Raw genomic sequence first — 195,689 nt, 5'->3', positions numbered from 1 at the left:
GGTTACATTCCGAACCCGGAAGCTAAGCCTTACAGCGCCGATGGTACTGCAGGGGGGACCCTGTGGGAGAGTAGGACGCCGCCGAACAAATTTTGAGAAAACCCCCGCATCGAAAGATGCGGGGGTTTTCTGCATTCAGGGTCGATCAGTGCCTTTAGAACGTCACTTCCGTGGTGTCGACCGTTCCGCCGCGGCGGCCGGGGGCCTTCTGCCACTTCCAGTAGAGGTTGGTGTGGGCGATCACCTGCTCCGGGGCCGGCGCGCCGTACTGCGTGAGGTTCTCCGTGGTGTGGGCGTCGGCGACCAGGGTCGCGTCGTAGCCGCGGACCACCGCGCCGTGCAAGGTGGAGCGGATGCATTCGTCGGTCTGGGCGCCCGTGACCACGAGGCGGCCCACGCCGCGCTCGGCCAGGACGGTCTCCAGGTCGGTGGCCTCGAAAGAGTCGCCGTAGTTCTTGTGGATGAGGGGCTCGGTGGCTTCGCGGGTCAGCTCCGGTACGTACTGCCAAGGTTCGGTGTCGGGCTTCAGATGGTCGTCGGAGTGCTGGACCCAGATCACCGGGACGGCCTCGGCGCGGGCCTTGGTGAGCAGGGTGTTGATGTTGGCGATGACCTCGTCGCGGTTGTGGGAGCCGGCCACCACCCCGTTCTGTACATCCACGATCAGCAGGGCAGCGTTCGGGCGGTTCGGCAGAGTCGTCATGGCTTTCACGGTAGGGGGCGGCACTGACAACGGGCCGGGAGTAATCGAGTGAAGGGTCGGTTCGGGGGACTACCGTGTCCGCATGGGTGCCATGACCAGCGGTGATTACGTTATTCGTGCGATACGGGCCGACGAGTGGGAGGCCGTCAAGCAGTTGCGGCTCGATGCATTGCGGGACCCGGTGGCGCACCTCGCGTTCCTGGAGACGTACGAGAAGGCCGTGGCCGAACCGGACTCCTTCTGGCAGGGGAGGGCCGAACGGTCCGGTGAGGGGGCCACCGGGGTGCGTCAGTTCATCGCCGAAGGGGCGGACGGGGCGTGGGTCGGGAGCGTGACCGTTCTCGTCGAGGAGGCCGGGACGACGGACTGGGCCGGGTTCCCGGTCGAGCGGATGCAGGGGCACGTGGTCGGCGTGTTCGTACGACCTGAAGGGCGCGGGACCGGGTTGGTCAAGGCGCTGTTCGACGCGGGTGTGGAATGGGCCTGGGAACGCGGCGTCGAGCGGGTTCGGCTGCTCGTACACGAGGACAACGCTCGGGCGCAGGCCGCCTATCGCAAGCTGGGGTTCGCGCCCAGCGGGGTGACCGTGCCGTACGTGCACGGTGAGGAGCAGCGGGAGTTGGAGTTCGTGCTCGAACGAGCGTAACGGGAGTAACGGCGGCCGTCAGACCGGTAGTTCGTGGTGCGGCCAGCGGGCTCGGGCCTGTTCCCGGGAGCGGAGGAGGGCCAAGGTGGGGAGGCCGCGGTTCGCTCCTGTGGACAGGAGGTCCGGGAGCTGGGGGAGGGGAGCCACGGCCGCGATGTCGTCGAGGACCAGGGTCAGTGGTGGGTCGAGGCGACCGGAGGATGACCGTTCGGCCATGCGCCGGCCGCGCTCGACCACGCTGGAGACGAGGGCCGTCAGGAGGGGCATCGCGCCGGGGTTGGTCCTGGGGTCCTCGATGGATTCACCGACCACATAAAGCGTTCCCCCTTCGGCCACGAAGGAATCCAAGGCGAGGGCATCAGTTCGGTTGGGAGTGCATGCCTCGCGGATGTTGATGGTGGAGAGGGCGGACAGGGCTCGGGAGGCCAGTTCCTGGGCGATGTCACGGCGTTCGGGGTGCGCGGTGAGGGCGGCTTCGAGTTCGCCGGCCGAGCCTGGGGCTGCCTTGGGGTTCGTGCGGAGGGTGCGGACCGCTTCCTGGATTCCTGTGCCCTGGGACCAGCGGTGGACGTGGCGGATGGTGCGGCCGTCGATGGCTGCGGCGTGCAGGTAGCTGCGGAGGAGGGTTTCCGCGGTGTCGCTCACCGCCTGGTCCAGGCGGGCGGCGGGGCGTACGGGGGCGAGGAGCGCTGCCGCGCGGGAGGCCGCGGTTTCCTTGGTCTCGCAGGCTGTTGTGGGGGACCAGTGGAGACGGGCCGGGGTGTCGCAGAGGTGGGTGGGGTCGTAGAGGTGGACCGGGCCCAGTTTGGCTCTGGCGTCCTTGGTGTCCTGCCAGAGGGCGGGGTTGGAGGTGACGATGAGGATGGGGCCCTCTGCGTCGCGTACGGCTTGGGTGGCGGTGGCTTGGCGGGTTGCTGCGGGGGCGTAGTGCACCGCGCCTTCGTAGTGGGTGGTCGCCCACCCACCCACCTGTTCACCCTTGGACAGTGACGTGAGCGTCGAGGAGGTCGGCGCGGCCGGTGTCGAGTGGAGAGTCTCCGTCGGTGTCTGCGGCTCCCCGTCCGTGTTCGGCTTCGCCTCCGCTCCCGGCTCCGACTCCGCCCTCGGCGTCACCTCCGCCCTAGGCGTCGGGACCTCATAGTGGGCCGGTGTCGTCGGCGCCTCGTGGGGGGCGGCCGTGTCCGAGGTCCGAGCTTCATGGCGGCCCCGTTCCGCCGCGCGCGTCTCCGCCCCTCTCCTGGCCCGCACCACCCTCCACCTCGCCAGTGTTCCCATCACGAACACCGTCAGGACGAAGAGGACCATCAGCTGGCCGATGAGCAGGCCCCAGAAGAGGCCGTAGCCGGAGAGGGCCGTCTCCTCTGCCTCCGGCCAGGCGCCGGGGATGTCGTGGGGTTGGGCGATGAGGTGGCGCATGGCCAGGGGGGTGCGGGTGAAGGTGACGCCGGCCGGCCAGGAGCCGTTGGCGAACAGGCCCGCGAGGCCCGTGGCCGACCACACCAGCAGGGTCATGCCGAGGAGGAACGCGAGTATGCCGACCAGCAGGCCGTCAGGGATGCCTCCCTGGCCTTGCCGGCTGGTGCGCTCGCGGTCGTCCGGTCTCATGCCAGGGACACCCCTTCTACGCCACCGTCGACTCGGACGAGCCGTCCAGGTCGCCCAGGTGCTGCTCCATGAAGGCCGCCGCCCGTTCCTCCGCCTCCAGCTCGGCGGCGCGCAGCACGTCGTCGTCGGAGACCAGGTCGCTGGACGACTCCGTCATCGCGCGGTCCGTGAAGACCAGCGGGCGTTCCGTCTCGGTGACCAGGTGTTTGACCACCTGGACGTTGCCGTTGACGTCCCAGACCGCGATGCCGGGGGTGAGGGTCGGGATGATCTCGACCGCCCAGCGCGGCAGGCCCAGGACGCGGCCCGTCGCCCTCGCCTCGTCCGCTTTCTGGGCGTAGATCGTCCTCGTCGACGCCATCTTCAGGATGGCCGCAGCCTCCTTCGCCGCCGCTCCGTCCACCACGTCGGACAGGTGGTGGACGACGGCCACGAAGGACAGGCCCAGCCGGCGTCCGAACTTCAGCAGCCGCTGGAACAGCTGCGCCACGAACGGACTGTTGATGATGTGCCAGGCCTCCTCGACCAGGAAGATGCGCTTCTTCCGGTCGGGGCGGATCCAGGTGTGCTCCAGCCACACGCCGACGATCGCCATCAGGATCGGCATGGCGATGGAGTTGCGGTCGATGTGGGAGAGGTCGAAGACGATCAGCGGGGCGTCCAGGTCGATGCCCACCGTCGTCGGCCCGTCGAACATGCCGCGCAGGTCACCGTCGACCAGGCGGTCCAGCACCAGGGCGACGTCCAGGCCCCAGGCCCGTACGTCGTCTATGGCGACGTTCATCGCCTCGGCCGACTCCGGCTCGGGGTGGCGTAGCTGCTCGACGATGTCGGACAGGACCGGCTGGCGTTCGACGATCGTCTCGTTGACGTAGGCGTGGGCGACCTTGAGGGCGAAGCCGGAACGCTCGTCCAGGCCGTGGCCCATCGCGACCTCGATGATCGTGCGGAGCAGGGCCAGCTGGCCCGTGGTCGTGATCGAGGGGTCGAGCGGGTTGAGGCGGATTCCGTGGTCCAGGGCTGCCATCGGGTCCAGGCGGATGGGAGTTATTCCCAGCTCCTGCGCGACGAGGTTCCATTCGCCGACCCCGTCCTCGCCCTGCGCGTCCAGGACGACGACCTGGCGGTCGCGGAAGCGCAGTTGCCGTAGGACGTACGTCTTCTCCAGGGCCGACTTGCCGTTGCCGGACTCGCCGAGGACCAGCCAGTGCGGGGCCGGGAGTTGCTGGCCGTACAGCTGGAAGGGGTCGTAGATGTAGCCCTTGCCGGAGTAGACCTCGCGGCCGATGATGACGCCGGAGTCGCCGAGGCCGGGGGCGGCGGTGGGGAGGTAGACCGCCTGGGCCTGGCCCGTGGAGGTGCGCACCGGGAGCCGGGTCGTCTCGACCTTCCCGAAGAGGAAGGACGTGAAGGCGTCGGTGAGGACGGACAGCGGATCCCGCATCAGGTCCTACCTCCGAATGCCGGTGGCGAAGGGAAGTGTGTTCACGAAGGCGCGATGGTGCTCGCGGTCGCACCACTCCAGCTTGAGGTACGACTTGCCGGCCGAGGCCCTTATCGTCCGCTTGTCGCGGGCGAGCGCCTCGGGATTGCGGGAGGAGACGGTGATGTAGCCGACCAGGTTGACACCCGCGGCGCCGCTGGCGAGGTCCTCGCCGCGCTGGTCGAGGCGGCCGTGGGCGGCCACGTCACGCGGGTCGACGGTGCGGTTCATCTTGGCGGCGCGGGACGCCTCCGCCTCGTCGTTCGTCTTCTCCGTCAGCATGCGCTCGATGGCGACCTCGGTGGGTTCGAGGTCCATCGTGACGGCGACCGTGCGGATGACGTCCGGGGTGTGGACCAGCAGGGGCGCCAGGAAGTTGACGCCGACGGGGGTCATCGGCCACTCCTTCACCCAGGCGGTCGCGTGGCACCAGGGGGCGCGGGTGGAGGACTCGCGGGTCTTCGCCTGGAGGTAGGTGGGTTCCATGGCGTCCAGCTCGGCCGGCCAGGCGTTGCGCTTCGTCATCGCCTGGATGTGGTCGATCGGGTGGTCCGGGTCGTACATGGAGTGGATCAGGGACGAGAGGCGGCCCTGGCCCAGCGGCTGGCGGACCCGGATGTCCGCCTCCTGGAGGCGGGAGCAGATGTCGGTCAGCTCGCGGGCCATGACGACGGCGAGACCGGCGTCCCGGTCCAGCTTGCGGCCGGACTGCGGGCGGGCCGCCCGGGCCATGGCCTGTGCCTCGGCGGCCAGCTCACGGTTGAAGTGCATGCAGGCGACGAGGTAGGCGCGGTGCTGCTCGCTGCTGGTGGACACCATGGACTGGAGCTGCTCGTACGACTGCGCCAGCCACCCCGGTGCCTTCTCGTCGCCGCGTACGGCCACGTCCTTGGCGTGGGCGTCCGGGTCGGCCGGGAGGGTGCGGGCGAGCATCTGGAGGCGGGTGACGAAGCCGTCGCCGTTCGCCACGTGCTTGAGGAGCGTGCCGAAGCGGTCGACGAGGGCCTCCTGGTCCTCGCTGTCGCGCAGGCCGACGCCCGGCCCCTCGATCTCGATCGCCGCGGTGACCGTACGGCGGTCGGCGTGCAGGAGTACGGCGATCTCGTCGGGGCCGAAGGGCGCGGCCAGCCAGTTGATGCGGCCGATGCCGGGCGGCGGCCCGACCTCGATCTCCCGCCCGTCGATCCGCGTGCCGGCCTCCATGGCGGAGGAGCGGTAGGCGGTGCCCCGGCGGAGGGTCCGCTTGTAGCTGCGGTTGACCTCGAACCACTTGTAGAACGTGCGCTGCTTGTACGGCAGGTAGACCGCGGCCAGCGCGATCAACGGGAAGCCCGTCAGCAGCACGATGCGCAGGGAGAGGACGGGGACCAGAAGTCCGCACATCATGCCGAGGAACGCGCCCGTGATGATGAGCGCGATCTCGCCGGACTCGCGGTTCCGGCCGACGATCGCGTTCGGCCGGGCGCGGCCGATCAGATATGTACGGCGGGGCGTGACCGGATGGGACACGTGGGACTGGGTCGTCAACGCCCTTCACCTCCCGTGCGGTTGGTACTGCTGTTGCGGGTGTTGCTGGCGTGCGGGGTGTTCACCGGGCTGGGTGCGCGCGGCGCGGGCGTGGCGGAGGGGACGGATCCGCCGCCTCTGTTCGAGGTGCGCGTGCTGTGCGCGGCGACGCCACCGGAGGCGGGGTTGGCGGGGCGGGGGCCGTTGGAGCCGGACTGGCCTCCGCCGTTGTTGTCGGCGCGGGTGCTGTGCGTCTTGATGCCCTGTGCGACGAGGGTCGCCGGGGAGCTGATGACGGCCGCGGCCTTGCCTTCGGCGCCCTGCATGATGCGGTTGTTGCGGGAGTTCGCGATCTCGTCGCCGAAGCCGGGGACGAAGCGGTAGATCATCGCGCTGGCGAAGATGGCGAGCAGGATGATCGCGAGGCCGGAGACGACGGCGGAGAAGGCGTCGGGGCCGTCATCGGTGGACAGGGCTCCGGCCAGGCCGAGCACTATGACGATGACCGGCTTGACCAGGATCACGGCGATCATGATTCCGGCCCAGCGGCGCACGTGGCCCCACAGGTTCTTGTCGACCATGCCGGCGTAGACGACGGTGCCGAGGAGGGCGCCGACGTAGAGGAGCGCGGCGCGGATGACGAGCTCCAGCCACAGAACGCCGGCGGCGAGGATGGACACCAGGGAGACGACGATCAGCATGATCGGGCCGCCGCCGATGTTCTCGCCCTTGGCGAGGGCGCCGGAGAAGTTGCCGAAGAAGGTGTCGGTCTGGTTCCCGGTGGTCTTCGCCAGGACCTCGGAGATGCCGTCGGTCGCCGAGACGACCGTGTACAGGATCAGCGGGGTGAAGGCGGAGGCCAGCACGGTGAGCCACAGGAAGCCGACCGCCTCCGAGATGGCGGTGGTCAGTGAAACCCCGCGCACGGCCCGCTTGGCGACGGCCAGCAGCCACAGCAGCAGCGTCAGGACGGTCGACGCGGCGAAGACGACCGCGTACTGCTGGAGGAACTTGGGGTTCGTGAAGTCGACGTTCGCGGTGTCCTTCACGGCCTCGCTGAGCTTGTCGACGGTCCAGGAGGCGGCGTCGGCACAGCCCTTGGCGAGGGAGGAGAGGGGGTCGAGGGTGTCGGTGGTGCTGGGGGTGGTGGTGCCGGAGGGGGTGTTGCCGCGTTCGCAGTAATCCTTCGCGGGGCCTCGAATGAGATCGCACTCGCCGCTCGCGGAGGGCGACGGCGACGGACTGGGAGTCGGCGCGGCGAAGGCGCGTGTGGCCAGCAGCACCGCGGTCGCCTGCACGGCGGCGACAGCGGTGGTGACCTTGAGGAAGCGGTGGTTAGCGCGCATAGGTGAACCCTCCGTACTCCTCGACGGCCTTCGTCATGTCGTCAGCGGTGGAGGCCTTCTGGTCGCGCCCGACCGGGACGGGGCCGTCCGTCTGCTGGAAGTCCGTGATCTTCCAGTCGTTGTCGATCCACTTCAGCTCGTACGCGGTGGTGTACCAGCTCTCGGAAACGGGGTTGGTCGAGCTGTCACCGGACAGGCCGAAGAGCGACGTGTACCAGACCTCGACGGTGGCGCTGTCCGTGCCGGACGCCGTCACCTTGGTACCCACCGGGATGATCCGGGAGACGAAGGTCTGGCCGCTCGGCGCGGTGCCGTTCTTGGTGAGCCCGATGTTCGTCAGGAACTTCTCGCTCGAGTACGCGCTGTCCAGGTCCGTCTGGCGCGCGGCGGCGACATCGGGGGCGTAGACGGTGTTGACGATGTCGTGCCGTCTGGCCTTGGTGAACATGTCGGTCGAGCCCAGCGCGACGGAGTAGTTCGCCGCTGCGCTCTGTGCTCCCTGTTCATCGTGCGCGTACCCGGTCGGAATCCCACCCGCCTTCGACTCCACCGGCTTCGTCCCGCTCGCCGCAGTCGTCGACGTCTGTGGCTTGTCGGCGCTCGTGCTGCCGCTTTCGTTGCCGGCCGTGGACGCGGAACCGTCTCCTCCACGGTTCGCGAAGGCGATCGCCGCGATGAGCAGGACCACCACGCCGACCACCGTGATCAGGCTCCGTGACGGCGAGCGGCCGCTGCGTCGGGCGCCGCCGTAGGGGTCGCCGTCGGGCAGGCGGGTGCGGGTCTGGCCGGAGCCGCCGTATCCGTCGTCGTCACCGGTGCGTGCGGTGTCGCCGTAACCGTGCTCGTCCCCGAGGCTCATGCCGCGTACGCCCTCTCGACCTCGTACCGAAAAGCGTAGAAGTACGACGGTAGCCGTGCTGGTTCCCGCGCGGGCGCGGTGTGGTGACTCGACATCAGGGAAACGCAACCTCAGCCGGTGGGCACGACGGGCGGGTGGGGATGGAGGTGGGACCGGGCGTGCCCGGGCGGGGCGGGGTTATACGGCCATGCCGTACACGATGGTGAACAGCGTGCCGAGCGAGCCGATGATGAAGACGCCCGTGAGGCCGGCGATGATGAGCCCCTTGCCCTGTTCCGCGCTGAACGTGTCGCGCAGGGCGGTCGCGCCGATACGCTGCTTGGCGGCGCCCCACACGGCGATGCCGAGGCAGAGCAGGATGGCGACCGCCATCACGACCTCGATCATCACCTTGGCCTCGTTGCCCAGGCTGCCGAAGGGGCCCCAGTCCGGAGCGATCCCGCCGATGATGGTGTTGATGTCTCCCTTGTCGGCCGCAAAGAGCATGTAAGTCACCGCCCCTGGTGGGTAGTTCCGAGCGACCCCTGCGGTGTGCAGAGGTCAGGCCCCATTGTCGCCGACAATGCCGCTGTCGCATGTCGACTTGGCGTCATTGATTGGCGGGTTTCGTACGAGCACCTGGCGAAGCACCGTATGGTCACTCTGTGTATCACGGCAGGTCACGCCGGGCAACGAAGTCAGAGCGGAACCTGTGGTGTGGTTCCGTCGTTGACCCTTTTTCGTGTCGATGTTCTCGGGGTGAAGGTTATCGGGTACGACGAACGGGCCGCGGCTGGGTGCCGCGGCCCGTTCTCCCCTTGCCACGTGGCCCCCACGGTCCACGGTGGCGTGCTGTGGTGACTGATCGTCAGCCGGTGAAGGCGGCGACTCCCTCCGGGGTGCCCCATCCGGTCGGGCCGTCATAGCCCGTCGTGGCGGTGCAGAAGTAGCTGGTGGTGCAGGTGCCGTTGTTGCCGGAGGTCACGTCGTTGAGGGCCGAGGTGCCGGCCGCCGTGTAGGGGAACTTCGCCGGGTAGGAACCGGAGGACGGCGTGCCCGCGAGGGCGTACACGCCCGCGATGATGGGCGAGGAGACGCTGGTGCCGCCGAAGGTGTACCAGCCCGCCGTGATGCCGTACGAGTCGTAGACCGCGACGCCGGTGGCCGGGTCCGCGACCGCCGAGACGTCGGAGATCATGCGCTTGGTGCAGCCCGTGTCGGTCTGCCAGGTCGGCTTGGCGTCGTAGGCGGAGCAGCCGGAGCCGGTGCCCTCGGTGCTGCTGGTCTTCCAGACCGTTTCGGTCCAGCCGCGGGTGGTGGAGGTGGCCTTGGTCAGCGCGGTGCCGCCGACGGAGGTGACGTACTGCGAGGCCGCCGGGTACTCGGCGCCGTAGCCCGAGTCACCCGCGCTGACGGTGATGGCGACACCGGTGTGCTTGAAGTACGAGGTGTCGTAGGTGGAGTCGGAGGACGACTCGGAGCCGCCGTAGCTGTTGGAGACGTACTTCGCGCCGAGGGTGACCGCCTCGTTCACCGCGGTGCCGAGGTTGGCCATGGTGGCGGACTTGGCCTCGACGAGCAGGATGTTGCAGTTCGGGCAGATGGCGCTGGCCATGTCGAGGTCGAGGGAGATCTCCTCGGCCCAGCCGGTGTTGCTCGTCGGCAGTGAGGTCGTGGAGCCGGTCTGACTGACCTTCTTGAAGCAGCCGTTGGCGGTGGTGCACGCCGACAGGCCGTAGTACGAGCGGTAGGTGGCGAGGTCCGCCTCGGCGTTGGGGTCGTTGTACGCGTCGACGATGGCGATGGTCTCGCCCGCGCCGTTGGACGCGGCGGCCGAGGTCAGGCCGTACGCGGCCCGCAGATCGGTCGGCCCGAAGCCGGACGGGGTGGTGGCGTCGGCGGCCTTGGGCGTGACGCCCTTGGCGTAGGCCTTCTCCGCCATGTACTCGGTGACGCCGCTGGTGACTCGCTTGGCGTTACAGGCCGCGACGTCCGCCTTGGTGGGTGTCGCGCACGCTCTGGTCCAGCTGACGTGAGGGGCGACCTTCGCGACGCCGCTCTGCGCGTCCGCCGCTCCGGCGCTGCCGAAGCCGGCGAGGACGAGGGCCGCGGTGCCGAGGGCAGCTGCGCCCATGCGGCGCAGGCTGCGGCGTATGACGGGTCTGTCGGGGTGTGTGGTGCGCAACGTACAGCCTCCTGAGAACGGTTGACAGGGGCGGTGCGGGTGCGCCGCCGGTACGGTGTCCCCGGCGGGGGGCCTGGCGGCCCGCAGATGACCATCGCTTGTTGAGTACGCGACAACAAGACGAGTTGTCGATTCCTGACCTCCGCCTTACTGAAGGCGGTTCGGGCTTACCAGTCAGTGGCGGGGGGATGGACGGGCGATGGCTGGCTCTTGACCTTGGGCACAGGGGGCACACAGGGTGGGGCGGGGTGGAGTAGGAGGCGCCTGTTGGGGGCACGCAGGGGCGAGTTGGGTGTGCGTGCCTTGGTGGCGTGGCCGTGGGGGCCGCCCGCTTCTTTGCGGTGTCGTGCTTCGAGCGGGGTTCGCGTCTTATAGCCGGGTCATACCGCGCCGTCTACGAAATGGTCGAACTCCCCCGCCTGCACGCCCAGTACGAAGGCATCCCACTTCCGACGGTTCGTCGTGACCACGTTGTCCGGGTCGCTCGTCTCGCGGATGTAGACGGGCGCGTCCCCGTCGTCCCCCTCGCCGAAGGCGATCTCGATCCAGGGGCCCGGGCCGGTTGCCTCCGGCGGGGCGGCGCGTTCCCAGGTGAGGTTCGGGGGGATGGGGTCAGGCATGGTGGGGGTCCTTCTTGAGTACGTGGAGGAGGGCGCCGAAGGCGGCGGGGGTGGAGGTGAGTATCGCGGCGGTGGGGTCGCTGGTTTCGGTTATGTGGATTGCTTCAGGGGTGGGGGCGGCGGCGGCGACGTGGAGGCAGGAGTTGCCCTCGGAGCAATAGGACGATTTCTGCCAGTTCATGAAGTTTCCTTAAAGGTCTCGCATCACGGCGTGAATCAGGACTCGGGTCTTCTCCGGGCTCAGGGCTACAGCTGCTACCCGTTCGAAGAGCGCGCGGTATTTGTGCAGTTGGGCCTCGGCGTCGAGGAAGGCGGCGCCATGGGACTGGTCGAGTTGGACGGTGTCCAGTTGGGGTACCGCCCCGTGCGCGTAGGCGATCGACTGCCCGGATCCTGGGTAGGCCCCGACGTCGAAGGTGATGGCGTGCAGGGTGATGTGGTCTTGGTCGCTCATGTCGAGCAGGTGTTGCAGCTGTTGCCGGGCGATCGTGGGACCGCCGACCTTCATACGAAGAGCGGCTTCGTGGACGACCGCTTTGTACGGGGTGGGCTCCGCGCGGTAGAGGACCGCTTGGCGCTTGATGCGGAATGAAAGGCGGTGCTCGATGTCGGGAGGTGAGAGCTCGGTGACCGCCTGACGGAAGATCTCGAGCGCGTACTCGCGCGTCTGAAGCAGGCCGGGGATGCGGGCCGTGGTGGAGTCGCGCAAAGCCTGGGCGTGGTGTTCCAGCTCGGCCAGGTCGAGGAGGGGGGCGGGCAGGATCTCGCGGTATTCCTCCCACCAGCCACGTCTGCGGTCGCCGGTCATCCCGACCAGCGCCTTGATCAAGGCCGTGTCCGAGCAGTCGTAAGTGCTGGCCATGGTGCGCACCCGCTCGGCGCTTACGCCCGCTCGGCCGGCCTCCATGTTGCTGATCTGGTTCGGCTTCACGCCCAGCAGTTGACCGGCCTCCGCTGCCGTCAGGCCTGCGTGCTCCCGAAGTTTGCGCAGTTCAAGACCCAAGCGGAGTTGACGACCCGTCGGACTGCTTCTCACGGGCTTGCCCGCCTCCTTGCTCTGGCGTGTCACTCACAGGAGTGGTGTGTCAGTGATTTATCGGGAATCGGTTAAAGGGTTACACGCGTATCGCTAGCTTAGAACCCAGGCGCCCTCACTCCCGGAAGCGCACCGCCCGACGGGGTGGCATGCCACTGGGCATCCGACCAACTCCCCTCAGTGACCGGAGACTTCCATGCCCACCGTATCCCCGCCCTGGACCTACACCCTCCAACTCCCGCACGACCCACGCGCCCCCGGCGTCGCCCGCGCCACCCTTCGTACCGTCCTCTCCGCCCACGGCCTCGCCGAACTCACCCCCACCGCCGAACTCCTGGCCGCCGAGCTGCTCGGCAACGCCCACCTCCATACCGCCGGCCCCTACGCCCTCCGTCTCCTCTCGGCGGAACCCGGGAGACTCCGCATCGCCGTCTGGGACACCGACCCCCGCGTCCCGCCCGGCTTTGCCTCCGACGGCGCCCCCGTCGCCCTACCCCCGTCCGACGCCGAACACGGACGTGGGCTGCACCTCGTACAGGCGTGTGCGGACACGTGGGGTGTCTCCGTGCTGCGGGAGCTGGGCGCGTCGAAGGGCGGGAAGCTGCTGTGGGCCGAGTGTCAGACGGTTGGCCTAACGTAGTCATGTGGCGACGGAACGTAAGGGAGGCGTGGTGTGGCGAAGGTTGAGCAGCGACACAGGAGCGCGGCCGCGTGCGCGGAGCCTGACGCGGAGGCGGGGGAGGGACTCGCACAGTACGGTGGATTCGACGCCGAGCCGGAGCCGGAAGGATGGAGGTCGGACACCATGTCGATGCCGTCCGTGCCTCGGATCCATCCCAAGCCCCGCCCCGGGAATCTGCGCGAAGTCGCCGAGAAGGTCGAGGAAGCGACAGGTCTGCGGGTTCAGGTTCTGGGAGGGAAGCTCGTGATGTCACCGACGCCGCGAGGCAAGCACGCGGGTGTGCTGAGGCGGCTGCGTCGGCAGCTCGACGCGGCGATGCCCGAAGGGCTGGACATGTATGAGATGTCCTCGATCGCATCGCCGGAAGACCCCGATGACTATGCGACGCCGGACCTGATCGTCCTGCCCACCGAATGGGACGAGGACGACGGTTGGCTGGCCGACTCGGAAGATGCAGCGCTCGCCGTGGAAGTCATCTCGCAGTCCGAGAAGTCCAGGGAGATCAGGGACAAAGCCGACTGGTACGCGGTTGCCCGCGTCCCCCTCCTTCTCGTCATCGACCCGCGCAAGGGCACCTGGTCCCTGCACACCAACCCCGACAACGGCGCCTACCAGGACGTCATGCCCGGCAAGTTCGGCGAATCCGTGCGGCTGCCCGAGCCGCTGGGCGTCGAGGTCGCCACCGACGGCTTCCCGGTGTACGGCACTCCGCCGCCCCGCGTCTGACGTTCCCCTCACCTTCACGCGACAAGGTGGGCCCGATGAAGCGCACCCTCCGCACCCTCCGCCCCGTGGGCACCCGCAGGCGCACGCTGCTCGGCGCGCTCGCGCTGCTGGTCGTCGCGTCGGCCTCGGAGGCGGCCGCGGACGACGGGACCGGTCCCCTGGGTGTAACCACGACCACGGGCCGGTCGGCGCAAGCCGCGCGGGTAGGTGCGCTGTTCCCGGCCGACCGCGGCTCCGGTCTCGCCGGCGAGCACTTCTGTACCGCCTCCGTGGTGCACAGCCCGCACCGGAACCTCATCGTCACCGCGGCGCACTGCCTTGACGGGAAGGGGAGCCACGACCTCGTCTTCGCGCCCGGGTACCGGGACGGCAAGGCTTCCCACGGCTTGTGGAAGGTCGGGCGGCTGTTTCTGCCCGACGGGTGGGCCGACGGGCAGGACGAGGACAGCGACGTCGCCTTCGCCGTCGTCGAGCCGCAGGGCGAGAAGGGGATCGAGGACGTCGTCGGCGCGAACCGGTTCGCCGCCGGGGTGGCCACCGGGGCGACCGCGCTGACCGTCACCGGGTATCCCGACTCCCGCGACGTGCCCATCAGCTGCACCAACAAGCCCACCGCGCACAGCTCCACGCAACAGCGCATCGACTGCCCCGACTTCAGCGGCGGCACCAGCGGCAGCCCCTGGGTGAACGGCAACGGACAGGTCGTCGGCGTGCTCGGCGGGCACGAGCAGGGTGGGGCCACCGACGACATCTCGTACAGCGTGGTGTTCGGGGAAGAAGCAGCGGAGTTGTATCAGGACGCCGCGAGCGCTCCCTGAACCCCCACACCCATCGGCAGCCGTTGACCGCCACCGACGCGCGCATACGCGTCGACCTTTCCCATGATCACCCCTTACCGCAGGGGTCGCCTCTACACTGACGTGGGCGTACTCCCGGGCGGTGAGGGGCGGTTGACGGTGCGTAAGACGTGGGTCGTGGTGACCGCTGTCGCCGGTGCCGGTCTCGCCTTCATGATGCTGCTCGTCGTCGGGGTCTACGTCGTCGCCGGGAACCTCGCGGGCGGGGTGAGCGGTGGGACCAAGGCGTTGGCCAAGGGGGCCGTGCCCGCGGCGTATCAGACGCTTGTGCAGAAGTGGGGCAATCTGTGTTCCGCCCTCAACCCGGCCCTGCTCGCCGCCCAGCTGTACCAGGAGAGCGGGTTCAACCCGAGCGCCAAGAGTCCGGCGGCCGCGCAGGGGATAGCGCAGTTCATCCCGGGGACATGGGCCACGCACGGCATCGACGGTGACGGGGACGGCGACCGCGACGTATGGGATCCGAATGACGCGATTCCATCGGCCGCTTCGTACGACTGTCAGCTCGCGTCGTACGTGAAGGACGTGCCGGGCGATGCCACCCACAACATGCTCGCCGCCTACAACGCGGGGGCGTACGCGGTCATCAAGTACGGGGGCGTTCCGCCGTACAAGGAGACCCAGAACTACGTGAAGACGATCACGACTCTGGAGGACTCCTTCGCCGCGCCGGTCACTCGGGTCGATCCGTCCAAGCAGGCCGCGGGGGCCATCTACTACGCGCAGAAGAAGCTGGGCACTCCCTATCTGTGGGGTGGCAACGGTACGGCCGACCAGGGCGGACGGTTCGACTGCTCGGGGCTGACCAAGGCCTCGTACGAGAGTGTGGGGATCACGCTCCCGCGCGTCGCCAACGACCAGTACAACGCCGGGCCGCATCCGAAGAGGGACGAGCTGTTGCCCGGGGATCTGGTGTTCTTCTCGGACGACCTCACCAACTCGCGGGCCATCCGGCATGTGGGTATTTATGTGGGCGGCGGGTACATGATCGACGCGCCGAGAACAGGTGCTGTGATCCGGTTCGACCCGATCGACACCCCCGACTACTTCGGGGCCACGAGGGTCACCGAAGATGGCGCGAAAGCGCTCCCCACCACGGTGTGAACCGAGCGTGAACCCACCCCCTGAGCTGCGATGATGTATCTCTCTTCGATAACGTCTGCGTGATCATTCGGTGGAGTGTGGAACGTAGTAACAGGGGCTGTGCGTTCCTGTTCACGTAGCCCGGCGGACGTCAGTCGGCACGTGTCACGTGCGCGTGTGTGTGCAGCGGAGCGGAAGCGGATCTACAGACCACGGGGGTGGTGGGCAGGAGCGGCGCACGTGAGGTGCGTCCGGAAGAACGACGAAGGGGCCGCAGCGCCATGGCTGGACTCGCCGAATCCGGGTCGAACCCCGACGTCGACCTGCTCTACGACATCAACGGTCTGGCCAAGGACGCGCCGCACTGGTTCGACCGCATGGTCGAGTTCGTGGGCGAGTACGGGCTGTTGCTCGCCATGGTGCTCCTGGTGCTCTGGTGCTGGTGGACCGTGCGGCGGCGGGGCGGGGACGAAGCCGCCACGTCCGTGGCCGCGCTGGTGTGGGCGCCGTTGGCGGCGGGCATCGCGGTGCTGGTGAACGTGCCGATACGGGGGTTCGTGGAGCGGCCCCGGCCCTTCCGTGACCACCAGGGACTCGATGTGCTCGTCCCGGGCAAGACCGACTACTCCTTCGTGAGCGATCACGCCACCCTCACCATGGCGATGGGCGTCGCGCTGTTCGTCGCGAACCGGAGGTTCGGACTCGTCGGGATCGGACTGGCGCTGCTCGAAGGGTTCTGCCGGGTCTACATGGGTGTGCACTACCCGACGGACGTCATCGGCGGGTTCGCGCTCGGTACGGCCGTGGCGCTGCTGCTGTCGCCGCTGGCCATGCTGATGCTCACCCCGGTGATGAAGGCGGTGGAGCGCTCGCCCCGCGCCGGGCGGCTGATCCGGCGCCGGTCGGCCGGGGACCCTCGGGACGCGGTGGTTCCGGGTGCGCGGAGTGCGTCCTCGGCAGGGGCCGAGGAACGGGATCTCGCGGCCTGAGGCCTTTCAGAGAGCCTGCGGGTAGGTGAAGAACCGGTTCGGGTCGTACTGCTTCTTCAACTGGGCCAGGCGCGTTGCCGCGTCGCCGTAGTACGCCTTCCGCCAGTCCGTCAGAGTCGGGTCGGTGTAGTTCTGGTAGGCCGCGCCCGAGGCGTACGGCTTCATCGCGTTGTGGGCCGCGGTCAGCCAGGACTGGGCCGTGGAGCCCGACGCCCCCGCCCCCCAGGACACGATGTACTGCGCCAGCATGCGCGAGCGGCGGTGCACGAAGGCCGTCGCCGTGGGGGAGACGCGGTTGACCGCGCCGCCGAGGGCCGTGAAGGCAATGCTGCCGGAGCCGCCGCGGGCCGACTTGATCTGGGCGAGCAGCGTCTGGATGCCGGCCGTGGACAGGGAGCGGTCGAAGAAGTCCGACTTCGCCGCGTACGTCTCCCGGCCCAGCGCGCCCTGCGGGGAGCGGCCCGGGGTCGCGCCCGGCAGGTGACACTGGGCGTCGGAGGAGAAGGAGGAGCAGCCGGCGTAGATCTCCATCGCCTCCTCGTAGCCGCGGCGGCGGAGCGAGACGCTGCTCGCCGGGGCGCCGATGCGGTCGGCGAGGCGGTCGACGGCGTTCTGCAGTTCGCCGTACGTGCCGAGGGAGAAGGCCGCGACGGAGACCTTGGGCGTGCTGCCGGAGCTCTCCAGGTGCAGCGAGGACCAGATCTCGTCCGGCTGGGACGGGCCCCACTCCTGCCAGGCCTTCACCACCGCGGCCGCCTTCGCCCACGGCCAGGTCATGTACGCGGTGACGGCCTGGGGAGCGGTGTGGGTGCGGAACCGCAGCTCGGTGACGACGCCGAAGTTGCCGTTGCCCGCGCCACGCAGGGCCCAGAACAGATCCTTGTTCTCGGTGGCGTTGGCGGTCAGCTGCTTGCCGTCCGCCGTGATCAGGGTCGCCTGGGTGAGGCTGTCGCAGGTCAGGCCGTACGCGCGGGAGGCCACGCCGTGACCGCCGCCCAGCACCAGGCCGGAGACGCCCACGGTCGGGCACGAGCCCGCCGGGATCGTCACGCCCCTCGCGGCGAGCGCGCGGTAGACGTCGATCAGCTTGGCGCCGGCGCCGACGACCGCCGTGCCGCCGCTGCTGCGGACCGCGTTGAGCTTGGAGACGTCGACGACCAGACGGCCGTTGCCCGAGGACCAGCCCGCGTAGGAGTGGCCGCCGTTGCGGATCGACACCTGGATGTGGTGGGCGCGGGCGTACGCCAGGGTCGTACGGATGTCGTCGGCGTGGGAGACGTAGGCGACGGCCGCCGGCTTCAGATCGTCGAAGCGGGTGTTGTAGAGCCGGTGGGCCGCCTGCCACTTGGCGTCGCCGGGGCGTACGAGGACGCCGTCCAGGTCACGGGCGAGCGCGGTCCAGTTCGCGGGGGCCGTGGCGGCGGTGGTGCGCAGGGAGGCGGAGGAGGTGGCGGACGCGTCCGCGGTCGTCGAGGGCGGAGTGCGCTGCGACGGCACGGCCGACCCGGTGCCCCCGCCCTTGCACCCGGCCACCGCTACCGCCGCTGTCGCGGCCGCGCCGCCTACGATGAACGTACGCCGTTCCATGTGGCCTCCTGCTGGCTCTCGTCGAACGAGACGGATCCCCGGGCTGAGGGGTTCCAGGGAAGGGGCGGCGGATCTGCATAGCGCGCCCTGTGGCAGGGGTGGTCGTGGGCCGGCATCGCGTCGGAACCTCCACGTGTTCTCCCTGTGAGCAATCCGTGACCTAACCGCACCGTCCTCAGGGGTTCACCCGCCGTTCACTTCCGTCCGTAGGTCGCTTCACCTGATCTGCCTAATTTCGGCCTTACCGATGACGGACGCACTGCGCAGACGCGTTCGCATCACCCGCAGCACTCCGTCTTCGCACGCCGCCGATCAGGCCGGCGGCTCCTGGAAGGAATTCCCTCAGTGAAGCTTCAGCGCAAGAACCGGCGAGTTCTCGCTCTCGGCGCTCTCGCCGTCTCCGGCGCCCTGGCCCTCACGGCGTGCGGCTCGGACGACACCGGCAGCAGCAGCGGTGGCAGCAGCGCCTCCGCGAGCACCGGTGGCAGCAACATCAAGTGTGACGACGCCAAGGGGCAGCTGCTCGCCGACGGCTCCTCCGCGCAGAAGAACGCGATCGACGCCTGGGTCAAGGCCTTCACTGCCGCCTGCTCGGGCGTGCAGATCAACTACAAGGGTGGCGGCTCCGGCGCCGGCGTCACCGCGTTCACCCAGGGCACGGTCGCCTTCGCCGGTTCGGACTCCGCGCTGAAGCCCGAAGAGGTCACCGCGTCGAAGTCGGTCTGCTCCAGCGGCCAGGGCATCGACCTCCCGATGGTCGGCGGCCCGATCGCCCTCGCCTACAAGCTCGACGGCGTGGACAACCTCGTCCTGGACGCCCCGACCATCGCCAAGATCTTCGACGGCAAGATCACCAAGTGGAACGACGCCGCGATCAAGGCGCTGAACCCGAGCGCCACGCTGCCCGACCTGAAGATCCAGGCGTTCCACCGCTCGGACGAGTCCGGCACCACGGACAACTTCACCAAGTACCTGATCGCCACCACCCCGGACAACTGGAAGTACTCCGGCGGCAAGGCCTGGCAGGCCAAGGGCGGTCAGGCCGCGTCCGGCTCCAGCGGTGTCGCCGCGGGCGTCAAGGCGACCAACGGCGCCATCGGCTACATGGAGCTGTCGTACGCCAAGGACGGTCTGTCGACCGTCTCCATCGACACGGGTGCCTCCGCCCCGGTGGCGGCCTCCTCCGACGGTGCCACCAAGGCCATCGCGGACGCCAAGGTCGTCGGCACCGGCAGCGACCTGGCGCTCAAGATGAACTACACGACCAAGGCCGACGGCGCCTACCCGATCACCCTGGTCACGTACGAGATCATCTGCGACAAGGGCAACAAGTCCGACACCCTGCCGGCCACCAAGGCGTTCCTGCGCTACATCGCCAGCGAGGACGGCCAGAACATCCTCTCCGGCATCGACTACGCCCCCGTCCCCGCCGACATCATCGCCAAGGTCCGCACCACCATCGAGGGCCTGAGCTGATCTGAAGGTGCGGTCCAGTACCGGGAACCCGGGACTGGACCGCACCGTCCGGTGCACCGCCGCCATGAGCCGTCCACTGCGTACGGCTCCGCCGAGCCGCTCCGACCGAGCGGCTCCGCAGACCGGAGAAACCGATGGAAATATCGACACAGAACACACAGGCTCCACCTCCAACGCCCCAGCCCTCCGTGGGCGAGCAGAAGCGTGCCGCCCGCGGCGCCACCCGGCCCGGTGACCGCATCTTCCTCGGTCTCTCCCGCGGGTCGGGCATCCTGCTGCTGGTGATCATGGCCGCGATCGCGGTCTTCCTCACCTACCGTGCCTCGCTCGCCATCAGCAAGGACCACGGAAACTTCCTCACCGCCTTCGAGTGGAACACCGGCCTCCAGCCGCCGGTCTTCGGCATCGCCGTCCTGGCCTTCGGCACGATCGTCTCCTCGATCGTCGCCATGCTCCTCGCGGTCCCGATCGCCGTCGCCATCGCGCTCTTCCTCACGCACTACGCCCCGCGCAAGCTGAGCGGCCCCATCGCGTACGTGATCGACCTGCTCGCCGCCGTACCGTCCATCGTGTACGGCCTGTGGGGCGCCCTGATCCTCGTACCGCACATGAACGGCCTGTTCAGCTGGCTCAACGACTACTTCGGCTGGACCGGCATCTTCTCCTGGGAGGAAGGCGCCCCGCGCTCGATGCTCACCGTCGGCATCCTGCTCGCGATCATGATCCTGCCGATCATCACCAACGTGAGCCGCGAGGTCTTCCGCCAGGTCCCGCAGATGCACGAGGAGGCGGCCCTGGCCCTCGGCGCCACGCGCTGGGAGGTCATCCGCATGGCGGTGATCCCCTTCGGCCGCTCCGGCGTCATCTCCGCCTCGATGCTCGGCCTCGGCCGCGCGCTCGGCGAGACGATGGCCGTCGCCACCGTGCTCTCCCCGGACTTCGACATCCACGCCAGCCTGCTCAACCCGGGCGGCGGTACCTTCGCCCAGAACATCGCCAGCAAGTTCAGCGAGGCGTCGGAGTTCGGCCGTGACGCGCTCATCGCCTCCGGTCTGGTCCTGTTCGTCATCACCCTGCTGGTCAACGGCGCGGCCCGCATGATCATCGCCCGCCGCAAGGAGTACTCGGGGGCCAACGCATGAGCCACGCAGCCGTCGTCACCGACAAGCAGCCCAGCACGCTTCGTGGCGCCAGCCTCCCCAGATGGTCGCCGTGGGCCATCGCCGCGGGCTCCCTCGCCCTCGCGGTCGTCATCGGCCTCGCCGCCGACCTGCACAGTCGCATCCAGTGGGGCCTGATCGCCGCGCTCCTGTTCGTCTTCGGCACATACGGCATCGCCGCCCGCGTCGAGGGCCGCCGCCAGGCCAAGGACCGCATCGCGACCTCGCTCATCTGGGTCTCCTTCCTGATCGCGCTGATCCCGCTGGTCTCCCTGGTCTGGGTGACCGTGCAGCGCGGTGTGAAGGTCCTCGACGTCTACTTCCTGACCCACTCCATGGGTGTGGTCGCCGACTCCGAGCCGGGCGGCGGTATCTACCACGCCATTCTCGGCAGCCTCGAGCAGGTCGGACTCGCCACCGCGATCGGTGCGCCGATCGGTGTGCTCACCGCGATCTACCTCGTCGAGTACGGGCGCGGCAGCCTCGCCAAGTCCGTCACCTTCTTCGTCGACGTCATGACGGGCATCCCGTCGATCGTCGCGGGTCTGTTCATCCTCAGCCTCATGCTGAACTTCGACATGCAGCCCTTCGGCTTCGCCGGCTCGCTCGCCCTGGCGATCCTGATGATGCCGGTCGTCGTCCGCTCCACGGAGGAGATGCTCAAGCTCGTCCCGAACGAGCTGCGCGAAGCCTCCCTGGCGCTCGGCATCCCGAAGTGGCGCACGATCCTGAAGGTGGTCCTGCCGACCTCCATCGGCGGCATCACCACCGGCATCATGCTGTCGATCGCCCGTATCGCGGGCGAGACCGCGCCGGTGCTGCTGCTGGTGTTCGGCAACCCGTTCATCAACGCCAACCCCTTCGAGGGTGCGCAGGCCTCGCTGCCGCTGTACATCTACCAGCAGTACTCGCAGAGCGGTGGATCGACGGCGGCCTACGACCGTGCCTGGGCGGCGTCGCTGACGCTGATCGCCTTCGTGATGATCCTGAACCTGGTGGCCCGCGGCATCGCCCGCTGGAAGGCCCCGAAGACCGGTCGCTGACGCGGCCACCGGCGACTGAAGACTCTGGAAGTGAAGCAGTAATGGCCAAGCGAATCGACGTAAGCGGACTCACCGCTTTCTACGGCTCCCACAAGGCGATCGAAGACATCTCGATGACGGTCGAGCCCCGCTCGGTGACGGCCTTCATCGGCCCCTCGGGCTGCGGCAAGTCGACGTTCCTGCGCACGCTGAACCGTATGCACGAGGTCACCTCCGGTGGCCGCGTCGAGGGCAAGGTGCTACTGGACGACGAGGACCTCTACGGCGCCGGCATCGACCCGGTGTCCGTGCGGCGCGAGGTCGGCATGGTCTTCCAGCGCCCGAACCCCTTCCCCACGATGTCGATCTTCGACAATGTGGCGGCGGGGCTGCGCCTGAACGGCAAGTACAAGAAGAGCGAGCTGAACGACGTCGTCGAGAAGTCGCTCAAGGGCGCGAACCTGTGGAACGAGGTCAAGGACCGCCTGAACAAGCCCGGCTCGGGTCTCTCCGGCGGTCAGCAGCAGCGGCTGTGCATCGCCCGCGCGATCGCTGTCGAGCCGAACGTCCTGCTCATGGACGAGCCCTGCTCCGCCCTCGACCCGATCTCCACCCTCGCCATCGAGGACCTGATCGGTGAGCTGAAGGAGCGCTTCACGATCGTCATCGTGACGCACAACATGCAGCAGGCGGCGCGCGTCTCGGACCGTACGGCGTTCTTCAACCTCGCGGCGGTCGGACAGCCCGGCAGGCTCATCGAGATCGACGACACGGAGCGGATCTTCTCCAACCCGTCGGTCCAGGCGACCGAGGACTACATCTCGGGCCGCTTCGGCTAGGCCGACGCTCCGAATAGACCCCTCGCGGTGCTGCATGGCGGTGCCACCGCGAGGCCAAGAAGGGCCCGCCCCCTGGCTCCCGGGGGGCGGGCCCATCGTCGTCCACCGGCACGTGAGGGCTCCGCCCCCTGACGACCGTTCGGCCTTGACGGCCTCGTCCTCAAACGCCGGACGGGCTGGGATAGCACCGACCGGCGTTTCCAAGCCACCGTTGCGTGTGGTCCGCGGGCATGGGTCCCCGGCCGCTACAGGAACGCCAGCTTCACGATCCCGTACGACGCCGCAGCCACCAGCGCGGCCGCCGGCATCGTGATGAACCAGCCCAGGACGATGTTCTTGGCGACGCCCCACCGCACCGCGTTCACGCGCTTCGTCGCGCCGACGCCCATGATCGCCGAGGTGATGACGTGGGTCGTGGAGATGGGCGCCTTGAAGAGGTACGCCGTGGTGAACATGATCGACGCACCGGTCGTCTCCGCGGCGAAGCCCTGCGGCGGGTCCAGTTCGATGATCTTGCGGCCGAGGGTGCGCATGATGCGCCAGCCGCCGGCGTACGTGCCCAGGGACAACATCATCGCGCAGACGAGCTTGACCCAGACCGGGATCGGGTCGCTGTAGTCCTCGACGTCGGCGATGACCAGCGCCATCACCACGATGCCCATCGTCTTCTGGGCGTCCTGGAGACCGTGGCCGAGCGCCATGCCCGCCGCCGAGACGGTCTGGGCGATGCGGAAACCGCGCTTGGCCTTGTGCGGGTTGGCCTTGCGGAAGATCCACATGATCGCGGTCATGACCAGGTAGCCGACGATCAGGCCGACGACCGGCGACAGGAACATGGGGATGACGATCTTGTCCAGTACCCCGTTCCAGTAGACCGTCGTACCGCCCGCGAGCGCGGCGCCGACCATGCCGCCGAACAGCGCGTGGGAGGAGGAAGAGGGCAGGCCGAAGTACCAGGTGATCAGGTTCCAGGTGATCGCGCCGACCAGTGCCGCGAAGAGGATGCCCATCCCCTTCGAGCCCTCGGGCGTCTGAATGATGCCCTCACTGACGGTCTTGGCGACCCCGCTGCCCAGGAAGGCACCGGCGAGGTTCATGACCGCGGCCATGGCGAGGGCCGCGCGCGGCGTCAGCGCCCGGGTCGAGACGGACGTCGCGATCGCGTTGGCCGAGTCGTGGAAGCCGTTGGTGTAGGTGAAGAAGAGCGCGACCGCGATGGTCACGACCAGAGCGAGGGTGTCCATGGACTGGCTCAGGACTCCTTGACCGCGATGGTCTCCACCGTGTTGGCGACGTGCTCGAAGGCGTCCGCCGCCTCCTCCAGCACGTCCACGATCTGCTTCAGCTTCAGCACCTCGATCGCGTCGTACTTGCCGTTGAAGAGCGTGGCGAGCAGCTTGCGGTGGATCTGGTCCGCCTGGTTCTCGAGGCGGTTGACCTCGATCCAGTACTCGGTCAGGTTCCGCATGGTCCGGAGGTTCGGCATGGCCTCGGCGGTCAGCTCCGCCGCCCGCGCCAGCACCTCGATCTGCTGCTCGACGCCCTTCGGCAGCTCCTCCACGTTGTAGAGGACGACCAGGTCGACGGCCTCCTCCATGAAGTCCATGATGTCGTCGAGGGAGGACGCGAGGTTGTAGATGTCCTCGCGGTCGAAGGGCGTGATGAAGGAGGAGTTCAGCTGGTGGAAGATCGCATGCGTGGCGTCGTCACCGGCGTGTTCCGCGGCCCGCATACGCTCTGCGATCTCGGCCCGGGCGGAAGCGTCCGCCCCGAGCAGTTCCATCAGGAGTTTCGAGCCCGTGACGATGTTGTCCGCGGATGCGGCAAACATGTCGTAGAAGCTCGTCTCCCTGGGGGTCAGACGAAAGCGCACGTGGGGTCCTCGGGATGCATTGGTTTCGGTCAGGCTGATGCTAGGCGCATCATCCGGCCACGGCTAATGGGCCGTCCCCCAGTGTCGCCCATCGGGCAGAGTGATCAGCACAGGGTCCGGTACCGGCCATGGGCAAGGGCCCTGTACCCAGCAAAGTTCGTTACCATATACCCACCAGGGGTATCAGTTAGCAGGAGGACGCGATGACGACCACCGAGGCCGGAGCGACGGCGCCCTCCGAAGCAGCCGTACCCGAAACAGCCGTATCCGAAGCGGCCGTATCCGAAGCGGCCGCATCCGAAGCGACCGTGCACGGATACCACAAGCAGAAGGACGAGCACCTCAAGCGCCTGCGCCGGATCGAGGGCCAGATCCGCGGATTGCAGCGCATGGTCGACGAGGACGTCTACTGCATCGACATACTCACCCAGGTGTCCGCCTCCACCAAGGCCCTGCAGTCCTTCGCCCTGCAGCTCCTGGAGGAACACCTGCGCCACTGCGTCGCCGACGCTGCCGTCAAGGGCGGTGCCGAGATCGACGCCAAGGTGGAAGAGGCGACGAAGGCGATCGGCCGGCTGCTGCGCACCTGACATCCGCCGGGCGGGGCCGGTGCTCAGTCGCCGCAGGCGTTCCGTTCCTCGGCCACCCGCAGCACCTCGTCGATGCTCTCCAGGCTGAGCCGGTCCTCGTCGGCGGCCGACGCCGCGATGATCAGCTCTCCGCACAGTTCGATCTCGGCGAGGGCCACGTGGTCCTGAACTGCCGTACCGCCGACCGGAGCCACGCGCATCACCTCGTCTCTGCCGTCACCGACTTCCTAGAGTAGGGAGCGGCCTACGCACCGCGCATGGCACGGACGGGCTAGTTCTCACGCCTCACTGTTCGCGTCTCACTGTTCGGCGATCGTTCCCGCGTAGATGTCCCCGGCCGCCGGCAGCCGTACGTCCACGGGCGTCCCGAAGTCGTAGAGCAGCGTCGTCGACGCGACCGCCACGGCCTCCTTCTGCCGGCCGTTGACGAAGCTGAACCGCTGCCGGACCTTGCGGATGCGTCCCTGGTCGTCGAGGTAGACGTCGAACGGGACCTCGGCCGTGGCGAACCCTTTCGCCGCCGCCCGCAGCGAGTCCCGGCCGCCGGCCGAGGCGCGTTTCGCCGCCTGGTTGAGGTCGGCGGTGCCGCGGTAGTGCCGCACCTTGGTCCCCGCGACCTCGGTCCGGCCCACGTACGTCGCCGCCAGCGTCCCGCGCAGCACCTCGGCGGCGGCGTACGGATCGGTGGCCCCGCCCGTCACCAGGTTCCCGTCGGACAGGCCCGCCGTCTCCACCCGGACCCACTTGTCGTCCGGCACTCCCGCGCCCCTGTTCTTCATGAACAGGGCACCCGGTGCGAGGAGCTCCGTGATGGGCCGGTGCTCGCTCTGCCCGGCCGGGTCCTGCGGCAGCAGCACCTTCAGCCGGCCGAGCTGTCTGCGGTAGTCGTAGCCGCCCTCGCCCCGGACGGTGACGCGGGTGCCGCCGGTGGCCATCTCCATCGACGTACGCGCCTTGGAACTGCCCGCGTCCACCAGCCGGTCGGCGGCGTGCCGCAGCGTCTCGACGGGATCGCCGGCGCCCCGCGCGTCCTCGGCGGCGGCACCGCTCCAGGAACACCCGGTGGTCCCGACACAGATCCAGGCCACGAGCCCCGCCACCGCGGTCCCGCCCGCCGTCCGGCTGTGCCGCCGCTGCCTTGCCGCCATCGCCTGTCTACCCCCAGCCGGTACGTCCGTCACGGGCCCCCTGTCGTTCTGGTTAACGACGGGTAGGTGACGCCGGTCACGCGCGCCGTGGGCGTACCGGGGCCGGTACCAAGCCCTCACGAGCGGCGTACGAGCTCTTTACCGAGCTTGGGTAACGTTGTCTGCGTGGCGCAGCATGAGGTGCCGGACTCCGTCCGGGAATTGCCGGGACACCGGACGACGACGGCTGAACAGGGGCGTTTCTGCGTGGCCCGCTGCACCTGCGGCTGGCGCGGTCCGGCCCGCCGGGCGCGGAGCCTGGCCCGGGCGGACGCGGAGGGGCATGTGGCGGGCGGCTGAGCCCGTTCGTTTTCCGGCGGCGCCGGTCAGGCGTGTCGTACGGTCGCCAGCAGGTTGTCGACCAGGGTTCGGTCGCGGGGCTGGGTGAGGCGGTTGCGGGCCGCGGTGGGGGAGAGCCACAGGATGCGGTCCACCTCGTCGGTCGGGGCGAACGCGCCGGAGAGGGCCTCGGCCGCCCAGTAACGGACCTGCTTCGGGCGGCCGTTGGCGAGGTAGTACAGGGTCGGCAGGCGGGCGCCGGGCTCGGCGGTGTAGCCCGTCTCCTCCTCGACCTCGCGCAGGGCGGCGGCGAGGTGTTCCTCGCCGCGCTTGAGCTTGCCCTTGGGGTGCGACCAATCGTCGTACTTCGGCCGGTGCACCAGGCAGAGCTCCAGCTGCCCGTCGATCGGGGAGCGGCGCCACAGGACGCAGCCGGCCGCCTGGACGGTGGTGTCGTCGTTGATGTCGGTCACCGGGTGCTCGGCCTCCCTGTGCGTCAGGACGTTTTGACGGTCTGCTTCTGCCACGCCTGCTGGAAGGCGAACCTGGACGCCTCGACCTCGTGCCGCTGGTCGGCGTGGAGCACGCCGAGCGCGTACGCCGTCGCCGGGGCGATGCGTGGCGTACGGGCCGCCTGGGCCGCGGCCGCGGCGGCCTCCGAGGCGTCGCGGTGCCGGTTGAGGGCCTGGCCGGCCGACTGCGCGCGTACCTGGAGGGGAGTGTCGTCGCCGTGCAGGGACAGGACCTCTCGGGCGTAGCGGTGCAGGCGCAGCAGCAGGCGGACCTGGTGCCAGGGGGCGTCCTGGGGGTGGGGGGCCGGGTCGGGGGAGAGGCCGTGGATCAGGGCCTCCGCGTTGTAGGGGTGGCCCGCGGTGACGAGGGGGAGAGCGGTGACGGCGTCCGTGAGGCGCTCTTCGGCTGCGGCGGCGAGGGGACGTAGGTCGGTGGCGGGGGCGGTGGGGTTGAGGGGGACGTCGCTGGCGAGTACGGCGAGTTTGTCCGCGACGGCGTGGAAGCGGGACGAGCCGAGAGCTTGCAGGGCCGTGGAGTGGGCTCGGGTCCGCGCGAGTGTGAGCTGGCGCTCGAGCAGGGCGCCCGCTTTTGCCGCGCCTACGGTGAGGTTGCCGCGTTCTGTTGTCGCGGGTGGGACACCTGGGCCGGCGGTGCCGACTGCCGCCGCGGTGGCTGCCGTTGTGCCGACTGCCTGGGCCGGGAACACCGACGCCCCCGACAACCGGTGCAGTGCCAGCAACAGCCGTTGCAGACGGGCCTCGTACGCGTGTTCCAGTGCCAACGTGCCGGACAGCCACGCCAGTTCCGGGCGGATGTCCTCCGACCAGCCGGGGTCCAGGAGGGGGCGATACGTGTGCAGGCTGCCGCTGATGCGGCGGGCCGACTGGCGCAGGGCCAGGGCAGCGCCGGTGGACCCCTCCGCGCCGTTGTCCCCCGGTCTCGGCTGCGCTCGACCGGGGGCGCCCCCACCGCCGCCGCTCTCCCGGTGCAGACGCAGGGCGCGGAGGAACTCCGTGGCCTGGGAGCGGAGGTAGCGCGCGAGGGCGTCTCCGGTCACGGGCCCGGCGGCCGTGGGGTCCGTCGGGTCAAGGTGTTGCTGTGCCACGCCGGCGCCTCCGGGCGTCTATGAGCATCTCCTGGACGTTGCGCAGGGGCTGTCCGTCCGCGTCGGTCGCGTGCCGGGTCCACTCACCGTCCGGGCCCAGGTGCCACGACGCCGTGGAGTCGGACATGCCGGTCTCCAGCAACCGGTTGAGGGTCGCCCGGTGGGCCGAGTCGGTGACCCGGACCAGGGCCTCTATACGGCGGTCGAGGTTGCGGTGCATCATGTCGGCGCTGCCGATCCAGACCTCGGGCTCGCCGCCGTTGCCGAAGCCGAACACGCGGGAGTGTTCGAGGAAGCGGCCGAGGACGGAACGGACCCGGATGTTCTCCGACAGGCCCGCGACGCCCGGGCGCACCGCGCAGATGCCGCGCACCCAGATGTCGACCGGCACGCCCGCCTGGGACGCGCGGTAGCACGCGTCGATGATCGCCTCGTCCACCATCGAGTTGACCTTGATGCGGACGTGGGCCGGCCGTCCGGCGCGGTGGTGCTGGACTTCCTTGTTGATGCGCGCGATCAGCCCGTCCCGCAGGGACTTGGGGGCGACCAGGAGGCGGCGGTAGGTCTCGCGGCGGGAGTAGCCGGAGAGGCGGTTGAACAGGTCGGAGAGGTCCGCGCCGACCTGCGGGTCCGCCGTGAGCAGGCCCAGGTCCTCGTAGAGGCGGGCCGTCTTCGGGTGGTAGTTGCCGGTGCCGACGTGGCTGTACCGCCGGAGCGTCTCGCCCTCCTGGCGGACCACCAGGGACAGCTTGCAGTGGGTCTTCAGGCCGACGAGGCCGTATACGACGTGGCAGCCGGCCTCCTCCAGCTTCTTCGCCCACTTGATGTTGGCGTGCTCGTCGAAGCGGGCCTTGATCTCGACCAGGACGAGGACCTGCTTGCCCGCCTCGGCGGCGTCGATGAGTGCGTTGACTATCGGGGAGTCGCCGGAGGTCCGGTACAGGGTCTGCTTGATCGCGAGGACGTCCGGGTCTTCGGCCGCCTGCTCGATGAAGGCCTGCACGGACGTCGAGAAGGAGTCGTACGGGTGGTGCAGGAGCACGTCCCGCTGCCGCAGGGCGGCGAAGATGTCCGGCGCCGACGCGGACTCGACCTCCGCCAGGTCGCGGTGGGTGCCCGCGACGAACTTCGGGTACTTCAGCTCGGGCCGGTCCAGGCCGGCGACACGGAAGAGGCCCGTGAGGTCCAGGGGACCCGGCAGCGGGTACACCTCCGCCTCGCTGATCTTCAGCTCCCGTACGAGGAGATCGAGCACATCGCGGTCGATGGACTCCTCGACCTCCAGGCGCACCGGCGGCCCGAAGCGGCGCCGCATGAGCTCCTTCTCCAGGGCCTGCAGGAGGTTCTCGGCGTCGTCCTCCTCGACCTCCAGGTCCTCGTTGCGGGTGAGCCGGAAGGCGTGGCTCTCCAGCACCTCCATGCCCGGGAACAGCTCCTCCAGGTGGGCGGCGATGACGTCCTCGATGGGGACGTAGCGGCCGGGGGAGCTCTCCAGGAAGCGGGACAGCAGCGGCGGCACCTTCACGCGGGCGAAGTGCTTGTGGCCGCTGACCGGGTTGCGTACGACGACGGCCAGGTTCAGGGACAGGCCGGAGATGTACGGGAAGGGGTGCGCCGGGTCGACCGCGAGGGGGGTCAGCACCGGGAAGATCTGGTGGCGGAAGAGCGTGAAGAGGCGCGCCTGCTCCTTCTCCGTCAGCTCGCTCCAGCGGACCAGGTGGATGCCCTCCTCCGCGAGGGCGGGGGCGACGTCCTCGTGGTAGCAGGCGGCGTGCCGGGCCATGAGCTCGCGGGAGCGGGCCCAGATCATCTCCAGGACTTCGCGGGGCTGGAGTCCGGAGGCGGAGCGGGTGGCGACGCCGGTGGCGATACGGCGTTTCAGACCGGCCACCCGGACCATGAAGAACTCGTCCAGGTTGCTGGCGAAGATCGCCAGGAAGTTCGCCCGTTCGAGGAGGGGCGTGTTCGGGTCCTCGGCGAGTTCGAGGACGCGCTCGTTGAACGCGAGCCAGCTGCGCTCCCGGTCGAGGAAACGACCCTGCGGCAGCTGCGGCCCCTCGTACGGCGCCTCCTCGTACGCATCGAGGTCGGCATCGATGTCGGGTTCCAGGTCGGAGACCGCGGCCGCCACGGTGTGCGGGCGGTGCGCGGCTATGGAGCCCACGGAGGGCTGCGCGTGCTGGACCTGCTCCTGGGCGTTTGTCTGGCTCATAAACCCATTCTTCCGCGCCAACAGCGATACGGGCGCGTCGGAACGTGCGGGCGGGAGCTCGGCGGCATTGCCCTCGGGCGGCGGCGAAGGCTCGGGCACGGCGGGGTTCATTGGCTGAGCGTCGCAAGCTCGTCTGAACCGATGGTTACGGAGACATGGCGTGCGGGATATCGGGACGCGGCTCCCGGGCGTCTACGGCGCCGGGAGCCGCGTAAGAGTATGAAGGCACACCCCGTCCTCTGTACGGGATGTGCCGAAGGAAGCTCGTTTCAGGCGGTACGGCGGCGCAACAGCCAGAAGGCGACGAACGCCGTCACTGCGGCGAGGGCGAGCACGACCCCGGATTCCATGAGCTGGAGAGGCCAGAAGTGGGAGTAGGGGTGGACGTCGGCGTAGTAGCCGGTGGCGTGGAGCTGTTCGAGCTTCGTGGCGCAGCCGGGGGCGTCCTTGTAGCCGGGGAGGTAGCAGGTGGAGTCGCCGGCGACGTGCGTGCCGCCTGAGGTGACGATGCCCCGCTCGACGGTCTCGGCCCGGTTGGTGCCGGGGATCGAGTCGCTGTCGAGGCCGGCGACGCGCGTCACGGTCGGCCACAGGCGGATACGCAGGGCCTCGGCGATGCTCCAGACACCGAAGGAGGCCGCGCCGGTCAGGCCCAGCGCGGGCAGTGCGCGGCCCAGCCGCAGGGCCGCGACGGCACCGAAGGCGAGGGCGAACAGGGCGACGGCGACCGGGACGGGACCGCTCGCGGTGTAGGTGAGGACGTCGGTCCACGGCTTGATGGTGTCGATCCGGCCCTGCCCCGCGGACCACGCCCGGTGGTACAGCAGCGCGAGCGGCGTCAGGCCCACGACGATCAGCGCGGCCGGCCAGGCCAGCTTCACGGCCAGCCAGCGGGCCGGGGAGACGGACTGGGTCCAGGCGAGCTGCGCCGTGCCGTCCTCCACCTCCCGGCCGAACAGGGCGCCGCCCGCCCAGGCGGCGACGGCGAGCGGCGCGAGGGCCACGATGAACGCGGCGTACAGGGCGACCGACTTGTAGGTGGTGATGGCGTCCTGGTCGTAGGGGCAGGTCGGCTGCGTGCAGGCGTTGTACTGGCGCCAGGCGTCGGCCGAGGCGTCGGTGAGCGGGCCGCCCAGCCACAGCGTCAGGGCGACGCCGACGACGACCACGACCGCCCAGACGAGCAGCGCGGGCCGGTGCAGGCGCAGGACCAGCCAGGACGGTCCGGACGGGCGGGACGAGCGGGCCGGGGCGGGAGCGGTGAGGGTGCTCATGCGGCGGACACTTTCTTGTGCAGGACGTGGAAGGACACGGCGACGACGAGCGCGGTGACGGCCAGGACGACGCCGGTCTCCAGGAGCTGGCGGGGCCAGTAGTCGGGGGACGGCAGGTAGGTGCGGTGCGCGCCGCCGCGTACGGCGAGGTCCGGGAAGGAGCTGAAGAGCGCGAGGTGCTGGAAGGGCCACAGGTGATCGTGCAGCGACGTGATCACGTACTGGACGGCGACGGCGACCGCCAGTGCGGGCAGCGCCCGCCCGACGAGCAGCCCGGCGAGTGCGCCGACGGCCAGACCGAGCAGCGGGTACGCGACGGTGGCCGGGCCGACCTGGAAGTAGAGCTCCTGCGGGGCGTGACCGGCGTACAGGAGCCCGTTGCGGGCGGTCCACAGCAGCCGGTAGAGCACCACGAGCAGCCCCGTGCCGGCGGCGATCGCGACGGCGGGCACGGCCAGCTTCACGGCCAGCCAGCGGGCCGGGGAGACGGACTGGGTCCAGGCGAGCCGGGCGGTCCCGGACTCCAGCTCGCGGCCGACCAGCGCACTCGCCGCGAACAGCGGGACGACGAAGGTCGCCACGTGGATGAAGCCGGCCGGGCGGTAGAAGAGGAGGTCGTAGGCGTTCTTCGCCGAACTCCAGCCGTTCGGCACGTAGTACCCGTACCGGTCGAACTCCTGCTGGGCGGCCGTCGCGCCCGGCCCGTACAGCCACAGCAGCAGGCCCGCCGTGACCACGACGAAAGCGAGCCATGTCCACAGCGCCGCGCGGTGCAGGCGGAGCACGGTCCAGATGAGGCCGCGGGGTCGTCGCACGAGGGTGCGGCGCGGGGAGCGCGAGGACGTCGGGGACACGGAGAGAGCCGTCGCGCTCATGCCTCGACCGTCGATATGGGCGAGGTCGTGCCCGGGGTGAGCAGGGCCGGGGCGCCGGGAGAGCGGAGGTGGGCGAGGAGCAGTTCCTCCAGGGACGGCTCCGCGGTCGCCCAGGTGTCGCCGACCGGGCCTTCGCGGCGGATCAGGGCGGTGAGGCCGCGGCCGGTGGGGCGGGACTCGACCACCGTGTGGGGAGCGAGGTCGGCGGGGGTGCCGCGCCCGGTCACCAGGGTGTGGGCGGTGAGCAGGTCGTCGATGCCGCCGCCGAGCCGGATGTGGCCGTTGCCCAGGAGCAGCAGGTGATCGCAGGCATCGGCGAGTTCGGCGACGATGTGCGACGAGACGAGGACGGTGGTGCCGCGCTCGGCGGCGTCCGCCATCAGCGTGCCCATCAGCTCGTGGCGGGCCAGCGGGTCGAGGTCGGCCATCGGCTCGTCGAGCAGCAGCAGCTCGGGCCGCTTGCCGAGCGCGAGGGCGAGCGCGACCCGGGTGCGCTGGCCGCCGGAGAGCCGGCGGATCCGCTTGCCGGGATCGAGGGAGCCCTGCTCGACGACCGCGGCGGCGTGGGCGCCGTCCCAGCGGCCCGGGTTGAGCTCGGCGCCCATGCGCAGGGTCTCGGCGATGGTGAGCTGGGGGTGCAGGGGCTTGTCCTGGGCGAGGTAGGCGACCCGGTCGCGGTGCTCGCCCGGGGTCCCGCCGAGGACGGTGAGTGTGCCGGAGGTGGGGCGCAGCAGGCCGGCCGCCATCGCCAGCAGAGTCGATTTTCCGGACCCGTTGGGGCCGACCAGGGCGCTGATCCGGCCGGCCGGGAGCCGGAAGGAGCAGTCGTCGAGGGCGGCGGCGCCCCGCCTGCCGTAGCGCTTGCCGAGCCCGGACGCCTCCAGAGCGACGGCCGGGGTGGTGCGGGTGGAACTCACTGGTCCCCCTTCGGGAAATGTGCGTCCAGTACGGAGCCGAAGAGCGCGTCCACGTCCTCGCGGTCGAGGCCCGCCTCCCTGGCCCGCTGCGCCCATGCGTCGAGTTCGCTGCGCAGGGGCGTGTCGGCCGGGTGGGCGCCGAGGGTGCGGCGGACGAAGGTGCCGAGGCCGCGGCGGGCCTCGACCAGGCCCTCGCGCTCCAGCTCGCGGTAGGCCTTCAGGACGGTGTTCGGGTTGATGGCGGTGGCCTCCACGACCTCGCGGGCCGTGGGGAGCTTGTCGCCGGGTTCGATGAGGCCCAGCCGGAGGGCCTGTTTCGTCTGCTGGACGATCTGCAGATAGGTGGCGACGCCGGAGCGCCGGTCGATGCGGTACTCGACCACCCGTACAACCACCCTTTCACTAATTGAGTAGTGAAAGGGTGGTGGAAGGTGATCCGGAAAGTCAAGCCGGAAAGACAAGCCGGAAAGTCAGGGGCGATCGTGTGAACCGATCGGCAGGGCTCGTCCGATGAGGAGACGTGAGCGAAACGAGAAGCGACGGGGAGCTGCTGCGGGCCATCGCGGCGGACGGGGACCGGCGCGCCTTCGAAGAGCTGTACCGGCGGTTCGCGCCGTGGCTGAGCGCGCGGCTGCGCGGCCGGTGCTCCGACGCCGGGATCGTCGACGACGTCGTACAGGAGACGTTTCTGGCGGTGTGGCGGGGGACCGCCCGTTACCGAGAGGAGGGGGACGTGGCGGGGTGGCTGTGGCGAATCGGGTCACGGCGGTTGGTCGACGCGCTGCGCGGCGACGGGGCCCGGGGCCGGCTGCGGCAGACACTGGCGCGGCTGCGGCACCGGGACGAGGCCTCGGCGGAGGAACGCGTGCTCGCGGGGGTGGAGCACGGGGACCTCGCCGGGGCCCTCACCCGGCTCTCGCCCGAACTGCGGGCCGTCCTCCAGGCGACGGTCATCGACGGGCTCACCACCCGGGAGGCGGCCGTGCTGCTCGGCATCCCGCCCGGCACGGTCAAGACGCGGGCACTGCGCGCCCGCAAGCAACTGCGGGAGGCGCTGGCATGAGTACGACCTGGCATGTGCCGGAGGACGACCTCCGGGCTTACGTACAGGGCGAGTTGGACACGCCCCGGCTGTGGTCCGCCGACACGCACCTGGCGGCCTGTGCCGACTGCCGCGCCCTGCTGGCGCAGGTCGGTGATCCCGTCGCACTGGACGCCGGCTGGGAGCGGCTCGACGCCGAACTCGACGCGCCCAGGCGCGGGTTCGTCGAGTCCCTGCTCGTGCGGATCGGCGTCGCCGACCACACGGCCCGGCTGCTCGCCGCCACGCCCGTGCTGCGCCGCTCCTGGCTGGCGTCGGTCGTGCTCCTGCTGGTCATGACGGTGGGGGCCGTGTACACGGCCGACTCGCCCACGATGTTCCTCGCCCTCGCGCCGCTGCTGCCGCTCGCCGGGGTCGCGCTGTCGTTCGGGCCCGTGCTGGACCCGACGTACGAGATGGCCGTCGTCGCACCGCTGCACGGGTTCCGGCTGCTGCTGACGCGCACGGTCGCCGTGCTGGCCGTCGGCCTCGCGCTCAACGGCCTGGCGACGCTCGCCCTGCCGTCGTACGGGCTGGCGGCGCTGGCCTGGCTGCTGCCCGCACTCGCGCTGACCGCGACCGGACTCGCGCTGACGGCTCGGCTGGGCCCGGTCCTCGCGCCCGTCCTGGTCGGCGGGGCGTGGACCGCGCTGCTCCTGGCGGCGGAGGCATCCCGGCACGGCAGCGGGACGCTCGCGCCCTTCACCGCGGCCGGGCAGGGCATCGCGGCCGGGGTCGCCGCGCTGGCCGCCGGGCTGTTGTACGCGGCCCGCGACCGGTTCGACTCGTCGTCGGCGCGGGTGCTGTTCGGGGGCTCCTCGGACGGGGGTGCGCTGTGACGGACTTCGTTCCGGCGATGACGCCCGGCGCGCGGCGCCGTAAGCGGTTCGTACTGCTGCTCAAGGCGGCTGCCCTGGCGGCCGCGGCGGGCGCCGTGTGGGCCGCCGAACTCCTCCGCCTGCTCCTCGCCGGTTCGGCGTCCCGCAGGCGCGGTGGGACGTCCGACGGCTTCGACTCCGACAACGGGAGCGACGGGTGAGACCCGCGGCCGCCCCTTTCCCCCACCACTCCGACTTCTTCCGCCTCTTCCACAGGAGCGCCCTATGACTCCCACCGTCTCCGCCTCGGGGCTGACCCTCCGCTACGGCGGTACCGTGGCCCTCGACGACGTCTCGCTGCGGCTGACCACAGGGGTGACCGGCCTCCTCGGGCCCAACGGGGCCGGGAAGACCACCCTGTTGCGGGTGCTCGCCACCGCCGTCCCCGCCGACCGGGGCGCCTTCACCGTCCTCGGGCACGACCCGGGCACCGCGGCCGGGCGGCAGAACGTCCGCCGCGCCCTGGGATACCTGCCGCAGACCCCCGGGTTCCACCCGGACTTCACCGCCTTCGAGTTCGTCGACTACGTGGCGATCCTCAAGGAACTGACCGACCGCGGCGCCCGGCACCGCGAGGTGCGGCGGGTGCTCGACGCCGTCGACCTGTCGGACGTACGCGGCAAGCGCATCAAGCGGCTGTCCGGCGGGATGCGGCAGCGCGTCGCGCTCGCCGCCGCCCTCGTCGGCGACCCCGGTTTCCTCGTCCTCGACGAGCCGACCGTCGGCCTGGACCCCGAACAGCGCATGAGGTTCCGGGAGCTGATCGCCCAGGCGGGCGAGGGCCGCACCGTCCTGCTGTCCACCCACCAGACCGAGGACGTGGCGATGCTCTGCCACCGCGTGATCGTCATGGCCCGCGGCCGCGTCCGCTTCGAGGGCACCCCCGCCGAGCTCACCGCACAGGCGGCGGGCCGGGTGTGGAGCAGCGCCGAGCGGGACCCGGGGGCTCGGGCGGGATGGCGTACGGGCCTGGGCACCTTCCGCAACGTCGGCGACCCGCCCGAAGGCGCCGACCTCCTCGAACCGACCCTGGAGGACGGCTACCTGCTCACCCTCGACGGCGAGCCGGCGGAGGTGGCCGCATGAGCGCCGCCGCGGTCATGGAAACGGCCCCCACGGCCGTCGAGCCCGCCCCCGCCCCGAGACGCGCGGCGGCCGTCCTCACCCTCGCCCGCTTCGAGGCCCGCGAACTCTTCCAATACGTACCGGTGTTCGCTTTCCTCCTCCTGTACGTCGGATACACCGGCTGGCAGCTGTTCTCGGGCCGCGAGGGCATGGACGCCTATCCGGCTCTCCAGGACGTCGACCGCGGTACGCAGACCATGCCGCCGCTCCTCGGCATCGCGCTGCTCGTCTGCGTCAACCGGGCCGCGCTGCGCTCCCGCCGCAACGGCACCGACCGGCACGACGGCGTCCTGCCCATGGAGCCCTGGCGGCGCACGGTCGCGCACGCACTGTCCGTCGTGCCGTACGCCGTGGTCACCGCGCTCGTCGTCGCTGTCGAGTTCACCGGGGCGGCGCTGGAGCCGGGCGCGGCCGGCCACGGCTCGTTCTTCGAACTGGCCGTGGGCCCGCTCATCGTGCTCCTGTTCGGCGTCGTCGGCGTCCTGCTCGCCCGTCTGATCCCGTCCTCCTTCGCCGCCTCCCTCTTCGTCGTCGGCGCCTACGTCCTGTTCACCCTCGTGTCGGAAAGCACCGGCAGCCCACACTGGCTGCGCTGGCTGTGGCCGACCGTCACCGAGACCGGTGCCGACCCCGTCCCGTCCGACCTGATCGGCCGCCCGGCCGCCTGGCACGCGCTGTACCTGGCGGGGCTGATCGCGTTCCTGCTCTGCGGCGCGGTGCTGCTGAGCGGCGGACGTACGCGGACGGTCAAGGCGGCGGCCGCCGTCGCCCTCGCCGTCACGGCCGCGGGGGCCGTCGGTCAGGCCCCGGGCGACTCGGCCGCCCTGACGGCCGCCCGCGCCGAGGCGTCCACCCACCCGGAGCGGGTCCAGTCGTGCGCCACGCGCGGCACCTCGACGTACTGCGCCTTCCCCGAGTGGACCGGCCGCACCACCGACTGGGCCGCCGCGGTCGACCGGGTGCAGAACCTCGCGGGCGGCGCCGCCGGAAGCGCGCGGCTGACCGTACGGCAGCGCGTCGAGACCCGCTACGGCCTGGAGGACGACGCCTCGATCGACCCGCTCACCGAGCCCGGCCAGGTCACCGTCGGCACCGCCTGGGGCGGCAACCGGATCCCCCAGTTCGAGGTCGGCGTCGCCGCCGTGCTGGTGGCGGGCGACGAGAAGTCCGGCGGTGAGGTGTGCGACGCCCGCATCGTGACGATCATGTGGCTGGCGCTGGGCGCGGAGTCCGACCCGATGACCGCGTTCCGCAACGTCCGCCTCGACGACAGCGTCACGGGCTCCGCGCTCGCGCTGGCACCCACGAACGGCGTCTTCATGAGCGCCGGACAGACCGACGTCGTACGGCAGTTGCTCCAGCAGCCCCGCTACGGCGTCACCGCCAAGGTGAAGGCCCACTGGACGGAGCTGACCTCACCGAAGACGTCGCTCACACGGGTGGCGGAACTGCTGGACGTGAAGGCGCCGGCGAAGGGGGCGGAGAGCGGTGACTCGTGCGGGGGGTAGGTATGAACTGAAGGAGTACGCCGTGATCCGCGCCCTGCTCCGCCCCGTCTGGCGCACCCTGCCCTGGACGGCCCTCGCCGCGGCCGGCGGTCTCGGGCTGCTGCTCGTCGGCCTCCCGCGTCTGCTGTCCGACGCGCCCGACCCGTGGCTGTGCCTCAGCCTGCTGCGGGCCGCCGCGCTCTGCCTCGGCCTGGGCCTGGCGTTCCTGCTGGACGACCCGGCCCGGCACACCACCGCACCGGTGCCGGTACGCCGGCCCGTGCGCAGCGGACTGCGGCTGGCCCTGGCCGCCCCGGTCACCGCGCTGTGGTGGACGGCCGTGCTGCTGCTGATACCGGGGGAGGCGCGGCCCCCGGTGGGCGCCGTCACCCTGGAGGCGGCCGCCTGCGCCGCGCTCGCCCTGGCCGCCGCCGCGGCCGCCGTCCGCTTCACGGACGAGGCCCGGCCGGGCACCGCCGTCGCGGCCGGTCTGCTGGCCGGCGCGCTGACCGTGCCGACACTGCTGCTCCCCGAGCGATGGACGCTCCTGGCGGCGGTGGGCGACCAGCGGTGGGAGGACGCGCACGAGCGGTGGGCGGGGCTGTTGGTGGTCGCGGGGGTGGTGGTGATGGCGTGCATGCCGGAGCCGCTGCGGCGGGGGCACGGCTTTCGCCGAGGCGGGCGCCTGCTTTTCGGCGCGGGTCGGTAGAACTCGGCCCGTCCGGCGACTGAGGACGAGGCCGTTCAGGCCGACAGCGGGGGCCTGGGGGGCAGCCCCCAGCGAGGCCCGCACCGGTGCCGGGTGCCTGAGTCGGGGGAACAACCTCAGGTTTCCGTCCGGTACATCAGATCCGTCTCGTGCGTGAGGAACCCCAGGCGCTCGTAGACGGACACCGCCGACTTGTTGTCGGCGTCGACGTACAGCATGGCCGTCGGCAACGCCTGCGCCGCGAGATGCCGCAGGCCGATCGTCGTGAGGGCCTTGCCGAGGCCGCCGCCCTGCGCACCGGGGGCGACGCCGAGGACGTAGACCTCGCCGAGCCGCTCCTCGGCGTGGACCTTGGTCCAGTGGAAGCCGACGAGCCGGTCCCCGCGGAAGGCGAGGAAGAAGCCGGCGGGGTCGAACCACGGCTCGGACTTGCGGTCGTCGAGGTCGCGCTGGGTGAGGGAGCCCTGCTCGGGGTGGTGGGCGAAGGCGGCGGAGTTCACGGCGAGCCAGGCCGCGTCGTCGGTGCCGGGCTCGAAGGTGCGGACGGTCACGCCCTCGGGAAGGACCGGGTCGGGCAGGTCGAGGTCGGTCAACGACCGCCGCATCTGGCGCAGTTCGCGGAAGAGGGCGAGCCCGAGGACCTGGGCCAGATGCCGTGCGGCGGCGTGGCCGCCGTGCGCCCACACCCGCAGCCGCTTCCCCGAAGCGGCGAGCAGCGCCGAGCCCAGCGCCCGCCCGTGCCCGTGCCCGCGGTGCGCGGGGTGTACGACCATCTCGGCGGCCGGCGCCTCCACCGGGTCGGTGTCCTCCAGCTGCGCGTAGCCGACCAGTTCGTCGCCCACGGACAGCAGCAGATGGGACACGCCCTCGCGGGCGCCGCCACGCAGTTGCAGCCGTCCCTGCTCGGACACCGCCTGCTGGCCGTCGTTCCGGGCGGCCTCCGCGAGCAGTGCGAGCACGGCGTCGGTCTGCTCCGGGGAGAGCGAGGAGAGGGTCTCGATGGATCGGGAGCCGGGGAACCGCTCGGTGTCGTCGCTGGTCATGCGTACGAGGGTAAGGGGAGTGCGTAGCAAAGTGGCGGCAAGGGGAGAGGCCAAAGGCGAAGGCAAAGGAGACGGCAAAGGGAAACCAGGATGTAACCATGAACCCCCTGTCGTGCTACGCGCGTTGACCTTAGGCTGCGCCGGACGGGGCCACATCCTCAGCAGACCCACAGGGCCATGACAGCCCGGTGGATGTCATGAGCCACAGGGGGGCGTATGCCAGCCACACCTCAGCCGTATCCGAGCCGCAGACGTCGTACGTACCGGCTTCTCGCGGCCGCCGCCGGTCTCGCCACCGCCGGAGCGCTGGCCGCCGCGCTCCCGGCGGACGCGCACGAGTCGGGCAAGCCCGGCGACGCGAAGCCGAGCCGCTACCAGGACGTCCAGCTGCTGTCCTTCAACGACCTGCACGGCAACCTCGAACCGCCGTCGGGTTCCTCCGGCCGCGTCACCGAGGCGCAGGCCGACGGCACGACGAAGACGATCGACGCGGGTGGTGTGGAGTACCTCGCGACGCATCTGCGCGAGGCCCGCAAGGGCAACGCCTACTCGATCACCGCGGCCGGCGGCGACATGGTCGGCGCCTCCCCGCTGATCTCGGGCCTCTTCCACGACGAGCCCACCATCGAGGCGCTGAACAAGCTCGACCTGGACGTCACGTCCGTCGGCAACCACGAGTTCGACGAGGGCCCCGAGGAACTGGCCCGCCTCCAGAACGGCGGCTGCCACCCGACGGCCGGCTGCTACACGGACAAGAAGTTCCAGGGCGCCGACTTCCCCTACCTCGCGGCGAACGTCCTCGACGAGAAGACCGGCAAGCCGATCCTCAAGCCGTACACGGTGTGGCAGAAGAACGGCGTCAAGATCGGCTTCATCGGCGTGACCCTCGAGGGCACGCCGGGCATCGTCTCGGCGGACGGCGTCAAGGGCCTCGTCTTCAAGGACGAGGTCGAGACGATCAACAAGTACGCCAAGGTGCTGGAGAAGCAGGGTGTGAAGTCGATCGTCGCGCTGATCCACGAGGGCGGACTGCCGGCCTCGGGCTCGTACAACTACAACTGTGACTCGCCGGGCGCGGGTGACGGTATCTCCGGCCCGATCGTCGACATCGCCAAGAACATCACGCCGACGGTGGACGCGCTGGTCACCGGCCACACCCACACGGCGTACGTGTGCACGATCCCCGACCCGGCGGGCCAGCCGCGCATGGTCACCTCGGCCGCGTCCTTCGGCCGCCTCTACACGGACACCACGCTGACGTACGACCGCTTCACCGGCGACATCGCCCGTACGTCCGTCAAGTCCGCGAACCACGTGGTCACCCGGGACGTCGCCAAGGCGCCCGACATGACCGAGCTGATCAGCAAGTGGAACACCCTGGCCGCCCCCGTCGGCAACCGCGCGATCGGCTACATCTCCGCCGACGTGCCCAGCACCGGCACCGAGTCCCCGATGGGCGACCTGATCGCGGACGCGCAGCTGGCGTACGGCAAGGAGCTGGACCCGGAGACCGACCTGGCGCTGATGAACCCGGGTGGTGTGCGTGCCGGTCTGACGTACGCGGCCAAGGCCGCCGAGGGTGACGGCGTGGTGACGTACGCCGAGGGCTTCACGGTGCAGCCGTTCGCCAACACCGTGAACCTCCAGGACTTCACGGGCGCCCAGCTGATCCAGGTGCTCAAGGAGCAGGTGAGCGGCACGAACGCCGCCGCGCCGAAGATCCTGCAGCCGTCGTCGGGCCTGACGTACACGCTGGACCTGACGAAGACGGGCGCCGACCGTGTCGTCACCGACTCCATCAAGCTGAACGGTGCCGCCATCGACCCGGCGGCCACCTACCGCGTCGCGACGAACAGCTTCCTCGCGGGCGGCGGCGACGGCTTCACCACGCTGGGCCAGGGCACGGGCGACCTCGTCGGCACCGATGACCTGACGGCGCTGGCGCAGTACCTGACGGCCAACTCTTCGGCCACCAGCCCGATCGCGCCGCCGGTGACGAACCGGATCGCGATCGTGCAGTAAGCACCGGCCTTCGGCTGAGTGAGAGGCCCGGGACGTACGCGCGGCGTACGTCCCGGGCCCTTTTGTTGCCGTAATAAATTCTGTGTGAATACGGATTCGGTTCCGGGCGTCGCCTGAAAATGACTTCAGATGCATTTCATCGAGGTCTAAGCAGAATTGGCGATTTGCGGCTTCCCGGTGTCGTAGTGTTTTCCATGTCGAGAGCGAACGACGCGAAAGCGAAGAACGCGAACGACGGACAGAGGGAAACGACGACACCAGGAGACAGCCATGAGCTTCCACAAGATCGCCCCGGTCAAGAAGTCCCGCAAGCACGCCGCCCCGGCCCCGAAGCCCGCACCGAAGAAGGCCGTCGCGAAGAAGCCGGCGCCGAAGCGTCCGGTCGGCGGCGACAAGTAGGCGCTTCCAGCCGCCTGTACTCGCCTGTACTCGCCTTTAGGCGCCTGGTGGGCGCCTATAAGCACCGCTTAAACGCTGACTGAGCCGACCCTGAGAATCTGAGAGGGAATTGCCATGAGCTTCCACAAGATCGTCCCCGTCAAGAAGGCCCACAAGCCCGCCGCCCCGGCCCCGGCGCCCAAGAAGAAGGCCGCCCCGAAGCCCGCCCCCAAGCGCCGACCCGTAGCCCACAAGGGCTGAGTGAGGACTGCGCCAGGGACTGCGCGAGTTTTAACTCAAGCAAATCAAAGACAATTGCAGCAGCTCGGTAGAGGAACTGTTGCAGAACCGCAGCAGAGAGGAACACTCCCATGAGCTTCCACAAGATCGCCCCGGTGAAGAAGACCCGCAAGCCCGCCGCCCCGGCCCCGAAGCCCGCGGCCAAGAAGCCGGCCCCGAAGAAGGCCGCCCCGAAGCGCCGCCCGGTCGCGAACAAGGGCTGAGGCAGGCCACGAGGCGGGGTCACCGGTTAAGCGAGCGCGCTCGGGTTAAGGGAGTGCGCTCGCACCGGTGACCCCGCCTCGGTCATGCCCACACCACGGAGAGGGAGTCGTCGACATGAGGGAAGCCCGCGAGGCCTTCCGCCGCTTCTGGCCGCTGACCCGCGGTGACCGCGGGTGGATGCTGGTGATCGTGGGGTGCGTGGTGGTGTCCGCGCTCGCCGAGACCGCCTCCATCCTGCTGTTCGCCCAGCTCACCGACAACGCCCTGAAGGCCGGCTCGCTCTCCGCCTTCTGGGGCCCGGCCGGAGCCTGGCTGGGTGTGGCCGCGCTCGGCGCGCTGGTCGGCTACCTCGGCAACTCGCTCGCCACCTGGACGGCGGAGAGATTCGTCCTGCGCCTACGCGCGAACGTCTTCCGCCACGTCCAGGACCTGCCGCCCCACTTCTTCCAGAAGCACCGCCAGGGCGACCTGGTGGAACGCCTGACCGGAGACGTGGAGGCCATCGAACAACTGGTCGTCTCCGGTGTGGTCGGCACGATCTCGGCCGCCTTCTCGGCGGTCTTCTACGCGGTGGCCGCGCTGTGGCTCCGCTGGGACCTGGCCCTGGCCACCTTCGTCCTGGCCCCCCTCTTCCTTCTCGCCGCCCGCCGCTTCTCCGGCCACATCAAGCAGGCGTCCCAGGACGAACGGGTCGCCGACGGCGCGATCACCTCGGTCGTCGAGGAGTCGCTCGGCAACATCGTCCTGACCCAGGCCTACAACCGCCGCCGTGACGAGGAACGGCGCCTCGACAAGGAGGCCCGCGCCTGGATGCGGGCCAGCGTGCGCGGGGCACGGCTGAGCGAGATGTACGAACAGTTCGTGGAGGTCGTCGAGACCCTCTGCGTCCTCGCGGTGATCGGCCTGGGCGTCTGGGAGATCTCCGCGGACCGTATGACCCTGGGCGCGCTGCTCGCCTTCGCGGCCTTCGTCGGCTACCTCTACCCGCCGATCCGCAACCTCGGCCAGCTCGGCCTCACCGTCACCGCGGCCACCGCGGGCGCCGACCGCATCGGCGAGATCCTCGACGCCGAACCCGCGGTCACCGACCCCACCGACCCGCTGCCCGCCTGGCCCGTCCGAGGCTGGGTCAGCTTCCACGACGTCTCCTTCACCTACCCGGGCGCACCCCGCCCCTCCCTCCGCGACATGACGTTCACGGCGGGCCCGGGCGAGTTGATCCTGGTCACCGGCGCGAGCGGGGCGGGCAAGTCAACCCTGTCCAAGCTCCTCACCCGCTTCTACGACCCCTCCTCGGGCGTGATCTGCCTGGACGGCGCCCCGCTGACGGACGTACCCCTGGAGTTCCTGCGCGACAACGTGGCGCTGCTCCCCCAGGAGACCCTCATCCTCAACGGCACGATCCGCGAGAACATCGAGTGCGGGCGCCCGGGCGCGACGGACACGGAGATCGAACAGGCGGCCCGCTCCGCCGCCGCCCACGACTTCATCGCCACCCTCCCCGACGGCTACGACACCCACATCGCCCCCGGCACGGCGGCCCTCTCCGGCGGCCAGCTCCAGCGCATCGCCATCGCCCGCGCAATGCTCCGCGCCGCCCCGGTCCTCGTCCTGGACGAGCCGACCACCGGCCTCGACTCGGTCGCCGCCCGCCAGGTGATCCAGCCCCTGCGCCGCCTGATGTCCGGCCGCACCACCATCATGATCACCCACGACCTGAGCCTGGCCCCGGACGCCGACCGGATTCTCGTCGTCGACGAGGGGCGGCTGGTGGAGGTGGGGACGCACGCCGAACTGGTCGCGCACGGCGGGACGTACGCCCGCCTCGCCGGACCCCTGCCGTCGGCGCTGGCGGAGGACACGCTGATGCCCAGGCCGGCGCCGCCTTCGGACGACACGATGATCCTGCGGCGGTGAGGGGGCGGCCGGTCAGACGGCGACCAGATCGATGACGTTGATGACGACGTGGCGGTTGGACACCACGTAAGTGAGGAAGCCGCCCTGGAAGGCAGCGGACCAGCTGTTGTCCCGATTGCTGATCGCGGGCGGGCCGAACGGGTTGAGGCTGAGCCGCTTTTCGAGCTCTTCCAGGGAAGCGCGTTGGGACGCGCCCAGTGCGGCCTTTCGCCGGGCCGCGCGGTCAACGTACCTGATCGTGTACGCACTCACCCGGACCTGCCCGCGTCGATACGGCGGTTCTCGGCGTCGTAGGCGTTGCCGTCCGCGTCCCGGAAGACCATGCCCTCGGTGTCGTCCTCGGTCATCCGCTTGACCGTGTGCTCGACCTCGTCCAGGTAGCCGGGTGTCGCGCAGGCGCAGGCGAAGGGGAACCACTTGTCGGTCACGGCGTCGAGCGCGGACTGGTCGAAGTCGGCTGCCGCGCTGAGCCAGTCCTGCTCGAAGCCCTGCAGCCAGTCCGGTCGCCGCTGCAGAGCGGCCCGGATCGCCTCGGGAGTTCTCTCGCAGGAGTGGGGATCCACCTCATGAGCCATGATCGGTTTCTCTCCTCCGGCAGGGACGGCGTGTGGTGACCGGACGTCCACCGTAGAGCCTGCCAGGTGCCGAGTGCTGGAGGAGGGTGATGACGCGGTGAGGCCGATGTTCACGGTTCGCTCCGGGGGATGCGTGCACCGCGGCTGACCGCGATACGGAGGATCTCCGCCAGGCATTCAGCCGACCTGGTGAGCGCGAAGCGCACGGCTCCCTCGCCCGCCTTTGGGTCGGCCAGCACGGCCCTGGCTCCCGCGAGTACCTGCTCGCCCGAGTCCAGTTGGGCCGTCTCCACATCGTCGGCGAGCAGGGAGAGCTTGCTGTGGTCGCTGTCGGTGCTGAGGTAGCAGGGCCTGCCGTCGGGGGTGGTCCACGGCAGGAGGCGGAGGTCGCCGACCGGCGATGCTTGCTCGGAGGTGCTCATGCGGAGACCTCCGCGGCGATACGTTGCCTCATGTCGGCGCTCCTTCGAAGCGTCGGCCACGCCCCCGGGCCGAGCTGCATCGGTCGCGGGGGTTTGTCGTGGCGTGGTTCTGACGAGCGGTGGTTACCGTTCGTGCCTCGATCGTCACTGTTTGTGCGTACGCTGCGAAAGGGGGTCGGAGTTGTCCGCGGCCCCAGGCAACAGGGAGGGGCGACGTGGGCGAAGTAGTTGATGGGGCAGCGGAGTCGGGGCGTGCCGTACTGGGGCGGGCGCTTGGGTTCCTGCGGGAGAAGGCGGGTAAGTCCCTGGGCCAGCTGGCCGACGAGACCGGCTACGACAAGAGCTATCTGAGCCGTCTGGAGTCGGGTGAGCGGCTGTCCAAGGTGACGGTCATGGAGGACCTGGACGGCTACTACGGGTGCGGTGATCTGCTGGTCAGCCTCTGGAAGATGGCGCGGATCGACGCCTTCAAGGACAAGTACAAGGAGTACATGCGGCTGGAGGCGACAGCTCGGGTCATGCGCGTCTACACACCGGATGTGCCCGGGCTGTCGCAGACCGAGGACTTCGCCCGAGCAGTGTTGTCTGGACCCCAGACAACGGACAAGCATCCTGAGGCAGTTGATGAACAGGTGGCCGCGCGCCTGGGACGGCAGCTACTGCTGAGCAAGAAGCCGGCGCCCAACGTCCGCTTCGTCATCGACGAACTCGCGTTCCGCCGCCCCTCGGCCAGTGCGGAGACCTGGGAAGGGCAGCTCAAGCACATTGAGGCCATCGCGCAGTGGCCCAACATCGTTGTCCAGGTGCTGCCCTTCTCCGCTGGGATCCATGACCTCATGGGGAAGGGATCGCTGACCCTGCTGTGGCAGAAGGACGGAAGTGCTGTTGCCTACACGGAAGGCAACAGCAGTGGTTTGCTGATGGACGATCCGGAGGACGTCCTGCGCCACCGTTTGTCCTACGATCGGCTGCGGGATCTGGCGCTGTCCCCGTCGGACTCGCTGACGTTCATCAGGGATGTACTGGAGGAGCACAGGTCATGAAGCACACCCCCGATCTCAGCACCGCCACCTGGCGCAAGTCGAGTTACAGCGACGGGGGAGCCAACAACTGCGTCGAGGTCGCGGACGGATACGTCGGCCTCGTCCCCGTCCGTGACAGCAAGATGCCCGACGGCCAGGTGCTGGTCTTCGGTACGGCCTCGTGGACGTCCTTCCTCGCCCTTACACAGCGCGCAGCGCCGTCTGAATAACCCGCGGCCGCCCCGGCTCTCCAGCTTGCGTCGTCCTGGCGGGGCTGCGATGCAGCAGTGCCCGTACCCGGGCGAGGTCGCAGGTGTGCGTGGGCCAGGACTGGCCCTAGGACTGCCCGGCGAGGGAGCGTGGCAGGCGGGCGGTCCAGTACCACTGGAGTACGGCGGCCAGTACCACGCCCGAGGCCACCGGCACGCATCCGAACAGCAGGAACGGGTGCGTCGGACGCCCCACGGCGACCTGCCAGAGGTCGACCCCGGTCATGATGAGCAGGACCACGATCGCCCCGTACGCCCCCGACGTCCACGCCCTGCGCTGCGCGGCCCGCCGCAGGATCCGTTCCTCGACGTCCGGGCGCCGCTCCCAGGCGAGGCTGCGGTACGGGGCGGCGGCCAGGCAGAGATCCGAGACCTCGGCGTACGGGTCGTCCAGCTGCCAGTCGTTGAGGTGCGGGAGCTGGAAGCGGTGGCCCTCGAAGTCGTACAGATAGGTGAGCCACCGGGGAGCCATTCGCCCGGAACCGCGCGGGGCGCGTTCGACCCGGATGTCGTACACCTCGGGCCAGGCCCAGCTGCGCGAGCGCACGGGCCCCTGCGTGGTGAGGCCGGCGGCCGTGACGCGGGTGTACGCCCGGAACTGCTCCAGCACCACCCGGACCAGGGTCACCACGATGAGCCCTCCCACCAGCGACGGCCACCAGGGGCGCGTGTCACCGGAGACGCGGGTGGTCTGCACGAGCGCGTTCAGCAGGACCACGCCCAGCAGGGCGAGATACGCCCCAGGCAGCTTGCGCCGCTTCCGGTACTCGCGCTCCACGGCACCTTCGCCCATCGCCGGACCCCTCCCCAGGCGCACCGAACGGGTGCGCGGCTGGGGAGAGAGTAAGACCAGTTGCTGTGGGCCCTGACACCAGGTCAAGCACCAGGTCAGGAAGCGGTCGGCGGCCAGTCGCCGAGCCAGTCCGCAATCTCCTGGTCGGTCGCCTGTGCGTCGGTCAGCTGCGGACGCTCGCTGCTTGCGCTTCCCGCGCCCGCGCCGGTGTTCTGGTACTCCGCGAAGCGGTCGTACTTCCAGGAGAAGCCGCCCATGTCCGACCAGGGGGTGGATTTGATGGCGGCGAGGCTCAGCAGCTCACCGCCGATCAGCTCGCCGAGCGTGTCGCCGCCACGCGCGGGGCACTGCGCAAACGGATGGGTTGCGCGCTGACCGACGAGGAGTTGGACCAGGGGCCGGACGTCCTGGCCAACCTCTACGCGCTCGCCGTCGAGAAGGCACAAGCCCAGGGATTGCTGTCCCGGCCGGAGCCGGTGCGCGGACAATCCGCGCGGGGACGGTGAGCGCGGCTATGGTCGTAGACACGGCGCGTCGAAGGAGGACATCGATCATGGCTGCCCACGCTGCGGAACCCGATGCGGTCGTCCCTCCCATGCCCGAGCGGACGCCGAAGGCGCTGCGTCAGGCCATCGCCGCGGACGCCCCCCACCTCCTCCCCGACTTCGACGCGCACTGGCAGCGGGCGATCGGCGACACGTACGACCTTGGCCCCGTGCCCGCGTTCATGGCCCGCTGGTGGTGTGAGTACGCGATGGCCCGTGATCCGAAGCTCGACGCTCACGTGACCGAGCTCCAGCACCGCGCTGCAGAGGCAACCGACCTTGCTGAGGCCAAGGCTCTGCTCGACGAGGTGGCGAAGATTCGCTACAGCATGCGGAAGCTGGAGCCCGGCGAGTGACCGACGAGTTCATGGGGCCGCCTTGGCAGTTGGACTGGCGGCTCGATGCCCTCGCCAGCCGTGATGCGCTGCCCGAGCATGTGCGGAAGACGGTTGACGAGGCTCGCGCCGAATTGGTCACTGCGAAGGACCCGTATTTCCGGGGGATCGACGCCGATGGCGCTCTCCCAGAGACCATGTGGGTCGAGCCGGTGCGATCCAGCGATCCGAAGGGGCCGCGCATCCTGTACTTCGACAACCACAATGGCTGGCTGGTCTATACCTTCGTTCGGCGCTCCGAGGATCCGCAGATCCTGGTGTACGAGGTCTTCTGGCAGGGAGCCGCCCCCGCTACGGCGTCTCCGGCGGAGCCGTAGGCGCTCCCGGCAACCGCACCGTCGCCACCGTGCCGCCGCCCTCCGCGCGGGCGAGGGTGACCTCGCCGCCCGCCTGCTGCACCGTGCGGGCCACGATGGACAGGCCCAGGCCCGAACCGGGCAGGGCCCGGGCGCTCGGGGAGCGCCAGAAGCGGTCGAAGACGTGGGGGAGTTCGTCGACGGGGATGCCGGGGCCGTGGTCGCGGACGGTCAGGACGCCGCCGCTGAGCTGGACCTCGATCGTGCCGCCGTCGGGGCTGAACTTCACCGCGTTGTCGAGGATGTTGACCACCGCGCGCTCCAGCGCCGCCGGTTCCGCCCGTACGAACCAGGGGTCGATGACCGACTTGATCGTCAGCTCCGGGCCGCGCAGGCGGGCGCGGTGCAGGGCCGCCTCGACGGTTTCCTCCAGCGCGACCACCTGGACGCGCTCACCCTGCTGGCCCTCCGAGCGCGACAGCTCCTGAAGGTCGCCGATCAGCGACGCCAGTTCCGTCATCTGCGCCTTCACCGAGGCGAGCAGTGCCTTGCGGTCCGCCTCCGGGATGGGGCGGCCCGTCTCCTCGCTGCGGGTGAGGAGTTCGATGTTCGTACGGAGGGACGTGAGGGGGGTGCGCAGCTCGTGGCCGGCGTCCGCGATGAGCTGTTGCTGGAGTTCGCGGGAGTTGGCGAGGGAGGCGGTCATGGAGTTGAAGGAGCGGGAGAGGCGGGCGATCTCGTCGTCGCTGTCCTCTTCCACCGGGATGCGGATGCCCAGGTCCTCGGTGCGGGCCACGTGTTCGACGGCTTCGGTGAGCTTGTCGACCGGGCGCAGTCCCGTGCGGGCGACCGCGAGACCGGCGGCGCCTGCGCCGATGACTCCGATGCCGGAGACGAGGAGCAGGATGAGGGCGAGGTCGTTGAGGGTGGACTCGGTGCCCTTCAGGGAGACGGCGACCATGACGGCCCCGTAGGAGTGTGCTCCTGTGGCCCTGTTCTCGAGGGGCAGAGGCGTGGTCATCACACGTACTGAGGCGCCGTCCGCGTCGGTGCCGTTGCGGATGATGCCTTTGCCGCTGTCCCCGTTCTTGATCACGTCCTTGTCCGCCTGGGTGACCTTGATCATGCCCAGGGAGTCTTCAAGGACGCAGGGGGTCCCGTTCGCTTGGACAACCTGGGTGTAGAGGTTGGGCCGGAACGGGATGTCGCTCGTCTGCGGAGTCTGGGTGCAGTTGGTGAGCGCGTCCTGCATCTGGACGATCTGCCCGCCACCCTTCATCCTCGACGACTTCTGCAAGTCGTCGTTGACCTGCTCGTACAGCTTCCCCTGCACGATGAACCAGCACGTGACCGAAACCGCGGCCACCGCGAAAGCCACAGCGGCAGCCACCAGCATCGACAACCGTGCCCGGATCGGCAGCGTCCGGAACCGGCGTCCGACCTTGCTCACTCCGCGCCGCCCTGCCGGAGCACGTACCCCACACCACGCACCGTGTGCACCAGGCGCGGCTCGCCGCCCGCCTCGGTCTTGCGGCGGAGGTACATGACGTAGACGTCGAGAGAGTTGGAGGAGGGCTCGAAGTCGAAGCCCCACACCGCCTTCAGGATCTGCTCACGCGTGAGGACCTGGCGCGGGTGCGCCATGAACATCTCCAGCAGCGTGAACTCCGTGCGGGTCAGTTCCACGGCGCGTCCGCTCCGCGTCACTTCCCGCGTCGCGAGATCCATGCGCAGGTCGGCGAAGGTGAGGGCCTCGTCCTCCTGGTCCGGTCCCGCCCCCGCCGCCGCGTACGAGCTGCGTCGCAGCAGCGCGCGGACCCGGGCGAACAGCTCGTCCAGTTCGAACGGCTTGACCAGGTAGTCGTCGGCGCCCGCGTCGAGCCCGGTGACCCGGTCGCCGACCGTGTCGCGGGCCGTCAGCATCAGGATGGGCGTGGTGTCGCCGGCGCCGCGGATGCGGCGAGCGGCGGTCAGGCCGTCCATGCGTGGCATCTGGATGTCGAGGACGACCAGGTCCGGCCGGTACGCGGTCGCCTTCTCCAGTGCATCTGCACCGTCCACGGCGACCTCCGTGTCGTACCCCTCGAAGGCGAGGCTGCGCTGGAGTGCTTCGCGCACCGCCGGCTCGTCGTCGACGATCAGGATGCGCTGGGTGTCACGGTCGCCTTCGGCGGGGCTCATGGGCGGAGTTCCTCGGATGCGGGGGGACGACTACGGGGCTGAACGAGCTGAACGCATTCAGCCTCGCATGTTTCCCGGCTGGGGCGTTAAGGAAGCGGGCGGTCGGATCAGCCGACTACCGCGCTCAGCCGCCTCAGCGGCACCTTGCGACGGTGCGGGCGGGCCGTGTTGGTGCGCAGGCCCATCAGCTCGGGGGGCACCACCTCCGGCGCCCGCGGCGCCGGCGCGTGCAGTTCGTACGCCACTTCGAGGGCCAGGGCGAAGCCGGCCGGGTGGATGGCGGACACCGGGTGGGAAACCTGCTTGATCATGACGTACTCCTCTGCGTGTCAGGGAGGCTGGATCAGCTGTCGGAACCGCCCGCCCGCAGGCTGGCCAGGTCCGACTTGACGGTGTTGATCGGGATGGCGAAGCCGAGGCCGACGCTGCCGGCGCTGGACGAGGACGTGGAGTCCGCGGCCGAGTACATCGCGGAGTTGATGCCGATGATGTTGCCGTTCATGTCGATCAGCGCGCCGCCGGAGTTGCCCGGGTTGAGGGAGGCGTCCGTCTGGAGTGCCTTGTACGTCGTCGTCGACGTACCGGTGTCGCCGTTGAACTGCTGGCCGCCGAACTCGAACGGCCACTGGTCGTTGCCGCCGCTCTGACCCTGGCTCTGGCTCTGGCTCTCGCTCTCGTCGGTCGAGACGGTCACGTCACGGTCCAGAGCGGAGACGATGCCGCTGGTGACGGTGCCGGTCAGGCCCTCGGGGGAGCCGATCGCCACGACGTCGTCGCCGACCTGGACCCCGTCGGAGTTGCCGAAGGTCGCCACCGTCAGGCCGGAGGCGTTCTCCAGCTTGATCAGGGCGAGGTCCTTCTTGCTGTCGGTGCCGACGACCTTGGCCGTGTACTCCTTGCCGTCGCTCGTCGACACCTTGATCGACGAGGCGCCGGAGATCACGTGGTTGTTGGTGATGATCTCGCCGTCGCTGGTGATGATCACACCGGAGCCGGTCGAGGAGCCGTTGCTGAGCGTGGCGTTGATCTCGACGATGCTCGGGCTGACCGCCGCGGCGACCCCGGCGACGGTGCCCTTCTTGGCGGAGGGAACCACGCTGGTGCTGGTGGAGCTGGAGGTGACCGAGTCCTTGCCCGTGAGCTCCTGGATGCCGTACGCCGTGCCGCCGCCCACGGCCGCGGCGATGATCGCCACGGCGGCGAGCAGGGCGACCGTCCCGCGGGTGCGCTTCTTCTTCGGCGCGGGCTCGGCGGGTACGGCGGTGAGGAGAGCGGTGTTGCCGCCGCCGTAGCCGTCACCGGCACCTTCCGCCGTGAAGCCCGCGGGGGCGGCGGAGGCCGAGGAGGCCTGGGCCGGCCAGACCGTGGTGCCGGGCTCGACGGTCACCGGCTCCGCCGGCGGCTGCGCGGGCTGGTACGCCGGCGGGGGCGGCCACTCGGGGTTGACGGGGGAGGAGGCGTGCTGCTGCTGGGGGTACGTCGGCTGCAAGGGGGTGGAGGCCTGCTGCTGGTCGCCCTGGTAGGGGGTCTCGTACTCGCCGCTGCGGCGGAAGCTCTCGGTCATGGAAAGAGCTTCCCGCCCCACGATGAGAGCTTCCTGAGCGCTCCCTGAGAAGGCAGGTAGAAGCTCGTATGCCCGATATAAAGCGGGTTCTCGCAGCTGGGCGAGGCCTCTCAGAAAGCCCTCAGGAAGGCTCGGAAAAGCTCAGGGAAGCCGCGGAGAAGGGCACCCGTAGCCTCACTCACACCCGCACGACGTCCGCACCACCAACCGCGACGGAAACACCTTCAGCCGCTCCTGCCGCGACCCCGCGACCCGCAGCCCGTCGTCCAGCACCAGGTCCACCGCCGCCCGCGCCATCGCCGAACGGTCCGACGCGATCGTCGTCAGCGGCGGATCCGCCAGCGCCGCCTCCTTGATGTCGTCGAAGCCGGCCACGGCCAGCTCCCCCGGAACATCCAGGCGTAGCTCCCGCGCCGCCCGCAGCAGGCCGATCGCCTGGTCGTCGGTGGAGCAGAACACCGCGGGCGGCCGCCGCGGCCCGGAGAGGATCTCCAGGGCGACGCGGTAGGCGTCGTAGCGGTTGTACGGCGCCTCGAAGAGGCGCCCCTCCGTCGATATCCCGGCCTCGTCCATCGCGCGCCGCCAGCCCTCGACGTGGTCGGAGACCGGGTCGCCGACCGCGGGGGTCTGGGCGGTGCCGCCCATACAGGCGACGTACTCGTAGCCGTGCTCCAGGAGATGCCGTACGGCGAGCTGGGCGCCGCCCAGGTCGTCCATGACGACGGCGACGTCGTCGATGGCCTCGGGCCGCTCGTGCAGCAGGACCACGCGGGCGTCCCACGCCTCGATCTCGGCGGCGGCGAGGTCGTTGAGCGCGTGGCTGACCAGGATCAGACCGCTGACGCGCATACCGAGGAAGGCCCGCAGATAGTGGACCTCGCGCTCGCCGATGTAGTCGGAGTTGCCGACGAGCACCATTTTTCCGCGATCGGAAGCGGCCTGTTCGACCGCGTGCGCCATCTCCGCGAAGAACGGCTGGCGTGCGTCCGGCACGATCAGGCCTATGAGGTCGGTACGCCGGGACGCCATCGCCTGGGCCACCCGGTCGGGCCGGTAGCCCAGTTCCTTGATGGCGGCGAGGACACGCTCGCGCGTGGCCGGGGCGACCGGCCGGGGTCCATTGTTGATGACATAACTGACCACGGCGGTGGAAGTCCCCGCCAGTCGCGCCACATCATCCCGAGTCACCTTGGCCACGCGCGGAGTCTACGCGGATGGACCCGCTCTGGGCAGGGCGTATCAGAGCTTGCCTGTGCGCAAGCAACGCCCTGGGTGCCCTGCCCGAGCGCCCACTACGCCTCTGCGCCGACCTCGGTGCTGTCCAGGGCGGCCGTCTCGTCCGCATCCTCCGGCTTTGGCGGGGCCGCCTTGGCCTTCGCCTCGTCCGTGGCGCGGTCCGCCTTCTCGGGAGTAACGAATCGATAACCGACGTTCCGGACGGTTCCGATCAGCGACTCGTGCTCGGGGCCGAGCTTGGCGCGCAGTCGCCGTACGTGGACGTCGACCGTGCGGGTGCCACCGAAGTAGTCGTAGCCCCAGACCTCCTGGAGCAGCTGTGCACGCGTGAACACTCGGCCCGGGTGCTGCGCCAGGTACTTCAGGAGCTCGAACTCCTTGAAGGTGAGGTCGAGGACGCGCCCCTTGAGCTTGGCGGAGTACGTCGCCTCGTCGACCGACAGGTCGCCGTTGCGGATCTCCATCGGGGAGTCGTCGTTGACGATCTGCTGCCGGCCCATGGCCAGCCGCAGCCGCGCCTCGACCTCCGCCGGTCCCGCGGTGTCGAGGAGCACGTCGTCGATGCCCCAGTCGGCGGTGACGGCCGCGAGGCCGCCCTCGGTGACCACGAGAATGAGGGGGCAGCCGGGGCCCGTGGACCGCAGCAGCTGGCACAGGCTGCGGACCTGCGGGAGGTCGCGTCGCCCGTCGATCAGGATGACGTCGGCACCGGGGGTGTCGACGAGAGCGGGGCCTTCCGCCGGAGCCACTCGCACGTTGTGCAGGAGCAGGCCGAGAGCGGGAAGCACCTCCGTCGACGGCTGAAGGGCATTGGTCAGGAGCAGCAGAGAACTCATCGCACCCCACCTGCCTGGGTCGTCGTCATACGTTCGTGCACGGTTCGCTCGCCCATAACGTCTGGTTCCTCCTCGGTCCCTGCGAGGACGTTTGCGGCACTGCTTCCTACTGTGCGGCTCCCGCGCCCCTGGGACCCGCCGCGCCACCGGCCACGTCGTATACAACGCTCCCGAAAGCACAAAAGGACCCGGGGGCTACGTTGCCCGAGTCCTCTGCCAAGCAGAATAGCCCACATGAGTACGGGTCAGGCAGGTCATGCGGCACGTTCCACCGTTCGTCCGAACTCTGAGATGGACAGACGGGTGCCTTTGCGCACGTTTCTGCACACCACCGACGGAGTGACGATCGATTCCGTATACGACCCGGGTGCGGTCGTATACGACGGCTCCCCGCCATCCTCCGTCGACCCGGTGTTCGTGATCGCGCACGGTTTCACCGGCGGCGTGGACCGGCCGCATGTTCGGCGGGTGGCGGAGGCGTTCGCGCGTTACGGGGCCGTCGTCACGTTCTCCTTCCGCGGGCACGGCGCGTCGGGCGGGCGCTCCACGGTGGGCGACCGGGAGGTGCTCGATCTGGCGGCCGCGGTGGAGTGGGCCCGCGGGCTCGGGCACGCGCGCGTGGTCACCGTCGGCTTCTCCATGGGCGGCTCGGTGGTGCTGCGGCACGCGGCGCTGTACGGCCCGCGGCACGAGGCGCGCACGGACGCGGTCGTCTCCGTCAGCTCGCCGGCCCGCTGGTACTACCGGGGTACGGCCCCCATGCGGCGGGTGCACTGGCTGGTGACCCGGCCCGAGGGCCGTCTGGTGAGCCGCTACGGATTCCGTACCCGGATCCACCACCGGGACTGGGACCCGGTGCCGCTGTCCCCGGTGGAGGCGGTCCCGCGCATCGCGCCCAGGCCCCTGCTCGTCGTGCACGGCGACCAGGACGGCTACTTCCCCGTCGACCACCCCCGGATGCTGGCCGAGGCCGCCGGCGACCACGGCGAACTCTGGCTGGAGCCCGGCATGGGCCACGCCGAGCACGCGGCGGACGACGAGCTGCTGCGCCGGATCGGTCGCTGGGCCGCCGCACAGGCGGGCTAGCCTGGCGGTGTTCACTGCCGAACCGACTTGAGGGACGAGATGGCAAAGGTCACGGTGCGCTACTGGGCCGCCGCCAAGGCCGCGGCCGGGGTCGCCGAGGAGCCGTACGACGCGGCCACGCTCGCCGAAGCGCTCGACGCGGTCCGGGAGCGACACCCCGGCGAACTGGCGCGCGTACTGCGGCGATGCTCGTTCCTCATCGACGGTGACCCCGTCGGGACCCGCGGGCATGAGACGGTACGGCTGGCCGAGGGCGGCACGGTCGAGGTGCTCCCGCCGTTCGCAGGAGGGTGACCCCACCGATGACCAACCAGCCGTACGAGCCTTACGGAGGGTCCCCGTCCCCGTACGAGGGCTACGACCCGTACGCACAGCAGCAGCAGCAGCAGCAGCAGCAACAACAGCAACAGCAACAGCAACAACAGCAGCAGCAGGCCTGGCCGGGGCAGCAGCACCAGCCCTACCCCTACGAGGACCCGCAGCACACCCAGCAGTGGCAGGGGCAGACCTGGGAGACGCAGGCGCAGCCTCCGGTCGCCGCGCCGAGCGCGCCGGAGACGGCGTATTTGCCGCCCCAGGGGTATCAGGCGCAGGCACAGGAGCAGGCGCCGCAGGCGTACGGCTATCCGCAGCCGTCGGCAGGAGGGTGGTCCGGAGCCGCCGCTGCCGAGCAGCCCCCCGTCGCCCCCGCCTACACCGCACCCGGCGCCGTCCAGGGCGGTGGCAGCACCGAAGAAGCCCCCTCCTACGGCCCCGCCACCCTCGCCGGCAACGCCCGCATCACCGATGCCCAGCGAGCCCGCCTCGAAGGCCGCTCCCCGGTCATCGAGCCCGGAATGCAGCCCGCCGCGCTCACCGCGCTGCTCGGGCTGCTGCTCTCGGGCACGGCGGCCATCGGCTCGTACGCCCTCCTCGTCCCGCTCGTCGTCCTCCAGGCCGTCACCGCCGCGGGCTGGTTCCGGCTGAACGGGATGTGGCCGGCCCGGCAGGGCATCGCGCTGGCCTTCCTGGGCGCGCTGGTCTCGGACGTCGCGGTGCTGGCGGCCGGACGTGAGCACGCGCCCGCCGCGATCCTCGGCACCCTCGGCGTATGGGTGCTGCTCTGCCTCGTTCTGCAACTGCGCTCGCACGCCGACCCGGACGAGCGGATGTACGGCCTGATGGCGGGCGTCGCCTCGGCCGCGCTGTCGATCGTCGCGACCGGGTACCTCGCCGCCGACGCGGACGCGGTGTCGGTCGGCGCGGCCGCGGTGGCGGTGGCCGTCCTGGCCCGTGCGCTGCCGCTGCCGACCCCGGCCTCCGTGGTCGTGGCGCTGCTGGCCGCGGCGGGCGCCGGCATCGCGGTCGGCGGGATGACGGGCCTCGGCTCGAAGGGGGCGCTGCTCGGCGCCGGCGCCGCGGTCTGCGCGCTCATCGGCCACCGGGTCGCCAGTTACGACTACCCGTCCCGGTTCGTCCACTTCACGGCGGGCGTGGCCCTGCCGCTGTCGGCCGCGGCGCCGGCGATCTACGTACTGGGGCGTGCGCTCGGCTGAACGCTCCGCTGGAAGTGGGGGCTGGTCGCGCATTCCACGCGCCCCTTGCGGGGCGCGTAGTGGCCGTGACATGTCACAGGTGATCGACAATTCCACGGTGGTCCCGCGCGGCGGGGCTACCGTGGCTGTCGTCCTTGATGGCTGTCCGGGTGGGGGAACATCGAATGCGCGCGCTGCGAGTACTTCTGATCGTCGTGGTGATCCTGGGCGTGCTCTTCGTGGTCGTGGACCGGGTCGCCGTGCACTTCGCCGAGGGTGAGGCGGCGGACAAGCTGAAGACCACCGAGGGCCTGGCCAACACCCCGGACGTGTCCATCAACGGCTTCCCCTTCCTCACCCAGGTGGCGGGCGGCGAGCTGGACGACGTCGAGGTCGGCATCAAGGACTACGACGCGGCCACCGGCAACGGCACCGGGACGATCCGTATCGACGACCTCGAGGCGCACATGAAGAGCGTCGACTTCTCCGGCGACTACAGCTCCGCCACCGCGGCCACCGCCACCGGCACCGCGACCATCGCCTACGACGAGCTGCTCAAGGCCGCCAAGTCCGAGCCCACCCAAGTCGGGCCCGGCGTCACCGCCCAGGTCGTGGGCCTGTCCGACGGCGGCAACGGCAAGATCAAGGTGCAGATCGACGCGACCGTCCTCGGCGTCAAGCCGGCCCGCCCGGTCTCCGTGCTCAGCTCGGTCACGGTCAAGGGCGACACCGTGCAGGTGCGCGCCGACTCGCTGCCCGACCTCGGCGTCGACCTCGCCGAGAACGCGGTCCGCTCGATCACCGACTTCCAGCAGGTCATCGAGGAGCTGCCCGGCGGCGTCCAGCTGGACAAGGTGCAGGCGGCGAGCGACGGTGTGAAGATCTCGGTGCGGGGTTCGAACGTGAGGCTGGCCGGGTAGGACGGCGTTCGGCGGACGAAAGCTGTCCGAAAAGCGAGACGCCCCTTTCCGTACGGCGGCTGTGGCGACGGACGCAGGCGCCCGGGAACCCTGCGGTGACGGCCGGGACGATGACTCCATCTCGCATCCCGGACGATCGCGTCTCAAAATACGACACACCGGTGACATGCCAGGCTGTCCGTCCCTACGATCGAGCCCATGAAGCGTCAGGCGGACCTCACGAAGCGGCGGGCAGTAGACCTGTGCCGCGTCGCCGCCATGCTCTGTCGCCCCTTCTGAGCGGAAGCGCCGACTTCCGCATCCCCCCACCCTGCCCTGGGTATCCGTGCGCCCTCTCTCTGTGAGCGCACCCCTCTCACTCGCACGCACCGCCGCAATTGCCCCGGAGGAGAAAGAGCATGAGCCGCAGCGACGTCCTGGTCGACGCCGACTGGGTCCAGGACCACCTGGACGACCCGAGCGTGGCCATCGTCGAGGTCGACGAGGACACGTCCGCGTACGAGAAGAACCACATCAAGAACGCGATCCGGATCGACTGGACCAAGGACCTCCAGGACCCGGTCCGCCGTGACTTCATCGACCAGGAGGGTTTCGAGAAGCTCCTGTCGTCGAAGGGCATCGCCAACGACACGCTGGTGATCCTCTACGGCGGCAACAACAACTGGTTCGCGTCCTACGCCTACTGGTACTTCAAGCTGTACGGCCACGAGAACGTCAAGCTTCTCGACGGCGGCCGCAAGAAGTGGGAGCTGGACGCCCGCGAGCTGGTCGAGGAGGTGCCCGAGCGCGCCGAGACCTCCTACCAGGCCAAGCCGCAGGACACGTCCATCCGCGCCTTCCGCGACGACGTCGTGGCGGCCATCGGCGCGCAGAACCTGGTCGACGTCCGTTCGCCCGACGAGTTCTCCGGCAAGCTGCTCGCCCCCGCGCACCTGCCGCAGGAGCAGTCGCAGCGTCCGGGCCACGTTCCGACCGCCCGCAACATCCCGTGGTCGAAGAACGCCAACGACGACGGCACCTTCAAGTCGGACGACGCTCTCAAGGAGCTGTACGCCGACGAGCAGGTCGACCTGGCCAAGGACACCATCGCCTACTGCCGCATCGGCGAGCGTTCGGCCCTGACCTGGTTCGTCCTGCACGAGCTGCTCGGCGTCCAGAACGTCAAGAACTACGACGGCTCCTGGACCGAGTACGGCTCCCTCGTGGGCGTGCCGATCGAGCTCGGCGCCAACAAGTAAGCAATCCGACCGACCTTTCATCACCCCCTTCAGGAGTACGACATGTGTGGAGCGAAGGCCGGCGGCCCGGACGCCTCGACGATCAAGCCCGGTGAGACCACGATCCAGGGCCAGGTGACGAAGGACGGCGAGCCCGTGGTCGGCTACGTCCGCCTGCTGGACTCGACCGGCGAGTTCACCGCCGAGGTCCCGACCTCGGCCACGGGTCAGTTCCGCTTCTACGCGGCCGAGGGCACCTGGACCGTCCGCGCCCTCGTCCCCGGCGCCACCGCCGACCGCACGGTCGTCGCCCAGCAGGGGGGCCTCGCGGAGGTCGCGATCGCGGTCTGAACGACACCGTGAACCACTGAAGGGCCGCACCCCGCGGGTTGGACGCCTGGGGTGCGGCCCTTCGGCGTTTCCGGTCCCACGCTGGAGGTATGTCCGCACGGCGACGGCACGTCGCCCCCTCGGCCTCGGCGGTGTTGCGGGCCTACGCTGGAGGTATGTACGCACGGCGACGGCACGTCTACTTCGCCATGATGGGGACCTGCATCGGTCTCTTCGTCCTGGCGTGGGCGGTCGTACGCCTCTGGTCGATCCCCGTGGCTGTCGGCATGTGTGTGGTGGCCATGGTCATCCCCCCGCTCGCCGCGATGGTGGCCAACCGGCGGGGCCCCGAGGACCGGTGGTGGGACGATCCCTCCGGTGATCCCAAGTCCGACGAGTGGTGGGACGAGCTGGACGGGAAGAAGCGGCCCCGGTAGGAAGACAGGCATGTCGCCTACGAGGCTGTCCACCGTGGTGCTCGACGCGCGTGACGCGCACGAGCTGGCCGGGTTCTATCAGCGTCTGCTCGGCTACGAGGTGCGCGCCGACGAACCCGACTGGGTGCTCATCGGCCCGCCGCCGGGCAGCGCGGGCACGGCCCTGTCCTTCCAGACCGAGCCCGAGTACGTCCCACCGGTGTGGCCCACCCGGAATCCCGGAGAGCAGCAGATGATGCTGCACCTGGACATCGAGGTCGACGACCTGGAGACGGAGACGGCGCGAGCCGTGGCCGAGGGGGCCCGGCTCGCCGCACACCAGCCGCAGGACGACGTACGCGTCCTGTTCGATCCCTCGGGACACCCCTTCTGCCTGTGGGTCGAGCAGTCCGAGTAGGTCTCAGTAGACGAGCGCCTGCGTCTCGTCCCCCAGCGCCTCCTGAACGAACACCTGTGCGCCCGCGATCCGCACGCCCTCGATGACGTCCTTCTCCGTGATGTCCCGGCGGGCCGCGCACTGCGTGCACAGGGTCAGGCGGCCGCCCGCCAGAACCGAGTCGATCAGATCGGGCAGCGGAGCCGCGTGCGGCAGCTCGAACTCGGCGGCCCGGCCGGGCAACGCGAACCATGAGGACTCACCGGTCAGCCACAGGGAGACCTCGACCCCGCTGGCCACGGCCACTGCCGCGACCGTGAACGCCTGCGAGCAGCGCTCGGGCGCATCGGCCCCCGCCGTCACCTTGATCACGAGCTTCTTTGCCATGTCTGAATCGTAATCAACTCCCTTACAACTAGGTGTGTTGGCCATGAGTCTCCTGTGAAGCGCATATACGGAATCGACGCTTCACGTTCTGTGGGGGGACGTCTTGGAAGGACCCGAAGTAGTACCCGAAGCACCTGATGCACCTGGTGGATCTGATGTGCCGGACATGCCCAGTACTCCCGTTGTGCCCCGGCCGCGCCGCCACGGGCGTACGGCGCTGCTGATTGTCGGCGCCGCCGCGCTCGGCCTGGTCGCCGGCACCTGCGGCGGTTACCTCGTCCAGGCCGACCGCGAGCCGACGAAGCTGCCGCCGCTCTCCCAGCCCACGCTGCCGCAGGCCAAGGGCGAGGGCCCCGAGCCGCTGTCGGCCGCGCAGGACCGCCAAGTGAAGACCGACGGCGACCTGCGGAAGCTGCTGCTGAAGAAGCCGCACGGCGCGAAAGAGGCCGACTGGGTGGCCGACGACGGCTGGATGGACCTGGCCGGTTACGCCGACAGCTTCACCGAGCCGGGCGAGGCCTACCCCGACCTGGTCGGCGAGGAGTTCCGCCGGGCGGCCGTCACCGGCTGGGACGTCGGCAGCGCGTACAGCGTGGAGATCCGGCTGGTCCAGTTCCGGCAGGAAGAAGACATGGCGGCCGAGGGCTCCAGCGACGACGGCCAGTACTGGGCGGAGAAGGAGGACGCCACCGACAGCTGGAGCGTCCCCGGCACCGGGGACGGCATGGCGTACGTCCACACCCGGCCCGACACCGAGCCCGGCTACCTGCCGGTGTACAACGCGGAGGCGCACGCCTGGCGTGGCGACATCGCGATGGAGATCTGGGTCTGGGGCGACAAGCCGATCGCCAAGAAGACGATCACGGACCTGGCCAAGCGGCAGATGGAGCAGCTGTGAGCGAGAAGCAGAGCGAGCCGGCCGAGCCGGCCGCGGTGCCCGAACCGGTTGCGGTGCCCGAGCCGGCCGCGGTGTCCGAACCGGTTGCGGTGCCCGAGCCGGCCGCGGTGCCCGAGCCGGTCACGGTGCCCGAGACTGCCGTGCCTGACGCTGCCGTGCCCGAGCCCGTCAGGAAGCCCGTCCGCCGGGGGCGCCTCGCGGCCGTCGCCGGGTCTGTGCTGCTGGCCGGGGCCGTCGTCGCCGGGGTGGGATACACCGTCGTGACCGTGGACGGAGCCGACCGTGACGCGGGTGCTCCCGTCTGGAAGTTTCCGAAGGTCACGGCGGAGGAGAAGAAAGCGGCGACCCAGCAGGGGCTCGCCGGGATGCTCGTGCCGTACGGGAACGACGGCTGGAGCAGGGGGCCGGACCTCGCGGAGTTCGGCGCCGACGTGCAGCTGAGCGGCGCCCAGGCCACGGCCCTGCGGAAGCAGTCGCTGAGCGACCTGCCCCGTTCCCAGCGCAAGCGGCTGGAGCAGCAGATCGACAAGCAGCGCATCAAGGGCATGGCGATGCGCAGTTACTACAGCCGCAAGGCCAGCACCTACGACAACGACGACATCTACGCGGTGAGCATCGTGCTGGCCCAGATGGACAGCAAGGCCGCGGTCCGGGAGATGTCGACGTTCCAGAACGAGTTCCTCGACGCCCTGGACGTCTTCCGCAAGGGCCCGGAGATCAAGGGCCACAAGAACGCCAAGTGCTTCCTGCCGCCCAAGGACGCCGACGAGGACCTCGACACGATGTTCTGCTCCGCGTACGTGGGAAACGTCCTGGTCACGGCCACCGCGGATGGCGTGAAGCCACTCGACACCAAGGGCGTCGCGACGCTCCTGCGCACACAACTCGACCGCATTGCCGAGCCGGGGGAGGCGGTATGACCGAGCAGCACCAGGTCACGGAGCCGGAGGCTGCGGCGACCACCGAAACAAACCCGGAGGTCGAGCCGATCGCCGCTCCGGTCTCCGTGGTCGAGCCGATCGCCGCTGCGGTCTCCGTGGTCGAGCCGATCGTCACCCCGGCCCCTGAGGCCGTGGCGACCGCCCCCTTGGCCGCCCAGCCCACCAAGGACCGCCGTGTACTGCGTGCCGTCCTCCGCTGGACCGCCGCCGTCGCTGTCTTCGGGGCGGTCGGGACGGCGACGGCGTACGGGATCACGGGGATGGAGCGGACGGACGTACCGGGGCTGGCGACGGAGTCGGACGGGCGCTGGGAGTTCCCCGCGCTCGTCAAGCCGCCGCTGCCGTCGGGCAGCCCCGCGCCCTTCGCCGAGGCGAACACGGCGGGCGCCCACTATGCCGATCTGCGCGCCCTGCTCCTGCCCGCCCCCGAGGGAGCGACGCAGGACAAGGCACTGAGCGGTTCGGACGGTTGGCTGAAGACCGAGGACTACTTGGCGGAGTACGCACAGAAAGAGGACCGCGACGAGCTCCGGCAGAAGCTCGTCGACTCCGGTCTCCGGCACATCGCGGCCCGCGGCTGGACCACCCCGGACGGCACCCGGACCCGGATCTACCTGCTCCAGTTCGGCACGGCGGCCGTCGTGGAGAAGACGCTCGCGAGCGACGCCATCGCGTACACCAGCCCGACCTACCAGGTGCGCGGTGCCGTCGACGCCACCTACGACGAGGACTTCCCGGAGGTGGCCGTCTCGGGGATCGCCCGCACCGCCTACGTCGAGGCGAAGCCCTACGGGCCCGAGCAGGTCCGCCAGGCCTACCTCTCCGCCGGTGACGTCTACGCGGTGATCCTGCAGACCAGGAAGGGCGCCGCGAAGGCCGTTCCCTTCCAGCAGACGGTGATGCTGCAGAGCCAGCTCCTCGGCTGACCCCGCAGGGCGTACCTCACGGAGAAGGCCGGGCCCCAGCCGCGTAAGCTGGGGCCCGGCCTTGTCTACGTGCGAAACACGCTCATCCCAAGGAGCACCCCGTGGAGATCTTCTTCGAAACCCTGCTGGTCCTGGTCTGCGTCGGCGTCCTCGCCTTCGCCGGGCTGACCGTGAAGAAGCTGTACCAGGGTCAGCGCTGAACAACCTCTAGGGACTGCTGCTCATGATCGAGATCCCGTCGGACCTTCACAAGGACCTCGTCCCCCTCGCCTTCCTGCTCGGCAACTGGGCCGGCGCCGGCGTGCACGACTTCCCCGGTTCCGAGAAGTGCAACTTCGGCCAGGAGGTCACCTTCACGCACGACGGCCGGGACTTCCTGGAGTACCACTCCCACACCTGGGTCCTGGACAAGGACGGGAACAAGGTCAGGCCCCTGGAGTCGGAGTCCGGCTTCTGGCGGATCGACGCCGACCGCAAGGTCGAGGCCACGATGACCCGCGACGACGGTGTCATCGAGATCTGGTACGGCGAGCTCGCCGACAAGAAGCCGCAGATCGACCTCGTCACGGACGCGGTGGCCCGGACGGCCGCCTCCCGCCCCTACACCGGCGGCAAGCGCCTGTACGGCTACGTCAAGAGCGACCTCATGTGGGTCGGCGAGAAGCAGACCCCCGAGGTCGAGCTGCGCCCCTACATGTCGGCGCACCTGAAGAAGGTCGTCACCCCGGAGGACGTGGAGCGCTGGGCCAAGGCCCTGCCCGACGACATGCCGGACGACGGGATCGCTTTCTTCAAGTGAGACCCGTCTTGGGTCACCTGTTCGCTCCCCTTGTGGTGTGAGGCGGCATGACGCGGCCGGGACGTCGAAGCCATCGACGGCCTGAGCTGCGAACCCGGGACGAATGCCTGGGTGGCTGACGTCGTCCTAGACTTTCCGGTGTGGTGAGCACCGGAAGTACAGACTGGAAGACCGATCTGCGGCAGCGCGGCTACCGGCTGACGCCGCAGCGGCAACTCGTGCTCGAAGCCGTGGACACCCTTGAGCACGCGACCCCCGACGACATCCTCGTGGAAGTGAGGAAGACGGCGTCGGGGGTCAACATTTCCACGGTCTACCGGACCCTGGAGCTCCTGGAGGAGCTCGGGCTGGTCAGCCATGCCCACCTCGGGCACGGCGCGCCGACGTACCACCTCGCCGACCGGCACCACCACATCCACCTCGTCTGCCGCGACTGCTCGAACGTCATCGAGGCGGACGTCGAGGTGGTCGCCGACTTCACCGCCAAGCTGCGCGAGACCTTGGGCTTCGACACCGACATGAAGCACTTCGCGATCTTCGGCCGGTGCAAGGACTGCTCCCTCAAGAGTTCAATTACCAAGTCGTAGGCTTACCTACATGAAGAGCCCACTGCTGTCCCTGCCCGGCGCCGTCCCCGCCGAGGGCGTGGACGAAGGCGTCGCCGCCCACTACGGCGACCTGTTCCGCGAGCAGCGTGCCCTCGCCGACGGCACCGGATTCGTCGACCTCTCGCACCGCGGGGTCATCGCCGTCACCGGCGACGACCGGCTGAGCTGGCTGCACCTGCTGCTCACCCAGCACGTCAGCGAGCTGCCCGTGGGTGAGGCCACCGAGGCGCTGATCCTGTCCGCGCACGGTCACATCGAGCACGCCCTGTACCTGGTGGACGACGGCACGACCACCTGGGCCCACGTGGAGCCCGGCACCCGGGACGCGCTGATCGCGTACCTGGAGTCGATGAAGTTCTTCTACCGGGTGGAAGTCGCCGACCGGACGGACGAGTTCGCCGTCGTGTACCTGCCCGCCGGGTCCATCGCCGAGGTACCGGCGGGTGTCGTCGTACGCGAGACGGCGTACGGCCGTGATCTCCTCCTCCCCCGTACGGACCTGGAGGCGTACGCGGCGAAGGCCGGCCCGCCGGTCGGACTCCTCGCGCACGAGGCGCTGCGCGTCGAGCACCACCAGCCGCGCCTGGGCTTCGAGACCGACCACCGCACCATCCCGCACGAGCTGGGCTGGATCGGCAGCGCGGTCCATCTCCAGAAGGGCTGCTACCGGGGTCAGGAGACGGTCGCCCGCGTCCAGAACCTGGGCAAGCCCCCGCGCCGCCTGGTCTTCCTGCACCTCGACGGCAGCGAGGTCCACCTGCCGGCTCACGGCACGGAGATCCGGGTCGCGGACGAGGGCCCCGACGGCCGCAAGATCGGATTCGTCACGACATCCGTACGCCACCACGAGCTCGGCCCGATCGCGCTCGCGCTGGTGAAGCGGAACGTGCCGCTTGACGCGCGGCTGCTGGCGGGGGAGACGGCGGCGGCGCAGGAAGTCGTCGTGGAGCCCTGATCAGATTTCGACGAGCACGGTGAACGGGCCGTCGTTCGTCAGCGACACCCGCATCTGCGCGCCGAACCGGCCCGTCTCCACCGTCGCGCCCAGGGCGCGCAGCTGGGCGACCACCTCGTCGACCAGGGGCTCGGCGACATCGCCGGGGGCGGCCGCGTTCCAGGTGGGGCGGCGGCCCTTGCGGGCGTCTCCGTAGAGGGTGAACTGGCTGATCACGAGGAGCGGGGCGTCGACGTCGCTGCACGACTTCTCGTCCTGCAGCATGCGGATCGACCACAGCTTGCGGGCGAGCTGGGCCGCCTTCTCCTTGGTGTCCTCGTGGGTCACCCCGACGAGGACGCACAACCCCTCGCCGATGACCTCCCCGACCGTCTCGCCGTCCACGACGACGCTCGCGCCGTCCACTCTCTGCACCACTGCACGCATACGACCATCATGCCGGTCGGCGAAGAACCGCCCGAAGAACGGTCCGGGAATGGTCCGGACCAGGTCTTTTTTGATCCCTATCCTCCCATCTGGGGCCGATCGGGGGTACTCGTTCACATAGCGGCCACTTGGGGTGGCACGATGGCGCCACACGCCGGTCGAGGGGACGGTAGAGGCACATGAGCACACCGAGTACCGGGCGTACCGGGCAGCCGCCTGCGGCTGCCCCCCGACCGCCCGCGCAGCGCACCGACAGCCCGTGGCTGGCCGCCGAGCCTCCCGAGTACGACCTGGCCGTACTGAGCCTGATCGAGCTGCGCACCCTGCGCCGGGACGCCCAGCGCGACGAGGCCGACCTCAGCTATGTACGGCGGCTGTTGCAGGGCCGGATCGACATCCTGCGTGCGGAGCTGGCCCGGCGCGGTCCGGCATCCATCGTGGACGACCCGGGCGAGGCGTCCGTCTTCGACCGGCTCCCGGAGATCCTCACCGACGCCCCGGCCACACACCGCTCCTCGGCCCGCCACGTGACACTGGGCACCCCGCACAGCGAGGAGTACCGGCTGCTTGCCGCGGAGATGCTCGCCGAGGTCGAACTGTCGGACCTGGACGCCCGCACCGACCCGGAGCTGAGCGAGGCGATGGGGCGGCTCGTGCGATACGAGCAGCAGGTGTCCCGCCGGCGGCAGCGGCTGCAGCGGACGGCGGACGACTGCAGCGCGGAGATCGCCCGCCGGTACCGCGAGGGGGAAGCGCAGGTGGACGACTTGCTCGGCTGACGGACGGGGCGGGACGGGTGCGGGCCGCGGGGGCGAGGAAAATCCGCGCGACACCCCCGCGTCGCACACCTACCGTGACTCCATGACCCGCCGCCCCGACATCGACGTCCGCCCGATCACCGAGCCCGAGTTCCGCGAGTGGCAGCGCGCCCTGGAGACCGGCTTCCTCCGTGCGCCGAACCTCCCGGAGGAGCAGATCGAGGCCCGCCGCAACCAGTTCGTACCGGGAAGACTCCTCGGCGCCTTCGACGGAGCGCGCTGTGTCGCCACCTTCCGCTCCTTCGCCCAGGAGCTCACGGCGGTCGGCGGCACCCCGGTCCCCGCCGACGCCATCTCCAACGTGACCGTCACCGCCACCCACCGCCGCCGCGGCCTCCTCACCCGCATGATGAGCCAGGACCTGGCCGCGGCGAAGGAGCGCGGAGACGTCGTCGCCACGCTCATCGCGGCCGAGTACCCGATCTACGGCCGCTACGGCTTCGGCCCCGCCACCTGGATGGCCGAGTGGACGGTCGACGTCACCCGCACCGGCCTCGACCCCCGCGGTCCGGTCCCGGACGACGGCGGCCGTATCGACCTGGTGGACGGCGAGGACGTCCGCAAGCTCGGACCGGAGCTGCACGAGCGCGTGCGCCGGGCCCAGCCGGGCGCCGTCAGCCGCGACGAGCTGTGGTGGCGGCTGAACACGGGCGTCGTACGCTTCCGTTCGTCGTGGACCGAGCCCTTCTACGCGGTGTACCGCTCGGCGGCCGGCGAGGTCGAGGGCCTGCTGTCGTACGAGTGCGACGACACGTGGGACGACGCCAAGCAGCCGCGCAACACGGCGAGCGTGAAGTGGCTCATCGCGGCGACCCCGGCCGCCGAGCGCGCCCTGTGGCGGTACCTGTGCTCGATCGACTGGATCACGCAGGTGAAGACGGGCTGGCGGGCCCCGGACGACCTGGTCCCCTTCTGCTTCCCCGACCTCAGGGCGGCCCGGATCACCACGCAGGCCGACTGGTTGTGGGTGCGGATCCTGGACGTCGTACGGGCCCTGGAAGCACGTACGTACGGCGGACCGGGTGAGCTGGTGCTGGAGGTCGTCGACGGGGCCGGGCTCACCGGCGGCCGCTACCGGCTGGAAGCCGCGGCGGACGGGACCGGGGTCTGTACGGCGACCACGGCGAACGCCGACCTCACCCTGGACGTGGGCGAGTTGGCGACCCTGTGGCTCGGCGACGAGTCGGCGGTGCGGCTGGCGGCGCTGGGCCGGGTGCGGGAAGAACGAGCGGGCGCCGCCCGGGTGGCCGACGCCCTGCTGCGTACGTCCAGGCGTCCTTGGTGCCCGGACATGTTCTGAGTGCTCCTTCCTGCCGGCGGCATTGCGGTGCCACGCATCCGTAGCTGTGGCTGTTCAGTTGTGGTTGTTGTGCGGTGGTGCAGACCGACCAGGCTCCCGGCTCCCCTCCGGGAGGGAGCCCGGTCAGCCGGACTGGGCGAGCAGCATCACGAGGATCACCGCTCCGATGCCGCTGATCAGGGTGTTCTTGGCTTTGAGCCCGACGGTCAGCGCCGCGAACGCGATGAGGCCCATCGGCCCGTACTTCCACTGGACGATCTGCTCGAAGCCGATGGCGAGGGCGGCGACGGCGATGGCGATGAGCGGCATGACGGTCCCTCCTTGTCCCCCTGGTGGCCAACCCCCTGAAAGCTTGACCATGTTGCTCAAGTTGGCGACCAACTTCACTGTACTTATCTCCGCTTGGAAGCGACTCATAACCACCTTCCCCTGAACTGCCGGAAGATGGCGGGAAGTTGTAGTGTTTGGTTGTGGACCCGGAACCCGCCTCCGTCAATGGACGGAAAAGGCCACAGCAGCCACAGAGGACACACCACGAGGTGGCCGACGAGCTGCGCACCCGGATCAGGTCCGGGGTGCTGCGGCCGGGCCAGCGCATGCCCACCCAGGCCAAACTGGCCGATGAGTTCGGCGTCGAGCGCGGAGCCGTGCGGGAGGCGCTGCGCGTCCTGCAGGCGGAGCAGCTCCTCACCAACGTCTCCAAAGGGAGCCCCGCGACGGTCGCCCCCGACCTGGGCCTGGGCAGGCTCCTGGCCGGCCCGGAAGCTCCGCCGCAGCCCACCATGGTGGCCCTCGCCCCGCGCATCACGGGCGCCTTCGCGGCCCCGCACGTCGAGATCGACGCCCTGTGCCTGACCTCGGTATCCCTCACCCTCGCCATGGGTGAGCCGCTGCGCCAGATCCACGCGGGGCGAATAAAACCGGCCAAGGTCGACGTACGGATCCTGCTGCCGAGCCGGGACATCGACCTGGCGTTCCCAGCACCGGTCGACCGGTCGGACCCCGACCGGCTGCGGCGCCGCTGGCTGGCCCATCGCAACGCCCAGGGGCAGGTGCTCCGGCACAACCTGTTGTCCCTGCGCTCCACGCACGGCATCGACGTGCAGGTGACCTTCCGCGCGCTGCCCTTCACGCCACCCGTCAAGCTCTACCTCCTCAACGGGGCGGAGGCCCTCTTCGCGTACTACACGCTGGTGCGCCGCGAGGAGGAGATCGACCATGAGCCGCTGGAGATGTACGACGCGGAGGGCACCCAGTCGATGCTGTTCGCCTTCGAGCAGGGCGCCGGCCTGCGGGACACGACGTTCGTGGAACAGTCGAACCTGTGGTTCAACGCACTGTGGGAGACGATCAGCTCGGAGCTGGTGCTCACGAGCTGATGTCTCCCACACTGCGTTGACCTGGACAGTTGTGCGTCATAGAGCGGGCCTGGTGACCAGGGCGGCGAGTACGACGGCCCCGATGGAGCTGACCGCCGGGCTCTTCGCCTTGATGCCGATGGTGAGCAGCAGCAGGCCGATGACGCCGGCGGCGCCGTACTTCCACTGGACGGTCTGTTCGAGGCCGGCGACGAGGACGATGGAGAGGAGGGTGAGGGCGGCAGGCACGGTGTTTCCCCCTTCGGGCTGCCGGACGGAACGGGTGTGGGGGGCCAGAGGATGGTTGATGGGAGGCAAACCTTCCGCCAACTCGGTTAAGTTGGCTACCAACTCCAATGAGTTTGTCCCCACTTGGTAGCCAGTCATAAACAACTTTCAAACAACTCCCCGTAGATGGATCTAAGTTGTAGCGTTTGGTCGTGGCTCAGGAGAACGTGGCAGTGAACGGCAGCAGGAGACTCTCGGCCGAGGAGGTCGCCGACGTCCTGCGGGAACGCATCCGCGTCGGAGACCTCAAAGCGGGGGACCGCCTGCCCACCCAGGCCGTGCTCGCCGAGGAGTTCGGCGTCGAGCGCGGCACCGTCCGCCAGGCCCTGCGGGCCCTGCAGGAGGACGGTCTGCTCAGCAACGTGAGCAAGGGCAGCCCACCGCGCATCGCGGATGCGACCCCGGTCAGCGAGATGCCCCAGCCGACGATGGTCGGGCTGGCCCCCCGCCTGATCGAGGCCTTCGCGGCACCACACGTACGGATCGACGCGGCCTGCCTCACGGCCGAGAGCCTGATGATGGCCCTGGGTGAACCACTCCGCATGATCCATGAGGGTCGTATCCGGCCCCAGTCGATCGGCGTCCGCATCCTGCTGCCCTCCCGGGACATCAACCTCGCCTTCCCGATCCCGGTCGACGGCCGCGGGGACGACGACCCGGTCCACCAGCGGTGGCTGTCGATGCGCAACGCCCAGGGCCAGGTTCTGAGCCACAACCTCCGCTCCCTGCGCTCCTCCCACGGCATCGAGGTACGCGTCACCTTCCGCGCGCTGCCCTTCACCCCACCGGTGAAGCTGTACCTGCTCAACGGAACGGAGGCGCTGATGGCGTACTACATGATCAAGCTTCGGGAGGAGACCACGGAGAGCGGGACCATGGACATGTACGACGTCCTGGGCGGTGAGTCCGTCCTCTTCTCCTTCGAGCGGGGTGCGGGCGAGCGGGACGCCGTGTTCGTGGAGCAGTCACAGAAATGGTTCGACGCACTCTGGGAAACCATTACTACGGACCTGACCCTCAGCTGACCGGTGTCGCAGGCGGCTTCCGGTGCCGCACGAAGCAGAAACGTCAACCAGGAGTACGCGGTGGTGAACGGCAGCGGGAGAACCTCGGCCCAGGAGATCGCCGACGCCCTGCGCGAACGGATCCGGGCCGGCGACCTCGAAGCGGGGGACCGCCTGCCCACCCAGGCCGTGCTCGCGGAGGAGTTCGGCGTCGAGCGCGGCACCGTTCGCCAGGCCCTGGCGATGCTCCAGCACGACGGGCTGCTGACCAACGTGACCAAGGGGAGCCCGCCGAGGGTGGCCGAGGTGCCGGCGGAGCAGCCGCAGCAGTTCAGGGCGGCCCGGGTCGTCCTGATCAGGTATCTGGCGGAGGCGTTCCGGGCGGACGACGTACGCATCGACGCCGTCTGCTTCACGGCGGAGACCCTGCTGTGGGCGCTCGCCGAGATGTGCGCGGCCGTCACCAGGGGCGAGGCGCACCCCAGATCGATCACCGTGCGGTGCCTGCTGCCCGGGCCGGGCGTCCCCCTGCCCTACCCCGAACCGCTGGACCGGCCGGACCTCAGGGAGCCGGTCCACGAGCAGATCAAGGCACAGATCAAGGCGCAGATGGAGACCATGAACATCCATCTGTCCAACCTCAAGCGCTACCAGGGCGTCGACACCGAGGTGACCTTCCGGCCGCTGCGCTTCGTGCCGTCGGAGAAGAAGTACGTGCTGAACGACACGCTGGCCCTGCGGGGCGACTACCCGGTCGGCCGGCAGTCGTACGAGCTGCCCGGCGTGGGCGAGTTCGACGTCCTCGACGTCAGCGGATTCAACTCGGACCTGTTCGAGTACCGGCAGAGCAGGGGTGGACAGGAGGCGGCGGTCGTACGGGCCACGAAGAATTACTTCGATGCCCTCTGGGATTCGGAGGCTCCCGGACAGACACTCGCTGAGTGACTGCTGAGACGGGACGGACGGAACTGGTGACGAGTGAGGCCGAGGATCTCCGGGAACTGGTCGCGCGCACACGGTATGTCCTCTTCGACTTCGACGGACCGATCTGCCGGCTGTTCGCCGGTCACCCGGCCGATGTCATCGCCCGGGATCAGGTGGAGTGGATGGAGACCCGCGGACTGGGCGGGATGCTCACCGAGGAGGAACGTTTCAGTAAGGACCCGCACGGGACGCTGAGCTCGCTCCACGCCCGGTATCCGGGAAGCGATGTGATCGCCGGTCTCGAGGAGAACCTCACCCGGCACGAGTTGCGGGCGGCGCGGGTCGCGATGCCGACGGCGTACGCAGATCCGCTCATCCAGACCTGGGTGGCGGTCGGGGCGCGGCTGGCCGTCGTGACCAACAACTCGGCCCGCACGGTGACCTCGTACCTGAACGATCGAGGTCTGTTCTCCTGCTTCGATCCCCACATTTACGGCCGCACCCAGGAACTGAGGCTGCTCAAGCCGCATCCGGAGATGCTGAACCGCGCCCTGACGGCGATGGGCGCGGCACCGGAGGCCTCGCTGATGATCGGTGACGCCCTCTCCGACCACGCCGCCGCACGCGCGGCCGGAGTCCGCTTCCTCGGCTACGCGAGGAACCCCGGGGCACATCGGCGGATGCGGGAGGGCGGCGTGCCTGCGCAGAGCATCATGAGCTCGCTGAAGCCGTTGCTGCAGGCTTTGTGGCCGGGGCGATTCTGAGCCTCGGTCCGCTGACGCGGAGGGCAGGACATGATGGCCGAACGTGACAGGACATGATGGCCAAACGTGAGAAGTACCACTTCGCACCCTGTACCCTCCGGCCATGCTGCACCACCTGCCCCACCGCACCCGCACCGCACTGGTGCGTTTCTTCGCGGAGGCGCGCCGTCGCCGGGCCGGCGGCGAGGTCGTCGTCGGTCACCACAACAGCAACCACATCCTCCCGCTCGGGCAGCCACTGGCGTACCTCCTGGGGATGGGGTCCGGGCAGGTGCGCGCCAAGTTCCGGGTGCCCTTCGAGACCATCGAGGTGGTTCCCCGGATCTGGCGCGAGTCCGAGGTGCTGAGGGCGGTGAGCGATCGGCTGGGTGACGTTCCGCGCTGTCTGGCGGACTTCGGTGAGTGGTCACTGCACGCCTACGTGCCTGGTCACTCCCTGGCCGAGGAGGCGTCCGGGAAACCGGTCGGCGAGGAGCGGATGGCGGCGCTGGCCGACTTCTTCGCCCGGTTGGCCGGCATGCCCCCGGATGACTTTCCGCAGCTGCCGGACGACTGGCCCCGTGGCGACGACAGCCGGGGCTTCCTGCACCGGCTGGCCCGGTTCACGGAGCAGCGGGTCCATCAGGACAACCGGCCCCGCTTCGGGCGCCTTTTCGACTGCGTGGGCGTACCGGCCGACGCCGTGAGCCGCTTCCTGCGGACCGTGCCCGACCCGGCCCGGCGCCCGTTCGTCCTGCTGCACACGGACGTCCACCGCGCCAACGTCGTGGTCACGCCGACATCCGACGGCGAACGGCTCACGGTCCTCGACTGGGAACTCAGCCTGTACGGCGACCCGTTGCACGATCTGGCGACCCACCTGGTGCGCATGGACTACGACGAGTCGGAACGCAAGCTCATGACCGAGCTGTGGGCGGAAGCGATGCGGCGGTCGGGGCGCGCCGACCTGACCGTCGGCCTGGATCCGGACCTGGGCACCTATCTGGGCTACGAGTACGTGCAGTCGGTGTTCCCGGACGTGATGCGGGCCGCCCTCGCGCTGCCCGCCGAGCCGCTGCCGGAGGACGTCGAGCGCGCCGCGGACCGGGTGCGCCGTGCGCTGTGCCGGGCCTGGGAGCCGCTGAGGATGCCGGGGGAGCCCGAGAGCCGGCCGGCGCTGGTGCGCGCGCTGCGCCTGTGGCACGCCGACGACGGTGCGCGGCGGTCCGCCACGGCGAAGCCCACCGGACGCCGTGTGTCCCGGCCCGGGACCGGCAGGGCCGAGTCGTGTCCGGACGCGGACCGTCCCAGGGGCATCGACTGGACGTCCGGCCTACGGCGGGACCCGGATCCGCAGCCGGGTCCGGACCAGGAGACGAGTATCGGGGTGGCGGAGTCGCTGTAGGACCTGCCGCGCATCCTCGGCTTCCGACGTGCGCAGTCTCTCTTCGCTCTCTTCACGGACGCCATCAGGGCCGCGCTGGAACTGGACGACGGCGCATCGCTGCGGGCGGCGGTGCACCGGCTGTGCGAGGTGCTGCAAGCCGCGGCGGAGCCGCTGGGGCCGGCCGCGGTGCCGACGCCGGGGCAGACCGCGATGGCCCTGACGCGCCGCCGCCGGGGCTACGCTTCGTAGCCATGAACAGCGGCAATGCGGGCCTGCGCGAGCGCAAGAAGCAGCGGATGTACCAGGCCGTGTCGGACATCGCCATCCGCCTCTTCCTCGAGAAGGGGTTCGACGCCGTGTCCGTCGCAGAGGTCGCCGCCGCGGCCGAGATCTCCAAGCCGACCCTCTTCCGGTATTTCCCGGCCAAGGAGGACCTCGTCCTGCACCGGTTCGCCGACCACGAGGACGAGGCGGCGCGGGTGGTGGCGCGGGGGCCGACGCCCATCGCCGCGTTGCGACGGAACTTCCTCGACGGGCTGGAGCGGTGCGATCCGATCACCGGGCTCAACGACCACCCGGCGGTCCTCGCCTTCCTCACTCTGCTGTACGGGACTCCCGCGCTGGCCGGCCGCATGTACGCGTACCTGGAGCGGTCGGAGGCCGCGTTGGCCGAGGCACTCGGGGGCGGGCTGGAGGCACGGCTCGCCGCCGGGCAGATCATCGCCGTGCAGCGCATCCTCGCGCTGGAGAACTGGCGGCGGATCGCCGACGGGGAGTCGGTGGCGCAGGTGCGGGCGGATGCCGTGGCCGCGGCGCAGCGGGCCTTCGGGGCGCTGGGGGCGGGGCTGCCGCATCTCGCCTGAGCGTGGAGACAGGCGAGACCGTGACTCGGTGAAGAAATTAACCTGGTTACGTTATTCACGTATCCTCGGGGCATGACGTCAACCGAACCGGCCCTCGACGAGGACGTCGACGGGGACCTCGACGGGGACCTTCGCCAGGACCTCCGCCACGAACGCGCCCACCACGACACCTGCCGCGCCGCCCTCGCCGCCATGGTCGAGGGAGCCCAGGAGCAGGTCGTCACAGGTGAGGACGTCTCCGCCTCCGGTGCCGACGCCGAAGTGCTCGGATACCAGCTGCGCAGCAAGGCCAAGGAGATGCGCGAACTGCCCGAAGGGCCGTTGTTCTTCGGGCGGCTGGACTTCGCGGAGGGAGAGCACGCCGGGCAGCGTTATCACCTCGGGCGGCTGCGGATCAGTGCAGACCCGGCCGCCCCGCCCCTTGTCGTCGACTGGCGCGCCCCCGTCTCCCGCGCCTTCTACCAGGCGAGCGCCCGCGACCCGCAGGGCGTCGCCGTCCGCCGCCGCTTCGGCTGGGCCCCCGGCAGCCGGGGCGACTCCGCCGACCTGACGGGGCTGGAGGACGAGCACCTCGGCCGGGGCGAGGACCTTGAGGCCAGGGAGAGCGACATCGTCGCCCGCGAGATCGAGCGGCCCCGCGTCGGGCCGATGCGCGACATCGCCGCGACCATCCAGCCCGAGCAGGACGACCTCGTACGCGGTGACCTCACGCTCTCGGTGTGCGTGCAGGGGGCGCCGGGGACCGGGAAGACCGCGGTCGGGCTGCACCGGGCCGCCTACCTCCTCTACACCCACCCGCAGCGCATCCGGCGCTCCGGCCTGCTGATCCTCGGCCCCAACCGCACCTTCCTCTCCTACATCGCGGAGGTGCTCCCGGCGCTCGGCGAGACCGGCGTACGGCAGTCGACCCTCGGCGACGAGATCGCCCGGCACCCCGTGACCGGGGCCGACGACGAGCGGACCGCCGCCGTGAAGCACGACGCCCGCATGGCGGAGGTACTGCGCCGGACCCTCTACGCGCGCGTGTCGGCCGACGGGCACGGCGATCTCGCCGTACCGGACGGGTCGTACCGCTGGCGTGTCGCCGCCGCCAGGCTGACGGCGATCGTGTCGGGCGTGCTCGCCGAGCAGCTGCCGTACGGCATCGGCCGGGAACGCGTACGGACCCGGATCGTGCGCCGTCTCCAGGAGCAGGCCGAGCTGCGTTCGGGGCCGCCTTCGAATGCCTGGGTCCGGAAGATCGAACGGGCGCGGGCGGTGAGCGCGTACGTCGACGCCGTATGGCCCCGCGTACGGCCCGAGGAGGTCGTCGCCGCACTCCTCACCGACCCGCGCGAGCTGGCGCGGGCCGCCGACGGGCTGCTCGACGCCGACGAGCAGCGGGCGCTGCTGTGGGCGCGGCCGCCGCGCTCGTGGAAGTCGGCGCGGTGGTCGGCCGCCGACCTCGTCCTCCTCGACGAGGTGGCCGGGCTCGTCGAACATCCCGAGGGCTACGGCCATGTCGTCGTCGACGAGGCTCAGGACCTCTCCCCGATGGAGTGCCGGGCCATCGCGCGCCGGGCGTCCTTCGGTTCGCTGACGGTGCTCGGCGACCTGGCACAGGGGACGACCCCGTGGGCGGCGCGCACGTGGGACACACTGCTGCGCCACCTGGGGAAGCCGGACGCGGCCGTGGTGCCGCTGACCAGCGGCTTCCGGGTCCCGACGGCGGTCGTCGCACTCGCCAACCGGCTGCTGGAACGACTTGACGTCGACGTCCCGGCCGCCCGCTCCCTGCGCGCGGACGGCGAACTGCGGCTGCGCGCGACGGACGATGTCCCCGGCACGGCGGTGGACTGCGTACGGGACGCGCTCAGCCGCGAGGGCTCCGTCGGCGTCATCGCCGCGGACACGGACGTGCCCCGTCTTCGGGACGCGCTCGGCGCGGCCGGGATCGCGGCGGCCGGGGCGGACGAGCCGGCCGCCCGGGTGACGGTGGTTCCGGCGAGCCTCGTCAAGGGCCTCGAGTACGACCATGTCGTCGCCGTCGAACCGGCGACCATCGCGGAGGCGGAGGAACGTGGCCTGCACCGGCTGTACGTCGTCCTGACGCGGGCGGTGTCGAGGCTGGACGTGGTGCACGGGCGACCGCTGCCGTTCTGACACCGGCCGCGGTCGCCCGTACTCGCCCCTGCCTGCCTGTCTCAGGCGGCTTGGAAGAGCGGAATCAACTGCTGCTCCTCGTAAGCCAGATGAGCCTCCAGCTCGGCCGTCAGCCGCTCCACCTCGGTGCGGGCCGTGGCCGGTTCGGCGTCAGCCGCGGACACCGCCCGGCGCAGGTCCTCGACGAGTACGGAGATCCGCTCGTGTTCCTCGCGCAGCCGGGCCAGCGCCGGGGCGAACTCCGGGTGCCGGTCGGCCAGGAACGGGAACATGGCCATGTCCTCGCCGGTGTGGTGGTTGTGCAGGCCCTGGCAGAAGGCCAGGCAGTTGACGCGGAGCTGGGCGCCGAGGGTGCCGCCGTCGCCGCTGCTCATCTCCTTCCGGATCAGGGCGAGTTCGCGGCGGAAGGCGTCATGGACCACCTTGAGTGCCTCGCCCGGCGAATCGGCGTTGATGTTCGGCGGACCGCCGGCCGCGATGTCGTACAGAGCCACCACGGGGATGATCCGCCCAGCCTTCTCCTGGTACGCCGCCCAGCCCGGGTCCGCCTCGACGGCACGGGCGAAGGCGTGGTCGCGTTCCTCGCCCTCAAGGACGACAGCCCGCGCCTCGTAGGTGAACGCGCCGCTCTCGACCGTGGCGCGAGGCCGGGCGAGGAGGTTGCGGAACCAGTGCGGGTGCCGGGGGGAGCCGCCGGCCGAGGCGATGACCAGGACACGGTCGCCGCCGTCGGGGAGGTAGCCGAGGGGGGTGGTGTGCGGGGTGCCGGTGCGGGCGCCGGTGGTGGTCAGCAGGAGCAGGCGGGCACCTTCGAAGGGGCCGCCGACGCGGCCGTTGTTGGCGCGGAACTTGTCGATGACGTGCTGGTTGAAGTCGTTGGGCATTCTCTTCTTTCTCTGTCGCGGGAGTCGCGTGATTCGCGGATATCCGTGTGCGCAGAGAAAGAGGCGGGCCCCTGGCCCGCCCGAGCCTCATTCAGAGGCCGGGCACCCGTTTCGCTCGTGGCCCGTGGCCGACCCGGCAGTCATGGGTGGGACGGTAGCGGCGGGCCGGGAAGAAGAGCAAAGTAGTTTTCGATGTCTCCCGTGGCTCCCTTCCCTCCCTTGCTCCTCTTCCTTGATGTCGACGGGACGCTGATCCCCTTCGGGGCGGCCGGTTCCTACCCGGCGTACGAGGCGGGCGGCCGGTCCTCCGCCCACGCCACCGGTAATCCCCTGCTGACCCGGATCGACCCGGGGCTCGGTCCGCGGCTGGCAGCGCTGGGCTGCGAGCTGGTGTGGGCCACGACCTGGATGGACGAGGCGAACGACTGCGTCGCGTCCTGGCTCGGGCTGCCTCCGCTGCCCGTGGTGGACTGGCCGGACGAGCAGTGCCCACCGGGGCCCCTGCACTGGAAGACCCGGCCACTCGTCGCCCGCGCGGGCGGCCGGCCCTTCATCTGGCTCGACGACGAGATCACCGACGCCGACCGGACCTGGGTGACCGCCCACCACCCCGAGCGCGCCCTGCTCCACCGCGTGGACCACCGGTACGGGCTGACGGACGCGGACTTCGCGGTGCTGGAGGGGTGGATCGGGGGGCTGGGGCCGACGTAGACGCTCAGCGTGCGACGGGGTCGGGGAGCAACTCGCCCAACGGCAGCGCAGCGGCCTCGGCCCGTGGCCGGGAGAGGTAGAGGTCGGTGTGGTAGTAGCCGTCCGCCTCCCGGCCACGGGCGTCCAGCCCGGCCTTGGCGAGGACCGCCAGGGTGGCGTCGCGCTCGCGGGCGTTGGTGAAACGGCGCTGCCGGAAGGTGCGGGTACGTAGCCGCTCGGTGACCAGGCCGTGTGCGGCGAGCAGGTCGGCGATCGGCTGGTACGGGACGGTGCGCAAGGCGAACACGGCCACCCACGGCGGGGTGGAGAGGCACTCCAGCAGGCGCTCGAAGGTCTTGGCGTAGATATAGCCAATGCCACCGGTGACGGTCACCAGGACCGTCCTCGCGGCGGCGTGCCGCAGCCGCTCACTCGCGGGTGCGGCCTCGAGGTTCTCGCCGTAGCCGCCCTGCAGCAGCCCCACGGACGTGGCGTAGCGGACGGCACGGGCCGCCGAGTCGAGTCCCACCACCGGCACCGCGTCCGGTCGGCGGCTGCGTGCGAAGAACTCGACGTCGATGTCCGCGAGTTGGCGGGCCGTCAGCCGAGTCAGGGCTTTGTCGGTGTAGTGGGTGTACAGGTCGCTCAGTGTCAGGGTGTGGTTGAGCAGCGCGGCGTTGATGCCGTAGGAGCAGCACAGGTCCAGCACCGTCGGTGTCACCGCCGGGCGCTGCCTGTGCAGCGCGTCGATCAGAGTCCGGAAGACTGCCTGAGCATGCTGTGGGATCTGGTAGTCCAGCGGTTGCAGACGCTCGAAGTACCGGCGCGGGTCCGGGCAGTCGTAGATGTCGGAGAAGTCAGCCTTGCCCTTGTGGACGTGCCCACGAACTGATGCTCCTGTCACGGCTGGTTCTCCCGGAGGTCGCGGCAGGCGATCGCGCACTGACGGTGTCGATTGTCCGCACGAGGCTGGTTCGTGTCCGGGTGAACCGCCGTACCGCACGCGTCTCTCAGTCGGACGGACCAGCCGTCAGCTGCTCACGCAGCCGCTTCACCACCGCCTCCTGCAGCCCGAGCGAGACCCAGGCGCACGCAGAGTTCTAGAGACGCTCACCTGAACGGGTGGCCCGGCGCACTTTTGCAAGCAGATGCTTGCAAAAGTTAGCGGTGGTGGGGCAAGGTGGAGGTATGGCATCGCTCAACGTCGGCAATCTCGGTGAGTACCTGCGCGCGCAGCGGCGAAACGCGCAGCTGTCGTTGCGGCAGCTCGCCGACGCCGCCGGGGTGTCCAATCCGTATCTGAGTCAGATCGAGCGCGGGCTGCGCAAGCCGAGCGCGGAGGTGTTGCAGCAGGTCGCGAAGGCGCTGCGGATCTCCGCCGAGACGCTGTACGTCCATGCGGGCATTCTCGACGCCGAGCGGGACCGGGACGAGGTGGAGACGCGTGCGGTCATCCTCGCCGATCCCACGCTGACCGAGGGGCAGAAGCAGGTGCTGCTCCAGGTCTACGAGTCCTTCCGCAAGGAGAACGGATTCGAGGCCGCCCCCGCGGCGGACCCGGTGGACATAGCCGACACGGCCGACACGGCTGACGCGGCTGACACGGCCGATGCATCCAGCACATCCGACGCATCCGGCACGGTGGACGCCGACGACGAGCCCGACGGTGCGCGGCACGCTGCCGACAGAGACGACGACAGCGTCAGCGCCGTACGCCGTACCCGCAAGGCCCCCGCACGCCGTACCCGCCCCGTCGGCGGTTCCGGCGGCGATCCGCAGCAGACGGCCAGTTGACCGGACCAGGGGACCGGCCGCCTGACTGCGGACCCACAAAACCCTCAGCCGAACGTGAATCCGGGAGGACCATCACCATGGCCATCACCGACGACCTGCGCAAGACCTTCAGCGACCCGACCCCGCTCTACTTCGCCGCCGGCACCGCCGACCTCGCCCTGCAGCAGGCCAAGAAGGTGCCCGGTCTGGTGGAGCAGCTGCGTGCCGAGGCCCCGGCCCGGTTCGAGGCGGTCCGTGGCACCGACCCGAAGGTCGTGCAGGAGAAGGCCGCCGCCCGAGCCAAGGAGGCCGGTGCCAAGGCCAAGGAGGCGCAGGAGACCCTCCAGACGAAGGTCGGCGAGTTCATCAGCACCCTCGACGGTGACCTGAAGAAGCTCGGCAGCACGATCGACGCCGACCTGAAGAAGCTCGGCGAGAGCGCTCAGGACTTCGCGCTGCGCGGTGTCGGCGTCGCCGCCGAGTACGCCGTGAAGGCCCGCGAGACCTACGAGAAGGTAGCCGAGCACGGCGAGCAGGCCGTGAAGACCTGGCGTGGCGAGGCTGCCGAGGAGATCGAGGAGCTGGCGATCGCCGTCGAGCCGAAGGCCGAGCCGGTCGAGGTCAAGGAAGAGGCGAAGCCCGCCCCGGCCACGACCGAGACCGTGTCCGAGGCCAGGACCGTGCCCGCCCCGGCGAAGAAGCCCGAGGCGAGGAAGGCCCCGGCCGCTCGCAAGACCACCGCCAAGAAGACGACGCCGCCCGCCAAGTAAGGGACGGTACGCGCACGGGCCGGGCACCCTTGGGGCGCCCGGCCCGTTCTACGGGTACGGTGGCCGCGTAGGCGTCATGGTCAAGGCGTCATGGTCATGGGAGTCGGAGAGAACGGGCGGTGGGCAGCATGCTGGCGTTGGGCTTCGCGGGATTCCTGGGGCTCCTGAAGATCCTCCTCATGGCCCTGGCGGCGTTCGGGCTGTTCGACGCCGCGTTCCGGCGCGAAGACGCCTTCCGCGCGGCCGACAAGCAGAACAAGGTGTTCTGGCTGATCATCCTCGGCATCGCGCTCGTGGTGAGCTACCTGTTCTCGATCTTCGCGATGCTGCCGATCGCCGGCGCGGTCGCCAGCATCGTCTACATCGTGGACGTGCGGCCCGCCGTGAAGCAGGCCTCCGGCGGTGGCAACGGCTGGGGCCGCCGCGGCGGCGGAAGCAGCAGCGACGGCCCCTACGGCCCGTACAACGGCGGGCGCTGACCCGCCGCCGGGTTACGGTGCGTACTACGGCGGGCGCTGCCCCGCCGCCGGGGCACGGTCCCTACTACGGCGGGCGCTGACCCGCCGCCGGGTTCTCAGGGAACCCGGTCCAGCAGTACCACCGCCACGTCGTCCGTCAGCTCGCCCCCGTTCAGCTCGCGGACCTCGTTGACCGCGGCCCGCAGCAGTTGCTCGCCGTGCAGGCCGGACGCGAGCTGGCGGCGGACCATCTCCACCATGCCGTCCTGGCCGAGCCGCTCCCGGCCCTCCCCGACGCGGCCCTCGATCAGCCCGTCGGTGTAGAGCATCAGGCTCCACTCGGCGCCCAGCTCCACCTGCGTGCGCGGCCAGCGGGCGCCGGGCAGCAGACCGAGGGCCGGGCCGTTGTTGTCGTACGGCAGCAGCTCCGCGGGCCGGCCCGGGCGGGCGACCAGCGGGGACGGGTGGCCGGCCAGGCACAGGCCCGCCCGGCGGCCGTCCGGGGCGATGTCCACCGTGCACAGCGTCGCGAAGATCTCGTCGTCGTCCCGCTCGTGCTCCAGCACCTGCTGCAACGTGCCGAGCAGCTCGTCGCCGCACAGCCCCGCCAGCGTCAGCGCGCGCCAGGCGATGCGCAGCTCCACGCCGAGCGCCGCCTCGTCCGGGCCGTGCCCGCAGACGTCGCCGATCATGGCGTGCACGGTGCCGTCGGGCGTGCGGACGGTGTCGTAGAAGTCACCGCCGAGCAGCGCGCGCGAGCGGCCGGGGCGGTAACGGGCGGCGAAGCGGAGCGCCGAGCCCTCCAGGAGCGGGGTCGGCAGCAGGCCGCGTTCCAGGCGGGCGTTCTCCTGGGCGCGCAGCTTGCCCTCGGCGAGCCGCCGCTCGGCGGTGTCGGAACGCTTCCGCTCCACCGCGTACCGGATGGCGCGGCTCAGCAGCCGTCCGTCCAGCTCGTCCCGGAAGAGGTAGTCCTGGGCACCGACGCGCACCGCCTCCGCGCCGCGCTCGGCGTCGCCGGACGCGGTGAGCGCGAGGACGGCGTGCCGGGGCGCGAGCCGCAGCACGTGCTTGAGCACGGCGAGCTCGTCGTCATCGGCGCCGGACGAGCGGCCCGGCGCCGGCAGCGCCAGGTCCAGCAGGATGCAGTGGACGTCGTGCGTGAGCAGCCGCTCGGCCTCGGTGAGGTTGCGGGCGGTGCGGACGCGGATCGGGTTGCCGGCCGAGTCGAGCAGGTCGGGCACGATCGGCGAGCCTGCGGGATCGTCCTCGATCAGCAGGAGCGTGAGATGGGTGTTGGCGGCGGCGCTGGTGTGGGTGGTGGTGGCGGCGGTGTCGGCGACCGTGGCTTCCTTGCGCGGGGTCTCTTCCTTCGAGGGGCCGCCCAGGGGCGCGGCCTGCGCCTGACCACACTCCACGGCCGGGATCGCTCTCTGCCGCGGTACGGGTACGGGCATCGTGTTGAGTTCCTTCCCTCCCCCCGAGGGCACGATGGACGGAGGGACTCCATCCACCGACGGGGACCATAGCGGTAGTCGGCGCCGCAGCGGAATGGTGTGAGGCACGCCGCTCGGCTTCAGGCCAGTGTCATATGCCGCGTTCCGTACCGCAGTTGGGCAGGGTGGGTGTACTGCGGGGATGACGAACGTCACGTCCGCGGAGGGTTTGGGTGCCGCCGGGCGTGCGCTGGGTCACGTGGCCCCGGTCACGCGTCCGGCCGGACCACTCCGAGGATCGGCATCGTCCCCGCGCCCGCCAGCGTCACGGTCCGGCCCGGCCGCGGGGCGTGGATGATCGCGCCGTCGCCCACGTACATCGCGACATGGCTGGCGTCGTCGAAGTAGATGATCAGGTCGCCGGGGCGCATGTCCTTGATGTCGACGTGCTTGAGCTGCTTCCACTGCTCCTGCGAGGTGCGCGGAATGCCGTGACCGGCGTCCGCCCAGGCCTGTGAGGTCAGGCCCGAGCAGTCGTACGACTCCGGGCCTTCGGCGCCCCACTCGTACGGCTTTCCGATCTGGGCCGTCGCGTACTTCACGGCCTTCTTGCCCTGCGCGGACGCCTTGCCGTTGATCTCGGCGAGGATGCCGGAGTCCAGCCAGGCGGTCTGCGCCTGGTGCGCGGCCTGCTCCTCCAGCTCGGCGAGGCGCTCCTTCTCCTCCTTCTCCAGCTGGGACTCGAGCTTCTCGGCCGCCGCGATCTGCTTCTCGATCTTCTTCTGGGCGGTGGCCTTGGCCTGGCGGTTGGCTTCCAGCTCCTGCCACTGGGCGGAGGCGTCCTTGGCGTACTGCTCCAAGTCCTGCTGGGTGCGGGTCAATTCCGCGATCAGGCCCTTGGTGGCCCGCTGGCCCTGGAGCACCCGGCCCGTTCCGTCGAGGAACTCCTGCGGGTTGTCGCTCAGCATCAGCCGGGCCTCGTCGGGGAGTCCGCCGGTGCGGTACTGGGCGCGGGCCGCGGCGCCCGCGCGGTCCTTCAACTCCGCGAGCCTCTCCTGCCCCTTGACGATCTTCTTGGCCAGCTCGACGATCTCCGCGGACTGCTTCTCGGCCTTCTCCTCGGCGGCGTTGTACGCGTCCGTGGCCACGGACGCCGCGTGGTAGAGCTTGTCGAGCTTCTCCCGGACAGCCTCAAGGTCCTTGCTGGGCTCGACCTTCGAGGTGGCGTCCGAGGCGGCGTTCGACGTGGCGTTCGACGTGGCGCTCGGGGTGGGCGTGGGACTGGGGGCCGCGAACGCCGTGCCCGGCACCGCCAGGACGGTGACCGCGCAGACCACGGTCACGGCCACCGCGATCAGGCCGCGCTTGCCCGTACCCATAACCCAACCCCCAAACTGATTTACCGTCAGTAACTTACGGATGCCTGGGGGATCGTGCCATGTCGACGCGCAAAACGACAGAGGTAAACAGAGGTAATGCTTCCCCCTCACTCCCCCTCATCCCGCCCCGGTATGACGATCTCCCCGCCTTTGTGACGAACGACTCATGGAGATCGTTCCTTGCAGGTCGGAGTGGGTCGGAGTGGGTCGGAGCGGGTGAGTTGAGCGGGTCGGCGCCTGGGATCAGCCCCGCGGCGCCAACGCCTCCCACCGCACCGTCACTTCACCCTGCCGCCACCGCACCGGCCCGTCCGTCACCGGCCAGTCCGCCGTCAGGACCCGTACCGCCCGGATCCAGCGCTGGCGGGCGCCGTAGGAGGCGTAGGGCGCGGCGGCGGCCCAGGCGCGGTCGAAGTCGCGCAGGAAGGCGTGCACGGGCTCGCCGGGGACATTGCGGTGGATGAGCGCCTTGGGCAGGCGTTCCGCCAGGTCCGACGGGCGATCGAGGGAGCCCAGCCGGGTCGCGAAGGTGACCGTGCGCGGCCCCTCCGGGCCGAGCGCGACCCACACGTGCCGGCGCCCGATCTCGTCGCAGGTCCCCTCGACGAGCAGCCCGCCCGGGGAATCCTCCGTCGCGGGGGCGAGACGGGAGCACAGCCGCTCCCAGACCGCGGCGACCTCGGCCTCGTCGTACTGGCGCAGCACGTTGGCGGCCCGGACGAGGTGCGGTCGGCGGGGGATCGGGATCTCGAAGCCGCCGTGCCGGAAGACCAGTCCGTCGCGCTCGTACGGCTTGGCCGCCGCGACCCGGGCCGGTTCGATCTCGACGCCCACCACGCGCGCGTGGGGCGCGACGGAGCGCAGGCGCCACAGCAACTCGACGGCCGTCCAGGGGGCCGCCCCGTACCCGAGGTCGACGGCCACGGGGTCGGCGGTGCGCCGCAGCGCCGCGCCGTGCGTGGCGGCGATCCAGCGGTCCATGCGGCGCAACCGGTTCGGATTGGTCGTCCCGCGTGTGACCGTGCCCACGGGGCGGGCGGGAGCGCGGGATGTCATGCCTACGAGGGTATGCGGATGCGGACAGATGGATGTGTACGCATCCCACCCGTGCGGGCAGACGGATGTGTACGCATCCCACGATCGAACGGTTGAGCGACCCCCGGTAACGTCTCGGTAAAAACCACCCCGCATGGAATGGGAACGCCTTCCTCCGGCGTTGCATCCCCTTGGAGGGCGCGCTGCGGCCTCCGCAAGGCATGCCCGCAGCAAGGAGGAACGCCACGTGAGCCAGTACGTCAGCAGGCTCGGGCGTCGCTCTCCGGCAACGCCCTCACGGCTCAGGCTGCCGCACCGCAGGCCCCGCAGGGTCGCCATGCTCTCCGTGCACACCTCACCGCTCCACCAGCCCGGCACCGGCGACGCCGGCGGCATGAACGTCTACATCGTGGAGCTCGCGCAGCGCCTCGCCGCGATCAACGTCGAGGTCGAGATCTTCACCCGCGCGACCACCGGCGCCCTGCCGCCGGCCGTCGAACTGGCCCCCGGCGTCCTCGTCCGGCATGTCGACGCGGGCCCGTACGAGGGCCTCGCCAAGGAGGAGCTGCCGGCCCAGCTGTGCGCCTTCACACACGGCGTGATGCAGGCCTGGGCCGGTCACCGCCCCGGCTACTACGACCTGGTCCACTCCCACTACTGGCTCTCCGGCCACGTCGGCTGGCTCGCCGCCCAGCGCTGGGGCGCCCCCCTGGTGCACGCCATGCACACCATGGCCAAGGTCAAGAACGCCAACCTGGCCGACGGCGACACGCCCGAGCCCGCCGCCCGCGTGATCGGCGAGACCCAGATCGTCAGCGCCGCCGACCGCCTCATCGCCAACACCGCGGAGGAGGCCGACGAGCTGGTACTGCACTACGCCGCCGACCGCGGCAAGGTCGCCGTGGTCCACCCCGGCGTGAACCTCGACCGGTTCCGCCCCGCCGACGGCCGGGCGGCAGCCCGGGCCCGCCTGGACCTGCCGCAGGACGCCGTGATCCCCCTCTTCGCGGGTCGCATCCAGCCCCTGAAGGCCCCCGACGTGCTCCTGCGCGCCATCGCAGTGCTCCTCGACGAGCGTCCCGACCTGCGCAAACGTGTCGTCGTACCGATCGTGGGCGGCCCCAGCGGCAGCGGCCTGGCCAAGCCGGAGGGCCTGCAGAAGCTCGCCGCGCGCCTGGGCATCGCCGACGTCGTACGGTTCCACCCGCCCGTCGGTCAGGACCAGCTCGCGGACTGGTTCCGCGCCGCGTCCGTCCTCGTCGTCCCCTCCTACAGCGAGTCCTTCGGTCTGGTCGCGATAGAGGCGCAGGCGGCCGGTACTCCGGTGCTCGCCGCCTCGGTGGGCGGCCTGCCGGTGGCCGTGCGCGACGGCGAGACGGGCTTCCTGGTCCAGGGCCACGATCCCGCCGCCTACGCGCGCGTGCTGGCCGACTTCGCCGACCGCCCCGAGCTGCCGTCCCGGATGGGCTCCGCCGCCGCCCGGCACGCCCAGTCCTTCGGCTGGGACACCGCGGCAGCCGCCACCGCCGACGCCTACACGGCCGCGATGCAGTCCCACAGGCGTCGCGTACGCTCCCACCATGGCTGATGTTGTCGAGAGGGCCGCGCAGGTCATCGAGGGTGTCCTGAAGGACGCCGAACTGGAGTGGGAAAGCCCCGAAACCGGCACCTACGTAGTGCAGCTCCCCGGCACCCGCAAGCTGAAGACGACCGTCTCCCTCATCGTCGGCCGCCACTCCCTCTCGCTGAACGCCTTCGTGATCCGCCACCCCGACGAGAACGAGTCCGGCGTCCATCGCTGGCTCCTGGAGCGCAACCTCAAGCTGTACGGCGTGAGTTACGCCGTCGACCGGCTCGGCGACGTCTATGTCGCAGGCAAGCTGTCGCTGACCGCCGTCACCGCCGACGAGGTGGACCGCCTCCTCGGCCAGGTCCTCGAAGCGGCCGACGGCGCCTTCAACACCCTCCTGGAGCTCGGTTTCGCCTCCGCGATCCGCAGGGAGTACGAGTGGCGCGTGTCGCGCGGCGAGTCGACGCGGAACCTGGACGCGTTCACGCACCTGACCCGGCATCCGTCTGACTGATAGCCAGGCTCTCCCCGACCAACTGCTGCACGACCTCTTCCCCAAGCAGCCGCACCTCCTCGACAAGGGCTACAACGGAGTCGTCCTGCAGTGCGCGTACGACTGCTGGGTGGACGATGTGACCGTCCGGCACGTCGACAACGGCTTCGGTCTGGTGGCCGCCTCCTCCTGCACCCTGCGGGGCACCCGGGTGGCGGGCCGCGGTTCGCACCACCCGTACTTCTGCCGAGAGGGCTCGCACGACAACCTGATCGAGGACTTCGCGATCGAGCAGCGCACGGTCCCCGCCCCGGCGAACACGCAGCTGCACGGCATCAACGTGGAGGGCCTGTCGTCGTACAACGTCTGGTCGCGAGGCGAGATGCGGATGGGCACGTTCGACAGCCACCGCGGCCTGCCCTTCGCGAACGTCCGCACCGACATCACGGTGAACAACAACGGCCGCCACGGCGGGGACGCGAGCGCCGGCCCTCTCTTCGGCGCCCGCTTCACCTGATTCTGTCGAGGGAGCCCAGGCGTTCACGCCTGGGAGGAATCGCCTCCCGGTCCCGCGACGCGGAGCGTCGCGGCATCACGTCTGGTCAGGGCCGATGCGGAGCGTCGGTCACCACGACCCGGCGGAGCCAGGCAAGGCGAACAACTGCTCTACTGGTCACCGGTCTTGATGATCCTGCGGTAGGTGGCGGTCGGGTGTGTGATGACCGTACTAGGGTCCGGGCTTGTGAAGCTGGTGGTGCGGGTGAAGCTGCTGCCGACGCGCGAGCAGGCGTCGGTGCTGGAGGCGACCCTGCGTGCCTGCAACCGGGCCGCCGCCTACGCCTCGACGGTTGCCTTCGAGCAGCGGACGTATACGCGTAACGATCTGCAGAAGCTGGTCTACGCGGAGGTGAAGGCCGCCTTCGGGCTCTCGGCCCAGCCCGCCGTCCGGGCGATCAAGAAGGCGGTGGACGCCTACGCCACCCTGCGCGCCAACCTGGCGGCCGGGAACCTCGGCACGGTCGGCTCGAAGCGCTGGAAGAAGGCCACGGGCGAACCGGTGGCCTTCCGCCCGGAGGCGGCCCAGCCCTTCGACGACCGCTGCCTGTCCTGGCAGCATGACGCCCGCACCGTCTCGATCTGGACCGTCGAGGGGCGGCTGAAGAACCTGCGCTACACCGGCCGCACCGATCAGTTGAAGACCCTGGTCGAACACCGGCGCGGGGAGAGCGATCTGGTCCGGGTCAAGGGCAAGTGGTATCTGATCGCCACCTGCGACATCCCGGACCCTGAGGTGTATGAGCCGGTCGACTGGGTCGGTGTGGACCGGGGCATCGTCAACCTCGCCACCACGTCAGATGGCACCAACCACCAGGGCCGCCGCCTGTCGCGCTACCGGCGCTGGCAGGCGAAGAAGCGTGCTGAACTGCAGAAGAAGCAGACCCGCTCGTCCACCCGCCGTCTGGCCCGCCGCTCGAAGAAGGAGTTCCGGCACGCTACGCACGTGAACCACAAGATTTCCAAGGAGATCGTGTCCGTCGCGCAACGTACCGGTCGTGGGATCGCCGTCGAGGAGCTCGGCGGGATCCGGGACCGGGTACGGCTTCGACGTGACCAGCGGGGCACGCTCTCCTCCTGGCCCTTCCACCAGCTCGGCGAGCACCTGAAGTACAAGGCCCGGCGGGCCGGGGTGCCGTTCCTGGAGGTGGATCCGGCCTACACCTCGCAGCGCTGTGTGCGCTGCGGACACACCGAGAAGGCCAACCGGTCGACTCGGGACCATTTCTGCTGTCGTCGGTGCGGCCTCGCTGGGCCCGCCGACCACGTCGCCGGGGTCAACGTGCGCAACCGCGCACGCTCGGCGTGGGTGCTCGTCAACGTACCCGTCCCCGCCCCCCGGCTGAGCAACGCCGAGAGCAGGGAGATGCGACCCGTGACCGTCCCGTCGTAGGGGACAGTCGGGAGCGCGACAAGGTGTGAACGACCAGAGCCGAACAAGCTCGGTTGTTTACGGCCGAGAAGTTGACCCACTGGAACGTCCGCGTGACGAACGGCCGCGTCGGCCTGATGAAGATCGACGGCCTCGCGCCGTACTCCGGCACCGTCGGCATCGACGAGGTGACGGAGTTCGACCAGATCGACGTCCCCGACTTCACCGGCGACCTGCACTCCCGCCTGGAGCTCTACGGCACGGCAGACGTCGTGCGACCGCGGAACCTGTACGAGGCGCAGCGGGGGCTGTGACTCAGGCGCGCCGCAGGGTGTCGTATCCGATGAAACTGAACATGCGCTGCCCGAGCGGGAGCTGACGGGGCTCACCGGTGAACCGGTGGGCCCCGACGCCCTGCACGAGCGCGGGATCCGACACCCACAGCCGCTCGAACCCGCGCTCCTCCAGCCAGGCGCAGACCTGCGGGACGAGGTCGGGTGCCTTGCGATTACGGGTCCACACGAGCGTCCCACCGGTCCGGCACAGCCCAGTGCAGTGGTCGAGTACGCGTTCGACGTCGGCGTCGGTGATGTTGCCGAGCGTGCCACAGACGAGGACCAGGTCGACGGGCGCGAGGTCGGCGTAGTGATCGGTCAACGAGGCGTCGCCGCAGACCACCTCGACGCCGGGAAGGCCGGCCGCCGCCGCGGCCCGCCTGGCGTACGCGACGTTCCGCTCGTCCAGCTCGACCAGCCGCGCCCGGACATCGCCCCGCCGCGGATGCCCGGCGAGCACGCCGATCAGATCCCGCCCCTGCCCCGCACACAGGCTGACGGCGGTGAGCGGCCCCGGCGGGGCGTCGTCGAGGGCGCGGCGGACGCGGTCCTGCACGATCACCAGCCGCCGGCCGAAGTGGGAGTCGGGAGAGTCGTACGCGTCGTGCCACTCATGCCAGTCCATGCGCGGAACCTACCCACGCGGCTCACCCCTTCCCAGTCCGTACGTACCGCCCTGGGGTCACCCCCACCAACTTCTTGAAGTGCCGAGTCAGATGGGCCTGGTCGTAGAAGCCGGTCGCCGTCGCCACCTGGCTCGGCGGCTGTCCGTCGAGGAGGAGGCGGCGGGCCCGGTCGACGCGGCGGGACATCAGGTACTGGTGCGGGGCGATGCCGTACGCGCCGCTGAACGCCCGCACCAGATGGGCGGGGTGGGCGTGCACGAGCCCGGTGGCCTCGTCGAGGCTGAGGCCCTGGACCACGCGCTCGTCCAGCAGTTCGCGCAGCCGGCGGGCGACGTCGGGGTCCCGGCGCGGGGCGCGGTCGGCGTCCCGGGGCCGCAGCCGGGCCCGCAGCCGCTCGCCGACGAGCGTCAACCGGCTCTCGGCCTCCAACTCGTCACCGGGCTGCGTGAGCGCGGAGTGCAACTGCCCCACGCGCAAGCGCAGCACGGGATCGCGCAGATCGGGCCCGTCGACGGCCGCCCCGATCAGATCCTCGCCCAGCCGCGAACTGTCCAGGTAGAGAACACGCTTGCGGAAACCGCCCGGGGTGGCGGGGGAGCCGTTGTGCGGAACGTGCGGCGGCAGCAGCGAGACCGTGTCGTGCGGGGTGCCGTGCTCGTGCCGGTCGAGGTCGTACCGCACGGCCCCGTCGTCGACGATGAGCAGCGTCCACGCCTCGTGCACGTGCATCGGATAGGCGTACTCGGTGAAGTGCGCGTGGAACACCTCCACGACACCCGGTACGCGCGGGCGCCAGGCGGAGACGCTGTCGCCCCCGTTCCGCTCGGTGCGCTCGGTGGCCATGCAAAGAACGTACAAGACGACGTCGTACGGCGTTCGGCAGTCTCGAGGCATGAGCGAGCAGCCCCGTTTCGACACCAAGATCGCCGTCCTGCTGCGCGAGGACCTGGAGCCCTGGCAGCGCCTGAACGTCACCGCGTTCCTCGTCAGCGGCCTCGGTACGGCCGTCCCCGAGGTGATCGGCGAGCCGTACGAGGATGCGGACGGCGTCCCCTACCTGCCGATGTTCCGCCAGCCGGTGCTGGTCTTCGAGGGCACGAAGGAGACGCTGACGGCGGCCCACGCCCGGACCCTGTCCCGCGCACTGCCCCGCGCGCTCTTCACCTCCGACCTCTTCGCCACGGGCAACGACCGGGACAACCGGGCGGCCGTACGCGCGGTGCCGACGGCCGATCTGGACCTGGTGGGGCTGGCGGTGTACGGCCCGAGGAACGCGGTGGACAAGGTGCTCAAGGGCGCGCGGATGCACCCCTGAGCAGACCTTCGTACGGCGGGATCAGGCGGTGGAGGGTGCGATCAGGCGGCGCTGACCTCGGGCTTGGCCTCCTGGCGCCGCTCCGCCACCCGCTCGTCCGCGGGCAGCGTCCGCATCAGCGCCGCGTACCCGACCGCGGCCCCCGTCCCGACGACCGTGCACAGCCCCCACAGCCACTCCGCCCCGAACCGGTCGATGACGAAGCCGGACATCAGTGGGGCCACCAGCGCGGCGACGGACCAGGACAGGGTGTACATGCCCTGGTAGCGCCCGCGCCCGTGTACGGGGGAGAGGCGCACGACCAGACCCGTCTGCGTGGGCGCGTTGACGATCTCCGCCAGCGTCCACACGCACACCGTCAGCGCGAAGACGCCGACGGACCCGGCGAAGGCGGTCAGCCCGAAGCCGTACCCGGCCAGCAGGGAGGAGACGACGAGCAGCCGCCGCGGGTCGCGGTGCTCGATGAACCGGGTGACGGGGATCTGCAGGGCGACGATGAGGACACCGTTGACGGCGACCGCCATGCCGTAGTCGGCCGGGGTGAATCCCGCCTGGCCCATGGCGACGGGCAGTCCGACCGACCCCTGCTGGAAGATCAGCGCGACGAGGAAGGACAGCCCGACGACGCTCATGAAGCGTCCGTCGCGCAGCACGGTCCGGAGCCCGACCTCGTCCGCGGCCTGCTTCTCCGCCGCCGTGCGCTGCGGCCGGGACTCGGGCAGCTTCAGGAAGACGACGATCGCGCAGGCCATGGTCATCCCCGCCTCGATCAGGAACCCGGCGAGGTAACTGAACTCGGCGATGAAACCGGCGGCCATGGAGGAGACGGCGAAGCCGAGGTTGATGGCCCAGTAGTTGAGCGAGAAGGCCCGCACCCGGTCCTCGGGCCGCACGATGTCGGCCATCATCGCCTGCACGGCGGGCCGGGAGGCGTTGCTGGCCATTCCGACGAGGAAGGCGACGCCGGCGATGGCGACGGGGTGGTGCATGAACCCGAGCAGTGCCACGGACAGGGCGGTGGACACCTGGGCGACCAGCATGGTGGGCCGCCGCCCGAGCCGGTCGGTCATCACCCCCGCCCCGAGCGAGGAGACGACGCCGCCGAGCCCGTGCAGGGAGGCGACGAGACCGGCGTACGCGGCGGAGTACCCGCGGTCGAGCGTCAGGTACAGCGCCATGAAGGTGGCGACGAAGGCACCGAGCCGGTTGACGAGCGTGCTGGTCCACAGCCACCAGAACTCGCGCGGCAGCCCGGAGAGGGTCTCGCGGGCGGCACGTCTCAGGGCGACGACGGACATGGCGGGACCCCCACGGATGTAAGCAGCTCAGGCGGCGTGCACAACTTACGATCCGGAAGGCCTGGCAGACCACTCAATTAGCAGATCCAGTCAACCGTCGGGATGGCCGGGGCGGGTCCGGCCGTGCGGGGCGCGTCCGTCCTACGTCGGTTCTACGTCGGTCCGCGCCCGTCCCGCGCCCGGCCTACATCCGTCCCGCGCCCGTCCTGCGTCCGTCCTACGGGCAGACGCACTCCGCCGTGAACCCGTGGATTACGCTCATACACATGGCCGACGCACCGTACAAGCTGATCCTCCTCCGCCACGGCGAGAGCGAGTGGAACGCGAAGAACCTGTTCACCGGCTGGGTGGACGTCAACCTCAACGAGAAGGGCGAGAAGGAGGCGGTCCGCGGCGGTGAGCTGCTGAAGGACGCCGGCCTGCTGCCAGACGTGGTCCACACGTCCCTCCAGAAGCGCGCCATCCGCACCGCGCAGCTGGCCCTCGAGTCCGCCGACCGCCACTGGATCCCGGTCCACCGCTCCTGGCGCCTGAACGAGCGCCACTACGGCGCTCTCCAGGGCAAGGACAAGGCGCAGACCCTCGCGGAGTTCGGCGAGGAGCAGTTCATGCTCTGGCGCCGTTCCTACGACACCCCGCCGCCGCCCCTCGAGGACGGCACGGAGTTCTCCCAGTCGGACGACCCGCGCTACGCCTCCATCCCCCCGGAGCTGCGCCCCCGCACGGAGTGCCTGAAGGACGTCGTCGTCCGCATGCTCCCGTACTGGTACGACGGCATCGTCCCCGACCTCCTGACCGGCCGCACGGTCCTCATCGCCGCCCACGGCAACAGCCTGCGCGCCCTGGTCAAGCACCTCGACGGCATCTCCGACGCCGACATCGCGGGCCTGAACATCCCCACGGGCATCCCCCTGTACTACGAACTCGACGCCGACTTCAAGCCGGTCACCCCGGGCGGCAAGTACCTCGACCCGGAGGCCGCCGCGGCGGCGATCGAGGCGGTCAAGAACCAGGGCAAGAAGAAGTAACGCGACACCAGCAAGCCCCCGACCTGCGAGTTTCTCGCGGGGCGGGGGCTTTTTGGTGGGGCTGGGCCGTCTGTGGGCCGTGAGCTGCTTGATGGGGCCTTCGTCAGGGCCTGAGGAAGTCCGGCGGCGGCTGTTCCCTTGCTTCTGCCTCGGCTCCCACATCGTGGAGTGCCGCGACCGCTGCCTCGGCGTCTTCCTGCGGTACGCCGTCGAGAACTACGGCGGGTATCTGTGTCGCCAGAACCTTGCTGTGCCAGAGGCTCAGTCCGGTCAGTCGGCGTACGACTCGAGCGACGTCCAGCACTCGGACACCAGGGTCGGTGAGTACTACGTCGTGAGGCACGTCGTCACACACCAGCAGAAAATACTCGTCTGCCATTGCTCCCCGCCCCTCTCCGGTTCGAAGCGTACGAGCCCTCAACCGTCACGTCGCGTCGATTTAGCGGCGTCGAAGACGGCAGCCAGGGCCTTACGGGTGCGCTCCTGGCTGGACGGCATGAGGTGCGCGTACACCCGGAGCGTCAGGCCTGGGTCCGAGTGGCCGAGGTACTCGGCGAGGGCCTTGATATTCTCCCCCGCGTCCAGGAGCACCGAGGCGTAGAAGTGCCGGAGCGCGTGCATGCCGTTCTCGCGCGACTCGGCGTACGCCTCACCCGGCTTCCGCTCGGGGATCACTCCGGCTGAGGCAAGCGCCCGCTTCCACGCCTCCTCGTTGAGTGACGTCCGCCAGACGTGACCGCCACGCAGCCCGGTGAAGATCAGTTGCTTGGTCACCGGAGGCCCATCGGCCACCTTCCACGGCAAGGTGATCTCGACCGGCGGGAAGCGCTTCATGTGATCCCGGAGGGCATCGGCGACCGGACCGGGCAGCGGCACGTCCCGCAGCTTGCCGCCCTTGGGCGGGGCGAACACGGCCTTGCTCCGGCTCAGCTTGAGTTGCTGGACCACGTGGAGCGTGTCCGACCGGAAGTCGATCGCATCGACGGCCACGCCGAGGATCTCGCCCTGTCGCAACCCGCAGCCGCCGCCCAGGTCGACCATGGCTTTGAACCGCTCGGGCATGCCGGCCTGGACGGCGAAGACGCGTTCCGGCGTCCAGGGGACGATGCGCTTGTTGTCCACAGTCGGTGGACGGACGGAGCGAGCGGCACATGGGTTCCGGGGAAGGTGTCCGTCGTCCACGGCCGCGCTGAGGGCCGCGCGCACGTTGGAGTAGATCGTCCGGGCGTACGAGCCACGGACACCGTTCTCCTGAAGCTGCCGCACCCAGTCGCGGATATGAGCAGGCTGGAAGGAACCGAGCGGACGCGAGCCGAGGTACGGGAAGGCGTGCAACCGAAGCTGCGACTCCATCGAGGCCTGAGTGTTCGGATCCGCGCCCTGGGTCGCCACCCAGCGCTCCGCGTACTGCTGGAAAGTGATCCGGGCCGCGCGCGGGTCGATGTACTGCCCCCGAGCCATGTCCGCCTCGACGTGGGCGAGCCACTGGTCCGCGAGACGCTTCTGTCTGTCGGGGAAGCTCTTGGACTTCTCCGTACCGTCGGGCCCGATATAGCGAGCGCGGTACCGCGCGCCAGAGCCGTAGCGCTCGGTCTTCACCTTCCGCGTCTTGCCGTCCGGCCCGACCTCGGTCTTGTACCAGCGGTCTTGGATGTGTCCGGCCATCAGGCGGCAGCCCCTTCCCGCTGGGAGTCCACCCAGGCCTGCACGTCGGCCGGGTCGAAGCGGAGATGCCGGCCGACGCGGAAGCCGCGGGGACCGGTGCGCTTGCGGCGCCACTGGTAGACCGTCTCGACGCTGGGCAGCTCGAACATCTCCACCAGGTCGTCAGGAGTCAGGTACCGAGAGGGCAGGGCACGCGGTTCGGTGGCCACGTCGGCCAGGGCGAGGCGTCGGTTAGCCACGGGTGGGTTCTCCTTCGGTTCCGGGTGCGGGTTCGAGGGATGCGGCGAGCCAGGCTTCGGTGTCGGAGAGGCCGGTTCCGGCAAAGACCCAGTGCGCGAGGACGTACGTCGTCTCGGGCTCGCGCTCGGGTGCTGCCGTGGCTGCTGCCTGGGCTCGGCGCCAGTCGGCGCGGGCGGTGCGGAGCGCGCCGAGGGTGGTCGAGTAGCGGCGGGACTTGGTGGAGAAGTGGCCGCGGAAGCCGAGCATGTGAGCCCAGGCGCGCAGACGGAGGTGTTCAAGGTCCTTGCGGGCGCCGAGGGTCCAGGCGGTTCGGATCAGGCGGCGGGCGTGGTCGCTGATCTCGAGCTGGGCGAGTTCGGCGAGGAACTTGAGCGGGCGGTCGAGGGTTCCGGTCGTGGTCTCGGCGCCCTTGGTGGCGTACTTGGCGATGTAGGCGGCGACGGCTCGTTCAGTGAGTTCCTGGCCGCCGTTGAAGTCGGCGGAGCGGATGGTGCGGACGTCGAGTTGGCGGCCGAAGGTGAAGGTGTGGGTGCGTCCGTCGATGGTCGGTCCGTCCACGTGGACCTTGGCGGCTGCGGTGCGGATGGCGTCGGTGAGGAGTTCGGCGGTGGCCCAGGCCGGGGGCGGGGTGTCGCCGCCTCCGGGGCCGTCGATCCGGATCACTGCGTGGAAGTGGACGGCGCCGCGCTTCTGGTACTCGGCGACCTTGGCGAAGGACACGCGGGCGTGGTCGCGGAACCGGCGCTGTGAGAGGCCCGCGCGCTTGGCGACTTCGCGGCGGAGGTAGGTCGAGAAGCGGCGCCAGAGCGGGCCCGCATGGGCATTCCAGAGGACAGCGGCTTCGTAGTCGTACCGGTCCGGGTTCAGGGGCGTCCCGAGTGCCTCGTCGTCCTGGTCGTGGTGGGTTCCGCAGCGGCAGGGGCGGATGGTTCCGGCCGGGCTGGTCGGGCGGTTGTGGACGGCACCGAAGCCGGGGGCGGTGAAGGTGGCGAAGACGCGCGGGTGTGAGGCGACGTGTTCGGGGAGGCCCTTGCCGCCACGGAGTCCGGCGGTGATCAGGTGGAAGGTGTCGCGGCGGTAGACCTCGGCGCAGGCCGGGCAGCGGGTTGTGCGGCGGTTGTTGCAGCGGACGAGGAGTTGGCTGGCGGGGAGGTCGGACGAGTCGAGATGGCGGAGGACGTTGCCTATCTCGCCGGTGGTGGTGTTGACGTCGTATTCGGTGCGGTGGCCGTCGAGGCGGATGGGGTGGGTGCAGCCGCCGAGGCCGGAGAGCTGACGGAGGATACCGGGCAGGGTGCCGTGTGAGGCGAGCTTGGCCAGTTCCGGGAGTGGGGCCGGGGTGGGGCGGGTGAAGATGACGTCTCCTTCTGACGGGCTCGGTCAGGAGTGATGGGCCCCGGGGCGGCCGGATGCATAGCGGCGTCGCGGCCGTCCCAGGGGTCGGGCGCGGTTCATCAGCGGCGGTGGTGCTCGCGCAGCAGAGAGCGCAGGACCACGGCGGCGATGGCCACGGAGACGGCCGAGATGGCGACGGCGGCCAGGAGCGCGGTGAGGACCACACCGCCCGTGATCACGGCCGCGACCGTTCCGGTGCTGATCGAGACCGGCGGAAGACCTCGACGGACGGGCGCCGGGTCCGTCGGGGTGTGGGTGTGTGCGGGCGGCGGGGTGGGGTTGTCCGGGTACTTGGGCAGGAACACAGCGAATCTCTCCTCATCTACTCGTCTAGGCGTGTGAGCCGTTTATGACGGTCACGCCGGTTCGCGTGCCGGTCTCGATGGCGGGGGCGAAAAAGGTGTGCGAGAGCCAGAAACCGAAGAGGGCGATCAGGACGACGATCCAGGTACGGACGCCGAGGTACTTGACCGCTGTCCAGGCGAAGAGGCCGAGGACAAGGACGAGCGGCAGGCTGACGGTCACGGTGTGGCGGTTCCTTTCAGCGGACGGGGCAGCGGTGGGTGCGGGCGGCGAGTTCGGCGGCGGCGCGGCTGTCGTAGTCGGCGGAGAAGCCGCAGCGTGGGGCGGTGCAGGCGGCGGTGTGCTTTTCGCGGCCTCGGTTGTCGTAGGCGGTGCCGACCTGGACCGGGCCGATACGGGTGACGTCGCGGAAACGGCGGTTGGGTGTCACGGGGTCTCCTTTCAGAGGTGGGCGGCAATGGCGTCGGCCATGGGCGCGGGGACGCCGAGGCGAGCACGGAGGGTCGGGGTGTCGATCGGGCTACCGGTGCGGGTGTGGTGTTCGGCGGCGACCTTGCGGGCGTGGTCGATCAGGGCGGTCGGGACCGGCACGGCGGGGTGTTCGGGTGGAGCCTCGGGGGTGAGTTCGGGCTCGTCCTCCGGGTCCTCGATGACCTCGACGTCGGGCTCGTCCTCCTGGTCCTCGAAGGCGTCAGGGTCGGCTGTGGTCGTCGGGGCGGAGTGGGCAAGGAGGGTGCCGCCGAGGAAGGCGACCGCGGGCCAGCCCGCGACGAGGATGCGTAGCCAGGCCGGTACGTGGTGCAGGTCGAGGAGTCCGGCGGTGGCGATGTTCGCGCCGAGCGACGCGGCGAGCGCGATGACGAACCAGCACCAGGCGGCCGCCCTGCCGTGCCCGTCGCCGTCGTCGGTGCGCAGTCGGCGCCAGGCGGCGACGAGTAGCAGGTCGACCGAGATGGGATAGGCCCACGCTTTCCATCCGTCCTGTCCGGCCGCTGTCGCGACGTCATGGAGGTGAGCGAAGGACAGCGCGGCGGCGATGAGCGCCTGGACGAGCACCGCGTCGACCCGGGCCAGTTGGGCGCGCACGATGCAGCTCCTTCCGGGTTTTCGGCATGGGAGGGGTAGGAACGTGGCGCGAGGCGGTCACGCCGACCGTGGGCAGAGGGGTGTCAGTCGGCGACGGGGTGCGGCTGGACGGCCGGAGCTGGGCCCGGGATCTCGACGGGCTGTACGGGGACGTCGGGCCGGAAGGGCTTGAGCGCGGGCACGTCGGGCGCCAGGTCGGCCGATTTCCGGCAGATGTCGGCGGCGTCGCCGAGGGAGAGATAGGGGGTGCGGATGCGGGACCAGCCTCCGGAGGTGTCGCCCGCGACGGCGAGGCCGGGACGTTCGGGGGCGATGGCGCAGGCGGCTGAGACAGCCTCGGGGGCGATGTCGCCCAGGGCCATCTTTGCGGAGGCTTCGTCGTTGACGCGGTGGCAGACGCGGCCGGTCAACTGGGCCCGCAGCATGGTGGCGCCCTTGCCGAGTTCGGCGCCGAAGCGCTGCCCGCACACTTCCAGGTAGATGCCGGCCGCGCGGCCGAGCTGGGCGAGGCGGATGAGCTGGGTGACCATCTCGTCGCGGCGTTCCTCGTCCTTGCGGGTGGCGGTGAGGAAGAGTTCGGCCACCTCGTCGACGAACAGGACGATAGGAACGGGCCGTTCACTCTCGGGCAGGCCCCAGATGTCAGAGGTGATGTCCTCAGCAGGGGTGCCCGGGGCTATGCCCTGACGGGCCTTGATCAGGTCGTATCGGTCCTCCATTTCCTTGACCAGGACGGGCAGGAGTTCGGCGGCTTCGTCCGGGTCGGTCGCGAGTGCCGAGAGACGCGGCGCGAAGGGAGCCAGCTCCACGCCTCGCTTGCAGTCGATGCCGACCAGGGCGACGGGCTGCGGGGCGAGTCCGGTGATGAGGTGGCGGAGGTACATGGACTTGCCGGACAGGGTGGCGCCGAGGGTGAGTTGGTGCGGAACGGTCCGGTAGTCCCGCACGAAGGGCGTAGCGTCCTCCCGCAGTGCGACCGGCACCTTGAGGAATCCGTCCTCGACTTTGCGAGGCATACGCACCCGCCGCAGGACGTCGTAGCCGACGAGTCGAAGTTCGACGACACCCGGCTTGACGGTCGTCACGTACACGGCGTGAACGCCCCAGGCGTGCCGGAGCCGTTCGGCCGAGGCGGCGATGTCGGCGGGTTCCTGCCCGGGTGCGAGCCGGAGGCGGATCCGTAAGCCGGTCGTGGTGGGGCGGATGATGCCCCGGCGGGGCGGTACGGGTCGGACCTCCCGTCGAGTGGTGGCTTTGACGGCGAGGATCCGCAGCCGGGACGGCGCCACGGTCAGGCTGCACGCCTCCATGACGGAGCTGTAGGTGCTGAGCAGCCGGACCGTGGATATCGGGCCGCCGAGCGCGGACCAGTAGACCGCCGGGTGTCGGGCCCGGGTGTAGGCGGCCCCGCCACCGAGCGCGGCGAGGGGACCACCCACTTCCAGGAGCGTTGTCAGGTCGCTCATCAGGCGCTGGCCTCCATGGCAGCCACGGGGAACGCGGCCGGGGTGACGGCGGCGGCCCGGTAGGCGATGCCGTGGCGCTTCTGCCCGTTGAACACGCTCTCCCACGGCCGGGCGACCAGCCCCGGCAGCGAGACCGGCGCACCGAGGTTCAGCCCCTCGGACACACCGCTCTCCGGGACGGTGACCTTGATGAGCGAGGACTCCCCGTCCTCGATGTGGACGACGCCGATGGTCATCAGCGCCTCACCGCTCACGGCGTCCTTGGCGATCTCGCCGGTCTGCCGGTCGCGGACCTTGGGCTCGGGCGCCTCGGTCAGCAGGATCGTTGCGGCCGAGGTCTCCACACGGATGGTGCGCAAGGCGCACTCCTATCTACTCGTCTATACAAGATGGGATTTGCGAACCCGATCCCTCGGGGTCGCGACGATCACCCTGCCACACAACTTGCCCACTCGTCTATACGAGTATGCCTGTTGGGGTGTACGAGTTCGGAGAAGGCGTCCCCGCGCACCACCGCCGGTCATGCGCTCACGTGGCCGGGAGCTGGTACGACAGCACGTACGCGTCCGCTGCCATGACCGTGTCACAGACCTCGACCGGCCGCCCCTCGGTGTCGAAGGCGGTACGGATCAGATGGATGACAGGCACGCCGGAGGCCAGGTGAAGCGTCTTGACCTCAGCGGGCGAGGGCATCCGGGCGCGGATCTCTTCCTCGAAGTGGTCCAGGCGGTGACCGAGCTCTTCGAGGCGGGCGTAGATGCCGCCGGGGCCGGGGTTGGGCTCGGCGATCTGCGTTCCGCGGGCGATGTCGAGCGGGAGGTAGGAGGCGGCGAACTCGACCGGCCGCCCGTCGAGAAGGTAGCGCCGACGGCGAGCGAGCACCCGCCGCACGGACCCGAGCCGGGTGGAGATGTCCTGGCTGGCCTTCTCTTCCTTGACCTCCAGGCTGTCGACCTGCGGGTGACTGCCGGCGGCGTCGGCCTCGACGATGAACGCGGACTTGCCCTGTTCCCGGTGACGGCGGGCGAACCTGTCGGAGGCAAGGCGCCGCACGGGCGGACGCGGCCGGACAAACACCCCCTTGCCGTGTTCGGCGTGGACCAGACCCTCACCCTGGAGGATGGAGAAGGAGTTCCGGACGGTCATCCGGGACACCCCGTAATGATCGACAAGCTCAGCTTCCGAGGGCAGCTTTTCGCCCTCGCTGAATCGCCCACGATCGATGGCCTCACGCAGCTGGTCGGCGATCTGCCGGAAGACCGCACGATCACTCGTGGGATCGAGGTCGCCGAGGAGACCCGAAGGAAGAGAAGGGGTCATGTGTGTGTACTCCTTTAGGTATCTAGACGAGTGGGCGAGTTCTGTTGCTACGGTGGAGAGCCTAGTCATCCGAGAGGGCCGAGGAACGTGAGCACTGACCGCCCGCACTCCGTGAGCGTGGCCGGGGTCGTCGTCGACGACCGAGGCCGGGCCCTCCTGATCCAGCGCCGCGACAATGGCCACTGGGAACCCCCGGGCGGCATCCTCGAACGTGAGGAGACCATCCCCGAGGCCCTGCAACGCGAAGTCCTCGAAGAGACCGGAATCAAGATCGCGATTCCCGCGACCCTGACCGGCATCTACAAGAACATGACGGGTCTGATCGTCTCGCTGGTCTTCCGCTGCGAAGTCGCCGACGGTACGCCCACCACCGGAAGCGAGACCCGCGCACTGCGCTGGGCCACCCGTGAAGAAGTCTCCGAACTCGCCGACGAGGCGTACGCGATCCGCGTCCTCGACGCTTTGGACGCGGCGTCCCCGCCAGCCATTCGCGCCCACGACGGCGTGAAACTCGTCTAGCCCGAACCCGCTGCACATGGCGGCCTACCAGCACGAAGGAACTTGTATGCACGAGTATACGAGTACGGTCCGGGTCTGGGGGCTCACTTGCCCAGGTTTCCCCGAAGAGGTCAGCAGAGCCCGCCGATGGACCCGCGACATCCTGCGCGGTTCCCCCTTAGCCGAGGACGCCGAACTGATCGCGAGCGAGCTGAGCGCGAATGCGATCGTCCACACGGCCAGCGGCCAGGAGCACGGCAGCTTCCATCTGGCTCTGGCCGTCTCCGGCCAGGTGGTCGCCCTGTCAGTGACGGACGACGGAGACGCATGCACGGCCCCGAAGGTCGAGCACCAGGACCAGGAGGCCGAGCACGGCCGGGGCCTGGCCATGGTGAGCGCCATCGCCCACCGACTGGTGGTCCACGACAGCGCCGGCGGCCGCACCGTCACCGCGGAGCTCTATGCAGACGCCCACCCGGGAGGTCACCTGTGCTGATGAACAAGCCGCAGTGGGGCTACTGGTGCGAGTGCTGGACCGAAGACCTCGCCGAGGCAACGGGACCAGCGCTTCGGGCTTTGTTCGATGCCTACTCAGCGCCCCAGGCCGACAGATGGGTCGCCGTCGCACTCCGCACCATCTCACCAGCACTCGACCCCGAGGCATCCGAGGAGGCATGGACCTGGCTGTATGACGGCCGCATTCAGACTCGCCGAGCGCTCCTGCGCGCAGAGCCCTGCACGGTCTCAGTCACCTATACGGACACGCGCATCACGTGGACGATCCGACCAGTGCTGTTCTTGCCGCTCGCCCATCGCCAAGCAGCCGAACTCCCAGCTTGCGCATACGTCTTTAAGCCCCACACGCCTGACTGAGTTACAACTTTCTCTACTGGTTCAAGGCCCGCGCACGGCGCGGGCGCGCGCCGCCTCTGCGGCGCGGCCTGCCTCCTGTCTGCGCCCCGGCTGGCCGCGCCCGGCGGCGCGCTCGGCGGCTGCGGGCATGAAGGTGGGAGAAACCCTCTGTGGCTGGGGCGGTCGGCTCCGCGGCTCTAGGCAGCCATATCACGCGCCGACCGCCCCTGGCTCACCTGTCGGGGTTCCTATCGTCTGCGTCGGCACGCCCACATCCCAGAGCTCGGCGAACCGCTGGCTCCTCAGTCTGACGTAGTCCTCATGCGCTCTCACGCGCGTCGAGGTGTTGACATGAAGTTGATCCTGTTCGATCTCGTAGCAGGTCGCCTTGTCGAAGATGATGAATTCGTCCACCAAGCCCCGCCTGACGTTCTGGGGCAGCTGTGTCCGGACGAGCGCACGTGTCTCTATACCCAACTCCTCTTGCTCTTGGCCGAGTTGACGCAGGTCGTCGTTGAGATCCGTCGAGTCGTCTACCAGGAACAGCCGTCGCACCGTCACCCCCCTCGCTATCGCCTCGCGCTGCGCCTGCAGATAGAGGTCGGCAGGCCCGCTGTTCCAGAAGTCCCGGTCCACCAAGGAGAGCGTGCTTGTGGTGTCGATGGAATTCGTGGCGCAGTTGGTAAGGGTCAGCATCCAGTCGTGGTTCTCGCCGGCGCAATCGACACTCCCGCTCTTGAGCGCCTCCATGTCAACGGCGAGGCGCCGCATCAGCTCCTCGGCGAAGCGCCTCATGATGTCGGGACCCCTGGAGACGACCTCCACCGCACTGGTGGCCAACGCAGCCGCTCCGTCGGAAGGCAGCCTCTCCATCTCACTGTAGAACTTGGTTGCCTCGCTGATCTGAGCGAAGCTCCTCACGACCGTTTCCTGTGTCTGCGCGTTGTGCTGAGGTAGCACGGCCTTCAAGTCCCTCACCTGATTGATCAGGTCGCCCAGGAGCTGAAGGATCAGGATGCAGCCACCGACAAAGATGCCGACACCGATCTGCCACTTGGCCTCCGAGTTCGCGACCTTGGCGATGACGGAGGTCAGGCCGCCAGCCGCAAGGGAGATGAGTACTTTCAACCACATCCGCCATGCGCCGGATCCTCCTCGCCACGGTGCGCCATTCGGTTCCGGACTCGGCCCCATCGCCATCGTGTGTCTCCCCACCAGTACCCGTGTCGGTTTCATCCTCAGGGCGTTGCGAAGTCCCCCCCACGACAACCAGACTGCGTGAAGGGACAGTTGGTCGCGGATGCACTGCACCAGGGTCTGCCACTGCCGGGTGAAGCCCTGCGTCTCCTCCAGTGTGCCCCACAGGGGGCGAGTTCCTGGATCACTCGGGCACGCGGCATCCCCGGGTGCAGCAACTCTGCCGGCCTCCGTCACGGACGATGAGAGTCGCATCGCGCCGCCGTTGACAGGGGCCCTAATGATCAAGATCGAATACCGCCAGACCGGCCCGTACATGGACCAAGGTCGGGAGAACCGTGAAGGAGTGGATCTCGCCGGCGTAAGCCGTGCTGACCTGCGCTGGTACTACTTCCTGTCCGACCTTACGTTCACGATCGGCGAGGCCGAGCTGACCCCGCCGTGGTCGTGGACGCCTGTTTTCGACTTCCTGTGGTCGATGAAGGGTGCACTCGAACACCTGGAGCGGGGCGAGCGTACGACGATCGGCTTTACCGAGAACGCCGAGCTGATCAACTTTGTCCCGGAAGGTGAGAAGGTGCGGGTCTCGTGCACGTACGCAACGGCAGCGGCGGTCTGCGAACGCGTTGATCTCACGAACGCCTGGCTGGTCCTTCGAGAGGCCGTGCTGGCGCAACTCAGCGGTGAGTACCCCAGGCTCGCGGCTAACCCAGTGCTCGCGGAACTCCGGCTCTGAGTGTCTGACTGCGTGACAACGCCGACGAACAGCGGCGGACAAGCACGCACGCTCATGGACAGGCGCAGCGAGTGAGAGGCACGCCAGCCATTGGCCGAGAGGCCCGCGCCATCCAAGTCGCTTCGGGACCAAGAAGTCATGGCCCATTGCCTCGCCACCACGGTTCCGTCGCCGCGGCTTGCTCTGGCAGACGGCACCGGCAGCGTGGCCGAGGCCGGTGAGGGTGGAGCGAGGCACACGCGCGCGTGATCGGTCGGCGCACCCACCGTCGTGGCTGACTTTCGTCGGCTGAGGCAGAGACGACCCCCGAGAAGCGGGCGCCGTCCTCACTGATGGACGGCGCCTCATCGGCTTGACTCGGTCATTGAAACTCCAGCCCAAAGCCGTTCCGCCGACCTAGGGCGACTGGGCGCCTGAATCACGGGCGGGAAAGTATCGCGTTGCTGCAGCCGCCAACGCTTCAGCGATCTCACGCCGCCTCGGCCGGTCAGGCTTGGGCGTCTCACACTGAATCAACGCGTGTGCGATTCCCGCCGGAGGATCATCTGGTACGGGGTCGTTGATCACACCGGCTCCGCAGCCTCGGGGAACAGAAGCCTCGAAACCGAAGACCTGCTGACGGTCGTTACGAATCACAGCCTCGGGGCCATAACCCGATTCTCCGAGAATCGAGCTCCGATGAACCGAAATTCCATCATCATCCCACTGGAAAGCGGTACGAGTAGGGCGGCGCTCTCCTGTCAGGAGATCAGGAGCTAGAAAATCTGGCTTATCCGGCACTCTCCGGTAGATAGCTTCTCCGTCAGGTATAGATGCATCATCCCAGACCAACACTCCCCCTCATGATGCGCACTCAGGAAAAAAGCTGCTTCCATCCCGGATTCGCCACCCAGATGCGAGTGGAAAGCGAGCTGAGGATCCGTCGAATCTCCCCATAACTCACGCCCCGACTCCCCAAATCTCCCTCAATCTTCCTATACCCTTCCGGATCCACGTAGCTGACATAGGGAGATTCGCCAGGGAAGAACTGGATTTCCAGCCGCTCAGCGCCAGCTCGCCACTCGAAGAGTACGGAACCCTCTTCACCAGGCGTGACAAACGGGAACACCGACCGGAAATCCGTCAGCTGATCCATCGTGCGGTACGCCTGATGTGTGACGGTCTGAGTTAGCGGCTCGCCTCCAGCACCATCCCAATCAGTAGGGAGAGTCCGCAGCTCATGCAGCTTCCCACTGATGTGGGTCTGCAGCTCCAGCTTGCTCTCACTCTCACGCTCGCCGACTAGGCGCAACTCCTGAGATGTGGCAGAAGGAGTACGACGAATCATCCAGAGATCGGCGGCCGGGCGGGCACCAATTCGCAGCCCAAAGCGCGGGAAGAGTTCCTGACGGCGCATGCTGTAGGCGTTCACGAGCTCTCGCCCCACTTAGCCCGCATCTCTCCACTGGTGACCTCAAGGAATGCAGATGTCAACACATCATGGGCCGATTCGAGCGTCGCTAGATAGTCATAGCCCTCACCGACAACCGCCTCTGCGTCCAGGCTGATTGCGGCACTGTCGACGAAGTCACCCGAGGGCGATTCTCCCACTACCGAGTCGACTCCGATTAGGACTGCCACATTGGCGTCCAATTCAGACTCTTGATAGTGGACGCGAAAACCGGAATAGTCAGGTTTCCTGAACGGGAAAGTCGACCGCGAAGACCATCCGTTCAAGATCCCCGCCATGCAGTCATGCGCAGAAATACCTGGGAGCAAATTGACGTACTGAACGTCGACACGCTTCACGCTTGGGTAAATATCTGTAGCTTCATGGACGAGCTTGGAGAACTGGGTGAACTTTTCCAACAGCTCCGATTTCAGGACCTGAAAACCGGGGTACTCCTGCGCGCCTTCACCAAAAGACCATGACAGCAAGAAACGGTCTTGCTGAAACCTTATCCTCCTGTCGCCGGACTCAGTGGAAAAAGAGCACATACCCATAGGCCAAGACAGGCCCGTTCGCACGAATTCCACGGAATCTCGATCCGAAGGATTCCATGGCGACAGAGGGGCCACCTCTTGCAACTGCGGGTAGTCAGCACGCCACTCGACCCGTAGGGGCGCAAGGTCCAGCGTCTGGAGCCGCCCCATCGGTTGCAGCATGAAGGCCAGCGTCACTTCTTGTACAGGTGGACGTTCAAAACGCAATGACTCGGACATGCATCCTCCCCCCAGGGCAAGAGGTTACCCGGCTTGGATGATCAGTGAACAGGTTCTCCAACTCTTAGGATGCGCGTAAGGAAGCCCAAGAGAGTGACTTTGCCCCCCTTATGTGGATTTTGCACCCTCTAGAGTGAAGATCGCATTCGGTCGGGGATCTCATACCCACAAGGTCGCGCGGCAGGGCCGCGACTCGATTCCCTACGAGCCGCAGGAAGGCCCGGCAGGAGCCAGCAGGAGGAGTCATGTCGGCACCGGGCCGCCGCCCCTGTGGATCCCTGTGCCGTTTGGGCCGGCCAGGAGTAGACCGAGCGTCGTGCTGCAATGCGCCCCCCTTGCGCCGCTCTCCGCCGCTGGTGAGAGCCGAACCATGAACCTGCATGAAGGGATTCGGGAAGTACTGGGGCTGGATCATCTTTGCGGTGCTGATCGCAGGCTGGCTGACCTTTAACTTCGGTCCGGCCGCACTGTTGGGGTTGTCCGGGGTCAGCACCTTCTACTTCTTCTTCAACGTTCCTGTCTGGTGTGGGGCTGAAGGACGCGGAGGCTCATGCCGCAACAACAGCCATGGCACGCTGATGGGCTGCCACCTTCGCCAACACAAGTGGCAGAAGCTAAAGATGATCTTCTGGAGCGCTCGGTGGGCTCGACTTCGGCAGGAGCTCTTCCAAAACGCCACTACCAGTCTGGCGAGCTTGGGCGGCATTCTTGCCGTGACATCCGGTGTGGCAGCCACCTTGCAGCCGCTGTTCGGCGGTGGCTGGTAGCGCTGGTCACTGAGTGGCTGAGTGTCTAACTGCGTGACTACGCCGACGTACAACGACGGACGAGCACGAACGCCTGCGGACCATCAGCGCGGGTGAGAAGCGCACCAGCTCAAGGCAGAGCAGCCACCCAAGTTGCTTCGGGACGAAGAGGTCCAACCGTCCTTGTCCGCACCGACATGCCAGACTTCCGTGAGGGCAACGAGCAACCAGCCCACTGGGGGGACGACCATGTCGACATCGTTTGCCGGCTCCCTGCTGCCGATGCTGATTCTGGTCGGGGCACTCTGGCTTGCGTGTGTTGTTCTCGGCCTGCATGGCCTGCTCCTCGGACGTATGCCGGGCCGATGGCTACAGCGCCACGTTCGACAGCCGAGACTCTGGGGAGCGGGTGCTCTACTCGTCGCATGCGGCGGGTTCGAGCATCCGTCGTTGACAGTGGTCGGAATTGGCCTTGTTGCCTTGGGCCATGTAGTGAAGCCGACTTCATAATCATCTGAAGGCAGCGGGCTTGTGCCAGACGCGTGCCAGATCCGGCGGGGAATCACGGGGAACACCGGGGAACCAACGGCCCGCCCGCCGGACGTCGATACCCTTCCGCCGCAGGTCAGCCCGGCAGTGCGCTCTAGATCACCTTAGCTTCCCAAGCTCAGGTCTTGTTGGCTTGCTCAGGGCGAGGGCGTGAAGCCGGCGGAAAGGTCCAGGTGGAACGGGGAGCCCGGAGCCGTTGGGGTCCAGCCCTCACGAAGAGCAAGCTGGATGGTCTGGGCAACGTTGGATGGCAGTACGGGCTTGGCCTCGCGTCCGAACCAGTTGCTCGGGAGCGGCTGGTCGGTCGTGACCACGAGCGTTGTCCCGGGGACGTCTGCGTGCTCGACCGCGAACGTGCACGGCGACCAGGCCAGCCCCTGGAAGTACGTCGGCCTGCCCCGCAGCCGCCAGCGGTAGGCCGTGCCGTCGACAACGATCCGTCGTGATCCCTTGCGGGCCAGTGCCACGGCTCCCCCTTTCAACAGCGAGGATGCTAGCGAATCCAGCCCCGCCGTCCGTCTCAGTTTCCGTCTCATTCAGCGCCGTTCACGGCCGTTCAGGCGAGACCGAGGAGGGCAGCCGCTCCCATGACGGGCCGTACATGAACGCAGGTGAACGCCCCCGCACGCAGCCCAACATCCCACCAACACAGTTGGAAAGCGTGCACGCCAACGTTCAAAATCCATGGGCGCGCGCGGTAGCAGCGGACCAGGATGCAAACGTGACCTTCATGATTGTTCGTGGGAGCGCCGAGAACGGGCCGTACCTCTGCCCCTGCTGCGGATTCATCACCCTGTCCGAGCGTGGAGCGTTCGAGATCTGCGATGTCTGCTACTGGGAGGACGACGGCCAGGACGAGCACGACTCCGACGCGGTGCGCGGCGGCCCCAACCACGGCCTCAGCCTGCGGCAGGCACGCCAGAACTTCGAGGCGATCGGCGCGTGCAACGAGTACTGCGCCCAGTTCGTACGCGCCCCTCTGCCCGAGGAGCACCCGGAGAGCGGCACGCCTTACGGAACGGGCACGCTCTACTCGTGGTCGTGATGTCCCGGAGCTCCCGCCGCACCACAAGCGCACCAGATCGAGCGGGGAACAACGGGGAACCACAGTGAAAGCGATGGGGCACGATGAGGGCCCATCTTGACCGTTCGCGCAGGTCAGCGGCCGAACCGGCCCCAAATGACCGCAGCTTCCCAAGCTGAGGGCTCGGGCACCGTCGTTACGGGATGGCCGTCGCGGCTTGCTCTGGTTGACGGGACCGGCAGCGTGGCGAAGGCCGGTGGGGGTGTAGCGAGGCATACGCGCGCGTGATCGGTCGGCACCCTCTTCGTCGTGGCCGACTGCCGTCGGCTGAGGCACAGGCGAATGCCTTCTTCAGCTTGAGCAAGACGTCATCGTCACCCACCCGCGGCCGACGCGGCAGTGCTGTGCATCCTGGACACCATGACGAATCCCGAGGGCCCGTACGTGAAGGTGCACTTCCGGCTTGAGATCGAGGACGACTGGCCCCCGGCGTCGGTGGAGAGTCTGTGGGCGGTCGACCAAGGCGACGGCACCGCACGGCTCGACAACACCCCCTGGTTCGTCCGAGGCATCGCCTGCGGGGACATCGTGGCCACCGAGCCCGATGAGGAGGGCGTGCGATGGGCCGGCGAGGTGGTCCGGCGCTCGGAGAACTGCACCATCCGCCTCATCGTGTTCCGTGACGGCGGCTCGGGAGCCGCTCGGCAGAGCGTGATCAACGCGTTCAAGGAACTCGGCGTCGACGGCGAAGGCATAGAGCGGTTCGGCATGGTGGCCCTGGACGTTCCGCCCACCGCCGATCTCGCCAAGGTGCAGAAGCTGCTCAACCACGGCGTGGCCAAGGAGTGGTGGGACATGGAAGAGGGGTGCATCACCGAGCAGTGGCGGGCTACGTCCGTCGGTTGAGGCCGGTCATGTGATCCACGGCTGGGCCGTCCCTGGGCCGTCCGAGGTCGCTCAACAGTGGCCAATGACGACCAACGACGACCACCAGGCGCACGAGCCCACCGCTCCTGAGCAGCGAAAACGCAGGTCAGCAAGATCCCCGGCAAGACCCAGGGCAAGAAGAAGTAAGAAGAAGTAATCTGACGCGATCAAGCCCCCTACCTGCGGGTTCTCTGCCGGTAGGGGCTTGTTGCCGTGCTGGGGCCGCCCGTCAGGAGGTGAGGATGGAGATGCCGTCTCCCAGCAGCTTCAGTCCGAGGACGAAGAACAGGACCGCCATCACGGCGACATTGTGCTGAGCTGCCCAGTCCTTCCAGTTGCCGAGCCTGGTTTTGGCTCCCTCTCCTCCAAGTAGGAAGACTCCCAATGGGGCCAGCAGGCCGAGGGTGGCGATCACGACGAAGATCGCCAGCGATGCGATCTGCTGCCCGACCGGCAGTCCGGCTGAGCCAATGGAGGCGGCCGCGGCGATGGTCAGCGGGGCGTTCTTGGCGTTGAGCGCGGCCAGGGCCAGTCCGAGTCCGAAGATCTTGACCGGCGTGAGGCGGTCTATCGCGCTCATCCACTTCGGCAGCTGGGCTTGCGAGGGGTCCTTCGGGCGTCGGTGCCATTGCCGGGCGCCGAAGACGACGAGGAGCACGCCCAGGGCGAGCTTGAGGGCTCCCACCCAGGTGGCCGGGTGCTTGTGGGCGGAGGCACCTGCGGGGGAAGCGATCGCCAGCATCACCGCGCCCAGTACCGCGAGTCCCAGGATCCAGCCGATGGTGAAGAGGACTCCGTTGAGACGTCCCCGAGGCGTGGCGAGTATGAGGATGATGGCGATGATCGGGAGCGGGCTGACCGCGACGGCGGCCGCGAAACCCAGTACGTCACCGAGAACTGCGCCCATGGTTGCCTCCGTGTGGGGGGTCAGGGTGGCGATCCAGTTGAGTAGGGCTTGGCGGGAGAGGGTGTCCCGACCGCCTCGGCGGCGCAACGGGTTGGTGTGCGATCGGCTGTGCCACTGTCTTCACGGCCGTGCGGAAGTGGCTGCCCGAGAATGGTGACGACGGCGTACTCGGCACGTCCCACCGGTTCAATCTTCCTGCGCCTGGCCTGATCTGTCCTCGGGAGCTTCTCGGGAGCTTCTCGGGACGGGAGGGATCAGGCTGGGCCCCGCGGTGCCGGAGTTTCCCGGGAGTCCGCCTCAGGTGACCACAGTGCCCAGAGCCCGGGATGCGAGGCAGTGCATCCGCAGTGAGGATTGATATGTGAGGGCGATGGCGCCTCATGTTCGGGCGTTTGGCGACCCTCGCACCGATCCGTGGCAGGAGAGTCCCACGATGACTGCGAAGACAGGCGCAACCCAGTCAGCTCACCCCGAGCGCCCGGGCAAGTCGGATGGGGTCTGCAGCGAGTTCACCGTCTTTACCGAGATCAAGCCGGGCCATGCGGATGCGCTGCGTGAGGATCTCGCCACGCTCGCCGACGCGGCGGATGACGAGAGGGTCCATGCGGCGCTGCGCCAGATCGGCACCCTGCACGACGCACGCCACGTGATCTTCGACAACGACACCCGGTTCATGTTCGCCAGCGTTTTCGACGGCTCCTGGGACAACTACATCGACGACTTCGCCCAGACGGTGGTCGGAGCCCGCTTCGACAAGGTCTTCTCACACAGCGAAGGGTTCCCCGGCGTCAAAGATCCGGGGGTGAAGGACTGGTTCGTCGCCCACCAGGAGCCCGCGGGGGTCTTCGTCAGCGCCTATCCCGACCTGACCGTTCAGCAGATCTACAAGGACCACCGCGTGGACGACGCGTTCCAGGAGGTGCTGGACACCCCCCAGTTCCGGGCGGCGCTGGACAACCCGGCCAACGCGGAGCTGGTGTCCACGCCGGCATTCCAGAAGCTGCTGGAGGAAGCCTCGGCCTAGAACCCGGACACAGCCAACCCTCGGAGCCCACCCACCATCGGTGGACCGCGTCGGCCGGTGCGAGTCGGCCATCGGCCATCGCAGGGCTGTCCAGGTACAGACCGATGTGGAGGCACAAGCGACCATGAACACAGCGGACAGCGGCAGCGCGGCCGGCGTGAGTGTCGAGATCGACGACGTCCAGAGCGGGGCCCTGCGTCCGAGGCCCGTGCCGTACGAGGGAAAGTTCGTCTTCCTGCGTGTCGATGACCGCCATGCCGGGCGCGCCCTGCTGCGGCGGCTGCTCCCGGTGACCTCGGGTGGTCTGCCGGGCGCGGACCGGAGCCAGGACGCCTGGGTCGCTGTGGCGTTCACCTTTCAGGGGCTGAGGGCCCTGGGGGTGCCCCAGGAGTCGCTGGACAGCTTTCCGCGGGCGTTTCGTGAGGGCATGGCCGCTAGGGCGGAGCTGATCGGCGACGTGGGCGAGAGTGCGCCGGCCCACTGGGAGGCACCGTTCGGAACGGGCGATGTCCACATCGCGTTGAGTGCCCTCTCCTCAGATACGGCGCAGCTGGACAAGGAGCTGGAGCGGGCCCGAGTCGCCTACGAGGACACGCCCGGTGTCCAGGTGATCTGGCAGCAGGACGTCCACCAGCTCCCGACCGGGCGCACCACCTTCGGTTTCCGTGACGGCATCAGCCATCCGAACATCGAGGGCGTCGGACTGCCCGGCTCCAACCCGCAGGAAGCCCCCATCAAGGCCGGCGAGTTCATCCTCGGCTACCTCGACGAAACCGGCAACATGCCGCCCATGCCCAGCCCCGACGTGCTGGGGCGCAACGGGACCTACGCGGCCGTTCGCAAGATCCACACCAACGTGGCGGCCTGGCGCCGGTACCTGCGCGCGAACAGCGCCGGCGCCGAGGAGGAGGCACTCCTGGCGGCCAAGATGGTCGGGCGCTGGCCGAGCGGGGCGCCGCTGACACTGACGCCGGAGCACGATGATCCCGAGCTGGCGGCCGATCCGCACCGCGTCAACAACTTCCTCTACCGGGAGAACGACGACCGTGGGTACCGGTGCCCCGCTGGTGCGCACATCCGGCGTACGAACCCCCGTGATGCCACCATCATCGGCGACGCGCGGATGCACCGGCTCATCCGCCGCGGCACCACCTACGGCCCGCCGCTGCCCGAGGGCGTGCTGGAGGACGACGGAGCCGACCGGGGCCTGGTCGGAGTCTTCCTCGGAGCCCATCTGGAACGGCAGTTCGAGTTCATCAAGGCCGAGTGGGTCAACGACGGCAACTTCATCGGCTATCCCGGCGAGAAGGACCCGGTGGCCGGGCATCACGGCGGAACCGGCAGCGTCACCATCCCCGAGAAGCCGGTCCGGCGTCGCCTGCAGAACCTGCCCAGCTTCGTGGTCACCCGCGGCGGTGAGTACTGCTTCGTGCCGGGTCTGCGTGCCCTGCGCTGGCTTGCCGAACTGGAGGACTGACGGCGATTCCCACCCCCTGAGGTCCGATCTCGCTCTCCGAGGAGAGGTCGAAGTCATGGCAGCACAGTTCGTCCGCTACACGCCTGATGTCGAAGACGACGACCCGGACTTCGACCGCAACGTGCAGACGGTGATCGAAAAAACCGAGAGCTACATCGCCGAGTCGGTCGAGGCCGGTGGCACCGGACGGGCCCTGCGCGACGCCCACGCCAAGGGCTACGGGCTGGTCCGAGGGGAAGTGGAGATCCTGGCCGGGCTTCCCGCCGAGTACGCCCAGGGGATCTACGCGACTCCGGGAACCCACGACGCGCTCATCCGCTTCTCCAACGGCTCGCCCCACGCCGGAGCCGACGCGCGACTGGGCGCCGCCACCGGACTGGCGCTGAAGATGTTCGACATCCCCGGCCCGACCCTGCTGGAAGACGAACCGGACACGGGCACATTCGACTACGCCAACATCAACGGACCGATCTTCTTCTGCAACACGGTCGAGCACTACCTGTTCATCCAGGAATTGTTCCTGAACGCGCCGGCCTACTTCTCCCAGGGCCGCCCCGGCGCACATCGCTTCTTCACCGAATTCGTGACCGGAAAGGGAACGCTGGACCAGGACAACTGGGCGTGGGACGAGTTCCTGGCCTTCCTGCGCCTGTCAAAGACCCCTCCGGTCAACGTACTGCTGTCGAGCTACTGGACGATGGGCGCGGTCCGGCACGGGGACTACATCGCCAAGGTGCGCATCACCCCCGACCCGTCCCTAGCCGCTGCGGTGGTCCGGCGCACCCTCGACCCGACCTCGGCAGCGGAGGTCTTCCGGCCGGCCCTGCAAGCCGAGCTGCAGGAGCGGCCCTACGCCTTCGACATCCAGGTCCAGCTCTGCACCGACCTGGAGCGCATGCCGGTGGAGGACACCACCGTGGAGTGGCCCGAGCAACTCTCGCCGTCCGTCACCGTGGCCAAGCTGCGGCTGCCGCAGCAGGACATCTCCGAGCCGGAGAATCTGGAGAAGATGGACGCGCTGTCCTTCACACCCTGGCGGGTCACCGCCGAGCACGCGCCCCTGGGCAACATCATGCGGGCCCGCAAGGAGGTCTACCGGCGATCCTCCATCGAGCGCCACAAGCTCAACCAGCAGCCGCGCACAGAGCCGCGCAGCGCCGACGAAGTACTTGGCCCGGCCCAATGAGGCCGACTGACCGGCCCCCGGCCCCCGGCCGGGGGCCGTTCTTGACGGGTGCGGGGCGGGTGGTCGTCAGATCGAAAGCGGCACGGCGTGGATCTCGTCCGCCTTGTGGCCGGCGCGTTCGTGAACGCGTTGGACCGCTTCGGCCGACGGGGCCTCGGAGAGGCAGTAGACGGTTCCGGAGTCCGGGTCCGCCCAGGCCCTTTCGAAGTGCACCTTCTCGTCCTTCTCTATGGCGAGGTCGGCCTGGTGAGCCTCCCGAAGCTGGTCGGGCGTGATGCCCTTCATCCCGTGGTGGACGTCCATGAACTTGCTCATGGGCTCGCACCTCCTTCCGGATCACCTTCCATGCTGCGCTCGTACGGCCGACGGGGCGACCAGTGACGTTCCGGACGCAGCGCGACGAAGGGCCCCGGCACTCACGCCGGGGCCCTTCGCCGTCGTACGCCCGCTACGGCGTCAGCCGCACTGGCAGGGGTTGCCCGACTGGCACCCGCACCCGCAGCCCGAGCCGCAGCCGCACGCGCCGATCAGCGTCAGGTTCCTGATCTCGGTGGGCTGCTCGGTCGGGCGTTCCTGCGTGGGGTCCGGCGTCGTGCTGGGGGATTCGGCCATGACTCTGGGTCCCTCCTCGAGGCTGTGCCTGTGCCCATTGGATGCCCGTTCCGCCAGGCGCATCAACGGCGCACAGAGGCTTTGCACCCGCCCCGGTCGTTCCCCTTCGCGCCTGTTCGGAAACGGAGGGTTACGTACGGAAGTTTGCGAGGGCTACGCGCCCTCGCCCCCCGCCGTCGACTGGATGTCGGGCTGGATGTCAGGCTGGAGCTCGTCCGCGTGCTCGCCCGTCACCAGGAACACCACCCGCTTGGCGACCGCCACCGCGTGGTCGGCGTACCGCTCGTAGTAGCGGCCGAGGAGCGTCACGTCCACCGCGGTCTCGATGCCGTGCTTCCAGCGGTCGTCCAGCAGGTGCTGGAACAGCGTGCGGTGCAGCAGATCCATCTCGTCGTCGTCCTGCTCCAACTGGAGCGCCAGATCGACGTCCTTCGTGATGATGACCTCGGCCGCCTTCGCCATCAGACGCTGCGCGAGCTGGCCCATCTCCAGGATCGTGGCGTGCAGGTCGTGCGGGATGGCGCGCTCCGGGAAGCGCAGGCGCGCGAGCTTCGCCACGTGCTGGGCGAGGTCGCCGGAGCGCTCCAGGTCGGCCGACATACGCAGCGACGTGACGACGATCCGCAGGTCCGTGGCCACCGGCTGCTGCCTGGCCAGCAGCGCTATCGCGCGCGCCTCCAGGTCGTGCTGGAGCTCATCGACCCGCTTGTCGGCCTCGATGACACTTTCGGCCAGCTTCAGGTCGGAGTCGAGGATGGCGGTCGTGGCGCGCCCGATCGCCGACCCCACCAGCCGGGCCATCTCCACCAGTCCGTCGCCGATCGAGTCCAGTTCCTCGTGGTACGCGTCCCGCATCAGGTTTCCCTCTCGTGCGTGTAATTCGGGGGTTCCGGGGGCCGGGACCCCGGCTGCGTCAGTCCTGAAACGTCATTTGACCGGCGGTGCGAACCCCACGCTCCCACGCTCCGGCCCGTACGCGTCGGTTTCCGTCACCCCAAATGAACCACTGCTAGCTCCTAGGTGAACTCTGGGCGACGAGTGTTCGAGGTCGCACTTCGATGGCTGTGGCCAGGCCCGACGACATGCCTAACCTGGGGGCATGGACGTGAACGCGGCGGTCGCCGCAGCGGCAGCGATCGCCGGGGTACTCACCGGCGTCATCGCCATGCTGGCGTTCCGCTGGAGTGAACGCGACCAGCAGCGACCCACCAGAACCTCCCTGCACACCGACCCCGTGCTCCCGCCGGGTGTGGACACGGTCCTGTCCGTGCTCCGCTCCTCCGCCGTCGTACTCGACGAGGCGGACGCCGTGGTCAAGGCGAGTTCCGCCGCGTACGCCCTCGGGCTGGTCCGCGGCGGCAAGCTCGCCGTCGAACCCATGCTCCAGATGGCCCGGGACACCCGGCGCGACGGCGAGATACGCCAGGTCGAGCTGGATCTGCCCAGGCGGGGGACCGGGCGGGGCGAGGCCCTCGCCGTGTCCGCACGCGTCGCCCCCCTCGGCTCCCGGCTCGTGCTCCTCCTCGTCGAGGACCTCACCGAGGCCCGGCGCATCGAGGCGGTACGGCGCGACTTCGTCGCGAACGTCAGCCACGAACTGAAGACCCCCGTCGGCGCGCTCTCCCTTCTCTCCGAGGCCGTCATGGACGCCTCGGACGACCCGGAGGCGGTGGAGCGCTTCGCCGGCCGTATGCAGATCGAGGCCACGCGCCTGACCAACCTGGTCCAGGAGCTCATCGACCTCTCCAGGGTCCAGAACGACGACCCCCTCGAGGACGCCGAGCCCGTCCGCGTGGGCGAACTCGTCGCCGAGGCCATCGACCGCTGCCGCCACCAGGCAGGCACCAAGCAGATCACCATGGCCGCGAATGTAGGGGCGCCGTCAGGGGTCGAGGCGGGTGATGGCGGCCGACGGACGGGCGGCACCGCCGACCTGCGGATCTGGGGAAACAGGGGGCAGCTCGCCGCCGCTCTCGGCAACCTCGTCGAGAACGCCGTCAACTACTCCCCGGCCCGCACCCGCGTCGGCATAGCCGCCCGCCGGGTGACCGCGCCCGGTGGAGAACTCATCGAGATCGCCGTCACCGACCAGGGCATCGGCATCTCCGACAAGGACAAGGAGCGCATCTTCGAGCGCTTCTACCGTGTCGACCCGGCCCGCTCCCGTGCCACGGGTGGTACGGGCCTCGGGCTGGCGATCGTCAAGCACGTGGCCGCCTCGCACGGCGGGGAGGTCACGGTGTGGAGCTCCGAGGGACAGGGCTCCACGTTCACTCTGCGGCTGCCGGAGGCGGGCGCGGGCCGCGACCGCGCCCAGCAGCACCCCGATCTCGACGACGACAACGACGACAACGCCGAGAATGATCGACCCGGGCAGTCCGCCCACTCGTCGCGCGCCACATCCCCCGACTCAACCGCGTACCAGACGCTTTCCGCCCCGGAGGTCCTTCCGTGACCCGAGTGCTCGTCGTCGAGGACGAGGAGTCCTTCTCCGACGCCCTGTCGTACATGCTCCGCAAGGAGGGCTTCGAGGTCGCCGTCGCGACCACGGGCCCCGACGGACTCGACGAGTTCGAGCGCAACGGCGCCGACCTCGTCCTCCTCGACCTGATGCTGCCGGGGCTGCCCGGCACGGAGGTGTGCCGTCAGCTGCGCGGCCGCTCCAATGTCCCGGTGATCATGGTCACCGCCAAGGACAGCGAGATCGACAAGGTGGTCGGCCTGGAAATAGGAGCCGACGACTACGTCACCAAGCCGTTCTCCTCGCGCGAGCTGGTCGCCCGTATCCGGGCCGTCCTGCGCCGCCGCGGCGAGCCCGAAGAGGTCACCCCGGCCGCGCTGGAGGCCGGCCCGGTCCGCATGGACGTCGACCGCCACGTGGTCACCGTCTCCGGCTCGAAGGTGGATCTCCCGCTCAAGGAGTTCGACCTGCTGGAGATGCTGCTGCGCAACGCGGGCCGCGTACTGACCCGCATGCAGCTCATCGACCGCGTCTGGGGCGCCGACTACGTCGGTGACACCAAGACCCTCGACGTCCACGTCAAGCGCCTGCGCGCGAAGATCGAGCCGGACCCGGGTGCGCCGAGGTACCTGGTGACGGTGCGCGGCCTCGGATACAAGTTCGAGCCGTAGAGAGATGACGTACGACTGACGTACGACTGAGGCACGACTCGTACGACGAAGGGCGGCATCCGGAAAGGGTGCCGCCCCTCGTCGTGCGAGTCGTTCAGTTGCCGGACGCCGACTCCGAGGACGTCGCGCTCGCGGACGCCGAGTCGCTCGGGGAGGCCGACGTGGAGCCGGACTCGTTCGGCGAGGACGACGTGGTCTCCGACGGCTGCTGGGAAGCGGCTGCCGGGGCGGTCGGGATCTCGCTCGGGCCCCACTTGGAGAAGTAGCTCTCGGCGGGGACGACGAAGGCGCGCAGGTTCACCGCACCGGTCTTGCTGAAGGTGAAGGTGATCTTCTGGGCGTTGCCGCCCTGGACGGACTCGCCGGGGTTGGAGAGCACCGCGGCGGCATTGTCCTTGCCGCCGATGACCACGGAGCCGCCGGCCGGAACGGTCAGCTTGCCCTTGCCCTTGGCGGGGGAGAGTTCGGCGTTGCCGTTGCCCTCGACGCTGATCGAGTCCAGCGTCTGGGCGGTGGTGCCGCTGTTGAAGAGGGTCGCGGAGATCACGGCGGGACCCGTGGACTCCGTGCTGGGCTGGGTAATGACGAGAGCGTTCTGGATCTTGATGTCGCCGACGCTCGTCGCCGCGTTGTCGGGCTTGATCTCCAACGTCTGGGAGTTGTTGCCCGCGCCGCACGCGGCGAGCGAGGCGATCGAGAACGCGATGGCGGAGGCGGCGAGGGCGCCGCGTCGAAGGCTGCTGCTCACGGCGGCGGCTTCTCCTTGAACGCAGGGGCAGCTGTACCTAAAGCCGCCCTAAGTGTCTGTCAGCGGCCTTAGGTTACCGAGCCGTTCCTCAGGCGCCGCACCCGACCCTCCCCCGAGCATCCGGCTTCGCCCGGCAGGCGGTACCCGAGGGCTTCCGAACCGGGGAGTGAACCCCGGAAGTGACTCCGGAAGTGACCCCCGAGTCACATTCGTCCCGCACTCGTCCGAGATTCACTTAAGCGGGCTTGCGGATTTTCAGTGCGGGAATGCGCGGCGGTGACAGACCTATGTCTGAAAATTGATCACAGGCGCCGCTCGGTCGGCCGTTCCGGCGGCCTTGTGATCGTTCCCCTGATCGGCCCTGGGATGACCCTTGCGATGGCCCTTGTGATCACGCCGTGATCAATTCCGGATTCGTCTCGTATCCGTCCCGGGTAACCGAACGGAGTAGCGGAACTCGATCGTATGGAACCAGACATATAGGGACGTTCGGCCGCTTGGATGAGCCTCCGGATGTGTGTAACGTACGCGTTTCACCTCCCCCGGACAGCCGCTCCGACCTGCGAATACCCGCTTCCGGTCGGCCCTCGATGCACGTTCCTGTTGCTGTTGTCAAGCCCCGAGATATGCCCTGACCTGCGAAAACGCCATTCAGAACCCGCCGTTTCCGTGTTACCCTGGATAGCCACGGAAGGGGTACCTGTCACATGACGTTCAAGGTTGGCGACACCGTGGTCTATCCCCATCACGGGGCCGCGCTGATCGAGGCTATCGAAACTCGCCAGATCAAAGGCGTGGACAAGACCTACTTGGTGCTGAAGGTCGCCCAGGGTGACCTGACGGTACGTGTGCCAGCGGACAATGCGGAGTTCGTCGGCGTACGTGATGTGGTCGGTCAGGACGGGCTGGACCGGGTCTTCGAGGTGCTGCGCGCTCCGTATGCCGAGGAGCCCACGAACTGGTCACGCCGTTACAAGGCAAATCTGGAGAAGCTCGCCTCCGGCGATGTCATCAAGGTCGCGGAAGTCGTGCGTGACCTGTGGCGTCGTGAGCGCGAGCGCGGACTCTCCGCCGGTGAGAAGCGCATGCTTGCCAAGGCCCGCCAGATCCTGGTGAGCGAGCTCGCTCTCGCGGAGAACACCAACGAGGACAAGGCCGAGGCCCTGCTCGACGAGGTCCTCGCGTCCTGACGCGTGGCGGCACGGTCCGCCCCACTTCAGCACGCTCAGCACAGTAAATGCCGCGGTGCCCGATGACGTAGATGACGTATCTTCTGTCGCCGGGCGCTGCGGCATGTTCGTACTCGGATGCCGTACGCCACGAGGGAAACCCCCCGATACTTCACGAGGGAAGAAACCCCCCGATACTTGGTGTGCCGGGCCCGGGCAGCTGGCTCGACCAGTGTCACGGAAGGGTTCCGGTCAAGGCGTCGCGCCCGGCACGCTGTGGCCATACCCACGTAGGCCGAGCACACAAACCTGACAGGAACCGATGTCTGACGTTTCGCGCCCTTCGACCGCGGATGCCGTTCCGGAGGCCCCGGCCATGACCCCCCGTACCGCCGTCGTGATCCCGGCCGCCGGCCGGGGTGTGCGCCTCGGTCCGGGGGCCCCCAAGGCGCTCCGCGCGCTGAACGGCACCCCCATGCTCATCCACGCGGTACGCGCCATGGCCGCCTCCCGCGCCGTCTCCCTGGTCGTCGTCGTGGCCCCGCCCGACGGCGCCGGTGAAGTCAAGTCGCTGCTCGACGCGCACGCACTGCCGGAGCGCACCGATTTCCTCGTCGTACCCGGTGGCGAGTCCCGCCAGGAGTCGGTGAAGCTCGGTCTGGACGCGCTGCCGCCCGACTACGGCATCGTGCTCGTGCACGACGCCGCGCGGCCGCTGGTGCCGGTCGACACGGTGGACGCCGTGATCGAGGCGGTGCGGGCGGGGGCACCGGCCGTGGTGCCGGCGCTGCCGCTCGCGGACACGGTCAAGGAGGTCGAGCCGGCGGCTGCGGTGGGGGAGCCGGAGCCGGTGGTCGCCACGCCCGAGCGGGGGCGGCTGCGGGCCGTCCAGACCCCGCAGGGCTTCGAGCGGGCCACGCTGATCCGTGCGCACGAAACGGTGACCGACGACGTCACCGACGACGCGAGCATGGTGGAGCAGCTGGGGCTGCGGGTCGTGGTCGTTCCCGGCCATGAGGAGGCCTTCAAGGTCACGCGGCCCCTGGACCTGGTGCTGGCGGAGGCGGTTCTGGCGCGCAGGAGGCTGAACGATGGCTTCTGAGACTTCTGGCACTTCCGGGGCTCATGCGCCTCTGCTGCCGCAGGTGGGCATCGGCACGGACATCCACGCCTTCGAGGAGGGGCGTGAGCTGTGGTGCGCCGGTCTGAAGTGGGAGGGGGAGGGGACGGGCCTCGCCGGTCACTCCGACGCGGACGTCGTCGCCCATGCCGCGTGCAACGCACTGTTCTCCGCGGCCGGACTGGGGGATCTGGGGCAGCACTTCGGCACCGGGCGGCCCGAGTGGGCCGGGGCGTCCGGGGCGACGCTGCTGACGGAGGCCGCGCGTCTCGTGCGCGAGGCCGGATTCGTCATCGGCAACGTCGCCGTGCAGGTCGTCGGGCCACGACCGAAGATCGGCAAGCGGCGGGACGAGGCGCAGAAGGTTCTGTCGGAGGCGGTGGGCGCGCCGGTCTCCGTGTCCGGCGCCACGACGGACGGGCTCGGGTTTCCGGGGCGGGGGGAAGGGCTGATGGCGGTGGCGACGGCGCTGGTGGTTCGGGCGGGCTGACCCCGCCCACCCACCTGGCCGTTCAAGCCGGAGCCGGGGCCCGGGAGGCAGAGCTCGGCAGCGGTCGTCTCACCCGCTCGCGTGTAATCGGCTCCACCGCCGGAGGAATACGCCGGAAGGGTCGCAGGGCACTGCCCCGCGCCCACTACCCTGGAGTGGTGACTATTCGCCTGTACGACACCAGCGCCCGGCAGATTCGTGACTTCGCCCCGCTCAAGCCGGGTTGTGTCTCGATCTACCTCTGTGGCGCCACCGTGCAGGCGGCACCGCACATCGGGCACATCCGGTCCGGGCTCAACTTCGACATCCTGCGCCGGTGGTTCGCCTACCGCGGCTACGACGTGACCTTCATCAGGAACGTCACGGACATCGACGACAAGATCATCACCAAGTCGGCCGACCAGGGCCGTCCCTGGTGGGCCATCGGGTACGAGAACGAGCGGGCGTTCAACGACGGCTACCAGGCCCTCGGCTGCCTGCCGCCGACGTACGAACCGCGTGCCACCGGGCACGTCCCCGAGATGATCGAGATGATGCGCGGGCTCATCGAGCGCGGTTACGCCTACGAGGCCGACGGCAACGTCTACTTCGACGTGCGCTCCTTCCCGGAGTACCTGCGGCTGTCCAACCAGGAGTTGGACAACCTCCAACAGCCCTCCGGGTCCGGCGAGACCGGCAAGCGTGACGCGCGTGACTTCGCCATGTGGAAGGCGGCGAAGCCGGGTGAGCCGAGCTGGGAGACGCCGTGGGGGCGGGGGCGCCCCGGGTGGCACCTGGAGTGCTCCGCCATGGCGCACAAGTATCTGGGGACCTCGTTCGACATTCACGGTGGCGGGCTCGACCTCATCTTCCCGCACCACGAGAACGAGATCGCCCAGGCCAAGGCGTTCGGCGACGACTTCGCCCAGTACTGGGTGCACAACGCCTGGGTCACCATGAGCGGCGAGAAGATGTCCAAGTCGCTGGGCAATTCGGTCCTCGTCTCCGAGATGGTCAAGCAGTGGCGCCCGATCGTGCTGCGCTACTACCTCGGCACCCCGCACTACCGCTCCATGATCGAGTACAGCGAGGAGTCCCTGCGCGAGGCCGAGTCGGCGTTCGCGCGGATCGAGGGCTTCGTGCAGCGGGTCGTGGAGAAGGCCGGCGGGGTCGTCGAACCCGCCGCCGAAGTTCCGCCCGCCTTCGCCGACGCCATGGACGACGACCTGGGCGTGCCGCAGGCGCTCGCCATCGTGCACACGACCGTCCGGCAGGGCAACTCCGCCCTCGCCGCCGACGACAAGGAAGCGGCTGTCGCCCGCCTCGCCGAGGTGCGCGCCATGCTCGGCGTCCTCGGGCTCGACCCGCTCGACCCGCACTGGGCCGGTGAGGCCGACCGCGGTGACGATCTGCACGGCGTCGTCGACAGCCTCGTACGACTCGTCCTCGACCAGCGCGAGGCCGCCCGTTCCCGCAAGGACTGGGCCACCGCGGACGCCATCCGCGACCAGCTCAACCAGTCCGGACTCGTCATCGAGGACAGCCCGCAGGGCCCGCGCTGGAGCCTCGGCCCGCGCTGAGCCCCGCCGGAATCGCCAGATCGCTTACGTGATCGATTGTGCCGTCCGGGCCTCCGGGCGGCACACTTCATAGACGCACACACTTCAGCGCTTCACATCGCTGCACACAGACAGGTAGGTCATGGCCGCTAACAACCGCCGCATGTCCGGCAAGAAGGGCGCGCAGGTCGGCAGTGGCGGCCAGCGGCGCCGGGGCCTGGAGGGCAAGGGGCCGACCCCGCCCGCCGAGATGCGCAAGGGACACAAGAAGAACCGCATCGCCAACGCGAAGGCGAAGCAGATCGTCCGCCGGCCCGTTCCGCGGGGCCGCGGCGGCAAGGGCACGTCCGAGATGGTCGTCGGGCGCAACCCCGTCGTCGAGGCGCTGCGCGGTGGCGTGCCCGCTTCCACGCTGTACGTCCAGCAGTTCATCGACAACGACGAGCGGGTGCGTGAGGCGCTCCAGCTCGCGGCCGAGCGCGGCGGCATCAACCTCATGGAGGCCCCCCGCCCCGAGCTCGACCGGATGACCAACGGGCTCAACCACCAGGGCCTGGTCCTCCAGGTCCCGCCGTACGAGTACGCCCACCCCGAGGACCTCGTCAACGCCGCCTACGACGAGGGCGCCGACCCGCTCATCGTCGCCCTCGACGGCGTCACCGACCCGCGCAACCTCGGCGCCGTCGTACGGTCCGTCTCCGCCTTCGGCGGCCACGGCGTCGTCGTGCCCGAGCGGCGCGCCGCCGGCATGACCGCCGGCGCCTGGAAGACGTCCGCCGGCACCGCCGCCCGTACGCCCGTCGCCCGCGCCACCAACCTGACGCGTGCCCTGGAGGCCTACAAGAAGGCCGGGATCGTCGTCGTCGGCCTCGCCGCCGACGGAGAGGCCGAGGTGGGCGACCTGGAGGCCCTGAGCGGCCCGGTCGTCATCGTCGTCGGCAGCGAGGGCAAGGGGCTGTCCCGGCTGGTCGGGGAGACCTGTGACTATCGGGTGCGGATTCCGATGCCTGGTGGTGCGGAGTCGCTGAACGCGGGTGTCGCGGCGGGTGTGGTGTTGTACGAGGCGGCTCGCCGGCGCGCCTGAGGATTGAGCGGGGACGGCGCCCGAACGGGCGTCCGTCCCGTCACCCACTTGGGTCAATCTGGGCGGCAAGGACAGCCTTGACGGAGTCCGGACAGTTCCGCCCGGTCAAAGCAGTGTCCTATCTCCACGTCACTCGGTTAGATGAGTGTGGACACCAGAACACCCCGCACACCCACGGGGGACCGCTCGTCGGGATACGACGACGCTCCCGCGCTGAGCATGGTGAAGGTGCCGAGCGATCCGGCGCAGGTCATCGTCAATCACGCGAGCTTCCGCGTCGAGCTGGGCACGTCGACGAGACGCTCCCAATCCCCGCGGATCGCACAGCACTTGAGCTCCGCCGAGGGCGCTCGCATGCCCGGCGTGGGCGCCACCGGAGCCCGCCGCCGCGCCGTCGTCTGGAGCGGCAAGTCCGCCCCCGACGACACCGGCGCCCACCGCCTGCTCCAGGCCGTGCGGGCCGGCAGCGTCCGTCACGGCGAACAGCCCTCCGCCGACGTCGGCGCCACTCAGGTCATCCCCCGCGTCGACGCCGCCCCCGGCTACCCCGGCGCCGGTTACGCGGGCTATGACGGCTACGACGGTTACGACGGACACGGCAGTGCCTACGGCGGCGGATACGACCGCGCCTACGGCGACACCTACGACGAGCTGGACCAGACCGTCGAGACCCCCGTCGTCGGCGCCCAGCGCACCTCCGGTGACGGCGCCCCCGCCGGGACCCGGCTCCTGCCCCACATGCGCACCGTCGGCAGCGCCTACGACGAAGCCGCCTACGACGAACCCGCCTACGACAACGGGCGGTTCGAGGGCGAAGACGAAGACGAGGACGTCGACGAGCGGGACGGGGCGACGAGCGGGGCGCGGTACAGGCGGCACGGCGACGACCCCGCGCGGCACGGCTACTACCCCGGCCGCCGGATGAACCTCGGCGTCGTCCTGCTCCCGCTGCGCATCTTCCTCGGCTTCATCTCCATCTACGCCGGCATGGGCAAGCTCTGCGACCCCGTCTACTTCGACGGCGGCAAGCGCGGCTCCATGGTCAAGTGGCTCAATACCCTGCACCCTTGGGAAGTCGCCGAGCCCCTGCGCCAGTTCGCGCTCCAGCACCCCGTCGGCTCCGGCCTCGTCATCGCCTTCCTCCAGGTCATCGTGGGCGTCCTCACGGTCCTGGGCTGCTGGCAGCGGGTCACCGCCGTCGTCGGCGCGACGCTGTCCGCCGCGCTCATCGTCACCGTCAGCTGGAAGACGGCCCCCGTCTACGACGCCCCCGACATCATCTGCCTCGCCGCCTGGTCCCCGCTGATCATCGCCGGCGCCCCCGTCTACTCCATCGACGGACGCCTCGCCGCCGGTGCCTGGCGCCGGCTCGGCCCCCGCTCCGACATCTGGGAACTGCGCAGTTACGTCCTGCGCCGCGGCGCCCTCATCACGGCCGTCGCCACCGGTCTCACCCTGCTCATCGGCTCCCTGCTCGGCGGCGCCGTCCGCGACGCCGACCGCGTGGTCGTCCCCGGCCCCGGCGAGGCCCCGCGCAACGAACTGCCCGGCTCCCCGCTCCCGCAGGACCCCGCCAAGCGCAAGCACCAGCAGAAGCCGTCCGCCTCCACCTCGCCCACCCAGGGCGCCACGTCCGGCGCGGCCAGCCCCTCCAGCGACGCCGCCACCACCCCCGGCGCCACCGGCAGCGCCACCAGCGGCGTGCCCAGCCAGAGCCAGAGCACCGCCGGCCAGGCGCCGCCCCAGCAGTCCTCGCCGTCCGGCGGCGCCCCGAGCACCAGCTCCGGGCCGTCCTCCGGTGGCAGCGGCTCGCCCGGCGGTTCGGGCGGCTCCGACAGTTCGGGCGGCTCCTCCTCCGGCCAGCCCGGCCTGGTGGGCGGCCTGCTCGGCTAGCCCCGGCCTGCCCGTACGACGACGGGGTCCCGCACGCTTGATGTGCGGGACCCCGTCGTCGTACCGGAAACAACTCCTGAGAGGCGTCCTGATCGGTCTCTCAGCGGCCCAGGGCCGCCAGTTCCCTCGCCGCCTCCGTCAGGTCCTTCGCCGTGTCGATCGCCCGCCAGTAGGCACCCTGCGGGATCGGGAAGCCCGCGAGGCGGCGCTCACGGGCCAGATGCGGGAACGTGGTGCGCTCGTGGTCGCCCCGCTCGGGGAGCAGGCCGGCGAACTCCGGGGAGAAGACGTAGACACCCGCGTTGATCTCGTACGTCGTCGGCGGGGCCTCGATGAAGTCCGTGATGTGGCCGAAGCCGTCCGTCTGCACCGCACCCCACGGGATGCGCGGACGGGCCAGGGCGAGGGTCGCGACGGCGTCACGCTCGGTGTGGAAGTCCGCCATGTCGCGCAGCGAGAAACGGGTCCAGATGTCGCCGTTCGTCGCGTACCAGGCCCGGTCGGGGTGGGGGAGGTGGGCGGCCGCGTACTTCAGACCGCCGCCGCGGCCCAGCGGCTCCGTCTCGACGACCGTCGTGACGTTCACCGGCAGGTCGGCCGAGTCCAGCCACTTCTGGAGCACCTCGGCGAGGTGGCCGCAGCTGATCACCACGTCCGTCACGCCTTCCTCGGCGAGCCAGACGAGCTGATGGCCGATGATCGGCGTCCCCGTGCCGGGGATCTCGACCATCGGCTTGGGCCGGTCGTCGGTGTACGGACGCAGCCGGGAGCCCTGGCCACCGGCCAGGACGACGGCTTGCGTGGGGCGGGACGCGGCGCGCGGATCGGTCATGCCCGAACTGTACGCGGCGCCCCGCTCGGGGCCTGGACCGGCAAATCGATCCTTAATCAGCCGTTACCGACCTCCCACCTTCGGTGGTGGGGGCCGGGGGCGTCAGAGCTCAGCTGTGGGCGGCAGCCACCCCCACCCCCGACGCGAACGAGGTGTCGCAGACGGGGCGCGCGTACGACTGGGCGCGTGAGGGACCGTAGATGCGGACCGCGGCACGGCCGAGGGCACGGGCGATGGAGGCGCAGTGCCTGGCCAGCGCCGGACGGCCGTTGACGGCCTGCTGGAGGTGCGTGAGGGCGACGCCCGGGCTCTTGTCCTGCAGCTCGGTCAGCAGCTGGTCGCGCAGCACGTCCTGCGGTGCGCGGGCCACGGAACGCGAGGTGCCGCCCGCGGTGGAGACGTCGGACGCGGCGAGCACCGAGTTCGAGGGATTCCCCGACCAGTTGACTCGGGTGACCGCGAGGGTCCCGGACAGCACCAGGACGACGGGCAGGACGAGGGCGAGGGTGCGGCCGATCCGGCGGGCGGGGCCCCGATGGCCGCGTCGCGTCTGTTGGGAGATGGAGTGCTTCACGCGTGTGAGGGTAGCGCCCGGTGATGATTTGGCGACATTTAGTCACCGGTTCGGGGGATGAAGGAGTGCCTTTTTTTGGGTAAGGCGTTGACGCACAGCGCTCGAAAAGGGCGATTTGCCGGGGTATTTGTCGACAACGAAAAGGGCCCCGCAGCGGTCTGCGGGGCCCGATTCGTCAACCTGGGTGAATTACCCGGGACTCTCCGGCCCGGGATCAGTCAGTCCCGGGGGTAGGTCAGTCCCGGATCAGTCGGTGAGGCGCTCGCCCGTGGACGTCGAGAACACGTGGATCTCGCCCGGCCGCGGCACGACGTGCAGCTGCGCGCCCTTCTCCGGCACCTGACGGCCGCCGACGCGGACCACCAGGTCCTTGACCTCCCCGCCGACCTCGGAGTGGCCGTAGACGTAGCCGTCGGCGCCGAGCTCCTCGACGACGTTCACGGAGACCGCGAGACCGGCCGGGGCGTCCTCGGCGTCCTTCGACAGTGAGGAGGCGGCGGCACCGTTGTGCTCGACCACGTCGAAGTGCTCGGGGCGGACGCCGACGGTGACCGTGCGGTCGCCGCGGTCGGAGGCGGCCTTGAGCGCGTCACGGTTGACCGGCACCACGCTGTTGCCGAACTTCACGCCGCCGTCGGTGATCGGTACCTCGACCAGGTTCATCGCCGGGGAGCCGATGAAGCCGGCCACGAAGAGGTTGGCGGGCTTGTCGTACATGTTGCGCGGGGAGTCGACCTGCTGGAGCAGACCGTCCTTGAGGACCGCCACGCGGTCGCCCATCGTCATGGCCTCGACCTGGTCGTGGGTGACGTACACGGTCGTGATGCCCAGACGGCGCTGGAGCGACGCGATCTGCGTACGGGTCGACACACGGAGCTTGGCGTCCAGGTTGGACAGCGGCTCGTCCATGAGGAACACCTGCGGCTCACGCACGATCGCGCGACCCATCGCCACACGCTGGCGCTGACCACCGGACAGCGCCTTCGGCTTGCGGTCCAGGTAATCGGTCAGGTCGAGGATCTTCGCGGCCTCCTCGACCTTCTGCCGGATCTCCGCCTTGTTGACGCCGGCGATCTTGAGCGCGAAGCCCATGTTGTCGGCGACCGACATGTGCGGGTACAGCGCGTAGTTCTGGAACACCATCGCGATGTCCCGGTCCTTCGGCGGCAGGTGGGTGACGTCACGGTCACCGATACGGATGGCGCCGGCGTTCACGTCCTCGAGCCCCGCGAGCATCCGGAGCGAGGTGGACTTGCCGCAACCGGACGGACCGACCAGAACGAGGAACTCTCCGTCCTCGATCTCGATCTCGAGTGCGTCAACGGCGGGCTTGTCGGAACCCGGGTAGATCCGGGTCGCCTTGTCGAACGAGACAGTGGCCATGGTGAATGGGCCCCCTTCTACCGGCAGGAACGTGCCGGACGATCCGTTGTAGGAAGGTGGTTGGTGTAGTCCACACGAGTGAACTGGGTCAGGACGGTACCTGGCGATCGGCCGATCTGTCAGTACCTGGGGGTCTGTGAACTTCGCGGAAATTTTCGACAGGGTGCCCCCGCGACCTGGGTACACTGCACGAGCACGTGCGTCTCGGACGCGCGCACGCCTCCTTAGCTCAGCTGGCCAGAGCACCGCTCTTGTAAAGCGAAGGTCGTCGGTTCGAATCCGACAGGGGGCTCCGAAAAGCCCAGGTCAGAGTCGTTCTGGCCTGGGCTTCTCGCATTCCGCCACGCCCAGCTCGGCCAGCGCCTCGTCCGTCAGCCGGTACACCGTCCACTCGTCCTGGGGGCGGGCGCCGAGGGACTCGTAGAAGTTGATCGCGGGGCGGTTCCAGTTCAGGACCGACCACTCCAGGCGTTGGTAGCCGCGCTCCACGCAGATACGGGCGAGTTCCGTCAGCAGGGCCTTGCCGTGGCCGGTGCCGCGGGCGGTCGGGCGGATGTAGAGGTCCTCCAGGTAGATGCCGTGGACGCCGCGCCAGGTGGAGAAGTTGAGGAACCACAGGGCGAAGCCGACCGCTTCGCCGGTGTGGTCGTCCTCGGCGATGTGGGCGAAGGCGGCGGGGTGCTCGCCGAAGAGGGCCTGGTGGAGCTGTTCCGGCGTGGCCTTCGCCTCCTGCGGTGCCTTCTCGTATTCGGCGAGGTCGCGGATCAGGGTGTGGAGGGCGGGGATGTCGGCGGGGGTAGCGGTGCGGATCACGCCAGGAGCCTAGCTTCGCAGGCTGCGGGCGATCTCCAGCTGCTTGTCCTCCAGCGGGCGTCCGTCCTCGATCTCCCACAGGCAGTTCTGGAGGACCCGGCCGAGGGTCCAGGCCCTTGCCCGGGCGCGGTCGAGTCCGAGTACGTCGGTCATGGCGTCGAAGCGCCAGGGGAGGTCGTCGGGGTCGTAGCGGTTGTGGAGGGCGGGGAGGAGGTCGAAGCCGGGGTCGCCGATGAGGGGCTTGGGGTCGATGGCGAGCCAGGGGGCGCGGTCGGCGGCGAGGACGTTGTCGTAGTGCAGGTCCCAGTGGAGGAGCCGGTCGCCGGGTTCGGCCAGCACTTCGCGTACGGCGGCGGCGCAGTCGGCGACGAGGCGGCGGGCCTCGGGGTCGGGGATGCGGTTCAGGGCCCACGGGGTCTGTTCGAGCATGGCCCGGGCGATGTCGGCGAGGCGTCGCAGGTGCGCGGGGGCGGGGAAGGTCGTCAGGTGGGCGAGCAGGCGGGCGATGACGAGGACGGCCTCGTGCGGGTCGGGGACGTGGGAGAGCGTGCGGGTCGGGTCGAGGCGTTCGAGGAGCAGGGTGCCGGTCGCCTCGTCGTGGTCGAGGAGTCGTACGGCTCCGTCGCCGTTCCACACCCGCAGGGCGACCGGCTCGCCGGCGGTCTCCTCGTCCGGGAGCTGCATCTTCAGTACGGCGGGGGTGTCGTCGGGGCGGTGGCGGACCGGTAGGACGAGGGCGGCGACGCCGTGCATGGAGGGGCCGTCGGGGCGGAGGTCCCAGCGGTCCAGGAAGGTGGCGGCCAGTCGGGGCAGCCCTGCGATGAAGGCGCGTCCGGCCTCTCCGTTGAACTTCTCCTGTGCTGCCGCCAGCTCGCTCGGGACGTCGATCATGTTCGGGACGATACTGGCGTGCGTGAATCGGCTCATGCGAATTGACGGGGGCGTCCGGCGCCGCGTGTGGGCGTATGTCCGCAGCGCGCCCGGTACGTATGTGTGGCTGGGGATCCTGTTCCTCACCACGGTCGCCCTGCATCACATGTCGCCGGATTTCGAGGAGGACTTCCTGCGGCAGCGGTCGACGAACATCCATGAGCTGTCGAGCAATCCGGTGCGGGTGCTGATCGCCAGTGCGATGTGGATCGACGGCGGGTTCTGGTGGCCGTATGTCGTGCTGTACTCCGTTTTCCACGCGCAGGCCGAGCGCTGGCTGGGCACGGTGCGGTGGCTGGTGGTGTGTGTGGCCGCGCATGTGCTGGCGACGCTGATCAGTGAGGGTGCGCTGCTGAAGGCGATCCGGGACGGGATGGCGCCGGCGTCGGCGGTCAACACGCTTGATGTGGGTGTGAGTTATGCGCTGGCGGGAGTGGTCGCGGTGCTCGCGTATCGGATCGTGGTGCCCTGGCGGTATCCGTATCTGGCTGTCGTGCTCGTCGTGTACGCGGTTCCGCTCGCGATCGGGCGCACCTTCACCGACTTCGGGCATTTCGTCTCGGTGTTGATCGGGCTGGCGTGTTATCCGCTGGTCAGGGGGCGTGGAAAAGCATGGAATCCGAAGGAGACAGTGGCCGCGCTGAGGGGTTAACGTCCCGGCCATGAGCAACTCGGGTGGCAGTGTCGTGAACGGCGGCATCTCCTTCTGGTACGCGGACGACGGTCTTCCGGCGCGGCGGGAGCCGCTGGCCGGTGACGCGTCCGCGGACGTCGTGATCGTCGGGGGTGGGTATACGGGGCTGTGGACCGCGTACTACCTGAAGAAGGCGGCTCCCTTCCTGCGTATCACCGTGCTTGAGCAGAAGTTCTGTGGTTACGGCGCCTCGGGTCGTAACGGGGGCTGGCTGTACAACGGCATCGCGGGGCGGGACCGGTACGCGAAGCTGCACGGCCGTGAGGCGGCCGTGCGGTTGCAGTGGGCCATGAACGACACCGTGGACGAGGTCGTCCGGGTCGTCGGGGACGAGGGCATCGAGGCGGACGTCCACAAGGGCGGGGTGCTGGAAGTCGCGCGTACGCCCGCGCAGTTGGCGCGGCTGAAGGCGTTCCACGAGGGGGAACTGGCGTTCGGGGAGAAGGGCCGGGAGCTGTACGGCGCCCGGGAGACGGCCGAGCGGATCCGGGTCGCGGACGCGGTCGGTTCGACGTGGACGCCGCACGGGGCGCGGGTGCACCCGGTGAAGCTGGTGAAGGGGCTGGCGGCGGCCGTGGAGGCGCTGGGGGTGACCCTGCACGAGTCGACGCCGGTGACGGAGATCCGGCCGAAGCACGCGGTCACGCCGTACGGGACCGTCCGCGCGCCCTACGTCCTGCGCTGCACGGAGGGGTTCACGGCTTCGCTCAAGGGACAGCGGCGGACGTGGCTGCCGATGAACTCGTCGATGATCGCGACCGAGCCGTTGACGGCGGAGCAGTGGGAGTCGGTCGGCTGGGACGGGCGGGAGACGCTGGGCGACATGGCGCACGCGTACATGTACGCGCAGCGCACGGCCGACGGCCGGATCGCGCTGGGCGGGCGGGGTGTCCCGTACCGCTTCGGGTCGAGGACCGACAACGACGGGCGGACCCAGGAGGCGACCGTCGAGGCGCTGCGGGAGATCCTGGTGGACTTCTTCCCGGCACTGGCCGGGGTGCGGGTCGAGCATGCCTGGTCGGGGGTGCTGGGTGTGCCGCGGGACTGGTGCGCGACGGTCACCCTGGACCGGTCGTCGGGGCTCGGCTGGGCGGGCGGTTACGTCGGTTCGGGCGTCGCCACCGCCAACCTCGCCGCCCGTACGCTGCGGGACCTTGTGCAGCTGGACTCCGGCCAGGGCGGGCGGACGGAGCTGACGGATCTGCCGTGGGTGGGGCACAAGGTCCGCAAGTGGGAGCCGGAGCCGTTGCGGTGGCTGGGCGTGCAGGGGATGTACGCCACCTACCGGGCGGCGGACCGGCGGGAGCGGGTGACGCACGGTGGGCAGTCGTCGCGGCTGGCGCGGGTGGCGGACTGGGTGGCGGGGCGGCACTGAGTACTTGACGCCGGGTGCTGGTAGCCGGTGCCGGTCCTGTACGGCGCCGGGGTGCTGGTGTCGGTCCTGGTGCTCAGTGCCGGGTGCTGGTGTCGGTCCCGGTGCTCGTGCTGGTCAGGCGGCTGACTCCGGCACCGGTTCCTGTGCCGGGACCCCGTACTTGGGGGGCTTCGTCGTCACCATCAGGCCCGCGATCAGGCCGGCCAGGAGCATCACGCCGACGGCACACCAGATGGCGACGGTGTAGCCGTGGACGATGCCTTCGCGGATGACCAGGTTCTTCTGGGCCGGGTTGTGGAGGTGGGCGGTGATGTAGGCGGCGCTGCTGGTGGTGGCGACGGTGTTCAGCAGGGCCGTGCCGATGGAGCCGCCGACCTGCTGTGAGGTGTTGACGGTGGCGGAGGTGACGCCGGAGTCCTGGGGGGCGACGCCCGCGGTGGCGGTGGAGAAGACCGGCATGAAGGTCAGTCCCATGCCGAGGCCCATCAGGATCAGGGCGGGGAGGATCTCCGTGGCGTAGGAGGAGCCCACCGTCATCCGGGTGAGGACGAGCATGCCGCCCGCGGCCAGGATCATGCCGGGGACCATCAGCGTGCGGGGGGCCACGTGCGTGAGCAGACGGGCGGAGATCTGGGTGGCGCCGACGACGATCGCGGCGGTGAGGGGGAGGAAGGCGAGGCCTGTCCGCACGGGGGAGTAGCCGAGGATGACCTGGAGGTAGTAGGTCATGAACAGGAACAGGCCGAACATGCCGATGGTGGCGAGCGCCATGGTCAGGAAGCAGCCGGCGCGGTTGCGGTCCTTGACGATGTGCAGGGGGAGCAGGGGCACGGGGGCCCGGTTCTGCCACCACACGAACGTCGCGATGAGGACGACGCCCGCCGCGAGGAGACCCAGGACCACGGGGTCGGCCCAGCCGCGTGGCTCCGCCTCGCTGAAGCCGTACACGATCGCGACGAGGCCGCCGCAGCCGAGGAGGACGCCGGGGACGTCGAGGCGGGCGCCGGCGTGGCGGGGGGTGTCGTGGAGGAGGGCGAAGGCGCCGACGACGGCGATGACCGCGATGGGCACGTTGACGTAGAGGCACCAGCGCCAGTTCAGGTACTCGGTGAGCAGGCCGCCGACGATGAAGCCGATCGCGGAGCCGCTGCCGGCGAGGGCGCTGTAGATGCCGAAGGCCTTTCCGCGTTCCCTGGGGTCGGTGAAGGTCGTGGTGAGGAGGCTGAGCGCGGAGGGGGCCAGGACGGCGGCGAAGACGCCCTGGAGGGCGCGGGCGCCGAAGAGCGTGCCGGAGGTGGTGGCGGCGCCGCCGAGTGCGGAGGCGGCGGCGAAGCCGATGAGGCCGATGACGAAGGTGCGTTTGCGGCCGACGAGGTCGGCGATGCGGCCGCCGAGCAGGAGCAGGCCGCCGAAGGCGAGGGTGTAGGCGGTGATGACCCACTGGCGGTTGCCGTCGGACATGTGCAGGTCGCGCTGTGCGGAGGGAAGCGCGATGTTCACGATGGTCGCGTCGAGAACGACCATGAGCTGTGCGAGGGCGATCACCACCAGGCCCCACCAGCGGCGCGGGTCGGCGTCCACGGAGGCGGTGCGTTCACCCATCCGGGGGACACTCATTCGGCCAGAAGACCATGCATCGGCAGGGGCCGCATCCTGGCGTGCGCTGTTCCTGGTCTTGTTCCTGGTTATGTCCCTGGTCATGGCTCCAGGACCACCTTTCCGGTCGTTGCGCGGGTTTCCAGGGCGTGGTGGGCGGCGGCTGCTTCGGCCAGCGGGAAGCGCTGCACGGCGGGGGCGAGGCGGCCTGCGGCGGCCTCGGTGAGGGCGCGTAGTTCCAGGGTGCGTATGGGGTTGGGGCCGCCGGTCTTCCGCATCATGGCGGGGCCGAGGACCTGTTCGGAGACGCCGTCGACGAGGTACGCGCTGCCGTCGCGGATGCCTTCCGCCGACCAGCCGAAGACGAGGTGCCGCCCGCCGGGGCCGAGGAGGGCGACGGCCTCGCGTGCGACGTCGCCGCCGACGCCGTCGAAGACGACGGTGGCGGGCCGTCCGCCGAGGTACGCGCGGACCTTGTCGGGCCACGCGGGGTCGGTGTAGTCGACGGAAAGGTCGGCGCCGTTGGCACGGACCTGCGCGGTCTTGTGCGCGCCGCCCGCGAGGCCGATGACGGTGGCGCCGGCGTTCCTGGCGTACTGCACGAGGAGGGTGCCGATGCCGCCCGCGGCCGCCGGGATCACGGCGACCGAGTCGGGGCCGAGCTCGGTGAACTGCAGGATCCCCATCGCCGTACGACCCGTGCCGATCATGGCGACGGCCTGTGCGAAGTCGAGGTTCTCGGGGATCTCGTGGACGCGGTCGACGTCGGTGACGGCCGCTTCGGCGTAGCCACCGGGGGCGAGGCCGAGGTGCGCGACCACGCGCTTGCCGAGCCAGAGTCCGGCGACGCCCTCGCCGAGGGACTCGACCGTGCCGGCGACCTCGCGGCCGGGGATGGTGGGCAGGGCGGGCGGCTCGGGCAGCGGGCCCCGGAGGCCTTCGCGCAGGGCGGTGTCGAGGAGGTGGACTCCGGCCGCGGCGACGGCGATGCGGAGTTGGCCGGGGCCGGGGAGGGGGTCCTCGACCTGTTCGTGGGTGAGGTTTTCCGCGGGGCCGAAGGCGTGGAGGCGGATGGCGTGCATGGGGTCCCCCCGATGTGCGTTGTCCGGTGCGGTGCGCGGTGTGCGGTGTCCGGTGCGGTGTGCCTTGTCCGGTGCCGTGGGCCCACTCTTCGACCTCAAGCGTGCTTGAGGTCAAGGCGGTGGCGGCCCAGCGCGAGCGACACGGCGGTGACGGCGCTGTTGAAGGAGACCTCGGACAGGACGCCGGGGGCCGCGACCTGGTCGCCGGCCAGGTAGACGCCGTCGCCGCGGTCCACGGCCGGGCGGTCGCGCCAGCTGGTGCCCGGCAGGTCCACGGCGCCGGTACGGCCGCCTGCGACGGCCTCGCGCCGCCAGGTGACGCGCTCGCGCCAGCCGGTGAAGGCGAGGTCGAGGAGGTGCTCGGCGCGCGTGATGCCGTCGGCCCGGGACTCGCGCGGGGCGAGGGGGATCTGCCCCTGGAGGAGCTGCTCGCCGGTGGGCGCGAGGCTGCGGTCCTGGGCCGTGAACCGTTCGATCCAGCCGGGCGCGTCCAGGTCGGAGACGGCGAAGGCGTCGCCGCGGCGGGTGCGCAGGGCCAGGTCGATCAGGGCGGTACGGCCGCTCGGCCAGGTCAGCGAGTCGTCCCTGAGGAGGCGACGGGCGGCGTCGAGGGACGTGGCGACGATCACCGGGGTGTCGGTGGGGAGCGTGTCGACGCGGGAGAGGGTCTCCACGCGGACGCCCAGCTTCCAGGCGCGCCCGGCCATGCGGTCGATGACACTGCCCCAGCCGCCGCGCGGGTAATGGGCCTCCGGCGGGAGCTTGGTGGCACGGCGCAGGCGTTCCTGCACGAAGGCGGCGGACAGGGCGCCGGGGTCGTGGTGGAAGAGGGCGACGGCGGAGTAGTTGGCGGCGGCGCGCGCGGCTTCCTCGCCGGCCTGTTCCGTGGCCCAGGTGAGGAAGTCGACGTCGACGGGGGCCTGTTGTGCGGTACGGCGCAGCAGCTTGAGCATCGGGAAGGGCGGGGTGCGGCGCAGGGTGCCGTGGTGGCGGAGCCTGAGCCGGGCCGCCTCCAGGGGCGGGAGCGGGGCGAGCGGGCCGATGAGGTCGCGCTGCTTGAGCCAGGTCCAGTGCGGGCCGCCGTTGTAGAGGGCGTGCGGGCCCTCGTTGGTCCGGTACGGGCCCTCGGCGGTGCGGGCCCGGCCGCCGAGGGAGTGGTGGGCCTCGTGCACGGTGACCTCGAGGCCCGCTTCGGCGGCGGTGATGGCGGCGGTGAGGCCGGCGAAGCCGCCGCCGACGACGGTGATGCGCTGCATGGCTGGGGTCTCCTCTGCTGGGCTTGCTGGGCTCTGCTGGGCCTGGTCGGGGGTGCCTGTCTGTGAGTTAGGACTGATTGAGGGGCCGGATTGTGACATCGACTGTGTTCGCGCAGGTCAGGGCGACTGTCAGTGGTCGGGTGCAGGATGGGGGCATGGTGAGGACAGGTGCTGGGGGAACCGGTAGGTCCGGTGGGGCCGGTAGGACCGGTGGGACCGGTGGGGCTGGTCGTAAGGGTGCGCGGCGGCCGGAGGTGCGGCTGCCGCCGCTGGAGCCGTACGGCGGGGGCGGGCTGGAGCCCGACGGGGACTACGACGGGCTGGAGTTCCGGGAGGAGGACTTCGTCGGGCAGGACGGCGGGGGCGCGCGCTTCATGGACTGTGCGCTGAAGGGCTGCGCGCTGGACGAGACCCGACTGCACCACGCCCGGATCCTGGACTCGGTCCTCACCGGTATACGAGGTGTCGGTACCGACCTCGCCGAGTCGACGTTGCGTGATGTGGAGCTGGTCGACGCGCGGCTGGGCGGGGTGCAGTTGCACGGTGCCGTGTTGGAGCGGGTGGTGATCCGCGGCGGGAAGATCGACTATCTCAACCTGCGCAAGGCCCGCCTGAAGGACGTCGTCTTCGAGGGGTGCGTCCTCGTCGAGCCGGACTTCGGGGGCGCCCGGCTGGAGCGGGTGGAGTTCGTGGACTGCGCGTTGAAGGGCGTGGACTTCGGCGCGGCGACCCTGACGGACGTGGACCTGCGCGGGGCCGCTGCGCTGGAGATCGCGCGGGGAGTGGACCGGCTGAGGGGGGCGGTGATCAGCACGGGGCAACTGCTGGATCTGGCACCGGTGTTGGCGGCGGAGATGGGGATTCGCGTGGAGGGATGAGGCCGGGGCGGGATGAGGCCGGGGCGGCGGTGCCCGGAGGCCTCAGAGGCCTCAGCCGATGTGCCGCTGGAATGTCTCGATCGTGCGGCGCCGCATCGGGCGTTCCCGGTGCCGGGGGTGCGGAACTGTTGCCGCTTGACCGTGTACGAGTGCGCTTTCGCGAGCATGAGTGAGCGTCGGCTTCGGCAGTCGAGTCTGCGGGCGGGTTTCCGGTCGGTGGGAACGGGAGTTTGTTCGTCGAATGGGTGACCTTTGCGGGCGGGGTTCGTTGGGTGGGGTGACGGGATGGTGCGGCGCTGGGTGGGGGGGTGACGGGGTGGGTGGGTTGCGGGAGGTGGCGGCGTCGTTCGTGGTGCCCGGCCCGGCGGGTGTGGCGGTCCGGGCCCGGTTGCGGGTGTCGCAGGCGGATGCGGTGGTGCTGGCCGAGGTGGGGGTGTTCCTCGGCGGACTGGCCGCGGGTGATCTCGCGGTGCGTTCCCGGCAGGGACTGGAGCACGGCAGTGAGACTTGGGCGGTGCGCAAGCGGGAGCTGACCGGGGTCTGTTCGGCGCGGTGGGCGGGCAGTATCACCAAGGCCACGCACGATCAGTGGGCGCTGGCCCGGCGGGGGCAGGCGGCGGAGTTGGCGTGGCTGCGGGGGCAGATCGCGTCGATCGAGGCGCGGCTGGCGCGTCCGCTGGGCGCGAAGGCGGACAAGCGGGCGGGGCTGGCGCGGGGGTACGGGTCGCGGTGGGAGTGGCATGCCAAGTCCCGCCGCCTGCACGCGCTGCGGTCCCGGCTGGCGGGGGTGGAGGCCAACTGGGCGGCGGGCCGGGTGCGCGTGGTGCGGGGCGGGAAGAAGCTCGCCCGTCTGCGCCACCACCTGGATGCGGCCGGGCTGGACGAGCAGGGCTGGCGGGAGCGGTGGCGGGCGGCGCGGATGTTCCTGGCCGCGGACGGGGAGTCCGGCAAACGCTTCGGCAACGAAACCCTGCGTATCACCGACACCGGACAGCTCTCCCTCAAACTCCCCGCCGCCCTGGCGCACCTGGCCAACGCCCCGCACGGCCGGTACCTGCTGGACGCGACCGTGCAGTTCGCGCACCGGGGTGCGGAGTGGCTGGACCGGATCACCGCGAACCGGGCGGTCGCCTACCGCATCCACCACGACCCGGTACGTGGCCGCTGGTATGTGACCGCCTCCTGGCAGCGCACCCCCGCCCCCGTGCTGCCCCTGGATGCGGCGCTGGCCCGGGGCGTGGTCGCCGTCGACATGAACGACGACCACCTCGCCGCCTGGCGTCTCGACCCGCACGGCAACCCCGTCGGCGAGCCTCGCCGCTACTTCTACGACCTGACCGGCTCCGCCCACCACCGGGACGCGCAGATCCGCCACGCCCTCACCAGGCTGCTGCACCACACCCGCGCCACCGGCGCGGCCGCGATCGCCGTCGAGGACCTGGACTTCACCGACGGCCGGTGCCGGGAGAAGCACGGCCGCAACAAACGCTTCCGCCGCCTGATCTCCCGCTTCCCCACCGCGAAACTGAGGGCGCGGCTGGTGGCGATGGCCGCCGAACAGGACATCACCATCGTCGCGGTCGACCCCGCCTACACCTCACGGTGGGGCGCCCAGCACTGGCAGAAGCCCCTCACCACCAGCAACCGACAGGTTTCCCGGCACGATGCAGCGAGCATCGCGATCGGGCGACGCGCCCTCGGACACCCGATCCGGCGACGGACGACACCGCCCCCACACGACCAGAGCGATCGTGCGGGGCATCGGACCGCCCAGGCCAGACCGGGCGCCCCGGGGCGTGAGGGACCCCGCCCCCGCATCCCCGGACCACGCACCAGATGCGTGCCGCCCGGCAGCGGAGCGAACGCGGGCGACCAGCGTGCCCAACACCGTTCGGAGCACGCGGCCGAGCAACAGCGGTCCTGGATGCAGGACTCGCTCCCGCTCAGTCTCTAGGAACGGTCAGGTCACTCGCGGAAAGCGGGCCTGGAGTGTCCAGATGGCCGGGTTCTCGCCCAGGTCGTCGTGCAGGTCGACGAGGTCGGCGATCAGGTCGTGCAGGAAGTCCCGTGCCTCGCGGCGCAGCTCGGTGTGGGGGAAGGTGAGCGGGGGTTCCTCGGCCGGCATCCAGTCGGACTCGATGTCCACCCAGCCGAAGCGGCGCTCGAAGAGCATGCGGTCGGTGGACTCGGTGAAGTCCAGTTCCGCGTGCTGTGGACGGGCGGCACGGGAGCCGGCCGGGTCCCGGTCGATCCGCTCCACGATGTCGCACAGCGCCCACGCGAAGTCGAGCACCGGCACCCATCCCCAGGCTGTGGACAACTCCTGGTCCTTCTCGGTGTCGGCCAGATAGACATCGCCGCAGAACAGGTCGTGGCGCAGCGCGTGGACGTCCGCGCGCCGGTAGTCCGTCTGAGGCGGGTCCGGGAAGCGGTTGGAGAGGGCGTAGCCGATGTCGAGCACGTAGGTGATGGTGTCACGCCCCTCATAGGATCCCTGACATGTCCCGATCCGTGCCCGTTGTCCCCGCGCTCGTGCTCGCCCTCGTCCTCACCGCGTGCAGCGGCGGCGGCCACGGCACCTCGGGCGCCGGTGGCGTCCACGGCACCCCGGGCGGCTCCGGCGTGCGCGACCCGTACTTCCCGAAGACGGGCAACGGCGGCTACGACGTCACCCACTACGACCTGAAGCTCGCCTACGACCCCGGCACCCGCCACCTCACCGGCACCGCCGGCATCACGGCCCGAGCCACCAAGGACCTCTCCGCCTTCGACCTCGACCTCAAGGGCCTGGACGTCCGAGCGGTCACCGTCGAGGGCCGGGACGCCCGCTGGAACCGTGCCGGCCAGGAGCTGACCGTCCGCCCGCACGACGACCTCGACGACGGCGAGACCTTCCGCGTCATGGTCCGCTACGCGGGCACTCCGGTCACCATCACCGACCCGGACCGCTCCAAGGAGGGCTGGCTGCCCACCACCGACGGGGCGCTCGCGCTCGGCGAGCCGACGGGTTCGATGGCCTGGTTCCCCGGCAACCACCACCCGTCCGACAAGGCGACGTACGACATCGCCGTCACCGTGCCGAAGCCCCTGAAGGCGATCGCCAACGGCGAGCTGACCGCGGAGACGAGCACGGACAACCGCACCACCTTCACCTGGCACACCGCCGAACCCATGGCGAGCTACGTGGCCACGGTCGCGATCGGCCGCTACGACGTCGCCCGCTCCACCACCGACGACGGTCTGCCGGTGTACGTCGCCGTCGACCCGGAGCGCACGGAGGCGAGCCGCGCCGTGCTGGCGAAGATCCCCGAGGCCATGGAGTGGGCGGAGTACAACTTCGGCCCGTACCCCTTCTCCTCCACCGGCGCGATCGTCGACCGCGCCGACGACGTCGGCTACGCCCTGGAGACCCAGAGCCGCCCGGTCTTCCCCGACGTCCCCGACACCGAAACCCTCGTCCACGAACTCGTCCACCAGTGGTACGGCGACTCCGTCACCCCGAAGACGTGGCGGGACATGTGGCTCAACGAGGGCTTCGCGACGTACGCGGAATGGCTGTGGGCGGAGGATCACGGCGGCGACAGCACCCAGAAGACCTTCGACGCGCTCTACGACGGCGACTACTTCGACAGCAAGGAGGCGAACGAGGCGATCTGGGCGTTCCCGCCCGCCAGGCCGTCCAGTGCCGCCCACATCTCCGACGCCCCCGTGTACTGGCGCGGCGCCATGGTCCTGCACAAGATCCGGCAGACCGTCGGCGACGACACGTTCTACGACATCATCCAGGGCTGGGCGGCCGCCCACCGCCACGGCAACGCGGACACGGCCGAGTTCACGGCGTACGTGGAGGAGAAGGCGCCGGGCAAGGACTTCAGCGGCATCTGGGAGGACTGGCTGTACGGGGACGGGAAGCCGGCGCATCGCTGACCGAGGCTGACAGCGCTGAGCTGCCTTTCCCCGCCGGGCCGGCTCAGTCCTGGTCCAACTCGTCCAGCAGCCGTGCCAGTTCCGGCGGCCAGACCGGCTCCGGCTCCTCGGCGAGTTCCTCCCGCGTCCACCAGCGCCAGGCCAGGATCCCGTCCTGTGCGTGTGCGGCGGCGAGATGGGGGCCGGTCGGCTCGCGGTGCGGGCCGTGGGCGACGTAGATGTGCTCGTGCTGGCGGACGGGGATGTTGCATCGGGTGAAGTCGTGTTCCCACGTGCACAGCAGCGGGCCTGGCTCCAGGTCCGTCCAGCCGGTCTCCTCGCGCAGTTCACGCAACGCGCCCTCGCGCGGCGACTCATCGGCCTCGAGTCCACCGCCGGGCAGTGCCCAGTGGACGCCGACCTCGACGTTGTCGTACCGGAAGAGGAAGACGGAGCCGTCGGGGTCGAGCACGGCGACGCGGGCGGCCCGGCGCGGGGTGCGGAGTCGTTTGCGCAGTACGGCGCAGGGGCGGCCGAGCCGGCGGTCGCGGCGGTGGTCGACGACCTCGTACCCGAGGGCGGTCCAGAAGGCGAGGCCGGCGGGGTTGTTGTCGAGGACCGCGAGGCGTACGGCGCTCCGCCCCGCGGCGCGGAATCGTTCCTCGACGGCCACCGCCAGCTCCCGCCCGTACCCCTGCCGCTGCACCCCCGCATCCACCATCAGCAGTCCGATCCATGGGTCCGGGTCGGCCGGATCGGGATGCCGTGCGAGGGTCACGGCGACCCCGACGAGCCGTCCCTCGCCGCGGGCGAGCAGCACCTCCACGTCCGGATTCGCCAACTCGTCCGCCAGCGCCGCCGCCACCTGCTCCGGACGGAGGTCGTCCGGGTCGGGAAAGTCGCCGCTGAGGGCGTGGAAGGCGCGGTTGGAGGCGTAGAGCGCGGTGAGTTCGGTGAGGAGGGGGGCCGGGATGTCGTGGTCGGGGGTGAGGGGGAGCGGGTCGAGGCGCATGGGCGCAGGTTAGTTGCGGGTGGGATGGGCGTGGAGCTCGAACCGGATGTGTCTGCCCGGAACCGGTCCGGCCCGATCCTGACCTGAAGCCCGGGAACTTCAGTCCCGGGTAGGTGACGCAGCCTCGCGCAGATCCGTGGCCGTCAGTAGGGAGATGAGGTCGATGCCTTCGGCTTCGAGGGCCGCCCTGCCGCCCTGCTCGCGGTCGATCACGCACAGGGCCGTGCCGATGTCCGCTCCGAGAGCCCGGAGGTCGGCCGTGGAGAGGACGATCTGGCCGCCGCTGGTGACGACGTCCTCGATCACCAGCACCCGGCGGCCGGCCACCTCCGCGCCCTCGGCGAGGCGGCAGGTGCCGTACGGCTTGGCCTGCTTGCGTACGAACGCGCAGGGCAGGCCGGTGTGGCGGCCGAGTGCGGTGACGACGGGGATGCCCCCCATCTCCAGGCCGGCGAGCACCTCGGTGTCGGACGGCACCAGCGGGGCCATGGCGCGGGCTATCTCGTCCAGGAGGACCGGGTCGCCCTCGAAGCGGTACTTGTCGAAGTACTCGGACGCGGTGCGGCCCGAGCGCAGCGTGAACTGCCCGGTCAGGTGGGAGACGGCATGGATGCGGCGAGCAAGATCAGAAAGGGTCACAGGGCGGCAGTCTCGCAGAAGCGGCGTCGTCAGATCGAACGCCGGAGCCCCCGACGAACGCCGGAGCCCCCGGCGAACGCCGGAGCCCCCGGTCAAGCGAGTGACCGGGGGCTCCGTGCAGTCGGGCGTAGATCAGACGTTCACGCCGAAGTCCTGGGCGATGCCGACCAGGCCGGACGCGTAGCCCTGGCCGACCGCGCGGAACTTCCACTCCGCGCCGTTGCGGTACAGCTCGCCGAAGACCATGGCGGTCTCGGTCGCCGCGTCCTCGGAGAGGTCGTAGCGGGCGATCTCGGCGCCGCCGGCCTGGTTCACGATGCGGATGTACGCGTTGCGGACCTGGCCGAAGTTCTGCGAGCGGTTCTCCGCGTCGTAGATCGAGACCGGGAAGACGATCTTGTCGATGTCGGCGGGGAGACCCGCGAGGTTGACGTTGATCGCCTCGTCGTCGCCGGCGCCCTCGCCCGTGCGGTTGTCGCCGGTGTGGACGATGGTGCTGTCCGGGGTCTGCTTGTTGTTGAAGAAGACGAAGTGGGCGTCCGAGTAGACCTTGCCCTGGTTGTTGACCGCGATCGCCGAGGCGTCGAGGTCGAAGTCGGTGCCGGTGGTGGTGCGGACGTCCCAGCCGAGGCCCACGGTGACGGCGGTCAGGCCCGGAGCCTCCTTGGTGAGCGAGACGTTGCCACCCTTGGACAGGCTTACAGCCATTGTTGGGAGTCCCTTCCCTCGTTGCGTACGCGGCTTCGTACGGCACGAAGCTACAGCTACCCCTATGAACGCCGAGAGGTGTACCGAAGGTTCCGGCTCCCTTTACTTTCTTTACCCGATTGCCCGGGGCGGGCGGAGAAGCCGTGGATATTTGCGTGACGTGGACCGGACACAACCGGGAACATGGAGGGCATGTCTGGTCCTTATGTCGTCCGCGGCTCCGTCTCGCTCCCCGAGGCCGAGCTCATGTGGCGTTTCTCGCGGTCGTCGGGGCCCGGTGGGCAGCACGTCAACACCAGCGACTCGCAGGTGGAGCTGCGGTTCGACCTGGCCGGGACGCAGGCGCTGCCCGACGTGTGGAAGCAGCGGGCGCTGGAACGGCTGGCGGGGCGGCTCGTCGACGGTGTCGTGGTCGTCCGTGCCTCCGAGCACCGTTCCCAGTGGCGCAACCGCGAGGCCGCCGCCGTACGCCTCGCCGCCCTCCTCGCCGAGGCCACCGCGCCGCCGCCCAGGCCACGCCGGCCGACCCGGATCCCGCGCGGGATCAACGAGCGGCGACTGCGGCAGAAGAAGCAGCGCTCGGACACCAAGCGGGGGCGGTCCGGGCGGGACTGGACGTAACCGAACAAGGTCCCGGACCGGCTCGACACCGAACCGGCCTGTGACAGGCCTCAGGGCAGGTCCAGAACCCCCACGACCTCGCCCTCGCTCTCCTCCCCGGTCGTCCGGAAGCCGAGGCCCAGGTAGAAGCCCTCCGGGCCGTGGGGGCCGCGGTGCCAGGTGACGTAGAGCTCCTTGCCGCCCCGGCGGCGGATCTCGGCGGTCACGGAGTCGACGGCGAAGCGGCCGTACCCGCGGCCCTGCTCGCCGGCCGCGATGTTCAGGCGCCACAGGCCGGAGCGGAAGAGGGTGCCGTCGGCGCGCCAGTCGATGTCGAAGAAGGCCATGAGGAAGCCGACGGGCCGGTCGCCGTCGACGATCAGGCGCGGCCAGGCGACGCCGGAAGGATGGACGTACGCCTCGGCGAGGGACTTCATCACCGGGGCGACCGCGTACTCCTGCTCGGGGCGGACCCGGAGGCCGGTCGCCGCGTCGAAATTGGCAGGTGTGATTTCCTCGAGGCGCAGCGCGGAAGTCGTCGTCATGCGGGCACCGTAAGCGCAGTGACATCGCAGGGCCACGGAATTCCGGCTCACCCCAACTGCCGGTACCGCCCCCGGAAATACATCAGCGGCCCCCCGTCCGCGCTCGGCACCTCCGCCGCCAGCACCCGCCCGATCACCAGCGTGTGGTCCCCCGCGGTCACCCGCTGCTCGGTACGGCACTCCAGGGTCGCCAGCGCGCCGCCCACCAGGGGAGCGCCGGAGACCTCGCCCCGTACGTAGGGGATGTCCTCGAACAGCAGCCGGTCGCTGATGCGGCCCTTCATGGCGAACCGGCCGGCGATGTGCCGCTGGCTCTCGGTGAGCACGGAGACCGCCCACAGGGGCTGCTCGTCGAGGAGGTCGTCCATGCGGGAGCCCTCGCGCAGGCTGACCAGCACAAGGGGCGGGTCCAGGGACACCGACAGGAAGGCCGTCGCCGTCATGCCGACGTCCTCGCCGCCCGGCGCCGACGGGTCGTCGGGGTCGAGCGGCGGCTCCTGAGCGGTCACCAGGACCACGCCCGCGGCCAGCCGGGCCATCGCGGCGCGGAACTCGTCGTTGCTCACCCCCACAGCATGCCCGGCGGCGGGGGAGGGCACGGCAGGAGAAGCGGCGGGGGAAACGGCAGGGGGAGTTTTCAGCACGCCGGAAACGCTAGTCTCCGGCCCGCGGGCAGCACATCGGACCTCGGCCCGAGTGCGGTCCTACGACCGTGGACCGAGACGGCAGGCATCATGTCCACACACTCACAAAGTTTGCGTTCAGTAAACGCACAGGGAAAATACAGAAACTCCACTCAATGATTCAGCTCCTGCTGTGACTTGAGTCACAAGAGCCACTAATTGTTGACCCTGTGTACCGAGTGGGCAGCGCGCTGTGATTCAGTGACGGGGAAGCTGCAAGGAGTACGCCAAAGACAACCCTTGATTCGCTGCGAAGTCTCGGGGGGAGGGCGAGCATGGAGACCGAGTCGGAGCCGTACGTCCGTCTTGCGTCCCTGCGACAGCTGCACCAGGTCATGGCGGACATGAACACCGCACGCAGCCTGGCGGACACACTGCAGACCGTCGCGGAAGGCGTAGTGACCGCCCTCGGGTACGAGTTGGCGTGCGTGAACCTCGTCCGCCCTGACGGCGACCTCGTGGTCGCCGCCTTCGCCGGGAACCCGGCCGCCGAGGCCCTCATCACCGGCCGCGTCGGCTCGCGCGAGTCGTGGGAGCGCCGCCTGAGCATGGGCGAGACCTGGGGCGACCTGGTCTTCATACCCCACACCGAGGGCTGGATCCTCGACGACGACGACGTGCCCCAGTGGTACACCGACGGGCCGGCCCCCCGCTTCGAGGACGAGTGGCACCCCTCCGACCGGCTCTACGCGCCCATGTACACGCCCGCGGTGCCGGGCGGCACCTGCGGCGAGCTGATCGGCGTGCTGTCCGTGGACCGGCCGCGCAACGGCCGCCATCCGGGCGCGTGGGGGCGCGAGGCGCTCCAGATGTACGCGTTCCAGGCCGCCATCGCGATCAGCAACGCGCGTCTACGTGCGAATATGCAGCGCGCACTGGTCCGGCTCGAAAGGGAACAGCAGGCCCTGCGCGCCAGCGAGGAAAGCTTCCGCCAGGCCTTCGAGTACGCCCCTTCCGGCATGGCCATCGCCGAGATGGGCGGCGAGCAGCACGGCCGGATCCTGCGCACCAACGACGCCCTGTGCCGCCTGCTGGGCCGCCCGGCCTCGGCGATGCGCCGCTACTCCTTCTCCGACCTCGTCCACCCCGAGGACATCGGCACCCTGCTGCGCACCTCGGCCGAGGGCGGGCGGGCCGAGCTGCGCCTCGGGCGTCGCGACGGCACGTACGTCTGGGTCTCCCTGCGCAACAGCGTCGTCGCCGACGCCGCCGACGGGCCCCGCTTCCTGCTCACCCACGTCGAGGACATCGAGGAGCGCAAGCGCCGCGAGCTCCAGCTCGCCCACCGTGCCTCCCACGACTCCCTCACCGGCCTGCCGAACTCCGCGGAGCTGCGCTCCCGGCTGTCCGCCCGGCTCTGCCAGCGCCCGCAGTCGACGCACCCCGCCGCGCTCGACTCCCACGACGCGGCCTTCGGACACCCCGCCTTCGACGCCAACGGCCACGGCTTCGACTTCCGGCCGGGCACGGAGGCGTTCGACGCCTACGACCACCACGTGCACACCGCCGCCCCCGAGGACGACCGGGACGACGGCACCAAGGGGCTCGCGGTCCTCTTCTGCGACCTCGACGGCTTCAAGTCGATCAACGACAGGTTCGGCCACAACGCGGGCGACGCCGTGCTCATCGAGGTCGCCCGGCGGCTCAGCCGCCAGGTCCGCGACGGTGACACGGTGGCCCGGCTCGGCGGCGACGAGTTCGTGATCCTCGCCGACGGACTCGGCCGGGCCGACGCCCAGGACCTCGCCGTACGACTGCGCAACGAGATCATCCAGCCCATCCGGGCCGAGGGGCGGGCCGTCCGCGTGGGCGCCAGCTTCGGCATCGGCTGGGCGCACTGCGGGATGACCGCGGACGAAGTGCTGAAGTCAGCTGACGAACGGATGTACGTCGAGAAACGATCTCGTCCCAAACAGCACAGACGTGCGGGATGATCCGCAGGTCAGCGAGTTGATGCGGTCCGAGTCACCTGTTTGGGGCACCGGAAGCGGGTAGGCTCGCCATCTCTACACGTATACACACGCGTACCGATCCGCCCCGCACCTGTTGAGGAGTACGAAGGGATGACGCCCGGCAATAACGGCGCGAGCACGCCCGAGGACGACGACCCGTTCGGCTACCTCTACGCCGACGGCCAGGCCAACGGAGCCCAGCCGCCGTCAGGCGGTGGCTACGGCTACCCGAACTCGGTCAGCCGGGTGCGCTCGGTCGGCGAGCGGCAGTACGGGCAGCAGGCGCCGACTGCCCCGTACGGCCAGCCCAACGTGCCCCAGCAGGCCGCGTACGGCCAGCCGAACGCGCACTACGCGGCCCCCGAGACGTTCCCCGGCGGCCCGCCCACCACCCCGCAGCAGTCGGGGCACGGCGGGGGCGGCCGGGGCCGCGGCCCCAACACCAAGGGGCTGTTGATCGGCGCGATCGCGGTGGTCGCGGCGGTGGTGATCGGCATCGGCGTGGCCATGCTGGGCGGTAACGACGACAACAAGTCCGACAACACCGCGAGCACGGCGCCGTCGACGTCGCAGAGCGCGTCCCCGAGCGAGTCGGCCACCAAGCAGGCGGACGACACCTTCGAGCCGCAGAAGATCGACGCGAAGGCGCTGCTGCTGTCGGGCACCAGCACGTCCACCGACGTAGCGGGCGCGCAGTCGGAGGGTGGTGTCTACGTGACGGGCTTCAACCAGGTCGGTGCGTCCGTCACCTGGAACGTCAGCGGCATCCCGAAGAGCGGCAAGTACACGCTCAACGTGCGCTACGGCGTGCCCGGCAAGGACGCCAACGCGACCCTCACGATCAACGGCGAGGCCCAGACCCGGCCGCTGAACCTGGCGAACTTCTCCAAGGCCGCCGAAGGCGACTACGAGAAGGGCTGGACGACGACCTACGCGTCCATCACCCTCAACAAGGGCACCAACGTCATCAAGATCTCCTGCGAGCAGGGCAACCAGTGCGACGCCAACCTGGACCAGCTCTCGCTGGAAAAGGGCTGGAAGAGCTGAGGGCCTAGGCGGCGGTGACCTCCCCGGTCACCGTCACCCGCCCCACCAGCTCCTGGTAGGCCTCCGGGTCGAACTCGCCCGCCACCGGCGCCAGTACCGTCGCCGCGGACAGTGCGACCGCGCGGGCCAGGCGGTCCGGCCATGGGAGGTGTTCCACCAGGCCCGACAGCAGGCCCGCCACCGCCGAGTCGCCGGCGCCCGTCGGGTTGCCGTGGACGTGGGCCGGTGGGGTGGCGCGCCAGCGGCCCTCGGGGGTGGTGGCGAGGAGGCCCTTGGGGCCGAGAGAGGCGACGACGGCGCGGGCGCCGCGACGGCGGGCATCCTCGGTGGCGCCGAACGGCTCGTGGGAGCCGGTGAGTTCGGCCAGTTCGTCGGTGTTGGGCTTGACGATGTCGGGGCGGGCGGCGATGCCTCGGCGCAGGGGTTCGCCGTTCGTGTCGAGGAGTACGGGGACGCCGGCCGCCCTGGAGGCCCGGACGAGCCCCGCGTACGCCCCCACCGGCACCCCCGGCGGCAGGCTCCCGCACAGGGCCACCGCGTCCGCGCCGGCGAGGAGGTCCTCGTAGGCCTCCTGGAAGGCGGACCACTCGGCGGGGGTGATGGCCGGGCCGGGTTCGTTGAGCTGGGTCGTGTCGCCGGTGCGCTCGTCCACGACGGCTATCGTGCGCCGGGTCGTGCCGGTGACCGGGAGGAGCGCGTCCGCCACCCCGGGCGTGCCGGTGAGCCGCTCCTGTACGGCCCGGCCGGTCGCGCCGCCCGCGAAGCCGGTGACCGTCACCGGGTGCCCGAGCGCGGCCAGGACACGGGCCACGTTCAGGCCCTTGCCGCCGGGGCGTTCCAGTACCTCGGAGACCCGGTGCGAGGCGTGCGGCCGCAGGGACCGTACGCGATAGGTGATGTCGAGAGCGGTGTTCAGCGTGACCGTGAGAATCACCTGGGCCGACCTCCCCCGAAGGAATTCAGACGAAGAAATTCAGAACGCGCTTGCCGTGTCTGCGTGTCTCTGTGTATCCGGAGACACGATCATGCCAAAGAGACGGCGGTCGGCCCAGCCCTCGGATCGGCCACAGTCTCTCTGGGGGTGGACGTTTCAGGGCAGTTGGGGATCGATGACCCATTCGCCCCGGCGCATCACGCCCTTGAGGGCGAAGTCGGCGTCGAGGAGTACCAGGTCGGCGTCCTTGCCGGGGTCGAGGGAGCCCACTCGGTCGTACATCCCCAGCAGGCGGGCCGGGTTGGCGGACAGGGCGGCGACCACGTCGCCCACGGGGAGGTTGTCGATCGTCACCGCCCGCTGGAAGGCGCGGTTCAGGGTGAGAGTGGAGCCCGCGATCGAGCCGCCCTCCACCAGGCGCGCCACGCCCTCGCTGACCTCGACCTCCAGCGGGCCGAGCATGTAACGGCCGTCGCCGATGCCGGCCGCGTCCATCGCGTCGGTGATGAACGCGACGCGGTGCGCGCCCGCGTGATGGAACGCCAGTTCCAGGGCGGCCGGGTGGAGGTGCGTGCCGTCGTTGATCAGCTCGACCGTGACGCGCTCGTCCTCCAGGAGGGCGGCGATCGGGCCGGGGGTGCGGTGGCCGAGCGTGGGCATCGCGTTGAAGAGGTGGGTCGCCACGGTGGCGCCCGCGTCGATCGCCTCCGCCGTCTGCTCGTACGTCGCGTCCGTGTGGCCGATCGCCGCGATCACGCCGTGCTCCGCGAGGAGCCGTACGGAGTCGATGCCGCCCGGCAGTTCGGTGGCGAGGGTGACCATCTTCGCGTGGCCGCGCGCCGCGTCGATCAACTTGCGGACGTCCGCCGGGTCCGGGTCGCGCAGCAGCTCCTCGGAGTGCGCGCCCTTGCGGCACGGGGAGATGAACGGGCCCTCGAAGTGGATGCCGGCGATGTCGCCCTGCTCGGCCAGCTCGGACAGCAGGCCGGCCTGCCGGGCGAGGAAGTCCATGTCGTCGGTGACGGTGGAGGCGACGAGGGTGGTGGTGCCGTGCCGGCGGTGGGCGCGGACGGCCGTCAGGACGTCGTCGGCCGGGCCCGAGAAGGACGCGCCGCCGCCTCCGTGGTTGTGGATGTCGACGAAGCCGGGGACCAGCCAGTGGCCGCTGACGTCGACGGTCTGCGCGTCGGCCGGGGCCGAGCCGGCGATCCGCGTGCCCTCGACGATCACGCGGCCGCCGTCCACGGTCCCGGTGGGCAGTACCACCCGGGCACCGGCGAGAACCTTGCTAGTGGCCATCAGGCGGTTACCTCCGAAGGGTCAGTGGTGGTCAGGAGATCCCAGGCGAGGAGTCCCGCGCCCAGGCATCCGGCGGTGTCCCCCAGTGCCGCGGGGACGATCGACGGCAGTTTCTGGAAGGTGACGCGCCGCCGGACGGCGTCCCGCAGCGGTGTGAACAAGGTTTCCCCCGCCTCGGCGAGCCCGCCACCGATGATGAGGGTGCGCGGGTCCAGCAGGGTGAGCGCGGTGACCAGGCCGTCCGCGAGCGCGTCGACGGCGTCCTGCCAGATCCGGACGGCGTTCGGGTCGCCGGAGGTGACGGCCTTCGCGCAGTCCGCGGCGTCCGCCTCCGGGTCCCCGCAGGCGGCGGCCCACGCCTCGCTGACCGCGGCCGCCGACGCGTACCGCTCCAGGCAGCCGCGCTGCCCGCACGGACAAGGGGTGCCCCCGGGCCGTACGACGATGTGGCCGATCTCGCCCGCGAAGCCGTGCGCGCCCGCCTCCACCCGGCCGTCGAGGCCGATGGCGCCCGCGATGCCGGTGCCGAGGGGGACGAACAGGAAGCGGTCGGCGCCCTTGCCCGCGCCGATCCGGCCCTCCGCCAGCCCGCCGGTGCGCACGTCGTGCCCGAGGGCGACGGGGATGCCGCCGAGCCGCCGGGCGAGCAGGTCGCGCAGGGGTACGTCGCGCCAGCCGAGGTTGGCCGCGTAGGCGGCGATGCCCTGCGTCTCGTCGACGATGCCGGGAACGGCGACGCCGGCGGCGGCCGCGGGCTCGCCGAAGTGCCGTTCGCCGTGGGCGCGCAGTTCGGCGGCGAAGTCGAGGATGCTGTCGACGACCGCGTCGGGCCCGCGCTCGCGCCCGGTGGCGCGGCGTGCCTGGTGCAGCAGCACGGGGGGTCCGGGGGCTGTCCCCCCGGAAGGCGCAGCGCCGCCGACCCCGACCAGGGCGGCCTTCATCCCGGTGCCGCCCACATCGAGGGCGATGACATGTCTCACGGGGACAGTGTGGCCCGAGGACCCACAAGAGGTCTAGTCCACTTACGTGGTGTAGACCTTGATCCCGATAAACGGACGATCAGGCAGCGAAATCGGAGCGAACAGCGGTGCAGCGGGGCCAGCGGGGCAGAACAGGGACGATCGCGGTGGCATCCGCACTGGGCATGACGGCGGTCCTCGGCGGCTGCGGGCTCGGCGACGGCTCCGACGAGGTGACCCTGAAGCTGGTCGCCGCCGACTACGGCGACAGCAAGGCCAACAGCTCCCAGGGCTACTGGGACACCCTCGTCAAGGAGTACGAGGCGAAGCACCCGAACGTGAAGGTCGAGGTGAGCGTCTACTCCTGGAACGACGTCGACCGCAAGGTCAAGGACATGGTCGCCGCCGGCGACGCCCCCGACATGGCGCAGATCGGCGCGTACGCCGACTACGCGGCGAAGGACCTGCTCTACCAGGCCGGCGACGTGCTCTCCATCCCCGTACAGGCCGACTTCTCCTCCCAGCTCGCGAACGCGGGCGAGGTGAGCGGGGTGCAGTACGGGATGCCGTTCGCCGCCTCCACGCGCCTGCTCTTCTACAACAAGACCCTCTTCGCCAAGGCCGGCATCACCGCGCCGACGACGTGGCAGGAGCTTGCCGCCGACGCTCAGGCGCTGAAGGCGCAGGGCGTGAAGTACCCGTACGCCCTGCCCCTGGGCCCCGAGGAGGCGCAGGCCGAGACCATGCAGTGGCTGCTGAGCGGCGGGGGCGGCTACGCCGGGACCACCGGCACCTACGACCTCGACTCCACGGCGAACGTCGAGACCTTCACCTGGCTCAGGGACGAACTGGTCGGCCAGGGGCTGACCGGCCCGGTCGCGCCCGGCAAGCTGAACCGGGCGGACGCGTTCGCCGCGTTCGCCAACGGTGACGTCGGCATGCTCAACGGCCACCCCTCCCTGATGAAGGCGGCCGCGAAGAAGGGCGTGAAGGTCGGCATGGTGCCGATGCCCGGCCTGAACGGCCCCGCCTCGTCCGTGATGGGCGTCGCCGACTGGATGACGGCCTTCAAGAAGAACGGCCACGGCGAGGAGATCGGCTCGTTCCTCGACTTCGTCTACAGCGACAAGAACGTCCTGGCCTTCTCCCGCGAGTACGACCTGCTGCCGGTCACCGACACCGCGTCCGAGGCCATGAGCACGGCCGCGCGGGACAAGGACCTGAAGCCGTTCCTGGACGAACTCCCCGTCTCCACGCTCTACCCCGTCGGCAAGACCTCCTGGGCGACGGTCAGCGCGGCCGTCAAGAAGAGCATCGGCCAGGCGGTCACCGCCACCGGCAGCCCGACCGGCGTACTGGGGCAGTTGCAGGCTACGGCGAGCACCGCGGACTCCGCGGACTAGGCCGCCTGTCGGTGGCGGGGGCTACGGTGCCGTCATGGACCACGACCAGGAGGGCCTCGGCCGCCGCGAACGGGACATCCTCGCCCTCGAACGCCGCGGCTTCCCCGGCCCCGGCGCGAAGGAACGCGCGATACGCGAGGAACTCGGCCTGGCCCCCGTCCGCTACTACCAGCTCCTCAACGCCCTCCTCGACGACGAGCGCGCCCTCGCGGAGGACCCGGTGACGGTGAACCGGCTGAGAAGGGTGCGGGAGACCCGGCGGACGGAACGGTGAGCGGAAACCGACCCGTGGCCGCCCCCGCGTCATCCGAGTCATGCGTGCGCGTGCGGCTCCGCGGTTAGGGTCGCCGTATGGGCAGCCATGACACGCACCCCGCGCATTCCGCACCGCCCCTGCCGACCCCCGCGACCCAGGCGGGCCGCGACGCGCTGGACGCCATCCTCGCCCGCCCGCACCACGCGGTGATCGGGCTCGACTTCGACGGCACGCTCGCGCCGATCGTGGCGGACCCCGAGCAGGCCCGGGCGCACCCGGACGTGGTCCCCGCGCTCGCCGCCCTCGCCCCGAAGGTGGCGTCCGTGGCCGTCGTCACCGGCCGGCCGCCCGCGGTGGCCGTGCACCACGGCGGCTTCGACGGCGTCCCCGGCCTGGAACACCTCGTCGTCCTCGGCCACTACGGCGTCGAACGCTGGGACGCCCGCACCGGCAAGGTCACCGCCCCGCCGCCCCACCCCGGCGTCGCCGCCGTACGGGCCGAGCTGCCGGGAATCCTCGACGCGATCGGCGCCGGAAAGGACACCTGGACAAAGGGCATCTGGACCGAGGAGAAGGGCCGGGCGCTCGCCGTCCACACCCGCCGTGCCGAGGACCCGCAGGCCGCCTTCGAGGTGCTGCGCGAACCCCTCACCGACCTCGCCGCCCGCCACGGCCTGATCGTCGAACCGGGCCGCATGGTCCTCGAACTCCGGCCGCCCGGCATGGACAAGGGCGTCGCCCTTCTGGAGTACGTCCGCGAGCTCGCCGCCGAGTCCGTCCTCTACGCCGGCGACGACCTCGGCGACCTCCCCGCCTTCGCCGCCGTCGACGAACTCCGCTCCGCCGGCGTCCCCGGCCTCCTGGTGTGCAGCGGCAGCGACGAGGTGCCCGAACTGCGAGAGCGGGCGGACCTGGTGGTGAACGGCCCGGAAGGGGTCGTGGAACTCCTGCGCGCACTGGCGGCACGGCTGAACGGCTGAGCGTTCAGCCGTTCAGGCCCTTCAGCGCCCCCAACTGGTCCAGGAACCACTGCGCGGGCGGCAGCGCGGTCGCCGCGGCAGCCAGCCGCTTCGTCCGCTCCGCCCGCTCGTGCACCGGCATCACCAGCGCCTCGTGCAGCGCCCGCGCCGTCCCGACCACGTCGTACGGATTGACGGTGATCGCGTCCTCGCCCAGCTCCTCGTACGCCCCCGCCTCCCGCGACAGCACCAGCACGCACCCCTCGTCGGAGACGACCGGCACCTCCTTCGCGACCAGGTTCATGCCGTCCCGGATGGGGTTCACCAGGGCCACGTCGGCCAGCCGGTACGCGGCCAGCGAGCGCGCGAAGTCGTCCTTGACGTGCAGCACGACCGGCGTCCAGTCCGCCGTCCGGTACTGGGAGTTGATCTCGGCCGCGAGTCGCTGCACCTCGGCGGTGTAGTCGCGGTAGACGGCGAGGTCCTGCCGGGAGGGGTAGGCGAAGGCGACGTGCACGACCCGCTCCCGCCACTCCGGGTGGTCGTCGAGCAGCTGCCGGTACGCCAGCAGGCCCCGCACGATGTTCTTCGACAGCTCGGTCCGGTCGACCCGCACGATCGTCCTGCGGCCCGCACCGATCTCCGCCCGCAGCGCCGCCATCCGCTCGCGGACGTCGGCCTGGTGCGAGCGGGCGCGCAGGAAGTCCGCGTCCGCGCCGAGCCCGTGCACGCCGACCCGGGTCTCCCCGAGCCCGTCGGCGAACCGCGTACAGCACGCGGTGAAGGCCTCCGCCCAGCGGTGGGTGAGGAACCCCAGCCGGTCGGCGCCGAGCATCCCGCGCAGCAGCTGCCCCGCGATGTCCTCCGGCAGCATCCGGAAGTACTCCGCGGGCGCCCATGGCGTGTGCGAGAAGTGGCTGATGCGCAGGTCGGGGCGCAGCTCGCGGAGCAGCCCCGGGACCAGGCACAGGTGGTAGTCCTGCACCAGCACCGCCGCCCCCTCGGACGCCTGCTCGGCCAGTGCCTCGGCGAAGGCGCGGTTGTACGTCTCGTACGACGCCCACTGGCGCCGGAACTCCGCGTCGAAGACCGGCTCCAGCGGTGTCTGGTACAGCATGTGGTGGATGAACCAGAGCACGGAGTTGGCGATGCCGTTGTAGGCGTCGGCGTGCACGTCGGCCGGGATGTCCAGCATCCGTACGCCCGCCTCGCCCACTCCGCGCCGGACCGCCTCGCGGTCGCCCTCGGACAGGGCGGAGCACACCCACAGTGCCCCGGCGTCGGGGCCGATGGCCGACAGGCCCGAGACCAGCCCGCCGCCGCCCCTGCGGGCGTGCAGCGAGCCGTCCTCGCGCACCTCGTACGAAACCGGGCCGCGGTTGGACGCGACCAGCACCTCAGCACCGTGCGTGGAAGCCATACGCCTCAACCTAGCCCGGGTCGGAAACACTCAAACGTACGCAAGGCCCACAACAGTCCGGAAAGATTTGTATACGACAGCGGGATCCCGTTACCGTGTGCATCCGTCACGCCACCTTCCGTGACGCGTACTCCGCGATTTCGGCCATCGGCGGCCGCTCCTCCGTGTCCACGGAGTACGTGCGCGGCTCGAAGCCGTCCTCGCCCCGCTCGAACTGGGTGAGGGAGGGCCGGATCAGGTGCCCGCGGGCCATCCGCAGCTGCGCGGTGCGGTAGATCGCGGCGGCCATGCGGCCCAGCGCCTGCCCGTCCTGGTGCCGGTGCTTGCGCACGCCCACGTCCACCTGGGCGAGGGCGTCGAGGCCCACCAGGTGCAGCGAGTCGACCAGCATGCCCAGTTCCACCCCGTACCCGACCGGGAAGGGGAGCTGTTCCAGCAGCGAGCGGCGGGCCGCGTACTCGCCGCCGAGCGGCTGCACGAAACCGGCCAGCCGAGGCCAGTGCATGTTCAGCAGCGGGCGGGCCATCAGCTCGGTCACCCGGCCGCCCTGGCCGGCGGTCCTGCCGGAGGCGAGCGAATCCAGCTCAGTGCCCAGCGGGCGGTCGTACATGCCCTTGACGAGATCGACGTCCGGGTCGGTGAGCAGCGGGCCCACGATCCCGGAGACGAAGTCGGAGGAGAACTCCTTCAGGTCGGCGTCGATGAAGCAGACGATGTCCCCGCGGGTGACCAGCAGGGATCGCCAGAGCACCTCGCCCTTGCCCGGTACGGCCGGGATGCGGGGCAGGATGTCGTCGCGGTGGACGACCCGGGCGCCCGCGGCGGCGGCCACCTCGGAGGTGCGGTCGGTGGATCCCGAGTCGACGACGACGATCTCGTCGACGAGCGGGACCTGCTGCATGAGGTCGTGACGGATCACGGCGACGATGTCGCCGACGGTCTCCTCCTCGTTGAGCGCGGGCAGGACGACGGAGACCGACTGGCCCCTGGCGCGTTTCGCGGCGAGGATCTGGTGGAGCGGGCGATCGGTCACGGACCAGGAGCGTGTGCTCAGCCAGCGCTCGACTTCTTCCAGCACAGTGGCGGCTCCTTCTACGTTCTCGCGGCGGGAAAGGGGCCCGCCGCGGTAGCGGCTGATGGGCACAGGCATCTCGCGGTTCGGACGACTCTCTCAACTGTCCTGGCCGTCGGTTACAGTCTTGAACAACGCGGGTGACCATCGCATGTCCGGGGTGGCCCGCCGTTCACAACTTCATACCGCTCATCCAGAGGGGCAGAGGGATACGGCCCGATGAAGCCCCGGCAACCCTCCAGTCGGCTCTCGTTCACCGCGAGGCTCCCGGCTCGGGAAGGTGCCAAATCCGTCTCACGGCGAAGTGCGTCGTGAGGAAGATGAGGAGAAAGGGCCTCGCCTCCATGGCTGTGCAGACTGTTGCAAGCACCACGAACTCCGTCGATCTGGGCCCCGCCGCGGCACTTTCCTGCCGCGAGTGCGGCCACCGCGTGCCGCTCGGCCCGGTCTTCGCCTGCGAGGAATGTTTCGGCCCGCTCGAGATCGCGTACGACTTCTCGGCCTATGACGCCGAGGAGCTCCGCAAGCAGATCGAGGCGGGACCCGCGAACATCTGGCGCTACGCACCCCTGCTGCCCGTCCCCGCGGACGTGGCGACCAAGCCCAACATCAACCCCGGTTGGACCAAGCTCGTCAAGGCCGACAACCTGGCGCGCGAGCTCGGTGTCGACGCCGGCAAGCTCTTCGTGAAGGACGACTCCGGCAACCCGACGCACTCCTTCAAGGACCGCGTCGTCGCCCAGGCCATCGAGGCCGCCCGCGCCTTCGAGTTCACCACCCTCTCCTGCTCCTCCACCGGCAACCTGGCCGGTGCCGTCGGCGCCGCCGCCGCCCGGGCCGGCTTCCGCTCCTGCGTGTTCATCCCGCAGGACCTGGAGCAGGGCAAGGTCGTCATGGCCGCCATCTACGGCGGCGAGCTCGTCGGCATCGAGGGCAACTACGACGACGTGAACCGCTTCTGCTCCGAGCTGATCGGCGACCCGGCGGGCGAGGGCTGGGGCTTCGTCAACGTCAACCTGCGGCCGTACTACGCGGAGGGCTCGAAGACCCTCGCGTACGAGATCTGCGAGCAGCTCGGCTGGCAGCTGCCCGACCAGTTGGTCGTCCCCATCGCCTCCGGCTCCCAGCTCACGAAGATCGACAAGGGTCTGCAGGAGCTGATCAAGCTCGGCCTGGTCGAGGACAAGCCGTACAAGATCTTCGGTGCGCAGGCAGAGGGCTGCTCGCCGGTGTCCGTGGCGTACAAGGCCGGCCACGACGTCGTACGCCCCCAGAAGCCGGACACCATCGCCAAGTCCCTCGCCATCGGCAACCCGGCCGACGGGCCGTACGTCCTGGACATCGCGCGCCGCACGGGCGGTGCCGTGGAGGATGTGACGGACGAGCAGATCGTGGACGCGATCAAGCTGCTGGCGCGGACCGAGGGCATCTTCGCCGAGACGGCGGGCGGGGTGACGGTGGGCGTGACGAAGAAGCTCATCGAGGCCGGCCTGCTCGACCCGGCCAAGACCACTGTCGTGCTGAACACCGGCGACGGTCTGAAGACTCTCGACGCGGTGGCCGGTACCGGCCTGACCGCGACGATCCGCCCGAACCTCGACTCCTTCCGAGAGGCTGGCCTCGCATCATGAGCGTCAACGTCCGCATCCCCACCATCCTGCGCACCTACACCGGCGGTAGGGCCGAGGTGAGCGCCGAGGGCGCGACCCTCGCCGAGGTCCTCTCCGACCTGGAGAAGAACCACGCCGGCATCGCGGCCCGCGTCCTCGACGACCAGGGCAAGCTGCGCCGGTTCGTCAACGTGTACGTCAACGACGACGATGTCCGCTTCGAGCAGGGTCTGGAGACGGCGACCCCGGACGGCGCCGGTGTCTCCATCATTCCGGCGGTCGCCGGAGGCTGATCATTACCATCGGTAACCGCGGTTACCGAGTGTTCATCCCGCGGCATTGCCGCTCATGGATACAGTGCCCCCTCCGCGAGAGAAGCGGAGGGGGTAATTCAGTGTGATTGAGCGCGGTACAGTTGGGGAACCCGCTCCCGATTCCAGGGATTGCGGCCCTCGCGACCTGCCGCACGGCCGATGAGAAGTAGCCAAAGTGTGCAGGTCTTTTGCGCCTTTCGCTCCCTATGCCCGGCCCAACTTGCCCTGAAACCAGGCGAATTGTGGGTAGATTCCGGACCCGTCATGCCCGGATTTCTCGTCCGATTGACCTGTTGCAGACGGCAGTTGGACAGATACATTCAGCCGCGGTCGACGCGTTCCGGCGCACGCCCCCGGCTGCCATTGGGGGGTGAGGTCTGACCCGGGTCCGCGAAGTGTGGATCCGTGCAAGGGCCAGTAATAGGGGAGTTAGGCATGGCTCAGGGCACCGTCAAGTGGTTCAACGCGGAGAAGGGGTACGGCTTCATCGCGGTCGACGGTGGTGCGGACGTGTTCGTCCACTACAGCGCGATCCAGATGGACGGGTACCGCACCCTGGAAGAGGGCCAGCGGGTCGATTTCGAGATCTCGCAGGGTCAGAAGGGGCCGCAGGCGGACATGGTCCGCCTGGCGACCGGCTGAAGCACGCGCCGACTAACAGCAGCGACGTTCTTCTGTTCTTGTTCGAAGGGCTCGTATCCCACGGGGTACGAGCCCTTCGGCATGCCCGAGCGTCGCCGCGCGGGCCCGCGGATCCCGGGCAGGCGCTTGCACTCGGCATGGGCGAGTGCTAATCATTGGCGTTAGCACTCTGAAGGTGAGAGTGATAACGAAGGACCGGGTCGGTGAGGCCCGCAGGCCAGGTGGTGCAAGGAACCACGGGGCAGGCAGGCCGTCCGTCGCGGGCGCCAGCGCGGTCCGGAGCAATCCACCCCAGTCCGGGAGGACCACTTCACATGGCCAAGATCATCGCGTTCGACGAGGAGGCACGGCGCGGTCTCGAGCGCGGGATGAACCAGCTCGCCGACGCCGTCAAGGTCACCCTTGGCCCCAAGGGCCGCAACGTCGTCCTCGAGAAGAAGTGGGGCGCCCCCACGATCACCAACGATGGTGTGTCCATCGCCAAGGAGATCGAGCTCGAGGACCCGTACGAGAAGATCGGCGCCGAGCTGGTCAAGGAAGTCGCCAAGAAGACGGACGACGTCGCCGGTGACGGTACGACCACCGCGACCGTTCTCGCCCAGGCGCTCGTCCGCGAGGGCCTGCGCAACGTAGCCGCCGGCGCCAACCCGATGGCTCTCAAGCGCGGTATCGAGAAGGCCGTCGAGGCCGTCTCCGGTGCCCTGCTCGAGCAGGCGAAGGATGTCGAGACCAAGGAGCAGATCGCCTCCACGGCCTCCATCTCCGCCGCCGACACCCAGATCGGCGAGCTCATCGCCGAGGCGATGGACAAGGTCGGCAAGGAAGGCGTCATCACCGTCGAGGAGTCCCAGACCTTCGGTCTGGAGCTGGAGCTCACCGAGGGTATGCGCTTCGACAAGGGCTACATCTCGGCGTACTTCGCCACCGACATGGAGCGTATGGAGGCGTCGCTCGACGACCCGTACATCCTGATCGCCAACTCCAAGATCGGTTCCGTCAAGGACCTGCTCCCGCTCCTCGAGAAGGTCATGCAGTCGGGCAAGCCGCTGCTGATCATCGCCGAGGACGTCGAGGGCGAGGCCCTGTCGACCCTGGTCGTCAACAAGATCCGCGGCACCTTCAAGTCCGTCGCCGTCAAGGCCCCGGGCTTCGGTGACCGCCGCAAGGCGATGCTCGGCGACATCGCCATCCTCACGGGCGGCGAGGTCATCTCCGAGGAGGTCGGCCTCAAGCTGGAGAACGCGACCCTGGACCTCCTGGGTCGCGCCCGCAAGGTCGTCATCACCAAGGACGAGACCACGATCGTGGACGGCGCCGGTTCCGCCGACCAGGTCCAGGGCCGGGTCAACCAGATCCGCGCCGAGATCGAGAACTCGGACTCGGACTACGACCGCGAGAAGCTCCAGGAGCGCCTGGCGAAGCTGGCCGGCGGCGTGGCCGTCATCAAGGCCGGTGCCGCCACCGAGGTCGAGCTCAAGGAGCGCAAGCACCGCATCGAGGACGCCGTTCGCAACGCGAAGGCGGCCGTCGAGGAGGGCATCGTCGCCGGTGGTGGCGTGGCCCTGCTCCAGGCCTCCGCGGTGTTCGAGAAGCTCGAGCTCTCGGGTGACGAGGCGACCGGCGCCAACGCCGTGAAGCTCGCGCTCGAGGCCCCGCTGAAGCAGATCGCCGTCAACGGTGGTCTCGAGGGCGGCGTCGTGGTCGAGAAGGTCCGCAACCTGACCGTGGGTTGGGGTCTCAACGCGGCCACCGGCGACTACGTCGACATGATCGCCGAGGGCATCATCGACCCGGCGAAGGTGACCCGCTCTGCCCTGCAGAACGCCGCCTCCATCGCCGCGCTGTTCCTCACCACCGAGGCCGTCATCGCCGACAAGCCGGAGAAGGCCGCGGCCCCGGCCGGCGGCGGCATGCCGGGCGGTGACATGGACTTCTGATCGACCTCCGGTTGATCGCCTGTCCTACGAACCGAGGGCGGCACTTCCTGTTCCGACAGGGGGTGCCGCCCTCGGGCGTTTCCGTCGGTGTATTCCGCTTCCGCTGGTGACGCTTCTGGTTCTGGGCGTCGCCTCGCGGCTGGCGGCGGCGCTGCGGGTGGGGGGTGGTGGCGCGTGAGGGCGGTCGGGTCGTATGCCGTGGACGTGCGGGGCGCGGGTGCGTCGGCTGAACCGGGGCGCCGACTCCCGCGGGGTCACCCGGCTGCGTCGAGCACGTTCCTGTGGCGACGCAGGATCTCGAGGTCGGGGACGTTGGGGTCGGCTCCGTTCGCCATCGCTTCGGAGACCATCGCCGTGTCGTGGGTGAGGACGCCGAGGAAGAGCCGGACGTCCGGGTCCCGCTCATGGACTCCGGCGGCCACGAGGATGGCCAGTTGCCGGCGGAAATCGGATGTCGGATCGGGACCGGAGTCATCTCCGGAGGGTGGTTCTTCGTCGAGGCTCTCGTATCCGCGCAGCAGCCTGGCGCGCAACTGCTTCGCTTCGGCCGAGGTGCTGTGCAAGGTGACGTACCGCAGTATCAGGCCCGTGTATCTCGCGAGTGGGCCTGGTTCCGTCTGGTCCTGAACCGCCCGGTCCACCGCCGCGACGAGTTCCGCGTCATCGGTACGGAGAGTGAGCCGTTCGTGGATCAGGGAGCGCGTTTCGTCCTGCGCGAGGAACGCCGGGGCGCCCAGGAGGCTGGTGAGCTGCCGCCCGAGCATGAAGGACTCACTCGCGTGCGCTCCCCAACGGGTCTTTATGGTCCGGCAGATGCCGAATGTGTCGTTCACGTCGTGGGCGGAGCGCAGTTCGTCGGAGACGCCGAGGAAGGCGGCGTCCTCGGAGTCCGGATTGGTGTTCCGCATGGCGAACGCGGATCCTACGGCGGCGGCCGCTCGCAGGGCGGGTTCGCGCGTGGTGTGAATCTGCTGCTTGAGCGCGCTCACCCGGTCCCGCAACTCCCGGTTCCTGCGCAGTACTTCCTCTTGTTCCCGGGCCGCGTCGCGACGTTCGAGCGCCTCGGCCGCCTCGGCGACAGCCGCGCCGCCGCTGAGGCCGGCGACGAAGAGATAGATGTCACCGCCGGGAATGCCGAGTGCGTAGAGGAGCAGACCGACGGCCGTGACCAGGAGGCTTGTCAGCAGGACCGCCTTGCGGACGTGGCGGCCGAGTCCGTCGTCAGGGGCGGGAGGATCCGAATCAGCCATGGGGCGACCTCATTTCGAGTCGGCGGCCGGTCAGTGGGACTATTCCGCGGTACTCGGGCACCAAATCCCGGAGCGGGACCTTCCGCGGCGTCGGCCCCGCCCGCCGCTGCCACGGGCCCCGGTCGGCGGTCGGCCGTGCCCGTGTTCCGAATCACAGCGGCGGAACCGGGGCTTCTGGAATGCGGTGATGGGGGCGTCTGTTGACGTGGTCGCGCATATTCGATGCATGCGCACATACCACCTGGTCAGCAGAAGCAGCATCAATAGGAGCCCCCCACGTGACCACCACCCCGCCCGCCTCCCGCGCGGCCGAGATCCTCTCCCGCCCCATCGCCCTGAACGGGCTCACGGTCCCGAACCGGATCGTGATGGCGCCGATGACCCGCCAGTTCTCGCCGGGTGGCATCCCGGGTGAGGACGTCGTGTCGTACTACTCCCGCCGGGCCGCCGCCGGTGTCGGCCTGATCGTCACCGAGGGGACGTACGTCGGGCACGACTCGGCCGGGCAGAGCGACAGCATCCCGCGGTTCCACGGTGAGGAGCAGCTGGCCGGGTGGGCGAAGGTCGCCGAGGGCGTGCACGCGGCCGGTGGCACGATCGTCCCGCAGCTGTGGCACATCGGGATGGTGCGGGAGCAGGGGCAGCCGCCGCTCGCCGAGGCGCCCGCCGTCGGCCCGTCCGGTCTGCGGATCGGCGCCGACGAGCCCACCGGCAAGGCCATGGACCAGCGTGACCTGGACGACGTCATCGGCGCCTTCGCCGAGGCCGCGGCCGCCGCCGAGCGCATCGGCTTCGACGGGGTCGAGCTGCACGGCGCCCACGGCTATCTGCTCGACCAGTTCCTGTGGGCGGGGACGAACCGGCGTACGGACGCGTACGGCGGTGACGCGGTGGCCCGTACCAAGTTCGCGGCGGAGATCATCGCGGCCGTCCGCGAGACCGTGTCCGCCGACTTCCCGATCATCTTCCGCTACTCGCAGTGGAAGCAGGAGGCCTACCGCGCCCGGCTCGCCGAGACCCCGGAGGAGCTGGAGGCCATCCTGACCCCGCTGGCCGCCGCCGGCGTCGACGTCTTCCACGCCTCCACCCGGCGCTACTGGCTCCCCGAGTTCGAGGGCTCCGACCTCAACCTGGCCGGCTGGACCAAGAAGCTCACCGGCAAGCCGGTCATCACCGTCGGCTCGGTCGGCCTCGACGGCGACTTCATCAAGGGCTTCATGGGTGAGGGTTCGCCGGTCAAGGGGATCGACGATCTCCTCGACTCCCTGGAGCGGGACGAGTACGACATGGTCGCCGTCGGGCGCGCCCTGCTCCAGGACCCGGAGTGGGCGGCCAAGGTGCTCGCCGGTCGCTTCGACGAGCTGAAGCCGTACGACGCGGCGGCGCTGAAGACGCTGAGCTGAGCGCCTGACGCACGCCCTCGGGTTCATCCGGCCGTACGCCCGAAGAACCCGAGGGCGAACGCGTACGGCGCCACGAGCAGCAGCGCCTCACGCCACCGCGACGAGAGTCGCGGCGGCCAGCAGCTGTGGCAGCAGGGTCAGAATCCCGAAGAACAGAGCTCTGTTCCGCGCCGCGTCCGCTCCCAGACCCCGCAGCCTGGTCCAACCCCACACCCCGGCGGTGGTCAGCAGTGGCATGAGGGCCACCACTACGCACCCCGCCATGAACAGCGCCCCCGAGTGGTCGGCGGCCCTGGTCCACAGCGGCCAGGTGAAGCCCAGGTCGAGGAGGAGCAGGACCACCAGACCGGCCCGGACTCCACGTGCTTCCCTGCCCTCGGGCCGCCCGATGTGTGCGGCACCGTAGATCGCGGTGTGCAGCACAGCCACCAGGGCACAGAGGAGGACCGTGTTCAGGGCCCAGTCGCCCAGGGATGCCACGAGGGTCCCCGACGACAGTCCGTCCAGGATGTCCGTCAACAGGTCGAAGGCACTCATGCCGAGTGTGACCAGGAGTGAGATGCGCAGCTGCTTGATCAGGCGGCTCATCACAGCTCCGCCGTGATCGTGCGAGCAAGGTGCGTCATCGTCATACAGGGGCTCGTTCCTGGTCGATCGTTCGCTCCACGTCTCCAGTGAGACCGGTGCGGCCTCCGTCGCGAGCACGGCGGCGACCGCCAGTGCCGGACGCCGTGACGCCCCATACGTCGTGGGCGGTGCGATGGAATGCCGGGAACCTGTGAAGGGTTCGCTCGGGAAAGGTCATGAAATGACCAAGGAGCCGGCCGCGGGTCTTCCCAGCTCTTGACCCGACCGAAAACCAACGTTCCGGACGCCGTGAACTCTGTGACCTGTCGATGGGGGGACTGTTGGACGAACTGGCGTGCGTTCGACCCAATCGCCTCAAGTGGGGCGCTCAACCTGTGAAGTTGCTGTTGTGAACTTCGTTATTGGCTTGTGATGGGTGTGGAAGTTGCCGGTACCGTCCGGAACATGCGGATACTCCACCTCTCGGACACCCACCTGGATCGCACCGACGCTCCCAACAAGCGCGGCGTCAACGCCACCGCCTCCCTGCGGCTGATGCTCGACGAACTCCGCCATCTGCCGGGCCTCGACGCGGTCGTCGTCACCGGTGACCTCGCCGACGACGGTTCGACGGAGGCGTATACGGCCGTACGTGCGCTGATCGGCGAGTACGTGCGGGCCCGGAACATCCCCGTCCTCTACACCACCGGCAACCATGACGAGCGCCAGGCCTTCGCCAAGGTGCTGGGCAGCGGGCATCTGGCGGCCGACGGTGCCGACCGCGCCGAGCTGTCCTTCGAGTCGCCGGAGCGGGCCGCCGTCAGTACGGTCGGCGGCTGGCGCTTCGTCACCCTGGACTCGCTGGTGCCGGGAAAGGTGTACGGCCGTCTGAGCGCGCCCCAACTGGACTGGTTGCGCGAGGTGTTGAGCGCCCCGGCCGAGCGAGGCACGGTCCTCGCGTTCCATCACCCGCCCCTCGCCCTCGACATCTCGGCGACCCAGCGGGTGTTCGGGCTGCGCGACCCCGACGAACTGGCGGCGGCGGTCCGGGGGAGTGACGTACGGGTGATCCTCACCGGGCACTACCACCTCCAGCTCTTCGGCCTGCTGGAGTCGGTGCCGGTGTGGGTGACGCCCGGGGTCGTCAACCGGATCGACCTGACCGTGGCGCCCGAGGGTGAGCGGGCGGTGCGCGGGGCGTCGGCCTCGCTGGTGGAGCTGGGCGGGCCGGCGAGCCCGATGTTCCACACCTTCCACGCCCGGGATCCGCGCGCCCACGAGACGGTCTACGAGATCAACGAGGAGGCGGCTCGGGCGTTCATCGCCGAGCACGGTTGAGTCGTATCGGCGTGCTTGACTGACGGAATCGCCGCATTGTCCCTGGGCGGCTCGAGTTCCACAGATTTAACTTGCTTAACTCAATCAATTCACTTATCGTTGCTTGAGTCAAGCACCTCAGTGCGCCCGTACGTCCACGGAGGCCCTCTCATGTCCGACGCTCCTGTCCGGCCCGCAGCGGCCGGAGGATCCGCTCCGCCGAGGTCGAACGCAGTGGTGGCGGTCCTGGCCTTCGCCGGAATCGTCGTCTCGCTGATGCAGACCCTGGTCATCCCGATCGTCCCGGAACTGCCGAAGTACCTGCACGCCGACGCGTCCAACACCGCCTGGGCGGTCACCGCCACGCTGCTGGCCGGTGCCGTGGTCACGCCCGTCGCCGGCCGTCTCGGTGACATGTTCGGCAAGCGCAAGCTGCTGCTGCTCAGCATCGTGCTGCTGATCAGCGGTTCGGTGGTGTGCGCGCTCAGCGACTCCCTGGTCCCGATGATCGTCGGCCGCGCGCTGCAGGGTCTGGCCGCCGCCACCGTCCCGCTCGGCATCAGCATCATGCGCGACGAGCTGCCCGCGGAGAAGCTCGCCGGTTCCACCGCCCTGATGAGTGCCTCCCTCGGTGTCGGCGGCGCCCTCGGTCTGCCCGCCGCCGCCTTCATCGCCGACAACTTCGACTGGCACATCCTGTTCTGGACCTCCGCCGTGCTCGGCGTCGTCGCCTTCGCGCTGGTCCTGACGCTGGTGCCCGAGTCCAAGGTGCGCACCGGCGGTCGCTTCGACTTCGTCGGCTCGGTCGGTATGGCGGTCGGCCTGGTCTCCCTGCTGCTCGCCGTCTCCAAGGGCGCCAACTGGGGCTGGGGCAGCGGTACCACGCTCGGCCTGTTCGCCGTAGCGGTCGTGGTCCTGGTCTCGTGGGGCTTCTTCGAGCTGCGTACCTCGACGCCGCTCGTCGACCTGCGCACCACCGCCCGCCGCCAGGTCCTCTTCACCAACCTCGCCTCGGTCGCCTTCGGCTTCTCGATGTTCGCGATGTCGCTGGTCCTGCCGCAGCTGCTCCAGCTGCCCACGCAGACCGGCTACGGCCTGGGCAAATCGATGCTGACCGTCGGCCTGGTCATGGCCCCGCAGGGCCTGGTCATGATGGCCTTCGCCCCGGTGTCCGCGGCCATCACCAAGGCCAAGGGCCCGAAGATCACCCTGATGATCGGCGCCGTGATCGTCGCCGCCGGCTACGGCCTGAACATCGTGCTGATGTCCGAGGTCTGGCACCTGGTCCTGGTCTCCTGCGTCATCGGCGCCGGTGTCGGCTTCGCCTACGGTGCGATGCCCGCGCTCATCATGGGCGCCGTGGACCCGTCCGAGACGGCCGCGGCCAACAGCCTCAACACGCTGATGCGCTCCATCGGTACGTCGGTCGCCAGTGCCGTCGCCGGTGTGGTCCTGGCGCAGATGACCATGAACCTCGGTGGCTCCGCCCTGCCGTCCGAGAACGCCTTCAAGGTCGTCATGGCCATCGGGGCCGGCGCCGCAGTCCTGGCGTTCTTCCTCGCCGCCTTCCTCCCGGGCCGGAGCCCGGCCGCCGCCCAGGCGGGCCCCGTGGCCGGAGAGCCGGGCAAGCGGGCCGAGGCCGACGAGACCCCCGAGGTTTCCGGAGTCAAGGCGTAAGGCGGACGCGTAAGACAGTCCGACCGGCGAACCCGAGACGGCCGTCGCCCCGCACCGGCGGGGCGGCGGCCGTTCGGCATCTGCCTGCCGGGGCAGGGCCAAACGGCTTACAGGTTCCCGAGCGGTTCGATGTCGACCTTCACCGGCGTGCCCCACACGCGCAGCACCTCGTAGTCGGTGAACTCGTGCACCAGCCGGTACGCCATCGCGGGCCGGGACCCGCGCCGCTGGGCGGCGATGAACAGCTCGGCCTCCCGGCGGTCCCGGCGCGGGGTGCCGCACAGCTGCCACTCCTGCCCGTTCCACAGCTCCGGCAGCCAGCGTTGCTGGGGCTGCGGCCGGTCGGCGCGTACGCCGTAGCGGGAGGGGGCGGTGGTGGTGGGCTGTGGATCCGGGGCGGGACCGTTGAACTCGGAGCGGCGGGCGGTCCGGCGTCGCGTCTCGCACAGCAGGCACAGGTCGGGGGCGGAGGAGTCGACCGGCCCGTTCGGGTGCTCGGCGCACCGGGTACTGGGCACGGCTGTGGTGACGCTCTCCTCCAGCAGGTCCAGGGCACGCCGCAGATCCCCCCTGACCTCGTGCAGCCGGGCGTCGGGCGTGTCGGCGGTGAGGGCCTCGCCGTGCTCGCCGAGGAGGCGGAGGGCACGGCCGAGGGCGGTGAGCTGGGCGTGGTTCATGGGGGGGCCTGCTCCTTGAAGGTCTTAGGTGTCCAGCGTAGGGGGCCGCGAGAGGTCGCAGGAGCCGCCTGGTGCGGGCGCCCTCAGCGACGGCGGCGGGCGCGGTCGGTGAAACCGAAGACGTACGTCGCGGCGAAGCCGACCGCGTACCCCGTCAGCAGCCCGCCGGCGTAGATCGCCGCCGTCGGCGCCAGCCCCCTGTTCCCGGCCAGCAGTGGGAACAGCGCCCAGCCCGACGGGCCGATCGCCGTGGCGCCCACGTTGTCGCCGAGCATCGCGAAGAAGCCGATGAAGGCTCCGCCGGCCGCGCCGCCCGCGCAGGCGGTCAGGAAGGGGCGGCCGAGGGGGAGGGAAACGCCGTAGATCAACGGCTCGCCCACGCCCAGCAGGCCGGCCGGGAGCGCCGATCTGATCGTCGTACGGATGGAGGTGTCGTGGCGCAGACGGACGTACACCGCCAGTGCCGCGCCCACCTGGCCCGCGCCCGCCATCGCCAGGATGGGGAGGAGGGGCGTGCTGCCCTGTTGTTCGATGAGGGTGGTGTGGATGGGGATCAGGGCCTGGTGCAGGCCCAGCATGACCAGGGGGAGGAAGAGGCCGCCGAGGACCAGGCCCGAGAACGCGCCCGTGGTCGACAGCAGCCAGTTCGCCGCCGTGCCGATCGCCGCCGAGACCTGCCCGGCCGCGTACATCAGCCCGTACAGGGTGGCCAGGCCGGCGACCAGGACCGTGAGGGTCGGGGTGAGCAGGACGTCCAGGGCCTGCGGGATCCGGCCGCGGCACCACTTCTCCACGTACGTTCCCAGCAGTGCCGCCGCCAGCGCGCCCAGCACCCCGCCCTGGCCGGGGGCGAGCGTCGCCCCGAACACCGTCACCTTCGCCACCCCCGGGTAGACCACGACGGCCGCCACCGCGCCGCCCAGCACCGGCGTCCCCCCGAACTCCTTCGCCGTGTTGTAGCCGACGAACACCGCGATCAGCGCCATGAAGGCGGAGGCCACGGCCGAGAGGGCGGGGGTGAGCCCGGGGAGCCAACCGGCGTTGACCAGCAGTCCGGTGACGCCCGCGAGCACTCCGCAGCCGATCAGCGCGGGGATCAGGGGTACGAAGACGTTCGCCAGCCGGCGCAGGGCCGCCTTCGTGGGAGTGGCGTTGCGGCGCCGGTGCTGCTCGCGCAGTCCGGCGCCGCGGGCCGCCAGTGCCTCGGCCCCCGTTTCCGCCACCAGCGCCTCGAACTCCGCCGTCACCCGCACCACCGCCCCAGGCCCCAGCACGATCTGGTACGTGTCGTCGGCCACGACGCCGAGCACGCCCGGCAGTGCTCGCAGTGCCCGCAGCGCCTCCTCGTCGACGAGCGAGGGGTCGGCCAGGCCCAGCCGCAGCCGGGTCATGCAGTGGGCGACGGAGGTGACGTTGGCGGGGCCGCCGACCAGGGGGAGGATCGCGGCGGCGGTGGAAGCGGGATCAGTGCGCACCCGCCGAGCGTGCGGCTCAGGCCCCCGCCGCCGCCAGCGCGGCGCGCAGATGACCGTCGGACTCCTCCAGAAGGCGGGCGGCCGTCGGCCCGTCCACCTCGGCCAGGATGGTCAGGATCGCGTGTTTCACCTCGCCGTCGGTGGCCGCCAGCGCCTCCTCGATCTCCTTGTCGCCCGCGCCCGTGGCGAGGGCGACGATACGGCGGGAGCGGGCGCGCAGCTTCTCGTTCGAGGCGCGTACGTCGACCATCAGGTTCCCGTACGTCTTGCCCAGCCGGATCATCGTGATCGTCGAGATCATGTTGAGCACCAGCTTCTGCGCCGTGCCCGCCTTCAGCCGGGTGGAACCGGTGAGGAGTTCGGGCCCGACGACGATCTCGATGCCGTGCTCGGCCGCGGCGGTCAGCGCGCTGTCCGTGTTGCAGGCCAGCCCGATGGTCAGCGCGCCGCGCGCCCGGGCGTGCTCCACCGCGCCGATCGCGTACGGCGTGCGCCCGGAGGCCGAGACGCCGACCACCGTGTCGTCGGCGGTCAGGGCGAGGGTGTCCAGGTCGGCCCGCGCCAGCTCCTTGGAGTCCTCCGCGCCCTCGACCGAGGTGACCATGGCCTCAGGGCCGCCCGCGATCAGGCCGACGACCTGCCCGGGCCGGCTGTTGAAGGTGGGCGGACACTCGGAGGCGTCCAGCACCCCGAGCCGCCCCGCCGTCCCCGCCCCGGCGTAGACCAGCCGGCCGCCCCGCGCCATCCGCTCGGTCACGGCGTCGATCGCGGCGGCGATCTCCGGCAGCCGCTCCGCGACCGCGGCGGGCACGGAGGTGTCCTCGCCGTTCATGAGCCGGGCGATGTCGAGGGTGGGGAGCCGGTCGATGTCGGCGAGTTCGGGGCGGAAGGCTTCGGTGGTGAGGGTCTCCAACTCGGTGAGGAGACTGTGATCGTGGTGGTTGGACGTGGAGGTCATGGCTGCGGCTCTTTCGGTGTCCTGCTGGTCAACGATCGGTCCTACGGTCTACCGATGCCGGTGTGCCAACGCCTCGTAGGACGCGGCCAGCGCCGGCCCGGCCGTGTCGTACGTCCGCTGCGCCACCCCCACGAACAGGCAGTCCACCACGAGCAGTTGACTGGTTCGGGACGACATCGCGGCCGGCCGCAGCTCGCTCTCCCGGGCCGTGGACGTCGTCAGCACGTGATCGGCGTACTGGGTGACCGCGCTGTTCGGCCGCCCGGTGATCGCCACCGTCGTCGCCCCGCGCTCGAACGCGGCGCGCAACGGCTCGATGACGTCCCGCGTGGACCCGGAGTGCGTGATGGCGATCGCCACGTCCCCCGCGCGCAGCTGTACCGCGTTGGTGACGGCGAGGTGCGGGTCGCTGTGCCCGTGGGCTATCAGGCCTATGCGCAGCAGCTTCTGGGTGAGGTCCTGGGCGACCAGGCCGGACGCCCCGATGCCGTACACGTCGATACGGCGGGCGGCGGCCGCCGCGGTGACCGCCGCGCCGAGCTGGACGGTGTCGAGCCCGGCCGCGGTGTCGGCGAGGGTCTGCTGCTCGTCGTAGGCGAGTTTCGTCACGACGTCGGCGATCGGGTCGTCGACCGCTATGTCGGTGGTGATCGCCGGCGCACGCCCCGACTGCTGCTGCGCGGCGAGCCCGGCGAGGGCGAGGCGCAGGTCGCGGTAGCCGGGGTAGCCGAGCAGGCGGGCGGTGCGGACGACCGTCGCCTCGCTGGTGCCGGTGAGTCCGGCGAGGCCGGTGACCGTGAGGGCCGCGCAGCCGGCCGGGTCGCCCGCGACGGCCTCGGCAACGCGCTGCATGGAGCGGGTCATCGACGGGGCGAGCGTGCGGACCTTGGCTGCGAGGGCGGCGGGGGCGGGCGGGCTGCCGCCGGGCGAACCGGGGCTGCCGAAAATTTCCTTCACTTCGGGGGTCACTCCTGAAAGATATTTTCGGCTCGGTGTCGGGGTCAAGAGTGCGCACAATGGGTGCATGGACCCCATCAGCCCCCTGGAACAGGCGCTGCACGCCGCGCGCGCCCTCGTGCTCGCCGATCTGGTCGCGGGCCAGGTGGCGGAGGCGGACGTGGTCTCGCTGGTCGAGGCCTCGGTGATGCAGCGGCGCTGGTGGGTGGAGCAGTGGCCGGACGGCGTGGACTACGTGGCCGGGCTGGTCGCGCAGGACGTGCAGGACGCGCTGCTGGAGCGTTACGGCCGCTGGCCGCTGTGCCCGGTCTGCGGCTCCGGCGACCCGCACGCCCTCGACGTCGAGCCGGAACTGGGACCCGACCCGCACTGGGTGTGCCACCAGGCGGGCGTGAAGGTCGCGGCGGTGGGGGCGCTGGGGTCGGCCACGGGCGGGACGCCGTCGTCGTGACGGTGTACATCGACCCGCCGACCTGGCCGGGGCACGGCCGGATGTGGTCGCACCTCGTGAGCGACGTCTCGTACGAGGAACTGCACCTGTTCGCCGACGCGTTGGGGGTGCCTCTGCGGGCCTTCGAGCGTGATCACTACGACATCCCGTCGCACCGGTACGCGGACGCGGTACGCGCCGGAGCCGTGGAGGTCGGCAGCCGCGAGGTGGTGCGGCTGCTGCACGCGTCCGGGCTGCGTAGGCGGAAGAGCCGCGCTCAGCCCCGGAGTTCGTAGGCGAACTCGTCGCCGTCCGCGCTGACCTGGGTGAACCCGGCCCTGGACACGACGGCCTGCGACGGGACGTTGTCCCGTTCGACGGTCGCGAACAGGGACCGTATGCCGTCGCGTGCCAGCGCCCATTCCGACAGTGCGCGCAGCGCCTCGGTCGCGTAGCCGTGGCCGCGGGCGGACTCGACGAGGTCGTAGCCGATCTCCGCGCAGCCGTCCTCGTCGGGGGCGCCGTGGAAGCCCATGCCGCCGACCGCGCGGCCGTCCTCGGTACGGACGAGGGCGAACACGCCCCACTCGGGCCGGTGCACCCCGGCCTCGTACGCCTTCACCAGCATCCCGGCGGCCTCCCGCGTGCCCTCGAACGGGCCGCCGTCGATCCACTCGAACCCGCCGTCGCCGCCCAGCCGCAGATCGCGGGCGGCGGCGGGGCTGAGGCCCTGGAGGGTGAGGCGTCCGGCGGGGATGACGAGGTTGTTGTTCCAGCGCCAGTCGGTGACGGGGGCGCGGCCGGGCAGGTCGCCGCGGCCGGTGGCCCACAGGAGGGTGGACCACGGGGTCGGACCCGGCTGGACGTGCGGGAAGATCCGGGTGAGGACGCCGTCGGCCAGCTCCGCGGACGGCTCGTAGGAGAGCCCGAGGCCCTCGGCGATGTCGTGGGTGTGCAGCAGCACCTCGGCGATGCCCATCGCGGCGAAGCCCTCGCGGTTCGCGCTGCGGAACGGGTACGGGTGGAAGGCGCGGACCTCGCGCGGGGCGGTGCGGACGGCGGCGACGAGCAGCGCGCCGGTCGTCTCGATGACGTGCAGGATGCCGGGGTTGTCGACCGGGTCGAGGCCCTCGTCGGTGCCGTCGAGAGTGAACTCGAAGGGCACGTACGCCTGCTGCGCCCGTCCCGCCAACTGCGCCGCGTACGCGATGAGATCGCCCGCGATGTGCTCGGCCGTCTCCCGGCAGTTCCAGTCCAGTCGGCCGGCCTTCACCCCGGCCCAGTCCCCGTCCACCGCCGGCCGCAGTGCCGCGACACAGCCCGCGACGGCCTCTTCCACCTGGTCCCCGCCCATTTCACGCATACGCGGCAGCGTAAGGGGGCGGGGGTTCTCAGGTCGACAGCATTTCCAGCTCGGAGCGGAGGTTGTAGCGGGCCGTCGCCTCCCACTCGGCGGCTCCGTGCGGGGTGCGGAACAGTCGTGGCAGGTCGAGGAGTTGGCGCAGGATCGCCGAACGGCCCTCGCGGAAGGCGTCGTCGGGGACGAAGTGGTACTCCTGGCGGACGGCGGCCGTGTACGTGGCGTACGCGGAGGGCGGTCCGGCGAGGACCGCGAGGTCGGCGTCGCACAGGACCTGGCCGTTGCGGTCGTCGTCGGCCGGGTCGTGGCCGACGGTGAGTCGGACCAGGCGGGCCACCTCGGCCGTCCGCTCCTCGGAGACCCCGGCCTCGGGGAGCGCGCGTTCGGCCAGGTGCGCGGAGCGCTCCTCGTTCGTCGACCGCTCCGGCAGGTAGACCGCGTCGTGGAACCACGCCGCCAGCCGCACCGCGAGCGGGTCGTCCGCGTACTTCTCCAGCACGTCGACGTGGTCCAGCACCGCGGCCAGGTGCGTGACCGTGTGGTAGCGGCGCTGCGGCTCCGACCAGCGGCGCAGCAGGTCGTCGGCGTAGGGGTGCGGGTCGGGCCGGCGGGCGCCCTCCCGCGCGGCGAGCAGGGTGTCGTGCCAGCGGGAACGCAGGGCGTCGAGATCGACGTGATCGGCCATGCCCTCATTCTCCCGCCGGCGGTGCGCTCGCTCCTGGCGTGGGGCCCACGCTGCCGGCCCCGGAGGCGTACCCTGAGATTGGACTAGACCTGTAGCCGCTCCAGGGGAACCAGGGAAACCAAGGGAAGGGGTCCTATGAGCACGCGTGCAGTCCTGGAGGTGATCGCCCTCGACGCCGGGGACGCGGTCGCCGCCCAGGCCGGAGGCGCGGACCGCCTCGAGGTGGTCACCGACATCGCCGCCGACGGGCTCACCCCGCCGACCGGGACCTTCGCCGCGATCCGGACCGCCGTCGACATCGACCTGCGCGTGATGCTGCGGCTCGCGGACGGATTCGCGGCCGGGGACGTCGAGCGGCTGGTGCGCACCGCCCACGAGCTGCGGGCGGCCGGTGCCACCGAGTTCGTGCTCGGCTTCCTCGACGCGCACGGCGGCGTCGACCTGGCCGCGGTCGAGCGGATCGTCGCCGAGCTGGACGGCGCCCCCTGGACCTTCCACCGGGCCATCGACCGCGCCGCCGACCGGGACGCCCTGCGCAAGCAGCTCGACGGCCTGCCCGGGCTGGACACCTTCCTCACCGCGGGCTCCGCGGCCGGCGTGGACGACGGCCTCCCCACGCTGCTCGCCGAGGCGGCGCGACGCGGGGAGCCCGGCTACGAGCAGCGGCTCCTGGTGGGCGGGGGACTGCGGCTCGACCACGTTCCGTCGCTGCTGGCCGCCGGCCTCGACGGCTTCCACATCGGCGGAGCGGCCCGGCCGGACGGCTGGGCGGGACCGGTGTCGGCCGCCGCGGTCGCGGAGTGGCGGCGGGTGATCGACGGGGAGTGAGACCCGGTGATCGACGGGAAGTGCCACCGGCGTTCGACGCGGAGGCCCCCGGCGATCGACGGGAGTGCCCCCTTACCGGGCCAGCTGCGGCGGCAGCGGAGCCGCGTGCGTCACGATCAGGCCCGACACCGCTCGGGTCAGTGCCACGTACAGGCGGCGCAGACCGGTGCGCTCGTCCGGTTCGCCGTCCACCACGGCCTGCGGCTCGTCCAGGACGACGTAGTCGTACTCCAGGCCCTTGGCGAGCGAGGCCGGGACCAGCGTCAGGCGGGTCTCCCTGGTCGTCTCCTCGCCGGGGGCCAGGTAGGCGAGGCCGGCCGCCGTGAGCGCCTCGGTGAGCGCCGGGATGCGGGCGTCGGCCGCGATCAGGCCGGTCGAGCCCTCGTTGCGCAGCAACTCCTCGCACGCGGCCACCACTTCGGCGGTATCGGCGATCGGGCGGAGGTCGAAGAAGCCCGGGTTCTCACGCACCGACGCCACCGGGGTCAGGCCCGGCGCGATGTGGGGCAGCAGCCGGGAGGCGTACGTGATGACGTCCGTCGGTACGCGGAAACCGGCCGTCAGCTCCTCGATCACCCCGTCGGACTTCCCCAGGTGGGCCAGCGCCTCGTCCCAGCTCCGCGTCGCCCAGGGCGTGGTGCCCTGCGCCAGGTCACCGAGCACGGTCGCGGAACCGGTGGTGCAGCGACGGCCGACGGCCCGGTACTGCATCGGCGAGAGGTCCTGCGCCTCGTCCAGCACCACGTGCCCGAGGGAGTGCGTCCGCTGGACCAGGTCATTGGCCTCGTCGATCAGTACGGTGTCGGCCGGGGACCACTTGGCCGACCTGACGCTCCGTACGGGCTTCGCCCACAGGATCGTCTTCTGCTCGTCCTCGGTGAGGATCCCCTCCGCGTGCACGGCGAGGAAGTCCGCGTCCGTCAGCAGGCGCAGCACGAGCTTCGCCGGGTCGACGGGCGGCCAGATCTCCTTCACGGCCGCCTTCACCGCGCTGTTGCGGGCCACCGCGTCCTGCACCCGGTCGTCCGGCGCCTCGCCCGACCGCTCCATCTGCACCAGCACGGCATGCGCGACGCGCTGCGGCAGGGCCTCGCGGGCGGCGCCGTAGCGCATGTCGCGGTCCAGCAACTCGCGGACGATGTCCTCCAGTTCGTACGCGGGAACGCGCCAGCGTCGCGACCCGCGCACGACCACGATGGGCTCGGTGGGCAGGGTGACGTGTGCGTACACGGCCCGCTTGAGTACCGCCGCCATCCGGGCGTCGCCCTTGACGACCGCGGCCGTCGCGTCGTCCGTGCCCCGGACCTCCACATGGGCCACCAGGTCGTCGACCGTGGCCTGCCGGACCGTCAGCTCACCCAGGGCGGGCAGCACCTGCTCGATGTAGTGCAGGAAGGACTTGTTCGGCCCGATGACCAGGGTGCCGGTGCGGGCGAGCCGCTCGCGGTGGGCGTACAGGAGGTAGGCGACGCGGTGCAGGCCGACGGCCGTCTTCCCGGTCCCGGGACCTCCCTGCACACAGACCGTCCCGCCCAGACCGCTTCGTACGATCTCGTCCTGCTCGGGCTGGATGGTGGCCACGATGTCCCGCATCGGGCCGACACGCGGACGCTCGATCTCCTGCTGGAGCAGCTTGCTGGTGCGCGCCGCCTCGGCCGGGTCGGAGAGGTGCTCGTCCTCGTACGCCGTGAGGTCGCCGCCCGTGTACCCGAAGCGGCGGCGCAGCCCGACGTCCATCGGGTCCTTCTTGGACGCCCGGTAGAACGGCTGCGAGACCGGCGCACGCCAGTCGATCACCATCGGGTCGCCGTCGCCGTCGTGCACATGGCGGCGCCCGATGTAGAAGCGCTCGCCCTCCGCGCCCTCCGCCTGCTCGGCGCCGGGAGCGTGCAGGTAGTCGAGGCGGCCGAAGAACAGCGGGGTGTCGCTGAGGTCGGCCAGCGCCTTGATGCGCTCGTCGATCTGGCGGGCGAGGACCTCGGCGTTCACCCAGTTCGCGGTGACGTTGCTGATGTCGAGGGCCTCGACGTCCTCGCGCATCGCGCGCAGGGCGGAACGGGACGAGCTGAGGTGGGAGCGCTCGCGGGAGAGGGGGTCGTCGGCGGGCGGAGTGGACAAGGGGGTGCCTCCGGGGAACCTGCTGCGGGTTTGGCTGCTGGTGCGCCGCGGCGTGGGGGCGTCCGCGGGGGTGCCGCCCGGTTTCCGTCCGGTCGGCTGCGCTCCGTGAGGGAGGCGGGCAAGAGCGGAGATTCTAGGTGAGCGGGGGCGGCGGAGGCCAACGGATTTCTTTCGGCCGGTCATCGGATGTCCTTCGGCCGGTCATCGGCTGTCCATCGGCCGCCCTCCTCCCCCTAGGGGACGCCCCCTGCCGTGGGGGGAGCGGGTCGGTCCGTGGGTGGACACGAGGACGGCACGGATTCGGCCTCTGGACCTATGCCGCTTTTGCGCCGGGAAAGCCACTATGGAGATATGAGCGCAGCAACCATCCACCCACACCCGTTCCGCCCGTCCGGCGCCACCCCGCTCACCGGAAGCCACCCCCACCGCCTCGGCGACGCCCTGCGCGCCCTGAAGGTGTTCGCGCGTGCCGCCTTCGACGTGATCATCCTGGGGGAGTACGGCGAGGAGGCGGGCGTCCGCCGCAAGTGACCCCCTAGGGTCACTCCGTGACCCGCCGACCACTCTCCGCGACAACACCCTTTCTCCTCCTGGCGGTCTCCCTCACCGCCTTCGCGGCCCTGTGCGTCGCACAGCGCGCCCCGATGGCCGACGCGCTGGTCTACCGGGCCGAGGGCGAGGCCGTCCTGCACGGCGGCGACCTCTACGGCTTCACCGTCACCGAGTGGCACCTCCCGGCCACCTACCCGCCCTTCGCGGCCCTCCTGTTCACCCCGGCGGCCTGGCTCCCCGTCCCCGCCCTGAAGGCGGCGTTCCTCGTCGGCAACGCGCTCCTGCTGGCCTGCCTCGTCCGTCTCTCCGCCCGCCTCGCGGGCCGCCCGCTCCGGCTCCCGGCGCTGTGCACCGCCACGGCCCTGGCCCTCTGGCTGGAGCCGGTCTTCCAGACCCTGCTGTTCGGCCAGATCAACCTCGCCGTCACCTGCCTGGTGCTGTGGGACCTCACCCGCCCGCCGGGCGCGCCGGGCAAGGGCATCGCCCTCGGGATCGCGGCCGGGATCAAACTCACCCCGGCGCTCTTCGTCGCGTACCTGCTGCTGCGCGGCAGGCACCGGGAGGCGGCGACGGCGACGACCGCCTTCGCCGGCACCCTCCTGCTCGGTGCCCTCGCCCTGCCCGCCGCCAGTGCCGACTTCTGGACCCGCCGCCTCTACGAGACCGACCGCGTCGGCAAGGCGTGGATCGTCGACAACCAGTCCCTGAAGGGCCTGGCCGCCCGCACCCTCGGCGACCCGGCACCCGGCGCCGCCTGGCTGCTCCCGGCGCTCGCCGTGGCCGCCGCCGGCGTGTGGCTCGCCGCGCGCGCCGCCGAGGAGCGGCACGGTGTCCTGCTGGCCGCGTTCACCGCTCTGCTCGTGTCGCCCGTCAGCTGGTCCCACCACTGGGTGTGGTGCGTCCCGCTGATCGCCGTACTGCTGGCCGAGGGCCACTCCCGTACGGCGGCGCTCACGGCCCAGCTGTTCACGGCCCGCACGATGTGGAGCGTGCCGCACGAGGGCGACCTGGACCTGCGGCTGCCCTGGTGGCAGCAGCCGTTGGCGGCGCCGTACCCGCTGGTGGGATGCGCGTTGCTGGTGGGCTCAGCCCTCTTCGGGCGGCAGCGTGACCGTGGCCTCGCCAGGCAGCAGCGTGACCGTGGCGTCGCCGGGCGGCAGCGGGTCCGGGTTGTCGAAGATCCGCAGCATGAAGTCCCGGTGAGGCAGTCCGCCCTCCCGCCCGCTCAGCCCTCCGTCAGCAGCTCGTCCGCGTCCACGATCCGGTAGGCGTACCCCTGCTCCGCCAGGAACCGCTGCCGGTGCGCGGCGAAGTCCTGGTCGATCGTGTCGCGAGCGACGACCGAGTAGAAGTGGGCCTTGTGGCCGTCGGCCTTCGGCCGCAGGACGCGGCCCAGGCGCTGCGCCTCCTCCTGCCGCGACCCGAACGTCCCCGACACCTGGACGGCGACGGTCGCCTCCGGCAGGTCGATCGAGAAGTTCGCCACCTTCGACACCACCAGCACGCTGATCTCGCCCTCCCGGAAGGCGTCGAACAGCTTCTCGCGCTGGGCGTTCGACGTCTCGCCCTTGATCACGGGCGCGTTCAGGTGCTCGCCCAGTTCGTCGAGCTGGTCGATGTACTGGCCGATGACGAGGATCTGCTGCCCCGCGAAGCGCTGCACGATCGCCTCCGTCACCTTCCGCTTCGTCGCGGTCGTCGCGCAGAAGCGGTATTTCTCCTCGGTCTCGGCGGTCGCGTACGCCAGCCGCTCGGAGTCGGTGAGGTTCACCCGGACCTCGACGCAGTCCGCGGGCGCGATGTAGCCCTGCGCCTCGATCTCCTTCCACGGCGCGTCGAAGCGCTTGGGCCCGATGAGCGAGAAGACGTCCGACTCGCGGCCGTCCTCCCGTACGAGGGTCGCGGTGAGGCCCAGCCGCCGCCGGGCCTGGAGGTCGGCGGTGAACTTGAAGACGGGCGCGGGCAGCAGGTGCACCTCGTCGTAGACGATCAGCCCCCAGTCCCGGGAGTCGAACAGCTCCAGGTGCTGGTAGACGCCCTTCCGCCGGGTGGTGAGCACCTGGTACGTGGCGATGGTGACGGGTCGGATCTCCTTCTTCGTCCCGCTGTACTCGCCGATCTCGTCCTCGGTCAGCGAGGTCCGCTTCACCAGCTCGTGCTTCCACTGCCGGGCGGAGACGGTGTTGGTGACGAGGATGAGGGTGGTCGACTTGGCCTGCGCCATCGACCCGGCCCCGACCAGCGTCTTCCCGGCCCCGCACGGCAGCACCACGACCCCGCTCCCGCCGTGCCAGAAGTTCTCCACGGCCTGCTTCTGGTACGGCCGCAGCGCCCACCCGTCCTCGGCCAGCTCGATCGGGTGCGCCTCGCCGTCGACGTACCCGGCGAGGTCCTCGGCCGGCCAGCCCAGCTTCAGCAGCGTCTGCTTGATCTGCCCGCGCTCGGACGGGTGCACGACGACGGTGTCGGGGTCGATGCGGTTGCCGACGAGGGGCGCTATCCGCTTGGACCGGAGGACCTCCTCGAGCACGGGCCGGTCGGTGGTCGTCAGGACGAGCCCGTGCGCCGGGTGCTTGGAGAGCGTCAGCCGGCCGTACCGGTCCATCGTCTCCGCGATGTCGACGAGCAGCGCGTGCGGCACGGGGTAGCGGCTGTACTGCACGAGCGCGTCCACGACCTGCTCGGCGTCATGGCCGGCCGCCCGCGCGTTCCACAGACCGAGCGGTGTCACCCGGTAGGTGTGGATGTGCTCCGGAGCCCGCTCCAGCTCGGCGAACGGAGCGATGGCCCGGCGGCAGTCGTCGGCCTGCTCGTGGTCGACTTCGAGGAGCAGGGTCTTGTCGGACTGGACGATCAGCGGACCGTTCACTCGGGACTGCCTTTCTGGATGGCGCGGCATGGCCAAACGTCCAGTGTGCCCTACCGGCGGTTGGAGCGGCCGGTCAGATCGCCGGTCGGATTGCCGCGATGGACCCACGGACACGGCCCCCCGGTCCTGACCTGAAGGATAGGTCGCCGCACGGGCGCGGAACCAGGGGCGTCGGTCCGCGCCCTGTCATGGAGATCGGCCCGCTCCTCCCGCTCCTCTCGCGTGCAACCGTGCGTCCCCGTCGCGTGTCTCACCGGCACGGGAGCGGCGCACTCCGCGCGGCGCGGTGAGGAGCTCACGGTGATGTCGGTACGCAGATGGGGCGCCGGTGCGGGAGCCGTGGCGGTGCTGGTGGCGACGGGCGTGTGGGTGATGTGGCCGGCGGGCGTCGACGCACGCCTGTGGGGCGAGGTACGGCCCGTGATCGAGGCCAGGCTCGTGGCGGAGTCACAGGGCACCGGGTACGGGGAGACCGTGCCCGCGCTGAAGGCGAAGTGGTTCTGCCGGGCCCGGGCGCTCGACCTCGAGGAGAACGGGGACCGGATACGGGCGGGCGTCGACACGTTCTGCGTGGAGTACGGGGTGCGCGACGGCGCCCTGGTGGAGTGCGGCGGCTCACGGTTCCCGCAGGTGGTCCGGCTGAAGCGGGACACGGACGGCGACTACCGCGTCGTATCGCGGGAGGAACCGCCGGACGGCGCGGGGTACGCGGAGTGGGAGGAGAGCCACTTCAGCTTCTTCGCCGAATCCGAACTCGGCACCGACTCCGGGACGTCGGCCGCCCTGGAGAGTGCGGCCCGCGCGCACTTCGCTCTGCCCGCGGGCACCCCCGTCAAGGACTGTTGACCAGGGCGAGCAGCGGTCACCGCTGCTCGTCCGCCAGCTCCGCCACCCCCGTGATCCGGTGCAGCGGATAGGTGCGGACCTCGTCCGCCGTGTGGTCGTACGCCGTGACGAAGCCTCCCTCGACCCGGACCGGGGCGATCACGCGCTGGCTGGCGGCACCCTCGGCGTTGACGTAGCCGATCCACACGGCCTCGCCGGTGAGGACGGCGGCCTGCACGGTGGCGAGGGTCTCGGCGGAGCTGGTGCGGGGGAGTTCGCCGCCGGTGAACGGGGCGGCGGTGGACGTGGGTTTCAGGGGGGCCGTGGAGGCCAGGTCGCCCGCCCGGATCGCGCGGATCGCCGCCAGGAGGAGCGTGGCGTCGGGCACCGGCGGGCCGTCCGGGACCGGCTCGGGGGCCGTGCGGGGCGGGGTGCGGTGGGCGTGGGCGCGGGCGATCAGCACATCGCCCTCCGCGGACTCGGCGGCCGGCGCGTAACCCATCGCCCGCAGGCCCTCCAGCAGCGTCGCCGGGTCGGCCTGGGCGGCCAGCACGGTCGGCGCGAGGCGGCGCAGGCGCAGGCCCGCGGCGCGCTTGTCGGCGACGATCTCGTTCAGCAGGGCGTCGTCGTCACAGCGGACGTACGCCGAGGCCGCGCCGACGCGCAGATGGCCGTGCCTGCGGGCCACGTCGTCGATCAGGTAGGCGAGCGGCTGCGGGACCGGCGTACGGGAGTGGGTGGCGAGGAAGGCGTGCAGGTCGGACGCGGTCCGGCCGGCGTCCAGGGCGCGCCGCACCGAGCCGGGCGTGAACCGGTACACCGTCGCCCCGCCCTTCGACTCGACGTCCGCGAGCACGTCCAGCGTGTCGGCCAGCGGGCGTTGCAGCGGCCCGGGCGCCACCGCCGTGAGGTCGGCCTGGAGCAGGACGTGGTCCAGGGGCTCGGGAAGCAGCGGGGCGAGCAGCCGGGCCGCGGCCGCGGAGGCGACGGCCTGCTCGGTGGGGGAGAGGGGTTCGAGGGGGGCGGGCCGGTGGTGGGGGAAGGGAAGCTTGTCGCCGGGGCCCGGGGAACCGCCGTCGACGGCGGCCTTCGGCTCGGCGGCGCCCAGCAGCGCCCGCCCGTGCGCCGACAGCGCGCCCCGGCCGGTCACGCCCAGCATCTCCGCCTCCGACAGCGTCCACTGCGCCAGCCGGGACCGCAGGTCCTCTGCCCCACTCTCGGCTTCGGACGCGTGCGAGGTGCCCCCACTGCGGCCGCGCAACGGGCGTTCCCAGCGCAGCCGGGCGAGGACCGCCGTGGCGGACGGCGCGGCGCCCTCCGGGAGCCCCGCCAGCAGCGTCAGCACCCGGTGCCGCACCTCGGGCGCGGCGGAACGGTCGAGCCCCGGCCCCAGCGCCGACAGCGTCCGCTCCTTCGCGTCCCGCCCGCCGACCACGCCGGACGTCCGCGTCGCCGACAGCCACGCCTCGGCGAGCCGTGCCCAGCGTTCGGCGGGGGGCCGCTCCAGCCACTCGTCGTAGGCCGGGGTGGCCGCGTACCGCTCGTCGGCCTCGCCGTCGGCGGCCAGCAGACCGGCCGCGTAGGCCAGTTCGACCCAGAACGCGGCCACGGGCTCGGACACGTCCAGGGCGACGGCGGTCCGCTTCAGGTCCCGCACGCTCAGCCCGCCCGCCCGCAGCACCGCGGGTCCGCCCTCGTCCCAGTCCTTCAGCAGCTCCTCCACGGTCGCCAGCGCCGTGTACGCCTGCCCGGCCGCGGTCGCGTCCACCACCGCCGGAGCATGCGGGGCGGCGGCCGCCTCGACGGCGGGCGGCACGGGCTCCGGCGCGCGGTGCGCCCGCCCGGCGCGCAGATGCAGGGCGACCTCGCGGGGGAGTACGACCGTCCCCGGCGCCGTCGGCAGCAGCAGCCCACGGTCCAGCAGCCACCGCAGACGCGCCGCCGGGTCGGCCGTGACCTGCCCGTACGGCGGCCCCCACACCAGGCGGTCCAGTACGTCGAGGGAGTCGGCCGGGGCCTGTCCGAGCAGCTCGTCCATCCGGGTGCGGTCCGTGAACAGGGCGGTGAGCGCGGCCGCCGCCGACACGGCGTCGTGCGTCGACGCCAGCCCGGCCGCGGCGACGATCTCCTGGATCCGGCCCGGCGACATGCCCGCCGTCACCTCCTGGACCGTCGGGCCCAGGCCGGTCGGGGACGGGTGCTGCGGCGAGGGCACGAGCAGCTCACGGGCGGTACGCACCAGGCGCAGCCGGTCGTCGGCGCCCCACACGAGCGCCCGCTCGCGCAGCACGGACAGGGCACCGGGGAGGGCCGCGGCGACGGTCGGGTCGCGGTCGGCGCCGGCCATCAGACCGAGCAGCTCGTCGTACGACGCCGGGTCGCCCGCGACGGCCAGCGCCTCCGCCGTCTGCAGCGCGAACCGGTCCAGCCGCTCCAGCGCGCGCACCACGGAGGCACGGGTCCCCGCACGGGTCGCGAGCTGCGTGAGATCGGTGGGGACAGGGGTGATGAGGTCGGGGCGGCTGCGCAGGAGAGCGGCCAGGGAGGTGTCATCCCGTGCGCGGAGCGCTTCCGCGAGGGAGCGGGGGGCCGGGTGGTCCTCGGTGCTCATCTGACCCACGGTAGCGGGTCACGGCCCGCGACAGGGGTGGCGCATCCGCGCCCGGAGGCTGTGGGACTGGTGCACTCAAGGCGAACGGAACGTTTCCCAGGTGACCCGGGGATGAACTTCCGAGTGAACTGGGACAACTGGGTCGCCGTCATCAGCATCGTGATCCCTTCCCTGGCGTTCCTCTGGGAGTTCGCGGTCGTCGGGCGTGAACGGCTCGGCTACCGCGCACCATGCTGGAGACGGTGGCCGGGACCTCCGGCGGCCTCGGCTACAGCGTCATCTCTGCCTTCTGGCAGCGCCGGGCCGGCGCCCACTGGTCGTGCGTGGCCTTGGTGATACTGCCCGCCCACCGCGCCGAACAGACCCCGGTCAACTCCCGCTTCCGTACCGCCCACGCGGCCGCATCATGCTCCGGTCCCTGCCGGACCGCACCGCGAGATCACCCGCGGCCAGCGAGCCGAGGAACACCCCCACCCCGGCGCCGCACCATCCCCTCACCCCGCCCAACGCGCCCCGCCCGCAAAGGTCACGCATTCGACGGACATACTCCCGTTCCCACTGGCCGAAAACCCGTCCGCACGCCCAGTTGCTGAAGCCGACGCCCGCTCATGCTCGCGAAAGCACGCTCGTGCACGCTCAAGTGGCAACAGTTCTGAACCCCCCACGTGTGCGAGCCGACCTGACCGGAGCCCGGGTGCACCGGCCTGCGCTAACGTCGTCCCACGGGGTATCGGACTACGGGGTGCGGAACGCGCCCGCCCCGGAGGGGACTTCGTGGGTATCGAGAGCGACCAGGTCGTCTACGAGTATCTGAGCCGTGTCGGCGACGTCGCGCAGCAGCGGCAGTTGCCGTCGTCCGCGCGGATGCGGCTGGTGTCGGAGCTGCGCAACGAGATCGACCGGCGGCGCGCCAGGACGCCGGTCGACAGCCCCGCCGCCGTCCGCCGCATCCTGGACGGCCTCGGCAGCCCCGGCGACGTCGTCGCGGCCGCCGCCGACGGCAGCGGGGGTGCCCCGCGGGCACCGGCCACGTCCGTCCCCGCACAGCGGGACCGGGAGGCGACGGAGGGCGACGGCCGGCCGAGGGGGCTGCGCCGGGTCGTACCGCGCCCCCGGCCGGCGCGCCCCGCCGGGGCGGACGCACCGCAGCCCTCGGACGGCCCGTCGCCGCCGCACCGCGCGGCCGCGCACGAGCTGGGCGACAGCGCGACGCAGCCCGACTGGTGGCGCACGGACAGCAGCCCTTTCGGGGTCGGCGACGAGGTGCCGGGGTTCGTCGGGGGCGTGGAGATCCCGGAGTTGCTCGGGCCACCGCGCCGGAAGGAGCCGGAGAAGCGGGCGGCACCGGTGGAGCAGGCCGAGGAGGTCGGGGAGGAGGTCCCGGAGGAACCGGTTCGCACCCGCCGCCGTCTTCCGTTCCTCAGCGCCGGCAGCGGCACCGGCGGCTGGAGCAATCCCCTCCTCCTGCTCGCCGCCTGCTGTCTCGTCGCCGGCGCGGTGCTCGGCAACTGGTTCGCGCTGCTGCTCGGCTGGCTGATCGCCTACGCCTCGCGCCGGCTGACCCAGGCGGAGACGAAGTGGGCGGTCATGGGCCTGCCCGGCCTGGCGGTCGCGGCCGGCGTCGTCTGGCTGTGGGGCAGGACGGACGGCCGCTGGGGCACCCCCATCGCCGACGGCCACATGAACGACGCGGTCGCCCAGACCTGGCCGTGGGTGGTGCGGGGCGCGGCCGTGGCGTCGGCCCTGTTCCTGGTGTGGCGCTCACAGCGGCAGCGGTAGGGCTGGCATGGGCCGGGCACCCGCCCGTCACCCGGCCTGGGCACAATGGCTCGCATGGCCTCCACGACTGCTCCCGCGCTGACCGTCGGTTTCGACCTCGACATGACCCTGATCGACTCCCGGCCCGGCATCCACGCCTGCTACACGGCGCTCGCCGAGCGGACGGGGACGTACATCGACGCCGACCTGGCGGTCACGCGGCTCGGGCCGCCGCTGGCGGAGGAGCTGATCAACTGGTTCCCGGCGGAGGAGGTCCCGGCCGTCGCGGACCTGTACCGGGGGATGTATCCGGCCATCGCCGTCACCGCGACGCCCGCGCTGCCCGGCGCCCGTGAGGCGGTCGAGGCCGTGCGGGCGGCCGGCGGGCGGGCGATCGTCGTGACGGCGAAGTACGAGGCCAACGCCAAGCTGCACCTGGAGCACCTGGGTATCGACGCCGACGCGGTGATCGGCAACCTGTGGGCCGAGCAGAAGGCGGAGGCGCTGCGCGAGCACGGCGCGGGCGTCTACGTGGGTGACCACGTCGGCGACGTACGCGGCGCGCGCACGGCCGGCACGCTGTCGGTCGCGGTCGTCACGGGGCCGTGCAGCACGGAGGAACTGCGTGAGGCCGGGGCGGACGTCGTCCTGCCGGACCTCACGCACTTCCCGCAGTGGCTTTCGGCCTACCGCCCGGCGGCCCGCGCCTGACGGCGCCCGGCCGCGACCGACTGCAGCACCCCCGCGCCGGCGATCAGGAACCCGACGCCCATCAGCATGCTCAATCCGTATATGAACGTCGGAAAAGGCGTCGTCCCGAGCAACAGCGGGGCCACCGTGACCAGAGTGGCCACGGCGCCGACGAAGAAGACGATGGCACCGGCACGGATCAGACGGTCACCGGGCGCGGCGGAATTCGTTTGGGTTTTGTCACGCACTCCACCAGGGTAGTTCCCACCGCGAAGGAACAACCGGGCGACGTCTTGTCACCGGCCTCAAGACCATTAGCCTTGGTACCGGCGGGTCCCGACGACCCGCCCCAGTGCTATCAAGAGCCGTTTCCAGAAGCAGTTTTCCGACGAGTACGAGGACGAGGACAGACGTGCCTACCGGCAAGGTCAAGTGGTTCAACAGTGAGAAGGGCTTCGGCTTTCTCTCCCGCGACGACGGCGGTGACGTCTTCGTCCATTCCTCGGTCCTCCCCGCCGGAGTCGAGACACTCAAGCCGGGTCAGCGAGTGGAGTTCGGAGTCGTCGCCGGACAGCGCGGCGACCAGGCCCTTTCGGTCGTCCTCCTGGACCCGACCCCGTCCGTCGCGGCCGCCCAGCGCAAGAAGCCGGACGAGCTGGCCTCCATCGTCCAGGACCTGACGACCCTCCTGGAGAACGTCACTCAGACCCTGGAGCGGGGCCGCTACCCCGACAAGACCGCCGGCAAGCAGGTCGCGGGCCTGCTCCGCGCGGTCGCCGACCAGTTGGACGTCTGACTCCCCCTAAGGAAAATCGAGCGCGTCCGGGCCGAGGGGCGGCACCAGTCCCTCGGCCGCCGCACGCGTCAGCAGTCCCCTGACCGCCGCGTAGCCGTCCTCGCCGAGTCCGGCGGTGAACTCGTTGACGTACAGCCCGATGTGCTGGTCGGCGACGGCCGGGTCCATTTCCTGGGCGTGTGCCATGACGTACGGGCGGGACACCTCGGGCTCGTCCCAGGCCGCATGTACGGACGTACGAATGGAATCGGCGAGCAGCGTCAGCGCCTCCGCGCCCAGTGAACGCTTTGCGATGATCGCGCCCAGCGGAATCGGCAGCCCGGTGGTGTTCTCCCAGTGCTCGCCCATGTCCGCGAGCTTGTGCAGCCCGTAGTTCTGGTACGTGAATCGCGCCTCGTGGATCACGAGCCCCGCGTCGACCTTCCCGTCCCGCACCGCGGGCATGATCTCGTGGAAAGGCATCACGACGATCTCCCCGACCCCGCCGGGAATGGTGTCCGCGGCCCACAGCCGGAACAGCAGATACGCCGTCGACTTCTCGCTGGGCACGGCGACGGTACGGCCGGTCAGGTCGGCGCCCGCCTCCCGCGTGAGCACCAGCGGCCCGCAGCCCCGCCCCAGCGCGCCGCCGCAGGGCAGCAGCGCGTACGCGTCGAGGACGTACGGCAGCACGGCGTACGACACCTTCAGCACGTCGGACTCGCCGCGCTCGGCCATGCCGTTGGTGATGTCGATGTCCGCGAAGGTGACGTCGAGGGCGGGGGCGCCGGGGACGCGGCCGTGGGCGAGGGCGTCGAAGACGAAGGTGTCGTTCGGGCAGGGGGAGTACGAGATCTGCAAAGTCTGCGAGGACTGCGAAGGCTGCGAGGACTGCACGGGCTCATCGGTCATGTGGGTTCCAACTTTCCAGGACGGGCGTCAGCTTCCCGAAGCCCTCGGTGAGGGCCGCGAGGGCGTCGCCGATGCGCCAGGCGGCACGGTCGCGCGGGCCGACGGGGTTGGAGACGGCGCGGATCTCCATGACGGGGGTGCCGTGCGCGGCGGCGGCCTCGGCGACCCCGAAGCCCTCCATGGCCTCGGCGAGGGCGCGGGGGTGCCGGGCACGGAGGTCCGCCGCGCCCTCGGCGGTCCCGGTCACGGTCGAGACGGTCAGTACGGCCCCGGCGCGGGCGCCCAGCGCCGCCGTGAGGTCTCGTACGAGTGATTCCGGCGGATGGTGAGTGACGGTCCCGAAGCCGAGCTCGGTGACCGGCAGGAACCCGTCGGCGGTCTCGGCTCCCAGGTCGGCCGCCGTGATCTCGTCGGCGACGACGAGCGAGCCGACCGGAGCGCCGGGCAGGAACCCGCCGCCGATACCGGCGGAGACGACGAGGCCGTAGGGGGCGCCTTCGAGCGCGGCGGCGGTGAGGGCGCTCGCGGTGGAGGCGGCGGCGCGGGCGGGACCGACGCCGGCGGCCAGGAGGTCGTACCGTCCGTCGGCCTGACGCAGGGTCACTCCGGGAAGCCGCACCTCACGAACCGGCCCCGCAAACGCCTGTGCCACCGCGTCCCGTTCGGCGGGAACCGCGGTGGCTACGAGGACACGTACGGAAGACGTGGTCAGGCATCCTTCTTGAGCTTGAAGGACCACAGGCCCGTCACGTTCTTCTCGCCCTCCTTGATCGACACCAGCGTGGAGTTGCCGCTGGCGCCGTACTGGGCGTTGAAGAACACGCTGCCGGGGATCGTGCGGTAGGTCTTGGTGCTGGAGTCGGTCAGCGCCTGACCGTTCATCAGGATCGTCCAGCCCTTGTCCGCGATGTCCGGGTCGACGCCGAAGCGCACGGTCTCGTCCGGGTCGACCTTGATGGACTTGATGTCGGTGTCCTTCAGGCACGCGGCCAGCGCCTGGGTGTCCAGCGCCTTGCCGTCGTTGTAGCAGGTGGCCTGGGAGTTGACCGAGTTGGTGCCGACGGTGATGGTCGAGATCGGCGTCGGCTTGTCGCAGGCGGACAGAACGAGCAGTCCGGCGGAAACGGCGCCGGCGGCTGCGACGGCGCGGCGGCGTCGCACAACGGATTGCAGCGTCTTCATGGGCGAAGGTTATCGGGCACGTCCAGTGCTCTCCCCATGTGGGGTGCGGCGCGGCCGTGGGTTACGCCAGTCGCGGCCCGACGTCACGCCAGTTTCGTGCGGCGCGCGCCTCCGTGCCGTGCCGAGGCCAGCAGTCCGCGCACGGTCGCCAGCCAGCCGACGGCCACGATGGCGGCGCCCACCGCGAGGCCCAGCGAGCCGTTGAGCGGCATCACGATCCCCACCGCGCCGCCGAACACCCAGGACACCTGGAGCAGCGTCTCGGAGCGCGCGAACGCCGACGTACGGACCAGCTCGGGCACGTCCCGCTGGATCAGCGCGTCCAGCGACAGTTTGGCCAGCGCCTGCGCGAACCCGGCGACCGCGGCCAGGCAGGCCACCAGGAACGCCCCGAAGAACACCGCGGCCGTGATCGCCGTGCCCAGCACGAACGCGACGACCGTGACGATGATGATCTCCGGGGCCCGTGACCTGAGCCATGCCCCGACCGCCGTACCGAGCGCGTTGCCCGCGCCCGCCGAGACGCCGACTATCCCCAGCGACACGGCCGCGCTCTCGCCGGTCAGCGGATGCTCGCGCAGCAGGAACGCCAGGAAGAAGATCAGGAAGCCGGTCAGACAGCGCACCGAGGCGTTTGCGCCCAGGGCGTGGATGACGGCCGGCCCGACGGTCCGCAGACCGGGGCGCTTGACCGGTCGCAGATGCGGCCCGTGCAGGTGTGCCTCGTCCGAGGCCAGCAGCGCGGTGTCCTCGCCCTTGGCCGAGTCGACCTTCGGCGGCAGCGAGAACGACAGGAACGTCCCAGCGACGAAGATCACAAAGGCGCCGTAGAGCGGCCAGCGCGGTCCGAGCGCGTGCAGCCCCGCTCCGATCGGCGCGGCGACACCGGTCGCGAGCAGCCCGCCGAGGGTGACCCGTGAGTTCGCCTTCACCAGGGAGAACCCCGGCGGCAGGAGCCGTGGCACGACCGCGCTTCGGACGACCCCGTACGCCTTCGACGCGACGAGCACGCCGAGCGCGGCCGGATACATCTCGATGCTGCCGGTGGTGACCGCCCCGGACAGCACCAGTGCCAGCAGCGCGCGGGCGAGCATCGCGCCCGCCATGGCCGCGCGGCGGCCGTGCGGCACGCGGTCCAGGAGGGGGCCGATCACGGGCGCGAGGACCGTGAAGGGTGCCATCGTGATCGCCAGGTAGAGCGCGACGCGGCCACGCGCCTCGTCGGTCGGCACGGAGAAGAACACCGTCGAGGCGAGGGCGACGGTGATCATGACGTCGCCGGCGCCGTTCACGCCGTGCAGTTCGATCAGCTTGCCGAGGCCGGACTCGCCGGCGCCGTGCGCGTGCGTGGCCTTGCGGATGCCGCGGGCGGTGCCGGTGAACGGGAAGTGCAGGGCACGGCCGACCACGCGGACGGACCCGCGAACCCGGCCCGAACCGCCACCTCGTCTGCTGCCCCTGACCCCACCGATCCTGGTGGTGCCCTGGGTCGACCTCGCGGCTGCCACGACGTCATAGTGCCCCGATAAAGCTGTGCGTAGTGCGGTTACCGCGCGTATGGGCGTGCACTTTGTGACTGAACGGCACGGTCGGGTGGCCGGGAAGTGGCCGGCGAGCAGCGCGAAACATCACCGTGAGGCGGCGAAGAGTCCCGTCGGTGTAGGCCAACCGCACGCGAGCAGGTAGCGTGCGTAGCGCGTCGTGGCGAACGTTCTCGGCCGCGCGCCTCTCGGACATCCCGCAGAATGGATGACGTAGGTGCGCCCGAGCGCGTCGGGCGCGGACGTCGACGCGGCCCTCCGGTCCGCTCCGTTCGCCCTGCCGCCTTCAGGCCGGCGCACCCGAGAGACGGCGTAGGAGAGAAGCGATACCTGTGAGCGCAGCGACAACGCGAAGCCGCACCCCCGACCGCCTGTGCGCCGAGGCGATCGACCTCGCCCGCGCCGCCGCCGAGGAGGCTGCCGCGCCAGGCGTGGTCGGCGAGCACGTGGGGCTGGTGTCCGAGGGCGACCGTGTTGTCACGCACTTCTTCGGGTGCAAGGAACTCGGGTACCGGGGCTGGCGCTGGGCCGTGACCGTGGCCCGGGCGTCGCGCGCCAAGGTCGTCACCCTCGACGAGGTGGTCCTGCTGCCAGGGCCCGACGCGGTGCTGGCGCCGGAGTGGGTGCCGTGGAGCGAGCGGCTCCGCCCCGGGGACATGGGCCCCGGTGACCTCCTCCCGACCGAGGCCGACGATCTCCGTCTGGAGCCGGGCTACTCCGGCGAGGACGAGCCCCCGCCGAACGCGCCCGTTTCGCACGAGATGGCCGAGCTGGTGGAGGCGGAGGACGCGGAGGTCACGTCCGGGCCGCCGGCGAGCCTGCCCATCGCGCCCTCCCGCGGTTCTCTCGCCGCGGTGGCCGAGGAGCTCGGCATGCGCCGGGCGCGGGTCCTGTCCCGGTACGGCCTGCACACCGGCGCCGACCGCTGGGAAGAGGCGTTCGGGCCGAAGACCCCCATGGCTCAGGCGGCTCCCGCGGCCTGCGTGAGCTGCGGCTTCCTGGTGGCGATCGGCGGCTCCCTCGGGCAGGCGTTCGGCATCTGCGCCAACGAGTTCTCCCCGGCCGACGGCCGGGTCGTCTCCCTCTCCTACGGCTGCGGCGGCCACTCCGAGGCCGCGGTCATGCCGAAGCCGCCCCGCCCGGCCGAGCCGGTGATCGACGAGACGCGGGTGGACCCCTTCCCGCTGCGCCCGGCACCGGATTCGGGGTCGGTACCGGCGGTGACGGCGGACGAGGAGACGGCGGAGCTGGGGCACTCGTAGGTCTGCGGGTGCGTCGGGCTCGGGCAGGAGCTTCTTTCGCCCCCGCCCCCGCCCCCGCCGCCCCGGCCCGTCCCGTCCTCGGGGGCTGCCGCCCCCGGACCCCTGCTTCGGCCTGAACGGCCGCGTCCTCGATCGCCGGACCGGCTGGATGATGCGGACCGGTGCTGAAAAGTCGCGGCGGGAATCCGGCGCGGCGGAGCCGGGCTCGACCTCGCGGTACCTTCGACCTCACGGCGATGAGGAGAGTGGGAACGTGAGCAAGTTCGTGCGGCCGGCACCCGAGGGCGCGGACCCCTTCGGAACGGCCCGTCTGCGCCGCGGCGTACTCGACGCCTGGGCCACCAGCCCCGCTCGCTTCCGCGAGGACGCCAACGCCGAGGAGGACCTCGTCCTCGGCGGCTACCGCGACCGGCTCGTCGTCGAGCTCGCCCAGAACGCCGCCGACGCCGCGGCCCGCGCGGGCGTACCCGGCCGCCTCCGCCTCACCCTCCGCGACGGCGTCCTCGCCGCCGCCAACACCGGCGCCCCCCTGGACGCGGCCGGCGTCGAGTCGCTGTCCACCCTGCGCGCCTCCGCGAAACGCGGCGCCCACGACACCGCGGTCGGCCGCTTCGGTGTCGGTTTCGCCGCCGTCCTCGCCGTCACCGACGAACCCGCGGTTCTCGCCCGCCACGGCGGCGTCCGCTGGTCCCTCGCCGAGGCCCGCGAGCTGGCCGCCGACACGGCCCGCCACAGCCCCGGCCTCGGCGACGAGATCCGCCGCCGGGACGGTCACGTCCCCCTGCTGCGCCTGCCGTTCCCCGCCGAGGGCACCGCCCCCGACCCGTACGACACGGTCGTCGTCCTCCCGCTGCGTGACGCGGCCGCCGCCGACCTCGCCGAACGCCTCCTCGACGCCGTCGACGACGCCCTCCTCCTCGCCCTGCCCGGCCTGGAGGAAGTCGTGGTCGATATCGGCGAGGGCAGCCCCCGCACGCTGCTCCGCCGCACCGACGACGTCCACACCGTCGTGCAGGACTCCCGCGAGGGCACCACCCGCTGGCGCACCGTCGCCGCCCACGGCCCCCTCACCCCGGACCTGCTCGCCGACCGCCCCGTGGAGGAGCGCCTGCGCCCCCACTGGTCGCTCACCTGGGCCGTGCCCGTGGCCGGGGACGGCAGCCCCGCCTACCCCCGCACCAGCCCCTTCGTCCACGCCCCCACCCCCAGCGACGAGCCCCTCGGCGTCCCCGCCCTGCTCATCGCCTCCCTGCCGCTGGACACCACCCGCCGCCACGCCGCGCCCGGCCCGCTGACCGACTTCCTCGTGCAGCGCGCGGCCGACGCGTACACCGAACTCCTCGCCGGCTGGCGCCCGGTGAGCGAGGACATCATCGACCTCGTGCCCGGCCCGCTCGGCAAGGGCGAACTCGACGGCGCACTGCGCCAGGCGATCCTCGAACGCCTGCCCCGCACGGCCTTCCTGCCGCCCGCGGTCGAACCGGACGACACCCCCGACTCCGAGCTTTTGGAGGTCCTGCGCCCCCGTGACGCCGAAGTCGTCGAGGGCGCCGGCGGCGACACCGTCCGGGTCCTCGCCGAGGTGCTGCCCACGCTCCTGCCCGCCGGCCTGGAACGCCGCGTCGAGCTGCGCACGCTGGGCGTCGCCCGGGTCCCGCTCGCCGACGCGATCGACCGGCTGGCCGGCCTGGAGAAGGAGCCCGACTGGTGGCGGCGGCTGTACGACAGCCTCGCCGGGGTCGACCCCGACCGGCTCTCCGGCCTGCCCGTGCCGCTCGCGGACGGGCGTACGGCCGTCGGCCCCCGGCAGGTGCTGCTGCCCACCCCGGACGGCGCCCGTATCGACCCCGAGGTGCTCGCCCGGCTCGGCCTCAAGGTCGCCCACCCGGACGCCGCCCACCCCCTCCTGGAGAAGCTCGGCGCGCTGCCCGCCACGCCCCGCGCCGTCCTCACCACCCCCCAGGTCCGCGCCGCCGTCGCCGCCTCCCTCGACGACGAGGGCGGAGCGTGGGAGGAGGACACCCTGGACGCCGAGGAACTGGCCGACACCGTCCTCGGGCTCGTACGGGACGCGGGTCTCGAACCCTGCGAGGAACCCTGGCTCGGCGCCCTCGCCCTCTCCGACGAGGACGGTGAACTCGCCCCCGCCGGTGAACTCGTGCTGCCCGGCAGCGCCTTCGCGCAGGTGATGCGCGAGGACGAACTGGCCTTCGTCGAAGCCGAACTGGCCGAGAAGTGGGGCGAGCAGCCGCTGGCCGCCTGCGGCGTGCTCGCCGGTTTCGCCCTCGTCCGTGCCGAGGACATCGTCCTCGACCCCGACGAACTGGAGCCCCGCGAAGGGGACTTCGCCGAACCCGACGACGCCGGTCTGCTGGACGCCGTGGACGTGTGGTGCGAGGACATCCTCGACCGGTTCCCGGACACCCCGGTGCCGCCCGTCGCCACCGAACTCGTCGCCGTACGCGACCTCGACCTCGTCGACGACGACCGCTGGCCGCAGGCCCTCGCCCTGCTCGCCCAGCCGCCGCTGCGCGACGCGCTCATCCAGCCCCTGCGGATCCTGCTGCCCGACGGCACCCACGAGGTCGTACGGCCGTACACGGCCTGGTGGCTGCGCGGGCACCCGGTGATCGACGGCCGCCGCCCGGCCGGCCTGCTCGCCGCCGGCGGGGACCCGCTCCTGCGCGGCCTGTACGACGAGGCCGACGCGACCGGATTCGACGACGAGCAGGTGCTGCGGGCGCTCGGCGTACGCACCTCCGTGGCCGCGCTGCTCGACGAGCCCGGCGGCGCCGCCGAACTGCTCGACCGGCTCGCCGACCCGGACCGCGCCGTCACCGCCGCCCAACTGCACGGCCTCTACAGCGCGTTGGCCGATCTGGACCCCGAACAGGTCACTCTGCCGGACGAGGTGCGGGCGGTCGTCGACGGGCGGGTGGAGGTCGTGGACGCGGCCGACGCCGT

General features: G+C 70.3%; 208 protein-coding genes, 1 tRNA gene, 1 rRNA gene, 4 pseudogenes and 1 riboswitch (1 of these 215 cut by a window edge). Of the genes and pseudogenes, 111 read left to right on the top strand and 103 right to left on the bottom strand.

Features of this window, described 5'->3' with window-relative positions:
* Positions 1-87 (top strand): 5S ribosomal RNA (rrf, locus tag ABT114_RS26100); the annotation flags it as partial.
* A gap of 67 nt (positions 88-154) precedes the next feature.
* Here the strand turns inward: rrf and ABT114_RS26095 are convergent.
* Complete coding sequence (locus ABT114_RS26095; RefSeq protein WP_351145279.1) at positions 155-703, bottom strand: cysteine hydrolase family protein; 549 nt, start codon at positions 701-703, stop codon at positions 155-157.
* A 91-nt stretch (positions 704-794) separates the two neighbouring features.
* On the opposite strand from ABT114_RS26095, the gene ABT114_RS26090 reads away from it, so the two are divergent.
* A complete protein-coding gene (locus ABT114_RS26090; protein WP_351145296.1) occupies positions 795-1,349 on the top strand; it encodes a GNAT family N-acetyltransferase in 555 nt (184 codons plus the stop codon).
* An 18-nt stretch (positions 1,350-1,367) separates the two neighbouring features.
* Here ABT114_RS26090 and ABT114_RS26085 read toward each other — a convergent pair whose 3' ends face one another.
* The 10 genes from ABT114_RS26085 to ABT114_RS26040 form a co-directional block, all read right to left on the bottom strand.
* Positions 1,368-2,954, bottom strand: a complete 1,587-nt coding sequence (locus tag ABT114_RS26085; RefSeq protein WP_351145278.1) for a type IV secretory system conjugative DNA transfer family protein — start codon at positions 2,952-2,954, stop codon at positions 1,368-1,370.
* 16 nt (positions 2,955-2,970) lie between these two features.
* Positions 2,971-4,398: an ATP-binding protein gene (locus tag ABT114_RS26080; RefSeq protein ID WP_351145277.1), complete on the bottom strand. Its 1,428-nt coding sequence runs from the start codon at positions 4,396-4,398 to the stop codon at positions 2,971-2,973.
* Positions 4,399-4,404: 6 nt separating this feature from the next.
* The gene (locus ABT114_RS26075; protein ID WP_351145276.1) at positions 4,405-5,964 is read right to left on the bottom strand and encodes an SCO6880 family protein; all 1,560 of its coding nucleotides are present in this window, start codon (positions 5,962-5,964) and stop codon (positions 4,405-4,407) included.
* The gene (locus ABT114_RS26070) at positions 5,961-7,289 is read right to left on the bottom strand and encodes a hypothetical protein (RefSeq protein ID WP_351145275.1); all 1,329 of its coding nucleotides are present in this window, start codon (positions 7,287-7,289) and stop codon (positions 5,961-5,963) included. Before ABT114_RS26070 ends, ABT114_RS26075 begins: the two co-directional genes overlap by 4 nt.
* Positions 7,279-8,148: a hypothetical protein gene (locus tag ABT114_RS26065; protein ID WP_351145274.1), complete on the bottom strand. Its 870-nt coding sequence runs from the start codon at positions 8,146-8,148 to the stop codon at positions 7,279-7,281. The genes ABT114_RS26070 and ABT114_RS26065 overlap by 11 nt, the downstream gene beginning before the upstream one ends.
* 177 nt (positions 8,149-8,325) lie before the next feature.
* Positions 8,326-8,634 carry a DUF8827 family protein gene (locus tag ABT114_RS26060; RefSeq protein WP_014673544.1) on the bottom strand — a complete coding sequence of 103 codons (309 nt, stop codon included), beginning with the start codon at positions 8,632-8,634 and terminating at the stop codon, positions 8,326-8,328.
* A 361-nt stretch (positions 8,635-8,995) separates the two neighbouring features.
* Positions 8,996-10,312: a S53 family peptidase gene (locus ABT114_RS26055; RefSeq protein ID WP_502988384.1), complete on the bottom strand. Its 1,317-nt coding sequence runs from the start codon at positions 10,310-10,312 to the stop codon at positions 8,996-8,998.
* Positions 10,313-10,692: 380 nt separating this feature from the next.
* Complete coding sequence (locus ABT114_RS26050; protein WP_351145272.1) at positions 10,693-10,932, bottom strand: DUF397 domain-containing protein; 240 nt, start codon at positions 10,930-10,932, stop codon at positions 10,693-10,695.
* Positions 10,925-11,113: a DUF397 domain-containing protein gene (locus tag ABT114_RS26045; protein WP_351145271.1), complete on the bottom strand. Its 189-nt coding sequence runs from the start codon at positions 11,111-11,113 to the stop codon at positions 10,925-10,927. Before ABT114_RS26045 ends, ABT114_RS26050 begins: the two co-directional genes overlap by 8 nt.
* A 9-nt stretch (positions 11,114-11,122) precedes the next feature.
* Positions 11,123-11,968: a helix-turn-helix domain-containing protein gene (locus ABT114_RS26040; protein ID WP_351145270.1), complete on the bottom strand. Its 846-nt coding sequence runs from the start codon at positions 11,966-11,968 to the stop codon at positions 11,123-11,125.
* Positions 11,969-12,164: 196 nt separating this feature from the next.
* Here ABT114_RS26040 and ABT114_RS26035 point away from each other — a divergent pair, with 196 nt between their 5' ends.
* From ABT114_RS26035 to ABT114_RS26015, 5 genes are all read left to right on the top strand, one after another.
* A complete protein-coding gene (locus ABT114_RS26035) occupies positions 12,165-12,608 on the top strand; it encodes an ATP-binding protein (protein WP_351145269.1) in 444 nt (147 codons plus the stop codon).
* Positions 12,609-12,773: 165 nt separating this feature from the next.
* Positions 12,774-13,376, top strand: a complete 603-nt coding sequence (locus ABT114_RS26030) for a Uma2 family endonuclease (protein WP_351145268.1) — start codon at positions 12,774-12,776, stop codon at positions 13,374-13,376.
* A 35-nt stretch (positions 13,377-13,411) separates the two neighbouring features.
* The gene (locus ABT114_RS26025; protein ID WP_351145267.1) at positions 13,412-14,194 is read left to right on the top strand and encodes a trypsin-like serine peptidase; all 783 of its coding nucleotides are present in this window, start codon (positions 13,412-13,414) and stop codon (positions 14,192-14,194) included.
* A 132-nt stretch (positions 14,195-14,326) separates the two neighbouring features.
* Entirely contained in the window at positions 14,327-15,334 is a 1,008-nt protein-coding gene (locus tag ABT114_RS26020) for a C40 family peptidase (protein WP_502988386.1), read from the top strand.
* A gap of 260 nt (positions 15,335-15,594) precedes the next feature.
* Entirely contained in the window at positions 15,595-16,302 is a 708-nt protein-coding gene (locus tag ABT114_RS26015) for a phosphatase PAP2 family protein (protein ID WP_351145266.1), read from the top strand.
* Positions 16,303-16,308: 6 nt separating this feature from the next.
* Here ABT114_RS26015 and ABT114_RS26010 read toward each other — a convergent pair whose 3' ends face one another.
* Complete coding sequence (locus ABT114_RS26010) at positions 16,309-17,889, bottom strand: FAD-binding oxidoreductase (protein ID WP_351145265.1); 1,581 nt, start codon at positions 17,887-17,889, stop codon at positions 16,309-16,311.
* Between the two features lie 345 nt (positions 17,890-18,234).
* On the opposite strand from ABT114_RS26010, the gene pstS reads away from it, so the two are divergent.
* The 4 genes from pstS (at position 18,235) to pstB (ending at position 22,386) form a co-directional block, all read left to right on the top strand.
* Positions 18,235-19,365, top strand: coding sequence for a phosphate ABC transporter substrate-binding protein PstS (gene pstS, locus ABT114_RS26005; protein ID WP_351145264.1), 1,131 nt, complete (start codon positions 18,235-18,237; stop codon positions 19,363-19,365).
* A gap of 134 nt (positions 19,366-19,499) precedes the next feature.
* Positions 19,500-20,507 carry a phosphate ABC transporter permease subunit PstC gene (gene pstC / locus ABT114_RS26000; protein WP_351145263.1) on the top strand — a complete coding sequence of 336 codons (1,008 nt, stop codon included), beginning with the start codon at positions 19,500-19,502 and terminating at the stop codon, positions 20,505-20,507.
* Positions 20,504-21,568, top strand: a complete 1,065-nt coding sequence (gene pstA / locus ABT114_RS25995; RefSeq protein WP_351145262.1) for a phosphate ABC transporter permease PstA — start codon at positions 20,504-20,506, stop codon at positions 21,566-21,568. The genes pstC and pstA overlap by 4 nt, the downstream gene beginning before the upstream one ends.
* Before the next feature lie 41 nt (positions 21,569-21,609).
* A complete protein-coding gene (pstB, locus tag ABT114_RS25990) occupies positions 21,610-22,386 on the top strand; it encodes a phosphate ABC transporter ATP-binding protein PstB (RefSeq protein WP_351145261.1) in 777 nt (258 codons plus the stop codon).
* A gap of 245 nt (positions 22,387-22,631) precedes the next feature.
* On the opposite strand, the gene ABT114_RS25985 is transcribed toward pstB, so the two are convergent.
* The gene (locus ABT114_RS25985) at positions 22,632-23,630 is read right to left on the bottom strand and encodes an inorganic phosphate transporter (RefSeq protein WP_351145260.1); all 999 of its coding nucleotides are present in this window, start codon (positions 23,628-23,630) and stop codon (positions 22,632-22,634) included.
* Positions 23,631-23,638: 8 nt separating this feature from the next.
* Positions 23,639-24,259: a DUF47 domain-containing protein gene (locus ABT114_RS25980; protein ID WP_351145259.1), complete on the bottom strand. Its 621-nt coding sequence runs from the start codon at positions 24,257-24,259 to the stop codon at positions 23,639-23,641.
* A gap of 203 nt (positions 24,260-24,462) precedes the next feature.
* Here ABT114_RS25980 and ABT114_RS25975 point away from each other — a divergent pair, with 203 nt between their 5' ends.
* The gene (locus ABT114_RS25975; RefSeq protein WP_351145258.1) at positions 24,463-24,849 is read left to right on the top strand and encodes a metal-sensitive transcriptional regulator; all 387 of its coding nucleotides are present in this window, start codon (positions 24,463-24,465) and stop codon (positions 24,847-24,849) included.
* Positions 24,850-24,872: 23 nt separating this feature from the next.
* On the opposite strand, the gene ABT114_RS25970 is transcribed toward ABT114_RS25975, so the two are convergent.
* A complete protein-coding gene (locus tag ABT114_RS25970) occupies positions 24,873-25,043 on the bottom strand; it encodes a hypothetical protein (RefSeq protein WP_351145297.1) in 171 nt (56 codons plus the stop codon).
* Between the two features lie 105 nt (positions 25,044-25,148).
* The gene (locus tag ABT114_RS25965) at positions 25,149-25,997 is read right to left on the bottom strand and encodes an SCO4651 family lipoprotein (protein WP_351145257.1); all 849 of its coding nucleotides are present in this window, start codon (positions 25,995-25,997) and stop codon (positions 25,149-25,151) included.
* 165 nt (positions 25,998-26,162) lie between these two features.
* Between ABT114_RS25965 and ABT114_RS25960 the strand changes: the two genes are divergently transcribed.
* Positions 26,163-26,336 (top strand): hypothetical protein, encoded by a 174-nt coding sequence (locus ABT114_RS25960; RefSeq protein ID WP_351145256.1) that lies wholly within the window; start codon positions 26,163-26,165, stop codon positions 26,334-26,336.
* A gap of 26 nt (positions 26,337-26,362) precedes the next feature.
* Here the strand turns inward: ABT114_RS25960 and ABT114_RS25955 are convergent, their stop codons facing one another.
* From ABT114_RS25955 to ABT114_RS25925, 7 genes are all read right to left on the bottom strand, one after another.
* Positions 26,363-26,788 carry an NUDIX hydrolase gene (locus ABT114_RS25955; RefSeq protein ID WP_351145255.1) on the bottom strand — a complete coding sequence of 142 codons (426 nt, stop codon included), beginning with the start codon at positions 26,786-26,788 and terminating at the stop codon, positions 26,363-26,365.
* Between the two features lie 23 nt (positions 26,789-26,811).
* Positions 26,812-27,933, bottom strand: a complete 1,122-nt coding sequence (locus ABT114_RS25950; RefSeq protein ID WP_351145254.1) for a CHAD domain-containing protein — start codon at positions 27,931-27,933, stop codon at positions 26,812-26,814.
* Positions 27,914-30,256 carry an RNA degradosome polyphosphate kinase gene (locus tag ABT114_RS25945; protein WP_502988382.1) on the bottom strand — a complete coding sequence of 781 codons (2,343 nt, stop codon included), beginning with the start codon at positions 30,254-30,256 and terminating at the stop codon, positions 27,914-27,916. Before ABT114_RS25945 ends, ABT114_RS25950 begins: the two co-directional genes overlap by 20 nt.
* A 158-nt stretch (positions 30,257-30,414) precedes the next feature.
* Positions 30,415-31,419, bottom strand: coding sequence for an ABC-2 membrane transporter-related protein (locus tag ABT114_RS25940; RefSeq protein WP_351145252.1), 1,005 nt, complete (start codon positions 31,417-31,419; stop codon positions 30,415-30,417).
* Positions 31,416-32,294 (bottom strand): ABC-2 membrane transporter-related protein, encoded by an 879-nt coding sequence (locus ABT114_RS25935; RefSeq protein WP_351145251.1) that lies wholly within the window; start codon positions 32,292-32,294, stop codon positions 31,416-31,418. Before ABT114_RS25935 ends, ABT114_RS25940 begins: the two co-directional genes overlap by 4 nt.
* Positions 32,291-33,211 carry an ABC transporter ATP-binding protein gene (locus ABT114_RS25930; RefSeq protein WP_351145250.1) on the bottom strand — a complete coding sequence of 307 codons (921 nt, stop codon included), beginning with the start codon at positions 33,209-33,211 and terminating at the stop codon, positions 32,291-32,293. Before ABT114_RS25930 ends, ABT114_RS25935 begins: the two co-directional genes overlap by 4 nt.
* Complete coding sequence (locus ABT114_RS25925; protein WP_351145249.1) at positions 33,208-33,594, bottom strand: GntR family transcriptional regulator; 387 nt, start codon at positions 33,592-33,594, stop codon at positions 33,208-33,210. Before ABT114_RS25925 ends, ABT114_RS25930 begins: the two co-directional genes overlap by 4 nt.
* Positions 33,595-33,731: 137 nt before the next feature.
* On the opposite strand from ABT114_RS25925, the gene ABT114_RS25920 reads away from it, so the two are divergent.
* The 6 genes from ABT114_RS25920 to ABT114_RS25895 all read left to right on the top strand — a co-directional run bounded on the left by ABT114_RS25920 (position 33,732) and on the right by ABT114_RS25895 (position 38,491).
* Positions 33,732-34,274, top strand: coding sequence for an RNA polymerase sigma factor (locus ABT114_RS25920; protein ID WP_351145248.1), 543 nt, complete (start codon positions 33,732-33,734; stop codon positions 34,272-34,274).
* A complete protein-coding gene (locus ABT114_RS25915) occupies positions 34,271-35,131 on the top strand; it encodes a cupin domain-containing protein (protein WP_351145247.1) in 861 nt (286 codons plus the stop codon). Before ABT114_RS25920 ends, ABT114_RS25915 begins: the two co-directional genes overlap by 4 nt.
* Positions 35,128-35,331 carry a hypothetical protein gene (locus tag ABT114_RS25910; RefSeq protein ID WP_351145246.1) on the top strand — a complete coding sequence of 68 codons (204 nt, stop codon included), beginning with the start codon at positions 35,128-35,130 and terminating at the stop codon, positions 35,329-35,331. The genes ABT114_RS25915 and ABT114_RS25910 overlap by 4 nt, the downstream gene beginning before the upstream one ends.
* Positions 35,332-35,395: 64 nt before the next feature.
* Positions 35,396-36,256, top strand: coding sequence for an ABC transporter ATP-binding protein (locus ABT114_RS25905; protein ID WP_351145245.1), 861 nt, complete (start codon positions 35,396-35,398; stop codon positions 36,254-36,256).
* Positions 36,253-37,803 carry an ABC transporter permease gene (locus tag ABT114_RS25900; protein WP_351145244.1) on the top strand — a complete coding sequence of 517 codons (1,551 nt, stop codon included), beginning with the start codon at positions 36,253-36,255 and terminating at the stop codon, positions 37,801-37,803. Before ABT114_RS25905 ends, ABT114_RS25900 begins: the two co-directional genes overlap by 4 nt.
* A gap of 22 nt (positions 37,804-37,825) precedes the next feature.
* A complete protein-coding gene (locus tag ABT114_RS25895) occupies positions 37,826-38,491 on the top strand; it encodes an ABC transporter (RefSeq protein ID WP_351145243.1) in 666 nt (221 codons plus the stop codon).
* A 116-nt stretch (positions 38,492-38,607) separates the two neighbouring features.
* On the opposite strand, the gene mshD is transcribed toward ABT114_RS25895, so the two are convergent.
* Positions 38,608-39,534 (bottom strand): mycothiol synthase, encoded by a 927-nt coding sequence (gene mshD / locus ABT114_RS25890; RefSeq protein WP_351145242.1) that lies wholly within the window; start codon positions 39,532-39,534, stop codon positions 38,608-38,610.
* Between the two features lie 216 nt (positions 39,535-39,750).
* Between mshD and ABT114_RS25885 the strand changes: the two genes are divergently transcribed.
* The 5 genes from ABT114_RS25885 to ABT114_RS25865 all read left to right on the top strand — a co-directional run bounded on the left by ABT114_RS25885 (position 39,751) and on the right by ABT114_RS25865 (position 44,355).
* Positions 39,751-41,556 (top strand): bifunctional metallophosphatase/5'-nucleotidase, encoded by a 1,806-nt coding sequence (locus ABT114_RS25885; protein WP_351145241.1) that lies wholly within the window; start codon positions 39,751-39,753, stop codon positions 41,554-41,556.
* A 270-nt stretch (positions 41,557-41,826) separates the two neighbouring features.
* Complete coding sequence (locus ABT114_RS25880) at positions 41,827-41,955, top strand: hypothetical protein (RefSeq protein ID WP_351145240.1); 129 nt, start codon at positions 41,827-41,829, stop codon at positions 41,953-41,955.
* 114 nt (positions 41,956-42,069) lie between these two features.
* Positions 42,070-42,195: a hypothetical protein gene (locus tag ABT114_RS25875; RefSeq protein ID WP_351145239.1), complete on the top strand. Its 126-nt coding sequence runs from the start codon at positions 42,070-42,072 to the stop codon at positions 42,193-42,195.
* Positions 42,196-42,305: 110 nt separating this feature from the next.
* Complete coding sequence (locus tag ABT114_RS25870; RefSeq protein ID WP_351145238.1) at positions 42,306-42,437, top strand: hypothetical protein; 132 nt, start codon at positions 42,306-42,308, stop codon at positions 42,435-42,437.
* A gap of 115 nt (positions 42,438-42,552) precedes the next feature.
* A complete protein-coding gene (locus ABT114_RS25865) occupies positions 42,553-44,355 on the top strand; it encodes an ABC transporter ATP-binding protein (RefSeq protein WP_351145237.1) in 1,803 nt (600 codons plus the stop codon).
* A 12-nt stretch (positions 44,356-44,367) separates the two neighbouring features.
* Here ABT114_RS25865 and ABT114_RS25860 read toward each other — a convergent pair whose 3' ends face one another.
* From ABT114_RS25860 to ABT114_RS25850, 3 genes are all read right to left on the bottom strand, one after another.
* Positions 44,368-44,607, bottom strand: coding sequence for a hypothetical protein (locus ABT114_RS25860; protein WP_351145236.1), 240 nt, complete (start codon positions 44,605-44,607; stop codon positions 44,368-44,370).
* Complete coding sequence (locus ABT114_RS25855; RefSeq protein ID WP_351145235.1) at positions 44,604-44,930, bottom strand: DUF6247 family protein; 327 nt, start codon at positions 44,928-44,930, stop codon at positions 44,604-44,606. The genes ABT114_RS25860 and ABT114_RS25855 overlap by 4 nt, the downstream gene beginning before the upstream one ends.
* Before the next feature lie 110 nt (positions 44,931-45,040).
* Positions 45,041-45,352, bottom strand: coding sequence for a hypothetical protein (locus ABT114_RS25850; RefSeq protein ID WP_351145234.1), 312 nt, complete (start codon positions 45,350-45,352; stop codon positions 45,041-45,043).
* 215 nt (positions 45,353-45,567) lie between these two features.
* On the opposite strand from ABT114_RS25850, the gene ABT114_RS25845 reads away from it, so the two are divergent.
* Both ABT114_RS25845 and ABT114_RS25840 read left to right on the top strand, forming a co-directional pair.
* A complete protein-coding gene (locus tag ABT114_RS25845) occupies positions 45,568-46,395 on the top strand; it encodes a helix-turn-helix domain-containing protein (RefSeq protein WP_351145233.1) in 828 nt (275 codons plus the stop codon).
* Positions 46,392-46,604 (top strand): DUF397 domain-containing protein, encoded by a 213-nt coding sequence (locus ABT114_RS25840; RefSeq protein WP_351145232.1) that lies wholly within the window; start codon positions 46,392-46,394, stop codon positions 46,602-46,604. Before ABT114_RS25845 ends, ABT114_RS25840 begins: the two co-directional genes overlap by 4 nt.
* Positions 46,605-46,710: 106 nt before the next feature.
* Here ABT114_RS25840 and ABT114_RS25835 read toward each other — a convergent pair whose 3' ends face one another.
* Together ABT114_RS25835 and ABT114_RS25830 are read right to left on the bottom strand one after the other, a co-directional pair.
* A complete protein-coding gene (locus ABT114_RS25835; protein ID WP_351145231.1) occupies positions 46,711-47,436 on the bottom strand; it encodes a PH domain-containing protein in 726 nt (241 codons plus the stop codon).
* A gap of 95 nt (positions 47,437-47,531) precedes the next feature.
* A pseudogene (locus tag ABT114_RS25830) lies at positions 47,532-47,723 on the bottom strand (pectinesterase family protein); the annotation flags it as partial.
* 266 nt (positions 47,724-47,989) lie between these two features.
* On the opposite strand from ABT114_RS25830, the gene ABT114_RS25825 reads away from it, so the two are divergent.
* Complete coding sequence (locus ABT114_RS25825; RefSeq protein ID WP_351145230.1) at positions 47,990-48,337, top strand: DUF6247 family protein; 348 nt, start codon at positions 47,990-47,992, stop codon at positions 48,335-48,337.
* A complete protein-coding gene (locus tag ABT114_RS25820; RefSeq protein ID WP_351145229.1) occupies positions 48,334-48,693 on the top strand; it encodes a hypothetical protein in 360 nt (119 codons plus the stop codon). Before ABT114_RS25825 ends, ABT114_RS25820 begins: the two co-directional genes overlap by 4 nt.
* Here the strand turns inward: ABT114_RS25820 and ABT114_RS25815 are convergent.
* The 6 genes from ABT114_RS25815 to ABT114_RS25790 all read right to left on the bottom strand — a co-directional run bounded on the left by ABT114_RS25815 (position 48,668) and on the right by ABT114_RS25790 (position 54,489).
* A complete protein-coding gene (locus ABT114_RS25815; RefSeq protein ID WP_351145228.1) occupies positions 48,668-50,122 on the bottom strand; it encodes a HAMP domain-containing sensor histidine kinase in 1,455 nt (484 codons plus the stop codon). The two genes, ABT114_RS25820 and ABT114_RS25815, sit on opposite strands and share 26 nt — an antisense overlap.
* Positions 50,119-50,853 (bottom strand): response regulator transcription factor, encoded by a 735-nt coding sequence (locus ABT114_RS25810; RefSeq protein WP_351145227.1) that lies wholly within the window; start codon positions 50,851-50,853, stop codon positions 50,119-50,121. Before ABT114_RS25810 ends, ABT114_RS25815 begins: the two co-directional genes overlap by 4 nt.
* 107 nt (positions 50,854-50,960) lie before the next feature.
* Positions 50,961-51,164, bottom strand: coding sequence for a hypothetical protein (locus tag ABT114_RS25805; RefSeq protein WP_351145226.1), 204 nt, complete (start codon positions 51,162-51,164; stop codon positions 50,961-50,963).
* Between the two features lie 32 nt (positions 51,165-51,196).
* Positions 51,197-52,417, bottom strand: a complete 1,221-nt coding sequence (locus ABT114_RS25800) for a S1C family serine protease (protein ID WP_351145225.1) — start codon at positions 52,415-52,417, stop codon at positions 51,197-51,199.
* A gap of 174 nt (positions 52,418-52,591) precedes the next feature.
* Positions 52,592-53,614 carry a LacI family DNA-binding transcriptional regulator gene (locus ABT114_RS25795; RefSeq protein WP_351145224.1) on the bottom strand — a complete coding sequence of 341 codons (1,023 nt, stop codon included), beginning with the start codon at positions 53,612-53,614 and terminating at the stop codon, positions 52,592-52,594.
* 95 nt (positions 53,615-53,709) lie between these two features.
* The gene (locus ABT114_RS25790; protein WP_351145223.1) at positions 53,710-54,489 is read right to left on the bottom strand and encodes a winged helix-turn-helix transcriptional regulator; all 780 of its coding nucleotides are present in this window, start codon (positions 54,487-54,489) and stop codon (positions 53,710-53,712) included.
* A 234-nt stretch (positions 54,490-54,723) separates the two neighbouring features.
* Between ABT114_RS25790 and ABT114_RS25785 the strand changes: the two genes are divergently transcribed.
* The 9 genes from ABT114_RS25785 (at position 54,724) to ABT114_RS25745 (ending at position 60,390) form a co-directional block, all read left to right on the top strand.
* Complete coding sequence (locus ABT114_RS25785) at positions 54,724-55,575, top strand: alpha/beta hydrolase (protein ID WP_351145222.1); 852 nt, start codon at positions 54,724-54,726, stop codon at positions 55,573-55,575.
* 39 nt (positions 55,576-55,614) lie between these two features.
* Positions 55,615-55,869 carry a MoaD/ThiS family protein gene (locus ABT114_RS25780; RefSeq protein WP_351145221.1) on the top strand — a complete coding sequence of 85 codons (255 nt, stop codon included), beginning with the start codon at positions 55,615-55,617 and terminating at the stop codon, positions 55,867-55,869.
* An 8-nt stretch (positions 55,870-55,877) separates the two neighbouring features.
* Entirely contained in the window at positions 55,878-57,110 is a 1,233-nt protein-coding gene (locus ABT114_RS25775; protein WP_351145220.1) for a hypothetical protein, read from the top strand.
* Positions 57,111-57,274: 164 nt separating this feature from the next.
* Positions 57,275-58,009: an LmeA family phospholipid-binding protein gene (locus ABT114_RS25770; protein WP_351145219.1), complete on the top strand. Its 735-nt coding sequence runs from the start codon at positions 57,275-57,277 to the stop codon at positions 58,007-58,009.
* Positions 58,010-58,207: 198 nt separating this feature from the next.
* Positions 58,208-58,288 carry an Ms5788A family Cys-rich leader peptide gene (locus tag ABT114_RS25765; RefSeq protein ID WP_350751515.1) on the top strand — a complete coding sequence of 27 codons (81 nt, stop codon included), beginning with the start codon at positions 58,208-58,210 and terminating at the stop codon, positions 58,286-58,288.
* 119 nt (positions 58,289-58,407) lie between these two features.
* Positions 58,408-59,247 (top strand): sulfurtransferase, encoded by an 840-nt coding sequence (locus ABT114_RS25760; RefSeq protein ID WP_351145218.1) that lies wholly within the window; start codon positions 58,408-58,410, stop codon positions 59,245-59,247.
* A 42-nt stretch (positions 59,248-59,289) separates the two neighbouring features.
* On the top strand, positions 59,290-59,577 hold the full coding sequence (locus ABT114_RS25755) for a DUF1416 domain-containing protein (RefSeq protein ID WP_003991226.1): 288 nt from the start codon (positions 59,290-59,292) through the stop codon (positions 59,575-59,577).
* Positions 59,578-59,732: 155 nt separating this feature from the next.
* Positions 59,733-59,993, top strand: a complete 261-nt coding sequence (locus ABT114_RS25750; RefSeq protein ID WP_351145217.1) for a DUF3099 domain-containing protein — start codon at positions 59,733-59,735, stop codon at positions 59,991-59,993.
* A 10-nt stretch (positions 59,994-60,003) separates the two neighbouring features.
* Positions 60,004-60,390 (top strand): VOC family protein, encoded by a 387-nt coding sequence (locus ABT114_RS25745; RefSeq protein WP_351145216.1) that lies wholly within the window; start codon positions 60,004-60,006, stop codon positions 60,388-60,390.
* Positions 60,391-60,393: 3 nt separating this feature from the next.
* Here ABT114_RS25745 and ABT114_RS25740 read toward each other — a convergent pair whose 3' ends face one another.
* The gene (locus tag ABT114_RS25740) at positions 60,394-60,756 is read right to left on the bottom strand and encodes a DsrE family protein (RefSeq protein WP_351145215.1); all 363 of its coding nucleotides are present in this window, start codon (positions 60,754-60,756) and stop codon (positions 60,394-60,396) included.
* A gap of 166 nt (positions 60,757-60,922) precedes the next feature.
* Here ABT114_RS25740 and ABT114_RS25735 point away from each other — a divergent pair, with 166 nt between their 5' ends.
* The 6 genes from ABT114_RS25735 to ygfZ all read left to right on the top strand — a co-directional run bounded on the left by ABT114_RS25735 (position 60,923) and on the right by ygfZ (position 65,883).
* On the top strand, positions 60,923-61,654 hold the full coding sequence (locus tag ABT114_RS25735) for a hypothetical protein (protein ID WP_351145214.1): 732 nt from the start codon (positions 60,923-60,925) through the stop codon (positions 61,652-61,654).
* Positions 61,655-61,779: 125 nt separating this feature from the next.
* A complete protein-coding gene (locus ABT114_RS25730; protein ID WP_351145294.1) occupies positions 61,780-62,574 on the top strand; it encodes a hypothetical protein in 795 nt (264 codons plus the stop codon).
* Positions 62,571-63,521: a hypothetical protein gene (locus ABT114_RS25725; protein WP_351145213.1), complete on the top strand. Its 951-nt coding sequence runs from the start codon at positions 62,571-62,573 to the stop codon at positions 63,519-63,521. Before ABT114_RS25730 ends, ABT114_RS25725 begins: the two co-directional genes overlap by 4 nt.
* A gap of 223 nt (positions 63,522-63,744) precedes the next feature.
* Positions 63,745-64,320: a heme-binding beta-barrel domain-containing protein gene (locus tag ABT114_RS25720; RefSeq protein WP_351145212.1), complete on the top strand. Its 576-nt coding sequence runs from the start codon at positions 63,745-63,747 to the stop codon at positions 64,318-64,320.
* 140 nt (positions 64,321-64,460) lie between these two features.
* Positions 64,461-64,907, top strand: coding sequence for a Fur family transcriptional regulator (locus tag ABT114_RS25715; RefSeq protein ID WP_351145211.1), 447 nt, complete (start codon positions 64,461-64,463; stop codon positions 64,905-64,907).
* Between the two features lie 10 nt (positions 64,908-64,917).
* A complete protein-coding gene (ygfZ, locus tag ABT114_RS25710; protein WP_351145210.1) occupies positions 64,918-65,883 on the top strand; it encodes a CAF17-like 4Fe-4S cluster assembly/insertion protein YgfZ in 966 nt (321 codons plus the stop codon).
* On the opposite strand, the gene dtd is transcribed toward ygfZ, so the two are convergent.
* Complete coding sequence (gene dtd / locus ABT114_RS25705) at positions 65,884-66,309, bottom strand: D-aminoacyl-tRNA deacylase (RefSeq protein WP_351145209.1); 426 nt, start codon at positions 66,307-66,309, stop codon at positions 65,884-65,886.
* Between the two features lie 179 nt (positions 66,310-66,488).
* On the opposite strand from dtd, the gene ABT114_RS25700 reads away from it, so the two are divergent.
* Together ABT114_RS25700 and ABT114_RS25695 are read left to right on the top strand one after the other, a co-directional pair.
* Positions 66,489-67,088 (top strand): RsiG family protein, encoded by a 600-nt coding sequence (locus ABT114_RS25700; protein WP_351145208.1) that lies wholly within the window; start codon positions 66,489-66,491, stop codon positions 67,086-67,088.
* Positions 67,089-67,170: 82 nt separating this feature from the next.
* Entirely contained in the window at positions 67,171-68,427 is a 1,257-nt protein-coding gene (locus ABT114_RS25695) for a GNAT family N-acetyltransferase (protein WP_351145207.1), read from the top strand.
* 123 nt (positions 68,428-68,550) lie between these two features.
* Here ABT114_RS25695 and ABT114_RS25690 read toward each other — a convergent pair whose 3' ends face one another.
* On the bottom strand, positions 68,551-68,736 hold the full coding sequence (locus ABT114_RS25690) for a hypothetical protein (RefSeq protein WP_351145206.1): 186 nt from the start codon (positions 68,734-68,736) through the stop codon (positions 68,551-68,553).
* 155 nt (positions 68,737-68,891) lie between these two features.
* Between ABT114_RS25690 and ABT114_RS25685 the strand changes: the two genes are divergently transcribed.
* Positions 68,892-69,806, top strand: a complete 915-nt coding sequence (locus ABT114_RS25685; protein ID WP_351145205.1) for a FadR/GntR family transcriptional regulator — start codon at positions 68,892-68,894, stop codon at positions 69,804-69,806.
* A gap of 36 nt (positions 69,807-69,842) precedes the next feature.
* Here ABT114_RS25685 and ABT114_RS25680 read toward each other — a convergent pair whose 3' ends face one another.
* The gene (locus ABT114_RS25680) at positions 69,843-70,034 is read right to left on the bottom strand and encodes a hypothetical protein (RefSeq protein WP_351145204.1); all 192 of its coding nucleotides are present in this window, start codon (positions 70,032-70,034) and stop codon (positions 69,843-69,845) included.
* A 185-nt stretch (positions 70,035-70,219) separates the two neighbouring features.
* Here ABT114_RS25680 and ABT114_RS25675 point away from each other — a divergent pair, with 185 nt between their 5' ends.
* From ABT114_RS25675 to ABT114_RS25650, 6 genes are all read left to right on the top strand, one after another.
* On the top strand, positions 70,220-71,098 hold the full coding sequence (locus ABT114_RS25675; protein ID WP_351145203.1) for a GntR family transcriptional regulator: 879 nt from the start codon (positions 70,220-70,222) through the stop codon (positions 71,096-71,098).
* A 3-nt stretch (positions 71,099-71,101) separates the two neighbouring features.
* Positions 71,102-72,022, top strand: a complete 921-nt coding sequence (locus tag ABT114_RS25670; RefSeq protein ID WP_351145202.1) for a FadR/GntR family transcriptional regulator — start codon at positions 71,102-71,104, stop codon at positions 72,020-72,022.
* Positions 72,019-72,765, top strand: a complete 747-nt coding sequence (locus tag ABT114_RS25665; RefSeq protein WP_351145201.1) for an HAD family hydrolase — start codon at positions 72,019-72,021, stop codon at positions 72,763-72,765. Before ABT114_RS25670 ends, ABT114_RS25665 begins: the two co-directional genes overlap by 4 nt.
* Before the next feature lie 103 nt (positions 72,766-72,868).
* On the top strand, positions 72,869-74,149 hold the full coding sequence (locus ABT114_RS25660; RefSeq protein WP_351145200.1) for a phosphotransferase family protein: 1,281 nt from the start codon (positions 72,869-72,871) through the stop codon (positions 74,147-74,149).
* 233 nt (positions 74,150-74,382) lie between these two features.
* Positions 74,383-74,994 carry a TetR family transcriptional regulator gene (locus ABT114_RS25655; RefSeq protein WP_351145199.1) on the top strand — a complete coding sequence of 204 codons (612 nt, stop codon included), beginning with the start codon at positions 74,383-74,385 and terminating at the stop codon, positions 74,992-74,994.
* A 72-nt stretch (positions 74,995-75,066) separates the two neighbouring features.
* The gene (locus ABT114_RS25650; protein ID WP_351145198.1) at positions 75,067-77,136 is read left to right on the top strand and encodes a HelD family protein; all 2,070 of its coding nucleotides are present in this window, start codon (positions 75,067-75,069) and stop codon (positions 77,134-77,136) included.
* 41 nt (positions 77,137-77,177) lie between these two features.
* Here the strand turns inward: ABT114_RS25650 and ABT114_RS25645 are convergent, their stop codons facing one another.
* Positions 77,178-78,020, bottom strand: a complete 843-nt coding sequence (locus ABT114_RS25645) for a nitroreductase/quinone reductase family protein (protein WP_351145197.1) — start codon at positions 78,018-78,020, stop codon at positions 77,178-77,180.
* A gap of 219 nt (positions 78,021-78,239) precedes the next feature.
* Between ABT114_RS25645 and ABT114_RS25640 the strand changes: the two genes are divergently transcribed.
* Positions 78,240-78,731: an HAD domain-containing protein gene (locus ABT114_RS25640; RefSeq protein ID WP_351145293.1), complete on the top strand. Its 492-nt coding sequence runs from the start codon at positions 78,240-78,242 to the stop codon at positions 78,729-78,731.
* 4 nt (positions 78,732-78,735) lie between these two features.
* Here ABT114_RS25640 and ABT114_RS25635 read toward each other — a convergent pair whose 3' ends face one another.
* Positions 78,736-79,614 (bottom strand): hypothetical protein, encoded by an 879-nt coding sequence (locus ABT114_RS25635; protein WP_351145196.1) that lies wholly within the window; start codon positions 79,612-79,614, stop codon positions 78,736-78,738.
* 284 nt (positions 79,615-79,898) lie between these two features.
* On the opposite strand from ABT114_RS25635, the gene ABT114_RS25630 reads away from it, so the two are divergent.
* The 3 genes from ABT114_RS25630 (at position 79,899) to ABT114_RS25620 (ending at position 81,732) form a co-directional block, all read left to right on the top strand.
* A complete protein-coding gene (locus ABT114_RS25630; protein WP_351145195.1) occupies positions 79,899-80,504 on the top strand; it encodes a helix-turn-helix domain-containing protein in 606 nt (201 codons plus the stop codon).
* Positions 80,505-80,581: 77 nt separating this feature from the next.
* Positions 80,582-81,253: a hypothetical protein gene (locus tag ABT114_RS25625; protein WP_351145194.1), complete on the top strand. Its 672-nt coding sequence runs from the start codon at positions 80,582-80,584 to the stop codon at positions 81,251-81,253.
* Between the two features lie 119 nt (positions 81,254-81,372).
* Entirely contained in the window at positions 81,373-81,732 is a 360-nt protein-coding gene (locus ABT114_RS25620) for a DUF2516 family protein (RefSeq protein ID WP_351145193.1), read from the top strand.
* Positions 81,733-81,827: 95 nt separating this feature from the next.
* On the opposite strand, the gene ABT114_RS25615 is transcribed toward ABT114_RS25620, so the two are convergent.
* The 3 genes from ABT114_RS25615 to ABT114_RS25605 all read right to left on the bottom strand — a co-directional run bounded on the left by ABT114_RS25615 (position 81,828) and on the right by ABT114_RS25605 (position 85,579).
* Complete coding sequence (locus tag ABT114_RS25615) at positions 81,828-83,165, bottom strand: PP2C family protein-serine/threonine phosphatase (RefSeq protein ID WP_351145192.1); 1,338 nt, start codon at positions 83,163-83,165, stop codon at positions 81,828-81,830.
* Positions 83,166-83,413: 248 nt separating this feature from the next.
* Positions 83,414-84,523, bottom strand: a complete 1,110-nt coding sequence (locus ABT114_RS25610; protein WP_351145191.1) for a C40 family peptidase — start codon at positions 84,521-84,523, stop codon at positions 83,414-83,416.
* A 243-nt stretch (positions 84,524-84,766) separates the two neighbouring features.
* Positions 84,767-85,579: a class I SAM-dependent methyltransferase gene (locus ABT114_RS25605; protein WP_351145190.1), complete on the bottom strand. Its 813-nt coding sequence runs from the start codon at positions 85,577-85,579 to the stop codon at positions 84,767-84,769.
* Positions 85,580-85,805: 226 nt separating this feature from the next.
* On the opposite strand from ABT114_RS25605, the gene mshA reads away from it, so the two are divergent.
* From mshA to ABT114_RS25580, 5 genes and pseudogenes are all read left to right on the top strand, one after another.
* The gene (gene mshA / locus ABT114_RS25600) at positions 85,806-87,146 is read left to right on the top strand and encodes a D-inositol-3-phosphate glycosyltransferase (RefSeq protein ID WP_351145189.1); all 1,341 of its coding nucleotides are present in this window, start codon (positions 85,806-85,808) and stop codon (positions 87,144-87,146) included.
* Positions 87,139-87,642, top strand: a complete 504-nt coding sequence (locus ABT114_RS25595) for a type III secretion system chaperone family protein (RefSeq protein WP_351145188.1) — start codon at positions 87,139-87,141, stop codon at positions 87,640-87,642. Before mshA ends, ABT114_RS25595 begins: the two co-directional genes overlap by 8 nt.
* A gap of 40 nt (positions 87,643-87,682) precedes the next feature.
* Positions 87,683-88,135, top strand: a pseudogene (locus ABT114_RS25590) (hypothetical protein); the annotation flags it as partial.
* 204 nt (positions 88,136-88,339) lie between these two features.
* Positions 88,340-89,569, top strand: coding sequence for an RNA-guided endonuclease InsQ/TnpB family protein (locus ABT114_RS25585; protein WP_351145187.1), 1,230 nt, complete (start codon positions 88,340-88,342; stop codon positions 89,567-89,569).
* 53 nt (positions 89,570-89,622) lie between these two features.
* A pseudogene (locus ABT114_RS25580) lies at positions 89,623-89,862 on the top strand (hypothetical protein); the annotation flags it as partial.
* Between the two features lies 1 nt (position 89,863).
* On the opposite strand, the gene ABT114_RS25575 reads toward ABT114_RS25580, so the two are convergent.
* Both ABT114_RS25575 and ABT114_RS25570 read right to left on the bottom strand, forming a co-directional pair.
* Positions 89,864-90,508, bottom strand: coding sequence for a class I SAM-dependent methyltransferase (locus tag ABT114_RS25575; protein WP_351145186.1), 645 nt, complete (start codon positions 90,506-90,508; stop codon positions 89,864-89,866).
* Positions 90,509-90,530: 22 nt separating this feature from the next.
* Positions 90,531-91,352, bottom strand: coding sequence for a helix-turn-helix domain-containing protein (locus ABT114_RS25570; protein ID WP_351145185.1), 822 nt, complete (start codon positions 91,350-91,352; stop codon positions 90,531-90,533).
* A 49-nt stretch (positions 91,353-91,401) separates the two neighbouring features.
* Between ABT114_RS25570 and ABT114_RS25565 the strand changes: the two genes are divergently transcribed.
* Positions 91,402-91,824 carry a DUF2000 family protein gene (locus ABT114_RS25565; RefSeq protein ID WP_351145184.1) on the top strand — a complete coding sequence of 141 codons (423 nt, stop codon included), beginning with the start codon at positions 91,402-91,404 and terminating at the stop codon, positions 91,822-91,824.
* A gap of 41 nt (positions 91,825-91,865) precedes the next feature.
* Here ABT114_RS25565 and ABT114_RS25560 read toward each other — a convergent pair whose 3' ends face one another.
* The gene (locus ABT114_RS25560) at positions 91,866-93,122 is read right to left on the bottom strand and encodes an MDR family MFS transporter (protein ID WP_351145183.1); all 1,257 of its coding nucleotides are present in this window, start codon (positions 93,120-93,122) and stop codon (positions 91,866-91,868) included.
* A gap of 266 nt (positions 93,123-93,388) precedes the next feature.
* Here ABT114_RS25560 and ABT114_RS25555 point away from each other — a divergent pair, with 266 nt between their 5' ends.
* Positions 93,389-94,150, top strand: coding sequence for a phosphoglyceromutase (locus ABT114_RS25555; RefSeq protein ID WP_351145182.1), 762 nt, complete (start codon positions 93,389-93,391; stop codon positions 94,148-94,150).
* 103 nt (positions 94,151-94,253) lie between these two features.
* Here the strand turns inward: ABT114_RS25555 and ABT114_RS25550 are convergent, their stop codons facing one another.
* From ABT114_RS25550 to ABT114_RS25500, 11 genes are all read right to left on the bottom strand, one after another.
* The gene (locus tag ABT114_RS25550; RefSeq protein ID WP_351145180.1) at positions 94,254-94,529 is read right to left on the bottom strand and encodes a ribosomal protein L7/L12; all 276 of its coding nucleotides are present in this window, start codon (positions 94,527-94,529) and stop codon (positions 94,254-94,256) included.
* A 38-nt stretch (positions 94,530-94,567) separates the two neighbouring features.
* Positions 94,568-95,815, bottom strand: a complete 1,248-nt coding sequence (locus ABT114_RS25545) for a tyrosine-type recombinase/integrase (protein ID WP_351145179.1) — start codon at positions 95,813-95,815, stop codon at positions 94,568-94,570.
* Positions 95,815-96,054, bottom strand: a complete 240-nt coding sequence (locus ABT114_RS25540) for a helix-turn-helix transcriptional regulator (RefSeq protein ID WP_351145177.1) — start codon at positions 96,052-96,054, stop codon at positions 95,815-95,817. The genes ABT114_RS25545 and ABT114_RS25540 overlap by 1 nt, the downstream gene beginning before the upstream one ends.
* Entirely contained in the window at positions 96,047-97,348 is a 1,302-nt protein-coding gene (locus ABT114_RS25535) for a replication initiator (protein ID WP_351145292.1), read from the bottom strand. The genes ABT114_RS25540 and ABT114_RS25535 overlap by 8 nt, the downstream gene beginning before the upstream one ends.
* A gap of 161 nt (positions 97,349-97,509) precedes the next feature.
* Positions 97,510-97,755 carry a SpdD protein gene (locus ABT114_RS25530; protein WP_351145175.1) on the bottom strand — a complete coding sequence of 82 codons (246 nt, stop codon included), beginning with the start codon at positions 97,753-97,755 and terminating at the stop codon, positions 97,510-97,512.
* 25 nt (positions 97,756-97,780) lie between these two features.
* Positions 97,781-97,975 carry a hypothetical protein gene (locus ABT114_RS25525; RefSeq protein WP_351145174.1) on the bottom strand — a complete coding sequence of 65 codons (195 nt, stop codon included), beginning with the start codon at positions 97,973-97,975 and terminating at the stop codon, positions 97,781-97,783.
* Between the two features lie 16 nt (positions 97,976-97,991).
* Entirely contained in the window at positions 97,992-98,183 is a 192-nt protein-coding gene (locus tag ABT114_RS25520) for a mobile element transfer protein (RefSeq protein WP_316733557.1), read from the bottom strand.
* A gap of 11 nt (positions 98,184-98,194) precedes the next feature.
* The gene (locus tag ABT114_RS25515; protein ID WP_351145172.1) at positions 98,195-98,839 is read right to left on the bottom strand and encodes a DUF2637 domain-containing protein; all 645 of its coding nucleotides are present in this window, start codon (positions 98,837-98,839) and stop codon (positions 98,195-98,197) included.
* A gap of 83 nt (positions 98,840-98,922) precedes the next feature.
* Positions 98,923-100,305, bottom strand: a complete 1,383-nt coding sequence (locus tag ABT114_RS25510) for an FtsK/SpoIIIE domain-containing protein (RefSeq protein ID WP_351145171.1) — start codon at positions 100,303-100,305, stop codon at positions 98,923-98,925.
* Positions 100,305-100,664, bottom strand: coding sequence for an SCO3933 family regulatory protein (locus ABT114_RS25505; RefSeq protein WP_351145170.1), 360 nt, complete (start codon positions 100,662-100,664; stop codon positions 100,305-100,307). Before ABT114_RS25505 ends, ABT114_RS25510 begins: the two co-directional genes overlap by 1 nt.
* 169 nt (positions 100,665-100,833) lie before the next feature.
* Positions 100,834-101,625 (bottom strand): GntR family transcriptional regulator, encoded by a 792-nt coding sequence (locus ABT114_RS25500; RefSeq protein ID WP_351145169.1) that lies wholly within the window; start codon positions 101,623-101,625, stop codon positions 100,834-100,836.
* Between the two features lie 111 nt (positions 101,626-101,736).
* Here ABT114_RS25500 and ABT114_RS25495 point away from each other — a divergent pair, with 111 nt between their 5' ends.
* Genes ABT114_RS25495 through ABT114_RS25485 form a run of 3 tightly spaced genes read left to right on the top strand, consistent with a single transcriptional unit; the run spans position 101,737 to position 102,996 of the window.
* Positions 101,737-102,144, top strand: coding sequence for an NUDIX hydrolase (locus tag ABT114_RS25495; RefSeq protein WP_351145291.1), 408 nt, complete (start codon positions 101,737-101,739; stop codon positions 102,142-102,144).
* Between the two features lie 46 nt (positions 102,145-102,190).
* Positions 102,191-102,619 carry an ATP-binding protein gene (locus ABT114_RS25490; protein WP_351145168.1) on the top strand — a complete coding sequence of 143 codons (429 nt, stop codon included), beginning with the start codon at positions 102,191-102,193 and terminating at the stop codon, positions 102,617-102,619.
* Positions 102,619-102,996, top strand: coding sequence for a hypothetical protein (locus tag ABT114_RS25485; RefSeq protein WP_502988385.1), 378 nt, complete (start codon positions 102,619-102,621; stop codon positions 102,994-102,996). Before ABT114_RS25490 ends, ABT114_RS25485 begins: the two co-directional genes overlap by 1 nt.
* A 189-nt stretch (positions 102,997-103,185) precedes the next feature.
* Here the strand turns inward: ABT114_RS25485 and ABT114_RS25480 are convergent, their stop codons facing one another.
* Positions 103,186-104,103: a DUF6879 family protein gene (locus tag ABT114_RS25480; RefSeq protein WP_351145166.1), complete on the bottom strand. Its 918-nt coding sequence runs from the start codon at positions 104,101-104,103 to the stop codon at positions 103,186-103,188.
* A 349-nt stretch (positions 104,104-104,452) separates the two neighbouring features.
* Here ABT114_RS25480 and ABT114_RS25475 point away from each other — a divergent pair, with 349 nt between their 5' ends.
* A complete protein-coding gene (locus tag ABT114_RS25475; RefSeq protein ID WP_351145164.1) occupies positions 104,453-104,908 on the top strand; it encodes a hypothetical protein in 456 nt (151 codons plus the stop codon).
* An 853-nt stretch (positions 104,909-105,761) separates the two neighbouring features.
* On the opposite strand, the gene ABT114_RS25470 is transcribed toward ABT114_RS25475, so the two are convergent.
* Both ABT114_RS25470 and ABT114_RS25465 read right to left on the bottom strand, forming a co-directional pair.
* On the bottom strand, positions 105,762-106,319 hold the full coding sequence (locus ABT114_RS25470) for a hypothetical protein (RefSeq protein WP_351145163.1): 558 nt from the start codon (positions 106,317-106,319) through the stop codon (positions 105,762-105,764).
* Positions 106,316-107,110, bottom strand: coding sequence for a TIGR04255 family protein (locus ABT114_RS25465; protein ID WP_351145162.1), 795 nt, complete (start codon positions 107,108-107,110; stop codon positions 106,316-106,318). Before ABT114_RS25465 ends, ABT114_RS25470 begins: the two co-directional genes overlap by 4 nt.
* A gap of 380 nt (positions 107,111-107,490) precedes the next feature.
* On the opposite strand from ABT114_RS25465, the gene ABT114_RS25460 reads away from it, so the two are divergent.
* Positions 107,491-107,877, top strand: coding sequence for a hypothetical protein (locus ABT114_RS25460; protein ID WP_351145161.1), 387 nt, complete (start codon positions 107,491-107,493; stop codon positions 107,875-107,877).
* Positions 107,878-108,542: 665 nt separating this feature from the next.
* Here ABT114_RS25460 and ABT114_RS25455 read toward each other — a convergent pair.
* A complete protein-coding gene (locus ABT114_RS25455) occupies positions 108,543-108,872 on the bottom strand; it encodes a hypothetical protein (RefSeq protein WP_351145160.1) in 330 nt (109 codons plus the stop codon).
* A gap of 263 nt (positions 108,873-109,135) precedes the next feature.
* Between ABT114_RS25455 and ABT114_RS25450 the strand changes: the two genes are divergently transcribed.
* Positions 109,136-109,450, top strand: a complete 315-nt coding sequence (locus tag ABT114_RS25450) for a CPCC family cysteine-rich protein (RefSeq protein ID WP_351145290.1) — start codon at positions 109,136-109,138, stop codon at positions 109,448-109,450.
* A gap of 399 nt (positions 109,451-109,849) precedes the next feature.
* Complete coding sequence (locus ABT114_RS25445) at positions 109,850-110,335, top strand: DUF4265 domain-containing protein (RefSeq protein ID WP_351145159.1); 486 nt, start codon at positions 109,850-109,852, stop codon at positions 110,333-110,335.
* A gap of 250 nt (positions 110,336-110,585) precedes the next feature.
* Here the strand turns inward: ABT114_RS25445 and ABT114_RS25440 are convergent, their stop codons facing one another.
* On the bottom strand, positions 110,586-111,263 hold the full coding sequence (locus ABT114_RS25440; protein WP_351145157.1) for a GAP family protein: 678 nt from the start codon (positions 111,261-111,263) through the stop codon (positions 110,586-110,588).
* Between the two features lie 433 nt (positions 111,264-111,696).
* On the opposite strand from ABT114_RS25440, the gene ABT114_RS25435 reads away from it, so the two are divergent.
* The 3 genes from ABT114_RS25435 (at position 111,697) to ABT114_RS25425 (ending at position 114,950) form a co-directional block, all read left to right on the top strand.
* Positions 111,697-112,287 (top strand): hypothetical protein, encoded by a 591-nt coding sequence (locus ABT114_RS25435; protein WP_351145156.1) that lies wholly within the window; start codon positions 111,697-111,699, stop codon positions 112,285-112,287.
* A gap of 124 nt (positions 112,288-112,411) precedes the next feature.
* Positions 112,412-113,764 (top strand): Dyp-type peroxidase, encoded by a 1,353-nt coding sequence (locus ABT114_RS25430; RefSeq protein WP_351145155.1) that lies wholly within the window; start codon positions 112,412-112,414, stop codon positions 113,762-113,764.
* 55 nt (positions 113,765-113,819) lie between these two features.
* Positions 113,820-114,950, top strand: coding sequence for a catalase family protein (locus ABT114_RS25425; protein ID WP_351145154.1), 1,131 nt, complete (start codon positions 113,820-113,822; stop codon positions 114,948-114,950).
* Positions 114,951-115,016: 66 nt separating this feature from the next.
* Here ABT114_RS25425 and ABT114_RS25420 read toward each other — a convergent pair whose 3' ends face one another.
* The 3 genes from ABT114_RS25420 to phoU form a co-directional block, all read right to left on the bottom strand.
* On the bottom strand, positions 115,017-115,265 hold the full coding sequence (locus ABT114_RS25420) for an SCO4226 family nickel-binding protein (protein ID WP_351145153.1): 249 nt from the start codon (positions 115,263-115,265) through the stop codon (positions 115,017-115,019).
* 141 nt (positions 115,266-115,406) lie between these two features.
* Positions 115,407-115,562: a hypothetical protein gene (locus ABT114_RS25415; RefSeq protein WP_351145152.1), complete on the bottom strand. Its 156-nt coding sequence runs from the start codon at positions 115,560-115,562 to the stop codon at positions 115,407-115,409.
* A 153-nt stretch (positions 115,563-115,715) separates the two neighbouring features.
* Entirely contained in the window at positions 115,716-116,417 is a 702-nt protein-coding gene (phoU, locus tag ABT114_RS25410) for a phosphate signaling complex protein PhoU (RefSeq protein WP_351145151.1), read from the bottom strand.
* A 244-nt stretch (positions 116,418-116,661) separates the two neighbouring features.
* Between phoU and phoR the strand changes: the two genes are divergently transcribed.
* Complete coding sequence (phoR, locus tag ABT114_RS25405) at positions 116,662-118,017, top strand: two-component system sensor histidine kinase PhoR (protein WP_351145150.1); 1,356 nt, start codon at positions 116,662-116,664, stop codon at positions 118,015-118,017.
* Positions 118,018-118,022: 5 nt separating this feature from the next.
* Entirely contained in the window at positions 118,023-118,694 is a 672-nt protein-coding gene (gene phoP, locus ABT114_RS25400; RefSeq protein WP_004000192.1) for a two-component system response regulator PhoP, read from the top strand.
* 94 nt (positions 118,695-118,788) lie between these two features.
* Here phoP and ABT114_RS25395 read toward each other — a convergent pair whose 3' ends face one another.
* Complete coding sequence (locus tag ABT114_RS25395; protein ID WP_351145149.1) at positions 118,789-119,442, bottom strand: copper chaperone PCu(A)C domain-containing protein; 654 nt, start codon at positions 119,440-119,442, stop codon at positions 118,789-118,791.
* 707 nt (positions 119,443-120,149) lie between these two features.
* Here ABT114_RS25395 and ABT114_RS25390 point away from each other — a divergent pair.
* From ABT114_RS25390 to ABT114_RS25365, 6 genes are all read left to right on the top strand, one after another.
* On the top strand, positions 120,150-120,632 hold the full coding sequence (locus ABT114_RS25390; RefSeq protein WP_003953493.1) for a CarD family transcriptional regulator: 483 nt from the start codon (positions 120,150-120,152) through the stop codon (positions 120,630-120,632).
* A 301-nt stretch (positions 120,633-120,933) separates the two neighbouring features.
* Positions 120,934-121,713, top strand: a complete 780-nt coding sequence (gene ispD, locus ABT114_RS25385) for a 2-C-methyl-D-erythritol 4-phosphate cytidylyltransferase (RefSeq protein WP_351145148.1) — start codon at positions 120,934-120,936, stop codon at positions 121,711-121,713.
* Positions 121,703-122,221 (top strand): 2-C-methyl-D-erythritol 2,4-cyclodiphosphate synthase, encoded by a 519-nt coding sequence (gene ispF / locus ABT114_RS25380; RefSeq protein WP_351145147.1) that lies wholly within the window; start codon positions 121,703-121,705, stop codon positions 122,219-122,221. The genes ispD and ispF overlap by 11 nt, the downstream gene beginning before the upstream one ends.
* A 158-nt stretch (positions 122,222-122,379) precedes the next feature.
* Entirely contained in the window at positions 122,380-123,780 is a 1,401-nt protein-coding gene (gene cysS / locus ABT114_RS25375; RefSeq protein ID WP_351145146.1) for a cysteine--tRNA ligase, read from the top strand.
* Positions 123,781-123,901: 121 nt separating this feature from the next.
* Positions 123,902-124,843 (top strand): 23S rRNA (guanosine(2251)-2'-O)-methyltransferase RlmB, encoded by a 942-nt coding sequence (gene rlmB, locus ABT114_RS25370; RefSeq protein ID WP_351145145.1) that lies wholly within the window; start codon positions 123,902-123,904, stop codon positions 124,841-124,843.
* A gap of 141 nt (positions 124,844-124,984) precedes the next feature.
* Positions 124,985-126,736, top strand: a complete 1,752-nt coding sequence (locus ABT114_RS25365) for a DoxX family membrane protein (RefSeq protein ID WP_351145144.1) — start codon at positions 124,985-124,987, stop codon at positions 126,734-126,736.
* Between the two features lie 100 nt (positions 126,737-126,836).
* On the opposite strand, the gene ABT114_RS25360 is transcribed toward ABT114_RS25365, so the two are convergent.
* The 3 genes from ABT114_RS25360 to ABT114_RS25350 all read right to left on the bottom strand — a co-directional run bounded on the left by ABT114_RS25360 (position 126,837) and on the right by ABT114_RS25350 (position 129,525).
* A complete protein-coding gene (locus ABT114_RS25360) occupies positions 126,837-127,568 on the bottom strand; it encodes a nucleotidyltransferase family protein (RefSeq protein WP_351145143.1) in 732 nt (243 codons plus the stop codon).
* A 109-nt stretch (positions 127,569-127,677) separates the two neighbouring features.
* Positions 127,678-128,142 carry a hypothetical protein gene (locus tag ABT114_RS25355; RefSeq protein ID WP_351145141.1) on the bottom strand — a complete coding sequence of 155 codons (465 nt, stop codon included), beginning with the start codon at positions 128,140-128,142 and terminating at the stop codon, positions 127,678-127,680.
* Between the two features lie 246 nt (positions 128,143-128,388).
* Positions 128,389-129,525, bottom strand: a complete 1,137-nt coding sequence (locus ABT114_RS25350) for an ABC transporter ATP-binding protein (protein WP_351145140.1) — start codon at positions 129,523-129,525, stop codon at positions 128,389-128,391.
* Positions 129,526-129,743: 218 nt separating this feature from the next.
* On the opposite strand from ABT114_RS25350, the gene ABT114_RS25345 reads away from it, so the two are divergent.
* A tRNA-Thr gene (locus tag ABT114_RS25345) sits at positions 129,744-129,817 on the top strand.
* 14 nt (positions 129,818-129,831) lie between these two features.
* Here the strand turns inward: ABT114_RS25345 and ABT114_RS25340 are convergent.
* A complete protein-coding gene (locus ABT114_RS25340; protein ID WP_351145139.1) occupies positions 129,832-130,338 on the bottom strand; it encodes a GNAT family N-acetyltransferase in 507 nt (168 codons plus the stop codon).
* A gap of 9 nt (positions 130,339-130,347) precedes the next feature.
* The gene (locus ABT114_RS25335) at positions 130,348-131,229 is read right to left on the bottom strand and encodes an aminoglycoside phosphotransferase family protein (RefSeq protein WP_351145138.1); all 882 of its coding nucleotides are present in this window, start codon (positions 131,227-131,229) and stop codon (positions 130,348-130,350) included.
* A gap of 34 nt (positions 131,230-131,263) precedes the next feature.
* On the opposite strand from ABT114_RS25335, the gene ABT114_RS25330 reads away from it, so the two are divergent.
* Positions 131,264-131,920, top strand: coding sequence for a rhomboid-like protein (locus tag ABT114_RS25330; RefSeq protein WP_351145289.1), 657 nt, complete (start codon positions 131,264-131,266; stop codon positions 131,918-131,920).
* A 10-nt stretch (positions 131,921-131,930) separates the two neighbouring features.
* Positions 131,931-133,337, top strand: a complete 1,407-nt coding sequence (locus tag ABT114_RS25325) for an NAD(P)/FAD-dependent oxidoreductase (RefSeq protein ID WP_351145137.1) — start codon at positions 131,931-131,933, stop codon at positions 133,335-133,337.
* A 114-nt stretch (positions 133,338-133,451) separates the two neighbouring features.
* Here the strand turns inward: ABT114_RS25325 and ABT114_RS25320 are convergent, their stop codons facing one another.
* The 3 genes from ABT114_RS25320 to ABT114_RS25310 all read right to left on the bottom strand — a co-directional run bounded on the left by ABT114_RS25320 (position 133,452) and on the right by ABT114_RS25310 (position 137,271).
* Entirely contained in the window at positions 133,452-134,939 is a 1,488-nt protein-coding gene (locus ABT114_RS25320; RefSeq protein ID WP_351145136.1) for an MFS transporter, read from the bottom strand.
* Positions 134,940-135,034: 95 nt separating this feature from the next.
* Positions 135,035-136,015, bottom strand: coding sequence for a zinc-binding dehydrogenase (locus ABT114_RS25315; protein ID WP_351145135.1), 981 nt, complete (start codon positions 136,013-136,015; stop codon positions 135,035-135,037).
* 95 nt (positions 136,016-136,110) lie between these two features.
* The gene (locus ABT114_RS25310) at positions 136,111-137,271 is read right to left on the bottom strand and encodes an FAD-dependent oxidoreductase (protein ID WP_351145134.1); all 1,161 of its coding nucleotides are present in this window, start codon (positions 137,269-137,271) and stop codon (positions 136,111-136,113) included.
* Positions 137,272-137,426: 155 nt separating this feature from the next.
* Between ABT114_RS25310 and ABT114_RS25305 the strand changes: the two genes are divergently transcribed.
* On the top strand, positions 137,427-138,149 hold the full coding sequence (locus tag ABT114_RS25305) for a pentapeptide repeat-containing protein (protein ID WP_351145133.1): 723 nt from the start codon (positions 137,427-137,429) through the stop codon (positions 138,147-138,149).
* Positions 138,150-138,465: 316 nt separating this feature from the next.
* Positions 138,466-140,103: an IS200/IS605 family accessory protein TnpB-related protein gene (locus ABT114_RS25300; RefSeq protein WP_351145132.1), complete on the top strand. Its 1,638-nt coding sequence runs from the start codon at positions 138,466-138,468 to the stop codon at positions 140,101-140,103.
* Between the two features lie 6 nt (positions 140,104-140,109).
* Here the strand turns inward: ABT114_RS25300 and ABT114_RS25295 are convergent, their stop codons facing one another.
* Positions 140,110-140,610 carry a hypothetical protein gene (locus tag ABT114_RS25295; protein WP_351145131.1) on the bottom strand — a complete coding sequence of 167 codons (501 nt, stop codon included), beginning with the start codon at positions 140,608-140,610 and terminating at the stop codon, positions 140,110-140,112.
* Between the two features lie 38 nt (positions 140,611-140,648).
* On the opposite strand from ABT114_RS25295, the gene ABT114_RS25290 reads away from it, so the two are divergent.
* Complete coding sequence (locus ABT114_RS25290; protein WP_351145130.1) at positions 140,649-142,076, top strand: M1 family metallopeptidase; 1,428 nt, start codon at positions 140,649-140,651, stop codon at positions 142,074-142,076.
* Between the two features lie 43 nt (positions 142,077-142,119).
* Here ABT114_RS25290 and ABT114_RS25285 read toward each other — a convergent pair whose 3' ends face one another.
* The 3 genes from ABT114_RS25285 to ABT114_RS25275 form a co-directional block, all read right to left on the bottom strand.
* Complete coding sequence (locus ABT114_RS25285) at positions 142,120-143,067, bottom strand: bifunctional GNAT family N-acetyltransferase/NUDIX hydrolase (protein WP_351145129.1); 948 nt, start codon at positions 143,065-143,067, stop codon at positions 142,120-142,122.
* A 99-nt stretch (positions 143,068-143,166) separates the two neighbouring features.
* Positions 143,167-143,706 (bottom strand): orotate phosphoribosyltransferase, encoded by a 540-nt coding sequence (gene pyrE / locus ABT114_RS25280; protein WP_351145128.1) that lies wholly within the window; start codon positions 143,704-143,706, stop codon positions 143,167-143,169.
* 132 nt (positions 143,707-143,838) lie between these two features.
* Positions 143,839-144,414, bottom strand: coding sequence for a TerD family protein (locus ABT114_RS25275; protein ID WP_351145127.1), 576 nt, complete (start codon positions 144,412-144,414; stop codon positions 143,839-143,841).
* Positions 144,415-144,597: 183 nt separating this feature from the next.
* On the opposite strand from ABT114_RS25275, the gene arfB reads away from it, so the two are divergent.
* Positions 144,598-145,035, top strand: coding sequence for an alternative ribosome rescue aminoacyl-tRNA hydrolase ArfB (arfB, locus tag ABT114_RS25270; protein WP_351145126.1), 438 nt, complete (start codon positions 144,598-144,600; stop codon positions 145,033-145,035).
* Between the two features lie 50 nt (positions 145,036-145,085).
* On the opposite strand, the gene ABT114_RS25265 is transcribed toward arfB, so the two are convergent.
* Together ABT114_RS25265 and ABT114_RS25260 are read right to left on the bottom strand one after the other, a co-directional pair.
* On the bottom strand, positions 145,086-145,559 hold the full coding sequence (locus ABT114_RS25265) for a GNAT family N-acetyltransferase (RefSeq protein ID WP_351145125.1): 474 nt from the start codon (positions 145,557-145,559) through the stop codon (positions 145,086-145,088).
* Between the two features lie 47 nt (positions 145,560-145,606).
* The gene (locus tag ABT114_RS25260; protein WP_502988381.1) at positions 145,607-146,203 is read right to left on the bottom strand and encodes a flavin reductase family protein; all 597 of its coding nucleotides are present in this window, start codon (positions 146,201-146,203) and stop codon (positions 145,607-145,609) included.
* A 314-nt stretch (positions 146,204-146,517) separates the two neighbouring features.
* Here ABT114_RS25260 and cdgB point away from each other — a divergent pair, with 314 nt between their 5' ends.
* Both cdgB and ABT114_RS25250 read left to right on the top strand, forming a co-directional pair.
* Positions 146,518-148,176, top strand: a complete 1,659-nt coding sequence (gene cdgB / locus ABT114_RS25255) for a diguanylate cyclase CdgB (protein WP_351145124.1) — start codon at positions 146,518-146,520, stop codon at positions 148,174-148,176.
* A 129-nt stretch (positions 148,177-148,305) separates the two neighbouring features.
* Positions 148,306-149,241 carry a CBM35 domain-containing protein gene (locus tag ABT114_RS25250; protein WP_351145123.1) on the top strand — a complete coding sequence of 312 codons (936 nt, stop codon included), beginning with the start codon at positions 148,306-148,308 and terminating at the stop codon, positions 149,239-149,241.
* 4 nt (positions 149,242-149,245) lie between these two features.
* On the opposite strand, the gene ABT114_RS25245 is transcribed toward ABT114_RS25250, so the two are convergent.
* From ABT114_RS25245 to ABT114_RS25235, 3 genes are all read right to left on the bottom strand, one after another.
* A complete protein-coding gene (locus ABT114_RS25245; RefSeq protein ID WP_351145122.1) occupies positions 149,246-150,175 on the bottom strand; it encodes a 1-phosphofructokinase family hexose kinase in 930 nt (309 codons plus the stop codon).
* Between the two features lie 156 nt (positions 150,176-150,331).
* Positions 150,332-151,474, bottom strand: a complete 1,143-nt coding sequence (nagA, locus tag ABT114_RS25240; RefSeq protein WP_351145121.1) for an N-acetylglucosamine-6-phosphate deacetylase — start codon at positions 151,472-151,474, stop codon at positions 150,332-150,334.
* Positions 151,474-152,454, bottom strand: a complete 981-nt coding sequence (locus tag ABT114_RS25235) for an ROK family protein (protein WP_351145120.1) — start codon at positions 152,452-152,454, stop codon at positions 151,474-151,476. The genes nagA and ABT114_RS25235 overlap by 1 nt, the downstream gene beginning before the upstream one ends.
* A gap of 164 nt (positions 152,455-152,618) precedes the next feature.
* On the opposite strand from ABT114_RS25235, the gene ABT114_RS25230 reads away from it, so the two are divergent.
* From ABT114_RS25230 to otsB, 3 genes are all read left to right on the top strand, one after another.
* A complete protein-coding gene (locus ABT114_RS25230) occupies positions 152,619-153,836 on the top strand; it encodes an extracellular solute-binding protein (protein ID WP_351145287.1) in 1,218 nt (405 codons plus the stop codon).
* Between the two features lie 34 nt (positions 153,837-153,870).
* Positions 153,871-154,110, top strand: a complete 240-nt coding sequence (locus ABT114_RS25225) for a DUF3263 domain-containing protein (RefSeq protein ID WP_351145119.1) — start codon at positions 153,871-153,873, stop codon at positions 154,108-154,110.
* Positions 154,111-154,187: 77 nt separating this feature from the next.
* Complete coding sequence (otsB, locus tag ABT114_RS25220) at positions 154,188-155,072, top strand: trehalose-phosphatase (RefSeq protein ID WP_351145118.1); 885 nt, start codon at positions 154,188-154,190, stop codon at positions 155,070-155,072.
* A 4-nt stretch (positions 155,073-155,076) separates the two neighbouring features.
* Here otsB and ABT114_RS25215 read toward each other — a convergent pair whose 3' ends face one another.
* Together ABT114_RS25215 and ABT114_RS25210 are read right to left on the bottom strand one after the other, a co-directional pair.
* Positions 155,077-156,471 (bottom strand): alpha,alpha-trehalose-phosphate synthase (UDP-forming), encoded by a 1,395-nt coding sequence (locus ABT114_RS25215; protein ID WP_351145117.1) that lies wholly within the window; start codon positions 156,469-156,471, stop codon positions 155,077-155,079.
* Positions 156,472-156,577: 106 nt separating this feature from the next.
* Positions 156,578-157,549, bottom strand: coding sequence for a glucosyl-3-phosphoglycerate synthase (locus ABT114_RS25210; RefSeq protein ID WP_351145116.1), 972 nt, complete (start codon positions 157,547-157,549; stop codon positions 156,578-156,580).
* 180 nt (positions 157,550-157,729) lie between these two features.
* Positions 157,730-157,870, top strand: a riboswitch (SAM riboswitch).
* 17 nt (positions 157,871-157,887) lie between these two features.
* Here ABT114_RS25210 and thrC point away from each other — a divergent pair.
* The 4 genes from thrC (at position 157,888) to groL (ending at position 162,046) form a co-directional block, all read left to right on the top strand.
* A complete protein-coding gene (thrC, locus tag ABT114_RS25205; RefSeq protein ID WP_351145115.1) occupies positions 157,888-159,174 on the top strand; it encodes a threonine synthase in 1,287 nt (428 codons plus the stop codon).
* Positions 159,171-159,446 (top strand): MoaD/ThiS family protein, encoded by a 276-nt coding sequence (locus ABT114_RS25200; RefSeq protein WP_351145114.1) that lies wholly within the window; start codon positions 159,171-159,173, stop codon positions 159,444-159,446. Before thrC ends, ABT114_RS25200 begins: the two co-directional genes overlap by 4 nt.
* Positions 159,447-159,902: 456 nt before the next feature.
* Positions 159,903-160,109, top strand: a complete 207-nt coding sequence (locus tag ABT114_RS25195; RefSeq protein ID WP_007493268.1) for a cold-shock protein — start codon at positions 159,903-159,905, stop codon at positions 160,107-160,109.
* A gap of 314 nt (positions 160,110-160,423) precedes the next feature.
* A complete protein-coding gene (gene groL / locus ABT114_RS25190) occupies positions 160,424-162,046 on the top strand; it encodes a chaperonin GroEL (RefSeq protein WP_351145113.1) in 1,623 nt (540 codons plus the stop codon).
* A gap of 254 nt (positions 162,047-162,300) precedes the next feature.
* Here the strand turns inward: groL and ABT114_RS25185 are convergent, their stop codons facing one another.
* Positions 162,301-163,296, bottom strand: coding sequence for a hypothetical protein (locus ABT114_RS25185; RefSeq protein WP_351145112.1), 996 nt, complete (start codon positions 163,294-163,296; stop codon positions 162,301-162,303).
* Between the two features lie 278 nt (positions 163,297-163,574).
* On the opposite strand from ABT114_RS25185, the gene ABT114_RS25180 reads away from it, so the two are divergent.
* A complete protein-coding gene (locus tag ABT114_RS25180) occupies positions 163,575-164,699 on the top strand; it encodes an NADH:flavin oxidoreductase (protein WP_351145111.1) in 1,125 nt (374 codons plus the stop codon).
* An 87-nt stretch (positions 164,700-164,786) separates the two neighbouring features.
* On the opposite strand, the gene ABT114_RS25175 is transcribed toward ABT114_RS25180, so the two are convergent.
* Entirely contained in the window at positions 164,787-165,287 is a 501-nt protein-coding gene (locus tag ABT114_RS25175; RefSeq protein WP_351145110.1) for a hypothetical protein, read from the bottom strand.
* 444 nt (positions 165,288-165,731) lie between these two features.
* Here ABT114_RS25175 and ABT114_RS25170 point away from each other — a divergent pair, with 444 nt between their 5' ends.
* Positions 165,732-166,604 carry a metallophosphoesterase family protein gene (locus ABT114_RS25170; RefSeq protein ID WP_351145109.1) on the top strand — a complete coding sequence of 291 codons (873 nt, stop codon included), beginning with the start codon at positions 165,732-165,734 and terminating at the stop codon, positions 166,602-166,604.
* A 150-nt stretch (positions 166,605-166,754) separates the two neighbouring features.
* Positions 166,755-168,260 carry an MFS transporter gene (locus ABT114_RS25165; protein ID WP_351145108.1) on the top strand — a complete coding sequence of 502 codons (1,506 nt, stop codon included), beginning with the start codon at positions 166,755-166,757 and terminating at the stop codon, positions 168,258-168,260.
* Between the two features lie 107 nt (positions 168,261-168,367).
* On the opposite strand, the gene ABT114_RS25160 is transcribed toward ABT114_RS25165, so the two are convergent.
* From ABT114_RS25160 to ABT114_RS25145, 4 genes are all read right to left on the bottom strand, one after another.
* Positions 168,368-168,937 (bottom strand): hypothetical protein, encoded by a 570-nt coding sequence (locus ABT114_RS25160; RefSeq protein WP_351145107.1) that lies wholly within the window; start codon positions 168,935-168,937, stop codon positions 168,368-168,370.
* A gap of 83 nt (positions 168,938-169,020) precedes the next feature.
* Positions 169,021-170,412 carry a PTS transporter subunit EIIC gene (locus ABT114_RS25155; protein ID WP_351145106.1) on the bottom strand — a complete coding sequence of 464 codons (1,392 nt, stop codon included), beginning with the start codon at positions 170,410-170,412 and terminating at the stop codon, positions 169,021-169,023.
* Positions 170,413-170,428: 16 nt separating this feature from the next.
* On the bottom strand, positions 170,429-171,370 hold the full coding sequence (murQ, locus tag ABT114_RS25150; RefSeq protein WP_351145105.1) for an N-acetylmuramic acid 6-phosphate etherase: 942 nt from the start codon (positions 171,368-171,370) through the stop codon (positions 170,429-170,431).
* A 48-nt stretch (positions 171,371-171,418) separates the two neighbouring features.
* The gene (locus ABT114_RS25145; protein ID WP_351145104.1) at positions 171,419-172,339 is read right to left on the bottom strand and encodes a MurR/RpiR family transcriptional regulator; all 921 of its coding nucleotides are present in this window, start codon (positions 172,337-172,339) and stop codon (positions 171,419-171,421) included.
* Positions 172,340-172,394: 55 nt separating this feature from the next.
* Between ABT114_RS25145 and ABT114_RS25140 the strand changes: the two genes are divergently transcribed.
* Positions 172,395-172,778, top strand: coding sequence for a DUF8819 family protein (locus ABT114_RS25140; RefSeq protein ID WP_351145103.1), 384 nt, complete (start codon positions 172,395-172,397; stop codon positions 172,776-172,778).
* The gene (locus ABT114_RS25135) at positions 172,775-173,053 is read left to right on the top strand and encodes a DUF4031 domain-containing protein (RefSeq protein WP_351145102.1); all 279 of its coding nucleotides are present in this window, start codon (positions 172,775-172,777) and stop codon (positions 173,051-173,053) included. Before ABT114_RS25140 ends, ABT114_RS25135 begins: the two co-directional genes overlap by 4 nt.
* On the opposite strand, the gene ABT114_RS25130 is transcribed toward ABT114_RS25135, so the two are convergent.
* Positions 173,035-174,120, bottom strand: a complete 1,086-nt coding sequence (locus ABT114_RS25130; protein ID WP_351145101.1) for a GNAT family N-acetyltransferase — start codon at positions 174,118-174,120, stop codon at positions 173,035-173,037. The two genes, ABT114_RS25135 and ABT114_RS25130, sit on opposite strands and share 19 nt — an antisense overlap.
* A 28-nt stretch (positions 174,121-174,148) precedes the next feature.
* The gene (locus ABT114_RS25125) at positions 174,149-174,802 is read right to left on the bottom strand and encodes an HD domain-containing protein (protein WP_351145100.1); all 654 of its coding nucleotides are present in this window, start codon (positions 174,800-174,802) and stop codon (positions 174,149-174,151) included.
* Positions 174,803-174,937: 135 nt separating this feature from the next.
* Between ABT114_RS25125 and ABT114_RS25120 the strand changes: the two genes are divergently transcribed.
* Positions 174,938-175,630 carry a copper homeostasis protein CutC gene (locus ABT114_RS25120; RefSeq protein ID WP_351145099.1) on the top strand — a complete coding sequence of 231 codons (693 nt, stop codon included), beginning with the start codon at positions 174,938-174,940 and terminating at the stop codon, positions 175,628-175,630.
* 72 nt (positions 175,631-175,702) lie between these two features.
* On the opposite strand, the gene ABT114_RS25115 is transcribed toward ABT114_RS25120, so the two are convergent.
* Positions 175,703-177,748 (bottom strand): HelD family protein, encoded by a 2,046-nt coding sequence (locus tag ABT114_RS25115; protein ID WP_351145098.1) that lies wholly within the window; start codon positions 177,746-177,748, stop codon positions 175,703-175,705.
* Between the two features lie 351 nt (positions 177,749-178,099).
* On the opposite strand from ABT114_RS25115, the gene ABT114_RS25110 reads away from it, so the two are divergent.
* Complete coding sequence (locus ABT114_RS25110) at positions 178,100-178,279, top strand: hypothetical protein (RefSeq protein ID WP_351145097.1); 180 nt, start codon at positions 178,100-178,102, stop codon at positions 178,277-178,279.
* Between the two features lie 17 nt (positions 178,280-178,296).
* Positions 178,297-179,568, top strand: coding sequence for a glycosyltransferase 87 family protein (locus tag ABT114_RS25105; protein WP_502988380.1), 1,272 nt, complete (start codon positions 178,297-178,299; stop codon positions 179,566-179,568).
* Here ABT114_RS25105 and ABT114_RS25100 read toward each other — a convergent pair.
* Positions 179,526-181,169: a DNA repair helicase XPB gene (locus ABT114_RS25100; protein WP_351145096.1), complete on the bottom strand. Its 1,644-nt coding sequence runs from the start codon at positions 181,167-181,169 to the stop codon at positions 179,526-179,528. The genes ABT114_RS25105 and ABT114_RS25100 overlap by 43 nt on opposite strands.
* Before the next feature lie 303 nt (positions 181,170-181,472).
* Here ABT114_RS25100 and ABT114_RS25095 point away from each other — a divergent pair, with 303 nt between their 5' ends.
* Positions 181,473-182,015, top strand: coding sequence for a hypothetical protein (locus tag ABT114_RS25095; protein WP_351145095.1), 543 nt, complete (start codon positions 181,473-181,475; stop codon positions 182,013-182,015).
* 16 nt (positions 182,016-182,031) lie between these two features.
* On the opposite strand, the gene ABT114_RS25090 is transcribed toward ABT114_RS25095, so the two are convergent.
* The gene (locus ABT114_RS25090) at positions 182,032-184,605 is read right to left on the bottom strand and encodes a helicase-associated domain-containing protein (RefSeq protein WP_351145093.1); all 2,574 of its coding nucleotides are present in this window, start codon (positions 184,603-184,605) and stop codon (positions 182,032-182,034) included.
* Positions 184,606-184,882: 277 nt separating this feature from the next.
* A pseudogene (locus ABT114_RS50610) lies at positions 184,883-185,139 on the bottom strand (hypothetical protein); the annotation flags it as partial.
* 240 nt (positions 185,140-185,379) lie between these two features.
* On the opposite strand from ABT114_RS50610, the gene ABT114_RS25085 reads away from it, so the two are divergent.
* Both ABT114_RS25085 and ABT114_RS25080 read left to right on the top strand, forming a co-directional pair.
* Complete coding sequence (locus ABT114_RS25085) at positions 185,380-186,384, top strand: hypothetical protein (RefSeq protein WP_351145092.1); 1,005 nt, start codon at positions 185,380-185,382, stop codon at positions 186,382-186,384.
* A gap of 45 nt (positions 186,385-186,429) precedes the next feature.
* Entirely contained in the window at positions 186,430-187,074 is a 645-nt protein-coding gene (locus ABT114_RS25080; RefSeq protein ID WP_351145091.1) for an HAD family hydrolase, read from the top strand.
* Here ABT114_RS25080 and ABT114_RS25075 read toward each other — a convergent pair.
* A complete protein-coding gene (locus ABT114_RS25075) occupies positions 187,050-187,301 on the bottom strand; it encodes a hypothetical protein (RefSeq protein WP_351145090.1) in 252 nt (83 codons plus the stop codon). The genes ABT114_RS25080 and ABT114_RS25075 overlap by 25 nt on opposite strands.
* Positions 187,302-187,465: 164 nt before the next feature.
* Between ABT114_RS25075 and ABT114_RS25070 the strand changes: the two genes are divergently transcribed.
* Positions 187,466-187,849 (top strand): cold-shock protein, encoded by a 384-nt coding sequence (locus ABT114_RS25070; RefSeq protein WP_351145089.1) that lies wholly within the window; start codon positions 187,466-187,468, stop codon positions 187,847-187,849.
* A gap of 6 nt (positions 187,850-187,855) precedes the next feature.
* Here the strand turns inward: ABT114_RS25070 and ABT114_RS25065 are convergent, their stop codons facing one another.
* The 4 genes from ABT114_RS25065 to ABT114_RS25050 all read right to left on the bottom strand — a co-directional run bounded on the left by ABT114_RS25065 (position 187,856) and on the right by ABT114_RS25050 (position 191,430).
* On the bottom strand, positions 187,856-188,740 hold the full coding sequence (locus ABT114_RS25065; RefSeq protein WP_351145088.1) for a 1,4-dihydroxy-6-naphtoate synthase: 885 nt from the start codon (positions 188,738-188,740) through the stop codon (positions 187,856-187,858).
* Positions 188,730-189,479: a futalosine hydrolase gene (locus ABT114_RS25060; protein ID WP_502988378.1), complete on the bottom strand. Its 750-nt coding sequence runs from the start codon at positions 189,477-189,479 to the stop codon at positions 188,730-188,732. The genes ABT114_RS25065 and ABT114_RS25060 overlap by 11 nt, the downstream gene beginning before the upstream one ends.
* Entirely contained in the window at positions 189,449-189,922 is a 474-nt protein-coding gene (locus ABT114_RS25055) for a DUF2771 domain-containing protein (protein WP_351145087.1), read from the bottom strand. The genes ABT114_RS25060 and ABT114_RS25055 overlap by 31 nt, the downstream gene beginning before the upstream one ends.
* An 83-nt stretch (positions 189,923-190,005) precedes the next feature.
* Positions 190,006-191,430, bottom strand: a complete 1,425-nt coding sequence (locus ABT114_RS25050; protein ID WP_351145086.1) for an MFS transporter — start codon at positions 191,428-191,430, stop codon at positions 190,006-190,008.
* A 365-nt stretch (positions 191,431-191,795) separates the two neighbouring features.
* Here ABT114_RS25050 and ABT114_RS25045 point away from each other — a divergent pair, with 365 nt between their 5' ends.
* Both ABT114_RS25045 and ABT114_RS25040 read left to right on the top strand, forming a co-directional pair.
* A complete protein-coding gene (locus ABT114_RS25045; protein WP_351145085.1) occupies positions 191,796-192,725 on the top strand; it encodes a DUF3027 domain-containing protein in 930 nt (309 codons plus the stop codon).
* 253 nt (positions 192,726-192,978) lie between these two features.
* Positions 192,979-195,689, top strand: partial view of a sacsin N-terminal ATP-binding-like domain-containing protein gene (locus ABT114_RS25040; RefSeq protein WP_351145084.1) — the 5' portion only. 415 nt of this gene lie beyond the right edge of the window; the window shows 2,711 of its 3,126 coding nt (coding positions 1-2,711); it begins with the start codon at positions 192,979-192,981; its stop codon lies beyond the right edge, outside the window.

Origin of the sequence: Streptomyces sp. NPDC002088, from assembly GCF_040296605.1 — a bacterium.
Taxonomy (GTDB): Bacteria; Actinomycetota; Actinomycetes; order Streptomycetales; family Streptomycetaceae; genus Streptomyces.
The sequence above is the reverse complement of the archived record's forward strand: the minus strand, read 5'-3'. Positions and strand labels throughout refer to the sequence as shown.

Excerpts from the sequence above, each read along its gene's own strand:
- ABT114_RS26095 (WP_351145279.1), bottom strand. The coding sequence starts at position 703 with ATGACGACTCTGCCGAACCGCCCGAACGCTGCCCTGCTGATCGTGGAT.
- ABT114_RS26090 (WP_351145296.1), top strand. The coding sequence starts at position 795 with ATGACCAGCGGTGATTACGTTATTCGTGCGATACGGGCCGACGAGTGG.
- ABT114_RS26085 (WP_351145278.1), bottom strand. The coding sequence starts at position 2,954 with ATGAGACCGGACGACCGCGAGCGCACCAGCCGGCAAGGCCAGGGAGGC.
- ABT114_RS26080 (WP_351145277.1), bottom strand. The coding sequence starts at position 4,398 with ATGCGGGATCCGCTGTCCGTCCTCACCGACGCCTTCACGTCCTTCCTC.
- ABT114_RS26070 (WP_351145275.1), bottom strand. The coding sequence starts at position 7,289 with ATGCGCGCTAACCACCGCTTCCTCAAGGTCACCACCGCTGTCGCCGCC.
- ABT114_RS26065 (WP_351145274.1), bottom strand. The coding sequence starts at position 8,148 with ATGAGCCTCGGGGACGAGCACGGTTACGGCGACACCGCACGCACCGGT.
- ABT114_RS26060 (WP_014673544.1), bottom strand. The coding sequence starts at position 8,634 with ATGCTCTTTGCGGCCGACAAGGGAGACATCAACACCATCATCGGCGGG.
- ABT114_RS26050 (WP_351145272.1), bottom strand. The coding sequence starts at position 10,932 with ATGCCTGACCCCATCCCCCCGAACCTCACCTGGGAACGCGCCGCCCCG.
- ABT114_RS26045 (WP_351145271.1), bottom strand. The coding sequence starts at position 11,113 with ATGAACTGGCAGAAATCGTCCTATTGCTCCGAGGGCAACTCCTGCCTC.
- ABT114_RS26035 (WP_351145269.1), top strand. The coding sequence starts at position 12,165 with ATGCCCACCGTATCCCCGCCCTGGACCTACACCCTCCAACTCCCGCAC.
- ABT114_RS26030 (WP_351145268.1), top strand. The coding sequence starts at position 12,774 with ATGTCGATGCCGTCCGTGCCTCGGATCCATCCCAAGCCCCGCCCCGGG.
- ABT114_RS26025 (WP_351145267.1), top strand. The coding sequence starts at position 13,412 with ATGAAGCGCACCCTCCGCACCCTCCGCCCCGTGGGCACCCGCAGGCGC.
- ABT114_RS26015 (WP_351145266.1), top strand. The coding sequence starts at position 15,595 with ATGGCTGGACTCGCCGAATCCGGGTCGAACCCCGACGTCGACCTGCTC.
- ABT114_RS26010 (WP_351145265.1), bottom strand. The coding sequence starts at position 17,889 with ATGGAACGGCGTACGTTCATCGTAGGCGGCGCGGCCGCGACAGCGGCG.
- pstC (WP_351145263.1), top strand. The coding sequence starts at position 19,500 with ATGGAAATATCGACACAGAACACACAGGCTCCACCTCCAACGCCCCAG.
- pstA (WP_351145262.1), top strand. The coding sequence starts at position 20,504 with ATGAGCCACGCAGCCGTCGTCACCGACAAGCAGCCCAGCACGCTTCGT.
- pstB (WP_351145261.1), top strand. The coding sequence starts at position 21,610 with ATGGCCAAGCGAATCGACGTAAGCGGACTCACCGCTTTCTACGGCTCC.
- ABT114_RS25985 (WP_351145260.1), bottom strand. The coding sequence starts at position 23,630 with ATGGACACCCTCGCTCTGGTCGTGACCATCGCGGTCGCGCTCTTCTTC.
- ABT114_RS25975 (WP_351145258.1), top strand. The coding sequence starts at position 24,463 with ATGACGACCACCGAGGCCGGAGCGACGGCGCCCTCCGAAGCAGCCGTA.
- ABT114_RS25965 (WP_351145257.1), bottom strand. The coding sequence starts at position 25,997 with ATGGCGGCAAGGCAGCGGCGGCACAGCCGGACGGCGGGCGGGACCGCG.
- ABT114_RS25945 (WP_502988382.1), bottom strand. The coding sequence starts at position 30,256 with ATGAACCCCGCCGTGCCCGAGCCTTCGCCGCCGCCCGAGGGCAATGCC.
- ABT114_RS25940 (WP_351145252.1), bottom strand. The coding sequence starts at position 31,419 with ATGAGCACCCTCACCGCTCCCGCCCCGGCCCGCTCGTCCCGCCCGTCC.
- ABT114_RS25935 (WP_351145251.1), bottom strand. The coding sequence starts at position 32,294 with ATGAGCGCGACGGCTCTCTCCGTGTCCCCGACGTCCTCGCGCTCCCCG.
- ABT114_RS25915 (WP_351145247.1), top strand. The coding sequence starts at position 34,271 with ATGAGTACGACCTGGCATGTGCCGGAGGACGACCTCCGGGCTTACGTA.
- ABT114_RS25905 (WP_351145245.1), top strand. The coding sequence starts at position 35,396 with ATGACTCCCACCGTCTCCGCCTCGGGGCTGACCCTCCGCTACGGCGGT.
- ABT114_RS25900 (WP_351145244.1), top strand. The coding sequence starts at position 36,253 with ATGAGCGCCGCCGCGGTCATGGAAACGGCCCCCACGGCCGTCGAGCCC.
- mshD (WP_351145242.1), bottom strand. The coding sequence starts at position 39,534 with ATGACCAGCGACGACACCGAGCGGTTCCCCGGCTCCCGATCCATCGAG.
- ABT114_RS25885 (WP_351145241.1), top strand. The coding sequence starts at position 39,751 with ATGCCAGCCACACCTCAGCCGTATCCGAGCCGCAGACGTCGTACGTAC.
- ABT114_RS25880 (WP_351145240.1), top strand. The coding sequence starts at position 41,827 with ATGAGCTTCCACAAGATCGCCCCGGTCAAGAAGTCCCGCAAGCACGCC.
- ABT114_RS25875 (WP_351145239.1), top strand. The coding sequence starts at position 42,070 with ATGAGCTTCCACAAGATCGTCCCCGTCAAGAAGGCCCACAAGCCCGCC.
- ABT114_RS25870 (WP_351145238.1), top strand. The coding sequence starts at position 42,306 with ATGAGCTTCCACAAGATCGCCCCGGTGAAGAAGACCCGCAAGCCCGCC.
- ABT114_RS25865 (WP_351145237.1), top strand. The coding sequence starts at position 42,553 with ATGAGGGAAGCCCGCGAGGCCTTCCGCCGCTTCTGGCCGCTGACCCGC.
- ABT114_RS25855 (WP_351145235.1), bottom strand. The coding sequence starts at position 44,930 with ATGGCTCATGAGGTGGATCCCCACTCCTGCGAGAGAACTCCCGAGGCG.
- ABT114_RS25850 (WP_351145234.1), bottom strand. The coding sequence starts at position 45,352 with ATGAGCACCTCCGAGCAAGCATCGCCGGTCGGCGACCTCCGCCTCCTG.
- ABT114_RS25840 (WP_351145232.1), top strand. The coding sequence starts at position 46,392 with ATGAAGCACACCCCCGATCTCAGCACCGCCACCTGGCGCAAGTCGAGT.
- ABT114_RS25835 (WP_351145231.1), bottom strand. The coding sequence starts at position 47,436 with ATGGGCGAAGGTGCCGTGGAGCGCGAGTACCGGAAGCGGCGCAAGCTG.
- ABT114_RS25825 (WP_351145230.1), top strand. The coding sequence starts at position 47,990 with ATGGCTGCCCACGCTGCGGAACCCGATGCGGTCGTCCCTCCCATGCCC.
- ABT114_RS25810 (WP_351145227.1), bottom strand. The coding sequence starts at position 50,853 with ATGAGCCCCGCCGAAGGCGACCGTGACACCCAGCGCATCCTGATCGTC.
- ABT114_RS25805 (WP_351145226.1), bottom strand. The coding sequence starts at position 51,164 with ATGATCAAGCAGGTTTCCCACCCGGTGTCCGCCATCCACCCGGCCGGC.
- ABT114_RS25800 (WP_351145225.1), bottom strand. The coding sequence starts at position 52,417 with ATGACCGAGAGCTTCCGCCGCAGCGGCGAGTACGAGACCCCCTACCAG.
- ABT114_RS25790 (WP_351145223.1), bottom strand. The coding sequence starts at position 54,489 with ATGAGTTCTCTGCTGCTCCTGACCAATGCCCTTCAGCCGTCGACGGAG.
- ABT114_RS25785 (WP_351145222.1), top strand. The coding sequence starts at position 54,724 with ATGAGTACGGGTCAGGCAGGTCATGCGGCACGTTCCACCGTTCGTCCG.
- ABT114_RS25780 (WP_351145221.1), top strand. The coding sequence starts at position 55,615 with ATGGCAAAGGTCACGGTGCGCTACTGGGCCGCCGCCAAGGCCGCGGCC.
- ABT114_RS25775 (WP_351145220.1), top strand. The coding sequence starts at position 55,878 with ATGACCAACCAGCCGTACGAGCCTTACGGAGGGTCCCCGTCCCCGTAC.
- ABT114_RS25770 (WP_351145219.1), top strand. The coding sequence starts at position 57,275 with ATGCGCGCGCTGCGAGTACTTCTGATCGTCGTGGTGATCCTGGGCGTG.
- ABT114_RS25765 (WP_350751515.1), top strand. The coding sequence starts at position 58,208 with ATGAAGCGTCAGGCGGACCTCACGAAGCGGCGGGCAGTAGACCTGTGC.
- ABT114_RS25760 (WP_351145218.1), top strand. The coding sequence starts at position 58,408 with ATGAGCCGCAGCGACGTCCTGGTCGACGCCGACTGGGTCCAGGACCAC.
- ABT114_RS25755 (WP_003991226.1), top strand. The coding sequence starts at position 59,290 with ATGTGTGGAGCGAAGGCCGGCGGCCCGGACGCCTCGACGATCAAGCCC.
- ABT114_RS25750 (WP_351145217.1), top strand. The coding sequence starts at position 59,733 with ATGTACGCACGGCGACGGCACGTCTACTTCGCCATGATGGGGACCTGC.
- ABT114_RS25745 (WP_351145216.1), top strand. The coding sequence starts at position 60,004 with ATGTCGCCTACGAGGCTGTCCACCGTGGTGCTCGACGCGCGTGACGCG.
- ABT114_RS25740 (WP_351145215.1), bottom strand. The coding sequence starts at position 60,756 with ATGGCAAAGAAGCTCGTGATCAAGGTGACGGCGGGGGCCGATGCGCCC.
- ABT114_RS25735 (WP_351145214.1), top strand. The coding sequence starts at position 60,923 with ATGCCCAGTACTCCCGTTGTGCCCCGGCCGCGCCGCCACGGGCGTACG.
- ABT114_RS25725 (WP_351145213.1), top strand. The coding sequence starts at position 62,571 with ATGACCGAGCAGCACCAGGTCACGGAGCCGGAGGCTGCGGCGACCACC.
- ABT114_RS25720 (WP_351145212.1), top strand. The coding sequence starts at position 63,745 with ATGATCGAGATCCCGTCGGACCTTCACAAGGACCTCGTCCCCCTCGCC.
- ygfZ (WP_351145210.1), top strand. The coding sequence starts at position 64,918 with ATGAAGAGCCCACTGCTGTCCCTGCCCGGCGCCGTCCCCGCCGAGGGC.
- dtd (WP_351145209.1), bottom strand. The coding sequence starts at position 66,309 with ATGCGTGCAGTGGTGCAGAGAGTGGACGGCGCGAGCGTCGTCGTGGAC.
- ABT114_RS25700 (WP_351145208.1), top strand. The coding sequence starts at position 66,489 with ATGAGCACACCGAGTACCGGGCGTACCGGGCAGCCGCCTGCGGCTGCC.
- ABT114_RS25695 (WP_351145207.1), top strand. The coding sequence starts at position 67,171 with ATGACCCGCCGCCCCGACATCGACGTCCGCCCGATCACCGAGCCCGAG.
- ABT114_RS25690 (WP_351145206.1), bottom strand. The coding sequence starts at position 68,736 with ATGCCGCTCATCGCCATCGCCGTCGCCGCCCTCGCCATCGGCTTCGAG.
- ABT114_RS25660 (WP_351145200.1), top strand. The coding sequence starts at position 72,869 with ATGCTGCACCACCTGCCCCACCGCACCCGCACCGCACTGGTGCGTTTC.
- ABT114_RS25655 (WP_351145199.1), top strand. The coding sequence starts at position 74,383 with ATGAACAGCGGCAATGCGGGCCTGCGCGAGCGCAAGAAGCAGCGGATG.
- ABT114_RS25650 (WP_351145198.1), top strand. The coding sequence starts at position 75,067 with ATGACGTCAACCGAACCGGCCCTCGACGAGGACGTCGACGGGGACCTC.
- ABT114_RS25645 (WP_351145197.1), bottom strand. The coding sequence starts at position 78,020 with ATGCCCAACGACTTCAACCAGCACGTCATCGACAAGTTCCGCGCCAAC.
- ABT114_RS25630 (WP_351145195.1), top strand. The coding sequence starts at position 79,899 with ATGGCATCGCTCAACGTCGGCAATCTCGGTGAGTACCTGCGCGCGCAG.
- ABT114_RS25625 (WP_351145194.1), top strand. The coding sequence starts at position 80,582 with ATGGCCATCACCGACGACCTGCGCAAGACCTTCAGCGACCCGACCCCG.
- ABT114_RS25615 (WP_351145192.1), bottom strand. The coding sequence starts at position 83,165 with ATGCCCGTACCCGTACCGCGGCAGAGAGCGATCCCGGCCGTGGAGTGT.
- ABT114_RS25610 (WP_351145191.1), bottom strand. The coding sequence starts at position 84,523 with ATGGGTACGGGCAAGCGCGGCCTGATCGCGGTGGCCGTGACCGTGGTC.
- ABT114_RS25605 (WP_351145190.1), bottom strand. The coding sequence starts at position 85,579 with ATGACATCCCGCGCTCCCGCCCGCCCCGTGGGCACGGTCACACGCGGG.
- ABT114_RS25595 (WP_351145188.1), top strand. The coding sequence starts at position 87,139 with ATGGCTGATGTTGTCGAGAGGGCCGCGCAGGTCATCGAGGGTGTCCTG.
- ABT114_RS25585 (WP_351145187.1), top strand. The coding sequence starts at position 88,340 with ATGACCGTACTAGGGTCCGGGCTTGTGAAGCTGGTGGTGCGGGTGAAG.
- ABT114_RS25575 (WP_351145186.1), bottom strand. The coding sequence starts at position 90,508 with ATGGACTGGCATGAGTGGCACGACGCGTACGACTCTCCCGACTCCCAC.
- ABT114_RS25570 (WP_351145185.1), bottom strand. The coding sequence starts at position 91,352 with ATGGCCACCGAGCGCACCGAGCGGAACGGGGGCGACAGCGTCTCCGCC.
- ABT114_RS25565 (WP_351145184.1), top strand. The coding sequence starts at position 91,402 with ATGAGCGAGCAGCCCCGTTTCGACACCAAGATCGCCGTCCTGCTGCGC.
- ABT114_RS25560 (WP_351145183.1), bottom strand. The coding sequence starts at position 93,122 with ATGTCCGTCGTCGCCCTGAGACGTGCCGCCCGCGAGACCCTCTCCGGG.
- ABT114_RS25555 (WP_351145182.1), top strand. The coding sequence starts at position 93,389 with ATGGCCGACGCACCGTACAAGCTGATCCTCCTCCGCCACGGCGAGAGC.
- ABT114_RS25550 (WP_351145180.1), bottom strand. The coding sequence starts at position 94,529 with ATGGCAGACGAGTATTTTCTGCTGGTGTGTGACGACGTGCCTCACGAC.
- ABT114_RS25545 (WP_351145179.1), bottom strand. The coding sequence starts at position 95,815 with ATGGCCGGACACATCCAAGACCGCTGGTACAAGACCGAGGTCGGGCCG.
- ABT114_RS25510 (WP_351145171.1), bottom strand. The coding sequence starts at position 100,305 with ATGAGCGACCTGACAACGCTCCTGGAAGTGGGTGGTCCCCTCGCCGCG.
- ABT114_RS25500 (WP_351145169.1), bottom strand. The coding sequence starts at position 101,625 with ATGACCCCTTCTCTTCCTTCGGGTCTCCTCGGCGACCTCGATCCCACG.
- ABT114_RS25490 (WP_351145168.1), top strand. The coding sequence starts at position 102,191 with ATGCACGAGTATACGAGTACGGTCCGGGTCTGGGGGCTCACTTGCCCA.
- ABT114_RS25485 (WP_502988385.1), top strand. The coding sequence starts at position 102,619 with ATGAACAAGCCGCAGTGGGGCTACTGGTGCGAGTGCTGGACCGAAGAC.
- ABT114_RS25475 (WP_351145164.1), top strand. The coding sequence starts at position 104,453 with ATGATCAAGATCGAATACCGCCAGACCGGCCCGTACATGGACCAAGGT.
- ABT114_RS25465 (WP_351145162.1), bottom strand. The coding sequence starts at position 107,110 with ATGTCCGAGTCATTGCGTTTTGAACGTCCACCTGTACAAGAAGTGACG.
- ABT114_RS25460 (WP_351145161.1), top strand. The coding sequence starts at position 107,491 with ATGAAGGGATTCGGGAAGTACTGGGGCTGGATCATCTTTGCGGTGCTG.
- ABT114_RS25450 (WP_351145290.1), top strand. The coding sequence starts at position 109,136 with ATGATTGTTCGTGGGAGCGCCGAGAACGGGCCGTACCTCTGCCCCTGC.
- ABT114_RS25445 (WP_351145159.1), top strand. The coding sequence starts at position 109,850 with ATGACGAATCCCGAGGGCCCGTACGTGAAGGTGCACTTCCGGCTTGAG.
- ABT114_RS25440 (WP_351145157.1), bottom strand. The coding sequence starts at position 111,263 with ATGGGCGCAGTTCTCGGTGACGTACTGGGTTTCGCGGCCGCCGTCGCG.
- ABT114_RS25435 (WP_351145156.1), top strand. The coding sequence starts at position 111,697 with ATGACTGCGAAGACAGGCGCAACCCAGTCAGCTCACCCCGAGCGCCCG.
- ABT114_RS25430 (WP_351145155.1), top strand. The coding sequence starts at position 112,412 with ATGAACACAGCGGACAGCGGCAGCGCGGCCGGCGTGAGTGTCGAGATC.
- ABT114_RS25425 (WP_351145154.1), top strand. The coding sequence starts at position 113,820 with ATGGCAGCACAGTTCGTCCGCTACACGCCTGATGTCGAAGACGACGAC.
- ABT114_RS25420 (WP_351145153.1), bottom strand. The coding sequence starts at position 115,265 with ATGAGCAAGTTCATGGACGTCCACCACGGGATGAAGGGCATCACGCCC.
- ABT114_RS25415 (WP_351145152.1), bottom strand. The coding sequence starts at position 115,562 with ATGGCCGAATCCCCCAGCACGACGCCGGACCCCACGCAGGAACGCCCG.
- phoU (WP_351145151.1), bottom strand. The coding sequence starts at position 116,417 with ATGCGGGACGCGTACCACGAGGAACTGGACTCGATCGGCGACGGACTG.
- phoR (WP_351145150.1), top strand. The coding sequence starts at position 116,662 with ATGGACGTGAACGCGGCGGTCGCCGCAGCGGCAGCGATCGCCGGGGTA.
- ABT114_RS25390 (WP_003953493.1), top strand. The coding sequence starts at position 120,150 with ATGACGTTCAAGGTTGGCGACACCGTGGTCTATCCCCATCACGGGGCC.
- ispD (WP_351145148.1), top strand. The coding sequence starts at position 120,934 with ATGTCTGACGTTTCGCGCCCTTCGACCGCGGATGCCGTTCCGGAGGCC.
- ispF (WP_351145147.1), top strand. The coding sequence starts at position 121,703 with ATGGCTTCTGAGACTTCTGGCACTTCCGGGGCTCATGCGCCTCTGCTG.
- rlmB (WP_351145145.1), top strand. The coding sequence starts at position 123,902 with ATGGCCGCTAACAACCGCCGCATGTCCGGCAAGAAGGGCGCGCAGGTC.
- ABT114_RS25365 (WP_351145144.1), top strand. The coding sequence starts at position 124,985 with ATGAGTGTGGACACCAGAACACCCCGCACACCCACGGGGGACCGCTCG.
- ABT114_RS25360 (WP_351145143.1), bottom strand. The coding sequence starts at position 127,568 with ATGACCGATCCGCGCGCCGCGTCCCGCCCCACGCAAGCCGTCGTCCTG.
- ABT114_RS25350 (WP_351145140.1), bottom strand. The coding sequence starts at position 129,525 with ATGGCCACTGTCTCGTTCGACAAGGCGACCCGGATCTACCCGGGTTCC.
- ABT114_RS25335 (WP_351145138.1), bottom strand. The coding sequence starts at position 131,229 with ATGATCGACGTCCCGAGCGAGCTGGCGGCAGCACAGGAGAAGTTCAAC.
- ABT114_RS25330 (WP_351145289.1), top strand. The coding sequence starts at position 131,264 with ATGCGAATTGACGGGGGCGTCCGGCGCCGCGTGTGGGCGTATGTCCGC.
- ABT114_RS25325 (WP_351145137.1), top strand. The coding sequence starts at position 131,931 with ATGAGCAACTCGGGTGGCAGTGTCGTGAACGGCGGCATCTCCTTCTGG.
- ABT114_RS25320 (WP_351145136.1), bottom strand. The coding sequence starts at position 134,939 with ATGGGTGAACGCACCGCCTCCGTGGACGCCGACCCGCGCCGCTGGTGG.
- ABT114_RS25315 (WP_351145135.1), bottom strand. The coding sequence starts at position 136,015 with ATGCACGCCATCCGCCTCCACGCCTTCGGCCCCGCGGAAAACCTCACC.
- ABT114_RS25310 (WP_351145134.1), bottom strand. The coding sequence starts at position 137,271 with ATGCAGCGCATCACCGTCGTCGGCGGCGGCTTCGCCGGCCTCACCGCC.
- ABT114_RS25305 (WP_351145133.1), top strand. The coding sequence starts at position 137,427 with ATGGTGAGGACAGGTGCTGGGGGAACCGGTAGGTCCGGTGGGGCCGGT.
- ABT114_RS25290 (WP_351145130.1), top strand. The coding sequence starts at position 140,649 with ATGTCCCGATCCGTGCCCGTTGTCCCCGCGCTCGTGCTCGCCCTCGTC.
- ABT114_RS25285 (WP_351145129.1), bottom strand. The coding sequence starts at position 143,067 with ATGCGCCTCGACCCGCTCCCCCTCACCCCCGACCACGACATCCCGGCC.
- ABT114_RS25275 (WP_351145127.1), bottom strand. The coding sequence starts at position 144,414 with ATGGCTGTAAGCCTGTCCAAGGGTGGCAACGTCTCGCTCACCAAGGAG.
- arfB (WP_351145126.1), top strand. The coding sequence starts at position 144,598 with ATGGAGGGCATGTCTGGTCCTTATGTCGTCCGCGGCTCCGTCTCGCTC.
- ABT114_RS25265 (WP_351145125.1), bottom strand. The coding sequence starts at position 145,559 with ATGACGACGACTTCCGCGCTGCGCCTCGAGGAAATCACACCTGCCAAT.
- cdgB (WP_351145124.1), top strand. The coding sequence starts at position 146,518 with ATGGAGACCGAGTCGGAGCCGTACGTCCGTCTTGCGTCCCTGCGACAG.
- ABT114_RS25250 (WP_351145123.1), top strand. The coding sequence starts at position 148,306 with ATGACGCCCGGCAATAACGGCGCGAGCACGCCCGAGGACGACGACCCG.
- nagA (WP_351145121.1), bottom strand. The coding sequence starts at position 151,474 with ATGGCCACTAGCAAGGTTCTCGCCGGTGCCCGGGTGGTACTGCCCACC.
- ABT114_RS25230 (WP_351145287.1), top strand. The coding sequence starts at position 152,619 with ATGACGGCGGTCCTCGGCGGCTGCGGGCTCGGCGACGGCTCCGACGAG.
- ABT114_RS25225 (WP_351145119.1), top strand. The coding sequence starts at position 153,871 with ATGGACCACGACCAGGAGGGCCTCGGCCGCCGCGAACGGGACATCCTC.
- otsB (WP_351145118.1), top strand. The coding sequence starts at position 154,188 with ATGGGCAGCCATGACACGCACCCCGCGCATTCCGCACCGCCCCTGCCG.
- ABT114_RS25215 (WP_351145117.1), bottom strand. The coding sequence starts at position 156,471 with ATGGCTTCCACGCACGGTGCTGAGGTGCTGGTCGCGTCCAACCGCGGC.
- thrC (WP_351145115.1), top strand. The coding sequence starts at position 157,888 with ATGGCTGTGCAGACTGTTGCAAGCACCACGAACTCCGTCGATCTGGGC.
- ABT114_RS25200 (WP_351145114.1), top strand. The coding sequence starts at position 159,171 with ATGAGCGTCAACGTCCGCATCCCCACCATCCTGCGCACCTACACCGGC.
- ABT114_RS25195 (WP_007493268.1), top strand. The coding sequence starts at position 159,903 with ATGGCTCAGGGCACCGTCAAGTGGTTCAACGCGGAGAAGGGGTACGGC.
- groL (WP_351145113.1), top strand. The coding sequence starts at position 160,424 with ATGGCCAAGATCATCGCGTTCGACGAGGAGGCACGGCGCGGTCTCGAG.
- ABT114_RS25185 (WP_351145112.1), bottom strand. The coding sequence starts at position 163,296 with ATGGCTGATTCGGATCCTCCCGCCCCTGACGACGGACTCGGCCGCCAC.
- ABT114_RS25175 (WP_351145110.1), bottom strand. The coding sequence starts at position 165,287 with ATGAGCCGCCTGATCAAGCAGCTGCGCATCTCACTCCTGGTCACACTC.
- ABT114_RS25170 (WP_351145109.1), top strand. The coding sequence starts at position 165,732 with ATGCGGATACTCCACCTCTCGGACACCCACCTGGATCGCACCGACGCT.
- ABT114_RS25165 (WP_351145108.1), top strand. The coding sequence starts at position 166,755 with ATGTCCGACGCTCCTGTCCGGCCCGCAGCGGCCGGAGGATCCGCTCCG.
- ABT114_RS25160 (WP_351145107.1), bottom strand. The coding sequence starts at position 168,937 with ATGAACCACGCCCAGCTCACCGCCCTCGGCCGTGCCCTCCGCCTCCTC.
- murQ (WP_351145105.1), bottom strand. The coding sequence starts at position 171,370 with ATGACCTCCACGTCCAACCACCACGATCACAGTCTCCTCACCGAGTTG.
- ABT114_RS25140 (WP_351145103.1), top strand. The coding sequence starts at position 172,395 with ATGGACCCCATCAGCCCCCTGGAACAGGCGCTGCACGCCGCGCGCGCC.
- ABT114_RS25130 (WP_351145101.1), bottom strand. The coding sequence starts at position 174,120 with ATGCGTGAAATGGGCGGGGACCAGGTGGAAGAGGCCGTCGCGGGCTGT.
- ABT114_RS25125 (WP_351145100.1), bottom strand. The coding sequence starts at position 174,802 with ATGGCCGATCACGTCGATCTCGACGCCCTGCGTTCCCGCTGGCACGAC.
- ABT114_RS25120 (WP_351145099.1), top strand. The coding sequence starts at position 174,938 with ATGAGCACGCGTGCAGTCCTGGAGGTGATCGCCCTCGACGCCGGGGAC.
- ABT114_RS25110 (WP_351145097.1), top strand. The coding sequence starts at position 178,100 with ATGAGCGCAGCAACCATCCACCCACACCCGTTCCGCCCGTCCGGCGCC.
- ABT114_RS25095 (WP_351145095.1), top strand. The coding sequence starts at position 181,473 with ATGTCGGTACGCAGATGGGGCGCCGGTGCGGGAGCCGTGGCGGTGCTG.
- ABT114_RS25090 (WP_351145093.1), bottom strand. The coding sequence starts at position 184,605 with ATGAGCACCGAGGACCACCCGGCCCCCCGCTCCCTCGCGGAAGCGCTC.
- ABT114_RS25080 (WP_351145091.1), top strand. The coding sequence starts at position 186,430 with ATGGCTCGCATGGCCTCCACGACTGCTCCCGCGCTGACCGTCGGTTTC.
- ABT114_RS25065 (WP_351145088.1), bottom strand. The coding sequence starts at position 188,740 with ATGACCGATGAGCCCGTGCAGTCCTCGCAGCCTTCGCAGTCCTCGCAG.
- ABT114_RS25055 (WP_351145087.1), bottom strand. The coding sequence starts at position 189,922 with ATGAAGACGCTGCAATCCGTTGTGCGACGCCGCCGCGCCGTCGCAGCC.